Source organism: Spirosoma luteum DSM 19990, from assembly GCF_000374065.1.
Classification (GTDB): Bacteria; Bacteroidota; Bacteroidia; order Cytophagales; family Spirosomataceae; genus Spirosoma; species Spirosoma luteum.
Window position 1 is genome coordinate 634,387 of the sequence record NZ_KB893245.1, and the last position, 230,686, is coordinate 865,072.

The 230,686-nt window shown below is 50.9% G+C and carries 184 protein-coding genes (2 of these 184 running past the window's edge); 106 read left to right on the forward strand and 78 right to left on the reverse strand.

Translation table 11 applies throughout. The features are described from left to right. Positions 1-3,085: the 5' portion of a SusC/RagA family TonB-linked outer membrane protein gene (locus B156_RS0102670; RefSeq protein ID WP_018618074.1), read on the reverse strand. 146 nt of this gene lie to the left of the window's left edge; the window shows 3,085 of its 3,231 coding nt (coding positions 1-3,085); it begins with the start codon at positions 3,083-3,085; its stop codon lies off the left edge, out of view. A gap of 483 nt (positions 3,086-3,568) precedes the next feature. On the opposite strand from B156_RS0102670, the gene B156_RS0102675 reads away from it, so the two are divergent. Then, a complete protein-coding gene (locus B156_RS0102675; RefSeq protein WP_018618075.1) occupies positions 3,569-4,714 on the forward strand; it encodes an FG-GAP repeat domain-containing protein in 1,146 nt (381 codons plus the stop codon). A 68-nt stretch (positions 4,715-4,782) separates the two neighbouring features. On the opposite strand, the gene B156_RS0102680 is transcribed toward B156_RS0102675, so the two are convergent. From B156_RS0102680 to B156_RS0102705, 6 genes are all read right to left on the reverse strand, one after another. Next, entirely contained in the window at positions 4,783-6,282 is a 1,500-nt protein-coding gene (locus B156_RS0102680) for a Gfo/Idh/MocA family protein (protein WP_018618076.1), read from the reverse strand. A gap of 36 nt (positions 6,283-6,318) precedes the next feature. Continuing rightward, positions 6,319-7,098 (reverse strand): SAM-dependent methyltransferase, encoded by a 780-nt coding sequence (locus B156_RS0102685; RefSeq protein WP_018618077.1) that lies wholly within the window; start codon positions 7,096-7,098, stop codon positions 6,319-6,321. Between the two features lie 330 nt (positions 7,099-7,428). Beyond that, a complete protein-coding gene (locus B156_RS0102690) occupies positions 7,429-7,968 on the reverse strand; it encodes a YceI family protein (RefSeq protein ID WP_026260549.1) in 540 nt (179 codons plus the stop codon). Between the two features lie 3 nt (positions 7,969-7,971). Next, positions 7,972-9,516, reverse strand: coding sequence for a hypothetical protein (locus B156_RS0102695; RefSeq protein ID WP_245563671.1), 1,545 nt, complete (start codon positions 9,514-9,516; stop codon positions 7,972-7,974). Between the two features lie 549 nt (positions 9,517-10,065). Further along, complete coding sequence (locus B156_RS0102700) at positions 10,066-10,752, reverse strand: response regulator transcription factor (RefSeq protein ID WP_018618080.1); 687 nt, start codon at positions 10,750-10,752, stop codon at positions 10,066-10,068. A 167-nt stretch (positions 10,753-10,919) separates the two neighbouring features. Further along, positions 10,920-11,201: a type B 50S ribosomal protein L31 gene (locus B156_RS0102705; protein WP_018618081.1), complete on the reverse strand. Its 282-nt coding sequence runs from the start codon at positions 11,199-11,201 to the stop codon at positions 10,920-10,922. Positions 11,202-11,763: 562 nt separating this feature from the next. Between B156_RS0102705 and B156_RS0102710 the strand changes: the two genes are divergently transcribed. From B156_RS0102710 to B156_RS31730, 3 genes are all read left to right on the forward strand, one after another. Continuing rightward, positions 11,764-14,244, forward strand: coding sequence for a ribonucleoside-diphosphate reductase subunit alpha (locus B156_RS0102710; protein ID WP_018618082.1), 2,481 nt, complete (start codon positions 11,764-11,766; stop codon positions 14,242-14,244). Positions 14,245-14,334: 90 nt separating this feature from the next. Continuing rightward, complete coding sequence (locus B156_RS0102715) at positions 14,335-14,775, forward strand: DUF6934 family protein (RefSeq protein ID WP_018618083.1); 441 nt, start codon at positions 14,335-14,337, stop codon at positions 14,773-14,775. A gap of 14 nt (positions 14,776-14,789) precedes the next feature. Next, positions 14,790-14,963 carry a hypothetical protein gene (locus B156_RS31730; RefSeq protein ID WP_018618084.1) on the forward strand — a complete coding sequence of 58 codons (174 nt, stop codon included), beginning with the start codon at positions 14,790-14,792 and terminating at the stop codon, positions 14,961-14,963. 83 nt (positions 14,964-15,046) lie between these two features. Here the strand turns inward: B156_RS31730 and B156_RS0102725 are convergent, their stop codons facing one another. Both B156_RS0102725 and B156_RS31880 read right to left on the reverse strand, forming a co-directional pair. Then, the gene (locus B156_RS0102725) at positions 15,047-15,262 is read right to left on the reverse strand and encodes a DUF4926 domain-containing protein (protein ID WP_018618085.1); all 216 of its coding nucleotides are present in this window, start codon (positions 15,260-15,262) and stop codon (positions 15,047-15,049) included. Positions 15,263-15,274: 12 nt separating this feature from the next. Further along, the gene (locus B156_RS31880) at positions 15,275-15,742 is read right to left on the reverse strand and encodes a DUF6883 domain-containing protein (protein ID WP_245563672.1); all 468 of its coding nucleotides are present in this window, start codon (positions 15,740-15,742) and stop codon (positions 15,275-15,277) included. A 115-nt stretch (positions 15,743-15,857) separates the two neighbouring features. On the opposite strand from B156_RS31880, the gene priA reads away from it, so the two are divergent. Together priA and B156_RS0102740 are read left to right on the forward strand one after the other, a co-directional pair. Next, the gene (gene priA, locus B156_RS0102735) at positions 15,858-18,386 is read left to right on the forward strand and encodes a replication restart helicase PriA (protein ID WP_026260550.1); all 2,529 of its coding nucleotides are present in this window, start codon (positions 15,858-15,860) and stop codon (positions 18,384-18,386) included. 220 nt (positions 18,387-18,606) lie between these two features. Continuing rightward, positions 18,607-19,647, forward strand: coding sequence for a transglutaminase-like domain-containing protein (locus B156_RS0102740; protein WP_052635733.1), 1,041 nt, complete (start codon positions 18,607-18,609; stop codon positions 19,645-19,647). Positions 19,648-19,665: 18 nt separating this feature from the next. On the opposite strand, the gene B156_RS0102745 is transcribed toward B156_RS0102740, so the two are convergent. Together B156_RS0102745 and B156_RS0102750 are read right to left on the reverse strand one after the other, a co-directional pair. Further along, positions 19,666-20,223 (reverse strand): sugar O-acetyltransferase, encoded by a 558-nt coding sequence (locus B156_RS0102745; RefSeq protein WP_018618089.1) that lies wholly within the window; start codon positions 20,221-20,223, stop codon positions 19,666-19,668. Positions 20,224-20,367: 144 nt separating this feature from the next. Then, positions 20,368-21,297 (reverse strand): helix-turn-helix domain-containing protein, encoded by a 930-nt coding sequence (locus B156_RS0102750; RefSeq protein WP_018618090.1) that lies wholly within the window; start codon positions 21,295-21,297, stop codon positions 20,368-20,370. A gap of 185 nt (positions 21,298-21,482) precedes the next feature. On the opposite strand from B156_RS0102750, the gene B156_RS0102755 reads away from it, so the two are divergent. From B156_RS0102755 to B156_RS0102845, 19 genes are all read left to right on the forward strand, one after another. After that, positions 21,483-21,884 carry a GlcG/HbpS family heme-binding protein gene (locus tag B156_RS0102755; protein ID WP_018618091.1) on the forward strand — a complete coding sequence of 134 codons (402 nt, stop codon included), beginning with the start codon at positions 21,483-21,485 and terminating at the stop codon, positions 21,882-21,884. Between the two features lie 87 nt (positions 21,885-21,971). Beyond that, positions 21,972-23,162: a formaldehyde dehydrogenase, glutathione-independent gene (gene fdhA, locus B156_RS0102760; protein WP_018618092.1), complete on the forward strand. Its 1,191-nt coding sequence runs from the start codon at positions 21,972-21,974 to the stop codon at positions 23,160-23,162. 492 nt (positions 23,163-23,654) lie between these two features. Then, complete coding sequence (locus tag B156_RS0102765; RefSeq protein WP_018618093.1) at positions 23,655-26,027, forward strand: ABC transporter permease; 2,373 nt, start codon at positions 23,655-23,657, stop codon at positions 26,025-26,027. A 210-nt stretch (positions 26,028-26,237) separates the two neighbouring features. After that, on the forward strand, positions 26,238-28,625 hold the full coding sequence (locus tag B156_RS0102770) for an ABC transporter permease (protein ID WP_026260552.1): 2,388 nt from the start codon (positions 26,238-26,240) through the stop codon (positions 28,623-28,625). A gap of 61 nt (positions 28,626-28,686) precedes the next feature. Further along, entirely contained in the window at positions 28,687-31,119 is a 2,433-nt protein-coding gene (locus tag B156_RS0102775) for an ABC transporter permease (RefSeq protein WP_018618095.1), read from the forward strand. Positions 31,120-31,131: 12 nt separating this feature from the next. Continuing rightward, a complete protein-coding gene (locus tag B156_RS0102780) occupies positions 31,132-33,552 on the forward strand; it encodes an ABC transporter permease (protein WP_018618096.1) in 2,421 nt (806 codons plus the stop codon). A 12-nt stretch (positions 33,553-33,564) separates the two neighbouring features. Further along, positions 33,565-35,949: an FtsX-like permease family protein gene (locus tag B156_RS0102785; RefSeq protein WP_018618097.1), complete on the forward strand. Its 2,385-nt coding sequence runs from the start codon at positions 33,565-33,567 to the stop codon at positions 35,947-35,949. Positions 35,950-36,061: 112 nt separating this feature from the next. Continuing rightward, the gene (locus B156_RS0102790; RefSeq protein WP_026260553.1) at positions 36,062-38,443 is read left to right on the forward strand and encodes an ABC transporter permease; all 2,382 of its coding nucleotides are present in this window, start codon (positions 36,062-36,064) and stop codon (positions 38,441-38,443) included. 432 nt (positions 38,444-38,875) lie between these two features. Beyond that, the gene (locus B156_RS0102795; RefSeq protein ID WP_018618099.1) at positions 38,876-41,293 is read left to right on the forward strand and encodes an ABC transporter permease; all 2,418 of its coding nucleotides are present in this window, start codon (positions 38,876-38,878) and stop codon (positions 41,291-41,293) included. Between the two features lie 11 nt (positions 41,294-41,304). After that, on the forward strand, positions 41,305-43,584 hold the full coding sequence (locus tag B156_RS28755) for an ABC transporter permease (protein WP_245563673.1): 2,280 nt from the start codon (positions 41,305-41,307) through the stop codon (positions 43,582-43,584). A 112-nt stretch (positions 43,585-43,696) separates the two neighbouring features. Continuing rightward, positions 43,697-46,108, forward strand: coding sequence for an ABC transporter permease (locus B156_RS0102805; protein WP_018618100.1), 2,412 nt, complete (start codon positions 43,697-43,699; stop codon positions 46,106-46,108). Positions 46,109-46,114: 6 nt separating this feature from the next. Next, positions 46,115-48,580 (forward strand): ABC transporter permease, encoded by a 2,466-nt coding sequence (locus B156_RS0102810; protein ID WP_018618101.1) that lies wholly within the window; start codon positions 46,115-46,117, stop codon positions 48,578-48,580. Positions 48,581-48,592: 12 nt separating this feature from the next. Next, the gene (locus tag B156_RS0102815) at positions 48,593-51,019 is read left to right on the forward strand and encodes an ABC transporter permease (RefSeq protein ID WP_018618102.1); all 2,427 of its coding nucleotides are present in this window, start codon (positions 48,593-48,595) and stop codon (positions 51,017-51,019) included. Between the two features lie 191 nt (positions 51,020-51,210). Continuing rightward, positions 51,211-53,676 (forward strand): ABC transporter permease, encoded by a 2,466-nt coding sequence (locus tag B156_RS0102820; RefSeq protein ID WP_018618103.1) that lies wholly within the window; start codon positions 51,211-51,213, stop codon positions 53,674-53,676. Between the two features lie 13 nt (positions 53,677-53,689). Continuing rightward, a complete protein-coding gene (locus B156_RS0102825) occupies positions 53,690-56,098 on the forward strand; it encodes an ABC transporter permease (protein ID WP_018618104.1) in 2,409 nt (802 codons plus the stop codon). A gap of 69 nt (positions 56,099-56,167) precedes the next feature. Next, positions 56,168-58,519, forward strand: coding sequence for an ABC transporter permease (locus B156_RS0102830; RefSeq protein ID WP_018618105.1), 2,352 nt, complete (start codon positions 56,168-56,170; stop codon positions 58,517-58,519). Positions 58,520-58,536: 17 nt separating this feature from the next. After that, complete coding sequence (locus B156_RS0102835; protein WP_169518240.1) at positions 58,537-60,885, forward strand: ABC transporter permease; 2,349 nt, start codon at positions 58,537-58,539, stop codon at positions 60,883-60,885. Positions 60,886-60,897: 12 nt separating this feature from the next. After that, the gene (locus B156_RS0102840) at positions 60,898-63,315 is read left to right on the forward strand and encodes an ABC transporter permease (RefSeq protein ID WP_018618107.1); all 2,418 of its coding nucleotides are present in this window, start codon (positions 60,898-60,900) and stop codon (positions 63,313-63,315) included. Between the two features lie 126 nt (positions 63,316-63,441). Then, entirely contained in the window at positions 63,442-63,837 is a 396-nt protein-coding gene (locus B156_RS0102845; protein ID WP_018618108.1) for a VOC family protein, read from the forward strand. Positions 63,838-63,897: 60 nt separating this feature from the next. Here the strand turns inward: B156_RS0102845 and B156_RS0102850 are convergent, their stop codons facing one another. Then, the gene (locus tag B156_RS0102850; protein ID WP_018618109.1) at positions 63,898-64,626 is read right to left on the reverse strand and encodes a carbon-nitrogen hydrolase family protein; all 729 of its coding nucleotides are present in this window, start codon (positions 64,624-64,626) and stop codon (positions 63,898-63,900) included. A gap of 208 nt (positions 64,627-64,834) precedes the next feature. Here B156_RS0102850 and B156_RS0102855 point away from each other — a divergent pair, with 208 nt between their 5' ends. The 8 genes from B156_RS0102855 to B156_RS0102890 all read left to right on the forward strand — a co-directional run bounded on the left by B156_RS0102855 (position 64,835) and on the right by B156_RS0102890 (position 71,470). After that, a complete protein-coding gene (locus B156_RS0102855) occupies positions 64,835-65,917 on the forward strand; it encodes an aldo/keto reductase (protein WP_018618110.1) in 1,083 nt (360 codons plus the stop codon). 109 nt (positions 65,918-66,026) lie between these two features. Then, complete coding sequence (gene gcvH / locus B156_RS0102860) at positions 66,027-66,410, forward strand: glycine cleavage system protein GcvH (protein WP_018618111.1); 384 nt, start codon at positions 66,027-66,029, stop codon at positions 66,408-66,410. A gap of 95 nt (positions 66,411-66,505) precedes the next feature. Beyond that, the gene (locus B156_RS0102865) at positions 66,506-67,831 is read left to right on the forward strand and encodes a dihydroorotase (protein ID WP_018618112.1); all 1,326 of its coding nucleotides are present in this window, start codon (positions 66,506-66,508) and stop codon (positions 67,829-67,831) included. Further along, entirely contained in the window at positions 67,828-68,379 is a 552-nt protein-coding gene (locus tag B156_RS0102870) for a DUF4199 domain-containing protein (protein WP_018618113.1), read from the forward strand. The genes B156_RS0102865 and B156_RS0102870 overlap by 4 nt, the downstream gene beginning before the upstream one ends. 27 nt (positions 68,380-68,406) lie before the next feature. Then, the gene (locus B156_RS0102875) at positions 68,407-68,928 is read left to right on the forward strand and encodes a DUF4199 domain-containing protein (RefSeq protein ID WP_018618114.1); all 522 of its coding nucleotides are present in this window, start codon (positions 68,407-68,409) and stop codon (positions 68,926-68,928) included. Positions 68,929-69,032: 104 nt separating this feature from the next. Next, on the forward strand, positions 69,033-69,758 hold the full coding sequence (gldF, locus tag B156_RS0102880; protein ID WP_018618115.1) for a gliding motility-associated ABC transporter permease subunit GldF: 726 nt from the start codon (positions 69,033-69,035) through the stop codon (positions 69,756-69,758). Beyond that, positions 69,755-70,114, forward strand: a complete 360-nt coding sequence (locus tag B156_RS0102885) for a VanZ family protein (protein WP_018618116.1) — start codon at positions 69,755-69,757, stop codon at positions 70,112-70,114. The genes gldF and B156_RS0102885 overlap by 4 nt, the downstream gene beginning before the upstream one ends. Positions 70,115-70,384: 270 nt before the next feature. After that, complete coding sequence (locus tag B156_RS0102890) at positions 70,385-71,470, forward strand: fatty acid desaturase family protein (protein WP_018618117.1); 1,086 nt, start codon at positions 70,385-70,387, stop codon at positions 71,468-71,470. 9 nt (positions 71,471-71,479) lie between these two features. Here the strand turns inward: B156_RS0102890 and B156_RS0102895 are convergent, their stop codons facing one another. After that, entirely contained in the window at positions 71,480-72,340 is an 861-nt protein-coding gene (locus tag B156_RS0102895) for a DNA/RNA non-specific endonuclease (protein ID WP_018618118.1), read from the reverse strand. A gap of 130 nt (positions 72,341-72,470) precedes the next feature. Here B156_RS0102895 and B156_RS0102900 point away from each other — a divergent pair, with 130 nt between their 5' ends. Both B156_RS0102900 and B156_RS0102905 read left to right on the forward strand, forming a co-directional pair. Beyond that, positions 72,471-74,648: a tetratricopeptide repeat protein gene (locus tag B156_RS0102900; protein WP_018618119.1), complete on the forward strand. Its 2,178-nt coding sequence runs from the start codon at positions 72,471-72,473 to the stop codon at positions 74,646-74,648. Between the two features lie 196 nt (positions 74,649-74,844). Continuing rightward, entirely contained in the window at positions 74,845-76,611 is a 1,767-nt protein-coding gene (locus B156_RS0102905) for a vWA domain-containing protein (RefSeq protein ID WP_026260555.1), read from the forward strand. Positions 76,612-76,613: 2 nt separating this feature from the next. On the opposite strand, the gene scpA is transcribed toward B156_RS0102905, so the two are convergent. Genes scpA through B156_RS0102925 form a run of 4 tightly spaced genes read right to left on the reverse strand, consistent with a single transcriptional unit; the run spans position 76,614 to position 80,894 of the window. Further along, a complete protein-coding gene (scpA, locus tag B156_RS0102910) occupies positions 76,614-78,788 on the reverse strand; it encodes a methylmalonyl-CoA mutase (protein WP_018618122.1) in 2,175 nt (724 codons plus the stop codon). A gap of 2 nt (positions 78,789-78,790) precedes the next feature. After that, entirely contained in the window at positions 78,791-79,102 is a 312-nt protein-coding gene (locus B156_RS0102915; RefSeq protein WP_018618124.1) for a nucleotidyltransferase family protein, read from the reverse strand. After that, positions 79,099-79,497: a nucleotidyltransferase substrate binding protein gene (locus B156_RS0102920; protein ID WP_018618126.1), complete on the reverse strand. Its 399-nt coding sequence runs from the start codon at positions 79,495-79,497 to the stop codon at positions 79,099-79,101. The genes B156_RS0102915 and B156_RS0102920 overlap by 4 nt, the downstream gene beginning before the upstream one ends. Before the next feature lie 23 nt (positions 79,498-79,520). Then, positions 79,521-80,894 (reverse strand): methylmalonyl-CoA mutase family protein, encoded by a 1,374-nt coding sequence (locus B156_RS0102925; RefSeq protein WP_026260556.1) that lies wholly within the window; start codon positions 80,892-80,894, stop codon positions 79,521-79,523. A 305-nt stretch (positions 80,895-81,199) separates the two neighbouring features. Here B156_RS0102925 and dnaA point away from each other — a divergent pair, with 305 nt between their 5' ends. Both dnaA and B156_RS0102935 read left to right on the forward strand, forming a co-directional pair. Next, complete coding sequence (dnaA, locus tag B156_RS0102930) at positions 81,200-82,609, forward strand: chromosomal replication initiator protein DnaA (protein ID WP_018618130.1); 1,410 nt, start codon at positions 81,200-81,202, stop codon at positions 82,607-82,609. Positions 82,610-82,628: 19 nt separating this feature from the next. Beyond that, the gene (locus B156_RS0102935) at positions 82,629-83,630 is read left to right on the forward strand and encodes a GNAT family N-acetyltransferase (protein WP_245563674.1); all 1,002 of its coding nucleotides are present in this window, start codon (positions 82,629-82,631) and stop codon (positions 83,628-83,630) included. Here B156_RS0102935 and B156_RS0102940 read toward each other — a convergent pair. The 5 genes from B156_RS0102940 to B156_RS0102960 form a co-directional block, all read right to left on the reverse strand. Further along, positions 83,624-84,415, reverse strand: coding sequence for a DUF3108 domain-containing protein (locus B156_RS0102940; protein WP_018618133.1), 792 nt, complete (start codon positions 84,413-84,415; stop codon positions 83,624-83,626). The genes B156_RS0102935 and B156_RS0102940 overlap by 7 nt on opposite strands. 30 nt (positions 84,416-84,445) lie before the next feature. Then, the gene (locus tag B156_RS0102945; protein ID WP_026260557.1) at positions 84,446-85,492 is read right to left on the reverse strand and encodes an aminopeptidase; all 1,047 of its coding nucleotides are present in this window, start codon (positions 85,490-85,492) and stop codon (positions 84,446-84,448) included. 87 nt (positions 85,493-85,579) lie between these two features. Further along, positions 85,580-86,863, reverse strand: a complete 1,284-nt coding sequence (locus B156_RS0102950; RefSeq protein WP_018618135.1) for a serine hydrolase domain-containing protein — start codon at positions 86,861-86,863, stop codon at positions 85,580-85,582. A 39-nt stretch (positions 86,864-86,902) separates the two neighbouring features. After that, positions 86,903-88,087 (reverse strand): M20 metallopeptidase family protein, encoded by a 1,185-nt coding sequence (locus B156_RS0102955; protein WP_026260558.1) that lies wholly within the window; start codon positions 88,085-88,087, stop codon positions 86,903-86,905. 72 nt (positions 88,088-88,159) lie between these two features. Continuing rightward, positions 88,160-88,855 carry an RDD family protein gene (locus tag B156_RS0102960; RefSeq protein ID WP_018618138.1) on the reverse strand — a complete coding sequence of 232 codons (696 nt, stop codon included), beginning with the start codon at positions 88,853-88,855 and terminating at the stop codon, positions 88,160-88,162. Between the two features lie 140 nt (positions 88,856-88,995). Here B156_RS0102960 and B156_RS0102965 point away from each other — a divergent pair, with 140 nt between their 5' ends. The 7 genes from B156_RS0102965 to B156_RS0102995 all read left to right on the forward strand — a co-directional run bounded on the left by B156_RS0102965 (position 88,996) and on the right by B156_RS0102995 (position 95,910). Further along, on the forward strand, positions 88,996-89,961 hold the full coding sequence (locus tag B156_RS0102965) for a stage II sporulation protein M (RefSeq protein WP_018618139.1): 966 nt from the start codon (positions 88,996-88,998) through the stop codon (positions 89,959-89,961). Continuing rightward, on the forward strand, positions 89,936-90,856 hold the full coding sequence (locus B156_RS0102970) for a hypothetical protein (protein WP_018618140.1): 921 nt from the start codon (positions 89,936-89,938) through the stop codon (positions 90,854-90,856). The genes B156_RS0102965 and B156_RS0102970 overlap by 26 nt, the downstream gene beginning before the upstream one ends. Next, the gene (locus B156_RS0102975; protein ID WP_018618141.1) at positions 90,840-91,634 is read left to right on the forward strand and encodes a DUF4129 domain-containing protein; all 795 of its coding nucleotides are present in this window, start codon (positions 90,840-90,842) and stop codon (positions 91,632-91,634) included. Before B156_RS0102970 ends, B156_RS0102975 begins: the two co-directional genes overlap by 17 nt. A 142-nt stretch (positions 91,635-91,776) precedes the next feature. Continuing rightward, complete coding sequence (locus tag B156_RS0102980; RefSeq protein ID WP_018618142.1) at positions 91,777-92,964, forward strand: DUF4350 domain-containing protein; 1,188 nt, start codon at positions 91,777-91,779, stop codon at positions 92,962-92,964. A gap of 22 nt (positions 92,965-92,986) precedes the next feature. Then, complete coding sequence (locus B156_RS0102985; protein ID WP_018618143.1) at positions 92,987-93,961, forward strand: AAA family ATPase; 975 nt, start codon at positions 92,987-92,989, stop codon at positions 93,959-93,961. Next, complete coding sequence (locus B156_RS0102990) at positions 93,958-94,422, forward strand: hypothetical protein (protein WP_018618144.1); 465 nt, start codon at positions 93,958-93,960, stop codon at positions 94,420-94,422. The genes B156_RS0102985 and B156_RS0102990 overlap by 4 nt, the downstream gene beginning before the upstream one ends. Before the next feature lie 126 nt (positions 94,423-94,548). Further along, positions 94,549-95,910, forward strand: coding sequence for a DUF58 domain-containing protein (locus tag B156_RS0102995; RefSeq protein WP_018618145.1), 1,362 nt, complete (start codon positions 94,549-94,551; stop codon positions 95,908-95,910). Here B156_RS0102995 and B156_RS0103000 read toward each other — a convergent pair. The 5 genes from B156_RS0103000 to B156_RS0103020 form a co-directional block, all read right to left on the reverse strand. Continuing rightward, a complete protein-coding gene (locus B156_RS0103000; RefSeq protein WP_018618146.1) occupies positions 95,907-96,128 on the reverse strand; it encodes a hypothetical protein in 222 nt (73 codons plus the stop codon). The two genes, B156_RS0102995 and B156_RS0103000, sit on opposite strands and share 4 nt — an antisense overlap. A gap of 7 nt (positions 96,129-96,135) precedes the next feature. Next, positions 96,136-96,762 carry a Uma2 family endonuclease gene (locus B156_RS0103005; protein ID WP_018618147.1) on the reverse strand — a complete coding sequence of 209 codons (627 nt, stop codon included), beginning with the start codon at positions 96,760-96,762 and terminating at the stop codon, positions 96,136-96,138. Between the two features lie 93 nt (positions 96,763-96,855). Continuing rightward, the gene (tatC, locus tag B156_RS0103010) at positions 96,856-97,728 is read right to left on the reverse strand and encodes a twin-arginine translocase subunit TatC (protein WP_018618148.1); all 873 of its coding nucleotides are present in this window, start codon (positions 97,726-97,728) and stop codon (positions 96,856-96,858) included. 80 nt (positions 97,729-97,808) lie between these two features. Then, a complete protein-coding gene (locus B156_RS0103015) occupies positions 97,809-99,116 on the reverse strand; it encodes a serine hydroxymethyltransferase (RefSeq protein ID WP_018618149.1) in 1,308 nt (435 codons plus the stop codon). Positions 99,117-99,311: 195 nt separating this feature from the next. Next, on the reverse strand, positions 99,312-100,181 hold the full coding sequence (locus B156_RS0103020) for an AraC family transcriptional regulator (protein WP_018618150.1): 870 nt from the start codon (positions 100,179-100,181) through the stop codon (positions 99,312-99,314). Between the two features lie 149 nt (positions 100,182-100,330). Here B156_RS0103020 and B156_RS0103025 point away from each other — a divergent pair, with 149 nt between their 5' ends. After that, positions 100,331-101,164 (forward strand): phytanoyl-CoA dioxygenase family protein, encoded by an 834-nt coding sequence (locus tag B156_RS0103025; RefSeq protein ID WP_026260559.1) that lies wholly within the window; start codon positions 100,331-100,333, stop codon positions 101,162-101,164. 251 nt (positions 101,165-101,415) lie between these two features. Next, on the forward strand, positions 101,416-103,524 hold the full coding sequence (locus B156_RS0103030) for a protein-disulfide reductase DsbD family protein (RefSeq protein WP_018618152.1): 2,109 nt from the start codon (positions 101,416-101,418) through the stop codon (positions 103,522-103,524). Positions 103,525-103,645: 121 nt separating this feature from the next. On the opposite strand, the gene B156_RS0103035 is transcribed toward B156_RS0103030, so the two are convergent. Both B156_RS0103035 and B156_RS0103040 read right to left on the reverse strand, forming a co-directional pair. After that, on the reverse strand, positions 103,646-104,671 hold the full coding sequence (locus B156_RS0103035) for a fatty acid desaturase (protein WP_018618153.1): 1,026 nt from the start codon (positions 104,669-104,671) through the stop codon (positions 103,646-103,648). Between the two features lie 253 nt (positions 104,672-104,924). Next, positions 104,925-105,617, reverse strand: coding sequence for a porin family protein (locus tag B156_RS0103040; RefSeq protein WP_026260561.1), 693 nt, complete (start codon positions 105,615-105,617; stop codon positions 104,925-104,927). Between the two features lie 268 nt (positions 105,618-105,885). Here B156_RS0103040 and B156_RS0103045 point away from each other — a divergent pair, with 268 nt between their 5' ends. From B156_RS0103045 to B156_RS0103060, 4 genes are all read left to right on the forward strand, one after another. Next, the gene (locus B156_RS0103045) at positions 105,886-106,698 is read left to right on the forward strand and encodes a lysophospholipid acyltransferase family protein (RefSeq protein ID WP_018618155.1); all 813 of its coding nucleotides are present in this window, start codon (positions 105,886-105,888) and stop codon (positions 106,696-106,698) included. A 69-nt stretch (positions 106,699-106,767) separates the two neighbouring features. Continuing rightward, positions 106,768-109,095 (forward strand): DUF7133 domain-containing protein, encoded by a 2,328-nt coding sequence (locus B156_RS0103050; RefSeq protein WP_018618156.1) that lies wholly within the window; start codon positions 106,768-106,770, stop codon positions 109,093-109,095. Next, positions 109,073-109,936, forward strand: a complete 864-nt coding sequence (locus tag B156_RS0103055; protein WP_245563675.1) for a formylglycine-generating enzyme family protein — start codon at positions 109,073-109,075, stop codon at positions 109,934-109,936. Before B156_RS0103050 ends, B156_RS0103055 begins: the two co-directional genes overlap by 23 nt. Positions 109,937-109,943: 7 nt before the next feature. After that, positions 109,944-110,642, forward strand: a complete 699-nt coding sequence (locus tag B156_RS0103060) for a 3-keto-disaccharide hydrolase (RefSeq protein ID WP_018618158.1) — start codon at positions 109,944-109,946, stop codon at positions 110,640-110,642. A gap of 29 nt (positions 110,643-110,671) precedes the next feature. On the opposite strand, the gene B156_RS0103065 is transcribed toward B156_RS0103060, so the two are convergent. Beyond that, the gene (locus tag B156_RS0103065; protein ID WP_026260562.1) at positions 110,672-111,292 is read right to left on the reverse strand and encodes a 4'-phosphopantetheinyl transferase family protein; all 621 of its coding nucleotides are present in this window, start codon (positions 111,290-111,292) and stop codon (positions 110,672-110,674) included. 77 nt (positions 111,293-111,369) lie between these two features. Between B156_RS0103065 and B156_RS0103070 the strand changes: the two genes are divergently transcribed. The 3 genes from B156_RS0103070 to folB all read left to right on the forward strand — a co-directional run bounded on the left by B156_RS0103070 (position 111,370) and on the right by folB (position 113,691). Continuing rightward, complete coding sequence (locus tag B156_RS0103070) at positions 111,370-112,266, forward strand: WD40 repeat domain-containing protein (protein ID WP_026260563.1); 897 nt, start codon at positions 111,370-111,372, stop codon at positions 112,264-112,266. 119 nt (positions 112,267-112,385) lie between these two features. Beyond that, positions 112,386-113,309 (forward strand): DivIVA domain-containing protein, encoded by a 924-nt coding sequence (locus tag B156_RS0103075; RefSeq protein WP_018618161.1) that lies wholly within the window; start codon positions 112,386-112,388, stop codon positions 113,307-113,309. Positions 113,310-113,340: 31 nt separating this feature from the next. After that, positions 113,341-113,691 carry a dihydroneopterin aldolase gene (folB, locus tag B156_RS0103080; protein ID WP_018618162.1) on the forward strand — a complete coding sequence of 117 codons (351 nt, stop codon included), beginning with the start codon at positions 113,341-113,343 and terminating at the stop codon, positions 113,689-113,691. Between the two features lie 102 nt (positions 113,692-113,793). Here folB and ytxJ read toward each other — a convergent pair whose 3' ends face one another. Further along, the gene (ytxJ, locus tag B156_RS0103085; RefSeq protein WP_018618163.1) at positions 113,794-114,123 is read right to left on the reverse strand and encodes a bacillithiol system redox-active protein YtxJ; all 330 of its coding nucleotides are present in this window, start codon (positions 114,121-114,123) and stop codon (positions 113,794-113,796) included. A 61-nt stretch (positions 114,124-114,184) separates the two neighbouring features. After that, positions 114,185-114,493 (reverse strand): hypothetical protein, encoded by a 309-nt coding sequence (locus tag B156_RS0103090; protein ID WP_018618164.1) that lies wholly within the window; start codon positions 114,491-114,493, stop codon positions 114,185-114,187. 59 nt (positions 114,494-114,552) lie between these two features. On the opposite strand from B156_RS0103090, the gene B156_RS0103095 reads away from it, so the two are divergent. Next, a complete protein-coding gene (locus B156_RS0103095) occupies positions 114,553-115,803 on the forward strand; it encodes a 3-deoxy-D-manno-octulosonic acid transferase (RefSeq protein ID WP_018618165.1) in 1,251 nt (416 codons plus the stop codon). A 69-nt stretch (positions 115,804-115,872) separates the two neighbouring features. Then, positions 115,873-116,802 carry a ribosome small subunit-dependent GTPase A gene (rsgA, locus tag B156_RS0103100; protein WP_018618166.1) on the forward strand — a complete coding sequence of 310 codons (930 nt, stop codon included), beginning with the start codon at positions 115,873-115,875 and terminating at the stop codon, positions 116,800-116,802. Positions 116,803-116,872: 70 nt separating this feature from the next. Here rsgA and B156_RS0103105 read toward each other — a convergent pair whose 3' ends face one another. The 6 genes from B156_RS0103105 to mce form a co-directional block, all read right to left on the reverse strand. Continuing rightward, a complete protein-coding gene (locus B156_RS0103105; RefSeq protein WP_018618167.1) occupies positions 116,873-117,478 on the reverse strand; it encodes a PDDEXK family nuclease in 606 nt (201 codons plus the stop codon). A gap of 67 nt (positions 117,479-117,545) precedes the next feature. Further along, positions 117,546-118,922, reverse strand: a complete 1,377-nt coding sequence (locus B156_RS0103110) for a cystathionine beta-synthase (RefSeq protein ID WP_018618168.1) — start codon at positions 118,920-118,922, stop codon at positions 117,546-117,548. After that, on the reverse strand, positions 118,919-119,542 hold the full coding sequence (locus B156_RS0103115) for a hypothetical protein (RefSeq protein ID WP_018618169.1): 624 nt from the start codon (positions 119,540-119,542) through the stop codon (positions 118,919-118,921). Before B156_RS0103115 ends, B156_RS0103110 begins: the two co-directional genes overlap by 4 nt. Continuing rightward, positions 119,539-120,660, reverse strand: coding sequence for an AAA family ATPase (locus B156_RS0103120; protein ID WP_018618170.1), 1,122 nt, complete (start codon positions 120,658-120,660; stop codon positions 119,539-119,541). The genes B156_RS0103115 and B156_RS0103120 overlap by 4 nt, the downstream gene beginning before the upstream one ends. A 120-nt stretch (positions 120,661-120,780) precedes the next feature. Beyond that, on the reverse strand, positions 120,781-122,454 hold the full coding sequence (locus B156_RS0103125) for a M1 family metallopeptidase (RefSeq protein ID WP_018618171.1): 1,674 nt from the start codon (positions 122,452-122,454) through the stop codon (positions 120,781-120,783). Positions 122,455-122,460: 6 nt separating this feature from the next. Beyond that, positions 122,461-122,913 (reverse strand): methylmalonyl-CoA epimerase, encoded by a 453-nt coding sequence (mce, locus tag B156_RS0103130; RefSeq protein WP_018618172.1) that lies wholly within the window; start codon positions 122,911-122,913, stop codon positions 122,461-122,463. Positions 122,914-122,993: 80 nt separating this feature from the next. Here mce and B156_RS0103135 point away from each other — a divergent pair, with 80 nt between their 5' ends. After that, positions 122,994-123,320: a HesB/IscA family protein gene (locus tag B156_RS0103135; RefSeq protein WP_018618173.1), complete on the forward strand. Its 327-nt coding sequence runs from the start codon at positions 122,994-122,996 to the stop codon at positions 123,318-123,320. A gap of 315 nt (positions 123,321-123,635) precedes the next feature. Here B156_RS0103135 and B156_RS0103140 read toward each other — a convergent pair whose 3' ends face one another. Then, positions 123,636-125,585 carry a glycoside hydrolase family 2 protein gene (locus tag B156_RS0103140; RefSeq protein WP_245563676.1) on the reverse strand — a complete coding sequence of 650 codons (1,950 nt, stop codon included), beginning with the start codon at positions 125,583-125,585 and terminating at the stop codon, positions 123,636-123,638. A gap of 5 nt (positions 125,586-125,590) precedes the next feature. Continuing rightward, a complete protein-coding gene (locus B156_RS0103145) occupies positions 125,591-128,113 on the reverse strand; it encodes a glutaminase family protein (protein ID WP_018618175.1) in 2,523 nt (840 codons plus the stop codon). 381 nt (positions 128,114-128,494) lie between these two features. Here B156_RS0103145 and B156_RS0103150 point away from each other — a divergent pair, with 381 nt between their 5' ends. The 6 genes from B156_RS0103150 to B156_RS28760 all read left to right on the forward strand — a co-directional run bounded on the left by B156_RS0103150 (position 128,495) and on the right by B156_RS28760 (position 136,107). Beyond that, positions 128,495-129,862 (forward strand): MFS transporter, encoded by a 1,368-nt coding sequence (locus tag B156_RS0103150; protein WP_018618176.1) that lies wholly within the window; start codon positions 128,495-128,497, stop codon positions 129,860-129,862. Positions 129,863-129,865: 3 nt separating this feature from the next. Beyond that, positions 129,866-131,308, forward strand: a complete 1,443-nt coding sequence (locus B156_RS0103155) for an alpha/beta hydrolase family protein (protein WP_018618177.1) — start codon at positions 129,866-129,868, stop codon at positions 131,306-131,308. Positions 131,309-131,446: 138 nt separating this feature from the next. After that, a complete protein-coding gene (uxuA, locus tag B156_RS0103160; RefSeq protein ID WP_026260564.1) occupies positions 131,447-132,682 on the forward strand; it encodes a mannonate dehydratase in 1,236 nt (411 codons plus the stop codon). Between the two features lie 51 nt (positions 132,683-132,733). Continuing rightward, positions 132,734-134,839, forward strand: a complete 2,106-nt coding sequence (locus tag B156_RS0103165) for an alpha-glucuronidase family glycosyl hydrolase (protein WP_018618179.1) — start codon at positions 132,734-132,736, stop codon at positions 134,837-134,839. Next, positions 134,839-135,609 (forward strand): SDR family NAD(P)-dependent oxidoreductase, encoded by a 771-nt coding sequence (locus B156_RS0103170; RefSeq protein WP_018618180.1) that lies wholly within the window; start codon positions 134,839-134,841, stop codon positions 135,607-135,609. The genes B156_RS0103165 and B156_RS0103170 overlap by 1 nt, the downstream gene beginning before the upstream one ends. Positions 135,610-135,693: 84 nt before the next feature. After that, positions 135,694-136,107 (forward strand): response regulator, encoded by a 414-nt coding sequence (locus tag B156_RS28760; RefSeq protein WP_018618181.1) that lies wholly within the window; start codon positions 135,694-135,696, stop codon positions 136,105-136,107. A 101-nt stretch (positions 136,108-136,208) separates the two neighbouring features. Here the strand turns inward: B156_RS28760 and B156_RS0103180 are convergent, their stop codons facing one another. Continuing rightward, positions 136,209-136,664, reverse strand: a complete 456-nt coding sequence (locus B156_RS0103180) for a DUF2147 domain-containing protein (protein ID WP_026260565.1) — start codon at positions 136,662-136,664, stop codon at positions 136,209-136,211. Positions 136,665-136,842: 178 nt separating this feature from the next. Continuing rightward, positions 136,843-137,295, reverse strand: coding sequence for a hypothetical protein (locus B156_RS0103185; protein ID WP_018618183.1), 453 nt, complete (start codon positions 137,293-137,295; stop codon positions 136,843-136,845). A 67-nt stretch (positions 137,296-137,362) separates the two neighbouring features. On the opposite strand from B156_RS0103185, the gene B156_RS0103190 reads away from it, so the two are divergent. The 5 genes from B156_RS0103190 to treY all read left to right on the forward strand — a co-directional run bounded on the left by B156_RS0103190 (position 137,363) and on the right by treY (position 145,903). Then, on the forward strand, positions 137,363-137,659 hold the full coding sequence (locus B156_RS0103190; RefSeq protein ID WP_018618184.1) for an SCP2 sterol-binding domain-containing protein: 297 nt from the start codon (positions 137,363-137,365) through the stop codon (positions 137,657-137,659). An 85-nt stretch (positions 137,660-137,744) separates the two neighbouring features. Continuing rightward, entirely contained in the window at positions 137,745-139,157 is a 1,413-nt protein-coding gene (locus B156_RS0103195; protein WP_018618185.1) for a Gfo/Idh/MocA family protein, read from the forward strand. A 121-nt stretch (positions 139,158-139,278) separates the two neighbouring features. Further along, complete coding sequence (locus B156_RS0103200; RefSeq protein ID WP_245563677.1) at positions 139,279-141,252, forward strand: sensor histidine kinase; 1,974 nt, start codon at positions 139,279-139,281, stop codon at positions 141,250-141,252. Positions 141,253-141,342: 90 nt separating this feature from the next. Continuing rightward, entirely contained in the window at positions 141,343-143,199 is a 1,857-nt protein-coding gene (gene treZ / locus B156_RS0103205; protein ID WP_018618187.1) for a malto-oligosyltrehalose trehalohydrolase, read from the forward strand. 1 nt (position 143,200) lies between these two features. Continuing rightward, complete coding sequence (gene treY / locus B156_RS0103210) at positions 143,201-145,903, forward strand: malto-oligosyltrehalose synthase (RefSeq protein ID WP_018618188.1); 2,703 nt, start codon at positions 143,201-143,203, stop codon at positions 145,901-145,903. Positions 145,904-145,973: 70 nt separating this feature from the next. On the opposite strand, the gene carB is transcribed toward treY, so the two are convergent. Further along, a complete protein-coding gene (gene carB / locus B156_RS0103215) occupies positions 145,974-148,850 on the reverse strand; it encodes a carbamoyl-phosphate synthase large subunit (RefSeq protein ID WP_018618189.1) in 2,877 nt (958 codons plus the stop codon). Between the two features lie 365 nt (positions 148,851-149,215). Here carB and B156_RS0103220 point away from each other — a divergent pair, with 365 nt between their 5' ends. Beyond that, the gene (locus tag B156_RS0103220; RefSeq protein ID WP_018618190.1) at positions 149,216-150,652 is read left to right on the forward strand and encodes a hypothetical protein; all 1,437 of its coding nucleotides are present in this window, start codon (positions 149,216-149,218) and stop codon (positions 150,650-150,652) included. A 91-nt stretch (positions 150,653-150,743) separates the two neighbouring features. Continuing rightward, positions 150,744-151,193 carry a ferritin-like domain-containing protein gene (locus B156_RS0103225; protein ID WP_018618191.1) on the forward strand — a complete coding sequence of 150 codons (450 nt, stop codon included), beginning with the start codon at positions 150,744-150,746 and terminating at the stop codon, positions 151,191-151,193. Positions 151,194-151,282: 89 nt separating this feature from the next. Here B156_RS0103225 and B156_RS0103235 read toward each other — a convergent pair whose 3' ends face one another. The 4 genes from B156_RS0103235 to B156_RS0103250 form a co-directional block, all read right to left on the reverse strand. Further along, entirely contained in the window at positions 151,283-152,146 is an 864-nt protein-coding gene (locus tag B156_RS0103235) for an aldo/keto reductase (protein WP_018618193.1), read from the reverse strand. 108 nt (positions 152,147-152,254) lie between these two features. Continuing rightward, on the reverse strand, positions 152,255-153,112 hold the full coding sequence (locus B156_RS0103240) for a prephenate dehydrogenase (protein WP_018618194.1): 858 nt from the start codon (positions 153,110-153,112) through the stop codon (positions 152,255-152,257). After that, entirely contained in the window at positions 153,109-154,281 is a 1,173-nt protein-coding gene (locus tag B156_RS0103245) for a pyridoxal phosphate-dependent aminotransferase (RefSeq protein ID WP_018618195.1), read from the reverse strand. The genes B156_RS0103240 and B156_RS0103245 overlap by 4 nt, the downstream gene beginning before the upstream one ends. Further along, positions 154,278-154,829 carry an NUDIX hydrolase gene (locus B156_RS0103250; RefSeq protein ID WP_018618196.1) on the reverse strand — a complete coding sequence of 184 codons (552 nt, stop codon included), beginning with the start codon at positions 154,827-154,829 and terminating at the stop codon, positions 154,278-154,280. The genes B156_RS0103245 and B156_RS0103250 overlap by 4 nt, the downstream gene beginning before the upstream one ends. 255 nt (positions 154,830-155,084) lie before the next feature. On the opposite strand from B156_RS0103250, the gene B156_RS0103255 reads away from it, so the two are divergent. Continuing rightward, positions 155,085-155,675: a hypothetical protein gene (locus tag B156_RS0103255; protein WP_026260566.1), complete on the forward strand. Its 591-nt coding sequence runs from the start codon at positions 155,085-155,087 to the stop codon at positions 155,673-155,675. On the opposite strand, the gene rihA is transcribed toward B156_RS0103255, so the two are convergent. Further along, positions 155,672-156,610 (reverse strand): pyrimidine-specific ribonucleoside hydrolase RihA, encoded by a 939-nt coding sequence (rihA, locus tag B156_RS0103260; RefSeq protein WP_018618198.1) that lies wholly within the window; start codon positions 156,608-156,610, stop codon positions 155,672-155,674. The two genes, B156_RS0103255 and rihA, sit on opposite strands and share 4 nt — an antisense overlap. 167 nt (positions 156,611-156,777) lie before the next feature. Here rihA and B156_RS0103265 point away from each other — a divergent pair, with 167 nt between their 5' ends. The 4 genes from B156_RS0103265 (at position 156,778) to B156_RS0103280 (ending at position 163,261) form a co-directional block, all read left to right on the forward strand. Next, positions 156,778-158,067 carry a TolC family protein gene (locus B156_RS0103265; protein ID WP_018618199.1) on the forward strand — a complete coding sequence of 430 codons (1,290 nt, stop codon included), beginning with the start codon at positions 156,778-156,780 and terminating at the stop codon, positions 158,065-158,067. A 78-nt stretch (positions 158,068-158,145) separates the two neighbouring features. After that, the gene (locus tag B156_RS0103270; protein WP_018618200.1) at positions 158,146-159,102 is read left to right on the forward strand and encodes an efflux RND transporter periplasmic adaptor subunit; all 957 of its coding nucleotides are present in this window, start codon (positions 158,146-158,148) and stop codon (positions 159,100-159,102) included. A 95-nt stretch (positions 159,103-159,197) separates the two neighbouring features. Further along, positions 159,198-162,377: an efflux RND transporter permease subunit gene (locus tag B156_RS0103275; RefSeq protein ID WP_018618201.1), complete on the forward strand. Its 3,180-nt coding sequence runs from the start codon at positions 159,198-159,200 to the stop codon at positions 162,375-162,377. Positions 162,378-162,463: 86 nt separating this feature from the next. Continuing rightward, complete coding sequence (locus B156_RS0103280) at positions 162,464-163,261, forward strand: alpha/beta fold hydrolase (RefSeq protein ID WP_018618202.1); 798 nt, start codon at positions 162,464-162,466, stop codon at positions 163,259-163,261. A gap of 200 nt (positions 163,262-163,461) precedes the next feature. Here the strand turns inward: B156_RS0103280 and B156_RS0103285 are convergent, their stop codons facing one another. The 5 genes from B156_RS0103285 to B156_RS32365 all read right to left on the reverse strand — a co-directional run bounded on the left by B156_RS0103285 (position 163,462) and on the right by B156_RS32365 (position 166,333). Beyond that, the gene (locus B156_RS0103285; RefSeq protein ID WP_018618203.1) at positions 163,462-163,803 is read right to left on the reverse strand and encodes a YrdB family protein; all 342 of its coding nucleotides are present in this window, start codon (positions 163,801-163,803) and stop codon (positions 163,462-163,464) included. A gap of 103 nt (positions 163,804-163,906) precedes the next feature. Beyond that, on the reverse strand, positions 163,907-164,869 hold the full coding sequence (locus B156_RS0103290; RefSeq protein WP_018618204.1) for an NAD(P)H-quinone oxidoreductase: 963 nt from the start codon (positions 164,867-164,869) through the stop codon (positions 163,907-163,909). A 110-nt stretch (positions 164,870-164,979) separates the two neighbouring features. After that, positions 164,980-165,702 (reverse strand): RluA family pseudouridine synthase, encoded by a 723-nt coding sequence (locus tag B156_RS0103295; protein ID WP_018618205.1) that lies wholly within the window; start codon positions 165,700-165,702, stop codon positions 164,980-164,982. A 160-nt stretch (positions 165,703-165,862) separates the two neighbouring features. Further along, positions 165,863-166,102, reverse strand: a complete 240-nt coding sequence (rpmB, locus tag B156_RS0103300) for a 50S ribosomal protein L28 (protein WP_018618206.1) — start codon at positions 166,100-166,102, stop codon at positions 165,863-165,865. Between the two features lie 60 nt (positions 166,103-166,162). Then, entirely contained in the window at positions 166,163-166,333 is a 171-nt protein-coding gene (locus B156_RS32365) for a C1orf53 family protein (protein WP_018618207.1), read from the reverse strand. 115 nt (positions 166,334-166,448) lie between these two features. On the opposite strand from B156_RS32365, the gene rocD reads away from it, so the two are divergent. Then, a complete protein-coding gene (gene rocD / locus B156_RS0103310; protein WP_026260567.1) occupies positions 166,449-167,702 on the forward strand; it encodes an ornithine--oxo-acid transaminase in 1,254 nt (417 codons plus the stop codon). Between the two features lie 142 nt (positions 167,703-167,844). Next, complete coding sequence (locus B156_RS0103315; RefSeq protein WP_018618209.1) at positions 167,845-168,078, forward strand: hypothetical protein; 234 nt, start codon at positions 167,845-167,847, stop codon at positions 168,076-168,078. 330 nt (positions 168,079-168,408) lie between these two features. Here the strand turns inward: B156_RS0103315 and B156_RS0103325 are convergent, their stop codons facing one another. The 4 genes from B156_RS0103325 to B156_RS0103335 form a co-directional block, all read right to left on the reverse strand. Beyond that, positions 168,409-169,464, reverse strand: a complete 1,056-nt coding sequence (locus tag B156_RS0103325; RefSeq protein ID WP_018618212.1) for a M48 family metalloprotease — start codon at positions 169,462-169,464, stop codon at positions 168,409-168,411. A gap of 76 nt (positions 169,465-169,540) precedes the next feature. Further along, complete coding sequence (locus B156_RS32060) at positions 169,541-169,735, reverse strand: hypothetical protein (RefSeq protein WP_018618213.1); 195 nt, start codon at positions 169,733-169,735, stop codon at positions 169,541-169,543. A 90-nt stretch (positions 169,736-169,825) separates the two neighbouring features. Then, complete coding sequence (locus tag B156_RS28770) at positions 169,826-170,581, reverse strand: WD40/YVTN/BNR-like repeat-containing protein (protein ID WP_245563678.1); 756 nt, start codon at positions 170,579-170,581, stop codon at positions 169,826-169,828. 15 nt (positions 170,582-170,596) lie between these two features. Then, complete coding sequence (locus B156_RS0103335; RefSeq protein WP_018618215.1) at positions 170,597-171,403, reverse strand: Rossmann-like and DUF2520 domain-containing protein; 807 nt, start codon at positions 171,401-171,403, stop codon at positions 170,597-170,599. A gap of 198 nt (positions 171,404-171,601) precedes the next feature. Between B156_RS0103335 and B156_RS0103340 the strand changes: the two genes are divergently transcribed. The 5 genes from B156_RS0103340 (at position 171,602) to B156_RS0103365 (ending at position 184,840) form a co-directional block, all read left to right on the forward strand. Then, entirely contained in the window at positions 171,602-173,092 is a 1,491-nt protein-coding gene (locus B156_RS0103340; RefSeq protein WP_018618216.1) for a cellulose synthase family protein, read from the forward strand. A 287-nt stretch (positions 173,093-173,379) separates the two neighbouring features. Beyond that, positions 173,380-181,614 carry a T9SS outer membrane translocon Sov/SprA gene (sov, locus tag B156_RS0103345; protein WP_018618217.1) on the forward strand — a complete coding sequence of 2,745 codons (8,235 nt, stop codon included), beginning with the start codon at positions 173,380-173,382 and terminating at the stop codon, positions 181,612-181,614. A 734-nt stretch (positions 181,615-182,348) separates the two neighbouring features. Beyond that, positions 182,349-182,930 carry a hypothetical protein gene (locus B156_RS0103355; protein ID WP_018618219.1) on the forward strand — a complete coding sequence of 194 codons (582 nt, stop codon included), beginning with the start codon at positions 182,349-182,351 and terminating at the stop codon, positions 182,928-182,930. Between the two features lie 26 nt (positions 182,931-182,956). Then, positions 182,957-183,247 carry a hypothetical protein gene (locus B156_RS0103360; protein WP_018618220.1) on the forward strand — a complete coding sequence of 97 codons (291 nt, stop codon included), beginning with the start codon at positions 182,957-182,959 and terminating at the stop codon, positions 183,245-183,247. Positions 183,248-183,382: 135 nt separating this feature from the next. Next, entirely contained in the window at positions 183,383-184,840 is a 1,458-nt protein-coding gene (locus B156_RS0103365) for a tetratricopeptide repeat protein (protein ID WP_018618221.1), read from the forward strand. 129 nt (positions 184,841-184,969) lie between these two features. On the opposite strand, the gene pgi is transcribed toward B156_RS0103365, so the two are convergent. Then, complete coding sequence (gene pgi, locus B156_RS0103370) at positions 184,970-186,628, reverse strand: glucose-6-phosphate isomerase (protein ID WP_018618222.1); 1,659 nt, start codon at positions 186,626-186,628, stop codon at positions 184,970-184,972. A 199-nt stretch (positions 186,629-186,827) separates the two neighbouring features. Here pgi and B156_RS0103375 point away from each other — a divergent pair, with 199 nt between their 5' ends. Beyond that, positions 186,828-188,492, forward strand: a complete 1,665-nt coding sequence (locus B156_RS0103375; RefSeq protein WP_018618223.1) for an ArnT family glycosyltransferase — start codon at positions 186,828-186,830, stop codon at positions 188,490-188,492. 85 nt (positions 188,493-188,577) lie between these two features. Further along, positions 188,578-188,991: a hypothetical protein gene (locus tag B156_RS0103380; RefSeq protein ID WP_026260568.1), complete on the forward strand. Its 414-nt coding sequence runs from the start codon at positions 188,578-188,580 to the stop codon at positions 188,989-188,991. A 42-nt stretch (positions 188,992-189,033) separates the two neighbouring features. Here B156_RS0103380 and B156_RS0103385 read toward each other — a convergent pair whose 3' ends face one another. Further along, positions 189,034-190,038, reverse strand: coding sequence for a YpdA family putative bacillithiol disulfide reductase (locus B156_RS0103385; RefSeq protein ID WP_018618225.1), 1,005 nt, complete (start codon positions 190,036-190,038; stop codon positions 189,034-189,036). 276 nt (positions 190,039-190,314) lie between these two features. On the opposite strand from B156_RS0103385, the gene B156_RS0103390 reads away from it, so the two are divergent. Continuing rightward, positions 190,315-190,890 carry a ribonuclease HII gene (locus tag B156_RS0103390; protein WP_018618226.1) on the forward strand — a complete coding sequence of 192 codons (576 nt, stop codon included), beginning with the start codon at positions 190,315-190,317 and terminating at the stop codon, positions 190,888-190,890. Positions 190,891-190,932: 42 nt separating this feature from the next. Here the strand turns inward: B156_RS0103390 and B156_RS0103395 are convergent, their stop codons facing one another. Next, the gene (locus B156_RS0103395; RefSeq protein WP_018618227.1) at positions 190,933-192,690 is read right to left on the reverse strand and encodes an enoyl-CoA hydratase-related protein; all 1,758 of its coding nucleotides are present in this window, start codon (positions 192,688-192,690) and stop codon (positions 190,933-190,935) included. Positions 192,691-192,730: 40 nt separating this feature from the next. On the opposite strand from B156_RS0103395, the gene B156_RS0103400 reads away from it, so the two are divergent. Both B156_RS0103400 and B156_RS28775 read left to right on the forward strand, forming a co-directional pair. Then, positions 192,731-192,952 (forward strand): hypothetical protein, encoded by a 222-nt coding sequence (locus tag B156_RS0103400; RefSeq protein WP_018618228.1) that lies wholly within the window; start codon positions 192,731-192,733, stop codon positions 192,950-192,952. Continuing rightward, positions 192,942-193,397, forward strand: coding sequence for a type II toxin-antitoxin system VapC family toxin (locus tag B156_RS28775; RefSeq protein ID WP_018618229.1), 456 nt, complete (start codon positions 192,942-192,944; stop codon positions 193,395-193,397). The genes B156_RS0103400 and B156_RS28775 overlap by 11 nt, the downstream gene beginning before the upstream one ends. Positions 193,398-193,404: 7 nt before the next feature. Here B156_RS28775 and B156_RS0103410 read toward each other — a convergent pair whose 3' ends face one another. Then, entirely contained in the window at positions 193,405-194,613 is a 1,209-nt protein-coding gene (locus tag B156_RS0103410; protein WP_018618230.1) for an acetyl-CoA C-acetyltransferase, read from the reverse strand. 623 nt (positions 194,614-195,236) lie between these two features. Here B156_RS0103410 and B156_RS0103415 point away from each other — a divergent pair. Beyond that, complete coding sequence (locus B156_RS0103415; protein ID WP_018618231.1) at positions 195,237-198,251, forward strand: DEAD/DEAH box helicase; 3,015 nt, start codon at positions 195,237-195,239, stop codon at positions 198,249-198,251. Positions 198,252-198,344: 93 nt separating this feature from the next. Next, positions 198,345-198,521: a hypothetical protein gene (locus tag B156_RS31735; RefSeq protein WP_018618232.1), complete on the forward strand. Its 177-nt coding sequence runs from the start codon at positions 198,345-198,347 to the stop codon at positions 198,519-198,521. Positions 198,522-198,564: 43 nt separating this feature from the next. On the opposite strand, the gene B156_RS0103425 is transcribed toward B156_RS31735, so the two are convergent. Continuing rightward, positions 198,565-199,068 carry a phosphoribosyltransferase family protein gene (locus B156_RS0103425; protein WP_018618233.1) on the reverse strand — a complete coding sequence of 168 codons (504 nt, stop codon included), beginning with the start codon at positions 199,066-199,068 and terminating at the stop codon, positions 198,565-198,567. Between the two features lie 133 nt (positions 199,069-199,201). On the opposite strand from B156_RS0103425, the gene B156_RS0103430 reads away from it, so the two are divergent. From B156_RS0103430 to B156_RS32065, 3 genes are all read left to right on the forward strand, one after another. Next, positions 199,202-199,609, forward strand: coding sequence for a DUF4783 domain-containing protein (locus B156_RS0103430; RefSeq protein WP_018618234.1), 408 nt, complete (start codon positions 199,202-199,204; stop codon positions 199,607-199,609). A 115-nt stretch (positions 199,610-199,724) separates the two neighbouring features. Next, on the forward strand, positions 199,725-200,312 hold the full coding sequence (locus tag B156_RS0103435) for a hypothetical protein (RefSeq protein WP_018618235.1): 588 nt from the start codon (positions 199,725-199,727) through the stop codon (positions 200,310-200,312). A gap of 153 nt (positions 200,313-200,465) precedes the next feature. Next, positions 200,466-200,654, forward strand: a complete 189-nt coding sequence (locus B156_RS32065) for a Uma2 family endonuclease (protein ID WP_245563679.1) — start codon at positions 200,466-200,468, stop codon at positions 200,652-200,654. 212 nt (positions 200,655-200,866) lie between these two features. Here B156_RS32065 and B156_RS0103440 read toward each other — a convergent pair whose 3' ends face one another. Next, entirely contained in the window at positions 200,867-201,262 is a 396-nt protein-coding gene (locus tag B156_RS0103440; RefSeq protein ID WP_018618236.1) for a Dabb family protein, read from the reverse strand. An 87-nt stretch (positions 201,263-201,349) separates the two neighbouring features. Beyond that, on the reverse strand, positions 201,350-202,573 hold the full coding sequence (locus tag B156_RS0103445) for an NADP-dependent isocitrate dehydrogenase (protein ID WP_018618237.1): 1,224 nt from the start codon (positions 202,571-202,573) through the stop codon (positions 201,350-201,352). Positions 202,574-202,843: 270 nt separating this feature from the next. Between B156_RS0103445 and B156_RS0103455 the strand changes: the two genes are divergently transcribed. Continuing rightward, on the forward strand, positions 202,844-203,908 hold the full coding sequence (locus B156_RS0103455; RefSeq protein ID WP_018618239.1) for an ATP-binding protein: 1,065 nt from the start codon (positions 202,844-202,846) through the stop codon (positions 203,906-203,908). Between the two features lie 133 nt (positions 203,909-204,041). Here the strand turns inward: B156_RS0103455 and B156_RS0103460 are convergent, their stop codons facing one another. After that, on the reverse strand, positions 204,042-205,103 hold the full coding sequence (locus B156_RS0103460) for a hypothetical protein (protein ID WP_018618240.1): 1,062 nt from the start codon (positions 205,101-205,103) through the stop codon (positions 204,042-204,044). 84 nt (positions 205,104-205,187) lie between these two features. Here B156_RS0103460 and B156_RS0103465 point away from each other — a divergent pair, with 84 nt between their 5' ends. The 7 genes from B156_RS0103465 (at position 205,188) to B156_RS0103495 (ending at position 210,995) form a co-directional block, all read left to right on the forward strand. Continuing rightward, positions 205,188-206,378, forward strand: coding sequence for a putative sugar nucleotidyl transferase (locus B156_RS0103465; RefSeq protein ID WP_018618241.1), 1,191 nt, complete (start codon positions 205,188-205,190; stop codon positions 206,376-206,378). 44 nt (positions 206,379-206,422) lie between these two features. Then, positions 206,423-207,571, forward strand: a complete 1,149-nt coding sequence (locus B156_RS0103470) for a DNA polymerase III subunit (RefSeq protein WP_018618242.1) — start codon at positions 206,423-206,425, stop codon at positions 207,569-207,571. A 56-nt stretch (positions 207,572-207,627) separates the two neighbouring features. Then, on the forward strand, positions 207,628-208,104 hold the full coding sequence (locus tag B156_RS28780) for an ATP-dependent zinc protease family protein (RefSeq protein WP_040584945.1): 477 nt from the start codon (positions 207,628-207,630) through the stop codon (positions 208,102-208,104). Positions 208,105-208,180: 76 nt separating this feature from the next. Further along, positions 208,181-209,089: a 30S ribosomal protein S6--L-glutamate ligase gene (gene rimK / locus B156_RS0103480; protein ID WP_018618244.1), complete on the forward strand. Its 909-nt coding sequence runs from the start codon at positions 208,181-208,183 to the stop codon at positions 209,087-209,089. Between the two features lie 54 nt (positions 209,090-209,143). Then, positions 209,144-210,241 carry an alpha/beta hydrolase gene (locus B156_RS0103485; protein ID WP_018618245.1) on the forward strand — a complete coding sequence of 366 codons (1,098 nt, stop codon included), beginning with the start codon at positions 209,144-209,146 and terminating at the stop codon, positions 210,239-210,241. A gap of 132 nt (positions 210,242-210,373) precedes the next feature. Further along, a complete protein-coding gene (gene mntA, locus B156_RS0103490) occupies positions 210,374-210,658 on the forward strand; it encodes a type VII toxin-antitoxin system MntA family adenylyltransferase antitoxin (protein WP_018618246.1) in 285 nt (94 codons plus the stop codon). Next, on the forward strand, positions 210,642-210,995 hold the full coding sequence (locus B156_RS0103495) for a HepT-like ribonuclease domain-containing protein (protein WP_018618247.1): 354 nt from the start codon (positions 210,642-210,644) through the stop codon (positions 210,993-210,995). Before mntA ends, B156_RS0103495 begins: the two co-directional genes overlap by 17 nt. 121 nt (positions 210,996-211,116) lie before the next feature. On the opposite strand, the gene B156_RS0103500 is transcribed toward B156_RS0103495, so the two are convergent. The 6 genes from B156_RS0103500 to B156_RS0103525 all read right to left on the reverse strand — a co-directional run bounded on the left by B156_RS0103500 (position 211,117) and on the right by B156_RS0103525 (position 216,132). Then, the gene (locus B156_RS0103500) at positions 211,117-211,962 is read right to left on the reverse strand and encodes a 3-keto-disaccharide hydrolase (RefSeq protein WP_018618248.1); all 846 of its coding nucleotides are present in this window, start codon (positions 211,960-211,962) and stop codon (positions 211,117-211,119) included. Positions 211,963-212,042: 80 nt separating this feature from the next. Further along, complete coding sequence (locus tag B156_RS0103505; protein ID WP_018618249.1) at positions 212,043-212,939, reverse strand: MBL fold metallo-hydrolase; 897 nt, start codon at positions 212,937-212,939, stop codon at positions 212,043-212,045. Positions 212,940-213,259: 320 nt separating this feature from the next. Continuing rightward, positions 213,260-213,520: a hypothetical protein gene (locus tag B156_RS0103510; RefSeq protein WP_018618250.1), complete on the reverse strand. Its 261-nt coding sequence runs from the start codon at positions 213,518-213,520 to the stop codon at positions 213,260-213,262. A gap of 175 nt (positions 213,521-213,695) precedes the next feature. Further along, positions 213,696-213,956, reverse strand: a complete 261-nt coding sequence (locus B156_RS0103515; protein WP_018618251.1) for a hypothetical protein — start codon at positions 213,954-213,956, stop codon at positions 213,696-213,698. 240 nt (positions 213,957-214,196) lie between these two features. Further along, positions 214,197-214,544: a winged helix-turn-helix domain-containing protein gene (locus tag B156_RS0103520; protein ID WP_018618252.1), complete on the reverse strand. Its 348-nt coding sequence runs from the start codon at positions 214,542-214,544 to the stop codon at positions 214,197-214,199. Positions 214,545-214,647: 103 nt separating this feature from the next. Further along, positions 214,648-216,132 (reverse strand): SGNH/GDSL hydrolase family protein, encoded by a 1,485-nt coding sequence (locus B156_RS0103525; protein WP_018618253.1) that lies wholly within the window; start codon positions 216,130-216,132, stop codon positions 214,648-214,650. A gap of 207 nt (positions 216,133-216,339) precedes the next feature. Between B156_RS0103525 and B156_RS0103530 the strand changes: the two genes are divergently transcribed. Then, positions 216,340-216,549, forward strand: coding sequence for an alkylphosphonate utilization protein (locus B156_RS0103530; RefSeq protein WP_018618254.1), 210 nt, complete (start codon positions 216,340-216,342; stop codon positions 216,547-216,549). Between the two features lie 138 nt (positions 216,550-216,687). Here B156_RS0103530 and B156_RS0103535 read toward each other — a convergent pair whose 3' ends face one another. Further along, the gene (locus B156_RS0103535) at positions 216,688-218,214 is read right to left on the reverse strand and encodes an OmpA family protein (RefSeq protein WP_018618255.1); all 1,527 of its coding nucleotides are present in this window, start codon (positions 218,212-218,214) and stop codon (positions 216,688-216,690) included. A gap of 202 nt (positions 218,215-218,416) precedes the next feature. Between B156_RS0103535 and B156_RS0103540 the strand changes: the two genes are divergently transcribed. The 3 genes from B156_RS0103540 to B156_RS0103550 all read left to right on the forward strand — a co-directional run bounded on the left by B156_RS0103540 (position 218,417) and on the right by B156_RS0103550 (position 222,164). Further along, entirely contained in the window at positions 218,417-219,793 is a 1,377-nt protein-coding gene (locus tag B156_RS0103540) for a putative oxidoreductase C-terminal domain-containing protein (RefSeq protein WP_018618256.1), read from the forward strand. Positions 219,794-219,894: 101 nt separating this feature from the next. Further along, on the forward strand, positions 219,895-221,067 hold the full coding sequence (locus B156_RS0103545; protein ID WP_018618257.1) for a Gfo/Idh/MocA family protein: 1,173 nt from the start codon (positions 219,895-219,897) through the stop codon (positions 221,065-221,067). A gap of 119 nt (positions 221,068-221,186) precedes the next feature. Beyond that, entirely contained in the window at positions 221,187-222,164 is a 978-nt protein-coding gene (locus B156_RS0103550) for an MBL fold metallo-hydrolase (protein WP_018618258.1), read from the forward strand. Between the two features lie 508 nt (positions 222,165-222,672). Here B156_RS0103550 and B156_RS0103560 read toward each other — a convergent pair. The 4 genes from B156_RS0103560 to B156_RS0103575 all read right to left on the reverse strand — a co-directional run bounded on the left by B156_RS0103560 (position 222,673) and on the right by B156_RS0103575 (position 226,513). Next, positions 222,673-223,596: a DUF808 domain-containing protein gene (locus tag B156_RS0103560; RefSeq protein WP_018618260.1), complete on the reverse strand. Its 924-nt coding sequence runs from the start codon at positions 223,594-223,596 to the stop codon at positions 222,673-222,675. 384 nt (positions 223,597-223,980) lie between these two features. Continuing rightward, the gene (locus tag B156_RS0103565) at positions 223,981-224,172 is read right to left on the reverse strand and encodes a cold-shock protein (protein WP_018618261.1); all 192 of its coding nucleotides are present in this window, start codon (positions 224,170-224,172) and stop codon (positions 223,981-223,983) included. A 491-nt stretch (positions 224,173-224,663) separates the two neighbouring features. After that, a complete protein-coding gene (locus B156_RS0103570) occupies positions 224,664-225,692 on the reverse strand; it encodes a zinc-dependent alcohol dehydrogenase family protein (RefSeq protein WP_211211215.1) in 1,029 nt (342 codons plus the stop codon). A 74-nt stretch (positions 225,693-225,766) separates the two neighbouring features. Then, positions 225,767-226,513, reverse strand: coding sequence for an NADPH-dependent F420 reductase (locus B156_RS0103575; RefSeq protein ID WP_018618263.1), 747 nt, complete (start codon positions 226,511-226,513; stop codon positions 225,767-225,769). Between the two features lie 97 nt (positions 226,514-226,610). Between B156_RS0103575 and B156_RS0103580 the strand changes: the two genes are divergently transcribed. The 3 genes from B156_RS0103580 to B156_RS0103590 all read left to right on the forward strand — a co-directional run bounded on the left by B156_RS0103580 (position 226,611) and on the right by B156_RS0103590 (position 230,152). Continuing rightward, on the forward strand, positions 226,611-226,961 hold the full coding sequence (locus tag B156_RS0103580; RefSeq protein ID WP_018618264.1) for a winged helix-turn-helix transcriptional regulator: 351 nt from the start codon (positions 226,611-226,613) through the stop codon (positions 226,959-226,961). A 379-nt stretch (positions 226,962-227,340) separates the two neighbouring features. Continuing rightward, entirely contained in the window at positions 227,341-228,567 is a 1,227-nt protein-coding gene (locus B156_RS0103585; protein WP_018618265.1) for a multidrug effflux MFS transporter, read from the forward strand. A 733-nt stretch (positions 228,568-229,300) separates the two neighbouring features. Continuing rightward, positions 229,301-230,152, forward strand: a complete 852-nt coding sequence (locus B156_RS0103590; RefSeq protein ID WP_018618266.1) for an MOSC domain-containing protein — start codon at positions 229,301-229,303, stop codon at positions 230,150-230,152. Between the two features lie 145 nt (positions 230,153-230,297). Here B156_RS0103590 and B156_RS0103595 read toward each other — a convergent pair whose 3' ends face one another. After that, positions 230,298-230,504, reverse strand: coding sequence for a hypothetical protein (locus B156_RS0103595; RefSeq protein ID WP_018618267.1), 207 nt, complete (start codon positions 230,502-230,504; stop codon positions 230,298-230,300). Between the two features lie 99 nt (positions 230,505-230,603). Next, a protein-coding gene (locus tag B156_RS0103600) for a thioredoxin family protein (protein ID WP_018618268.1) crosses the window boundary here: on the reverse strand, positions 230,604-230,686 show its end. Its footprint extends 1,234 nt past the window's final position; 83 of the gene's 1,317 nt are visible here — the last part of the coding sequence; its start codon lies beyond the right edge, outside the window; it ends in the stop codon at positions 230,604-230,606.

Genomic DNA, 230,686 nt, shown 5'->3' on the forward strand with positions numbered 1-230,686 from the left:
GGAAGAAGTTTTGTGCTGATGCGTATACCCGGAGCCGGTTCATTTTCAGGCGGTTGGTTATGGCAGCGGGGAAGGTATAGCCGAACAGCAGGTTTTTACCCCGCAGGAACGAACCATCCTTGATCCAGTGGCTGTCCACGTTGGTTACATAGCCCGCCCGTGTATCCCGAACTTCGGCAATGGGCGAGTTCTGGTTGGTAGGGGTCCAGGCGTTCAGCACCGAGGTGTAGCTGTTGGCCAGGGCCTGCCGGTCTTCACTTGGGTGCAGGTTCATCAGCATCACATCGTTACCGAACATAAACTGCATTTCAAACGTAGCATCGAAGTTGCCCAGGCGGACGTTGTTGGTAAATGCCCCCCATCCTTTAGGACTGCCGTTACCAATAATGCTACGGTCCGCGTCTGTAATAGCCTTGTCGCCGTTCACGTCCAGATACTTGATGTCGCCGGGCAGAATGGTCAGACCATTCCGGTAGCTGGTAAATCTGGCTGCTTCTTCGCGCTCTGCCTCACTCCACACACCCACACGGGTAAGTCCCCAGAAGGAACCAACCGCTTCACCTATCCGAATGATGTTGGTAGGGTTTGTGAAGTTAGGGCCACCAACGTTGAAAATATCAGACGGGGTTGCAAGCGTAAGTACTTTGTTGCGGTTGAACGAGATGTTGAACGTCGAATTCCAGCTAAAGTTACCCTGATTGATGTTTACCGTGTTCAGGCCAAATTCGAAACCTTTGTTCTCCATCGATCCTACGTTGCGCCGGATGGTGCCATAACCACTCGACTGCGGTACGGGGGCATCGAGGAGCATGTCGGTTGTCAGACGATAGTAGTAATCGGCTTCGAGGGTAATGCGTCCTTTGAGCAGGCCAATCTCCATACCTATGTCCGTCTGGGCTGTTTTCTCCCAGCGCAGATCAGGGTTAGCCAGACGGCTGATACCCGTTCCGCCAAACCGTGCATCATTGTAAATCGTCGAGTAGTTGGAGCTAAGCAGTGACAGCGACGAATAAGCTGGGATTTCGGAGTTACCCGTCAGACCGTAGCTGCTACGCAGTTTCAGGTTTGAGATAACAGAGTTTCCTTTCAGGAAATCTTCTTCCGATACCCGCCAGGCTAATGCTGCCGACGGGAAGAAAGCGAATTTGTGGTTTTCTCCGAATTTAGAAGAGCCATCGGCCCGGCCTGTTGCCGTGAACAGATACTTGTTTTTAAAGCCGTAGTTTATACGGCCGAAGTATGAGTTAAAGGCAAAGCGAGATGCACCCGACGAAACCGATGGGTTGATAGCTCCGGCACCTAAGTTGTTGAAGGTGAAATAGTCGGTAGCGAATCCGCTCACGCTGGCACCCATGCCGAAGTTATTAGTTTCCTGCCATGAGATACCCAGCAAACCCGTAAACGAGTGATCCCGGCCAATCTGCTTATTATAGGTCAGGTAGTTTTCCAGTGACCAGAACGAGGTCTTGTTGTTATTGGTCGACGCGTTACCGCTGTTACCAATGTTTAGTGTGCGGGTTTGCGACTGGTTGATTTCCTGAGTCTGGATGTTAGCACCCAGAACCGTACGCATCTCCAGCCCTTTACCAAACGTGATGTTCGTAAACAGGCTACCCAGCGTTGTTTGGGTATTCTGGATATACTTACGATCCAGAAGCCGGTGAACAGAACTCATGGATCCTTCGGCAAATGGATAATCCCGGTTTTCGGCAAGAATACCGGTGTCAGGGTAACGAACAGGTAGGAAAGGGAAGTCTTCCACAATTTGCCGGGCTACCGCATCATTCACGTCCACCAGATTTTCGGTCTGGTTGTTATAGTTCAGCGTACCACCGATTTTGAGCCAGCTCTTCACCTGATCATCAATGGAGAATCGGCCTGAATACCGCTTCATGTACGAGGTTTTGATGAGCCCCTGATCGTCGCGGAAGTTAAGCGACAGCGAATACTGGGTACGCTCGTTACCTCCGCTAAAGCCCAGCTGGTGGTTCTGGGAGAGTTTGCTCTGTGCTGATTCTTTGAACCAGTCGGTATCATACAATGGATTCAGATTGGCATCAAAAACGCCGGGGTGGGCGGCACTGAATGCTTTCCGGCGAACCACCGGATCTAGATAGGCCCATTTGCCAGCCGCCCAGCCAGCAGGATCGTACTTGGCCATGTTGGCATACGCCAGGTCTTCGGTAGCTAAATATTGCTTGGCGTTCAACACCTGTGGCTTGTTGGGACCAATGGTATTTACGCTGAACTGGCCATCGTAGGTAACCCGACTCTCACCCGCTTTACCTTTCCGGGTCGAAACCAGGATAACGCCGTTGGCACCGCGGGCACCGTAAATAGCCGTTGACGACGCATCTTTCAGTACCTCAACGTTCACAATATCGTTCGGGTTGATATAATCAATGGGGTTACTAAACTGGTCGCCGGTACCCTGTGGCAACATCACGCCGTCCACCACGTAGAGTGGGTTGTTGGAGGAGTTGATGGAGCTAAACCCACGAATACGGATGGTAGTCCGACCACCGGGACGACCGGAGTTGGTATTGACCTGCACACCCGGCAGGCGGCCCGAAAGCTGCTGGTTGAGGGAAGGGGCTGGCCGTTCCATCAGTTCGGCTTCCTTCACGCCCGATACGGCTCCAGTCAGGTCCGATTTGCGGGTAGTACCATAACCAATAACCACAATCTCGTCCAGTACTTTACTGTCGGCCTGTAAGCTTACGTTGATAGTGGACTGATTACTAACCCGAACTTCCTGCGTTAAATAGCCTACAAAGGAGAATACCAGGGTAGAGCCGCCATCGGGCACATCCAGCTTATAACTTCCGTTTACGTCGGTAACCGTTCCGCGTTGGGTGCCTTTCAGAATAACACTAACGCCGGGCAGGCCTTCATTTTTTTCATCGGTGACGCGACCGGTCAGCGTCCGGTCTGCTTTGTTGACTGGCCTGTATTTGGGCGAATTTAAGTCAGACGGCGTACTTGCATACGTTCCGCCGGTCGAAAGTGAAGCCAGCAGGAGCAGCGTACCGGGTACACTGAGCAGCCTGCCGAACGAGACTCGAGAAGGTAAGGATGTTTTCATAGTATACTGTTTTTAACTATTTTTAATGATTAAGAAGAAAAGTGAAACGACCTGTTTTAGTTAACAGCACAAACAGGTAAAAACCTGTTTGTAGGGAAAACCCTAAGGCCCGTATAACTACTCATAAGCATTAGAAAAAAATTAAAAAACAGTTAAGTAGTAATTAAAAAATAATACTGAATTAAGCCTGCATTTGCGAAGACTGCAATAAAGAAATTTCGTACCCGGTTCATTTAGGGAAATAACATCCTGAACAAAGGCTAACATGCCCATTTTTGCCATTATCGACCCACTAGATAGAAGACAGTTTCCGGGTTGGCACATCTAATCGTTAACACAGTCCGTGTAAAGGTTTTGGCTCTGACCAGGCCGGAAATACGTAACGGCAGAATTTCTCCAGAACAGACAAAGGGCAGTTCAAACAAATGAATCAGGTATTTTCTGGCCGGGAAAGCCTTTCCGTTGAATAAAACAGTAATGCCCATGCGCCGAACCTTACTGAATCTGTTGTTACCTGTCTCGCTTGTCAGCCTGACGGCTCCCGAACCCACGCTCCATTTCCGGCGGTATTTTGTGGCCGCTGAGAGCTATGAATCGGTTGGGGTATTCGATGTGGATAAAAATGATACCCTGGACATTGTTTCCGGTGATTTCTGGTATGAGGGTCCACGCTTTCGGCAGCGCCACCTGATTGGTAATGAACCCCGGAAAGACCAGTATTTCGACGATTTTTCCACCATTCCGATGGATGTCAATGCCGATGGACGGCTGGACTTTGTTACGGGTGGCTGGTTCGACCAAACGTTGCGTTGGGTTGAGAACCCGGCTGCGGGTAATGGTAAAACGCAGTGGCCGCTGCACGAAATAAGTAAAGTAGGCAATGTTGAAACCACCCGCGCCTGGGATGTGGATGGGGATGGCAAACTGGATATTGTGCCTAATAACCCAGGGCACCCGCTCAAGTACCTCAAACTGATGGCACCGGGTCAGTTTAAAACCATTACTGTTGCGCCTAAACAGGAGCACGGTTTAGGCTTTGGGGATATCAACGGCGACGGGCGGGGTGATTTGATTGTCCCTGCGGGCTGGCTCGAAGCCCCCGAGGATCGGACAAAGGGCGACTGGACCCTGCATAAAGAGTTTACGCTTGGTACGGCCAGCGTGCCTATCATTGTGGCCGACGTAAATGGCGACCGCCTGAACGACCTGATTGTGGGGCAGGGGCACAACTATGGCCTGCACTGGTACGAGCAAACCAAAACGGCAGCCGGAAATCGCAACTGGACAAAGCACCTGATTGACGACAAAAATTCACAGTACCATTCGCTGGAATGGACCGATATCACGGGCGATGGTCGGCCGGAGTTGATTACGGGTAAACGGTATCGTGCCCATAACGGAAAAGACCCCGGTGCTGAAGATCCCGTGGGGCTATATTATTTCACCTGGAACCCCGCTCAAAAGCAGTTTGTGAAACACATCATCGCCCATGGTCCGGCAGGGGCTGGTAAAGGAACCGGTATTTACTTCGCCGTTGCCGATTTGAATAAAACGGGGCGTAAGGATATTATCGTGGCCGGGAAAGATGGATTGGTCGTTTTCTTCAATGAAGGAGCCAAACGGAAATAACAGGTAGTAGAAACGGCAACGGGGTACGGGTTCCAAACCCGTACCCCGTTGCCGTTTCTACCAATTAATTAAGCCATTAGTGACCAGCCCTCACGGTATTCGCGTTTTACGAACTGGTTGGCTTCATCGAAGTTGGTGATCTTCATATTCTTGCCATCCCACGTTAGCTTCTTCCGGCCAGGATAGTTAAATCCTTTGCCATTTGGTGTGCGAACCATGTAGCTGCGGATGGCTAGGTTGCCCATCAATACCGACTCCGTGAGCGGACCGGCGAAATCGAAAGACGAGGTTAGTGCTTTATGCTCCTTGCTGTTGAATCCGGCTTTACAGGCTTCGGTCCAGAGAATCTGGTGGCCATTTTCCGGCATTTGCTTCACGCTGTCCGGCTTGGGTGCGCCCTCCATTTTCTTCCCGTCTTTGGTGAAGAGCTTGGGGTTTTCGCCATACATGCCACACATAATCATGCCTTTGTCGCCAACCATGATTACGCCGTTCTCTCCATTTTCGGGCATGGGTTCGCCTTCGGGTAGAAACTCCGGACGGAATGGCCGAATACCACCATCCGACCACACCATTTTAACAGCGGATTTATTCTTTGCCGTCGCCGGGAACATCATCTCTACGTGCGAAGACGGTGGACATCCTTCCGGAATATACTCCGGTGTCCAGTCTTTCAGGAATACCTGCCCAACGCTGGTTTCTACCTCAGTCGGGTAGCCTAGGCCCAGTACCCGGAACGGCGTATCCATGATGTGGCAACCGATGTCACCGAGGGCACCCGCGCCAAAGTTCCACCAGCCGCGCCACTTAAAGGGGTGATAAGCGGGGGTATAGCCTACTTTTTGAGCAGGTCCGAGCCATAGGTCCCAATCCAGATCGACGGGTACCTCGCCAACTGGCTGAGGCACCGGAATGCCTTGCGGCCAAACCGGGCGATTGGTCCAGAGCTGAATGGTGTGTACATTTCCAATCAGGCCTTTATCAAACCAGGCCACCATCTCCATCTGCTGCGGGTTCGATGAACCCTGGTTTCCCATCTGCGTCACCACCTTGTATTTGCGGGCCGCTTCGGTAAGCATCCGGGCTTCGTAAATGTTGTGCGTCATGGGTTTCTGCACATACACGTGTTTGCCCCGCTGCATAGCATTCATGGCCACAATGGCGTGGGTATGGTCGGCAGTGGAAACCGTTACGGCATCAATGTTATTGCCTTCCTTATCCAGCATTTCCCGAAAATCCTTGTACTTTTTAGCGTTGGGATGCTTGGTAAACATTTCTTTTACGCGGGGGAGACCCCAGTCTACGTCGCAAAGGGCGGCTACATTATTAGCTCCCTTGTTGAAGGAGTTATTTACATCGCTAAAGCCTTTACCACCAAAGCCAACACCGGCAATATTGAGTTTATCACTAGGGGCAATAAACCCCGGCCCGCCCAGCACGTGCCGGGGTACAATAAAGAAACCTGCTGTCGCCAATGCCCCTGCCTGAATAAACTGACGGCGGCTGGTGCCTGATACAGGCTGTCCCGGCTTAGACTCGCCGGGTATTGAATTATCTGGCTGATCCATAAGAAATTGAATAGGAGTTTATCTGAAAAGAAGTAATTAAAAAAATTTACTTAGATCGGACTGCGATTTTTCAGCGACCAGATACATCTGCTGATCGCCCAGTTGGTAATCCATTCTGTCCGTTGACTTATAAACGGCAATCGTTTGCAAATTATGCCGTTTCAGCAACCGTTTTATTTCGGCAAGTGTGTACACGTAATGCTTAAAGTAATGAACTTCAACCTGGTTTCCCTTTGTATACGTAAGTTCGGTCAGCATGCAGCTATCGTTAATGGCGTAGGTGTTGCTAATATCCATAGTTAAGTCGCCCAGAACGTAGTGGCCCGTTTTGGGGAAATTGGGTAGTCTGCTTTCAGCTACCATTCCTGAATTAATCACCCAACGGGCGCCCGGCTTCAGGGCGCGGGCTACTTTTTCCACGAAAGTGTTCATGCCCTCGTAATCGACGTAGCCAAAACTGTTTCCCATGCAGCAGGCTCCATCGTACGCAGCACCAATGTCCGTAGTCAGAATATTCCCGTGAATGACCTGAATGGGCAGTTGCTCAGCCTTTATCTGGCCCCTTAACAACCGGACAAACTCATCGGAGATATCGACGCCCGTTAATTGATACCCCCGTTTAGCCAGTTCGATGGTATGGCGGCCAAAGCCACAGGGAATATCCAGAAGCCGGGCGTTAGGTTGAACATTTAGCGTATCAATCAGGAAATCGACTTCCTGCGTTGTCCACTCTGTTGTAACGGCCCTTTCCCACATTTGGCAGTTCAGGCCCTGGAAAAAATCAGTGTACCAATCGTTAGCTATGATTGTGTTCATTGTCTGAAATTATGGAGATGTGTCAGGCCCCTAAGCCTGACGAGTAATTAGTCTATACTGTACTGAATTGCGTGTAGGATGGCCCTAACAGGTTATTGACCTATTGATCGAACCAGCCGGGTACGATGTCGTACCAGCGCACAAAAATTTGACTGACCATGATGGTCAGCGCACGTGGGGAGAAGAAGCGGTCACTTTGGGTAAAGCGACCCGGCCTTTTTGAGGCCTAAACCAGGGAGATCACAGGCTAATCTGTTTTGAGCTGGTGAATATAAACGTCCGGCCTACGCTATGCAACTTGACTTTAGCAAGCGGTAAGAAAGTGCGTAGTCAAAGAGGCTTCAGGGGCGTTTCTACGTCAAGCAGTACACTAACATCATCGGCTAAAACCAGGCTGGTCGTACCAATACCGAAATCCTGCCGGTTAAACTTGAATTGACCCCTAAAATGCCCTATATCACCGGTTAGCGAGTAGGTAAAAGGTAGTTCTACTTCCCGACTAATATCCCGGATGGTAAGGTCAAATAACCCCACAAACTGATTGCCAGATAGTTTCTGAATGCGTTTGGATACCATTCTGATACGCGGGTGATGGTCGGTATCGAAGTAACCCCGCTTTTGCAGGTGGGCATCCCGCAACGAAATGCCCGTGCGGATGGTAGCGGCACCAACTGACGCGCTCAGTAAGCTTTCGGTAAGTCGGGCGGGGTCAAAGTGAATATCCGTCTGCAAATCCGAAAAGGAGCCATTTACCGTGATTCCGGCATTCCGAATCTGGAACGTAACCCCCCGTGGCATCTGATGCGTTTTTTGTTCAGCCGGGCGAATACACCCCAAACCAAGCATACATACCAGGAAAAATCGTAGCATACGTTACAGTGTTTTAAGGTAAGCAGTTAATGCCTGACGATCTTTGGCCGGAAGCTCCATCCCGAATTCATGTCCCCGAACAGCCTGGGTTTTTACATCGGCCCGTTTAAAGCCGGTAGGTACATAATCATCCCGCAGTCGACGCGGGTCAAACACGTCGTCGACGGTTGCCAGGGAGCCATCGTGCATAAATGGGCTCCGGTACCAGATTCCCCTCAGGGAAGGTACTTTATAATAACCCGTTCCCCGGCGGGTTTTCAGGGCGTAGTCGGGGTTTGTTCCAACGGATACGTCGAAAATAGGGTATTTGGTGTGATGCGCTTCCGGGATGGTAAAGCCATCCACGGGTGTTAGCATATTGTTGGTGAATAGCGGGGGGGTGTGGCAGGTAACGCAGCCCTGTTCGGCAAAAACCAGTTCACCCCGTTTGGTAAGGGGATTGGGACGGTTTGGGTTTGGTGGGGGCTTTAGTGCATACACAAATTTAGCCAGGGCGTACAGTTGCGCGTCACTATAACGGTCGGCGGTTCCTACTGCCTGAGCTTTACCCGGTGCTGGCAACGTTTTACCATCATTGGCACCGGGAATAAACCCGTCATAACTAGCCAGCATATCCATGGCCTGGTTAAGGGCCGCGTAGCGCATCAGGTCGCCAATGCTTCGGTGCTGGTTGACGCCGGTATGATCCAGAAATTTCTGATCTTTTATACCAATTAAGCTGGGAACCTGGGGTGGATACAGGATACCGGCTCCTTCACGTAAGTTTACGCCGGGTGGCATAGCGGCAATTGCCGCTGCGATGGTTTCCTTAGACTGTTTGCTGAGGGCCGTATGCGGGTCGTTGGGGAGCCAGGGGGCGGCCATTAAACTGCTTACCAGCCCCTGTGCAGCCCTTTCCGGTACGGCTGGGTTACGGAAAGCAAAAGCAGTTCTTCTCGAATCCGGGAAATTAGTCTGGGCACCCTTCAGCATAGAGCCGTCGGGCATTACCCGGGTGTGGCACATGGCACAGGCAAATGAGCCCAGGACAACGAGTCCTTTTTTAGGAACCACATAACGGGTAAAAGGCATGATTCCCTCGGCAGTGAGGGGCGTTTTATTTAGTTCATACAGTTCTTTGCCACGGACTTCACCCATCGTAATTACATTGCCGACTGTATCCACGGGAGCATCGAAGACCAGTTCACCGGCCTTAATCCAATCTGCTTCGGTTTTTAGTTTGCCTGGGTCGAAGATAATTTCAGGTTCCTGCTGATGGAGCCATTCCCAATAGCCTTTGGGTTCCCGTCCGGGTGCATAGACCGGATAGCTCTTGTAAATCACTCGTTCGGGGAGCTGGTAGTAGTAAGCTGGAGATACCTGAATAGGGGAGGCTTTGGGCGTAGCCAGGGGTAAATCAAAATCGGCTAATGCCGCGCTATCCCACGTTCGGGGAATGTCGGGTGTGAAGGGTACCGACTGCCAGGCCTGCTCACCCGTCCAGGGAGCCGTGGTCGATAGCAATAACACAGAACTGAGCAACAATAATGGGAAGAGTAATCGATTCATGGCGCTTACGAATTCGTTAAAATCAGGCGTAATAGCCACTCCGACAGACGCAGGGCAAGGAGTGTTTCAGGTACCGTTCGTGGAGTACAGGCTTTTGCCATTACGATCCGAATCTGCTCAACGGAATTCGTTCGGCCAAGTTGTTTTTAGGGAGCGGTTACAAAACCTAGTAGCAGGTAGACAAACAACGTCCTGCCCACCAACGAATAGGAAACCTAGTCACCTTGATTTTCTGAACAACGTAAAAAAACACATCTTTCAAATCCGCTACCGGGCTGGCCGGTTCATAAACTGCAAATTGTTATTGCTGGGCTACACTAACAGCTAATTCTGGCCGGTTGACAATTGACCAAGTAGATGAAAGTACCGTTGACGTTTTCTGAACGTTGGTATCACGCATCACATTTTGCGGATAAATTACTGTTCAGTACGGGATGAACGTTGGTATACAGTAAGTAGGTAGGTGAAAACCAGTAGCCGGTTGAGACGACTGACTGGCGTACTGATTGTAAAAACCACTTACTAAAGAACTGTTCAACACATCAGTGATTATTCTTCCTTCAAAACGTACCCCATACCCGGCCGGGTGTGAATCAACTTGGGGGTAAAATCGCGGTCAATTTTTTTGCGCAGGTAGTTAATATACACCTCCACCACATTGGTGCCCGGATCGAAATGCAGATGCCATACCGTTTCGGCAATATCCATCTTAGCCAGTACACGACCCTGGTTGCGCATCAGATATTCCAGCAGAGCAAATTCACGGGCGGTCAGGTCAATCACAACGTCGTCCCGCCGAACGTCTTTAGTCGTCAGGTTAACGGTTAAATTTGCCACTGTCCATACTTCATCCTCTACCGTATCGGTGGTTAGAGCGATTCGCCGGAAGCAGGCAGCTACCCTGGCTACCAACTCCCGGAAATCAAACGGTTTCACCAGATAATCGTCGGCCCCCAACGTCAGGCCTTCCACTTTGTCTTCCACCTCGCCCAGGGCAGACAGCATGATAACGGGGAGCTGGGGTTTCTCCGCCCGAACGCTCCGGCATACTTCAAACCCATTCATGCCGGGCAGGTTAATGTCCAGAATCAGTAGGTCAATGCCCGGCTGCAGGGCCATCTGGCGGCCATTGATTCCTTCGTACACGACCTCTGTTGCATAGCCCTCTTCCCGCAGCCCCCGACTGATATTCTGGGCAATCCGTCGGTCGTCTTCAATGATGAGGATTTTTTTCATGCTATGCGGATTATAAACATAAGGCAATGAATTCTATGCAGGTCGGTTGGCAGGTGATTAGGTCTGTTTAAGAAAGAACTACCACAAAAACGGGTTGGATTGGTACAAACAAAAACGCCCCGGCTGCGATTCGCAAACGGGGCGTTTTGAGGTTTTTTGGCTGGAACCTACGCCTTATCGGCGGGAGCAGCAGTTGGAACCGCACTCTCTTTGGTACCGTAGCGCTTGCGGAACTTGTCCACGCGGCCGGCGGTGTCAAGCAGTACGTTTTTGCCCGTGTAGAACGGGTGCGACTGCGAGCTAACTTCAATTTTTACGAGCGGATAGGTCTGGCCTTCAAACTCGATAGTGTCTTTGGTTTGAACCGTGGAGCGCGTCAGAAATTTATAATCGCTCGACAGGTCGTGGAATACCACGTCGCGGTAGTCCGGGTGAATGCCCTTTTTCATGATTAATCTCAGTTTCTTGTCATCTTCTCGGTTTCCGACCGAAAAGGACTGCAAAGGTAAAGCGTTTTTTAGGGATTGCCAACAGTTTTTTGGGTTCTTTTCGTGCCTGATAACGAATGGATTAAAGTGTGGCCGTTTGCTAATAAAGGCTTGCTCATTAGTTGACCCAACCCGGTTTTCTTTCTATATTTCCCCCTAAATACACTTCCTCCACGGAATAGTGATAGCCACTGATCGGTTTACCTGTCCGTCCAATAAAATTTGTTTTTTTTATTTCCAAGAATTGCTCTCCAAAGGGGTATTGCTAAGTCATTCACACTGACGACTTAACAATTTCTTAACCCAAATGATAGAGTTGAACGTTTCAGGGATTTGTCCAGATACCCGAACCTTACGGGTTGCTTTTCCGTCTATTTCAGTGGAACTTTAGAACGCCATTCGGCAACCGGTTCATTCTCTCCTGAAGGTAGATTTTGTTATCTTTTATATATTTTTGTTAACTCCCTGTTTCCAGGTGTACACTGTATTCGTCATTCTTTCCATATAACTAATCCAAAGACATATGTATGTAATCAAACGCGACGGTCTTAGGGAATCCGTCAAGTTCGACAAAATCACCGCCCGCATCGAGAAACTGTGCTACGGTCTCGATCCCGCCTATGTTCAACCCGTTGATGTGGCGTTGAAAGTGGTAAACGGACTGTACGACGGTGTCAAAACCACCGAACTCGACAATCTGGCTGCCGAAACAGCCGCTTCTATGACAACCAAACACCCGGACTACGCCATTCTGGCCGCCCGAATTGCTATTTCCAACCTGCACAAGGAAACCAACAAGTCCTTTTCGGGTACCATCAAAAAACTGTATCAGTACGAAGACCCTAAGACCGGCGAAAATGCGTCCCTGATTTCACGGGAGGTGTACGACGTGGTGCGGCAACATGCGGCCCTGCTGGATTCGACGATTATCTACGACCGGGATTATGGTTATGATTACTTCGGCTACAAAACGCTCGAAAAATCGTACCTCCTGAAACTGGACGGCCGGATTGCCGAACGCCCACAGCATATGCTGATGCGGGTGGCGGTTGGTATTCATATGGAGGACGTTGATGCGGCCATTGAGACGTACAACCTGCTCTCCGAAAAGTGGTTTACACACGCTACGCCAACGCTTTTCAACGCCGGAACACCAAAGCCGCAGATGTCGAGTTGCTTCCTGCTGACCATGAAGGACGATTCCATCGACGGCATTTACGATACGCTGAAGCAAACCGCCAAAATCTCGCAGTCGGCGGGGGGTATTGGTTTGAGTATTCATAATGTTCGGGCAACGGGAACGTACATCAAAGGCACAAACGGCACCTCCAACGGGATTGTGCCGATGCTGCGCGTGTTCAATGACACGGCCCGGTACGTGGATCAGGGCGGTGGCAAACGTAAAGGCTCTTTTGCTATTTATCTGGAACCCTGGCATGCCGATGTCTTTGATTTCCTCGACCTGAAAAAGAATTCGGGTAAAGAAGAAGGCCGCGCCCGCGATTTGTTCTATGCGCTCTGGACCCCCGATCTGTTTATGAAGCGCGTGGAAGATGACGACGTTTGGTCGCTGTTTTGCCCGCACGAGTGCCCTGGTCTGGCCGACTGCTATGGCGATGAGTTTGAAGCTTTGTACACCCGATACGAACGCGAAGGCCGTGCCCGCCGTACCATAAAGGCGCAGGAGTTGTGGTTCAAAATTCTGGAATCGCAGACGGAAACCGGTACGCCGTACATGCTGTATAAGGATGCTGCCAATAAGAAGTCGAACCAGAAAAACCTGGGTACCATCAAGTCGAGTAACCTCTGTACCGAAATCATCGAGTACACGGCGGCCGACGAAATAGCGGTGTGTAACCTGGCATCCATCGCCCTGCCGAAGTTCATCAAGCGTGACCCGGACGGCATTATGCGGTTCGATCACCAGAAGTTGTATGAGGTAACCAAAACGGCTACCCGCAACCTCAACAAGATTATCGACATCAACTATTACCCGGTAGAAGAAGCCCGTCGGAGCAATATGCGCCACCGGCCCATTGGCCTGGGTATACAGGGGCTGGCGGATGCGTTCATCATGCTGCGGATGCCGTTTGAGTCGGACGAAGCGCGTCGGTTGAACGAAGATATTTTCGAGACCATTTACTTTGGCGCCATGACTTCTTCGATGGAGCAGGCTAAAGAATATGGCCCGTACGAAACCTGGAAAGGCTCACCCATTTCGGAAGGTATTTTCCAGTTCGATATGTGGGGAGTAACCCCTAAGTCGAACCGCTGGGATTGGGAAAGCCTGCGGAAGGATGTCGTTGAACACGGCGTTCGAAATTCGCTGCTACTGGCCCCCATGCCTACCGCGTCGACTTCGCAGATTCTGGGTAACAACGAATGTTTTGAGCCGTACACCAGCAACATTTATACCCGTCGCGTACTATCGGGCGAGTTTGTGGTGGTGAATAAGCACCTGCTCAAAGACCTGGTGAAACTGGGCTTGTGGAATGATGCCATGAAGAACAACCTGATTCTGGCCAACGGCTCGGTGCAGGCGATTCCAAACATTCCGCAGAACATCAAAGACCTGTATAAAACGGTTTGGGAGATTAAGCAGAAGCACATCATCGATATGGCCGCCGACCGGGGCGCGTTTATTTGTCAGTCGCAGTCGCTGAACATCCACATTCAGGATTCCAACTTTGGTAAGCTGACCTCCATGCACTTCTACGCCTGGAAAGCGGGTCTGAAAACGGGTATGTACTACCTCCGCACGAAGGCCGCTTCCGATGCCGTGAAGTTCACCGTTGTTCAGCCCCAGGCCGAACCGCAACTGGAGCCGGTAACCGCCGAAGCCGTAGCCATCGAAAAACCTCTCGACTACGTACAGTACGCCAAGGAGCACGCCCAGAACGCGACTCCCCAGCCGGTACCGATGGTAACGGACCTGGAGCAACAATATGCCGCCATGACCTGCTCCCTCGACGACCCGGAAGGGTGCGAGATGTGTGGGAGTTAGTCAGATAATATTTTGAGATTTTTTCACTCCCGGTTATGCTTGGCATGACCGGGAGTGTTGCTTAATAACCCGCCGTTTTCAAGTTAGTCTATGCAGTTAGAGAAGTACGCTGTTACTGCGTCGTCATTACATACTGGTTATCGGTTTGTGAGTGTCGGTGAACGGGGGAATCTTGTCAAAGTTGTAGAATATTCACCCACTGATAATCCCGATGAATACAATTTGGCTTTCGGTGATTATGACCCGTTGACCGGAGCTATCAGCGATACCATCAGGTCGAATAATGGCGACCGGGATAAGGTGTTAGCTTCTGTGGGCGAAACGGCTATTGATTTTCTACGCTACTATCCCGATGCCACTATCTTTGCCAAAGGCAGTACCGAATCCCGCACCCGAACGTATCAAATGGGAATCAACCGCTTTTACGATGAGATAACACAAGAACACAGCGTATTTGGCTTTAGAAATGGAATTTGGGAAGTTTTTGAACCTAGCCAGTCGTATGAAGCGTTCAGAATGAGAAGAAAATAGCGTATATTCAATCTATGAAAACAGAAACGCCGAAGCCAACTCAGCAGAAAGAGTTACCTATTACGGTCAACCCGCGTCTGGATGAACTCTTTGAAGGTAAAGTGATTTTCCCCAAAAAATTAGAACAGGCAAATGAGTTTCTGGCAAAACACCCATTTCCAGAACACCTGAAAGAAAAGAAACCGTAATCGCTCTTCAGTTATATGAACATGCCCAGAACGCAATTCCCTAGGTAATCAAATCAAGATTTAAGCCCAAGGGTTTTCTCTATTCACTCCACCATATCGGCATGTAAATATACTTTCATCAGTCCTTCAGTATTGACCGTGGGCATGGCATACGGGACACCATTTCGGTCGGAAAATTCCAGTAGATATTGCTTATCAGGACCAATATCTATTACAACGCCAATGTCGCCCCGGCGAAGGTTGTGTTCAGGAATAGGCTTTGTGAGCGCCACAACATCATGCAATTTTAGCTTGTCCATGGTAATCTAAAGTTAGCCAATGATATAACAACTCGTTAATCGTGGAAAGTTTTCGCCATTGTGAATAATCCAACTGGTACGGACAGGGGCAGTTCGGTTGTTGTAGATCATATCGAAATCAACAATATAAAGTTCTCCATAGCCATTTCCTCCTTCATGCGAAGCTGAGTTAAGCAGGACCGCTGTTAGTATAGAATCCCGCAAAATTTTCCAATTTTCAGCGGTTATCCCTAGGGCTGAACGAAAGACCCGAGCTTTATGCTTGCCATAGGGATGTTCAGTATTTAGACAGTAGCCTAAAAATTTAGAATCATCAGCACAAGCCTGTTCGGCAAAAGGTAACAACATTGCGTAATTTACATCGAACCATACGCACAAGCAACAGCTACACCAGCCGTTGCATTTTAGAACTACTTTACGTTCTTCCGGTTGGGCGTAAGTTGTAGCCAACGGAACAGGTGCCCGAAATCTGGTAATCATCCTTAGTCCTTTTTTGGTTTACAGTCCCGTATCTATTGTGGGGAAATAGACAGGAGCCTTGCTAAACGGCGGAGGGTTTTCTTCGTATATTTATTGTCCGTACTCCAGTGCTTTTGTGGAAAATTCCTTCAGTCCTTTGTTTTCGGCGGTTGATCAGGAAGAGGTAACCTTCTTTGCCGATTTGATTTTGCCCATTCCAGTACCCAGATTATTCACCTATCGGGTGCCGCGCGGGATGGCCGAGGTGCTTAAAATTGGTGCCAGAGTGATTGTGCCTTTCGGCCGGAAAAATAGCCGTGTACTAACGGCGGTTGTGGCTAAGCTGCATAACTCCCCCCCCACAGCGTATCAGGCCCGGTACATTAGCGAAGTGCTGGACGAGTATCCGCTGGTGACAGGCTACCAGTTGGAGTTGTTCAAATGGATGGCGGAGTACTACATGTGCTGCGTGGGCGATGTGATGAACGTAGCCCTTCCATCGGGTCTTAAGATTTCGAGTCAGTCGAAAGTACAGGTCAACCCGGATTTCGATTACCCCGAACTGCTCACCGAATTTGAGGAAACCCTGCTTACCGAACTGAAAAAACACCCCGCGCTGTCGTACGATGAACTGGGACGGATGGCGGGCGAGGGGACCAATGTACCCGCCTTAATCAAGTCGCTGGTGGGTAAAAAAGCGATTATAGTTTTTGAGGAAGTCCGGGAAAAATACGTACCCAAAATGGTTCGCAAGGTGCGCCTGCACCGGAACTACGAAGAAAAGGAGCAACTGCTGGTTCTGTTGAACCGGCTCGAAAAATTGCCCAAACAGCAGGAGGTCGTGATGCGGTATCTACAGCATGTACCCATGCAGCGAAACCCCGAACTCAATCAGAAAGGACTCGATAAAACCATCCTGAATCAGGATGATGAACTGTCGCAGTCCTCGCTTTCGACCCTGATAAAGAATCAGGTGTTTGAAACGTTTGAACTGATCCAACCCCGCTTTTCGGACAATAATGCCAACCCTCAGGCCGAAATAAAACTGACCGAAGCCCAGCAAACGGCCTCGACTCAAATTATGACGCAGTTCGACACGCAGAATATCGTGTTGCTGCACGGCATAACCGGAAGTGGTAAAACCGAAGTCTACATCAACCTCATCCAGCAAGCGCTGGCTGGTGGTTCGCAGGTGCTGTATCTCCTGCCCGAAATTGCCCTCACTACGCAGATTGTGGTGCGTCTGCAACGGGTGTTTGGCGATAAGATGGGTATTTACCACTCCAAATTTTCGGACAACGAGCGGGTGGAGGTATGGAAAGGTGTCGTGTCAGGGCAGTACCAGTTTGTGGTGGGTGTACGGTCGGCGGTGTTTTTGCCCTTCGACAACCTCGGCCTCATCATTGTGGACGAAGAGCACGAAACCAGCTACAAGCAGCACGACCCGGCCCCCCGCTACCACGCCCGCGATGTGGCCATCATGCTGGCCCACTGGCAACAGGCTAAAGTATTGCTGGGGTCGGCCACGCCCGCGCTGGAAACCTATTTTCAGGCCAAACAGGGCCGCTACGGACTGGTGGAGTTGTTCCGGCGATTTGGTGATGCGACGCTGCCCAATATTCTGCTGATCAACACCCAGCAGGAAAAGCGGCAGAAGTCCATGAAAAATGAATTTTCGTCGGCCCTGCTCGGTGCATTGGGCGATAACATGGAGCGAAAAGAGCAGAGTATCCTGTTTCAGAACCGCCGGGGCTACTCGCCCTATATGCAGTGCGAAGACTGCGACTGGACGGCCGAGTGCAATAACTGCGCCGTCAGCCTGACCTACCATCAGCGCGATGCCGAACTGCGCTGTCACTACTGCGGTCATAAAGACCCGGTGCCGCGTACCTGCCCTACCTGTGGCTCCACTAAAGTGAAAACCATTGGCTTTGGCACCGAGAAACTGGAAGACCAACTCCAGATTTTCTTCCCCGACTCGAAGGTGTTGCGGATGGACCTGGACACGACTCGCGCCAAAAATGCGTATCAGAACATTATTCAGGAGTTTGAAGGCGGAGAAGTCGATATTCTGGTGGGTACCCAGATGATTACCAAAGGACTCGACTTCGATAACGTGAGTCTGGTGGGTATTTTCGACGCTGACCGGCTCATTCACTTCCCCGATTTCCGGGCTACGGAGCGGGCGTTTCAGATGATTACCCAGGTGAGCGGCCGGGCTGGCAGGCGGGCCGGTCGGCAGGGTACGGTGCTGATTCAGACCGCTAACCCGCAGCAGCCCATCCTGCAAAAAGTGATTCAGAACGACTATAAGGGGTTGTACGAAGAGGAGATTCAGGAACGGCGGGATTTCAGTTATCCACCTTTTGTGCGGCTCATCAAACTCACCGTGCGCCACGCTGACAAAGCCATCAGTCAACAGGCGGCTACCCGCCTTGCTGCCGAACTAACCGATGCCCTCGGCAGTAGCCGGGTGCTGGGGCCGGAAGAACCACTCGTGGAGCGCATCCGCAATCAGTTTCTCTTCGACATCCTCATTAAAATCGAGCGTGAAAAGGTCAACACGAAAGCGGTAAAAACCTACATCCGCGACCGCATCAACGACATCCTCACCGACAAGGGATTACGGCAGGTGAGCATCGTGGCCGATGTAGATTGTTTGTGAAAATTTGAGGTTATTGACAGCAGAACAATCGCTAAACAATTCTTAATGTAGGACTTACTTTTCACAGAAAAAGCCGCCAAAAGCCTAAAGAAGCTGCCGAAAGCCGTCCTGATGTACTCGGCGAAGAATTCATGAGATGGGCAAGCTTTATTAGAAACAATGAATCGGCGTAGCAACCTTTGCTGGAACTATCGAATCCGGGCGGGTTTTATAGAACCAGATGCGTAAAATAAAAGAGTATAAAGCAAAAAGCCAGTTAGCGTGGCGGCTCGTGGGTCTTGCCGTCCTGATAGGCTCCCTCGGTGCAACGGCTGAAAGACCGCGCACTCTCCCCCGCGAACGAGCAGTGACATTTACTTACCAAACCGTGATGAGAGACATTCCGGTCGGGGCAAAGCGGGTATCGCTCTGGCTGCCGGTACCACATGACAGCCCGTTTCAGCGCATTACAGACCTGACCATCGACTGCTCCTATCCGTACCAGATCGACTCCGCGCAATACGGCAACCGGATGTTGCACCTGAGTCTGCTCAATCCCCAAACCGACAGCGTTGCAGTGGCTATGCGGTTTACGGCCCGGCGGCTGGAGCACATTCAGGAACGGTTGAACGCACCCAGTTCCTCTGTCCTGCCCCACAGGCAGGAGTTAACCCGCTGGCTGCAACCGGACCAACTCGTACCCATCGATGGACAAATCAGGCAGTGGGCCGAAAAAGTGGTGAATCAGGCGGGGGCTAAAACCGATCTGGCAAAAGCACGGGCCATTTATAACCACGTTATTGCGACGGTAAAGTACGATAAAACCGGAACGGGCTGGGGCCGGGGCGATATTTACTACGCCTGCGATGCCCGGCGCGGCAACTGCACTGATTTTCACGCCGTTTTTATTGGATACTGCCGGGCAGTGGGAATTCCGGCGCGGTTTGCCATCGGATTTTCGCTCCCCACCGACCGACCAGCCGGGCAGATAAGCGGCTACCATTGCTGGGCTGAGTTCTGGGCAAACGGCATTGGCTGGGTACCCGTCGATGCGTCGGAAGCGGCCAGAAATCCGGCCCGACGGCAATACTTTTTTGGTGCCCACGACGAGAACCGCATCGAGTTCAGCGTGGGCCGCGACCTGACGCTCTACCCCGGTCAGACTAACCCGCTGAACTACTTCATCTACCCCTACGCGGAGGTTGATAATGAGCCGATTACTACCCTCGCCAATCACGTTGAATATCGGAACGTACCTGGTGCGCTGGAGTCAAAAAAGTAGTAGCTACGCCACGAAAAACTATGCCAACGTCCGAATGACCCGGCAGGGATTGCCCGCTGCAAAGACGTTGGCAGGCACATCTTTCGTCACCACGCTGCCTGCGCCGATGGTGGTATTGTCGCCGATGGTAACGCCGGGACAAACAATGACACCACCGCCCAGCCAGACGCTGTTGCCGATGGTGATGGGGGCAGCCAGTTCGGGGCCTTTGTCGCGCTCCGACGCAATAACGGGGTGATAGGCCGTATAAAGCTGCACGTTGGGCGCACACTGAAAATTGGTGCCGATGGTAATACGGGCGCAATCCAGAAAAATGCAGTTGAAGTTGACAAATCCATTGTCGCCGATGGAAATGTAGGTGCCGTAATCGCAGTAAAACGGAGGCTGAATATTCAGGTTTTTACCGGCGTCGCCTAATAGCTGGTTAAGAATAGTCCGGCGGAGGATTTCCGCATCGGGGTCCGTTCGGTTATAATCGGCGAATAGCTTGCGTGCGTCGAAACGCATGGTTACCAGAGTAGCGTCGCTGGCATCATAGAGGTCACCATTGAGCATTTTTTCCAGTTCTGTTTTCATACACCATTCGTTAGGGTAAATAGTTGAGTGCCTGATTGAGGTTGCGCTTACGGGGTGATTTATCGTCTTTTCTCTTGCCGGAACCTGTATTTACACGGTGCCAAAACACAAAGCCCGATAGTAAAGCTAAAAACTAACCGGGTGCTACTCCAGCCTAAACCCCACACGCTGCTGGCGATAGGTTGTTGGCGTTACACCTTCCAGCATCTTGAACAGACGGGAGAAATAAGGCAGGTTATTGAAGCCTGCCTGATAGCACACATCACTAACTGTAGCCGCCGGATTCATTAACAGTCGTTTCGCCAGGTTAATCCGTTCCCGGATTACAAACTCCATCGGCGACAGGCCGAAGGTTTCTTTGAAAGAACGAAAAAAACCGGATTTGCTCATGCACGCTTTCCGGCAAAGGGTGTCAATACCGATCTTTTCCGTCAGGTGTTCTCTGATGTACTCAACCACCGCTGCAAACCGATTATTTATTGGCAGGCCATCTTCTGCCAAAGCCATGTTCTGAGTTTGAATCACCCGAATCAGCAACGATTTGAGCGTCAGGTCGGCCAGGGCATCCTTAGCCAGATTATCCTCCATGCTGATGCTGATCAGCTTGTTCATGACGTTGGCCAGTTCCCGGTTATTGTAAAAATGATACTGATTGAAATTTAGCGCCCATTCGTCCGAACCATCCGCCTGACGGGGATACGTTTCGTTCAGAAAATCCAGCATACCGGTTACCACAGACCAGTTCAGGGCAATGGTCGCGCATTGAACCGGATGCCGTTCGTCGGCCTCCGGGAAGTCTACTTTCATGGATATGCCTTCGGGCAGAATGACGGTTTCGCCGGGCAGAAAGTCGAAACCAGGGCTCTCGGAAAGATGCATCACCTTTTTTCCCCGCAGCATACTGGTAACAACCAGTCCATCGTAGGACAATACGACATCGGAGCACTGCTGGTACGTCTCAAAAATATTTAATTCACAGTGGTTTAAGGTAAATACCCGCCGATGCTCAACCAGTGAGTTCAGTTCCCGCGTGTCGGATAAGTTGATACCCTGTAAGGGATAGCCGTTGCTCATTAGTTTATCAATTACTCTCTATAAAAAGCAATCTGACCGTGGTGATTACTGACCCATTTGGCAAAGTTGGACAATCGTAGTATTTCTTAGTACTATTGTGCAAATACAGCCGCTTTACATTCCTTAGTTTTGCTCAGAGACTCAACGCAAGGGTCTAGTTTAACGAACACCTTACCAAAAAACGCATGAGCATTACATTGAAACAAGCCGAAACGGCTGTACAGGCGGCCAAAACCAAAGCGGCTGACATTGATACCCTGATGAATATCGCCATCGTCGACGCCGGCGCTAACCTAGTGGCTTTTGCCCGCATGGATGGGGCCTGGTTAGGCTCGCTGGATATCGCCCAGAAGAAGGCGCGCACGGCCCGTTACTTTGACATGCCAACGGGCGAAATCGGCAAATTGTCCCAACCCGGCGGTCCATTGTTCAACATCGAACATTCTAACGGCGGGCTGATTACTTTTCCAGGTGGTATCCCGATAAAGAATGCATCGGGTGACATCATCGGTGCCATTGGCGTATCGGGAAGCACGGTCGAAAACGACCATACCGTAGCGCAGGCGGGTGTCGATGCCCTTCGCTAGTTAATTTGATAGCACCCGTTAGTGAGTTGATTGGTCAGGAGTTGGCTAATCAACTCATTGAATCATTTGTCTAAACTCCCTAAAACTATGTGTCAAAATCATGGAGTAGCGTACATAAAACCCGGTATCGTTGAAGTACAGTCCATCGACTACCCCAAGCTGGCCATTGGCGACCGTAAATGCCATCACGGCGTTATCCTGCAAATTGTGGCGACCAACATCTGTGGTAGTGATCAGCACATGGTTCGGGGGCGGACAACGGCACCTGAAGGGCTGGTGCTGGGCCACGAAATAACCGGACTGGTCATTGAAGCCGGGCGCGACGTGGAATTCATCAACGAAGGCGATCTGGTTTCGGTGCCCTTTAATATTGCCTGCGGACGATGCCGGAATTGTAAGGTTGGCCAGACCGGTATTTGCCTGAATGTTAATCCCGCCCGGCCCGGTGCCGCGTACGGCTACGTCGATATGGGTGGCTGGGTTGGTGGGCAGGCAGAGTACGTAATGGTACCTTACGCTGATTTTAACCTGCTGAAGTTTCCGGATAAAGATCAGGCAATGGCCAAAATAAGGGACCTGACGCTGCTATCCGACATTTTTCCGACGGGTTACCACGGAGCCGTTACGGCGGGAGTTGGTCCGGGGTCCATTGTCTATGTGGCCGGAGCCGGTCCGGTTGGTCTGGCCTGCGCGGCATCCTGCCATTTGCTGGGTGCCGCCGTCGTTATCGTGGGCGACATGATTCCGGAACGGCTCGAACAGGCCAAAAGCTTTGGCTGCGAAGTGATTGACCTGCGTAAGGATACCCCGCTGGCCGATCAGATAGCTGAAATTATTGGCGTTCCCGAAGTGGACTGCGCGGTAGACTGCGTGGGCTTTGAGGCCCGTGGCCACGGGGCCGATTCCGGTACCGAACAACCGGCCACCGTGCTGAATGCGGCTATGACTGTAACGCGGGCGGGTGGTGCCATTGGCATTCCGGGCCTGTACGTGACCGGCGATCCGGGTGCGTCTACAGAGGCCGCCAAAGAAGGAAATCTGTCCATTCGCATCGGCTTGGGCTGGGCCAAATCACACTCATTCTACACGGGTCAGTGTCCGGTAATGAAATATCACCGCCAGTTGATGAATGCGATTCTGTACGACAAAATACAGATTGCCAAAGCCGTAAACGTGGAAGTTATCAGCCTGGATAAAGCCCCGAAAGGGTACCAGGATTTCGACAAAGGAGCCGCCAAGAAATTTGTAATCGACCCACACGGGTTAATTATGAATTAAGACTGGCTCACGGTCTATACACGGTTCAAACGGTACAGATTCGCTACACGTTTCTGTACCGTTTTTTTAAACTGTCTGAGCTAGTGATATGAGCCTAAATCAGGTGGAAAAATGACAGGGTAAAGCCGTCTTGAAAACCTGATAAAAAACAGGCTGTCATCAAATATTCGGCTTTCCTGCTGACTGAATTGGTGCCCTGCTCATCACAATAGCCACTGTCAGCTACCAGAGCGTGAAAGCCGCCCTGATGAACCCCGTCAAATCCCTCCGCTCCGAGTAGCGACGCAACGCACTGCCAGACTTATCTCGACAAACCTATTGTCCGCAAACGGTCAGCCAAACCGTCCGTTTGCGGACAGTACACTAATTTAATTAAATATCACCTACTGATTACCAGAGCACTAATTAGTTGGTACAGCATTTGAACATTACCCAGAAACTGAATAGACGATACAATTTATCGTATATGTCAACTGTAGTACGTTCAAAACCATGCTCAGCAACTATTTTAAAATCGCCTGGCGGAATCTAATCCGTAACAAGACCTTTTCGCTGATCAACATTCTGGGCTTGGCGCTTGGCATGGCCTGTAGCCTACTTATCTTCTTGTGGATTCAGGATGAATTGGGCATTGATAGATTTCACACGAACGGCCCTAACTTGTATTACGTCATGGAGCGCAAGTTCTCGGACGGGAAAGTAGAAGCCGGTTGGAAAACGCCCGGTGTGCTGCCGGATGCATTGAAGAAGGAGTTTCCAGAAGTGGTGCACGCGGCCGGTTTTACGCCTTGGGACGCTCGCCTGGTGTTTGCCGTTGGTAATAACACCAACAAGGAAGTTGGACACTGGGCTGGTGCCGACTGGTTCAAAATGTTTAGCATTCCGCTCCTGGCCGGTACACCCGAAACGGCGCTCAACTCGCCCATCAGCGTGGCCATCTCCCGCAAGTTGGCCGAAACTTATTTCGGTAGCCCGGCCACGGCAATTGGCAAGTCAATTCGGATCGAGAACGCCAAGGATTATCAGGTGACGGCCGTGTTTGAGAACCTGCCGGATGCCTCTTCTGAAAAGTATGACTTTCTCCTAAACTGGAAAGATGGCTTTGCGCATCACTCTTGGATGAAAGACTGGGGTAATAACGGCCCCCAAACGCGGATTCAGTTACGGCCAGACGCAGACGTGGCCAAGGTAAACGCTAAGCTGGAGCCTTTTCTGAAAAAGTACAACAAAGGCCTCAACGCCAACTTCGACATTCAACTGTTTCTGCACCCTTTTGAGGATGCTTATCTGTACGCCAAGTTTACCAGTGGCCAACAGGACGGTGGCCGGATTGAGTACGTTCGCCTGTTCATGATTGTGGCAGTATTTATCCTGCTCATTGCCTGTATCAACTTCATGAATCTGGCTACGGCACGATCGGTTAAGCGGGCGCGCGAGGTAGGCGTTCGTAAAGTCATCGGAGCTGTTCGAAGCTTACTCATAGGCCAGTTTATGGGTGAAGCGTTACTGCTCACGGCTTTGGCCTTGGTAGTCGCCCTGATTTTGATTTCCGGCGTATTACCCAACTTTAACACGCTAACTGGCAAACACGTAAGTCTAGAAATTACGCAGGGATCGTTTTGGTTCGTGCTTCTGGGCATTACTCTAGTAACGGGTCTTTTTGCAGGTAGTTACCCGGCCTTATTCCTGTCGTCGCTTGAGCCCGTGCGCGTGTTGAAAGGCGCCTTAAAGTTTGGGGTTGGCGCACGACTGTTTCGGCAAGGTTTGGTGGTGTTCCAATTTGTGCTATCAATGCTCATGATCATAGGTACTATTGTAATCTACCGGCAAATTAACCTCCTACTGAACAAGAACTTAGGTTACGAGCAAGAGAACCTCATTTATGTTGCTGCTGAAGGGAATCTGGGCAAAAACTTTCAGACGTTCAAAGAACAAGCGCAGCAACTGCCGAGCGTTCAGAGTGTATCGTACATGGATGAGTTTCCAACCGGGATTGGTAGTAGTACGGGCGGAGTCACGTGGCCCGGCAAAGATCCGAACACGTTCGTTGAATTTGCACAAACCGGCGTAGGCTACGATTTAATCAAAACGCTAAAAATCAATCTACACGGTCGCGAATTTTCAAAGGTATTCAGTACTGATTCAACCAATTACATTATCAACGAATCAGCCGCCAGACGCATCGGCTACCAAGATCCCGTTGGCCAATCGCTGACGATGTGGGACAAGCCGGGTAAGATCATCGGCGTGATGAAAGACTTCCATTTTCAATCGTTACACGAACACATTCAGCCGCTCATTCTTCGGTACGATGCCAAGACAGATAACGATAAAACGATTCTGATCAGCACGCAACCCGACCAAACGAAGCAGGCGCTGGCCAGTTTGGAAGTGCTCTGCAAACAGTTGAACCCGCAGTTCCCGTTCACTTACCAGTTTGCGGACGAAGAGTACACCAACCTGTACAAGAGCGAAACTGTGATTGGCAGTTTGGCCAATTATTTTGCCTGTCTGGCCATTTTTATCTCCTGTCTGGGCTTATTCGGTTTGGCTGCCTTCACCGCTGAGCAACGCACGAAAGAAATCGGCGTACGGAAAGTACTGGGAGCCAGCGTCGGCAGCATTGTCACGCTGCTGTCGAAGGACTTTGTCAAGCTCGTATTGATTGCCATCACCATTGCCTCACCGCTGGCTTGGTGGGCCATGAGCCGGTGGCTACAGAATTTCGAGTACAAGATTACCATGGAGTGGTGGGTGTTTGCTTTAGCGGGTTTACTGGCGATAACTATAGCCCTGCTGACGGTGAGTTTCCAGAGCATCAAAGCCGCCCTGATGAACCCCGTCAAATCCCTTCGCTCCGAGTAGCGACGCAACGCACTGCCGGATTTTTCTCTACAAGCCTATTGTCCGCAAACGGTCAGCCAAACCGTCCGTTTGCGGACAGTATACTAATCTAGCTACGTATTACCTACTGACTATCAGTGCGCTAATTAGTTGGTACGGCATTTGGGCATTACCAGAAACGAAGCAACAATACGACAAATCGTATACAACTGCTTTAATACGCTCATGACCATGCTACGAAATTACCTGAAAATCGCCCTCCGGAACCTGTGGAAGAACCGGCTCTTTAGTTCTCTGAATATCGTGGGCATGGGCGTTGGTATGGCTTCGGTGGCACTCATGGGGCTATACGTTGCCTATGAACGGAGCTACGACCGGTTCCACGCCAATGCCGACCGGATTGTTCGGGTAGTTCATTACGCCAGCTGGCCCGGTGTCGATATGAAGCTGGCACCCACGTCGGCCCCGTTTGCAGCGGCCCTTAAAAACGATTATCCAGACGTTGAGAAGACGGTCCGTATCGCTGTTGAGGGGGGGGGAGTCATTACCCATCAAGACAAGAAGATAGAGGCCGATGACATCTTTTTCACCGATAAAACGGTGTTTGAGGTGTTCACGTTTCCATTTCTGTTCGGCAACCCATCTACGGCCCTGGCCCGGCCGGCAAGCATCGTACTGACTAAAACACTGGCCGAAAAACTGTTTGGCAACGCAGCTAAAGCGGTAGGGCAACCCGTTGAGTTCAGCAATCATTTTGTCAATACGGTAACCGGCGTTATTGCTGATGTACCTGCCAATTCGCACCTGCAATTCAGCGCCCTGCGGTCGTTGCCCGCAAACTATACTGCCGACTGGCAAAACTTCAGTTTGTACACCTACCTGCTGCTGAACAAAGGCAGCGATTACAAGGCGCTGGAAGCTAAATTGACTGGATTCTATACGAAATACCTCAAAAAGGCAATGGGTGAACTAACCTACCGGATAGAGCTTCAGCCCCTCACATCCATTCACCTGCACTCGCACCTTGACTACGAAATCAGCCCGAATGGCGATGCTAAAACGGTGGCCATCTTTGCCATCATAGCCGCCCTGGTGCTGTTTATTGCCGGTATCAATTACGTGAACCTGTATACAGCCCGGTCCATTACCCGGACTCGTGAGGTAGGCGTCCGCAAAGCCATTGGTTCCCGAAGAACTCAGCTCGTCGGGCAGTTTCTGACCGAATCCCTGTTAATGGCCGTACTAGCCTGTACACTGGCTATCTTGCTGGCCAATGGGCTGTTACCGTGGTTCAATGAACTGGCGGGCCGGTCACTGCGCATCATGCAATACGGCCCGGTCGTGACGGTAGGTCTGGGTGTTGGGTTTGTGGTACTGCTGGGCGTGGGCAGTGGCCTGTATCCGGCGCTGGTTCTATCGGGCTTTCGGCCGGTTGCTGCCCTGAAAGGTCAGATGGGCAGTCAGTCAGGAAAAGTTCGGTTTCGTCAATCGCTGGTGGTATTTCAATTTGCGGCCGCTGTGGCCCTGATCGCCTGCTCGGCCACGATTTACCGGCAGATGCGATACGTGCAACGTAAAGACCTCGGGTTCAACAAAGACCAGGTGCTCACGTTTCATCTCAACAATAATGAATCGCGCCAGCAGGTAATGGCCCTGAAAGCCGAGCTAGCCCAAAGTCCCCTTATCGAAGCGGCATCGGCAGCTACTAACCCCATCGGTAATAACAACATTGGTACCAACGGGCTGTTTTTTGAGCAGAATGGCATCATACCAACAACCACACAGGTCGTTCAGAGATTCGCTGTGGATGCTGACTTTCTGACCACTATGGAGATTAAACTCCTTCAGGGTCGCAACTTTTCGGATTCGTTCCCCACCGATTCCACGAAAGCTGTACTGGTCAACGAAGCGCTGGTGAAAAAGATGGGCTGGCAGCACCCCATTGGCAAACGAGTCAAGTACTTTGTGGGTAAAGAGGAGACCGCCGAAGCGCAGGTAATTGGTGTCGTTGCCGATTTTCATACTTACTCCCTCCAGCACAAAATTGAGCCGCTGGTGTTGCAGATGCCCGCACCAGCGGAAAAGGATAATCTTTACGTACGCATCCGCCCCGAAAAAACTACCGAAGCTCTGGCCTACATAAGCGAGGTTTACCACACATTCGATGCCGCATCAACGCCCACCTTCCACTTTCTGGACCAGAACTTTTCGAAGCAGTACCAGGCTGAGCAAAAGCAAGGCTACGTGTTGCTTGCCTTTACCATTCTGGCGGTGTTGATTGCCTGCCTGGGGTTGTTTGGGTTGGCTGCTTTTGCCGCCGAAGCCCGTACCAAGGAAATTGGCGTACGGAAAGTACTGGGTGCGTCGGTTGGAAGTGTGGTTACCCTGCTGTCCAAAGATTTTCTGAAACTGGTCCTGATTGCCATTGTCCTTGGTTTACCGCTCGCCTGGTACTTTACCGGACAGTGGCTGCAAAACTTCGCTTACCATGTGGACCTAAGTTGGTGGGTGTTTGCGCTGGCGGGTCTGCTGGCAGTGGGAATTGCTCTGCTGACGGTGAGTTTCCAAAGTATCAAAGCCGCGTTGATGAACCCGGTAAAGTCGCTTCGTTCTGAATAGCGTGGGGCCGGGGGCACGGGGTTAACTACCTTAAGCTCTAAGCCCCAAACTCCTTACAACTATGCTCACAAACTACCTCAAAATCGCCCTGCGAACCTTCCGGAAGGATACCACCTTCACGCTCATCAATCTGGTGGGGCTGGCTGCCGGCCTGGCGGTGGCACTACTTATTATCCAGTATGTGCGCTTCGAGTTGAGTTACGAAAACTCATACCCACTGGCAGACCGGATCGTGCGACTCACTACGGACTATATGAACGGGGGTACAGTGGATGCGCAGGATGCCGAAATGTATCCCCCGGCAGGGCCGAAAGCCATTCGGGAAATGAACGAGGTGGTCAATTATACCCGCGTCTATCCCTTACGCAGGCCAACCGTGACCGTTCAGATTGACGATGCCTATTATCTGATGAATAGCGTCTATGCGGTCGATTCGTCCTTCTTCTCCATGTTCAGCTACCCGCTTCTATGGGGAGCTCGCAACGATCTCTTTACCAGACCCCGGCAGGTAGTGCTGACGAAAAAGACGGCGTTGACTTACTTCAAAACGCTCGATGTGCTGGGCAAAACCCTGAAAATTCCCAAGCGGGAAGGCAGCGTCCTGTTTGAAGTCGTGGGCGTGGTGCCAGACAGTCCGGCCAATACCCATCTGAAATTCGACATGCTGATCTCCTATCCAACCATGCTGTCGGACTTTGGCGAATGGGAAGACAACTGGAACAACAACAATACCTACACCTATGTGCAGTTAGCCGAAAAGGCAAGTTATGAAAGCTTTACCAGGTCGCTGGCGGCCTTCAGTGACCGATTGATTGGCGAAAAAAAGATGACAAGCGAGCGGGTAATCGGTCAGAAAATCGGCGACATCCACCTGTATTCTCACAAAACCTTTGAAACCGAACCTAACGGCGAAGCGCGGTCGGTGTACTTTCTGCTGGGCGTGGCGTTTCTGGTCCTGCTGAGTGCCTTTGTCAACTACGTGAATCTGACCACAGCCAAAGCGCTCGACAGGGCGCGGGAAATCGGCATGAGAAAGGTCGTTGGCTCTACCCAGAACCAGATTAGAATGCAGATTTTTACGGAAACTATTCTGATCAACATCGTTGCCGGGGGGCTGGCGGTAAGCCTGGTAGCGGCCCTGCGGTCGGTGTTTGTCGGGATGGCTGGCTTGCCTGAAGGGTTTACCGTGTTTCAGGACGCCTTTTTCTGGGAAAGTCTGGGGTTGTTTTTGATATTAAGTATCTGTATGTCAGGGTTATATCCGGCTTTCGTTCTGTCCTCCTTCGATCCGGTCGTGGTACTCAAAGGCAATTTCTCACGCTCGGTCAAAGGCACCCTGCTGCGGAAGTCGCTGGTGGTTTTTCAATTCACCATCACCCTGATTCTGCTGGTGCAAACCTTCGCCGTGTATCGGCAGGTCAACTTTTTACGGGAGCAGAATCTGGGCGTAAGTATCGATCACACCCTGGTTGTGAAAGCGCCAGTGGGAAGCGATGCTCAGCAGGATTACGGGGCGTTTCGTCAAATGCTGCTCAATCAGGCACAGGTGAAAGCGGTATCGCTGTCCGGCACCGTACCAGGCCTGGGCTCGACCCAGATGGGGTCAACCACGGGTATTAATCTGTCGGATGCCGCGAAGAAAACCTCGTATAATTATTACCTGACCCGGATTGACACCTCGTTTATCGACCTGATGGGGATCAAACTGCTGGCGGGCAAAAATTTCGATGCGACGACCCGGCCGGGCTTTGCGGATACGACCAACCGACAACTCATCGTCAACGAAGAAACGCTCCGACTCTGGGGTATTCCTACACCCGCTGAGGCCATTGGCAAACGGGTGGACCTCTGGGGGCATCAGGCAACGATTCGGGGCGTTGTCAATAACTACCACTACGAATCACCGAAGGCGGCCTACATTCCTATCATTCACCTGTACGCACCCGATTTTACCTCCTTTGCTAGTGTCAAATTTGCGGGGGGCAACCCCAGCCCCAGCGACCAACTCGCAACCCTGAAGAAGGTATATGAGGCCAGCTTCCCCCTTTCGCCGTTCAGCTATTTCTTCATGGACAGTGAATACGACAAACAGTACAAAGCCGACGACCGCTTTCAGCAGGTGTTTGGGGCCCTGACCGCCTTCGCTATTCTCATCTCCTGCCTGGGCCTGTTCGGTCTGGCCACTTTCACCGTTTCGAAGCGAACGAAGGAAATCGGTATTCGCAAAGTGATTGGGGCCAGCACGACCAACCTGATGCTTTTGCTCTCGAAAGACTTCCTGCGAACCGTTCTGCTCTCCATCCTGATCGGCCTGCCCATCACCTACTTCATTGTCAGGAACTGGCTGGCCAACTACGCGGCCCGCATCGAACTAAGCTGGTGGCTTTTTGCCTTGCCCGCCCTGTTAGTACTGGTGCTGGTCCTGGTATCCATCAGCAGCAAAACGATTGCCACTGCGTTGATGAACCCGGTAAAATCGCTTCGTTCTGAATAAATCCTGACAAGCATGCTCCGTAATTATCTCAAAATCGCCTTTCGGAACCTGCTCCGAAACAAAGTCCACTCAGCCATTAACATCGGCGGGTTGGCCGTTGGTATGGCCAGTGCTTTGCTGGTGCTCTTGTTTGTACGCGACGAACATAATTATGATCAATTTCACGAGAAAACACCGCAGTTATACCGGCTCACCACCACAGTTATTAACAAAGATGGTGTTCAACAACAGCGTGGCTCATCAGGACAGGTGCAAGGGCCGACTTTCAAAGCGGCTTTACCTGAAGTGCTGGACTATGTCCGTATTCTGGGCGTCAATTTTAACGTAATCGGTGAGCATAAAGCCCTGGGCTTACAGGGATTATTTGCTGATCCACATTTTTTTCGGCTTTTCACGTATCCGTTGATACATGGCGACTGGCGGACGGCTCTTGATAGCCCGAACTCTATCGTCCTGACGGAACAAACGGCTCGTAAATTTTTCGGCAAAACGGACGTTGTGGGTAAGCTGCTAAACTTAGAAGATGGTGACCATCTCGAATCGTTTGTAGTCACGGCGGTCACAAAAACACTGCCAATAAACGCATCAATTCAGTTTGAACTGCTGCTGCCATTTCAGAAACTTCAACAGAGCTTCAACGATTCAAACTGGTTAAATCAATACCTAAGTACCTTTTTGCTTCTGCATCCGACGGCGAATACGCAGACAGTTGAAGCAAAATTTCTGACCGTTTTCCAAGCCAACGCGCATGAGCAGTTACGGGAAGCCCAGAAACAGGAAGGGCAGCAGCCACAACTGCGTTTTGGTTTGCAACCCATTACCGACCTACACTTGAACGTCGCTGGTCTGGACGCGGAGAAAGGTGGCAGCATTGAGCATGGCTTGTCGGGCGGCAGTACACGCACCTACTCGTATGTGTTGCTGAGTATTATGGCGTTTATTCTGGTTATCGTCTGCGTCAACTTTATCAACCTCAGCCTGGCCGGTGCGCTCAAACGAGCTAAAGAAATTGGAGTGCGCAAAGTTGTTGGCAGTAGTCGGGCGCAAGTCATCAGCCAGTTTATGACTGAATCCGCGCTGCTCTGCGTACTCGCGTTCGGGTTAGCGATTTTACTCAGCGTAATCACCCTTCCTGTCTTCAATCAATTAGCCGCCAAGCAACTACCGTTTTCTTTCCTGACCGATGCGATGCTGATCCTCTCGGGTATTGGCATCCTGTTAGGATGCGTACTACTTACGGGTTTGTATCCGGCAATAACAGTGTCAATAACCAATCCTATCCAGGTGCTCTACGGTCGGCAACAGGTGAGTCAACGAGACAGACTGGGCAGAAGCCTGACGGTTGTTCAGTTTGTGCTTGCGGTTGGTCTGATCGTGGCAACGCTGGTCTACAACCAACAGATGAACTTAATGGTGCACAAGGATTTAGGGTATGACCCGACATCCATTATTCGGCTCGAGATACCCGATAAGCAAAGCACAACAACGCTGATTCAACGCTTTCGTCAGGAACTTCTGCGTCATCCGGTCATCAGGCGGGTAGCGGCAGCTTCGGATAATAGTATACCCGTTATGAGCGAGCGTCCAACGATCATAAATGGTCGGGAAGTTCGGTATGTATCCACCCGGATGGATGACGAATTTTTACCAGTGTTGAATCTCAAACTTCGGCAGGGAAGAAATTTCTCGGCGGCATTCGGTAGTGACTCAGCCACTTCAGTTCTTGTCAATGAAGCGTTTGTAAAAGCAGCAGGTTGGAGCAACCCTATTGGCCAGCGTTTTATTGAAAACTGGGTGGGTGATAACCAGCACTTGGCGGTGATCGGTGTGGTAAAAGATTATCATTACGGTTCACTTCGATACCCTATTCAACCGCAAATTCTGACCTTGAAACCGGCCAGCTTAGTTTGGATCAAATACGAACCAGGCAAGCAACTACAAACGCTTGCCATTTTACAACGAGTTTTCCGTAAGCAGTTTCCCAATTTCAACTTCCGGTACAGTTTTTTGAGTAGTGATACGGAAAGTTTGTATCAAAACGACCGCCGTTGGCAGCAGATTATTCAATACACGGCGGGGTTGTCCATCTTACTTTGCGGTATCGGCCTGTTTGGCTTAGCCACCTTTACCGCCGAAGCCCGCACTAAAGAAATTGGGGTGCGCAAAGTGCTCGGCGCGAGTGTGTTCAGCATTGCCACGCTGTTATCGAAAGACTTCCTGAAACTCGTCTTAATCGCCATTGTCATTGCCTCGCCGATTGCCTGGTACGCTATGGATAAATGGCTGCAGGACTTCGCCTATAAAATCACGATTGCCTGGTGGGTATTTGCCCTGGCGGGTTTGCTGGCGGTGGGCATTGCCCTGCTAACGGTAAGCTTCCAGAGTGTGAAAGCCGCGCTGATGAATCCGGTGAAATCGTTGCGTTCCGAATAAACCCCGATAATCATGTTCAGAAACTATATAAAAATCGCCTGGCGAAATCTGGTTCGCAACAAGGCATACGCATCGATCAATGTGTTGGGGCTGGCTCTGAGCCTGACCTGTGGCATTCTCATTTTTACACTTGTTAATTACCACTACAGCGTTGATCGGTTCCATACCAATGCCGACCGAATTTATCGGGTGGTGATGGAAGCGCACCATGAAGGAGTCGATTACTCGTCGGGGGTGTACTCGCCCCTGGGCCGGGTGATCCGTGAAGAACAAACGTTTGCCGAAAAAACGGCTCGTGTCCTGTCCGTCAACGGGGTTGTGCTTACTGTGCCTACCAACGGGAAAATCGACAAATACCGATCAGACATTGTATTCGCCGAAAGTGATTTTTTTTCCATTCTCGATTTCCCCTTGTTGCAGGGTAATGCCCAAACGGCGCTGAATACGCCCAACACGGCGGTACTGACGGAACGAATGGCTCAGAGGTTTTTCGGTGCGGCTAACCCGATGGGCAAAAGGTTTCGATTCGATAACCGGATGGATTTTACTGTAACGGGCGTGCTCAAAAACATGCCTGCCAATACGGATCGTCGAGAAGAGATCTACCTGTCGTTTGCAAACGCGAAGCAGTACGATGAGTACTTCAACGAACAGAACTGGGGTAATTATTCGGGAGCCATGCAGGTGTTTACCCTGCTGAAACCAGCTACCACCGTACAAACGGCAGAAAGTGCGCTGGCCAGCGTCATGAAAAAGTACGTGACCGACGACAGTAATATAAACAACGTACTCAAGCTACAGCCCCTTGCTGATATTCACCTCAACACGAACTACAGCGGACGTATCAACAAAACGAATCTATGGGTGCTGGCGCTGATCGGGTTGCTGCTGATTGTGGTGGCCTGTGTCAATTTCATCAACCTCGCTACGGCGCAGGCACTCAAGCGGGCCAAGGAAATTGGCGTTCGGAAAGTGCTGGGAAGCAGGCCGGTACAGCTTTTCTGGCAGTTTATGGCCGAAACAAGTCTAATAAGTGGATTGGCCACGCTGCTTGCCCTGATTACTGCCTGGCTGACACTGCCTTTGCTAAGTCAATTACTGCAAACCCAATTGTCGATCAATCTGCTTAACGATCCAGTTCTTGCCCTATTTCTGGTACTGTCGGCATTACTGGTTACGTTCCTGTCGGGTGCTTACCCCGGTCTGGTACTGGCGGGTTTCAGGCCTGTGTTGGCCTTAAGTGGGCGGCTGGCGCAGCGGCATATTGGTGGTTTTCCGCTTCGGCGGGTGCTGGTGGTAGGTCAATTAGCCTTGTCGCAGCTGCTTATTATTGGCACCATAGTCATCACCAACCAGATGCGCTATGCCAAACAGGCTGATCTGGGTTTTGCCAAAGAGGGTGTGATTATGATGCCTCTGCCGGTTCAGGACAATGCCAAGATGAGTACGTTGAAATCTCGGTTTCTGCAATTGCCGGGTGTCGAAAACGTGTCGTTCTGTTACCAGGCTCCCGCCGATCAGGGTATCAACTCCACCACGGTGCGCTTTGGGAGCCGGGCCGAAGATGAGAATTTCCTGATCGTCACCAAAGACGCCGACGAGGAGTACGTGCCAACGTTTAAACTGACCATGCTGGCAGGTCGCAATATCATCCATTCGGATACCACCAACGAGTATATTTTGAACGAAGCCGCTCTCAAAGCACTGAACCTGAAATCGCCCCAGGAGGCTGTTGGCCAGATGCTTTACACCAGCAAAGGTAGCCGAAAAGGTCCCATTGTGGGGGTGATGAAAGACTTTCATAATGGATCGTTTCGGCAAACAATTCCGCCTATCTGCATCCGGGCCAATGCCGGGGCTTATATTTCCTGTGCCGTACGGATAAACCTAAGTTCAACCCGGAGTTCACTGCCTGCGCTAGAAAAAATCTGGACGGATACCTTCCCCGAATCCATCTATGCATACCAGTTTCTGGACGAACGAATTGCCGATTTCTACGCGCTGGATGAGTTGATGCTGACATTACTTTCCGTTTTTGCACTAATCGCCATTTTCATTGGCTGCCTGGGACTATTCGGTTTAGTAACGTTTATGGCCGCTCAGAAAACCAAAGAGATTGGCGTTCGGAAAGTGCTGGGCGCCAGCGTACCCTCGATCCTGTGGTTGTTTGGGCAGGAATTTGTCCGGCTCGCGTTGGTTGCTATTGTGATTGCCTCGCCCATTGCCTGGTACGCCATGAACAAGTGGCTACAGAACTTCCAATACAAAGTCGACATCGAGTGGTGGGTCTTTGCGCTGGCGGGTTTGCTGGCAATTGGTATCGCCTTGTTAACAGTGAGTTTCCAAAGCATCAAAGCCGCGTTGATGAACCCGGTGAAATCGTTGCGTTCGGAGTGAAGAAATAGCTAACTAATCTCATGAAGCGCACGGGCGGGAAGTGCTGGCCTATGTGCGGCCCCGATTTATCAAACGAAACCCATCAGCTTATCCAAACCCAACAACGACCGACATGCTACGGAATTATTTTAAAATCGCTTTTCGGAATCTGGCCAGAGCCAAAGGATATGCCTTTATCAATATTGCCGGACTGGCGGTGGGGATGGCCGCTTCGGCACTCATTTTCCTGTGGATACAAAGCGAACTGAGATACGACCGTTTCTTCCCGAAAACGGACCGGCTGTTTCAGGTATATAACCAGGATACGTTTAGTGGCGTTGCTCAGGTTTGGGGCACAACACCCAGGCCGCTGGCACCGGAGCTAAAACAACAATATGCCGATATAGAAGACGCATCCAGGTACCACCCGGTTAACTATTTACTGACGGCAAATAATAAGAAAATAAACGTAGATGGAGCATTTGCCGACCCGGCCTTTCTGACATTATTTGACTTTCCATTTATAGCTGGCAACGCAGAAAAAGCCCTGGCCGGAAACAATGGAATCGTGATTACAAAAGCGCTGGCAGAAAAACTGTTTGGCACAACAGAGGCCTTGGGTAAAACCATTCAGCTCGATAATAAAGACAGTTTTTCGGTAACGGGTGTTTTGGATAACTTACCCATTAACACGCAGTTTAGCGGAATATCTTATCTATTACCCTGGACGTATTATACCACACCTGGCGGAGATTCTGACGGCTGGATTTCCAATAATCAGTACACTTTTGTTTCACTCAGCGAGCAGGCGAATCCTGTTGCGGTCAATGAGAAAATAAAGCGCGTTACGGCAGCACACCTCAAAGGGGTGATTGATGATGTATCACACCGGCATATTTTTCTCCATCCGGCCAGTAAATGGCACTTGTACTCAAAACAGGAGAACGGTCAGCTTGTCGGCGGGAGTATTGTTACAGTACAATTGTTCGGCGTTATTGCGGTTCTTATCCTGCTCATTGCTGCGGTCAATTTCATTAATTTGAGTACCGCCCGAAGCGAAAAACGCGCTAAAGAAGTCGGCATCAGAAAGGTAGCGGGTGCCCAGAAATCATCGCTGGTTTTTCAATTTATCAGTGAGTCTGTTATGCTTGCTTTTTTGGCAGGAATGCTGGGCCTGTTACTTGTTATCCTGTGCATTCCAACCTTCAATATGTTGATAGACAGTCAGTTGACACTAAAAATTGACTCAATTCAATTTTGGGCTGTTGCCATTGGGTTTGTTCTGTTAACGGGTTTACTGGCAGGTACCTATCCCGCTTTTTTCCTCGCGAATTTTCAACCCGCCACCGTTGTAAAAGGAAATCCCCGGTCAGCAAGTACCGTATTTTCCCTACGAAAAGGATTGGTGGTTGCCCAGTTCACCTTTGCTATTGTGCTGATCATAGCCACGCTGGTGATAAAGCAACAAATAAACTACGCCCAAAACCGGACGAGTGGCTACGACCAGAACAATCTCCTGTTCACTAATCTATCGGGCGAGTTGGACAGGCACTACGACGCCTTTCAACGGGAATTGATTCAGGCTGGTGCAGCCGTTTCGATGAGTAAATCACTCGGTCCGATTACCAGTCTTAATTCCCGGCAATGGGGGCTTTCGTGGCCCGGTAGTACAAAAGCGGATAAAGATATTGAGTTCGACCGGTTTGGGGCCGATGCGAATTTTGCCAAAACAACCGGCACAAAACTGATTACCGGGCGGGATATTGACATACGCACGTATCCAACGGATTCCACCGCCATATTACTCAATGAAACGGCCGTTAAAACGATGCAATTGGAAAAGCCGGTTGGTGCGACCATCCACTTCGACAGCCATGACTGGCACGTGGTTGGCGTAGTGAAGGACTTTATCTTTGCCTCACCCTATGAGTCAATAAACCCGGTTATTATTGGTGGACCCAGCGGGTCGATTCCACTTTCGTGGGTGAGTATTCGGTTGAATCCGGCTAATACCACGGCCCGGAATCTGGAAATTGCCGAAAAAATCGCCCGGACCTACAACCCCGCTTATCCGTTCGAATACACGTTTGCGGATGAGTCTTACAAAGCTAAGTTTGCCGATGAGCAGCGTACGGGTTTATTAACGGGCCTGTTTAGTGCGCTGACCGTATTTATTTCCTGCCTTGGCTTGTTTGGTCTGGCGGCTTACACGGCGCAGCAACGCACAAAGGAAATAGGCGTTCGGAAAGCGTTGGGCGCATCCGTAACCAGTATTATAGGGCTATTGACCAGAGACTTCATTCAGCTTCTACTGGTTGCCTTTGCCATTGGGGCACCTTTAGGCTGGTATGCCATGGAAAAATGGTTGCAGGATTACCCCTACCGGATAGCCATCGATGCCAGTGTTTTTATACTAACCTTGTTGTCGTCTATCCTGATGATACTCGTGACCGTCAGTTTTCAGGCCATCAAAGCCGCGTTGATGAACCCGGTGAAATCGTTGCGTTCTGAATAATAGGTGATGCAAACCACTGATATGGATAATTCGATAAAATAGGGACTGGCTCCGAACGTATTTTGGCTTATGTCGAGGCCTTAAAAGACGGATAAATGGTACAGGCTGGCCAATAGAACAGGAAGCATGAGCTACGTTCGATTCCAACTGGCGAGGTATTTTTGAAAGGCCGGTTCTGCACGGATAAGGTTGAAATCAGCGGCATTAAAATGCGATGCTGTACAACAAAGTGCCCATTGTATTGGTAAGAGACGCAAAAAGGGTGGTGTTCAGTGAATGGACATTTTACACCTGTCCGCACCTGTCCGCCTTCTGTCCATTAGCGGACACGGTTAAAAATAATTTTTCTTATTTTTAGTTGATAATCAATAGGTTATCTTTTTGGTACAGCATTTGGACAACGTTTAAAAACACCTTAGCGATCGTTGTCTTATGCTACGAAATTACCTGCTTATCGCCATTCGTAATCTGCGTAAACACAAGACATTTAGTTTCATCAATATCACGGGCGTGGCCGTTGGGCTGGCGTGTTTTCTGCTCATTGCGCTCTACGTAGCTGATGAACTGAGCTACGACCGGTACAACACCAACGCCGACCGGATTTACCGGGTTGGCCGAACATTCCTCTCTACGGATGGAACGCCTTCGCTGAAACTGGCCCAGGCTGCACCACCCTTCGGACCGCTGATTAAGCAGGACTTTCCGGAGGTAGAACAGATGGTCAGGACGCTGAACTACAATGGCCTGGTGCGTTACGGCGAACACTCGTTCAATGAGCAGGATATCTACTTTGCCGAAGCTAATTTGTTTAAGGTATTTGATATCAAGCTTAGTAGCGGGAATCCCGATCTGGCACTAGCTAATCCGTTTGCTATTCTACTCTCGCGGCCAATGGCCGAAAAGTATTTCGGTACCGGTGGACCGGCCGAATCGGCCATCGGCAAAACCGTTCGACTGAATAACCAGTTCGACATGGCCGTTACGGGTGTGTTTGAGCCGTTGCCTACGCAGGCGCATTTTCACCCCAATTTCCTTATCTCGTTCTCTACCCTGAACGACAACCGTGTTTACGGGGCAGAAGGCCTGCGGACCAACTGGGGTAATAACTCCTTTAACACGTACATACTAACCAAAGCGGGGTTCGACCCCCAGCGGATGGAAGCGGCTTTCCCGGCCTTTCAGGACCGGCACGTTCCGGCTCAGGAGGGGCGTGCTGCTTCCACGTTCTCGGTGTTGAATCTGCAAAAACTAACGGATATTCACCTGCGTTCGCACACCGATTCGGAGGTGGAGCCCACCGGCGATATCAGCTACATTTACCTGTTTTCGGCCATCGGTCTGTTCATCCTGCTGATTGCCTGTATCAATTACATGAACTTAGCCACAGCCCGTTCGGCGGGGCGGGCCAAAGAGGTTGGGATGCGTAAGGTTGTAGGGGCCCTGCGCGCCCAACTTATTGGTCAGTTCCTGAGCGAATCCCTGCTGCTGGTTCTTTTTGCGCTTGGCATTGCCCTACTGCTGGTTATGCTCTGCCTACCGGCGTTGAATGAGTTTACCCATAAAGAGCTATCGATCAACCAACTGCTCAATCCGGTTTTTCTGAGTATTCTGGTTGGTGTTACGCTGCTGACCGCCCTGGTGGCAGGCAGCTATCCCGCATTTTTTCTGACTTCTTTCCGGCCGTTAGGTGTGCTGAAAGGGCAGATTGCCTCAGCCATGCGCACGGGTAAACTGCGGCAGGTGCTGGTTGTAACCCAGTTTTCTATTGCTATGGTGCTCATTATCAGTACGGCCGTGGTGTATAGCCAGATGAAGTATATTCAGGACTATCGGCTGGGCTACCAGAAAGAACAAATGCTGCTCCTGTCCGATGTGGGCGACTCAACCACCAGTTACGAAACCCTCCGGCAGCAACTGGTGCAAACCGGTATTGTCCGGGATATGGGGCGGTCGTCGCGCATACCCTCCGGCCGGTTGCTCGACTCGTATAACGCCCGCACCATGTCGGGGGACAGTATGGCCCCCGTTAATATAAACTTACGGGCACTGCGGGTCGACCACGATTTCATCCCGACGTATCAGATCGGTATGGCTGCCGGACGGAATTTCTCCCGCGCCTACCCGACAGATACGGCCATGGTGGTACTGAACGAAACGGCCGTGCGGTTATTGGGCTGGACACCCGAACAGGCCATTGGTAAACCGTTTCAGTATGGCCCTGCCAGGGGGCAGATTATTGGCGTGACGAAGGATTTCCACTTCGAGTCGCTGCACCAGCAGATGGCTGCGCTGGCTATGGTCCTGACACCCCGACAGCTCAACTGGCTGTCGGTTCCGCTCAAAGGCAATATTCCGGCGGGTGTGAAACGGGTTGAAGCGGTCTGGAAACGGTTTTTCCCGGAGCAGCCTTTCAACTACCAGTTTCTGGACGAGCGGTTCGACCGGCTGTATGCCCGCGAGCAAACCCAGCAAACGCTGTTCAGTATTTTTGCGGGCATCGCCATCCTGATTTCGTGCCTGGGTTTGTTTGGGTTATCCATGTTCATGGCCGAAGTACGGACCAAAGAAATCGGCATTCGCAAGGTACTGGGCGCATCGGAAATGAGTTTAGTAACCCTGTTTTCCAAGGATTTTGTCAAGCTGGTATTCGTGGCCCTGGTCATTGCCGCCCCCGTAGCCTGGTACGCCATGCATACCTGGCTGAATGATTTTGCCTACCGCACCGATATTCACTGGTGGGTATTCCTGCTGGCGGGTGGCCTGACGATGTTGATTGCCCTACTGACAGTGAGTTTCCAGAGTGTGAAAGCTGCGTTGATGAACCCGGTTAAGAGTTTACGAAGCGAATAAACCCTGCAACCATGCTAACAAATTACCTCAAAATCGCCTGGCGGAACCTGCGTCGCGACCGTTTTTACAGCCTTATCAATATCCTGGGGCTAACCATCGGCATCACCTGCGGCTTGTTGCTACTGCTGTACGTGACGGATGAATTAAGTTACGACCGCTACCACGCCAAAGCCGGTCAAATCTACCGCGTCGTGACAGAAATTCACGAACCGGATAAGACGAATCACTGGATGGGTATTCAGGCTCCGGCGGTTAGGACGATGAAAGAGAAATACCCGGCGGTGGTAAATTACGTGCGCTTTTTTCCCGGCCCCGGCACGTTCCAGCTGGGCGAAAAACGATTTGCCGAAGAAGGTATTTTCGAAGCAGACTCCACCGTGTTCGACATCTTCAGCTACAACTTCGTGGTGGGCGACTCAAAAACGGCACTCCATGCGCCTGGCAGCATTGTGTTGACCCGCAAACTGGCTCAGAAGTTTTTTGGCACAGTCAATGCACTCGGGAAAATTCTGCGCACTAACGACACGACCGCCTACCAGGTGAAAGGCGTTATAGAAGATGTGCCTAAAAACTCACAGCTCCGGTTCAATGCCCTTACCTCGCTCAGCAACACGACCCGGAAGGACAATGACTGGGGTAGTTTTTACGTAACCAGCTACGTCGTACTGGCCAAAAATACAGACCCGAAGATAATTGAGAGTAAATCACCGCAACTGTACGAAGCCCATATGGCCTCATTTTTCAAGCGGTTGGGCATTACCGTTGCTTACCAGTTGCAACCGCTGACGAGCATTCACCTTTACTCAAAATTAGATGGTGAAACCAACGGCGACATCGGGTATGTCTATACGTTCAGCGCAGTTGCCTTTTTTATGCTGTTGCTGGCCAGTATCAACTACATGAACTTAGCCACCGCCCGCTCAGCCCGGCGGGCAAAGGAAGTGGGGCTACGCAAAGTGATGGGGTCGGTACGGACGGCGTTAATTGGTCAGTTTATGGCCGAGTCGGTGCTGATGACTACGTTGGCGTTGCTGGTTAGTGTGACGATGGTATGGGCCATGCTGCCTTTTTTCAATACCGTTTCGGGCAAGGAAATTGAAATTGGTCAGTTGGTACAGCCGCAGTTTTTGGGTATTGCGCTGGGTATCGTTGTCTTCACGGGCTTTGTTAGCGGCAGCTATCCGGCCTTTTACTTGTCGGCGTTTGAACCCGCTGCCGTGTTAAAGGGAGCCACCAAAGGCCGGAGCGGTAGCCTTTTCAGGAGGGCCCTGGTGGTAACGCAGTTTTCGGTGTCGCTGGTGATGCTCATTTGCACCTGGATTGTTTTCCAGCAACTCGATTTCATGCAAAACCAGAACATGGGCTACAACCGCGAGCAGGTACTCACGATCAACTATGGAGATAACCAGCCCCCCGGCAAGTATGAGACATTCCGCCGGAGTTTGCTGGCTAATCCTGCCATTCAGAAAGTGGCCACCGCCAGAGCTGCCGTTAGTAACATTGGGGGACGGGTAATTCTGGGAGTCGAGTCCGGCACGGGGATGAAAGACATGGCGTTTAAACCTACGTCCATTGACCACAATTACCTGAACACAATGGGAATGAAGCTGGTTGCGGGCCGAGATTTTTCCGCCGATTTTCCCGCCGATACGTCCAGGAGTGTTCTGGTAAACGAAGCTACCGTAAAGCGAATGGGCTGGAAAGAACCGCTCGGCAAAAAAGTTATGCTGGGTAGTATGCCGCAAAATGGTCAGACGGCTCCGCCCACGGCGCAGGTAGTAGGCGTAGTGCGGGACTTTCATCAACAGTCGCTCTACAACCCTATTGAGCCGCTAATTCTGTTTTACCGGCCTGTGCTGGCCGTTACACACATCAAAATAGCGGCTGATGATGCCGACAAAACGCTGGCGTTCATCAAACAGAAATGGACGGAAGTCTATCCCGACAAAATCTTTGCGTACAGTTTTCTGGATCAGGATTTTGAGTCGGCTTACCACGCCGACGTGCTGCGGGGGCAGATTTTTACGACTTTCTCCGTACTAACTATCCTGATTGCCTGCCTGGGATTGTTCGGGCTGGCTACGTTCACGACTGAGCAGCGGGTGAAAGAAATTGGTGTTCGCAAAGTGCTGGGCGCGTCGGTATGGGTTTGGTTGTACTACTCTCCAAAGATTTCACGAAGCTGGTACTGCTGTCGTTTCCCATTGCTATTCCAGTCGCCTGGTACGCTATGCACCAATGGCTGCAAAGTTTTCCGTATAAGACAGACATTCACTGGTGGGTGTTTGTAGCGGCCTGTCTGCTTACGCTTTTTATCTGCTGGGCCACCGTCATTCATCAGAGTGTGAAAGCCGCGCTGATGAATCCCATCAAATCACTACGTTCTGAGTAAAACGGTAAACCATGGTCAGAAACTACCTCAAAATCGTATTCAGGAGCCTGTTACGCAACAAGCTCCTGAGTACGATTAATATCGCCGGACTGAGCGTGGGCTTGGCAGTGGTAATGCTCATTCTGCTATTCGTGCAGGACGAAGTATCGTACGACCGCTTTCACGTGCAGGCCAGTCAGTTGTACCGGATCGTACTGGATACCACGACGCCCGACGGCAGTGAATTCAGAACCGGGGCTACGGGACTGCCCCAGGGACCAGCCTTCGCGGCTGAGTTGCCGGAAGTAGTCGACTTTTGCCGGGTGCAGGGCTACGAAATGCTTGTTCGGAAGAAAGATGAGGGAATCTATCAGCAGGTTTTGTACGTCGATCCCTCGTTCCTCAACCTGTTTAGCTTCGATTTACTAGCGGGCAACCCAAATACGCTGCTGAACGATCCGGGGAATGTGGTCATCACCGACGACATGGCCCGCACCTATTTTGGCACGACGGACGTACTAAACCGGTACCTGACGATTGATGCGGGCGGCTCGTTTGAGAACTATCGCATCTCGGGTGTTGTGAAAACGCCCCCCATGAATTCGAGCATCCGCTTCGACTTACTGCGCCCCCTTGTAGCGTCACTACCGCCCGAGCGTAAGGACTGGCCGGAGGCTGACTGGTCGGACGGTTTCCTGAATACATTTTTGCTGGTACGCTCCGACGCAGCCAATTCACTGGCAACGGAGCGTAAAATGGCAACGGTGTTTGAGAAATACGCCAGTCAGCAACTGGCTCAGCTTCGGAAGGAAAACGGACCGTTTGACCTGGCGTATCACCTGCAACCCTTCACGGCCATGCACCTCGATAATCGTTACAACAGAGAAAATGGTTTGGAACGGGGATCATCGTCGGTTTATTCGTACATTTTGAGCGGTATTGCCGGGCTGATTCTGCTGCTCGCGGGCATTAACTTTGTAAACCTGACCCTGGCCCGGTCGCTGCGTAGAACCAAAGAAATTGGCATTCGTAAAGTAACGGGCAGCACGCGTCGGCAACTCATCGGGCAGTTTGTGGGCGAAACATTTTTGTTTACACTGCTGGCGTTCATTCCCGCACTAGTGCTGGTTTATGCCCTGCTTCCTCAATTCTCGACCCTAGCCAACAAAGCATTACAAATTAGTTTTTTGCTCACGCCACAAACGATGGGTCTGTTTGCTGGATTGGTTGTAGTGGTTACGTTGCTGGCCGGGTTTTACCCGGCACTGGTACTTTCGGGCTTCAACCCAACCCAGATATTGTATGGCCGCGTTCGGCTGGCCGAGCGGAACCGGGTCGGCAAATCGTTGCTGGTGCTGCAATTCGTTATCGCTATTGTACTGGTGATTGGCACGGTGGTGCTGCATGGCCAGTTCAACTACATTCAAACGGCCAGTGTGGGTTACGAACGGGCTGACCGGGTGCGGGTTTACATTCCCTGGGGACGGGAAAAACAGGGGGAACTGGTTAAACAGGCGCTCCGGCAACAGCCCGGCATTGACGCGGTAGCCCGAAAATCCGGGGGACATCAGGCTGGCACATATTACGTCCGGAATAAACCCGTCAAATCAGCTAATGAGTGGATCGACGACCAGTACCTGAACCTCGTAAATATTCCGGTTCTGACTGGTCGGGGGTTGAATTCGGCAAATGCCGCCGATAGCCTGTCCAATATTCTGGTGAATGAAACCTTCGTCAAGCGGTTTCTATTGGCTGATAAATCCGCCGTTGGGCAGGTAATTCAACGACAGGAAAATGACAATACCCGGCGCAACCTGACCGTAGTAGGCGTGGTACGCGATTATCAGTACCGCTCCCTGCGCGACAAACCGGAGCCAGTCCTTTTCCAGCTTGGCCGGCCCGAACAGATGAATCAGTTGTACGCCAAACTGACACCCGCCCAATCGAAGGTGGGATTACAGGCCCTTGAAAGCACGTTTAAACGCCTGATTCCATATCAGCCGTTCTCCTATCACTTTATGGAAGACGACCGGTTGAGTGACTACGCTGATGATGCCCGCTGGAAACAACTCATCACCAATGCCGCAATGCTGGCGCTGTTGATTGCGAGTCTGGGCCTGTTCGGGCTGGTTACGCTAACGACCGAGCAGCGGACAAAGGAAATCGGCATCCGTAAAGTATTAGGAGCCAGTGTACTGGAAATCAGCCGGACGCTATCGGCCAGTTTCCTGAAATTAATTTTACTAGCCTTCCTGATTGCTGCGCCCATTGGCTGGTATGCTGCCCGCCAATGGCTCGACACGTTTGTGTACCGAATGGACCTGAGTATATGGCTCTTCGGTCTCGTTGGTCTGTCCGTATCAGGCATTGCCCTACTGACAGTGAGTTTCCAGAGTGTGAAAGCCGCCCTAATGAACCCGGTTAAATCGTTGCGAAGCGAATAAAAAACTATGCTTAAAAGCTATTTCACCACTACCCTCCGCGCCCTGAAGCGAAACTGGAGTTATTCGATTATCAACGTATCTGGTCTGACACTGGGACTGGCCTGTTGTTTGCTGTTATTTGTGGCCGTACGCTATGAACTAAGCTTCGACCAGCACAACAAGAACGCTGACCATATTTACCGCATGCTGGGTACCGACAAAACGGATTCCGACAACAAACCCAACACGGGTATTACCTTTCCGGCTTTGGCTGCTCTCCGGAATGACTTCCCGGAATTGAAGCATAAGGTTACCCTGGTTAGTCGGGTCAGGCCGACCATGGTATCAGTGGGTGGCAAGGGAAAGGTGGATACCAAACGGTTTCAGGAAAACGATGGCGTGGTTACGTTTGCCGAACCGGAGTATTTTAATCTGTTCGATTATACCTGGGAGAAAGGTAGCCCACAAACAGCCCTGACCAACCCCAACACGGCGGTACTCTCTGACCGAATTGCTCATAAATACTTCGGCGACGCAAACCCCATGGGGAAAATTATCCGGCTCGAAAATCGAATGGATTTTGTGGTGACCGGTATTGTTCAGGCCTCACCCGCCACAAGTAGTTTGCCTTTTGATGTATTTCTGTCGAATGCCTCCATTCTGGCCTATGGCAACAGTTCTCCTCCCAACGATTGGTCATCGAGCTATGGCGGAGCACAAATTTATATGTTGCTGCCTCCGGCCGCAGGTGGTGCAGAACCATCAGCCGCACGCATGGAACGTCAGCTGGTTGGCTTTGTTAAAAAATACCACTCCCCGGAAGATGCCAAAAAACGGCAATACATCTTACAGCCGCTGACCGACATTCATTTCGCCACCAACACGCCGAATTTTGCCCAGCGAAGCATCAGCATTGAAATGATTTGGGCCATGGTGCTGATCGGCCTTTTTGTTCTGGTAACGGCCTGTGTCAATTTTATCAATCTAGCGACGGCGCAGGCCATTCGCCGGTCGCGGGAAGTGGGCGTCCGTAAAGTACTGGGGAGCACTCGTGGACAATTGGTTCGTCGGTTTCTGGGCGAAACCAGCATACTAACAGGTATTGCGGTAATGCTGGCGCTGTTTGTCGCCCAGGTTTCGCTGCCCTACGTGGGTGAACTACTGAACATCACACCGGAAGCGGTGAGCCTTTTCAGCCCAGCAGCACTCGGTTTTCTAGCCTTACTGGCCCTGCTGACAACCCTGCTGGCGGGCTTTTATCCGGCCCTGGTACTATCTGGTTACCAACCCATTACGGCCCTGAAGGGCCGGACTACAGCAGGTTCTATCCAGACAGGTGGAATGGGCGGTTATTTAACCCTTCGCCGGGGACTAATTATAGGTCAGTTTGCTATCTCGCAGCTACTGATTATTGGCACCATCATCGCCTACAGCCAGATGAATTATTTTCGTTCGGTCGACCTGGGCTACAGCCGGGACGCCGTCCTGACGGTTAAGTTGCCCCAAAATGAGCCGGGACAACTGGAGAATCTACGGGCTAAACTTACGAACGTATCGGGTATACAGTCGATTAGTTTTGGCATGGTTACTCCCTCATCAAGTACTAACTGGACGACTGGATTTCATTTTGAAAATGAAGAAAAAGACCCCGGTTATGGTGTTGTGATGCGTCCTGCCGACACGGCTTATGTGCGGACATTTGGGTTGAAATTACTGGCCGGACGCCTATATCTACCCGCCGATTCCATACGGGAACTGGTCATCAACGAAACGTTCATGAAGCGGCTGGGCTTTCAGAAACCGGACCAGGTCATTGGTAAACGGATGGTGGTGGCGGGCGAATCCGTGAAAAAACCGATTGTGGGCGTGGTGAAGGATTTTAACCTGTTTTCGTTGCGGGATCATGTTGAGCCAAGCGTATTAACAACGCAACGGGGCAATTACACCCTAATGGCTATCAAACTGTCGACGCAGCAAGGCGGCACGGAAGCCATTCGCCAACTTTTGAAAGGGGTTGAAACCGCCTGGACGTCAACCTACCCTGAATTTGTTTTTAGTTATGAATTTCTGGACGAAACTCTCGCTAACTTCTACAGGGATGAGGAGCGCCTGTACCTATTATTTCGGTTACTGGCTGGTATTGCCATCTTTATTGGCTGCTTAGGTTTATACGGCGTGGTGGCATTCATGGCCGAATCGCGTACCAAAGAAGTGGGCATCCGAAAAGTGCTGGGCGCTTCAACAGCTACTATTTTCGGTCTGTTCTCTATCGACTTTATCCGGCTTGTCCTGATTGCCCTGTTCATTGCCTCGCCCCTGGCCTGGTACGTGATGCATCAATGGCTACAGAAGTTTGAATACAAAATTGACATCGAATGGTGGATGTTTGCGCTGGCGGGTTTGCTGGCCGTGGGCATTGCCCTGCTAACGGTGAGTTTCCAAAGCATCAGAGCCGCGTTGATGAATCCGGTCAAATCATTACGGTCTGAATAAACTACTGAACTCATGTTGCACAACTATCTCAAAATTGCCTGGCGAACCCTTCGCAAACAACGCGGGCTATCGTTTATCAACATTGCAGGACTAGCCACGGGGCTGGCCTGCTGCCTGCTCATCACACTCTACGTGCTGGACGAGCTGAGTTATGACCGCTACAATGCCAAAGCAAACCGTATTTACCGGATTCATTCCGACATAAAGTTCGGCGGTAACGACTCGCGGATGGCCGTATCAGCCGATCCCATCGGACCAACGCTGAAACAAAATTACCCGCAGGTGGAACAGTTCGTGCGGCTCCATCAGCGCGGCACCTGGCTCGTGAAACGGGCTGGCTCAACGAACAGCCTGCGCGAAGAAAACATCACGTTTGCCGACTCGACGCTGTTCGACGTGTTTACTCTGCCGCTTGTCGCGGGTGATCCAAAACGGGCGCTGACCTCGCCGAATACCGTTGTCATCAGTGAATCGGCGGCTAAACGGCATTTTGGCAACCAGGACCCAATGGGTCAGACACTCACCTTTAACAACGACCAGAACTTTAAAATAACGGGCGTTGTGCGCGACATGCCCTTTAATTCGCACTTCCGCAGCGACTTCTTTCCGGCTATGCTCAGCGACGGTTACCAGTGGGGACAGTGGCTGAGCAGCAATCACCATACCTACATTGTGCTGCGAGAGGGTACCGACTACCGGCAATTCGAGAAAAACCTCGACGCTGTAGTCGAAAAATACGTCGGCCCACAGGCGCTCCAGTTCATTGGTGTTACACTAGCGCAGTTTCGTCAGGCGGGAAATCGCTTTCGGTTCTCGCTGATGCCGCTCACTGCAATTCACCTCTACTCAAAAGAAACCATTCAACTCGCGCCCAACGGCGACATACAGTACGTTTACATCTTCTCGGCGGTAGCCCTGTTTATCCTGCTCATTGCGGGCATCAACTTTATGAACTTAGCCACCGCCCGCTCGGCCAACCGCGCCAAAGAAGTGGGCGTCCGCAAGGTACTGGGATCAGAACGGCCACAACTCATTGGGCAGTTCATGACCGAATCTGTGCTCATGACAGCACTGGCGATGGGATTGGCCTTACTTATGGTTGCGGTATCAATACCTTTTTTTAATGATCTTGCCGCTAAGCAATTAAGCATCAGGAGCCTGCTATCCCCCTATTGGCTACCCATACTCGTCCTGCTCCCGATTGTGGTCGGTTTACTGGCAGGCAGCTATCCTGCCTTTTTTCTGTCGTCGTTCAAGCCCATCAGCGTTTTGAAAGGTCGAGTCAATGTCAGTTTTAAAGGGGCTGGACTACGCAGCGGCTTAGTCGTGTTTCAGTTTATGATGTCGGTGGTGCTCATCGTCGGGACCATCATTGTGTACCGCCAAATTACCTACATTCAGAACAAGAATCTGGGGTTCAAACGCGATCAGGTTCTGACGGTCAACGACGTGTACGCCTTGGGCAAACAGGCAGAGACGTTTAAACAGGAAGTGCTAAGGCTGCCCGGCGTGGTGAGCGGGTCCATCTCCGGCTATCTGCCCACACCCTCCAATCGAAGTGATAATTCGTTCTTCCCGGAAGGGGCAATCGACCAGAAAAGAGCGGTGAACATGCAGGCGTGGGGTGTTGACCATGACTATGTGAAAACGCTGGGTATGCAGATTATTCAGGGGCGCGACTTCTCGCGGGATTTCGGCTCCGACTCGTCCGGCATTATCCTGAACGAAACGGCGGCCAAACTTTTCGGCGAGAACAACATCATCGGGAAACGCGTGTTGCAGTTTACCGATTCGCAGTTAAAAATCCGCAAGACATACACTGTGATTGGTGTCGTCAAAAACTTCCATTTTGAATCGCTTCGCCGGAATATCGGCGCCTTGGCTATGGTACTGGACGCCAACTCCGGGGCCGCGTCGTTCCGGCTGGGCGGCACAAACCTACCGACCTTAGTTAGTCAGATTGAGACGAAGTGGAAGCAGGTCGCCCCCGGTCAGCCGTTCAGTTACGCGTTTCTGGAAGACAGTTTCGATGCCATGTACCGCGCTGAGCAGCGCATTGGTACCATTGCCCTGACGTTTGCCGCACTGGCCATCCTGATTGCCTGTTTGGGATTATTTGGCCTGGCTGCGTTTATGGCCGAGCAGCGCACCAAGGAAATCGGCGTTCGCAAGGTACTCGGTGCCAGCGTGTATAGTATTGTAACCCTGTTGTCAACCGACTTCCTAAAGCTGGTGCTGATTGCTATTGTCGTTGCCTCACCCCTGGCCTGGTACATCATGCATCGGTGGCTCAACGATTTCGCCTATAGAATCGACATTGAGTGGTGGTACTTCGCCGGGGCGGGTGCGCTGGCGGTGGGTATTGCGCTGCTGACGGTAAGTTTCCAGAGCATCAAAGCCGCCCTGATGAATCCGGTGAAGTCGTTGAGAACTGAATAAGTCAACCGGGCGCGCATAGCGTTTGTACTACTACCGCAGGAGTGCCGCTACCCCTGTCCGCAACTGGTCGTACGGCGTCCGTTTGCGGACATATTTTTATCTAATTTCCAATTAAATTCCTGTAAATAAGCGAATTAACTTTCTGGTACGGCATTTGAACGTGGCATTGTGTGTATTTCAACCTTTGCTCTATGTTTCAGAATCATCTTAAAATCACCCTGCGGCAACTCTGGAAAAACAAGACGTTTTCAGGGGTTAATATTGCTGGGCTGGCCATTGGCATTGCGGCCTTTTTGCTCATTCTGGAATACATTGCTTACGAAAAAAGCTATAACCAGTTTCATACCCAACTCCCGCAGCTATATCGAATGTTAACCCAAACCCGCGAGGGTGATATATGGGTAGATATGGCCCCGGCCGTTGGGCCGCTTGCCAAACAGAAATTTCCGGAAGTACGGGATTTCTGCCGCATTGGTGAGCATTCTGCCAATGGTATCGTTAGCCCGGACATGGGTAGCAAAGCCGGGCAGCAATTGTCGTTTCGGGAGGATAAATTAGCCTACGCCGATGCCAGCTTATTTACCCTGTTTACGTTCCCACTGGTGCAGGGAACAGCCGCAACAGCCCTCCTTCAACCCAACACCGTAGCCTTATCACAGTCGCAGGCACGAAAATACTTTAGCGATTCAAACCCGCTGGGCCGCACCCTGACCCTCGATAATCAGTTCGGTAAAACACTGTATACCGTTACGGCAGTGTATGCCAATGTGCCGCAAAACTCCGATTTACTTTTCGACGCGGTGTTTTCACTGCAAACGCTGGCCAACCCGGCCAACCTCAATGGTAATGACTGGGCACGGTTAGACAGTTTCGATGGCTCGTTCCTGACTACCTTTCTACAAATACCCGGGCAAAAAGCCGGTGTACCGGCTGATTACGAAGCCTTGGCGGCCAAACTGAATGCTTTTAAAAGGAAAGCTACGCCTAAAGACGAAAGTACATTTCTGCTGCAGCCGGCCACAAACCTGCATCTGGCAGCCTCGTTGAGTGACATATACCGAACCAGCGGTAGTCTGGGTTTTGTGTATTTACTGAGTGGCATTGCGGCCCTGATTTTGCTCATAGCCTGGTTCAATTACGTTAACCTCTCCACGGCCGGGTCGCTGAAGCGGGCTAAAGAAGTGGGTGTTCGGAAAGTGATTGGTGCGGGGCCGGGTCAGTTGATTCGACAGTTTCTGGGTGAATCCCTGTTGCTGAATATGCTCGCCTTTGGCGTGGCCCTGCTGCTGGCTACTTTATTACAGGGCGTATTCAATGAGTTTGTAAAAAAAGAGTTGTCCTTTGGCGTATTGGATACCAATGGGTTCTGGATAGCCGGATTAGGGCTGTTACTCGCGGGTTCCCTGGCATCAGGCGGGTACGTGGCCTTCGCGCTTACCTCCTTTCAGCCGATACAAACCCTGAAAGGCAGCGTGCAGGCTGGTAAGGGTGGCTGGCTGCGAAAAACATTGGTTGTTGCTCAGTTCAGTATGTCCATCGCCCTGGTAATTGCCACGCTGGTTCTGTCTCAGCAGGTACAGTTCATGCAAAACAAAGACCTTGGTGTCCGGCTGGCACAACGTGTCGTCATTGAAGGGCCTAAAATCAATCTGACTGGTTCGTTTGCCGCAGGGACAACCGCCCTCGATCACGAACTTGGTCAGTTGCCTTACGTGAAAAACTTCTGCCAGACGGGTATCGTACCGGGCAATTACTACAACTTCACCGCAAACGGTATCACCAGACAAACCCGAAGCGTCGGATCGTCCCGAACAGGCGATGATCAGAAAAATTATTCCATGGGTATCATTGACGACCGTTTTCTGGAAACCTACGAAATCGGGGTAGCTGCCGGGCGTAACTTTACCGTTCGCGAAGCCGAGCTGGGCTGGGAGAAAAGCGGCAAATTGATGGTCAATGAAACAGGGGCCCGTCAGTTGGGTTTCGCATCTGCCACGGAGGCCGTTGGTCAATTCATCAACTGGGGTAAACCTTACGAGATTGTCGGTGTGGTAAAGGACTACAACCATCAGGGGTTGCAGCGGGCCATAGACCCGGTCATTTTCATGCCCCGCCGGTCGGTTAGCGACCTGACCGTTCAACTAACGGCCGACCAGATGCCCGAAAAAATTGCAGCCCTGGAACGCATCTATAAAGCCAGCTATCCGGGCAATCCGTTCAAGTATTATTTCGCCGACGAGAATTACAACAAGCAGTATCAGACCGAACAGCAATACGGGCAGGTCTTTACCATTGGCTCGGCACTGGCTATCTTCATTGCCTGTCTGGGTCTGTTTGGATTAGCTGCCTTCACCACCGAGCAACGCACTAAAGAAATCGGTGTTCGCAAGGTTCTCGGCGCTAGTATAGGCAGCATCGTAACGCTGTTATCTAAGGACTTTATCAAACTTGTTTTGATTGCTATCGTCATTGCCTCACCCGTGGCCTGGTACGGCATGAATCGGTGGTTACAGGATTTTGCCTACAAAATCGACATTGCCTGGTGGATGTTTGCGCTGGCGGGTTTGCTGGCCGTGGGCATTGCCCTGCTAACGGTGAGTTTTCAAAGCATCAAAGCCGCGCTGATGAATCCGGTGAAATCATTACGGTCTGAATAAAATTTCAACAGCTATGTTTAGCAACTACCTCAAAATTGCCTGGCGGAACCTGTTGAACCGTCGCTTTTACTCCGTCCTCAACATCATTGGGTTGGCCACTGGTATCACCTTCGCACTGTTGATTGGCAGCTACGTCTGGGGTGAATTCCAGGTGAATCAAACCCTTCGCAATACCGGTCAGCAATGTCTTGTTCAAAGCCGATGGAAGGCAGCGGGCATGGGTATGGACATCACCACGCTGGCGCCGATAGGCCCCGCACTGAAAGCCCAATACCCAACACTGGTTGCCAATTATTATCGGTTTTATGGCGTAAGTGCTACCCTATCGAAAGGCACGAACCATTTCCGGGAATCCATTCAGATTGGCGACTCAACACTGCTAACAATGTTCGGCTTCGAGCTGCTGTATGGCAATCCGCGGATTGCCCTGACCAGCCCTAACGCTATTGTCATTACTGAAGCCAAAGCCCTGAAATATTTTGGCCGAACCGATGTGTTGAATCAGTCACTAACGGTTGAAACGCCCCAGTCGGGTAAGCAAACGTTTCTGGTAACGGGCGTGCTGAAACCGTTGCCTGCCAACTCGGTAACGAACTTACTGACCGAAGTCAACGAAGTATTTATGTCGTTGCGAAGCGTCGACTATTTTGGGCAAAACGTCTTTTCCTGGCAAAATCAGTACATCGTCAACTATGTGGAGTTGCAGCCCGGCGTAAGTGCGCAGGCGTTGCAAAAGCCGCTTATTCAGTTAATTGCGACCAATACGCCCCCGGCGATTGCGAAAAACCTAACGGCCTACGTAACGCCCCTGCCGGGATATTATCTCCAAAGCAACAATGGGCTGGTCCGACGGGTAATTGTTGCCTTACTGGCCGTTGCCGGGTTCATTCTGCTGATGGCAGTCGTCAACTTCGTCAATCTATCGCTGGGAAGTTCTTCCTCGCGGCTTCGCGAAATTGGCGTCCGAAAAGTGCTGGGTGGTATCCGGCAGCAATTAACCATCCAGTTTCTGGTTGAAGCGCTGGTGCTCACTGGAGTCGCTGTGCTGCTGTCGCTGGGTTTATACCCGTTCTTACAGCCTTTGTTTAGTAAGATAGTTGGCAAGGATATAATGTCGCTGACTAATTTGCCGGGGTCTTTTTTGGGCGGGCTAGCGGTACTGACAGGCGTGGTTGGCGCACTGGCGGGCAGCTACCCGGCATTGCACCTATCGGCTTATTCGACAATTGACTCGCTGCGGGGCAAAACCCGCTCCATTCGGGAAGGCCAACTGTTTCGGCGGGCGTTGGTTACGGGGCAATTCGCCATTGCCGTGTTTGTGTTCATCGGGGCCATTGTCATGTCCCGCCAAATTGCCTATTTCTTTACGACTGATCTTGGCTTTAAAAAAGACGCGCTGCTGACGGTATCATCTTTACCCCGCAACTGGACCATTGACGGCGTGACCCGAATGCAGGCAGCCCGCGACCAGTTTGCCCGGTTACCCGGCGTTCAGTCGGCCAGTTTATCATTTGAGATTCCCAATGGGAATGTCGGTAATAGCGGGAATGTCTATCCTGAAGGTAAAGACTCTACCCAAGCGGTCAGTGTAGCGATTATGACGACTGATGAGCAGTACGCGCAGACCTACCAGATCGGGCTCCGGGCGGGGCGGTATTTTCATGCTGGTCAGGGGCGTTATGATTCAACCAGCCTGGTGCTGAATGAAGCCGCCACGAAAGCGATGGGGTATAAAACACCGGAAGCCGCCCTGGGCCAGGTAGTTCGCTTTCAGGGCGTCCCGCGTACCTATCGTATTCAGGGAATCGTCCGTGATTTCCATGTCGGCACGTTGCATCAGGCTATTCGGCCGTTGGCCATCGGTCAGGTTCAGACGGCGCAGATTTACCGCTTTTTCTCGTTCCGACTGGCACCGGGGAATCCGCGTCAGACCATCAGCCGCATCGAACAGACGTGGCGCGAACTTTTTCCGGATGCCCCCCTTGATTACGCATTCATGGACAACACACTCCAGAAGTTATACCAGACAGAGTTGAAGTTGGAAAAAGCCGGTTACCTGGCCACGGCCCTCGCTTTGCTGATTGTCCTGCTGGGTGTGGTCGGGCTGGTATCGTTGAGCGTGACTCGCCGAACCAAAGAGGTGGGCATTCGAAAAGTACTGGGGGCATCGGTGCCACACGTGGTTGGTCTGTTCCTGACAGAGTACGCCTGGATGTTATTGCTGGCCAATGTGGTGGCCTGGCCACTGGCTTATTACGTCCTGACAGACTGGCTAGCCGGTTACGCGTACCACACCCGGATAAGCTGGTCTTCTTTCGCACTGGTCGGTATACTACTGGCCGGCATTACCGGCGTGGTAATAACCGTTCAGGTGATCCGGGCCGCCCTGATGAATCCCGTCAACTCACTACGAAGTGAATAATACGACGGATTCAGGGCGTGGGACCGAGTTGCCTGCCCTAGCCTTAAAACCCTAACCTTATTACAAATCATGCTGGCCAACTACATCAAAATAGCCCTGCGAAACTTGTGGAAACACAAGCTCTTTTCGTTTATCAACATCTTCGGGCTGGCATCGGGGTTAACGGTTTGCATGCTGGCTATTGCGCATATCAAAGGCGCGCTGGCATACGATTCGTTCCACCCCAACCGCAACCGGACATACCGAGTTCTGACGGATGTAGTGGGTCTGGATAACGACGTAACCCCGTTTGCTACTGCTCCCGCGCCACTAGCGGGTACGTTAAAACAGCAGTATGGTTTTGTGGAAGAGGCAAGTCGAGTTACCAAAACCTACAATGAGTTTTTGGGTAATCATAAACGCCTGACTATGATGTCCTTCACAGTTGATCCCGCTTTTTTCCGAATCTTTAATTTCAAACTGGCTGAAGGGCAACCGGCAACGGAGCCTAATACGGTTGTACTGACTCCAGAAACCGCATTGAAGTTCTTCGGCACAGCTAACCCCATCGGCAAAACACTGGAGAATAGTGAGTTAGGTATCCTGACGGTAGTGGGTGTGCTGGAGAAAACCCAGGCAAAATCACACCTAGTATTCGACATGCTGTTCACCCTACCGCAAAACCATACTAGTGCTGCCAGCTGGGAGCAGTACAACAGTGGTCATACGTACGTCATGCTCAGGCAGGGCACCCCGGCGGAGGCCCTCCAGCAAGGGTTATCAACAACCCTGAACCGGGCTACGCACGATCTACATTTCAAAAGCATAAAGGGGTACAGTTTCCGCACGCAGCGACTCGATAGGATTGCTCCCGCCCGCGAAGAGCTGATGTATGGCACCTACGAACCCACCCTGGCCGGGTTATTTGCCGAAATTGGTGTAGGGCTGGTCACCTTGCTGATGGCAGCTTTTAACTACATCAACCTGACGCTGGCCCGTTCTCTGAGCCGCGCCCGTGAGGTAGGTATCCGGAAAGTGGCCGGAGCCGTACGCTGGCAGCTGCTGGGGCAATTCATGGCCGAATCGATGGTGCTCGCGTTGCTGGCATTGGGGCTGGCGCTGGTGATGCTTGAAGCGGTTAAGCCCATGACGTTCGTTCAGCAGTGGCTCATTGGCGGAGTAAGCTGGGACTGGACCATCTGGACGGTATTTATTGCGTTCAGCCTCCTGACCGGGTTGCTGGCGGGCGTTGTTCCGGCCAGGATACTGTCGGGTTTTGAACCGGCTAAGGTTTTGCGCAGCCATACGGGCCTGCGCGTCATACGCGGACTGTCGCTACGGAAAGCGCTGATCGTGGCGCAGTTCACCATTTCGCTGGTGGCTATGATTGGGTTGCTGACCATGATTCGGCAGATGAATTACATGGCCACTGGCGACTACGGGTTTCGGCGGGAACGTATCCTGAACCTGCCCATCAACGATGTACCCACTCAGCGTTTAACGAACGAACTGAACCGCCTGGCGGGCGTTGAGCGCGTATCGGCAACCTCCGAACTGTTCGGTTCGCACGGAAATGTGCAACCGGTAAAACGCAGCCGCGCCGGGCAGGATTCGTCAGCGGCCTTCGTCTGGTCGGCCAACGACCAGTTTATTCCTAACATGGAACTCACGCTCCTGGCGGGTCAGAATCTACCGGCTACCACGGCCGACACATCCGGGCGGCTGGTTGTACTGAACGAAGAAGCGGTGAAAACCTTCCGGCTGGGTACTGCCCGTGAGGCCGTTGGGCAATCACTATGGCTTAATGACAGTACCGACGTGCTGGTAGTCGGCGTGGTAAAAGATTTCCGGTTTACTACGTTCGCGATAGCGGTGAAACCGTTACTGCTGCGCAACAAATCCGATCAGTATCGCTACGTCAATGTCGGCGTCGCCCCCGGTGCCGAAGAAGCCGTATTGGCCGATGTGAAAAAGATCTGGAAGCGGCTTAGCCCGTATGAACCGTTTGCCGGCCAGTGGTATAGCGACCTGTTGGAGGAGCGCCACACGCACGCCAGCGACACCGATTTTATGGGTCTGCTTCTTGGTCTGGCGTTCTCTATTGCCTGCTTAGGGCTGCTGGGTATGGTTACCTACAATACCCAAACCCGCGTTAAAGAAATCGGGGTTCGGAAAGTGATGGGGGCTGAGGTCAATCAAATCGCCTGGCTGTTATCCCGCGACTTTGTCAAACTACTGGGCGTAGCGGCCTGCATTGCGCTGCCGCTGGGGTATATGGCTGGCTATTCCTTTCTATTTGTGTTTGCCTACCACGTTTCCATCGGCTTCGAAACGTTGGGGATTTGCCTGGGTACCCTGTTTGTACTTGGTTCATTAACGATTGGCTTACGGACGTATAAAGCCGCTCAGATTAATCCAGCCAACTCACTACGAAGCGAATAAACGCATAGATTATGCTCATGAACTATTTTAGAATTGCGGTTCGCAGCCTTTGGAAAAATAAGGGCTATACCTTCCTGAATATCGCCGGTCTGGCTATCGGCATGGCCTGTAGTTTTTTGGCTGCGCTCTGGGCATACGATGAACTGACCTACGACCAGTTCCATGAAAACTACGGAACCATCTACCAGGTTAACCGGAATTCGGAGCGCGATGGGCGCATGATCGTGATCCCAAACACGCCCTATCCGCTGGCACAGGCGTTAAAACAAACCTATCCGGAGATTGCCAATGCCAGCCGGGTTGACTGGGATGCATCCCGGCTGTTGACTGCCGGAGAAGCCAGAATCTACCAGCAGGTGGTTTTTGCGGACCCGGACTTCCTGACCATGTTTACCTTCCCGCTGGCGGAAGGAACAATCACCACGGCACTGGCCGATCCCCGCTCCATTGTTCTCAGTCAGAAAACGGCTGTCTCCCTTTTTGGCAGGGAAGACCCGATGGGTAAACTTATTCGGTTTAACAACGAGATTGACGTAAAGGTGACGGGCGTTCTGGCCAACGTCCCCACGAATTCTACCCTCCAATTCGACTGCATCTTGCCGTACAGCCTCCATGCCGTTGCGGATGAGTGGTATAGAACCCTGACCGATAACTGGGGAAACAATGTGGTTAAAACCTATATCCAGCTACAGCCCAACGTAACGGCCGCGCAGGCTAACGCGAAACTTGCCAATTTCCTGACGGCAAAAGATCCAGCGGTAAAGCAGACACTGATGATCCACGCCATGGCCGATTGGCGGTTGCGCAACAAGTTCGATAATGGACAAATAGTAGGTGGCCTGATCGAATACGTGCGGATATTTAGCTGGGTGGCCGGGTTAGTGCTGCTTATTGCCTGCATCAACTTTATGAATCTGGCCACGGCCCGGTCCGAAAAACGAGCTAAAGAAGTCGGTATTCGCAAGGCAATTGGCTCCTCCCGCACCCGGCTAATTTTTCATTTCCTGGGCGAATCGACGATGCTCGCTTTGCTGGGCTTTGCGCTGGCTGTCCTACTGGTTCTGTTGCTGCTTCCCTGGTTCAACACGTTGACGGACAAAACCATTGTTTTTCCGTATACGAATCTGACTTACTGGCTCATCGGCCTGAGCATAGCCCTTCTTACGGGCGTGGCAGCGGGCCTGTACCCGGCCTTTTACCTGTCTTCTTTTCAGCCGGTTCGGATGTTGAAAAGTGCTGTACAGATTGGCAAAAACGCGGGTGTTCCCCGGCAACTACTGGTTGGGTTGCAGTTCAGCATTTCCATACTGCTCATTATCAGTGTACTGGTTATCAGCAGGCAGTTGAACTACACCAAAAACCGGTCGGTGGGCTATGAGCGCAACAACCTGATTATGCTGGAGTTTTCGCAGGAATTAAAACAGAAAGAGGACGTGCTGCGGAATGAACTGCTAACGTCCGGCTACGTACGGTCGGTGTCGGGTACGATGGCTCCCATAACGGAAATCAGGAATATGAATGGGGTACAGTACGGGGGCGACAAAAGTGCCGTGCTGGTGACCGTTAGTTCGGATTATGATTACCTGAAAACGTTTGGTATTCGCCTGAAAGCGGGACGCGGCTTCTCCCCCGACTTTGCCACCGACAGCTCCGCCATGCTGCTGAATGAATCGGCGGTGAAAGCGATGAACCTGCGTAAGCCGCTGGGTGAACAGGTAGAGCACTGGGGCAAAACCTACCACGTTATCGGCGTGATTGACGATGTGCTGATGGAATCTCCTTATGATAACGTCCGGCCCACCGGCATCTTCTTTGACAAGGAACACCGGTCGTTTATGAACATCCGCTTTCGCGAGGGCGTGAACATTCAGGAAGCACTGGCGGGTACCAGGAAAATCGTTGAGTCGCTGGCACCTTCCTCCCCGTTTGCCTACACGTTTGTGGACCAGGAATACGCGAAGAAGTTTGCCAGCGAAGAACGGATTGGTAACCTCATCAACGCCTTTGCCCTGCTCACCATTTTTATCTCCTGCCTCGGCCTTTTTGGTCTGGCTGCCTACACCGCCGAGCGTCGGACAAAGGAAATAGGTGTCCGTAAAGTACTGGGTGCCGATTTATCCAGCATTGTACTTATGCTCTCCAGAGAGTACGTTTATCTGGTGCTGGCAGCTTCATTTATAGCGTCACCCGTGGCGTGGTATTTTCTGCACAACTGGCTCCAGAACTACACCTACCGTATCGAAATACCCTGGTGGATATTTATAGTGTCTGGACTGGTAGCCCTGGTCGTCGCCTTATTGACGGTGAGTTTCCAGAGCATCAAAGCCGCTCTTATGAATCCGGTCAAATCATTACGAAGCGAATAAACATCCATCTTTATGCTACAGAACTATCTTAAAATTGCCTGGCGAAACATCATTCGTAACAAGGCGTTTTCGGCCATTAATATCCTGGGCTTAGCCATTGGCATTGCAGCCTGCGTACTCATTTTACAGTACGTCACTTTTGAATTGAGCTATGATGATTTTCATACCAAAGGCAACCGTATTTACCGCGTTCGGCAGGACCGGTATGACAAAGGCAAGTTAAGCACCCAGTGGGCGGGTGGCGCACAGGCAGCCGGAAACTCGTTCAAAAAGGCGTTCGGCGAAGTAGAGGATTATGTGAAAGTGCTGAAACGGAGGCCGCTCATGGCTGAATACGACGAAAAAAGCCTGAAGGTAGAGCGAGTGTTTATTGCCAGTGAATCGTTCTTCCGGATTTTTTCCTATCCTCTGCTATCCGGTAATCCCAACACGGTACTTTCAGAACCCAATACCGTTGCCCTGTCTGAATCAGTAGCCCGGCGCTTGTTTGGGCGGGAGAATCCCATGGGCAAGACCATCCGGATTAATCAGAAACAGGCCGTTAAAGTAACGGGCGTTTACCAGAATATGCCCGCCAATACCCACCTGAAAGCCGATTTGCTGATTCCGCATGTAACCTTTATCCAGGAGGCAGGTCGTGATAACAATCCTGATAATGCCTGGATGTGGGATGGGGCTTTGTCTTACCTGCTGCTCCGGTCCGACGCCAAGCCAGCCGCACTGGAGGCCAAATTTGTGCCGTATATTCAAGAAACCATTGGTGCCGAACTAAAGAAATTCAACGCCGATGCCGTGTATACCCTGCAACCCCTGCGGGACATTCACCTCTACTCCCATTTTATGGAAGAAGCGGAACCCAATGGAGATGGTAAAACCGTTTACCTCTTGCTGGGCATTGCTTTCTTCATCGTAGTTATTGCCTGGGTCAACTATATCAACCTGGCTACGGCCAAGGCTATAAACCGGGCTAAAGAGGTAGGTGTTCGCAAGGCAATAGGCTCACTACGGGGCCAGCTTATCCGCCAGTTCCTGACCGAATCTGTTTTACTCAACGGACTGGCCGTTGTAGTAGGCCTTATCCTGATTACTCTTGCCTTACCCACTTTCAATCAGTTATCGGGGCAACAGCTTTCCTTCTCCTTAGCCGGAAGCGCAAGGTTCTGGGTGCCACTAGTCGGCCTTTTTATTATTGGCGCTTTTCTTTCAGGTTTGTATCCCGCCTTTGTCCTTTCGGGCTTTAAGCCAATCTCGGTCTTAAAAGGCAGCGTGAGTACGTCACGGCAGGGTATCGTTTTACGAAAATCACTGGTTGTGTTTCAGTTTGCAGCTACACTGTTTCTGCTGGTAGGCACGCTGGCCGTATTTCACCAAATCCAATACATGCGGGAGCAGACACTAGGCATCAACATCGACCAGACACTGGTGATCAATCCGCCTATTATTCGAACCGATTCAACCTTCGTGCGACAGATGGCGACTTTTAAGGAAGAGCTGCTACGCCGGCCCGGCATTCAGTCCATCACCGCTTCTACCGTGGTACCCGGCCAGGCGTCGGACTGGAATGCAGGGGGTATCCGGCTGAAGGGCACCGACGAAAGCAAAAGTGAACAGTACCGTGTGATTGGTGTTGATTATGACTTCCTGAAAACATTTGATCTGAAATTACTGGCCGGACGCAATTTTGCCAAAGACTATGGCAGCGACCCCAAGGCGCTTATTTTCAACAAAATGGCGTTAAAGCAACTGGGTTTCGACCAGCCCGAGCAGGCCATTGGTAAGCAGATTGAGTTTTGGGGCGAAACCTTTACGCTGGTGGGTGTTACGGATAACTACCACCAGCAATCCCTGCGCGATGCCTACGAGCCACTCATTCTGCGCCTGATTCCCGATGTACAGGGCTTCTTCTCCATCAAGTTAGCCGCTGGGCAACTCAACAGTACGCTGGCAGACATTCGCAACCAATGGAATCACTTTTTCCCGGGTAACCCGTTCGAGTATTCATTCCTCGACGAACGATTTAATGAGCAATATCGGGCTGATCAGCGTTTTGGGCAGGTATTTGGACTATTTACGGGACTGGCTATTCTGGTTGCCTGCCTGGGGCTGTTTGGCCTGGCCTCGTTTACAACGGCCCAGCGCACCAAAGAAATTGGCATCCGAAAAGTACTGGGGGCCTCCGTCAATGAAATTGTGCAGATGCTGTACCGGGAGTACGCCACCCTGCTTCTGATTTCTTTTGTGGTAGCCGCACCGCTGGCCTGGTATGCCATTAATCAGTGGTTGCAGGGTTATGCTTTCCGGGCAACCATTGATTGGTGGTTGTTTGTCGTTCCCCTGGTGCTTGTACTCCTCATTGCGTTACTCACGGTCAGTTTCCAGAGCATCAAAGCCGCCCTAATGAACCCGGTGAAGAGTTTACGCAGTGAGTAACTATCCAGGCAAGTTCTGGTCACCTGTCTGCATGTATTAATGGTTTTGTTGAGGTGAACTGAACAACGTAAAAAGGGTACGTTCTGGTCGTGTTAGCTTGCGGGTAAAATCACAACACGAAAAATCATGGACGCGCAAAGAGCAACACTAAAAGATGCATGGCCTTACCAGAAGGATAAAATGAAGCTGCCGGTTGAGAATCTGGACACGGCTCTTCCTTTTTACAAGACGGTTATGGGCTTTCGGGTTGTGTCCCGAACCGATGCGCCGGTTAAGTCGGTTACGATGGAGCGGGATGGTATGCAGCTTGGACTGGCCGAAAACGGCGGTGACCCCACACAGGATGGCTGTTTTTTTGCCGTCGATGATGTTGAAAAGGCATTTGCCGAACTGAAAGCCAATGGCTTCGATAAAGAGCAGCCTGACTTTTTGTATCAAAAATACGGAGAGACAAAATGGAAGGTATTCTTCGTCGTGGCACCCGATGGCCTTTGTTTCTGCTACGGCGAACGGCAGAACTGATGCAATTGCTCCATATCCACCTATCATCTGTGCTGCTCTTTTTAGAGGTCATTTGTTTGTTCACAGATATAGTTCGGTGACTTCCTGCGTGTCGGTATCTATGAGCAGGATTCCTTCGTGAGCGTCGTCCAACTGCCCGGCTAACACGCCTGTGTCAGTCCAGATGGCGGATTGACCGGCCCCCACAAAGTTGTCGCACGGGCCGAGGCAGTTGGCCATCAAAACGAGCATCGACTGTTGGCAGGCAATAGTTGATAGTCGTTCGCTGGCTTTCCTGACGCCTTCGCTTGATTTGGCTACGCTGGCCAGATAGATTGCTGCGCCGTTTTTGCAGGCATTCGCCAGATGTTCCGGGACCGATAACTCGTAGCATATGGCCAGAGCAATGTTGGCTTCGGGTCCGATTAAACCCGGAAATCGCTGGCCACTCACAAAAAAAGCATTTTCGTCCGGGTGCAGGTACGCTTTCGAGTAGGTTTGCCGGGCTAAGTCTGGTTGGAAAATGATCAGGCTAATACAGATGCCGGTTTCACTTTTCGTGGGTGCGCCAACGCCTATCGTTAGGGAATAGGCATCGGCAAGCTGCTGGAAGATCCCGAATCGGCTATCGTCCTGCCCTGTCGCCAGTTGATGAGCTAGTCCCGGCTCGTACCCCGTAATGGATAATTCCGGGAAAATAACAACATCGGCATTCTGGCTAATAGCCAGTGCCAGTAGTTTTTCGTGCTGGTCAATGTTGCGTTGAACAGCACCCGATACGGGCTTTATTTGGGCTACGCAAAGTTTCATTCCGTTTCTGTCTGATGGGTGGCAACAAACCAGTTTGCCCGAACGGGCTGGTTCACACAGGCGATCTTTTTTCTGCCAATTTGTTTCCTGCACGAATAGCCACTCACTTCTTCCCCAAAACTAAACGTTCAAGCAGGGTCTATCTATCAATCAAATCAACAATCCGGTTGTTTTACCGGTTGAAGTAATAAACTACAACGGAAAGCACATGAAATACAACCCACTTGGAAATACCGGTGTTTTAGTCTCTGAAATCTGCCTTGGCACCATGACCTTTGGCGGCAACGGCTACTGGAAAGCGATGGGCGAACTCCAGCAAAATGCGGTGAATGACATCCTGAAAACCGCCGTCGATAATGGGGTTAATTTTATCGATACGGCCAATGTTTATTCATTCGGTGAGTCAGAACGACTGCTGGGCCAGTCGCTGAAATCACTCGGCCTGTCGCGCAATGAGCTTATCATCGCCACTAAGGTTCGGGGCCGTATGAGCGAAGGCAAAAATCAGGTTGGTTTGGGTCGGCTGCAAATTATGCAGCAGCTGGAAGACAGCCTGAAACGCCTGCAACTGGACCACGTTGACCTCTACCAGATTCATGGCTTCGACCCTGTCACACCCCTCGAAGAAACCATGCGGGGTCTGGAAGACGTAGTCAGAAGCGGTAAGGTGCGCTACATTGGCTGCTCCAATCTGGCGGCCTGGCAGGTCATGAAAGCCAATGGTATTGCCGAGAAAAATGGCTGGACCAAATTCGTTTCGACCCAGAATTATTACTCCATTGCCGGGCGCGACCTCGAAAACGAACTGGTGCCGATGGTGCAGGATCAGCAGATGGCTATTCTGCCCTGGAGCCCGCTGGCGGGTGGTTTTCTGTCGGGAAAATACACCCGAAACAGCCAGCCGGAAGGCGACCATGGCGATGGACCGTCCCGCCGTTTGAATTTCGACTTCCCACCGGTTAATAAGGAGAAAGCGTACGACATTATCGACGTGATGGAAACCATTGCCGAAGCGCATGGCGTATCGGTGGCCCGTATTGCGCTGGCCTGGGTGCTGGCCAAACCCGGCGTAACCAGCATGATTATCGGAGCGAAAAATACGGACCAGTTGATGGATAATATCAAGGCCGTGGAGCTTAGCCTGACCACAGAGCAGCTGGAGCAGCTGGATGAAGTGAGTGCTACTGCCAAACCGTATCCGCAGTGGATGATTCAGCGGCAAAGCAGCGACCGGCAGGCTGCCTATAATTTTTCGCCCAATCAACCGGCAGCGGCCACAGCACCGAAATAAGGCGGGTGCCCGGTTGAGCGCCGGATTAAAGACCGCTCAACCGAACGTACGGTTTGCAAATTCGGTGTCGCCTACCGTATTTTGTGCATATTCTAGTCAATTACCTGCAATGAATTTTCCAACAGAACTAAGCTATACAGAGGACCACGAGTGGGTTCGCATAGAAGAAGATGGTACCGCTGTAGTGGGCATTACCGAATTTGCTCAGCATGAACTGGGTGACATCATTTTTATCGACGTCAACACCGTTGGGCAATCGCTGGGTAAAGGTGATGTGTTTGGTGCGGTTGAAGCCGTTAAAACTGTGTCGGACCTCTTCCTGCCGTTAGAAGGTGAAGTGCTCGAACTAAACCCGGCTATCGAAAAAAAACCGGAACTGTTGAACAGTGACCCCTACGGTGAAGGCTGGATCGTTCGGCTGAAACCTGCCAGCGCCGGGCAGCAGGATGGCTTGCTATCGGCCGATGCCTACCGCGAACTGGTGGGTGCCTGATACCGTAACTCGATTAGTAAAAGGCTCCGAAAGGGGCCTTTTTTTAGATAACTACACTGTCTGCAACCCTTCCGATAAAACGAAGGGAGCTTTTTATGCAATTTCTAATCCGTTCAGCCCATGTAATTGATGCTGCCTCATCGTTCGATGGGCAGGTAGTGGACATCCTCGTCGAAAACGGGTTGATTCAGCAGATTGGCCAGAACCTGTCGGCGCCTGCCGGTGGCCGGGTCATTGAGTCTGCCAATCTGCACGTATCGCCGGGCTGGGTCGATATGCGCGTACTGGCGCAGGACCCGGGGTACGAACATAAGGAAGACATAAACAGCGTTTGCCGGGCCGCTGCTGCCGGTGGTTTTACGGATATTGCGCTATTGCCCAACACGCAGCCCGTTGTAGATGATAAGGGTACGCTGGGGTACGTTCGGCGTATGGCCGAAGGGCAACCGGTAAGTGTCCATGTCATTGCCGCTGTCACCAGGAAAGCGGCTGGTGAGGATTTTACGGAAATGCTCGACCTGCATCATGCCGGGGCCATTGCTTTCTCCGACGGAACGCATCCGCTTCAGAATCCCGATTTACTGCTCAAAACCCTGCAATATCTCCAGCCAATTAACGGGTTGCTTATCAATCGGCCCGAAGAGCAGTTGCTAACCCGTTTCGGGCAGATGCACGAAGGCATTCAAAGTACGCTGCTCGGCCTGAAAGGAATGCCGGCTTTGGCCGAAGAACTTATGGTAGAGCGCGACCTCCGGCTACTGGATTACGTGCTTGGGGGCGTAGAGCAGGGAGGGCGGGGTGTAGAGAACGATGTAACACCGGTCCATACCCCAAACCCTTCGCTCCACTTCGCTACCCTTTCCACCGCCCGCTCGGTTGAGCTGATTCGGCGGGCGAAAGCAGCCGGATTGCCGGTCAGTTGCGATGTGGCCGTCCATCAACTTATTTTTGATGACTCAGCGCTGGCCGGTTTTGATACGAATTTGAAAGTCAACCCACCCTTCCGGTCGCCTGAGGATGTGGCTGCACTCTGGGCGGGCCTTGCCGACGATACGATTGATGCCATTGTATCGGATCATTCGCCCCAGGATGCGGAAAGTAAAAATCTGGAATTCGATCAGGCTGAGTTTGGCGTGATAGGACTGGAAACAGTCTTTGCAGCCAGTATTACCCACAATCGGATGGTACCGCTGTCGAAACTTATCGGGAAATTCACTACCCGGCCCCGGCAAATTTTACGTCTTCCGTCCCTTACTGTTGCCGAAGGACAGGCTGCTACCCTAACGCTTTTTGATCCGACGGGTGAATGGACGTACGAACGAACCGTCTCGAAATCCAAAAACTCACCGTTTCTGGGCCAATCATTTACGGGGCGCGTAGTGGGCACAATCCATCGCGGCCTATTTAACCCGACTACATGAAAAGTATTATTAATTATTTCAGTCACCCGTTGTTGAAAATCCCCCTACTGGCCGGATTGGCGACGGGCGTCTTGTGCTTTCTGTACTTTCTGGCGCTTTATGCCATTGGTGTACCGGCACTGGGCAACATTCGGGTACTGGATTTTGGGATTCACATTATCGTTATGGTTGCCGCGGTCTGGTATTATCGAAAATACATTGGGCACGGTCATCTGCACTTGTGGGAGGGGTTAACCATTGGGTACGTCCTGAATACTATAGCGGCTTTGGTAACGAGCTGGCTTGTATACCTGTTTGTGACGCAGGTAGACCCGGGCGTTTTTGCCGAATACGTTGTTAACTCGAAGAAACTACTGCTGGAGGGCAAAAAACAAATTACCGACCAGTTTGGTCCGGAAACCTTTGCCGAGCAATGGAATAAAGTAAGTACCATGCAGCCCGGAGTATTGCTTCCCGATGAGCTGACCAAGAAAACAGCACTGGCAGTTTTGCCCGTGCTTATCATTTCGCTTATCTTCCGTAAACAGGATTACGGCGTTTTGCGATAATATTACGCGTTCAAACCACTTACTAGTATGGATAATCAGACTACCACGGCCCGTACTGCCCTAAAATGGGGACTCATAACGGGTATAGCCCTGGTTGTGTATTCAATCATTCTCTACACGTTCAACCAAACGACTAATGGAGCACTCAGCCTGATCATTTATGGTATCCTGATTGGCGGCCTGATTGTGGGCATGCGTGAGTACCGCACCAATAACGGGGGGTACATGACTTATGGGGAGGGAATGAGTCTGGGAGCGCTGCTGTCCGCCGTTGCCGGATTACTGTCCTCGGCGTTTACCGTTTTCTATACCCAGGTTATTGATCCTGGTTTTCAGGAGCGTCTGGTCGGGCAGGTTCGTGACCAGATGGAGGAGCAGGGTAAGCTGTCCGACGAACAGATTGATCAGGCAATTGAGTGGATGCAGAAATTCCAGTCGCCCGGTTTACAGTTTATGTTTGGCCTGTTCGGTACCATCCTGATTGGCGTGGTTCTCTCCCTGATTATTGCCGCTTTTATACGCCGAAACAAAACCAACCCGTTTGAATAGGAATAAGGTTTAGGGTTTGTAGTTGACTGACGCATCAATATAAATTATTTGCGTCAGCCAACTATAAACCCCAAACCATAAACCGACCACTCTACACTGCCTTCATGCTGGCCATTTTTCGCAAAGAAGTTAATCAGTTTTTCTCGTCGCCCATCGCCTACATCATTATGGGCGTGTTTCTTACGGCTATGGGACTGATGTTGTGGGTATTCCCGGATACCAGCCTGCTCGAAAACGGGTACGCCGATATGGGCACGTTCTTCAATCTGACCCCTTATTTATTACTGTTTCTGGTGCCTGCCATCACGATGCGCTCCATTGCCGATGAAGTTCGTTCGGGAACACTGGAATGGCTGCTGAGTAAGCCCGTTAGCCGGTGGGGTATAGTAGGGGGGAAGTTTCTGGCAAGCTGGCTGCTGGTTATAATAACACTACTGCCAACACTGCTGTACTATGGCACGCTGTATCAGCTTGGTGCACCCGCTGGCAACATTGACTCGGCGGGGGTGTTTGGCGCGTATATCGGTTTATTCCTGCTGGCGGGGGTATTTGTAGCCATTGGTCTGTGGGCTTCTTCGTTTAATGACAATCAGGTCGTAGCCTTCGTACTAGGCGTATTCTGCTGTTTTCTCTTGTACGTTGGACTTAGCGCACTGGCGGGCTTAAGCGCCCTGAGTGGAATAGGGTACTACCTGTCATGGCTGGCGCTGGATGAACAATACCGGGCATTGGGCCGGGGCGTAATTGATAGTCGCAATGTTATTTATTTACTAAGCTTAGCCGTTTTATTTCTGATTTTGACCACCAATCGGTTGAAAACAACTGTATGAGAATTCCCCCTACCGCATGGCGTTTGCTGGCTATTGGCTGGACAATTACTATGCTGATCGGCTGCCTGACTCCGCACGATCAGATACCGAGCGAGTTGAATACCTGGAACGATAAATCCCTGCATGTTCTCATATTCGCTCCGTTTACCTTACTGTGGATGCTGACGGGTTTGCGAATGGGCTACGCGTTGGTGGCCGGATTGCTTTTCGGGATACTGATTGAAGCGTTACAATATGCGCTGCCTATTAACCGCAGTGCCGACTGGAAAGATGTAGTGGCCGATTGTGTTGGAGCAGCATTGGGCGTTGGACTAGCCATCTTCTGGCAACGGTTGTTCCCGGATAGTATCTCCTGACTGTATGAATTATGCTGCCCCGGTTGGTGCCGCTCTCCCGTACCCGTTATTGCTGATTGCTACCGGTGTAAAAATGAGCGTTGCAGACGGGCCGAAATTGTTTAGCAATCACCCCGTTTCGGAAAATATATTTAGGTATATAGGGTAATTGGTCAATTCAATTCATTTTTTCGTTAGTATTACACGAAGGTTCAGACAGTTTCGATTGTCACTAGTAAAATCGAAACTGTCTGAGCCTTTTTCTTTTTTTCTCAACCACTGTACAGATACATGAAGGTACTGAGCACAATACAGGATCCTACATTCACAGCGCGCGAATACAGCCGCCTTGACAAGTTTTTCCTCCAGTATATCAAAGACGAGCGAGACCTGCCCTTTATTTACCTAACCATCCAAATCAGCCTGACCGTTATACCACTCAGCGTATTGCTGTTTATGCCGTTTGTTGTGGGTTGGGCCTGGTGGGCGGTGGCAGCTGTCCACTTATTTATTACAAACTTTCGATTCAAAGGCCCCTTTGGGCTCATGCTTCACTGCACCAGTCACCGGCAGTTTTTTAAGTCGGAGTACGACTGGATGAACAAGTACATCCCCTGGATAGTAGCGCCATTTTTTGGCCACACGCCCGAAACCTACTACAGCCATCACATTGGGATGCACCACCCCGAAAATAATCTTGAAGACGACGACAGCAGCACTATGGCGTTCCAGCGGGATAGCTTTCGGAGCTTTCTATCGTATTTCGGACGGTTTTTCGTGTTGGGTGTGCGGAACCTGCTGGATTATCTGCGTCAGAAAAACCGGCCCAAACTGGCAACTCGCGCACTTGCCGGAGAAATTGTATTCGGTGTTGTTTGCGTCGGCTTGTGTTTTGTAAGCTGGCCTGCCACGGTAATGGTCTTCCTGTTGCCTCTCGTCATTTACCGCCTGATTGCCATGCTGGGCAACTGGACACAGCACGCCTTTGTGGATGCCAATGATCCGGGCAATGCCTACAAAAACAGCATTACCTGCATTAATGTAAAGTACAATAAAAAGTGCTGGAATGATGGCTATCACATTAGCCACCATGTACGGCCCGCGATGCACTGGACCGAGCATCCTACTTTTTTCCTTAAAACCATTGACAAATACGCTCAGAATCGGGCCGTTATTTTCGACGGGCTGGACTTTCTGCAGATTTTCTTCCTGCTGATGAGGGGAAAATACGATGTGCTGGCCCGGCATATGGTTAACGTAAACGGCGCGTTCGCTAATGATGCTGATGCCATCGAACTGCTGCGGTACCGGACAAAACGGATCACTACACCAACGGAAGTGGTGCAGATGCCGGAACGCCGTGCTATGGCTGCGTAGTGTTGCGAATCAGCTATTTCCTCCGTCAATACGCATCTCAATAACGCGCTGTACGTCGACGGACAGATTGGACATGAAATCGTACCCGGTTAGCTTTTCTAACTCATCGACACTGGTTAGGTACGCCCGCCAGGGTTTATCGGCGGCCAACTGATCGTTTGGTATGTTGACGGCAATGACACGCGTATTCTCGTTAATCTGAAAGGTATCTGTGCTACCGGCTGGTACAAGAATCAGTATTTTCCAGAGCGTAGCCGGAACGGTTAGGTTACCGTTGGCCAATGTAGTAGCGTAGCCGTTTTGCCCGGTACCCCCTGAACCACTTGCCCCCGCAATAATGTAAACATCACTGCCGTTGCTCATCAGTTGCCGTTCATAATCTTCTAACGATTTCCAGACTTCCCGGTTGTGGCGCGGAGCTTGTGGCACGATGTTGGTTAGAAGAAACGTAGCCGCATTGTCTTCGGGCGTTGCATCCCGGTCGTCGGAAGGGCAAAGGTGCCCCCGGTCAAAACCCGTGTTTGTGTAATCGGAAGTGCGGGCTGCATACCAACCGGACGGTAGTTCAGGATCGGGCCGGAAATTATCATTGCGTTTGGCATCGCCTTTCCAGGATGGGCTGAGCCGCCAGCTAACCCAGTTGGCAATACCCCGGCTGCGATTGTAGGAGAGTACGTATTGCGGCCGGCTGATGAGGTAATTATTCGGATCGCCCGCTGCGGCTCCACTTGGGTTGCCCAGGGCCAGGTTGTCGGCCCGATTCAGCGCTGGATAGCGATTTGTTGTAGCCGGTGGACGAACGGTAATACAGCTGTTGATAAACAGTCCGAGTCCAGCTGCCAGGACAATTGTTTTCAGTTGAGCGAGCATCTTAATTGATTTTACTGACATTCTTATTGAACTTTACAATCAAACCATAAATGTAGTGATTCTCTACATTGCCTATGTAGGTATGGAATCGGGAATCACAACATCTAAATCCAGTTGAGTACCTGCTGTTATGGCTAAAAAAAAGCAATCTCAGGGCTACGAGAACCCGCGCCCTACTCCGGCGAAGGTAGTAACGGCCAAGCCTGCTCCTAATACGTCTGGTGATAGCCAGGCCCGGTCTGGTACCAGTCGGCCAGCCGACCCGGTGCAGCGCCCTACTACCCGCCCGGTGGCCGCAAAACCAACACCTCCACCTACTCAACCCGACTTACCTATCGACAAACGACCGGTTGAATGGTGGCCACCTGCGGTACTGGCCTTACTGGGTTTCGCCTTATACATCAACACATTCGGCCACCAGTATGCGCTGGATGATATTGCCGCTGTTGGGCAGAATCTGTTCGTAAAGAAAGGCATTGCGGGCATCCCCGACCTGCTCCGGACTGAGTTCTGGCATTTCAGTAATATCTCACTGGGGTACTACCGACCCCTGTCGCTCATAACGTTTGCGATGGAGCAGGAGTATTTTAAGGACAACCCGAATATCAGCCACATGATAAACGCTGGTTTGTACGGGCTAACGGGTTTGGTCATTGGGGCACTGCTCCAAAAATGGCTTACCGGCCATACTATCCTGGCTTTTTTGATTGGGCTGGTTTTTATTGCCCACCCCATTCACACCGAAATTGTGGCCAATATCAAAGGACGCGATGAAATACTGAGTTTCCTGTTTATTGCCCTGATGCTGCTATCGTACTGGAAACACCTGGAGTCAAACAACACATTCTGGTTCAAGGGGCCACCTTCCGACTGGCCGCTGGGTGGGATGCTGGGGCTATTTTCCCTGGTGGGTGGCTGGGTAATTGGCAGTAGTCTGATGGGGAGTACCGTTGGTGGCGTATTGGGTGTACTTATTATGGGCGCACTATCGGGTAGCTGGATAGGTCTGGCCTGCGCATCGCTCTACTTTGCTTTCCTATCCAAGGAATCGTCCATCGTTAGTTTGGCGTTGATTCCGGCTATGCAGTACTGGTTTGCCCGTCGGAACGTCTGGCAATCGCTGATTAGCTTATGGCCCTTCCTGATTGTTACGGCCCTGTTTTTTTACCAGAAGCAGAAAATGATCGGTACGCTGAGCGGCACGCCACCCATTGACTGGGCTAACTATCCGTATGCCATTGAAAAAACCCAGAAGTCGACGATGTTCAAATTTCTGGAGTACTACCTGCGGTTGCTTATTTTACCCCACCCCCTGGTTTATGATTATTCATACAACGTTATCCCGTCGGGGGGCAAGGGCGATGTATTGACCTGGGCTGGCTTTTTTACGTTCATTGGCCTAATCTGGCTGGCCTGGAAAGGATTTGTTAAGCGCACACTCTGGGGTTTCGGTATCTTCTGGTTCTTTGTAACGATGGCACCGGGCCTTGGCTTTATCTGGATTCGGGGCGGTATTTTTGCCGAACGTTTCACCTACGCTGCCGTGATGGGTTTTGGGTTCGTTCTAGTATGGGCATTGCAGAAATTGCTCGTTCGTGACCCGGAAAATTCGGCAAAACCGGTGTTGGTCCGGTATGCCCCTTTGCTGGGCCTGATGGTGGTTGTCGCTGGTTTTTACTCGTTCAAAACTGTAGAACGTAACCAGGATTGGGAGAATAATTTTGTCCTCTTCAATTCGGCCCTGCCTTATGCGCCCAATAGCTGCCAGGTACAACGGCACGTAGCCAATGAGTGGATTGAGAAAGGATTGAAAGACCGAGCCAAAGCCGATTCGATTGCCAACGCGACAAACGCTATCAAGCCAAAACCATCGCTGGAGCAGGTAAAGAAGGCGCAGGCAGTAATTGATACCAATATTGCACATGCCAACAAGCACGGCCGCTGGGCACTCGACCACTTGCAGGAATCGACCCGGATTTATCCAAACTTCGGCGAGGCTTACTTTTCTATGGCTTATGTATTTCAGAAGATTACGCCGAACGTCGATTCGGCCAAGTATTATTATAAGCAAACAATCCGGGCCGCCAATGCGTATGCGCCAGCCTACAATAACCTCGGCGTAATTTATCAGGGTGAAGGACAGGCGGAGAATAACCGGCAAAAACTGGAACTGGCTTCGTACTACTACAACCGGTCTATGGTAGTGAACCCTGCCTATGTGGATGGGCAGAATAATCGCGCCAGTTTACTCAAAGCGTACGGTATTGACGTAAAAGTATTACCCGATTCGATTGTCAGTAAATATTAAATACAATGTCAGGCCAGTCCTGCGAGAGAAACCCGCCCCAATAGGGCGGGTTCTTTATTTGTATGAGTTACCAGACACTAACAAGATTAACATAACGTCTATATTAAGTAGGTGCGAGATAGAATGGCATACTTATTGACATGTTTCCGTTGTCTTTAATTTGTTGATTTTTGTTTTATCTTCATTTACATATAGTATGATATTTGACTACTTGCCACCGATTTATTCAGATACGCTATCTATTAGTAAACAAAAGGATACTACTAATTTCAGTAAATCAATCCATCGCTCATGTTCGTGGTTGGGTAATTCGTGTGTAGCTGTCATTGGTCTGATTACACTCCTGCAAACAATACCTTTTCAGGCCAACAGTCAGGCTCCTTACCTGACTCCATTGACTTCTACTCCCCGCGCCAACTTTACACCGACTCCACCCGAACAAAAAGGATACTGGAACGCGGATGTGGTGGGTGATTTTACGCTGCCTGCCGGTAAAACGTCGACCTTCAGCGGAGCGGGCCGCAACCTGCACGTTAATCAGGACCGGGAGAAGTTATTCCGGCGTGGATTCACCTCCATGGAGGCTAGTCGGATGACGGGTGATGAAAAAATATCGGGGCCCGAAAGTGCCAAACCTCCGGGCTGGACGAGTCCGCTCAAGCAGAGTCAGCGGGCATTGATCGTCTATCAAAACTACCTTTATTACCCACCCGACAATCCCTTTAACCTACTCTGGGCACGGCGGGATTCGTACGCCCCCTACACGTATTTCAGGCGCCCTCCCGGTGACCCATATATTCTGAACAGCGTAGGGGCGGCTATGGATCAGTTAGCTTATGAGTGTGCCGCTTTTGGCGATTGTCAGGGCGCCCCGCTAAATACATTTGGCCAGATATTCCTGGATATAGAGAACGATTATACTTATTTTGAAAATAGACAGCAGAGTGTGAACCTGTACGCCTACATGATGTATACGTTACGCAAGGCTAGTAGTCCCGGAACCGACATTGGTTCGATTGGCCCCGTGCCGCACAACAACTTCGGTTTTACCCGGTATGGCGACTATGACGCAGGTGTTGACTGGGGTTGGAGCATGACGGCCCAGCACACAGAGGCTATACCCGATTTGGCGGTACTGTCATCCCGGGAGCGGGGTATGCCCGATGCTATTGTGGGGAAATCCTTTGCTGATTACGCCGATTTTCAGATGCCCGGCGTTTATTACACATCGATGGCCTTCGACTATAGTTACCCGCACAATGGTGAGATGGATACGCACTGGCTGGCCAGCGTGCTGGGGGAACAGGAGATAAATAGTGCACTTTCCCCCAAAAAACGTATTGCGTGGCAATGGATGTTCAATACCCAAAGCCCGGATTACCCCAACAGTCCTAATGCCGATTATCCGGTCCCACCGGTCATGGCCGAAGGACACGCTATTTTCTACTGGCTTACAGGGGCGAGTGGTGTATTATTCTGGGATGATGAGGTCAATTTGACCCCGAACCGCAATTCACTCCCTCCCGGTGACCCCAATAAAGGCCTAGGTAGTGACCGGAATTATGCCTGTTATGAACATTATATTCACGGCACCTGGCGATTATTCAACCACCATAAAGATATGTTCAATGGTCGGGAGAAATACCTGAATCAGAATACCGAATGCTCATTCGATAAGGGGCTTACCTGGCACAAATACAACGCTGGTGACCTGAAGCGAAAAAACCTCCCCTTTGCCCGGGCCGTTGTAAGCGACAATCAGATTTTGATAGCGGCCACCGCCCCCTACGTGTCCCCCGATAAAAAAACATCGTTGATGGTTCGGTACATCGACGGTACCTACCAGTTTACGACGGAAATTAACCTGACGGGCGACGAAATTTATCTGGGTAGGGCTACTATGACAGCCCCGCCAAAGGTCAAAAACGTTAGCCTGTTGCTGTGTCAGGACTGCGTTAAGTAGCGCTAGGTATCCAGTAATGTCTGTAGAATTTTCTGCGCTGCTACCGAGATGACGGTTCCGGGGCCAAAAATCCCTTTTACGCCAGCATTGTATAGAAACTGATAATCCTGTGCGGGGATAACGCCCCCGGCGATAACCAGAATGTCACTGCGACCAATCTTCGCCAGCTCCTCAATGAGCTGCGGAACCAGGGTTTTATGACCAGCCGCCAGACTCGATACGCCTACGATATGGACATCATTCTCGGCGGCTTGCCGGGCCACTTCGGCCGGGGTTTGAAACAGGGGTCCCATATCAACATCGAAGCCCAGATCAGCAAAGCTCGTGGCAATTACTTTGGCACCCCGGTCGTGGCCATCCTGGCCCATCTTGGCCACCAAAATACGCGGCCTTCGTCCATCCAGTTCGGTAAAGCGGTCACTCATTTCGCGGGCAAGCCGGAAATTCTCATCGTCCGATACTTCGGCAGAATAGATGCCGGATACGGCCCGGATGGTGGCTTTGTGCCGACCGAATGCGTTTTCCATAGCGTCAGAAATTTCGCCCAGTGTAGCACGGTGGCGAGCCGCTTCTATGGCCAGGGCAAGGAGGTTGATACCGGGGCGATTGGGGTTCATGGCCGCTTTCGTAATGGCCGCTAATGCCTGTTCTACCTTTCCTTCGTCCCTGTTTTCCCGTACCATTTTCAGCCGTGCAAGCTGGCTCTCCCGAACGGCCTGATTGTCAATATCCAGTAATTCTATATCAGTTTCTTCATCCGGCTTGTACCGGTTTACGCCGACTATAATATCTTTTCCACCGTCGATTCGGGCCTGTTTGCGGGCTGCTGCCTCTTCAATACGCAGTTTGGGCAATCCCGTTTCAATGGCTTTGGTCATGCCGCCCAGTTGCTCTACTTCCTCAATGAGTAGCCAGGCTTTTTGGGCTAGTTCTTTCGTTAAAAACTCGACGTAGTACGAGCCTCCCCAGGGGTCGACGGCGCGGGTAACATCCGTTTCATGTTGCAGATACAATTGTGTATTCCGGGCAATTCGGGCCGAAAAATCAGTGGGCAGGGCAATGGCTTCGTCCAGTGAGTTGGTGTGCAGGCTTTGCGTGCCCCCCAGTACAGCTGCTAAGGCTTCTATCGTAGTGCGGGCTACGTTGTTGAACGGGTCCTGCTCCGTGAGGCTGTAGCCGGATGTTTGACAATGCGTCCGCAGCATTAACGACTTCGGACTTTTGGACGGTCGCGGTTCCCCGCCGGGACCGCTGCCGGCAAACTGCTGCACGATTTTCGCCCACAGTAACCGCCCGGCCCGTAGCTTGGCAATTTCCATGAAGTGATTCATACCAATACCCCAGAAAAAGGATAATCGCGGAGCAAAATCGTCGATGCCCATGCCCGCCCGCATACCCGTTCGGATGTATTCAAGCCCGTCGGCCAGCGTATAGGCCAGCTCCAGATGTGCTGTTGCGCCCGCTTCGTGCATGTGGTAGCCGCTGATACTGATGGAGTTGAATTTCGGCATATGCTGGCTGGTGTAGGCGAAAATATCCCCCACAATCCGCATACTCGGCTCCGGCGGGTAGATGTAGGTATTCCGCACCATAAACTCCTTCAAAATATCGTTTTGAATCGTGCCCGATAGTTTCTCCGGCGGAACACCCTGTTCTTCGGCGGCTACGATGTAAAAGGCCATAATGGGTAATACGGCCCCGTTCATGGTCATACTCACCGACATTTCGTCCAGCGGAATCTGGTCGAACAGAATCTTCATATCCTCCACCGTGTCGATGGCCACGCCCGCCTTACCCACATCGCCCACTACACGCGGATGGTCGGAGTCGTAACCCCGATGAGTAGCCAGGTCGAAGGCGACCGATAACCCTTTTTGTCCGGCGGCCAGATTACGCCGGTAAAAGGCGTTCGATTCTTCGGCGGTGGAAAATCCCGCGTACTGACGAATCGTCCAGGGGCGCTGCGTATACATGCTGGCATACGGCCCGCGCAGATAAGGCGGAATGCCAGCCTGAGACGCAACGTATTGCCGGTCCGCTGGCGCGGTTGCTACGTCGGCAACAGTAAAACGAGGTTTTAATTTGATTCCTTCCGACGTGGTAAAGTGCTTGCCAGGTACAGGTAATTCCGGGCCCTGTACTTGTTGAGTTGGTATATTGGTGAAGTCAGGGCGCATAGTCAGGTGGGTCGATGATAAAGAGGTTGAGCGGTTCGCTGAATTTCATCTTTTAGTTTTTGGTTGCTGAGCGAATCCCAGTGCAACACATCGAAGAAAAAGGGCATAGGGCTATCTTCTTCCAGTACGAAATGAATATGGCTGACGGTTTCGCGTTTTACATCCGGACCAACCAGAGCCAAATCGACATCGGAACCGGGCTGATTTTTGCCTTTCGCCCGCGACCCATACAGCCAGACCTGCTCAATATCGGGGTGTTGCTGGAACAGACTGGTCATGTAAAGCAGGTCGGTAGCGCGCAGTCCAAAGTTCATCGTTTGCTGAGCAATACAGTGTTTAACTCCATTAATAAGGGTAGGTAGGTTGTGGACACGACTTCCAGAATCTCACGACTTTCTGCTTCATCATACACATGCGTTAATGCATTGCGTCTGTCTAACATTTGTATCCATGTATAGCCATCGATCAATAAACCGTCCTGAACAGCCTGCTTTAGTACAGGCCGTGGTCCTTTAACATCTGTGTAGCCAGCTTGTTGGGCAAGATAATCCTGTAATGTTTTCCAGGCCAGTTCAAACGTGAACTCAAATCGTTGAATAGCCCCGTCTTTCTCCAGCTCGTTCAGGTTGGGGTACAAGGCCAAACCGCTCGATAACTGGGTTAACGCTTTTTGATAAAAATCATGCCTTTCCTGCCAACGCTTCGCCATAGGTGTAGAAATCAGTTTTTCATTTACTCAAATTCCTCCGCCAGTCGGCGATTGGGAAGTGTAGTGGTGTCGTTTTGGGTAGTTTTCCCGGGTTTGCTGAGTGCATCCGTGCTATCATCCGACCGGTACTTCGTCACGCCAACCAGTACTTTTCCATTTTGTACGGCTGCTAGTTTAACCTGATAGGATCGGTCAATTTCCCGTTGAATAAAGCCATCAGCCATTGCCTGTTTGTAGCCTCCTCGTTTTTCAACAGCCAGAAACAACGCCCAGGCCGATTCTACCAACTCATGCGTCAGGGTTTCAATGTAATAAGACCCGGCCGAAGGGTCGGCGACTTTATCCAGATGGCTTTCTTCCCGCAGCAGTACGGATATATTCCGGGCAATACGCTCACCGAAAGCCCGGTCCGGTATTTGACCCGAAACAGCATTATACGGGTGAATGGTTAGTGCATCACAGCCGCCCATCACTGCTGCCATGGCCTCGGTTGTTGACCGTAGCAGATTAGTGTATGGAGACGCGACCGCATCGTAAAAGGTTGACGTTTGGGCGTGGATCTGGAATGATGAATCGGCCCGCCCATTCGGCTGAATGGGTCCGCCGACTTGGCTAAATGATGGTTGATAAGCACCAACAAACCGCAGGCATAATACGCGCAAGGCGCGGAGTTTGGCGATTTCCATGAAATAACTCGTCCCGACAGAAACGGACAGCATTGTTTTGGCAACGAGCTGGTCAATTGATAAGCCATCATCCGTGAGCGTATCGTAGGCATCGGTCAGCATGGCCAGCGTAAAAGCCAGCTCCTGCGTAGCCGTAGCCCCGGCATTGTGGAACGCGTGACCGCTGATGCAAATAGTCCGAAACAGGGGTGAATCGGCCGTTTGGCGGGTAACATCGGCTATCTGATCGTTTACAGCCGTCAGTAAACCACCTTTGAATTGGTAGGGCGCAATGGTCTTTAATGCCTGCACAAAATCAGCGGTGTTGACCGGCTGCTGACCGGCATTGAACCGAAAAAAAACGGGGGTTTCACTCAGTTTAATTCCATTCAATAAAAGGGAGAGGTCGGGCATGGTGGCCAGCGTGAGTACCAACGCATCAGCTCCGCGAGTGAGTGCATCCCGAAGGGTTACATTATCGGCTTTTTCATTAGTAATCAAGTACTCCGGTGCGTTTAGCCACCCTGGTATTTGCTTTTGCGCCGTCTGTAGGTTGGTTAGCGGTAGTGTGTTCAGATCATCGGCCGTATAGTATGGTTCCAGCGTAAACGCTCCATCCGCTTGCCAGCGCATTCGCTCAAAGGCGTCTGCGTCTCTTGCTTCTTTCTGAACCTGCGTTATCCAGTCTGCCTTACTGGAAGTGGGGAAGAGAGACGAGAAAAGTGGTTCCATTGGATACGGTTGGGATGATAGGGTGGTAAATGTACTCTTTTTCTCTTTTCGGGGGAAAAGTACGTGCCTTGCAGCATGGATGCTGTCCTGATTGCATTATTCAAAGGGATTTAATTTGAGCCTTGACGTTCCGATGGATTGGCGTAATTTTAGCTTAACATTGGAAGACAGCCTACGGTTTTTTACAAAAAACGTGATAATTCCGGTGTGGACGGGTCAAATATTATCCTCATATTTGTCTCCCTTTTTTACGACCCCAACCGTAATGAAAATGTCTCCCCGTGAATATAATCTCTCAGACCGGCATGCAGCGTGAAATAACGACGGTGTGGAATCGCTGTCTGAACGTTATCCGGGAGATTGTACCCGAACAGAGCTTCAACACCTGGTTTGAGCCAATCGTACCCCTGAAACTCAATGGTCATGTTCTGACGATTCAGGTTCCGAGCGAATTTTTCTACGAATGGCTGGAAGAAAACTTTGTTCATGCCCTCCGTAAAGCCCTCGATACCGCTATTGGCCCCAACGGGCAGCTGGAGTACTCGATTATTGTTGATAAAGGCAATGAAAAAAACCGTCCGCTCACGGTAAACATACCAACAACCAAATCCACCCAGACTTCCAAACCCGATAATGTTAGTCCTGATCTGGTTAAGAGTCCGTTTATTTTCAAAGACCTTGATTCGCTCACGCTCGATTCGTACCTGAATCCGAGTTATACATTCGATAATTACGTGGAGGGCGACTGCAACCGGCTGGCCCGGTCGGCGGGGTACGCCGTGGCAGAGCGGCCGGGTATTACGTCGTTCAACCCGCTTATGGTATATGGGGGGGTCGGGCTGGGCAAAACACACCTGGTGCAGGCGATTGGTAACTATATCAAGAATAACAACCAGAATAAATTCGTCCTGTACGTTACGTCCGAGAAGTTCACGAACCAGTTTCTCAATGCCGTTCGGTCAGACGGTATTCGCGACTTTACGTCCTTTTACATGCAGGTGGATGTACTAGTGATTGACGATGTGCAGTTTTTGCAAAAAAAGGAAAAAACGCAGGAAATCTTCTTCCATATCTTCAACCACCTTCACCAATCGGGGAAGCAGATCATTATGACGTCCGACCGCGCTCCCCGCGCGCTGGATGGCCTGGAAGACCGGCTGCTGTCGCGGTTCAAATGGGGGCTTTCCGCTGATTTACAAACGCCTGACCTCGAAACGCGGATTGCTATTATCCAGAAAAAACTCCAGGCAGAAGGCATTTATATCGAGAACAACGTTATCGAATACCTGGCTCATAGCGTCAATACCAACGTTCGGGAACTGGAGGGGGTCATCGTGTCATTAATGGCGCAGGCATCGCTGAACCGGCGGGATATTGACCTTGAGCTAGCCAAGCACACGCTGCGAAATATCGTAGTCGATTCGGAACGGGAAGTCACCATCGATACGGTACAGGAAGCCGTAGCCGATTTCTTCAATGTATCGATTGCAGACCTGAAAGCTAAAAGCCGCAAACGGGAACTGGTACATCCCCGGCAGATTGCTATGTACCTGGCCAAGGAAAAAACGGATTTATCGCTCAAATCGATTGGCTATCATTTTGGCGGACGTGACCACAGCACCGTCATTCATGCGGTACAGACTATCAGTGATTTAGTGGCTAAAAATGCCGAAACCCGCGCGGCTGTCGACAAATTGAAAGCACTGTTTAAGTAGGCTTTACACCCAAAGTCCGGTGCCTGTTCCCAGCCATCTTGTCCCTCAGCTTATTCCCCGCTCTCAACTCGACCTCAGGTCGTGGGATGCGTGCGTAGCGGCTTCGCTCGAGCCGGTACTGTACGCCTATTCGTGGTATCTGGACGCGGTGTTGCCCGCACCTATGTGGAAGTGGGCGGGTATGGTGTTGCTGGATGAAACCGGGAAGTATCAGGCGGTGATGCCCGTTCCGTTACGTCGGAAAACGATTGCGGGAATACCGTACGCATGGGTTGTACACCAGCCGTTTTTTTGCCAGTTTCTAGGCGTTTTCAGCCGCAATAGCCAGGTTGACGAAGCCCCTTTTTTTCAGCAGGTACTAAAGCGATTCCGGTACGGCTCCCTGCTCTGTATGTGGCAGAAACCCAATGAACGCTTCCCGTTCGATGCCGTCTATTCCGGCTCGACTCACACTCTTGACCTTTCTATTGATTATCCACGCATCTATCGGCACTATTCAACTGACCGCAAGGCCAGTCTGCGTCGGGCCATCAGGGCGAACTGGACAGTAGTCGAATCTTCCGATATAGAACCGTTATTGACTTTATTCAAGGATAACCATGCCCAAACGATTGACGGGGGAGTGGCAGACTGGGCTTATACTATTTTGAGAAACTTAACTGGCGAGCTGGTAAAACGGGGGCTGGTAACGCTACGGTACACGCTCCACAATGGCCAAATTGAGGCTGGGGCGTTGTTTGTGCAGGAGGGAGGTCGACTCATCTACCTATTCAATGCGGCCTCGGAAGCGGGTAGGCGCGGAAATGCCCGGACGCTATTGATTGACCAGCTAGTGAAGGAAAAATCCGGACAACGGCTCGTTCTTGATTTTGAAAGTCCGGCAAAACAACCTATCCGCGCTTTCTACCAGAGCTTCGGTGCCGTTGCGGTACCTTTGTGGACAATGCGCTGGAACCGCCTTAACCCGGTAGAAAGAGCACTTATAAAAGTGAGAAGCTGGCTGACTGCCTACTATCAGTAAAACTTCAGCGGTTGCTTCAATCCGCCGTTATTTCTCAAATCCATTACCATGGCCCCAACCCAGAAATCAACTTCTACTTTAACGGGGACTTTGTTGACATCGTCGGAAACAAAAATACGAATGGATTCTTCTTCCTTGAAGAGTGCATTGCCCGGGGGCAAAACAGGGTTCAGTTTAATGACGTTAATCTTGCCAAATTTAGTCTTGACAACGTCTTTACCCCTAAACCGGACTTTCATGTTGTAAACGGTATCATCGTAAAAAGCGGGTACTTCGATGACCTGCCCATTACTGACGTGGCTAAAATCAATGGTTCTCAGAAAGTAATAACCACTAATCAGGTCATGGACGTTATCAGGCACCTTAAAAACGCCCTTCTCCTTCCGTTCTTCCGCCTTCACGGTATTGGTTGCGTGGTTAAACGTAACGTTCTCTTCTTTCCGGTACTTGTTCTCCTGAAGGCTGGTATAAAATTTCTGCGGCAGAATAGCCGACGTATCGATATAAGATCGCCAGGTGTCCCGAATGCGGGTAACGAGGTCAAAGGCACCCAGCGTTCGGGCATCTACATTGACCCGGTAGCAGGGTCGCTCATTTACCTTGTATAGGGATGGACTAACGTCAATAATGGCTTCGGCCGCATTGATAAAGCCGTAGTGAACCCGGTATTCAAGGTGCTCTCCCGGCCCGAAACTATTATTGACTACGCGCCGATAACTGTTCAAGGCGATGAAACCTGTACATAGGAAGAATGCAATACTGATGCCTATTATAACCTTTTTCATAAGAACAGCCGCCCACCTGTCGGGCTGCGTTTATAAGGATGGATACGTTTCTTTGAGGTACGTGAGGTACCGCTTAAAATTGCTTCCAAACCGGTTTTTAAATTCCTGCCGAAACCTGTTTTGTTGCTTCCGGTAGGTAAGATACCCAATAAAATACGCATTATTGGGTAGGTTTAGTTTGCTAATCCGTCGTTTTTTTACTGAACGTACGGCAGTTGTAATCCGCTGATCGGTTAATGTATCCGACGAATCAACGATTTGCCGAATGGTTTTCCACTTCAATGAATCTTTGACAACCAGGGGCGTTTTGGGTTTAAACGAGTGATACAAACTATCCAGTAATCGGGTTCCATGCAGGATATGTTCATCATAGCGTTCGTAGAACGCTTTTGTAGCGAGATAGTTTGTGTATTGAGCCGTGTTCGTGCCGTACTTCCAGGCCAGAAACCGCAGCGCTCCATACTCCCCTACGAAGTCGGCCAGGTTTTCGTTGTACTCCAGATTGTCTTTTATAAACAGCGTACCATGCGTTAGTTCATGAATGATTAACTCGGCTAAACTCCCTTCTGACCGATCAAGAAAACTGGACAGGATTGGATCATGCAGAAAGCCTAACGTCGACCAGGCCGAAACCTCCCCAATCCGGGTATCCAACCCTTCCCTTTTCAACTCGGCTACCAGCGTGTCGGCTTTGTCTTTCTCGAAAAAACCTTTGTACGAGAATGTGCCGATTATGGGAAAATGCCACTTTCTGGCAATCAATTCATAAGGCTCCGAAGCCGTAATGACCCATAAAATTGGCTTCCCATGCTGGTTGTAAAATGACTCATAACTTCCCGACGGTTCTAATCCGAGCGAATCTACAGAAAAACGCTTTATTTCTCGGATTAGTTCTATTTTTTTCTTCAGCGAATCGGGGTAAGCCGGGTCAGCCAGTACCTCATTGACGGGTTGGGTATTCCACAAAATACGCAGTTGCCCCCGCGCCTGCATCCAGCCATAACTCACTAACTCCCGCTGCCAGAGGGCCAATGCCACCAGCATCACGACAAGAACAAGACCTATTTTTTTAAGCATGGATTGGAACGAATGGCCGGAAAATGTGCTTGCTTTGGAACAGGAAGGATAGAGCGCAAAACGTGTTTTTGGCCTCGAATTTATCGATTAATTCAGTGCCTGATAAACCCCAATACGGAACTTCCTGACAAAATCGCTGTAGTAGGCGTACGGATGGACGTTGGTAAAAATAAGCAGGATGAGTTCTTCTTTTGGATCGATGGTAAATTCGGAGCAATACATGCCGCCCCAGGTGTAGGAACCGGGCGTTGCCAGATCGCCATAATGCGAATTCTCCGTGATCAACTGGAAACCAAGTCCGAATTTATCTTTCCGGTCCCAGACTTCAGCCGTGCCAATCTGGTTACGAAGCATCATGTCCACCGTTTTTCGGCTAATGATCCGGTGGTTATTGAACATGCCGCCATTGAGCATCATCTGGCAAAAACGGGCGTAGTTTTCCGCCGAGCTAACCAGTCCGGCCCCGCCCGAAAAGTACGTTCTGGCACCCGAAGTAGCGAAGTTTCGATAGTCGCTGTTGGTGTGCAGCGTGAGGGAGTTGTCCATACGCTCTTTGCTGTATAGTTCAACCAGACGGCTGGCTTTCGTAGCGGGTAGATAAAAATGGGTATCCAACATGACGAGTGGTTCCAGCACCCGCTCCCGCATGGCCACATCGAAGGGTTTGCCGGATAATATTTCAATCAACCGCCCAATAATATCGATGTTGAGACCATAGGTGAAGCCCACACCCGTTGAGTCCGGTTCGCCTGGGTCTCGCAGGAGGGGGCGCGTGGCGAGTTTGTTTATGACATCTTCAAGTTTATCCGGCGCGGTGGAATTAAAGAAGGGTACTTTGAACTCAGGCCGCTGGTCGAGTGGATGCTCGTACGGAATGCCCGCGTTGTGGCTCAGGAGTTGGCGGATGGTGATTTCACTTTTGGCCGGGCGGGTTTCGTAACTACCCCCCACCGGGTCTTTTTTGTCGTAGCGAACCAGCACCTTTGGGTTTTTAAAGGCCGGGATGTATTTCGAGATAGGTTCATCGAGCAGGAATTTCTCTTCCTCAAACAGCGTCATCAGCGTCACCGTTGTAATTGCTTTCGACTGCGACGCAATGCGGTACAAATCATCCCGTTTCAAGGGCGTTCTCTTCGCCATGTTGCTGTACCCAAACGCTTTGTAATGCACGATTTTGCCCCGGTGTGCCACAAACGTAACCGCATTAGGGGCAATATCCTTATCGATTAACCCCTGTAGCCAATTGTCCAGGCGTGTCAACCGCTCGGCTGAAAAACCAGCTTCTGCGGGTGATTTAGCCGTTGCAAATGCTTGAGGAAGCGGCTGAGCGCGAAGTGTGTAGGTAACTAACAGGAAGAGGAGTAGGCGCATTGGAATAGACGTTAGTGCATGAACAGACAGGCTGGAAATTTATACCATCAACTCCCGAACGGCCAGCCAGCTCATCAGGCCCGCGCCGGTTTCCAGGGCGGCTTCATCAATGTCGAAGGTAGGGGTATGAACACCGGAAATGATGCCCCGCGATTCATTGCGGGTGCCCAGCCGATAAAAACAGGAATCGACTACCTGCGAGTAAAAGGCAAAATCTTCGCCCGCCATCCACAAGTCCAGGTCAACCACGTTGTCGGCACCCATGTACTCAACAGCCTGGGCCCGTATACGCCGGGTTAGTTCGGGATGGTTTTTTAGGAATGGGTAGCCATTTACGATGGTAAATTCGCAGGAGCCACCCATGGCTTCGGCTATACCTTCGGCCAGTTTTACCATGCGCCGTTGCCCTTCGGCCCGCCATCCTTCATTCATGCACCGGAACGTGCCCTGAATAGTCACTTCATTCGGAATGACATTCGTTACGCCATCGGCAATGAACCGCCCGAACGACAGCACCGACGGGCTGGCCGGGGGGCGGTTCCGACTAATAATCTGTTGCAGGGCTACGATGATGTGCGACGCAATCAGGACCGGGTCAACCAGGTTATCAGGCATGGCGGCATGACCCCCTTTACCCCGAACGGTGAGGTAAAGCTCATCCGTACTGGCCATGTACATACCCTCGCGAAAGCCGATTTTACCCACCGGGATATTAGGCGCCACGTGCTGCCCAATCATGCTGGCGGGTGTCGGATTTTCCAGTACGCCTTCCTTAATCATCAGGGAAGCACCACCGGGGGCTTTCTCTTCGCCCGGCTGAAAGACCAGTTTTACAGTGCCATCGAACTGGTCGCGCAACACGTGAAGAATACGCGCAACGCCGAGCAAACTGGCCGTATGGGCATCGTGTCCGCAGGCGTGCATAACGCCCTCCACGGTCGATTTGTAGGGTACGTTATTTGCTTCGTGAATGGGTAGGGCGTCCATATCGGCCCGAAGGGCGATAACGCGGCTGGATGGATTTCTGCCTTCAATTAGGGCGGTCAGGCCTGTGTCCGCTACACCTTCCTGGGGCGTTATCCCAATGGCTTTCAACTGGTCGGCCACGAAACGGGCGGTGTTCCGTTCCTGAAATGACAGTTCCGGGTGCGCGTGCAGGTGACGGCGGGTGTTAACAATGTCGGCCGCATATTGATGGGCCAGTGATTTAATGGAGTCGAGCATATGAATCAGGGGCAACAGTAGCTGACCCATTTAAACAGTGATACTGAGAATGGCAACACCGGCGTTTTGCCGTTATTGCGATGTAATAAATTGGTAATCGTTGATAACCGTCTGCAAAAACATCCGGTCATCGAGTGTAGTGGTAAGCCCCGTTACAGCCTTTATTTTCTCGGCGGTTCGCTGTAGTGTGTCGGCACTATTTTGCTGGATAACCGCCCGGATAACTGCCATGTCACGGTCGGAGAGTAGCCGGACATCGGGAAATTGAACGGTATAGTTTTCAGCCTGCGGCTGGATGAGCACATCGTCCAGAGAAACGGCGGGCTTCAGCCGTACTACCGATGTGCCAGCCGCCAGGTCACCCAGGCGCTGTCCTTTTCCGTTGGCGGCTATGGTGATAATGGGTACGATGCCACCCAGAAAAGCGGCTGATTCGATAATACGAAACACCCACCGCAGTAAATAAGCTCCCAATCCCGGCTGGGAACCATCCAGCATAACGACTCGTGTATTCATGGCAAGCTTACCCACACTTTGCCCATTCAGCAGCCACTCGCTGGCCAGGTCGTAAAAAACCACCGGCAGCATGACCAGAATAGTGTAGAAGGTGTTGGGGCGAAACCCCATCGAACTGGGCAGGGCCAGTACCAGAATAAACCAGCCGAACAGAACCAGGTAGTCGAGCATAGTGCCCAGAATCCGTTCGCCCAGACTGGCGGGTTCGTATTCCAGCAGAACATTCTGGGAGGTGCGGATGGCAACGGACATGTGGTATTGATACTCGGCTACTTGTAGCGGTTACTGAATTGAGATATTCGTCAAAAATAACACCCTTTCTTTGGTTCTTTATGCAGAAATGACCAATTTTCAGCATCTGGCTATCCGCCACTGACGCCAAATCGTTCCTCATGCGCGAAGCCCTTTTTGTAAAACGAAACGCCGACAAGTGGCGTGATATCGAACAGAATCCCAGCCGCGACCCCGATGAGTTGACGAATCGCTTCGTGGAACTGACGGATGATTTATCGTACGCCCGCACCTTCTATCCCGATTCCAGCGTAACGCGCTACCTGAACGGGCTGGCCGGTCAGATGCACCGGGGCCTGATGCAGAACCGACGCGACGACCGGGGCCGGGTGCGTACGTTCTGGTTTTATGAGTTGCCCCTGCTGTTTAAACAGTCGCACCGGTTGCTGGCTCTGTCGGCCGGTATTTTTCTGGCTGCCTGTATCCTGGGATGGGTGTCGGCGGCCCACGATAACACCTTTGTCCGGCTGATTCTGGGTGATGGTTACGTAAATATGACACTCGAAAACATCAGGAAGGGCGACCCCTTAGGTGTGTACAACAGCCGCGACCAGGCCAGCATGTTTGTGCATATTACCCTGAACAACATCTACGTCGCTTTCCGGACGTTCGTTTTCGGGCTGTTTGCCTCGTTCGGTACCATGGCGATGCTGTTCTACAACGGTGTGATGCTGGGCGCATTTCAACACTTCTTCCATGAGCGCGGTCTGTTGCTGGAGTCGGTACTGAAAATCTGGATTCACGGCACGCTCGAAATATCGGCCATCGTTATTGCCGGTTGCGCGGGCCTGACGGTAGGAAACAGTCTCTTGTTTCCGGGAACCTACTCCCGGCTTGAGTCTTTCAAGCGGGGCATGAAGCAGGGACTCAAAATTGCCATTGGCCTGGTGCCCATTTTCATTATGGCTGGATTTCTGGAAAGTTTTGTTACCCGACTGACCCTGCCCCCCCTCATCAGCGGGTTGATTATCCTGGTGTCCGCCACGTTTATCAGCTGGTATTTTGTTGTTTACCCTATTCGACTAAACCGAAAACTCCAACATGATTCAACTGTATCAACAACGTGATTTTGGCGACAAGATTAACGTTACTTTTCAGTACATCACCCAGAATTTCCGAAGCCTAAGCTTATCGCTGCTGTATATTGTAGGGCCTGTAGCCCTGGTGGCCGGTATCGCTTCGGGTATCCTGCAATCCAACTTATTCGACCTGGCCAGGTCATCCGGCGATACCGACTCCAGTTCAGACCCGACGGCCGTTTTTCGGATGATGCAGAATGTGTTTTCGCCTGCTTTTGCAATTGCCGGCCTGTTCAGTTTGCTGGCGATTCTGGTGGTTAGCCTGGCTACGTACGCGCACATGAAAGTGTATAGCCGCAAAACAGGGCAGCGTCTGGACACCAGCCTGGAGCCAGTTCCAATCAGCGTTGCCGAAGTGTGGGAAGAGATGCAGGCCCACATTAGCCGGGCAATCGTTGTTAGTGTACTCAGTTCCATTGTCACGGTAGTAGCCACCTTCTTTTTTGTCCTTCCGGGTATTTACGTAGGTATCGTTCTTTCGCTGGCAATGGCCATTGTCGTTTTTGAAAGTACCGATTTTAGCCAGACCTGGAATCGCTGTTTTACGCTTATCCGGGATAAGTGGTGGTCTACTTTTGGCCTGCTCATCGTGATGGGTATCTTATCAGGGCTGTTGGGCCTCGTTTTTACCCTGCCTGCGGGTGTTATCAGCTTTTTGATTGGCTCAAAACTGTTGCCCGATGTGGGTGGATTCTGGGTCGTGGTGGGCAATGTGCTGGCTACGGTTGGAGGTACTTTACTGCGTTCCATCATTTACATCGCATTGGGCTTCCAGTACACGAATCTGGTAGAGCGGCAGGAAGGTCGGGGACTTCTTTCCGCCATCGACGCTATCGGTACCAACCCCGGGCAACCCCGGTCATCGGATGAAGAAACGTATTAATACCGGGTTGGCTTTGCGTCGGGCATATCTGGTACTGAGCCTGCTGTGGCTGGTAGCGATGGTGGTGCCTGTCTCATTAGCGCAGTCGCCCCCGGCAAAAGCATCGCCGGTCAGTCGTGACGATCGGGCACCCATCCGCACCCGCTATCCGGAAGCCCAACACCTGCGCGATTTACAAACCGACCACAATTATCAGTATGGGCGCAATGCACCCCCGCCTGAGAATCCGGTGGCCCGTTTCTTTGCGTGGCTTTTTCGGAAATTAGACCAGTTTCTGCGGAGTAAAGCGTACGAAAATGTTTGGCAGTACGTGATTTTAGCCGCCGTTGCCGGGCTGGCAATTTATTTACTTGCGAAAGCGGAAGTACTGGGATTCCTGTTTCCTCAAAAAGCGCAGGCCACCGGTATGGACTATGAAAATCTAACCGAAGATATTCAGGAAATCAATTTCGATGCGGCCGTCGATGAAGCTGTTGCCGTACGAAACTTCCGGCTGGCTGTTCGGCTGCTTTACCTGCAAACACTTAAGCAACTGACCAACGCGGGCCACATTGCTTATAAACCCGATAAAACCAACCGGCAATACGTGCAGGAGTTGGTAAACACGGCGTTACAGCCCGCTTTTGAGAAACTGACGCGCCGGTTTGAGTTTGTCTGGTACGGTGATTTTCCGGTGGATAATGGTCAATTTACCACCATACGGGACGAGTTTAGGCAGTTTAGCGTCAGCGCAGATTCAGTGAGTAAGTCACATTTGTATAGTAATCAACGCTCATAGTTTATATCAGCGGTTTAGTGAAAAAAGTATGGCCAATTCCAGTAGATAATACTTACCGCGTTTGCCGACGAAGCGGGCTGATTTCATTTGACCAAACCCCGTTTTTCGATATATTGCCACTTACTATACCGCGTAGCCGATTTTGCCGAAACCCAATAAATACTTCCTTATTCTGCTGACAACGGTGGTGGCCTATATGCTCTTCGAGCACTACCGCCCGAAGCCCATCAGCTGGCAGGCTACGTATAAGAACAGCGATAAAATCCCATTCGGTACCCAGGCATTGTTTGAGTTGCTGCCCGACCTAATGCAAGAATCGACTGTGGAGTCGGTGCGTTTACCAGCGTACAATTTTCTGTCCGAAACAAAATTACCCGCCCGTAGCAACTACCTGTTTATAAATCAGGGGTTTAGTCCCGATAAAAACGATTTAAAGCCGCTGTTGACCTACGTTTGGCGGGGAAATAACGTTTTCATTTCGGCTTATTCTCTTCCCGATACGCTGGAGAAAGTACTGGGTTTCGAGGCTGATGAGAGAGAGTCTGCCAAAGCAGATACTACGCTTCGCCAGAATTTCACTAACCCGCAGCTACGCACGCCAGAAGGGTACAATTTCGTTCACGACGATGGCCGAAATTACCTTAAGTTAAAAGACACGCAACGTATAACCGTGTTGGGGCGTAACGCCCGGAAGGAGCCTGTTTTTATTCGGGTTCAGTACGGGAAAGGGCAGTTTTTTGTGCATAACATACCCCTGGCTTTTACCAATTATTACGTGCTCGACGCTAAAACGTCGGACTATTCTTTTAAAGCCCTTTCGTATTTGCCCGCTTTGCCCACGTATTGGGATGAATACCAGAAACAGGGGCGGTTTGACGAGGACCAGCAGTCTATTTTCCGGTACATTCGCTCACAACCGTCCTTAAACTGGGCGTATTATCTGGTTGTGTTCGGCTTGATTTTGTATGCCATCTTCGCCGGAAAGCGCACCCAGCGTATTATTCCTGTCCTCGAATCACCCAAAAATACCTCACTGGACTTCGTGAAGAACGTAGGTCGACTGTATTTTCAGCGGGGTGACCACGACAACATGGCCCGGAAAAAAATCCAGTATTTCCTGGCCGATATCCGTGAACGATACGGATTGGATACTACCATGCTGGACAATCAGTTTGCGGTAACGCTGGCCCAAAAAAGTGGCGCTTCTCCCGATGAAGCAATCCAGTTGGTACGACTCCTGCGCGATGCCCAGCGTAGTATCTCGCTCTCCGAATTTGATTTGCTGACCCTCAACCGGGCCATTGAAAACGTTAAACATGAAATGGTCTGAGGACCCTATCCAGACGCCTTATATGGAAAATTTTGATACCCGATTAGACCTGACCGCGCTTACTACTTCCGTTGATGCCATCCGTGCTGAAATCGGTAAAGTTATTGTTGGCCAACAACAAACCGTCGACTTACTACTCACTGCGTTGCTGGCCGATGGGCACGTGCTCATTGAGGGTGTACCGGGCGTTGCCAAAACGCTCATGGCTAAGTTGCTCGCCAAAACGTTGTCGGTGGGCTTCAGTCGTATTCAGTTCACCCCCGATCTGATGCCCTCTGATGTGCTGGGTACGTCGGTATTTCAACCCAAAACGGGCGATTTTACCTTTCGGCAGGGCCCCGTTTTTTCTAATCTTGTCCTGATTGATGAGATTAACCGGGCACCGGCCAAAACGCAGGCGGCCCTGTTTGAAGTAATGGAGGAACGGCAGGTTACGAATGATGGCACAACCTACACGCTCGCTAATCCATTTATGGTACTGGCTACCCAGAACCCCATTGAGCAGGAGGGCACGTACCGATTACCCGAAGCCCAGTTGGACCGTTTTCTGTTTAAAATCGTCATTGGTTACCCGGTTGGTGATGAGGAAATTGCTATTCTGCGCGGGCATCACCAGCGCCGGAACCTTGCCGATGCCCTCGATGCGATAGACGCTGTTTTAACTGCCGACCAGTTGGCCTCTCTGCGTGGGCAGGTGCACCAGGTACACGTGGAAGATAAATTGTTCGACTATATAGCACAGATCGTACAGGCTACCCGGGCCAACAAATCGTTGTATCTGGGCGCGTCACCCCGCGCTTCGGTAGCCTTGCTGAACAGTGCCAAAGCCCTGGCTACTCTCCGGGGCCGCGACTTTATCACCCCTGAAGACGTACGGGAACTAGCCCCGTCCGTCCTGCGCCATCGTATCCTGCTAACTCCCGAACGCGAAATGGAAGGCGGTACCGCCGATGAAGTTATCGCACAACTGGTACAGAAAGTTGACGTGCCGAGATGACCGACGATTTTATTCGGGTATTCGAAGATGAAAGCTCAGGAGGGTACGTAGATGTACATGAACAGCACAATGGTCCGGAGCGAAGTTTGAATGTTGAAACAGCCATTGTACTAGCTCAGTTTGGTTACCAGTTACTTCTATTGCCGGTTATTGATGAACCTGGTGTAAAAAATCCTGACGCATTTCTCGTCAATGAAAAAAAACTCATCGAATTTAAGCACAATACTACTCCTACCCCGTCAGCTATTGATAACGAAATTCGGGATGCACACCGGCAGGCTGAAACGGTCTTGATTCATATCCAGAGTACGATTAAGGCGGGTAATCTACTTAATGGGGTCAAGGGAAGAGTACGGCGTAGTCAAAATATTAAAGCGATATGGCTTATTTGGCAGAGTCGGTTGTTTATATTTTCACGGGAACAGGTGTTTGACGGAACGATAGATCATAAAATACAATGAGGTGTCACGGAACGACCGTAACACCTCAAGGCGGGGTCGAGGCTTGCACCCCAACCAATTTAAATGTACTACAAAAATCTACAATCTAAAGTTTCCGATTGTGAAAACAGGTAAGCATCATCCTAAATGAAATTCCTTGGCCCCCTTTTCGTCGCTACGCGCCTGTGGTTGAGCCTGGTAGTTATGGTGTTGCTCTTTGTGGCGGCATACGCTTTTCCGGCGCTGTTTCCGTCAGTGCGGCTACTCTTCGTTGGCTTCGTCAGCCTGATTGTGCTGGATGCCTGGCTGTTGTTTGGGATGGCCAGAAAGCAACCCGGTCTGGCTTTTTTTGCCCGTCGGGACGTGCCCGACCGGTTATCCAACGGGGATGAAAATCCAATCACGATCTATCTGGAGAACCGGTATTCATTCCGGGCCGATGTCGAGGTTGTCGACGAAATTCCGTTTCAATTCCAGCGTCGGGATGTGCTGTTCCGTGCCCGACTGGCATCCCACGCAACGCAGGCTATCCGGTACGAACTTCGTCCTACCAAACGGGGCGAGTATAGTTTTGGAGCCGTTAACGTATTTGTTTTATCACCGCTGGGATTACTGAAACGCCGTTTTCAGTACGAGCAGGGGAAAATGGTGGGGGTGTATCCGTCGTTTTTGCAGATGCGTCAGTATGAATTACTGGCGTCTACCAACCGATTGAATGAGGTAGGAGTGAAACGCATCCGGCGCATTGGGCACAGCATGGAATTTGAACAGGTTCGTCCGTACAATACCGGCGATGATGTGCGGACAATCAACTGGAAAGCTACCTCACGCCGGGCCGATGCCCAGGGTGCATCGCTGATGATTAATGCGTATCAGGACGAACGCTCCCAGCCAGTGTATTGCCTGATTGACAAAGGCCGTGTGATGCAGTCGCCGTTTGAGGGACTGACCCTGCTCGACTATGCCATTAATGCTAGTCTGGTACTAAGCAATATTGCCTTATTGAAGCAGGACCGGGCTGGTATCCTGACTTTCTCCGACCGTATTGGCCAACTGCTGCCCGCCGACCGTCGGGCGGGACATATGCTGAAAATTCTGGAACTGCTGTACCGGCAGAAGACCCGCTTTCTGGAAACGGATTACGAAAGTCTGTACGTTAGGGTGAAAGCTCATATCCGTCAGCGGAGTTTACTGCTCCTGTTCACGAATTTTGAAACGGTAGGCGCTATGCAACGGCAACTGCCGTACCTGCGTCGACTGGCCAAAGACCACCTATTGCTGGTCATTTTCTTCGAGAACACCGAACTGCGAAGTTTACTCGATAAACCCGCTACGGATACCGAGCAGATTTACCTGAAAACCATTGGCGAAAAATTCACGTTCGAGAAAAGGCAAATTGTAAAGGAGTTAAGCCTGTACGGTATTCAAACCATCCTGACTGCTCCGCAGAATCTAACCGCCGATACGATAAATAAGTACCTGGAACTGAAAGCGCGGGGTATGATTTAATTATCGCCCAGGTTACCTTTCACTGATTCGTAATTGGATTTCAGCTTCCCCATTTCTTTGGTCAGAAACGTTTGTAACTGCCGGTTAAATTCAGGCTTTTCCTCATCCGGGAGCAAGGTATACAGGTCTTTCAGCTCCTGATTGATAGCGGACCGTTCGGCATCATTGGCTGCGTTGATGGAGCGATAATGATAACTTCGGAAATCGTATTGGGTCATCGGACAATTATTCTTCTTCGGGTAGGTTAGCAAAAATTTCAGTGAGTGGAATGTCAAAACCATCGATAGAAACGGGTTCATCCGGTTGATTGTACAGCGTTTCGGTCCAGACATTGGCCTTTTCGGTCCGGCGGCAAATAATTAACTCACGGGCTATTGGGTCAACGAATACGATTTCCTGTACGGTCTCCATTTCTTCGTACCTCCGTCTCTTAGCCCCCAAATCGTAGCTAAGTGTTGATTCGGAAAGGATTTCTACAATCAGGTAGGGGTTGGTAATGATGGAGCGTGATTTATCCTGATAGATAGGCTTCCCTTTGATAACCACTAAATCACCGTTGTAATGTCTCCGTTTGCCGTCTTTACGAATCCCGGTATTGCTGCCTGCTACGTAAAATAGCCTCCCCAAATAGTAGCCAGTCAATAGATAAGCCAATCGAGTGACTAAAATTTCATGAATAAGTTTTGCTAGCCCTATTACAATAATCTGCCCATCATGGTACTCAACGCGGAAGTCGGTTTCGGTTAGAAAATCCTCAAACTCCTCCCAGGATGCCGAAATTTCTACTAATTCTCCAGCCTCAAGCGTTTCTACCTGTTTGTCCGTCAGCCGTACTTTCTCTATAGCCTGCATACGTCCGTTTGCTTTTTAGTAAAGATACAGCAACCTAATACAAAGCAAAAGGCCCTTTCGCTCTGAAAGGGCCTTTTATTCGGGTTTTATCTTTTACGATTTCATCAGGTCCCGCTCCGCTTTCATGCGTTGCCGTTCAATCCGTCCCGATACCACAATGCTCACTTCGTAAAGCAGCACAAGGGGTACGGCTACCAGTACCTGACTGTAAATATCCGGCGAGGGCGTGATGATACCAGCCACGACCAGAATAACCACCCAGGCATGCTTGCGGTACGATTTCATAAAGGCAGGGGTCAAAACCCCAACTTTCGATAGTACGTAGGCAATCATGGGCATCTGGAAAATCAGGGCGCAGCCCAAAGAGAGCGTTACCAGAATACCGATGTAGGAGGTTATGTCGAATTGATTCTTAATCTCGGGGGTAATCTGGAAATTGGCCAGAAAATTGATCGCTAACGGCGACACGATATAGTACCCAAACATCAACCCCATTACAAACAGTAAAGACACAAAGAATACAGCACCACGCGCAGCCTGTTTCTCTACGTTCCGCAAACCGGGCTTGATAAACCGCCATACTTCCCAGAATGCGTATGGAAACGCAAAACAGAGACCGATAATGGCCGAGGAGGTCATAGCCATGGTGAACTGGTCTGACATTCCCAGCGATTGTAACTCAAAGTTGAGTTCTTTCACGCAGAGGTCACTGTACCCCGAAATCTCGGAGAGCTTACACATCATCCTATACGTCCAGAAATCAGGATGTTTGGGGGCCAGAATTACTTTGTCGAAAATCTCCCTGTTGTAAACAAAGGCAATAATGGCAAACACAAAAATGGAGCCAACGGCCCGAATAATGTGCCAGCGAAGTTCTTCCAGATGGTCCAGAAAGGACATCTCCTTCCCTTCTTCATCTATCACTACTTCCTCTTCGTTGTCGTCAGTCAGTTGGTCAAGTGGCATCTTTTGATGTAGAATGATTGACTGATTGAGTGATTGAATAGCTGACACATCAAACTATTCAATCACTCAATCAGTCTAAATTAGCCTTTATAGAGCGGAAATGCTTTCATCCACTCGTTGATTTCTTCTTTAACGCTCAACAGAACCGTTTCGTTATCGTGATTCATGAGCACCTTGTCGATATATACGGCGATTTGTTCCATGTCCGATTCTTTCAAACCGCGCGTTGTCATAGCCGCCGTCCCCACACGCATACCAGAGGTTACCATGGGCGATTTGTCATCGAATGGCACCATATTTTTATTGATGGTAATATCTGCTTTAATCAGTGTGTTCTCTGCCAGCTTACCCGTTAGCCGGGAGGCCGTACCCCCTTTAGACCGAAGGTCAATCAGCATCAGGTGGTTATCCGTACCATCCGAAATGATTTTATAACCCCGGTTCAGGAAAGCAGTAGCCATTGCCTGCGCATTAGCTTTCACCTGAACAGCGTAATCGTAGAAATCATCCGTCAGTGCCTCACCAAACCCAACTGCTTTAGCCGCAATGATGTGCTCCAATGGCCCACCCTGCGTACCCGGGAACACCCCCGAATCCAGCAACGACGACATTAACCGGGTTTCGCCCTTTTGCGTTTTGATGCCGAACGGATTCTCAAAATCATTCCGCATCATGATGATGCCCCCCCGTGAACCACGCAGGGTTTTGTGCGTTGTGGTCGTTACAATGTGGGCGTGAGCAAGCGGGTCATTCAGCAACCCTTTCGCAATCAACCCCGCCGGGTGCGATACGTCGGCCAGTAGTAACGCGCCAATGCTATCGGCAATATCACGAAGGCGGGCATAGTCCCAGTCGCGGCTGTAGGCGGAAGCACCGCAGATAAGTAGTTTTGGGCGTTCGCGTTTGGCCGTTTCTTCCACTACATCGTAGTTGATAACACCCGTTTCGCGCTCTACGCCGTAAAATGTCGGACGGAAATATTTACCGGAAATATTCACGGGCGAGCCGTGCGTTAAGTGGCCGCCGTGCGACAAATCGAAGCCCAGAATGGTATCGCCTGGTTTCAGGCAGGCCAAAAAAACCGCCGTGTTAGCATTAGCGCCGGAGTGAGGCTGCACGTTCACCCAGGTGGCTCCGAAGAGTTCTTTGGCCCGGTCGATGGCAAGCTGTTCAATTTGGTCAACCACTTCGCAGCCACCGTAATACCGCTTGCCGGGAAGCCCCTCTGCGTATTTGTTCGTCAATACACTACCAGCCGCTTCCATAACGGCGGGCGATACAAAATTTTCGGAAGCAATCAGTTCAATACCCGACTCCTGACGATGCTGCTCTTTGGCAATCAGGTCAAAAATCTGTGTGTCGCGGGTAGTAATCGTATCGGTCGTCATAATCAATTGGCTAAAAGCAACTATTGGCTATACAAAAGTACGGCTTAATCCGATACGTGTGGTAGCTTTTCGATGATGTCTGCAACGGAAGCGTACAGAATAACAACGGGCCACGCCGGATGGATCGCGCTCCAGAACTCACTCATTAATACAGGTCAGGTAACAACCCGGCTAAATCCACGATGGCAACGGCCCCTATCTGCCTCTGGCTTCTGACTGGTAGTGGAAGGGTGTTACGCCCGTGTGCTGTTTAAACAACCGATGAAAGTGTGAGTTGCTGGTAAAACCACACTCCATCCCGATTTGACCAACTGATAAATCAACGGTAGCCAGCAGTTTACGAGCGTGGCTAATGCGAAGTTCGTTTAAGTAGTCGACAAATGTTTTTCGGGTACGATTCTTAAAATATCGGCAGAAGGCAGCCGGGGCCATCCCCGCTACCGATGCAATCTGGTCAATTCGTATCTCACCCCGAAAGTTAGCCAGCATGAATTCCAGCACCTGTTTCATCCGTTCGGTTTCGGCATAACCCGTAGCCAGTTGATACCCATCACTGGCCAGTAGTCTGGCTTCCGTATCGGTGGCTAACTGGTTCAGGATAGCTAGCAGGGCCAACAACTGTGATAAGCCCGTCTGCCTGGGCAATTGCTTTATTGATTCAGCAACCGATTCGCTACAGGCCGGGCCGAAGTGCAGCCCGTAGCGGGCACGCTGGAGCAGTTGGCGGATAGCTGCCGCTTCGGGCAAAACGGCCAGTACACGCTCATCGAACGCAGCCGGAAACTGCACCACTATAGACTCCGCCCGCAGGCTGGAATCGGCCTGGTAAAACTCATCGTCATTACGCCAGAAATGGGGAAGATCGGGCCCAAGCAACACCAGATCACCCGCCCGAAAGGTGTCGACATGGTCGCCCACGAACCGACGGCCATAACTTTTAGGAATGTACGTCAGCTCATACTCCGGGTGGTAATGCCAAAGTGAATCGAAGTAGGGTAACTGAAATTGCCTGACTAGCACCGAACGCTGGTCACTGAGCATCACCTTTTCATACAATGCTTTCATTTAGTGCGCTATTTTGATGTAAAAAATAGGTTGTATCTCGGCATATAGTCAAAATTGCATATAAACTGGTAAAAACAGGGCAACATAGCATGCAGGGATGTTTTTACTTTTGTATCGTAACAACGCAACAAACCACCCCCTTTACCCTCATGGAAACGACAATTGATAAAGAAGCACTGTTAAGCGAGCTAAACAGACCTTATGCCATTAGTCCCGACGCTGTGGCCTTTTATCGCCAAAACGGGTACGTCAAATTAAAGCAGGTGCTAAGTCCGGAGGTACTTACCTATTACGGCGATATTCTGACGGACCTGGTTTTTCGGCTTAATACGCTCATCAAGCCTATGGAGGAGCGTACAACCTATGAGCGGGCTTTTCTCCAGATTATGAACCTTTGGCGGGAGGATGAACAGGCAAAAGAGTTCGTTTTTTCGACACGACTAGCCCGGATTGCTGCCGATCTGATGGGGGTGGAGGGTGTGCGAATTTACCATGACCAGGCCCTGTACAAAGAACCGTCGGGTGGGATAACTCCCTGGCATGCTGACCAGTTTTACTGGCCTTTGGCATCGCCTAACACCGTTACCGTTTGGATTCCGTTGCAGGAAACGCCCATGGAGATGGGGCCGCTGGCCTTTGCCGAAGGAAGTCAGCACGTAGAAATAGGCCGTGACATTGAAATCAGCGACGATAGCGAGAAACTCCTGGCCGATGAACTGCAGAAGCAGAATTTTCCCCTTAACAATACCCCGTTCGAGCTGGGTGAACTGAGTTACCACGCAGGCTGGACGTTCCACCGGGCCGGGCCGAACGTATCCGACCAGCCCCGTAAAGTAATGACCATGATTTACATGGACAAAGACCAGGTTATTGTGCCGCCCCGCAATAAATACCAAACCGCCGACCATGCTAAATGGCTCAACAACGTTCCGGTTGGCAGCAGTCCCCAAAATGAGTTAAATCCAGTCCTGTTTAGCTATTAGGATTGTTAGGAGGGGTTTCAGGTAGTGAGGCCTCGAACTGCAACGGAAAAGTCATTGAGTTGGTAGTAGTTCAGTGCGTATAGGACAAATTTGCATCAGGTCTCAATTTGAACCGGGGCCTGATGCAAATTTGTCCTATACGCGATTCAGTAACAGCCATTTATTGCTTAAATAGGCGACTGTTGCCATTGATGGAAATATTTTTGCGGTATTTCTGTTGTTCTACCAAATCATCATTTTCCAAAAACGAAATGAAGTCCTTCCTAGCACTCGTTGTAGGGCTGTTTATCAGCCTGACCACAACAGCGCAGATACGTAAAGACCCCACCAACTGGTCAGTTAAAGTCGATAAACAACCCACTAAAGTTGGCGACGTTGTCAGCATCCAAATTCAAGTCCGCATCGCTGACAGCTGGCACATTTACTCCAACGACCTTAACCCGGATATTGGTCCGCTGCCAACCTCGTTCAAATTTCCGAAATCGGAGAATTATACGCTGGTAGGAAAAACAACGCCGGTTGGCGTTCGGGAGGTTTTTGAGGAGGTCTGGGGAACAAAGGTTCGGCAGTTTGAAAACAAAGCTCTTTTTGTCCAGAAAATAAAGGTACTAAAGCCCACTTTTACCTTTGCCGGAACGGCCGAGTACATGTCCTGTTCCTCAAAAGATGGCACCTGCCTGCCCCCCGCTGAAGTGGACTTATCAACGGAGGTGAAGGCTATAGCCTCAACAGGCGCAGTCCCTGGTACTACCATAACTGGCGTAGCATCAACGCCTGCCCCGACATCAACTGTTACCAAACCCACATCCGAAACAACGGTGGCCGCTATGATGCCAGACCCTGTTCCTGTGGTATCTGACACGGTTGAAGCGGAGAAGTCAACCGTGTCGGAAGTTATCAGCAATCCTGAAGAAGTGTTGAAAGAGGAAGCTGAGGCATCGGATGGTTCGCTGGGCGGCTTCCTGCTGGCGGCTTTCCTGTCGGGTTTAGTGGCCCTGCTTACGCCCTGTGTGTTTCCCATTATTCCGGCCACCGTTAGTTTTTTTACCAATCAGCAGGGTGGGCAGTGGAAGGCATTACTGTACGGCTTTTTTATTATTGCTATCTACGTGCTTATTGGTACGGTGGTATCCCGATTCAACGGACCGGCTTTCGCTAATTTCGTGAGTACGCACTGGGTGCCCAACCTCCTGTTTTTTGCCATCTTCTTCATTTTTGGTCTTTCATTTCTGGGTCTTTTCGAGATTGTGCTGCCTAACTCGCTTATCAATCAGGCCGATGCCCGGTCGGAGAAAGGGGGTATTCTGGGTATCTTCTTTATGGCCTTTACGCTGGTACTTGTCTCATTTTCATGTACGGGTCCCATCGTCGGTAGTTTGCTGGTGGCCTCGGCGGGTGGCGAAGTAATCAAACCCATTTTGGGAATGGCCGCTTTTTCGTCGGCTTTTGCGGTGCCGTTTACGCTGTTTGCCGCCTTTCCGCAGTGGTTAAGGGGATTGCCCCGGTCGGGGGGATGGCTCAACTCGGTCAAGGTGGTGCTGGGTTTTCTGGAACTGGCTCTGGCGTTTAAATTCCTGAGCGTGGCCGACCAGGTATACCATTGGCACCTGCTCGACCGCGAAGTATTTCTTTCCATCTGGATTGTTATTTTCGCTCTGATCGGCTTTTATTTTCTGGGTAAACTTCGTTTGCCGCACGATAGCGAAACCAAGTTTATCAGCGTACAGAAACTGCTCATGGCTATTGCTACTTTTTCGTTTGTGGTGTATATGATTCCGGGATTGTGGGGTGCCCCGCTGAAAGCTCTTTCCGGCTACTTACCGCCCGAAACCTCGCAAGATTTTAACCTGCACAACCAGCAATCAATGGGTAGTACGTCATCCCAGCCAACCCTTACGGAGTCAATAAAATACGCTGACCTGTTTCATTTTCCCCGTGGCTTTCAGGGTTTCTTTGACTACCAGCAGGCGTTAAACTATTCCAAAAAAGTAGGGAAGCCGGTATTCATTGATTTTACGGGGCACGGCTGCGTGAACTGCCGCGAAATGGAAGCCCGTGTCTGGTCAGACCCGGCGGTAATGTCAAGATTGCAAAATGATTACGTGCTGGTTGCGCTGTATGTAGACGATAAAACCGAACTGCCCGAATCGCAGTGGTATACGTCTACCTACGATGGAAAGGTGAAAAAAACCATCGGTGCCCAGAACGCGGATTTGCAGATTACGAAATACAACAACAATGCTCAGCCGCATTATTGCCTGGTCAATAGTGAAGGAAAGCTATTGGTGTCTCCTAAAAACTACGACCGCGACGTAGCGAATTTTGTGGCTTTTCTGGATGCGGGGAAAGCGAAGAGTTAAGGGTGTCCTTATCATTTTAAAGAATGAGGAATCTCCAGACAGGAAATTCGAGAGTCCTCTTATCTCAACAAAAAATCCCCGCCTGGTTCAGACGGGGATTTTTTGTTGAGATGATGTTTGCTTAAGCTACCGACTCCGCTGGAATGGCCTGGGACTGGACCAGTTCCAAATCGGGTCTCGATTGGTCGGCAACCGTTACGCGACCCCGTTCTTTCCGAACAATGCGGGAGTACAACGAGATTTCCTGGTCGAACAGGAACCGGAAGAATAACCGCACATACGAGGTATGAAATTTCAGGGTATCGTAATATTCCGGGGCCGATTTCTTGATTTCGGGGAGCTTGTTCCAGGGAATAGACGGAAAATCGTGGTGCTCGTTGTGGAAACCTACGTTCAGGTTTGGACCGTTCAGGCCGCCATAATAGCTGTACGTTTCCTGCTCCGGGTCAAGGGTCAGGTAGTGTTCCTGAATCCAGCGGGCACCCAGCGGATGGAAACCAACCGAAAAGAACAGGCAAAGCAGCATAAATGCCAGTGCTTTCCAGCCAAACAGCACCACAATAAGGGTGTCAAAGACCAATTGAACCAGGATATTGGCCAGCACCCATTTGTCGATGACTGCCAGTTCGTGCATCCGCAGGGTACGAATGGCCTGGAAAATGGGGAAAAATAACAGCCACAGGGCTTTACCAATGGCGTAGTTATTAATCAGCTTTGCTTCATACCAGTCGGGCAAATCAGCGTCCAGCTCATGCACACCCTGAAACGCGTGGTGCTTGATATGGAAGTTTTTGAACGAGAGCGCCGTAGGTAATATCGTGGGCAGATTCGCAAAAATGGCCGCCCACATATTGGCGGTGGGCTTACGGAAAATCAGGTTATGCGCTGCTTCGTGAATACACACGAACAGAGTGTGGGCCGGAAATGCGCCAATAAACCAGGCTGCAGCCACAATAACCCACCACGACTGATCCCGTACCAGCCAGGCCATACCAGTCATCAGCGACACACAAGCCAGAATAACCCAAATCGTATTCGGGTTTTTTTGTCCGATCAATTTCTTGAGTTCCGGGTGTGATTTTAGTATTTGTCGGGTACGGATTCGGTGGGGTTCGGAAGCGTTTGAACGAACGAAATCTGTTAACATTGCCATAGATGAGGTGTCGCTTTTATAACGGGGCCGCCCATGTGGGCGATGAAAATGAACAGTAAAATTAATACATTTTCAACTGGCTGCAACATGCCGTTTGCCGAAACATATCTGATTTTTATCCTATTCTCACGAAAAACAAGAAAGGCGAAGCTAAGCAGCTTCGCCTTTACCGATTCAGGTTGATTCAATCAAAAAATAGGTAGTAGTGAATGGTAAGGTAATGCGTAATGAATGGTGAAAGTAGTGTTTAGTATCCAATAGGGAAGGAGTAACCAAGCGATACGGCCACGCCCCTATTGCGCACATTGACATTGACAATGGGCACCTGTATTTGCCGGGTAAAACCCTGCGTATAGCGACCTTCGACGAAAAATTTGCCGGTTCCGGCATCCATAGACAGGCCAAGTCCGCCAACGGCACCTACATCCCAGCGGTTTAGCATGCCGCCGTAGTTGACATCTACATCGTAAGCCTGCGTCGTGAACAGGGCGGAGGCACGCGTCCGGATTCGCCCGTCAACAGCGTAGCTTACGGCAGGTCCTGCAATAATATAAGGTTGTACGGCTCCGTCTGTCAGGTTGATTTTAGCCAGCAGTGGAATCTCGACGTGTTGCGACTGATAGGCTATCGTGGCACCAATGGGCAGGTTGAATCCCCCCAGGTTTACATCAATCCCTTCCCGTATGGCAACTCCCTTCTGTACATAAGCAAACTCAGGGCGGAACGAAACGCGGTCACTCAGCGGAATATCGAGAAAAATAGCTCCCGTTGGGCCAACGGTTGAATGAAAAGCGGGGGTCAGGCTGCCCAAGTATTCAGGCTTGGAAGCAAACCCTATGTTGGCTCCTCCCCGAACACCGATTTGAACCTGGGCAAAAGAGGATTGAGAAACCAGGGAGCCTAAGCAGGCAATAAGACCGACAAGCACAATGCGTTTCATGATAGTAGGAAAAAATAAAGTAAAAAGTGAGAACATGAATTTAATCGTGTAAAATGTCGGCAATAGGCGAAGTCGTTGTTTTAAGTGATTTCGTAGGTTAGAGGATACCGGTATGAAAAGGATTAATCCCGGCGAAAAAAAAAGAATGAGCCTCTTCATTAACTTGTTTTGAGTGGTGATTTTCAGCCTTTCAGCCATTGTACTTTTTCTTGAAAACATTGTTATACCCTTGTACCTTTACCAATCAACGATACCTTTTAGCCTAAACATGAAGTACGTCAAGCCAACCAAATTTAGTTATCTGCCTAAACTGCTGATGCCACTGGATGTGCTTGGCCTTTTTGAGTGTGATCCTTTTGGTGGCTCATTGCTGGTCAGGCGGATGCTGATTGGAATAGTGGGCTGGTCTACCTATGCCCGCTATACGGTAGTGAACCGGATTCAGATTGAGGGTACGGAGAACCTGGAAAACCTTCCGATCAACAACGTACTTTTTCTCTCGAATCACCAGACCTATTTCGCCGATGTGATTGCCTTTTTTCACATCTTCTGCGCCGTAAAGTGGGGATTTCAAAACACTATGTTACCCCCTGTGTATCTGTTAGCTCCCCGCGCCCGGCAGTATTACGTGGCCGCTTCCGAAACGATGCAGAAGGGTCTGTTGCCCCGCATTTTCTCGGCTATTGGCGCCCTCACGATTGAGCGGTCATGGCGGGCCGAAGGGCGTGAGGTGCAGCGGTCTGTCGATACGACAGCGAATGATAAGATTGCCAAAGCGCTGGCGCATGGCTGGGTAGTGAGTTTCCCGCAGGGTACCACTACTCCTTATGCGCCCATTCGGAAAGGCACGGGTCATCTGGTCAAAAACATCGAGCCAATTGTTATTCCGGTTGTCATCAACGGGTTTCGGCGGGCGTTTGACAAGAAAGGACTGCGGTTCAAAAAACGGAATACCCTGCTTACCGTACAGTTCAAGGCTCCTCTTGACTATAGTGCGGAGGATACCGTTGAGGATATTGTAGCCAAAGTAAGGCACGCCATCGAGCAGGATACCCCGGAATGGGCGCAGGATAAAAACTAGGATAGATGGTAACCATGAAGGCTAATTCCGGAATAAACGGAGTATCACTAGACCCAAAAATGACTGGATATGTACGCTTACTTTGACTGGAGAAAGACACTGAAAAATTACTTCTTCCCCGCTTGTGCTCTTGCCTTTGCGCTATCCGTTTCCAGTTGTAGTAATTCGCATAAGCCAACTGATGGCCGGGATTTTTCCCGCGTGGTGCAGGACACAAACCCTCCGGTAGAGCCGCTGTCGCCGGAAGCGAGTATGGCAAAGATTCAACTGCCGCCGGGGTATCATATTGAACTGGTGGCCAGTGAACCCATGATTCAGGAGCCGGTAGCCCTGGCCTGGGATGGTAATGGCCGACTGTACGTAGCCGAAATGAACACGTACATGAAAGATGCCAGTGCCACCGGCGAATACGCGCCCACCAGCCGCATCAAACGACTGGAAGATACGGATGGAGATGGCCGGATGGATAAGTCAACCATTTTCATCGACAGCCTCGTGTTACCCCGCGTCATTTTGCCGGTTGGCGACGAGCTGTTGGTTGGTGTAACCAACGTGCAGCATATCTGGAGCTATCGGGATACCAACGGCGATGGCAAGGCCGACGAGAAAAAAATAGTGTTTCGCAATGAAGCCATCGACTCCCGAAACCTGGAACATCAGAATGGGGGATTAGTCTGGAACCTGGATAACTGGATTTACCCAACCCGCGACAATCTGCGGTACAAATACCAGCAGGGGAAATTAATAGCCGATACCCTGATTGACAACATGATTGGCCAGTGGGGTATGACTAATGATAATTATGGGCGGCTGTTTTACTCCGAAGCCGGTCCTGGCCTTCCCGCCGTGCAGATTCAGCAAAACCCGGCTTATGGTGCCCTGAACTTTGCTGACCAGTATTCAGAAGACTTTACGAAGCCCTGGCCCATTATTGGAACCGTCGATGCGCAGGGCGGACGGGACGCCCTGCGGCCGGAGGACAATACGCTGAATAAATTCACGTCGGGTTGTGGGCAGTCTATTTTCCGGGGTGACCGCCTGCCCGCCGATATGCAGGGCGATTATTTTATTGCCGAGCCGGTTGGACGCATCATCAAGCGCGGTAAAGTGACGAATCAAAATGGGAAGATTTACATTGCTGATGCTTACAAGCAGAAAGACTGGCTGGCTTCGGCCGACATGAATTTCCGTCCTATAAACACCTATACGGGTCCCGATGGCTGTTTTTACATTGTAGATATGTACCACGGCATCATCCAGGAAAGCGAATGGACGAAACCCGGCTCGTATCTGGGGGGTATTATTCAGCAGAAAGGGCTGTATAAGAATCGGGGAATGGGCCGCATTTACCGCGTCGTTCATGACGACTTTACCCCGGATACCCATCGCCCAAATATGCTCAATGAGTCGAGCGCCCAACTGGTTACGTACCTGGACCATCCCAACGGCTGGTGGCGGGATAATGCCCAGCAATTACTCATTATTCGGAATGACCAGTCGGTAGTACCAGTCCTGAAACAGATTTCCCTGGGTGAAAAAGCGTCGCTGGCGAAAGTGCCTGGTCCATTGGCCCGTATTCACGCGCTCTGGACACTGGAAGGATTGAAGGCTATCGATAAACCCACCCTCTTTCGGGCCTTTACCGATCCTGAGCCGCAGGTGAGAAAAACGGCCGTTTGGATTAGCGAACAGTATCTGGATAAAAAAGACCCGGACGTAATTGCCAAACTGGCTATGTTGGCAACCGACCCAAGCCCCGATGTCCGTATTCAACTAGCCCTGTCGCTCCGAAGTCATAAGACGGACCATACGCAGGCCATCGTCAAAATGCTGCTGGCCGACAACCCCAAAAATGAGCTCATGCAGTTTTCATTTACCACCTTTGCCGAAAGCCAGAAAGTGCAGGAAGCAGAACGGGCGCGCACCCGAAACCTCAGCCCCGCCGACCGCGCGCTGGTCACCAATGGTGCTACCATTTTTAAGCAGCTTTGCGCCACCTGCCACGGCCCCGATGGCAAAGGCATAGCGATGGGCGGCAAGCAGATGCCCGCTCCTCCGCTGGCGGGTTCCCCTCGCGTCAGGGGTGATAAGATTTTGGTTACGCAACTCCTGCTCAATGGCATGCGGGGGCCGGTCGATGGGAAAACGTACCCGGATATGATGCCCTCAATGGGCGGGAATGACGATACATGGATTGCGTCGGTGCTGAGTTACATCCGTAACAGTAGCGAACTGGGGAATAAATCATCCGTCGTTACGCCCGCCGAAGTGGCCGAAGTACGGGCTAATACCCCAAAAATGCCGGGAATGACCCAACAGGAACTGGAAATCTTTAAACTGGGCCGTGCCGAACGGACAAACTGGAGCAAACCCGATGAGAAGAATAAGTCAGAATAGCATCAGGTTTAGCCGGTGCTGGTTATCCGCTTTGCTGTTCCTCTTTTACACCCCCCGGCTGGTGGCGCAGGACGCTACCTATACAAACAGCATCGGGATGAAGTTCGTCCTGATACAGCCAGGCAGCATGCTGGTCGGTCGTTTTCAGCCGCCTTATCCGAAACAAAATCCGTCGGAGAATGCATCGGCTGCCCAAAAATCAGGGTTACCCTGGACGGGTAAAGAATACCAGCTTGCCGAAAAACTGGTTAAGCAGGATGCCCGGCCGGGCTTTCCGGTAACGATCAATCGCCCATATTACATCGGTAAATTTGAGGTAACGCAGGGCCAATGGAAGCAGGTGATGGGTACTAACCCATCCGCTTTTCAGGGTAGCAAAGTTGCCGATGATGCCGACCAGCACCCCGTTGAGAACGTGACATGGCAGGATGTGCAGAAATTTATATCGAAACTCAACGCGCTGGATAAAGGCAGGCATTATCGGTTGCCCACGGAATTTGAGTGGGAATACGCAGCCCGGGCAGGTGCTAAAGACGACATAGCCTGGAAAGATATTCAGGCTTCTGCTCAACTGGGTTCCGTCACGACTGGCCGCGTGGGCCAGAAAGCGCCGAACGCCTGGGGTTTGTACGACACGCTGGGCAATGTGTGGGAGTGGGTGCAGGATTATTACAACGAGAAACTCTTTGCCGACCCGTCTCCAACTCGTACCGGAAAACAGCATGTATTGAAAGGGGCTTCGTTTATGGGTGACGTGAAAAATGCAACCTACATGACCCATGCCGGTGGACCGGGCAACGGATGGGATGTTGGTTTTAGGGTAGTGCTGGAAACGAAATGATATAATAATGCACCCAAAAGATTTATTGACGCTCTTACTGCTCACGTTATCGCTGCATACGGCTTACGCCCAGATTGGCAAAATTCCGGCTGGATTCACACCCATTTTTACCGGGCAAGACCTGAAAGGATGGCACACCAGCAGGACTTCGCACCAGGGAACGACGGGTAATTTCTTCGTAGAAAAGGGAGCCATTACACTGAAGCAACACCCATACGGCCAGGGTGGCATTTTGCTGACCGACAAAAAATACGGCAATTTTGAACTGTACCTGGAGGCTAAAGTGGCCTCTTTCTGCAACGGAGGGATCTTCATCCGCTCGACCGAAAGTGGGGCAGCGTATCAGATTGAACTGGCTATGCCCGGCTCACTGGGAGACCTGCTGGGCGAGCGGATGAAGGTGAGCAAAGGGGCGCATGCTGCCGCCATTGCCAGCGTCTGGAAGCCCGGCGACTGGAACGCGTTCCGTATTCGCATGGAAGGGGATATTCCCACCATCAGCCTATGGGTAAACGATGAACCGATGTGGACCGTTACCGAGCCGGTCAATGACTTTGTGGCCGGTGAAACAACCGGCATGATTGGGTTGCAGGCCCACTGGTCGGCGGTGTATTCCGAAGCAGCCAACGCCTTTAACATGGCTAATTCCTGGAAACCCGGTGCCGCTCACCGCTTTCGCAATATTGCCATCAGGGAGTTAAAATAAGGGGGAAAGTTAATACGCTCCCTGACCCATCAAAACGCTACGGCCAGTAGTCCCGGTCCCGTTCGGAAACAGCGGATTTCCAGCCGTTCTTCATGGTTGGGTAAGCGTACATGGCCTACCAGTTCCTCCGCATCGTCGGCAAAGGGTTCAACGTGCAGGTGCTCCCGAAAGGTGAGCTGGCGTTTGCCGTATAATTTATACAGGGCTTCTTTGGCGCACCAGTAAATAGCCAGTCGATGCGGGTCATTGGCCGCGTGAGTAATTTCGTTGGCCGATAAAACACGCGGCACTACCCGCCTGAATTGCTCCCGAATCGGCTCGATATCAATGCCAACCGGCCTTGATTTATGCAGGATAGCCGCTGCCCAGCCACTCGTATGCGAGAGGGATATATGCCAGTGAGAGTCAATCAAAAATGGTTTTCCGAATTCGTCTTTTTGAAGCCCCTGGTACCTGGCGCCCTGTTCTACAATCAGTTTTCGGATAGCCACCCGACAGGCCAGCCATTCAACCCGCTGTGCCGGATGAGTTATCATGGCCAGTTCTTCCTGCTCCGTATTGGTCAAGGGTAAACCAGCCCAAAGTGTCGGCTCATCATCGGTAATTGACTGGAGTATGGCTACACAGTCCTCATTTAGTTGCAATGTCACAACTCAAAAGTCGGAAGACGTGCGACAAAAAGAAAGGTTTAACGACCTTTGATTGTCAACTTATTCGTTTGAATGCTGTGGTGGTAGAAAAAATAGACACATTTGGCGGGCATCGCGACCCGGTTTACACCCTCGAAAACAGTGCTGTATCGGACCAGTTTTTCTCGGCCGGGGGCGATGGACAGGTAGTACGGTGGCGACTGGAACGGCCTGATTTGGGAGAATTGGTAGCCACGGTACCGGCATCGGTGTACGCCCTGGCTATGCACCCGACCAGTGGATTGCTATGGGTTGGGCAAAACTTCGCTGGTATTCACCTGATTGATTCCGATAAAAAACAGGAGGTGTCCTCCCTTCAATTAACGTCGGCTGCCATCTTTGACATAAAGTTTTATAAAAACGACGCTTTTCTGGCACTCTCGGATGGGGTTGTGGTTGTGGTTGATGCTGACCAGTTAGTAGCCCGGAAGCATCTGAAGGCAACTGACCAGTCGGCGCGGTGTATAGCAATCAACCCGGTTGAGCGGGAGTTCGCCGTGGGGTACAGCGATCATACCATCCGCATTTTTGACTTGCTGACATACGCCCTCAAGCAGGTTATTTCAGGGCATTCAAATTCGGTTTTTACGGTTGCCTACTCGCCCGATTTTCGCTATCTGCTCACCGCCGGGCGCGACGCTCACCTTACCATTTGGGACGTGGAAAAAAACTATGCACTGCACCAGGACATCGTAGCGCATATGTTTGCCATCAATCACCTGGCGTTCAGTCCGGATGGTAGTCTGCTGGCTACGGCCAGCATGGACAAATCCATCAAAATCTGGGATGCCGAAACGTTTCGATTATTGAAAGTGGTGGATCGGGCGCGTCATGCCGGGCATGGTACATCCGTCAATAAGCTACTCTGGACGGCCCCCCGTCAGCTTCTCTCTGCCAGTGATGATCGGACAATTTCGGTGTGGAAATTGTCCTGACAAACCGTGGTTACATACGAATACTCTATTTTTTGGCCTATTTTTTGTAAATTCCATAGAATGGCTGTTAATTTCACCCTTATCTGACGAATAGTAACTACTCTAATTCAAGCGCACCGATGAAAATTACGCCCATAGAAATCCGGCAACACACATTCGAGAAGGGGTTGCGCGGCTATAAACCAGACGATGTTGACGCATTTCTCGTTTCGCTTTCGCAGGAGTGGGAGCGTGTAACGAACGACCATAAAATGCTGAAAATGCAGCTTGAACTAGCCGAAAAAGAGCTGGGGAAGCTGAAAGAATTTGAAATGACGCTGTTTCGTACCCTCAAAACAGCCGAGGACAACAGCGTACAAATAACGGAGCAGGCCAACAAAGCCAGTGAAGGCTATATCAATGAAGCCAAACAAAAAGCCGATGAGATTCTGGCGGATGCCCGTAAGCGCACGGCCCTAATGGTAAAAGATGCTGAAAATCAGTCTCGCTTTTTGAAAGATAATATCCTCAATGACCTAAAATCGCTGGAACATGATTTTAAAGCGTTGGAAGGATACAAGGAAAATCTGGCCGTTCAGATTCGGGCTTTAGCCAGCAATGCAGTGGATAGTGTTGATCGGTTTGAGAAGAAGTTTGCCAAACAAAATCTGAAAGGGAAGATAGATGAAGTTACTACGCAGATTGAAGAGGACCGAAAAAGAGAGAACGAAGCAATAGAAAACCAGGTACCGGCAGGTGACCCCCAGGAGCCGGAGACGCCTACCAGCAACGCGACCGATCTGCCTGAACTGATTGACCGGACAGAAGCTGTTCCTGAAGCGCTTCCGCTTGACAAGGATATGATGGATAAACTGGAGGAGAGTGTTCATATCGCTGAACAGGAACTAGCTGAGCCAACATCCATAGAAACGCCCGTTGAGGAACAAACAGAGCCCGAACTTACTCCCGTCGATGAAGCGTTGCCAGCGGCTGAGCCGGTCAATGAAGAGGTGGCTCAGGAGGTAAAGCCTAAAAAAGGCGGTTCATTCTTTGACCAGATCTAACGAACAGGGGTAATTACGTACCGCCCTACCTATGGGAACAATTGCGCTGGAAGGACTCGAATTCTTCTCCTATCACGGTTTTTACGATGAGGAACAGAAAATAGGCAATAAGTATTCCGTCGACATAATCGTTACGGCTGATTTTTCGGAAGCCGCCCGGCGCGACCGCCTGAGTGCTACGGTCAACTACGAAGATTTGTATAAGATTACGCTGGGAGTGATGAAACAACCCGCCCGACTGCTGGAACACATTGCTCACCAAATTATTCAGGAGATAAGAACCAGTTATCCCGATCTGGAGGCTGTGGAAGTCAGCGTATCCAAATTTAATCCGCCCATCGGTGGTGTTTGTCACCGGGCCAAGATTACGTTGAAGGAGTGAGGGGAAAGTTGTAAGTAATAGACAATCGATAAGTGGCTGACGCATCAAATTAATTTGATGCGTCAGCCACTTATCGATTGTACGACCTGATGTTTTCTGTATCTACACCGCTTGTTGTAATCCGGCGAATGAAATGGCCATGTGCGAGGCATCATAAACGCACTCTCCGTTCCGAATCAATAATACCTGCGGAGATTCGTGTTCTACGCCAAAAACGGTTTCAATCTTGTTCGATATTGGTTTGTAGGCCAATAAATCGAGGTAGTATGGTTTTACGCCTAAATGGTCGTTCCAGTTGCGTTCCATGCGGCTAAGGGCCATATGGCTGATCGAACAACTGGTGCTGTGTTTAAAAATCAAAACCGGACTCCTGTTCGATTCTTCTTTGATAAGATCAAGTTGGTCGTCGGTTGTTAGTTTGTTCCAATTCATTGTGTCCACACGCTAGCTGTATTCTGTAGACGTAAAATTAGTTTTACGGTCAAAAAGTTCGCTAATTTTTAGGCGTATACCGCAGCTTCTCGGCCATCGCCGGCGATATCGCTTCTGAATAAGGCCCGTAGGCATCGACCAAAACACCCTTATGGCCATTTCTGGTCTCTATAGCATACAGTACCGATTCGTCGGATGGGTTGGTCATGCCTTCAAATCGGTACACATCAACGATATCAAAGTCGGCGGGGCGCAGTTCGATGTTGTCGGGCTGGCAGTGCAGGCAATCCGGTTTAAGGTTATAATCCTGGGTGTACCCTTCTCTTTTCAGGCCTTCCAGTGCTTCAGTTAGGGTATCGTACGCTTTCATGAACGGGGGATTTGACTTTGTGTTTGTAGCTTTGTTGGTATAACCAACCGCACAACCGCTTGTTTCCGGGACTTTATAACATAGGTATCTTTATTTTTCAGGCCCTGGCGAGGGTGGCGGCTCCCTTCAACTCCAAAGCCCGCAAATGGGTGGCCGGAAGGCAGGATTGGGCCGATAGGCTACGGTATCAGCTTACGGCCAATCAACGGCCCATTGCCTGGTTTCACGCGGCTTCCCTGGGCGAATTTGAGCAGGGACGACCCGTCATGGAAGCATTTCGGGCGCAGTACCCAACGCACAAAATCCTGCTTACTTTTTTTTCTCCTTCGGGCTACGAGGTTCGCAAAGACTACGAGGGGGCCGATTTCGTCCTGTACCTGCCCGCCGATACGCCTGATAATGCCCGGCAGTTCGTTCAGCTGGTCAACCCGGAAATGGCCTTTTTTGTCAAGTATGAATTTTGGTATAACTACCTGCGCGAATTAAAGGCCGCGCAGGTTCCGGTCGTTTCGTTCTCCGCCATCTTCCGTCCAAACCAACTGTTCTTCAAACCCTACGGTACCTTTTACCGGACTATGCTAGGGTACTTTGACCATATCCTGGTACAAAATCAGGAGTCGGTCAATTTGCTGAAAAGTATAGGAATAACAGCAGTCACATTAGCGGGTGATACGCGTTTCGACCGGGTAGTTCAGGGTGCAGCCGCCCGGAAGGATATTCCATTGGCTCAGACTTTCAAAGGGACCGTGCCTTTACTGGTTGTGGGTAGTGCCTGGCCGGAGGATATGGATGTGCTAATTCCTTTCTTAAATACCTTCGACCAGCCATTAAAAGCAATTATCGCCCCCCACGAAATTCACGACGCCGAAATCGAAAACTGGCGCAGGCAGTTGAAAAAGCCTTCTGTTCGTTTTTCAGAAGCTAATGGGCAAGCGGTTTCTGGAGCAAGTTTTCTGTTTATCGACAATGTCGGTATGTTGTCTTCTCTGTACCAATACGGCGGGTTTGCCTACATTGGTGGCGCATTTAAACAGGGGTTGCACAACATTCTGGAAGCGGCCACTTTCGGAATGCCGCTGTTTCTTGGGCCGGAATACAGCAAATTTCAGGAAGCTGTTGACTTGGTTAATGAAGGAGCCGCTTTTCCCGTCAATAACACAACTGAACTGAATGCCCTGTTCAAAAAGCAATACGACAACGCCGAAAAAGCAACCCGTGTCAGTCGGGAATACGTGCAGCGGAACATTGGTGCAACCGCGAAGGTTATGCAGATAGCAGTTTTACTGCTGAGCGAAAGGGCGAAAGAGTGAAAGATCGAAAAGTAATGCGCGATTCACTCACTGTCTTTTCGCCCTTTCACTCTTTCGCCCTTTCACTCTTTGAAAAACAAAGGTTTAATCATTCGCTCCACCGGTTCCTGGTACGATATTCGTAACGAAGATGGTCATATATACCAGGGTCGGCTAAAGGGAAAATTCAAAATTAAAGGGTTTAAAGTCACTAACCCCATTGCTGTTGGAGACCGGGTGTTGTTTGAGGTAGAGGACGAAATTGAGAACACGGCGGTTATCACTGATATCAGTGACCGCGAAAACTACATCATCCGGCAATCGGTTCATAAAACGGCGCATGGACATATCATTGCCGCCAACCTCGATCAGGCAATTCTGATTGCTACGCTGGCCATGCCCCGCACCTCACTTGGCTTCATTGACCGTTTTCTGGTCTCAGCCGAATCGTTTCGGATTCTGACAACCATTATCTTCAATAAATCGGATATTCTGAATGAAGAAGGACTAGCGTATCAGCAAGAAATAATGGATTTGTACGAGCGGATTGGATACCAGTGCATTTCTACATCGGCCACGGAAGGCGCGGGGGTGGAGGCCTTCGAGCAACTGCTTGATCAAAAAGTTACCCTGTTATCGGGCCATTCGGGGGTGGGTAAATCGACACTCGTTAATGCTATTGCCCCCGACTTGAACCTCCGTACGAACGAAGTCTCTACGTTTGCAAACAAAGGCGTTCATACCACTACCTTCGCCGAAATGTTTGAACTGGCCCCCAATACGTACATCATCGACACGCCGGGTATAAAAGAACTGGGTCTGATGAATACGGCCAAGGAAGAAGTTAGCCATTACTTCCCCGAAATGCGCGACCGCCTGAACCAGTGCCGATTCAACAACTGCCTGCATTATAACGAACCGGGCTGCGCCATCAAAGAGGCCGTCGCCGAAGGCGAAATCGCCGAAAGCCGATACATGAGCTATCTTAGCATGATTGAAGGCGGGGACAATAGAAGGTGATACTTAGTGAACAATGTAGAATGAAAAATGTACAATGGCCGATGCCCTGTTAGGCAGGCTACATTATTCATTACAAAACGCCCTCCTCCGTAAGAATATCAGCTACATTCAGGGTTACGCCATCAAGGATAGGGACCGTGGCGTCCCAATTGAGTGTGAGCCAGTTTTCGCCCTGAGCGGCAACAAATATTTTCCGGGATTTTGTCGTAATCCAAATGACGCGTTCCGTACCAAAATCAAGCATAGCCTGCGTTTTTTCGTAGATGTAATCCATCTCTTTAGCCGGAAATTCTGCGGGGTCTATCTTAATATCCACTTCAACTACCACCTTTGGGGCCACGTCGAAAAACTTGCCTTTGATCGTTACGTTCTGTTTCTCGTAAATGGCAATATCATTGGACAGGTTATCTCCTAACCGAATGTGTAAACCGGGTTCGTTGGTCACAACCCAATACGCCTTACGATTGACCTCATTGTAGATGTAACCATGTAAAGCGGACACTATAATAGCCTGTAAGTCGCTGCAACCCAAGATTTCGCCCGGTGTTTTTCGTTTGGCCAATACGTCTTTGTAGCCCTTACGATATAGGGGCCGCCCGTTGAGGGTTTCATAAACCAGATAGGAGGGTATCTGCTGTGGGGCTGCCAGTTCCGGAGTTGATGCATCTGTTACCATAGCCTTGTTTATCGTTTGATGTAATATACAACAGTAAAATCGCAATGCACAACGGCTCTGAACTCAATCAGTTCGTCATGGCGGCCAGTAAATCGGCCTGGGTGATTATGTGTACCTGCTCCCGTTCGTCGCGGACGAGCAGGGCTTTGTTGTCGCGGTCGATGAGCGAGGAGAGGGCGTCAATCGTGTTGTCCAGTCCAACGAATTTAAACGGTTTATCCATTAACTCACTCACCGGGTGGTCTTTCACGGCGGGGTCATCAATGAGACGGTTCAGGACGGTCGAGTCGGTTAGGCTACCAACAATGTGACCACTCTCGTCGGTCACCGGAATTTGCGAAATACCATAGCGGTTTAACACCTGAATCGCCTGACTTACTGAAACGCCGGACCCGATGGTGGTTAGTTGCGATGTTCCGTTTTTATGGTGGATAATGTCGCGGGCGGTTTTGAAAGCACGGTCTTCCAGAAAACCGTGGTCTTTCATCCAGGTATCGTTGTAAATCTTACCGAGGTAACGCGTGCCGTGGTCGGGTAGTAGAATGACCAGCACGTCACTTTCTTTCATGTGTTCTCTGGCCCATTCCAGCGCTCCATGCACGGCGGTACCGCACGACCAGCCCACAAATAGCCCTTCTTCGCGGGCCAGCCGACGGGTCATGATGGCCGCATCTTTGTCGGTTACTTTCTCAAACAGGTCAATGACGCTGAAGTCAACATTCTGGGGCAAAATGTCTTCGCCGATGCCTTCGGTTAAGTACGGGTAGATTTCCCCCTCATCGAAAATGCCGGTTTCCTTATATTTTTTGAATACCGAGCCGTAGGTGTCCAGCCCAATGGTAACAATAGCCGGGTTCTGCTCTTTCAGGAATTTGCTGGTGCCGCTAATGGTGCCGCCCGTGCCTACTCCAGCCGCAAAATGGGTGATTTTTCCGTCGGTGTCCCGCCATATTTCAGGGCCGGTGGTTTCATAGTGGGCCGCCGTATTAGCCGTGTTATCATATTGATTGGGATACAGCGAATTCGGAATGTCGCGGTTGAGTTTCTTCGCTACCGAATAATACGAGCGGGGATCGTCGGGGGCGACGTTGGTAGGGCAAACGACCACTTCGGCACCCACCGCCCGCAGAATATCAATCTTCTCCTGCGACTGCTTATCAGCCATCGTAAAAATGCACTTGTACCCTTTGCCAATGGCGGCCAAAGCTAGGCCCATTCCGGTGTTTCCGCTGGTGCCTTCAATGATGGTGCCGCCGGGTTTTAACACGCCCCGCGCTTCGGCATCGGCAATCATGCTGACAGCAATGCGGTCTTTGACGGAGTTGCCGGGGTTGAAATACTCGACTTTCGCCAGAATGGTACCCGGAATACCCTTCGTCACCTTATTCAGTTTCACCAGGGGCGTGTTGCCAATGGTGTCGATGATGGAGTTATGATAGTTCATGGTTCTGTTGTTTTGTTGTACTGCGTTAAAAACTCAACGACCTGATGATGGAAGTGTTTGAAACTTCGGGACTGCCTGGAGAGCTCTTCGAAATCGGCAGATGAGGCTATGTTTTCCGCTACACGATCCATTGTGAAACCGTTATCTTTCTGACCATACAGTATTTTCTTCAATTCGGACTGCTGCTTACTTTCAAGGCTGTTTACTGGAAATTTTTGGGCTAAACCGACTTTGTGTGCTTGATAAGCCAACCATTGCTCAATGGCCTGAACCGTAACAAAGTATACAAATCGATCTGGATAAATTTTATAGTTCTTGCCTAAAGCAGCCACTATCGTTTGGCACTCTGCGGTGTGCCTTGGTTGTTCAACTTCATGGTCTGCACCGTCCAAATCGATTCCTACTATAATCAATTGATGGTTTTGCAGAATTGCAACAGTAGAAATGGGGTCGGCTTCTTGCAACACTTTTGATTTACCTGCATCCCTGCCTTTAAAGCCTAGTTTGCTGCGTACAGCTTGAATACCAGACTGGTCAGCCACTAATTTCAAATAGGTTGGTACAAACGCGTATTCCGCATATCCCTCAGCAATTAGTGTGTAATCCAGCCGCTTTTTCATAATTCGTCTGCTGGCACACCTCCGATTAAGCCATAAAGCCAGTTTTCACCCAAGTTGGACGTAAGGTCAATCTTATCTAATCCTAACTCCTCACTTTTCTTGTCCGTCGGCTCAATAATATCTTTCTGAAGGTTTTGGACATATGTTCCCCCTTCCTCATCCTTATCAAATACAAACACGGATTCAGGTATTGAAGAAAAGGCGTTGATTACGTGCTCATTATGAGTGGTAAGAATAATTTGAATATCTTTTTCCTCTGCCAATTGAAAAATGAATTTCATCACTTGCCAAATCCGGCGTGGATGAATTCCCTTTTCCGGCTCCTCAAGCAATAGAAGTTTGGGTGGGTTTGGTTGGTTTATGATGCAGAGCAGAGCGAGGAAATAGAGGGTACCTTCGGAGAGCTCGTCAGCCCAATAAGTTATCCCTTGTTTGCTATTCGTTAAGCCTATTTTTTTGAATGACTTGTCCCCAAATTGCTTCTTGAGCTCGTCTGTGGGTGGTGCATCCTCCAGGTTAATCTCATCAAATTCGGGTATGCAGGTCTGCAAATCCTTCTCCGTCCGATTGAAAACAGGTCTTCTGTACTTTCCCAGCATCAAGTCTAAAAAGCCGACCAAGTTCGATGCGTCTGCATTGACAGTTTCTGCACCCGTACCTACCGGACCTGGTTGAGTAAGCTTGTTGGGATCCGGTTTATATATTTTTGTCCTTTCCAATTCTAATATCGAAGTGGGTAACTCTATGTTAAAGTCAGGGAAAAAATCTTGAAACTGGGTTTTATGACCCCTTACTTCCTCTGCCTGTTTATTTCCGAAATATCCTTTCTGGTTGTTTACTTCCCCTGCATCTAAGTAAAATTCGATGCCCTTATTGGTGTAGCCTTCTCTATCTGATGGCCATAGTAGTTTGACTCTGATCTTATTATGTAAATCTTTATCAAATGTAACTTGGTTAATCTCATACTTTCCTCTTCTATTGGGGCCAATAAACTCCAACGCCTTCAGAAAATTTGTTTTACCCGAGTTGTTCGGGCCGATGAGCAGGTTGACTTTTTGCAGGTCGAGCGTGACGTCTTTCAGGCTCTTGAAGTTCTGGATGGAAACGCGCTTGAGCATAATGGTCGGTAGTTACCAGCAATTTACGGATTTATAATCGGTTCGACCCGTTGGTTCCGTCAGCGGGCGAATTAATTCGCCCGCTGACGGAACACGATTGGCGGAAGCTCCGAGTCGGGCCTACTTCCCCATTTGTACGGCCCGCATCAGGACCACATTATCCGGGTCAATCATGACGGATGCCGGCTTTGTGGCCATTGGTATTGTGAACGTTTGGCTTAGCTGGGTCATTAGCTGGGGTGCGGTGCGGGAAAGTTCGCGGCCGGGACCAGGTCCGTCGCCCCGGATGCTGAACGTAAGTGGGATGGTAAAGGAGGCACCGGTGCGCTGCGCCTGCCGTACATCGATCACCAACGCTTTTTTGGCTGCGTCGTAACTCGTTCCCCAAACCACTTCGGGGTAGCCGGGCTGGTAGAGCCATTGCTGAAAAAACGATCCTAGCTTTTTGCCCGAAACACTTTCCATGATGGCCTGTAAATCGGCTGTTTGGGCGTTGGCATTACGGTATTTAGCGTAATAGGCCCGGATGCCTTTCCAAAAGGCATCGTCGCCGAGTTCGTTACGGAGCATGTGCAGCACCCAACCGCCTTTTTGGTAAGAATTCGGGTTTAGTAAGTCCATCAGATTCGCGGTAGTGGAATCAACAATAGTGCCCTTCGGTTTGAGCGCCGTGTACCGGTAAATCTGGTTCCTGTTCTGGTTCAGCACCGCGTTGAGTGTGTCTTTTCCGTAGGCGTGCTCGAGGTAGAGAGCGGAGAAATAGGTGGCGAACCCCTCGCTCAGCCAAAGCTGCGACCAGTCGGTTTCGGTAGCCGAATTGCCAAACCACTGGTGCGCAATTTCGTGGGCCAGCAGTGCTTCCACATCGGAGTCCTTATGTCCGACAATAACTTTCTCATTGTAGAAAATGCAACTGGCATTCTCCATTCCACCGAAAATGGTCGTGGACTCCACATTGGCCAGTTTCTCGTATGAATAAGGACCAATTTTGTCGATGAAGTATTGCAGAATCTCTTTCGCCGGGCGGTAATCGACAAAACCCTTCTGACTATCACGTGGGTAAAGCCAGCTTTGCACGGGTATACCATTGACCGAACCCACCTCATCAACGGCAAACTTTGCCGCGCCAATCACCATTACCTTCGTTGGGATGGGTATTTTCTCATCCCAACGCGTCAGTTTTCGCCCATTGGGTAAACTGGTTTCGTTCAGGAACTTACCGTTAGAAATAACCCGGTACGTAGCCGGGGCATTGACCGTAAATGAGCAGGTTGCCTTATCAGACGGATGGTCGACAACCGGCAGGTAATTTCGGGCGTTATTAGGCCAGTTATCACCGAAGAAAGTGCGTTCGCCAAACTTATTCTGACTGATAATCAAACCCCGTGCGGGCGTTCCTTCGTAGCGAATCACCACCTCACTTAGCTGATTAGGGGCCGGGGGGAGGTTGATAAATACCCGGTCGTTGCGCTGACTGAACGGTATGGCCTTTCCATCGGGGAGAGTTACGGCGCGTACCCGCATACCGGTAGCCCCGTCATCCGCCTGTGCCGAATCGGCTTTGTTGCTAATTAAATCGAACCAGACGGTTTGTCGGTCGTCGGCGCGGGTGAAGCGGATAGCAGTCTCCCCCTTGATCTGATTGGTTGAATCACTGAGCCTTAGAGAAAAGGCGTAGTGCTGCACATCGACACCGGGCTGCGTGTACAGAGCCGCCCGGCTGGCTACCTGCGCCTGAGTAACGGTGGCGATGAAAACACACAGGGCAACCAAAGAACATTGTTTATTATTCATGCTGGGTTATTCCTTAATTTCCTGACACAGTTCAATCAGGACACCGTTGGTTGTTTTGGGATGGAGGAAACACACTAATTTATTGTCGGCCCCACGTTTGGGCGTGTCATTCAGTAACGTAAAACCCTCGTTTTTTAGCCGTTCCATTTCGGCTTCAATGTCGTCGACGGCAAAAGCAATATGGTGAATCCCTTCTCCTTTTTTCTCCAAAAATCTGGCGATGGGGCTATCTGGATTCGTCGCTTCGAGCAGTTCGACTTTCGTCTGCCCTTCCTGGGGTTGCCCCGGTACGCCGGAGCGGCCGGGACCGGGATTCAACCGGAAAAACGATGTCATAACACCCTCGGCCTCGACGGCCTCGGATTTGTAGGGAGCTACATTCAGCAGGCTTGTAAACAGGGCATTTGATGCGGTCAGGTCCCGGACGGCAATGCCAATGTGTTCGACGTTGGTAAGCATGGGTACAAAAGAACTTTTCCTTTCGGCCGAAAGTTATAGAGAAAGCATTGATATGCGTCAAAATTGACTTAATTACGACTATGGTTACGGTTTCGGAAATTGCCAAAAATAAGATTGTTGAACTACGTACCAAAGATGGTTTGGCCGCAGATTACGCCATTCGGGTAGCGGTGCAGGGGGGCGGTTGCTCGGGCCTGATGTACGACCTGCAATTCGACGCGACGCAACAGCCGACAGATCATGTAGTTGAAGATAAAGGCATCAAAATTCTGGTAGACCGCAAAAGTCTGCTCTATCTGGCCGGTACTGAACTTGATTTCTCGGACGGGCTGAATGGTAAAGGGTTCCAGTTCAAAAACCCCAACGCCAGCCGTACCTGCGGCTGCGGAGAGAGTTTCGCCGTCTAACCGCGCGGGTTGCCCCGACAATATTTTCGAGATTAAACTGGTTTATAGAGAGAAGGCCAATCCTGCGAGGGATTGGCCTTCTTGTTTTTTCTGCTGATGCAGTTTTACTTTTCTACACAAAACAAGAATGAATCGATTTTTTGTCATTTCGACGCAGGAGAAATCTCAAGCTTGAACAATAGGCAATGTAGAGATTTCTCCTGCGTCGAAATGACAAAAAATTAACCTTTTCTGTAGGAAGAGAATGGTCAAATGGGCCCCTCTTTTAAAATTCGGCAGAATGGCTTTAAAAGCTGAAAAACAGAATTGGTCTAGTTACTTGAACAACGGCGCGTGGATTTGCCGCAGGGTTTCGATGGGGATTTTAATGACCTCTCTGTCGTAGGTGAGTAACCCGTTTACTTCCCCTTCTACGTCGGTTGTTTGGGTGTACACAGCCGCCGAGAGTGCCTGCTTCTGGTAGTAATCCACTATTTTGGCGTATTTCTTTTTGTAGGCAGCCAGCACCGTGTCGGCCGAGTGGTACGTCTGATAGCCCCAGTTTCGCATGGCCGGATTCCAGAGATGCCCCTCAATGGGCCAGCCGATGCCACCAAACTCACCGATAACCACAACCCGGTCCTTTTTGGGTTCGGGTGCGTTGGGTTCCTCCTGATACGTGTGAATGTCGTAAAAATCGCCCGCGTTCCGGTCGTTCCAGCCACTGGCTGCGTTAACCGTCCGGCTTGGGTCGAGTGCTTTTACCCAGGCTGCCAGCCGCTCGTTGTCGTACTGCCCCCAGCCCTCGTTATGCACTACCCAGGTAACAATGCTGGGGTGATTGTGCAGTCGGTTCATCATCCGGCGCAGTTCCAGCTCAAACTGCTCTTTCCCCTTCGACCGGCGAATGGGTTCCGATTGGTCGCCGGGGGATTCGTTTTGTCCTTCCAGGAAACCCGACGGCATATCCTGCCAGACCAGGATGCCCATTTTATCGCAGAGGTAATAGTACCGCTCCGGTTCCACTTTTATGTGCTTGCGGAGCATATTGAACCCCGACTTTTTGAGGAAGTCGATTTCAAAGGCCATCCCTTCTTCCGACGGGGGCGTGAGCAATCCGGCTGGCCACCAGCCCTGGTCGAGCGGGCCATTCTGAAACACGAATTTGTTATTTAACAGTAATACCGGCTGGTTGGGAACCGGACCCGGCCCTACAGAAATTTTGCGCATGGCGAAGTAGCCCGTTACAGCATCGAGGGGCGTACCCGTCACGGTAGCGTTGGCGTAGGCCGTCCGGAGGGCTTCGTCCTGCCGGGGCCGTCTGTTCCGGGGCGTATCGCCGAAAGGGTCCGTTATGGTAACCAGTTCTACTTTGTAATTATACAGGAACGGACTATCCGGCGACCATAGTTTGGGGTTGCTTATGGGAAGATAGGCCGTTCGGCCCGCCCGAACGAGGGTTGTAGCTACTGTCTGGCTACCATCCAGCGCCGTTATTCGGATGGCCGTTGTGTAATTGTTGGCCGGTTTATCCAACAGGGCTTCCACCCGAACCCGGCCGGAATCCAGTTCGGGGGTCAGTCGGACTTCTTCAATATAGGTTTGCCTGGGTACCGGTTCCAGCCAGACCGTTTGCCAGATGCCCGATACCGGGGTGTACCAGATACTCTGCGGGTTCATCAACTGCTTACCCCGTGGCTGCTCCCCGGATGATGTGGGGTCCAATACGCCCAGCACCAGTTCGTTTTTTCCCTCTTTGAGGAAGTCGGTTACGTCGAAACTGAATGAATCCGAGCCTCCGGTATGCGAACCGGCCAGCCCCCCATTTACCCACAGGTTGCATTCATAATCCACGGCCCCGAAATGAACTAGTACCCGTTGCCCACCCCATTCTTTCGGTATGCTTATTGCTTTTCTGTACCAAAGTCGCTGGTCGGCAGTGAGGGATTTTGTCACTTTAGACAGGGTTGATTCAACGGCGAAGGGTACCAGAATCTGCCCCTGATACGTGGTAGGGGCGGGAGCCGTTTTAGACGTTATGGCATAATCCCACATCCCATTCAGGTTTTGCCACTGCTGGCGTGCCATCTGAGGCCTTGGATACTCCCGCCAGGCATTGTCGGCGGTTACCTGTTTCTCCCAGCGGCTCATAATGGGCGCAGGCCGGGGTTGGTTAACGGGTGGTGGCTGGGCGACAACAGCGCTGGTACTAGCTAGTGAAACGAACAGGAACAGATGGCGAACCAACCCCGTTTTTTGTCTTGCTTTATATATCATGTTTCTCATTAGTCTTACTTTCCCTTATCCAGTTTGCCTTCCAGCATTTTGATGAAATACCCACCCACTACCGACCGGGCCTGAAAACCGACCTGTTTGGCGTTGGTTGTTTCATGCCAGTCGCTGAGGGGAACACGAGTGGGCGTTTCGTTGGCATATTTCCAGATGGGTGCCACAAACTTTTGGAAGTCTTTGTCCGATTTTGCCAGCGTGGCGGTCCACATAATCCAGTCCGATTTGGTGTATGTTTTGCGGCTGTCCAGCGGTAATCCATATGGCTTCTGTTTGGTCAGGTAGAAGTCGATTTCTTTCTGCGCCACTTCTTTAGGGAAGATATCCAACCCTAGTAGCTTGTCCCACACAATGTTATATTTCTGGCTCCAGCTGCCGGGTACTTTATTAAACGTCAGCGCGTAATGGTCGCCTTCTGAGTCCATCTGCATCCATTTCTTCGCCAGGTCACGGGCTAGGGCCATATGCTCGTTGGCCGTTTTCTTGTCGCCCATCATCCCGGCCATCTGACCATAACAGGCAATACCCATGATGGCTTTAGCGGAGAGGTTAGCGTTGCGGGCCAGGTGTCCGGCAAAATCGTCGGTGCAAAGCTGATTGGCGGGGTCGAAGCCATCACGCTTGAGGAACCCAACCCATTTGGTGAGTGTGGGCCAATGTTCTTTGGCAAAGTCGACGTTACCATCCCGCTGTGCCGATGCGGCCGTTATAATCATCATGTTTCCGGCTTCTTCTACAGGCATATCCTCCCCGTAGGTTTGTCCGTTGGCTAGTGGATAGGTGCCTACATCGTGCGCCGGAAAATCCTTTTTCCACTTTCCCGATTCACTGTATTCGAAGATAAACCGGAGCAGTCCTTTGGTCAGTTCGTTGTTGTAGAGCAAAAACAGGGGGGCGGAGGGGTACGTAATATCCACCGTTCCGATGGATCCGTTGGAAAAATTTTCTTTCGAGAAAAAAAACAGTTCACCTTTGGGGCTGGCCACAATTTTATGGGCCGCAATGGCCTGACGGTACGCCAGCACGCACAAATCAGCGTACTGATTACCACCCGCTTTGCGGGCATCGGCCCGAAGACGGGCATCGAAGTCATTACATTTCTTCTGCAATTGATCGTACTCTTTCTCTGCCGTTTGCAACAATATCGGCATGGTCAATTTACCGTCCCGATTCCACCAGGGTCTCAGATTCTTGCCAAAGTATTGCACGGAATACACATCGTCGTAGGCGAGTAGCAGGTGTTTACCGGCCAACTTTGTCACGTTGCCAAAATTCAGCACGGTAGCCAGGGCGAGGTCAATAGCGGCCCTGGGTGCAGCGGCCCCCGGAGCAGCGGCCCCCGGTGCCGTTTTGTCCGTTTTGGGTAGCGTACCACTCGCAATGAATGATTTTTTTAGCCCATCGGCCATGCCGGATTCCAGCTGGTTGCCCGCTTTTTGCGGTACAGCCAGATACGCCTGTCCCCAGTCAATCCGGATATTATCCCCTTTTTTGGCCAGAATGGGCTGGGCTACGGTGCCAATCGACTCAAAACTCAGTCCGCTGGCCTGACCGGTAGTTACTGTAACTTCCTGTCCAATCGTGTTGGTTGCCAATGTACCGGATTCACTGAAAAAGACCTGTACCGCATGCGGCTTTTTATCGCCCGACTGAACCTCGAAGGTAATGTACGAAACGGGCCGGGCCGCAATCTCCAGTTCTTCAAGCAACAGGGGCGACAGGAAGTTTACAGTTAGTTTTACCGGTCCGGCCGTAAAGGCGTAATTGGTTTGCGTGGCCGATACTATCACGTCCGTTTGCGTGGCCCGTGCCACAACTGCCGACGGAATGGGATTGACGATACCCACATCCACAAAAGAGCCCCCGCGGGGACTCACGCAGTGAACGGCCAGTACGTTTTTACCTTTCTGAAGGGCTTTCTGCCCGGCTGCGGAGAGGGGCAGGTAGAGATATTCATTGATATAGCCGGGCTTATCCAGAATTTTGGTACCGTTCAGGTAAACGACTATATCGTCGTCATGATTAAGGGAAAGCAGCAGTTTGGTTGGGTCGGCCTGGCCATCGTAAGTAAACTCCCGCCGGAGGTAGATGCCGTCTTTCGCGCTGGTGGTCCACTTCGTTTTGGCATCAGGCGTATCGCCGAACGGTCCCGGTCCCGATTGCCATGTATTAGCGTTAAAGGCGGGCTTCTCCCAGCCGGCACCTGGTTTTGTGAGGGTGTACTGGGCGGTATAGGGCTGGGTTTCGCCGGTAGCTAAAATGGGTTTATACGCAGTGGGTACGGCACCCAGAAACTGATAGGCTTTGCCATCTACCCGGATGATTCCCTCCAGCGACTGCGGCTTGCCCGTCCAGTGGCGCGTGGGGGAGTCGGTTAGTTTATCAGTCATGCTCCATACGCTGAAGTAAGGGTCATGGGTGATAAGCGGATAAGCGGGCGGGCGTAACGCCTGGGCCTGAATGAAGCCATGGATTAGTAGGGAAAAGGCGGTGAGTAAAACTGGATAAAGCGACTTTTTTTGCATCAGGGAATCAGTTTTGGGAACAGAGACTACGTCCTCATAAACCGGAATAGCCCCTTACTTTACTTATCGAATAGGGTATCAATAACCTAATTCGTACTTATACGGGTAGAATAAATGGCTGCCATTCTTATTCGGCAAACCACTAATAAACTTCTTTGACGCGGTTGAATCCATGAAATCTCTCCCATTATTGGCTGTTTTTGCCGATGCCTGCCGGACAGAGAACAGTATCTATTGCCCGGCGGAATACGAAGAGGAAGACTAGTAGCCCCGGGAACCATCCGTGAAAGTGCCTGCTCTCCTGCGCGTACCCAATAAAAGAATACGTACCATTTCTTGATTGCGCTTAACTACCGTTTGCTTATTTATCCTTACTCGTTTATGACAGGAAACCAGAATCCAACACCTACCGGCAACACGCTGACAACGGCTGACCCAATGAGCAGACAAACCAATTACCGCTGGGTAATTGTGGCCCTGCTCTTTTTTGCCACGACGATCAACTACCTCGACCGACAGGTAATCAGTCTGCTCAAGCCGATACTGGAAAAAGAGTTCAACTGGAGTGAAACGGACTATGGTAACATCGTAACGGTTTTTACTTTTTTCTACGGTACAAGCACCCTGCTGGCCGGGTACATAATTGACCGGGTTGGTACTAAACTTGGCTACATTGGCGCTATTGTCGTGTGGAGTTTTGCCGCTATGGGCCACGCTTTGGCGGGTGGTACGGCAGGTTTTATGGTGGCCCGTGCCTTATTGGGTATTGGCGAGGCTGGTAACTTTCCGGCTTCTATCAAGACCGTGGCCGAATGGTTTCCGCAGAAAGAGCGGGCACTGGCTGTTGGTATTTTCAACGCGGGGGCCAACATCGGTGCGGTAGCCGCTCCGGCACTGGTACCCATAATTGCCGTTACGTGGGGGTGGCAAATGGCCTTCATCATTACCGGCGCACTGGGATTTCTCTGGATTGCGGCCTGGTGGTATTACTACGAGGTACCAGCCCGGCACACGCGGGTTAGCCCATCCGAACTGGCCTATATCACAGAAGCTCCCACGGTAGACCCTATGACGGCTGGCAACGCGGCTTCCACAAATCTGGTTGATGATGCCCCAGCCCGTAAATACGCCATTTTTGGTAACAGAGCCATATGGGGCTTCATGAGTGGCAAGTTCATGACCGACCCTATCTGGTGGTTTTTCCTGTTCTGGTTGCCTACCTACCTGTCAAACATCTATAACCTCGACCTGAAAACCCTGGGTGCTCCGCTAATTGTAATCTATTCGGCAGCCACTATTGGCAGCGTGGGTGGAGGCTGGCTGTCGTCCATGCTTATCCGTAAAGGCTGGCACCCTACCCGGGCGCGGCAATGGTCAATGGCTCTATTTGCTATTTGCGTTATGCCCGTTATGCTAATTAGCCAGGTAGATGGGCTGTGGCCGGTTATCGGCATATTATCGCTGGCGGTAGCGGCTCACCAGGCGTGGTCGGCTAATATTTTCACCGTAGCCGCCGACCAGTTCCCCAAAACGGTACTCAGCCGGGTGGTTGGTCTGGGTACAATGGCAGGAACCTTGGGTGGAGCGATCTTCCCGTTGATAGTTGGCAGGATTCTTGATCACTATAAGTTGTTGGGCAACTTGTCTGAAGGATATTACATCATCTTCTACATTGCTGGCCTCGCTTATCTGGTCGCCTGGACAATGCTGTACATTTTTGTTTTTAGCCGGGCGGCCAAAAACAAATGATTTATGAAAAAGAGGAAGGTATTGAGGGGTTCCTGTTCGATAGCCTGGGTGGGATTTCTGGCTATGAACCTGCCGGGTTACACGGCCAAAGCCCAGTCTGACGACTTTCATCGGCTGACTGCCGAGCAGAAAGTCGCTCACCAGCAAAAAATACGCGCTGACTATGAGGCAAACCGCCAGCAGATGATGGATAAAGTGGGGGTTAAACAGCCTGCGTTGTCCCCACCTGCCTCAGACCCAAGCCGACCCGCTGCACTCCAGCCGGTAGCAGGATCGACTAATTGGGCCGATAACGCCGGACTTACCTACGTGCAGTCTGCCTGGGGAAACTGGACTAATTACGATGAAGCGAAGGCAACGGCAACGGCTTATGCCCTTCCCGATCCGCTGAAACTGAAGAATGGGCAAGCGGTGCCGGACGCCACTACCTGGTGGAACCAGCGTCGCCCCGAAATCCTGAACGATTATCAGACCGAAATTTACGGGAAAGTACCGGCTAATACACCCCGCGTCTTTTTTTCCACGCTGGGGGCCGACAGCACGGTGTTGGGCGGGAAAGCTACGCAGAAAAAGTTGCTGGGCTACGTAGATAATACGCAGTACCCGCGGGCTACCCCTGTCATCCCGGTGCTTCGTTTCATGCCCGCAAATGCATCTGGGCCGGTACCATTGATGGTTATTGTTTGGGGTTCATTCCCAACTCCCATGACTACGGTAGAAAGGCTGATTGACGCGGGCTGGGCCGTCGCTATTGTGAACACGGGTGCTCTCCAGATGGATAACGGAGCGGGTTTGCACGAGGGCGTTATCGGACTGATGAGCAAAGGACAGGACCGAAAGCCCGACGATTGGGGCGTTTTGACCGCCTGGAGCTGGGGGCTGAGCCGGGTACTCGATTATTTCGAAACCGATAAAGCCATCAACCCCAAACAAATTGGTATCCAGGGGCATTCGCGCTGGGGAAAAACAGCTCTTCTGGCCGGTGCGTTAGACCCGCGCTGGGCCATTGTGTTTTCCAGCTGTTCGGGTTCTATGGGGGCCTCACTGGAAAAGCGAAACTTTGGCGAAACGATTGACAACGTGAACGGCCCCAGCGAGTACCACTGGATGGCAGGAAACTTCCTGAAATACGGTGGCAACTGGGATGCAATGCCGGTTGATGCCCATGAACTGATTGCGCTTGTAGCCCCCCGGCCGGTTTTTATTACCGGTGGTACGCAGGATAGCTGGGCCGACCCCAAAGGTGAATTTCTTGCCTGCGTTGCGGCTGGCCCCGTATATGAATTGTTGGGTAAAAAGGGAGTTGGCACTACCCGGATGCCCGCTCCCGATGTATCACTGATACAGGGAGACATTGCTTTCCGAAACCATGAAGGCGGTCATGTCGACTCGCTTGACTGGCCTGTTTTTTTGCAATTTGCCCGGCGGCAGCTTAATCTCAAATAAACAGCGGCCAAATTAAGGCTTCAGACAACGCATTAGTATCGGGTGACTGGTAAACGGATTGTATTTTTGTACGCTGTTGGCACGATGTATGGCGCCAACAGCGTACAAAAATCTATAAACAGATAGTCCGTTTAATCAATGGGAATGATACAAACCATGCGCTGGTTCGGGCCAAACGACCCAGTTCCGTTAATGGCACTACGGCAGGCCGGTTGCACGGGTGTCGTTACGGCACTGCACCAGATTCCGGTGGGTGCGTTGTGGCCGGTGGAAGCCATTGAAGAAAGAATACAACTGGTCGAAGCCGATAACGACCGATACACCCCGCTACATTGGGCAGTGGTAGAGAGCCTGCCTGTTCACGAAGACATCAAGAAAGGTCGGCCAACCCGCGAAGCGTACATCGACACCTACAAACAGTCCATTCGGAATCTGGCTACCTGTGGTATCAACACGGTTTGTTACAACTTCATGCCGGTGCTGGACTGGTCGCGCACGAACCTCAATTACGAGATGCCGGATGGCTCCCGCGCCCTTCGGTTTGTGTGGGAAGACTTCGCCATCTTCGACTTATGTATCCTGAAGCGACCCGGTGCCGAATCGGACTACGAACCCGAAATCATCGAATCGGCCCGCCAGAAATTCACGACGCTATCAGCCGGACAGATTGCCGAATTAGCGAACATCGTTTTGCTTGGCTTACCCGGTTCTGAGGAAGCCTTTACTCTCGATACGTTTCAGGGCTTGCTGAACGAGTATGCCACCATTGGCGATGCTGAACTCCGGCAAAATCTGTACTTTTTTATTCAACAGGTAGCGCCCGTAGCGCAGGAGGTAGGGGTCAGGTTGTGTATCCACCCGGACGACCCCCCGCGTTCGTTGCTGGGTCTCCCCCGCGTGGTCAGTACCGAAGCCGATCTGGCCCAGTTAATGGCGGCCAGTGATGTAGTGGCTAATGGTATCACTTTCTGCACGGGTTCACTGGGGATTCGGCCCGATAACGACTTGCCCGGCATGGTTCAGCGGTTTGGCGAGCGCATCCATTTCATTCACCTCCGTACCACGAAGCGGGAATCCGACGGACCGGCCGGCCAGCCTCGAAATTTCCACGAAGCAGACCATCTGGCGGGTGATGTGGATATGTATGCAGTGGTTAAAGCGATTGTACTCGAACAGAAACGACGCGAACAGGCGGGTGTTGGCGAAACCGCTATTCCCATGCGCCCGGACCACGGCCATCAAATGCTGGATGACCTGACTAAAAAGACCTATCCCGGTTATTCAGCTATTGGCCGATTGCGCGGTCTGGCTGAACTTCGGGGACTGGAACTGGGCATTACGCGCAGTATAGCTGAGATGAAGGCGGGCGTTTAACGAGTATAGTCGCCTTTAGTGCTTCTTATGTGTTAACAATTGCTCCTATAAATGACTCGATTCCTTCTCCTGTTTCTGCTGGTTGCCTGCACCGCTAAAGCCGATGACGGTTACCGATTATGGCTGAAGTACGACCTGATTAAAGACGCTGCCAAACGGGAGGAATACGCCCGGTCGGCGCAGTTCATAGCCGTAACGGGCAACGACCCCATCCTGACATCGGCAGCCAATGAATTGCAGACTGGCTTGCAGGGCCTGCTGGGCAAAACGATTCCTGTTGTGGCAAATGCCGGTACCCGAACGGGCGGTATCGTGCTGACAGTGGCTGGCGCGCCCCAGGCTGACGGGCAAAAAGGTGCCAAAGAGGGGTATTCCATCACAAAAAAGACGGCTAACATTACCATTGCCAGCCAGTCTGGTGCGGGGGTTCTCTACGGCGCATTCGCCTTGCTTCGGCAACTGCAAACCGGTCAGTCGCTCAATGGCCTTTCGCTGGTGAGTAGCCCCAAAATTCAGCATCGTCTGCTTAATCACTGGGATAATACCAACGCCACTATCGAGCGGGGCTACGCGGGTGAATCACTTTGGAAGTGGTATGAGCTGCCCGCAACGGTCGATCCGCGCTACCGGGATTATGCCCGTGCCAACGCTTCTTTGGGCATAAATGGTACCGTGGTTAACAACGTGAATGCCAGTGCCCGCTTCCTGACTGCTGAATACCTGGAGAAAGTAGCGGCCCTGGCCACTGTTTTCCGGCCCTACGGTATCCGGATCTACCTGTCCGTTTACTTCCCGGCGCCCAAAGTTATCGGTGGCTTGAAAACCGCCGACCCGCTTGACCCCGACGTGAAAAAATGGTGGGCCGATAAAACCCGGGAAATTTATAAACTCATTCCCGACTTCGGTGGGTATCTGGTAAAAGCCAACTCCGAAGGTGAACCTGGTCCGCAGGATTATGGTCGTAACCACGCCGACGGGGCCAACATGCTGGCCGAAGCCCTTGCCCCCTACGATGGCATTGTGATGTGGCGGGCCTTTGTGTACAAAGCCGACGCGAATGCCGACCGGTTTAAGGCGGCCTACGAAGAGTTTACACCCCTGGATGGGAAGTTCGACAAGAAAGTAATCGTCCAGGTTAAGAACGGTCCCATTGATTTTCAACCGCGTGAGCCCTTTTCTCCCCTGTTTGGCAACATGCCTAAAACGCCCCTGTCGGTGGAGTTTCAAATCACCCAGGAGTACACGGGTTTTGCTACGCACTGGGTATACGAGGCTCCCATCTTTAAAGAATGTCTGGAGTCGGACACGTATGTTAAAGGGAAAGGGTCTACCGTAGCCAAGGTGGTTGACGGGAGTTTACAGGGCTACAAGTTGACGGCTATTGCCGGGGTTGCCAACACCGGGTCCAACCGCAACTGGACGGGTAACCCAATGGCGCAGGCCAACTGGTATGCTTACGGTCGGCTGGCCTGGGACCACACGTTGTCGGCGGAGGACATTGCTGCGGAGTGGATTAAAATGACCCTGACGAATGAACCCAAAGCGGTAAAAACCATCACCGGTATCATGCTGCGGTCGCGGGAAATTTATGTCGACTACAACACCCCGCTGGGTTTGTCGCGCCCCTGGGCAGGTGTCCATTTTGCCCCCGAACCCTGGCAGGAGAAAAGTGCCCGACCCGACTGGACGGCCATTTATTACCACCGGGCTGACTCCATTGGATTAGGATTCGACCGAACGGCTACGGGTAGCAACGCACTGGCACAGTATAGCCCCGAAGTGCAACAAAAATGGAATAATGTCGAAACTTGTCCGCTACCGTATCTGCTCTGGTTTCACCATGTTCCCTGGACGAAAAAGCTGAGTACGGGCCGAACACTTTGGGATGAACTCTGTACCCGCTTTTATACTGGTGCTGATTCTGTTAGCTGGATGCAGCAGCAATGGGCGCAGGTTAAACCCGCTATCGACCCGGAAATTTTTGCTGATGTCACGGGCCGGTTGGTAACCCAGCAAAAAGAGGCTATCTGGTGGCGTGATGCCTGGGTACTGTACCTTCAGACCTATTCCCGGCAACCGATTCCTGCCCCGTTCAAAAAACCGGAGCGAACACTGGACGAGGTTAAAAACTTAGTACATATCTATCAATTGCGTTAATGGAACAAAATCCTATGGCCGTTTTTTCACTGGCTGGAAAGCTGGCCCTCATTACCGGTGGGGGAAGTGGTATCGGCTTCGATATTGCAAACTGTATGGTCAGTGCCGGTGGGCGTGTCGTTATTACTGGTCGACGGGAAGAGCCCCTTCGCGAAGCGGTTTCAACACTGGGCGAACGGGCGCAGTACCGGGTCAACGACGTGACGAAGCGGGATTCGCTGGATGCGTTGGTGGAAGAAATCGAACGGACCATTGCACCCGTTGACATACTCGTTAACAACGCGGGTATCAACATGAAAAAACCAGCCCTGGAGGTGACAGATGAAGATTTCGACCGGATTGTTCACACGAACCTGAACTCGGTTTTTAGCCTGACGAGGGTATGTGCCCAACGTATGATGGCCCGTAAAAGTGGTTCAATCATCATGATATCGTCCATGGCGGCCTACTACGGCATTGACCGGGTTGCCGCTTATGCCGCGTCCAAATCGGGGGTGGAGGGGATGGTTAAGGTACTGGCCTCGGAGTTTTCGGGCAATGGCGTTCGTGTGAATGCCATTGCGCCGGGCTTTATCGAAACGGCCATGAGTAAAACGGCCATGGGTGGTGACCCCGACCGATTTGCCCGGGCTATGCGTCGAACACCGATGGGGAAATTTGGTCAGCCCGAAGATATTGGCTGGGCCGCCGTCTTTCTGGCTTCCGATGCAGCTAAATACGTTACCGGTGTATCATTACCCGTCGACGGGGGTAACTCGATTGGGTTTTAGCGGGTAAACACAACCGATTTTTTCGGATTGCCCTTCAGCCTGTGACTTATCCATCCCAATCGAATTTTAATCGTACTATTGTCAATGATATTGCAAACAACCTATTCCGTCTTTGTGGCAGATGATGACGACGACGACCGGTTCCTGATGAAAGTAGCCTTCGATGAGTACTGCCCGGAAGCTAAAGTCCAGTTTGCCATTGACGGTATCGATTTGATAACGGCTCTTCGGGATTCCTCGGCTCGCCCCTGTCTGATTATACTCGATTTGAATATGCCCCGTCTGAACGGCCTTGAGTCACTTCAGCTGTTACGTGCTTCTCCCACCTACATAAATACCCCGATTATTGTCTTCTCCACGTCAGATGATGAACTGGATAAAACGAACGCACACGCTAATGGAGCAAACGAGTACATTGTGAAGCCGGTTAATATGAGAGATTTAGCCAGTCTGATAAACAGGCTGAAAGGTGATTGGAATTTAGGCGAGTGCAACTGAACTGAATCAGGCAGGATAGGTATTAATTAAAAGGGGGAGTAAGTTATTGATAAACAATAACTTACTCCCCCTTTTAATCTGGTTATATTTTAACAGAATAGTCAGCGTACACGCGTCCAGGTCCGGGTTTTACCCAGGAAAGGCATGCCCATTACGTAGCCACGCATATCCAATGTGTTTTGGGTACTGAGCGTAACTTCGCAACCGTATGTTTTACCATCTTCGGGATTATAAATGTCACCATCGCCCCAAACGCCATTTCCTTTATAGGTCAGATTGGTCAGCATAACCAAGCCCATCAGGGGGCGGGTGCGGAGTTTTTCATCGGGGTTCAGGGCGTCAATTTTGGGTTTGTTCGAGCCCGGTTCTGTTGGTTCCAGCATCCAGACCAGTCTACCGTTGTACTTATTCCCCTGCTTATAAATCTGAACCTGATTCCGCTTCTTTGAACTGAGCCACTTGCCCAAAATAGCATCGGGGTCATCGGCTTTAGGGGTCATTGAGGTCAAACCAACACAAAGTATAAGTAAGAAAGCGACCGGGCGTAGTAAGTTCATAACGTAGTTTAAACAAATTGTTCAGTAATAACCCTGAAAAGTACAGGATACAATATAGACTAAAAAAGGGTAGTCAGGGTTTAAGCCCTGCCACCCTTCCTGAAATGCACGGAGGATGTCCGTATCGGGATGATTCACAGACTGCGGTAGATATAGAAGCTATTATCAGCCGCTTTATCTAACTCATTTCCTTGATGTTAACCCAATATAGTCCCGCAAATATCAGGCTGAAAAATACCCCGAATGAGGTGTTCAGGGCACCAAAACCGGCTAAAGAAACCGTTAGCACAAAACCAGCGACGATGCCCGCCAGGTACACCCAAAAACCAATCCGACGCAACCGAAACATGAGTACTGCACCGATTAAGGTCAGCAGGGAATACGTAAACTGAGCAATAGCCAGCGAGCGCACCTGCATTTGGTCAGGCGGTAAGGGGACATCGCCCGATGAGCGATCTTCAAAGTACTTTTTGGGCTCCTTGTCCGTATCGGTATTCTTCCGCTGGCCGGCTACATAGGGTGTTTCGGAGACCGCACTGGTTTGGAAGTAGGACACGACCGAATCGGCCAGGCCCCAGGCACAGCTAAGAAAGGTGAGAATACAGAGGAGGGTTAAGAACTGAGAACGCATATAATTAGGGAGAATAAACCTTATTTGCACAGCTAAGTTTTCGTACTACTACCAAAAGCCAAATCCAATGACCTTGCAGGAATTAACTGAGCAGATAAGAAACAAAGTTACGCATGCAGATGACATCAACGCTACGGTGAAAATTACAACCGACCAGGGCGTGGTGTATATCGACGGCAATCAATCGCCCGCCGTGGTTTCCAACGAGGACAAACCCGCCGATTGCGACTTGCAAATAACTATCGATAATCTGGTGAAGATGGGCAATGGCGACCTTAACCCCATGATGGCTGTGATGACGAAGAAACTCAAAATTGACGGCAATATGGGACTGGCCATGAAGATGGGCAGCATCATGGGGTGAAAACAAGGAGTGAGTTAGTGAATGAGCAACTGAATGAATAGATTGACTGTGCATACGCCTTTTAGTTACTAACTCACTCATCCCCATGCCCTCGCGCCGTAAGTTTCTCCAGAGCAGTGCCGTTGCGGCCACTGCCTTTTACATTGTGCCACGTCATGTGCTCGGTAAAGGCTACGTAGCCCCGTCCGACAAACTGAACATAGCCGCTGTAGGCTGCGGTGGTAAAGCTGATGTCAATATTCGGCTCGCCTACAACAAGGGTTCGGATAATTTTGTCGCCCTGTGCGACGTAGACGACCGGCAGTCGAAGAAGTTTCGTGCCCAGTTTCCGAATGCGCCCTATTTTCAGGATTACCGCGAGATGTTCGATAAAGCCGGTAAAACATTCGACGCCATTATCGTGAGCACGCCCGACCATATGCACGCGCCCATTGCCATGGCGGCCATGCAACTGGGCAAACACGTATACGTGGAGAAACCGCTGACGCACGACATTTACGAAGCCCGGATGCTCACCGAAGCGGCCCGCAAATACAAGGTCGTGACGCAGATGGGTAATCAGGGAAGCTCAGGGGATGCCACGCGAATTATCGAGACAGCCATTCAGAATAAACTGATCGGGCACGTGCATACCGTGTACTGCTGGACCAACCGTCCGGTATGGCCGCAGGGCGTTGCCTCGCCAAAGGACAAAGGAGAGTCGCAGCCGGTACCCCCCGAAGTAAACTGGCCACTCTGGCTAGGTACGGCCCCAACCCGCCCGTACCACGAAGCCTACATGCCAACGCGCTGGCGCGGGTACTGGGACTTTGGCACCGGGGCGCTCGGCGATATGGGCTGCCATTTTATGGATGTTCCCTTCCGGGCTCTGAAACTGAAATACCCTACATCGGTGGAGTGCAGCGTCGGCACGGTGTACAAAGATTTTTTTGAGGAAGCGTTCTTCGATGATAGCTGTCCACCCTCATCAGCCATCCATCTGACCTTTCCTTCAGAAGACAAAAAAGTAAAAGAAATCAAATTTTCGTGGTTCGATGGCGGCATCCGGCCACCACTCCCCGAAGGGGTAGCGTACGATGCTATGTTCCGGGACATTGACGGAGGGATGCTGTTTATCGGGACAAAAGGAATGCTAACCGGTGGCCTGTTCGGTAATGACCCCAAACTGTTTCCCATTGAGAAGTTTAGCGATAAAGACCTGCCAACACCCGAAAAACCACTGGTAGAAGGCAAAACGGAAGGCCACCAGCAGCAGTGGGTTAAAGCCTGCAAACAGGGCTATGGGGCGTACACTTCTTCCTCTTTCGACCAGTCGGGGCCACTTACCGAAACGGTTCTGATGGGGAATCTGGCCACACGCTCGTACCTGGCCCGTGAAAACGGGAAATTCCCCGGCCGGAAAAAACTCCTGTGGGATGGGGACACTATGAAAATCACCAACTTCGACTACGCCAATCAGTTTGTGAAGCGGCAGTACAACGGCGGTTATACGCTGTAATGGGCCGAACCGGTAGGGGAGAAGCTTACTAAACCAGCGCTTCACGTCTGTTTCTCCCATGCTTCGTTTGATCCGTTGTTCTGAATAAATTCCTACATTAGTGGTACCTCAGACCCCCCTAATGAGACTTCTCTACCAACGAATTTTATACGTCCTGAGCAGCGCCCTACTCGTTTCCTCCCTCACGGCACAACCGTTGAGCAGGCAGCCTGCTGTCGGTCTGTCCGCTCGTAGCGAACGTATTTCGTTGGAAGGGAAAATGGATTATTGGCTGGATTCTGCCCATACCGGCACCCTTACCGATATAATCAGCCCGACGGGCCGGGTTGCTTTCAATCCGGTTATATCTCCCGTTCCCAACTTTGGTGTTGTTACAGGCACACAAGTAGCCATGCCTATCTGGCTGCGATTCCGGACGCAGAATTCCGCTGGCCAGGTACAATCCTGGCTGACCGAGATCGATTTCTGGTGCTTCGATGAACTACAGCTTTTTGTGGTCGATGCCCGGAACCGGGTCCTGTCCACATCGCGAACCATTGGCTGGAAAACCCCGGCCGATCAGCGTATGCTATCGCACCGGCACTTCTGGTTCCCGTTCGCCGTTCCGGCCGGACAAACCGTAACGGTCTATCTGCGGGTTATCAAGCACCGGGGGGCGCAGGTTATTCCCGTTGACCTCGTTCGGGAATCTGCTTATGCCCACACCGTTCAGAAAAGTTACCTGTATTGGGGTGGCGTATTGTTTACGCTGGCTTTTGTGGCCCTGATGAGCCTGATTTTCTTCCTGACTACGTTCGACCGAATTTATTCGAAATACATTTTCTGCTTGTTGGGGTTGGTGGGTTTCTTCTTCATCAACGATGGGTTTATGAATCAGTTTGCTTTTCAGGAGCAATTCTGGATGCCCCGGCAGAATGTTTATTTCCTTTTTCCACTCATTCTTTTCTACTCCCAGCTCACCTTTGTCCGGACGTTTCTAAACCTGAAAAATACGCCTTCCCACCGCTGGCATACCGTCGGGAAGGTGGTTCTCTGGGGCGGCATACTATGCCTGGTTTCACTAACGGCCGAGTGGTTCTTTCCCCTGACTCCCACTACGGAACTGATTTTAGTGCGGCTTTTTACCTCATTCTATTGGTTGCCTTTACCCGTAATTGTCGCCTATATCATTATCAACATTGTTCGGCGGTATCGCGTGCAGGAGGCCCTGCTGTATCTGGTGGCTATTTCGCCCTTTTATTCGCTGAATTTTGCCCTCGTCTTCGCCAACTTCGGTTTGATGCCCACCTACCACCCCATTGCCAACTTTACCTACTACGCAGCAGCAGCTCTGTTTGAAGTACTGGTTTTGACTATCGGGCTTGCTTATCGGTATAAAATAGACCGCGACCGAACCGAACAACTGATCAAAGCAACTACGGTTCAGCAACAGCGGGCCTACGAAGCCGAGGTGCAGACCCTGGCCCTGAAAAATAGTTTGCTAATCGAAAAAGAACGCATTGCCCGCGATTTGCACGACAATGTGGGCGCTCATCTGGCGTTTATCGTAACCAACCTGACTCACATCAGCGACCAGGCCGAAAAACAGCCTGTTCAGGAAGGCAAACAATGGGCCAGCCGGTTGCGTACCATTGTGACCCATACCCGCGAAGCCGTTAAACTGCTGCGCGAAACCATCTGGGCCATTCACCAGGAGAGCTTCACGGTCGAAGAATTCTCGGACCGGCTCAATCAATATATCAACCGCTATTTCCATGATACGGACGGCCTGCATGTTGATGTACTGGTAACGGGTTCACAAACCCAGCGGCTTAGCTCGACTCAGGTATTGAACCTGTTCCGAATTGTGCAGGAAGCCCTTACCAACGTGGTCAAACACGCGCAGGCTACAGCCGCTCACGTACAGTTGGAGGTTAATGCATCGGGGCACATAAACTTACAGGTACGCGACAATGGCCGGGGCTTCACGTGGGCCAACGGAGCGCCTTCAGCCCAGCATTACGGCCTTGAAAATATGAAGACCCGAGCGCAGGAATTAGGCGGTACGTTTCGGATTTTTGCCGATAACGGAACCACGGTGGAGGTAGCCGTATAAGGATACTTTACGTAAATCGTTACGGCTTTTTTCCCCGTTTCGGGTAACACATCCGGGTGATGGTTGGTTGTTTATACAATCACTAACCCTATGAACACAACAATTATTGACCAGCGGACACTGGGTGTTACGTACAACTCAGACCGGACAAACGTGCGGGTGTGGGCACCAATGGCTCAATCGGTAGCCTTGCATCTTTGCCAGCAGGATATAAAAATTCCGCTCCAAAAGGATGGTCCGTACTGGCACACAATTACCGAACAAGTTAAGCCCGGCGATGTCTATAAATTTATCCTGAACAATACCCTCGAACGGCCTGATCCGGCTTCGCTAGCGCAACCGGAGGGCGTACACGGCCCCTCGCAGGTGGTTGATACGGCGGGTTTTGTCTGGTCGGATACCGACTGGCAAAATATACCGCTGGATGACTACCTGATGTATGAACTACATACGGGTACGTTCTCGATCGGGGGCACCTTTGCCGGGATTGAAGAGCGGCTGGATTACCTGGTGGAGCTGGGCGTAAACGCCATCGAAATAATGCCGATAGCCCAGTTTCCGGGTACGCGCAACTGGGGTTACGATGGGGTGTGTCCGTACGCGGTTCAGAACTCTTACGGTGGAGCGGCTGGTCTGCAAAAATTAGTAGATGCCTGCCACCAGCGCGGCCTGGCCGTAGTGCTGGATGTAGTCTACAACCATGTAGGCCCGGAAGGGAATTACCTGAATGACTTTGGCCCTTATTTTACCAAAAAACACCAGACCCCCTGGGGCGACGCCCTGAATTTCGATGATGACTACAGCGACAGCGTGCGCCAGTACTTCATTGAAAATGTGCTGATGTGGCTTCGGGACTTTCATATCGACGCACTCCGGCTGGATGCCGTTCATGCCATTCGTGACACCAGTGAAGTGCATTTGCTGCGGGAAATGAAAGAGCGTGTCGATGAACTGATGGCGCTGACGGGCAAACAACATTACCTGATAGTGGAGTCGGATTTGAACGAGACCCGCTTTATTAAGCCTATGTCTGAGGAGGGATACGGTATGGATGCCCAGTGGAATGATGAATTTCACCACGCGTTGCGCGTTACGGCCGGGGGCGAACGAAACGGCTATTACGCCGATTACAATGGTATTCAGCATCTGGCTAAAGCGTACAAAGATGCGTATGTATACGATGGTACAACGATGCACCCGCGGGCCCGAATCCTAGGCAAATCAACGGCGGGTCATGCGGGGCGGCAGTTTGTGGTTTTTACCCAGAACCATGACCAGATTGGCAACCGGATGCTGGGCGAACGACCAAGCCAGTTGGTAAGCCCCGAAATGAAGAAACTGATGGCTGGTGCTGTTATCAGCAGTCCCTATCTGCCCATGCTGTTTATGGGCGAAGAGTGGGGCGAGTTGAATCCGTTCCTGTACTTTGTGAGTCATTCCGATTTACCCCTCATTGAAGCCGTTCGGCAGGGGCGTAGAAAGGAGTTTGCCGCCTTCCACGGGCCGTTTGCAGCACCAGACCCGCAGGATGTAGAAACATTCGAACGCTCCAAACTGAACTGGACACGGGTTACGCAGGAGCCACACCAAACCATTTTTCGCTATTATCAAACCCTATTGGCCCTGCGCAAACAATCGTCATTACGTCACCCCAACCGCGAGTCGGTAGCGGTGGTGGTGGACGAAGAACGAATGACGTTGACCCTATTTCGCCAACACGCCGGGGAACTGGCAGGTCAGCAGGAAGAAACAGTAATCTGTCTGATGAATTTTTCGAAAGAAGTTCAGCAACTTACCCTGCCCGCTGGTGAACGATCCTGGCGTAAACTGCTCGATTCAGCTGACTCCCAGTGGAATGGCCCGGCGGCTGCTCCCACGGTTGTGGCCAGTAACCACGAACACGTTAGCGTCCAGCCCGAATCAATTCTGATCTACACAAACAAATAAGATGTATAATCCGATTTCTACGTACCGGTTTCAGTTCAACAAAGATTTTACGCTTACCCACCTTGATGCCTTGTTGCCTTACCTGCAAAAGTTAGGCATCAAAACCGTTTACGCATCGCCCATTTTTACGGCAACACCCGGGAGTTCGCACGGCTACGACAACGTCGATCCCACACGCATCAATCCGGAAATAGGCACCCAGGAGCAACTTAGCGCCATCAGTGGACGGTTGCGGGAATTGGGCATGGGCTGGTTGCAGGATATTGTGCCCAACCACATGGCTTATCATCCTGACAACGTCTGGCTGATGGATATGCTGGAGAAAGGGATGTTCTCACGCTTCAGCCAGTTTTTTGAGACCGCTTTATCCAGCTCATTCTTTCAGGGTCGCATTATGGCACCGTTTCTGCCGGAATCCCTGGACGATACGATGCAGGATGGCAAACTAACCATCGACTATGACGACTCCCGCTTCGTACTCAAAGTAAGCGGAAACGTGCTACCGATAAAGCCAACATCGTATACAACGGTTTTACAGGCTACGGCCATCCCACAAAATGACGCCATAAAACAACTTCTGGCTGAACTGGATCGACTTCAGTACACCGACGAGCCGAAGGAATATGCACTTGCCTGGGATGAGGTACGATTGCAGCTGGCATCGCTGGTTAATACGCCATTGATTGAGGAATACCTAAGGGATTGTTTACGGGTACTTAACGCCGACGTGACCCGGTTGCGTCCGATTGTCGACGAGCAGCATTACCGATTCTGTACTGAGCCAGAATCCCGTCAGGAAATGAATTACCGCCGTTTTTTCACCATCAATGGCCTGATTTGCCTGAACATGCGCGACGAAACAACTTTTCAGCATGTGCATGCCCTGACGAAAAATCTGGTCGACGAATCTGTATTCCAGGGACTACGCATTGACCATGTCGATGGGCTGTTCGACCCGACGCAGTATCTTCAGCAATTGCGCAACCTGGTGGGAGAGGAAACTTACATCGTCGTGGAGAAAATCCTGCACGACAATGAAGACCTGCCCAAGTCATGGCCCATAGAAGGAACATCGGGCTACGATTTCCTGGCGATGGTGAACAACATGCTGACCAACGGTGATAGTGAAAAGGCGTTTGTGGATTTTTACCATCAGTTAATCGGGTCAGACACGTCCCTGCAAGACCGTATCCGCTATCGGAAATCGTACTTTCTGGCGCAGTACATGGGTGGTGAACTCGGCAATCTGTACCACTATTTTCTGGCCATGAATTTGGCCGATGAGCCCGACGTCGAAATTCTGAAAGCGGGCGAACTGAAGTTTGCCATTGGCGAGTTACTGGTCGAGTGCCCCGTTTATCGGTACTATGGTAAGCAGTTTCCGTTGCCGGACGAGGAGGCTACCGTTATCCGGAAACTGCTTAAAAACATCCGGCAGAACAACCCGACCATCGAAACGGCCGTTAACGTGCTGGAAACGGCGCTGATAAACAAGCCCCCGGTGGCCGACGCGGATTATAACGAGCGGGCACTGCGTTTTTACCAGCGACTGATGCAGTTTTCGGGACCACTGATGGCAAAGGGAGTGGAGGATACGCTGATGTATACCTACAACAGTTTCATTGGGCATAATGAAGTGGGTGATTCGCCGGAGCGGTTCGGCATGTCGGTTGATGCGTTTCATCGGGCCATGCAATCCCGGCAGGAGCACTGGCCACTGGCACAGAACACTACGGCTACCCACGATACCAAACGGGGTGAAGATGTGCGGGCGCGGCTCAACGTACTGACGGATCTGGCCGATGAGTGGCTACCGGAAGTGCAGCACTGGCAGCAACTGACCAGTGCCGTAAGGGGCGAACTGGACTGCAATGATGAATACCTGATTTACCAGAACCTGCTGGGGGCGTACCCCATGCCGGGGCAGTATGAGGACGACTTTCCGAACCGGTTTCGTCTGTATCTGGAGAAAGCGTTTCAGGAAGCCAAGCGACATACGACCGGCTGGGCTATTGACGAAAGCTACCACGCAGACATCCGGGCCTTCACCGATTATATACTGGATAAAAAAGGTCCCTTCTGGGCACGTTTTCAGGTATTCCAGCAGGAAATAGCCGATTTCGGAGTGGTCAATTCGCTGGCACAGGTACTGCTGAAACTTACCTGTCCTGGTGTGCCCGATGTGTATCAGGGAAGCGAAGGCTGGGACCTGAGCCTGGTTGATCCCGATAACCGCCGACCGGTTGACTATGCCAGGCGACAACAGTGGCTGGACGAGTTTGCCGGGGAAGTATCCGCAGACCGTCTGGACGATTTATGGGAAAATCGATTCGACAGCCGTATAAAATTATGGCTGACTCACCAGCTCCTGCGTGAGCGGCAACAGAATCCCACCCTGTTTGCCAAAGGGCAGTACATCCCTCTGGCCGTACAAGGAGAGTACGCTAAACACATCATCGCCTTCGCCCGCCAGCACGAGCACGACTGGGAGGTGGTAGTTGCCCCCTTGCACACGGCACAACTATGCCGCCAACAGGGTACCGACATCCGCTCCCTCGACTGGAAAAACACCCAAATCCTGCTACCCGACAGCGCACCAGATATGTGGACCAACCAGCTAACCGGCGCAACGGGTAACGGTAAGAAGATTTCTATACAGACACTACTGGAAAAACTTCCGGTAGCGTTGCTGCGTCTGGGGTAAATGTGCCTTTTCGATTACGTACACGAAAGCCGACTTCTATTCAGGAGTCGGCTTTCGTGTTTAAGTCGCGCTACCGGCTCAGGTACAGGTTTCGTTCAGAATATACCTGCTGGAAATAATCGTCGGTGAGGTCGTCGATGAAATAGATTCCCTCCCCGGTCGATTTCATTTCCGGGCCGAGTTCTTTGTTAACGTTTGGGAATTTGTTGAACGAGAAGACCGGAATCTTGATTGCATACCCCTTTTTGACGGGCTTGAAATCGAAGTCCTTTACCTTTTTGTCGCCCAGCATCACTTTTGTGGCGTAGTTAACGTACGGCTCCTGGTAAGCTTTGCAGATAAACGGTACGGTGCGACTGGCCCGTGGGTTGGCTTCGATAATATACACCTTTTCGTCTTTGATGGCGAACTGGATGTTAATCAGCCCAACGGTTCTCAGGGCAACGGCAATCTTTCTGGTGTGTTCCTCAATTTGACGAATCACATCATCGCTCAGGTCGAAGGTGGGTAGTACGGCGTACGAATCACCTGAGTGGATACCCGCCGGTTCGATGTGCTCCATGATACCGATGATGTACACATCTTCCCCATCGCAGATAGCGTCAGCTTCGGCTTCGATAGCGTTTTCCAGGAAGTGATCGAGCAGGATGTTATTGTCAGGAATATCCTGCAAAATTTTCATCACGTGTTGCTCCAGTTCCTCTTCGTTAATCACGATTTTCATGCTTTGTCCACCCAGCACGTAGCTTGGGCGGACCAGCAGCGGGAAGCCCAGTTCCCGCGACAGTTCGATGGCTCCTTCGGATTCCCGAACGGTACCGAATTTTGGGTACGGAATATCCAGGTCGCGCAGCAGGCCCGAAAAACGGCCCCGGTCTTCGGCCAGGTCGAGCGCATCCCAACTCGTACCAATGATTTTGATACCGTAACGAGTCAGTTTCTCCGCCATTTTCAGCGCCGTTTGGCCACCCAACTGCACGATGACTCCTTCGGGTTGTTCGTGCATGATAATGGCGTGAACGTGCTCCCAGAATACCGGCTCGAAGTACAATTTATCGGCAATGTCGGGGTCAGTCGAAACCGTTTCCGGATTGCAGTTAATCATAATCGTTTCGTACCCCGCTTCTTTAGCCGCCAGCACGCCGTGTACGCAGGAATAGTCGAACTCGATGCCCTGCCCGATGCGGTTTGGCCCTGAACCAAGCACGACAATTTTTTTGCGGTTGCTCCGAATCGACTCATTACCGGGCAGGTCGGAAACGGGTTCGGGCCGGTCCTGCGTAATGGGCAGCTGGTTATTAAAGGTTGAGTAATAATAAGGCGTCTGGGCCTCAAATTCAGCCGCGCAGGTATCCACGCATTTGAACACCCGCCGGATGTTGTGGTCCTGCCGGAAGTTGTAAATCTTGCTTTCTTTTACCTGGAGCAAATGCGCCAGCTGCCGGTCGGCGTATCCTTTCTGCTTGGCAATGCGCAGGAGTTCGGGGGGGAGGTCTTCCAGATCGTACTGCTGGATTTCACGCTCCAGTTCAATCAACTCCTCAATCTGGTGCAAAAACCAGGGGTCAATTTTGGTGAGTTGCTGGATAGTACGGAAGGACATCCCCGCTTTAAATGCATCGTAAATATGAAACAACCGGTTCCAGCTTGGGTGTTGCAGACTCTCGGTCAGGGCAACGCGGTCGGTTAGTTCGCGGCCATCGGCACCCAGCCCGTTGCGCCGGATTTCGAGGCTCTGACAGGCTTTTTGCAGGGCTTCCTGAAAGTTTCGGCCAATGCCCATCGCTTCGCCCACCGATTTCATCTGCAGGCCCAGGGAGCGGTCTGCACCCGGAAATTTGTCGAAGTTCCAGCGGGGTACCTTTACGATGACGTAATCGATAGCCGGTTCAAAGAAAGCCGAAGTAGTACCCGTAATGGGGTTCATCAACTCATCCAGGTTATACCCGACCGCCATTTTGGCCGCAATCTTGGCAATGGGGTAACCCGTTGCTTTGGAGGCCAAAGCCGATGAACGACTCACCCGGGGATTCACTTCAATGACAATGATATCGTCGGTTTGTGGATTAACCGAAAACTGAATGTTACACCCCCCCGCAAACTGCCCGATACCACTCATTACGGTAATGGATAAGTCGCGCATTTTCTGGTACAACGTATCGGGCAGGGTCATGGCCGGGGCCACCGTAATACTGTCGCCGGTATGGATACCCATCGGGTCGAAGTTCTCGATGGAGCAGATGATGATGAAGTTGCCGTTGTTGTCGCGCAACAGTTCCAGTTCATATTCTTTCCACCCCATTACGCTTTGCTCCACCAGTACCTCATGGACCGGCGATGCGTGTAAGCCATGCGTAAGGGCTTTGTCGAACTCTTCGGGTGTGTTCACGAATCCCCCCCCCGTACCGCCGAGCGTAAACGACGGTCGGATGACGAGTGGGAAACCAATTTCCTGCGCGATTTCCTTGCCTTCTAGAAATGACCGGGCCGTGCGGCCTTCGCAAACACCCGCGCCAAGCTGGAGCATAAGCAGGCGGAATTTCTCCCGGTCTTCGGTCGTTTCGATGGCCTTGATGTCTACCCCGATAATCTGCACGTTGTACTTGGCCCAGATGCCCACTTTCTCGCAGTCGATAGCCAGGTTAAGGGCCGTTTGGCCGCCCATCGTTGGCAATACTGCGTCGATAGGACGCCCCATTTCCTGATGTTTCTTCAGGATTTCGACGATGGATTTCTTCTCTAGTGGCAGCAGGTACACGTAATCGGCGTTGATAGGGTCGGTCATGATGGTGGCCGGATTGGAATTGATCAACGATACTTCGATACCTTCTTCCCGAATAGAGCGGGCGGCTTGGGAGCCGGCATAATCGAACTCACAGGCTTGCCCGATAACAATGGGGCCGGACCCAATAATCAGAACGGAACGGATATTCGTGTTTTTAGGCATTTTTCAGCGGGACAATGAACCGCACGGGCGGTCCCGAATGACTAGTAGTTCGACTGTAGTAACTGATAGTCGACAGACTTTCAGGTGGTCAAAAATCCTGCAAAATTAGGATTTTGTCAGGGAACGAAAAAGGAGAACGGTATAATAAAACGGGATAATCAGGATTATCGCCCCCAACGGAATTCTTTTGCAGGGGTTACATCGTTGAATCAGGTTCATACCTGTGTAGAATTATCGGGTTACCGGACTGCCGCATTTCTCAGACAGAAACCGTTAATTTACCCGTTGGAGAATAAGGGGCTGTTGTAATAAGCTCGATATAGTCTTATTTTTGATTATTCTATTTTTGGTATACGCTAACGTTTATGAATCGTCCTTACCTGTTGTTGCTCGTGTGTGCCGTGGTTAGCTCTCTGGCTGTTACGTGTGTGCGCGATTACCCGTCCACAGACCCTTACAAAGCACCCCCAGTTCCTAACCCGCCATCGGGTGGGCTGCCCAGCCAGTCTCAACCTTCCGCGCAAAAACGGCTGTATCTGGACAATGACAAGATTCGGGTCGGTATCGACCTCAACGCGGGTGGGGCCATAACATACCTATCGGAGGCTGGCACTACCGTAAACATGGTCAACAACAATGATCTGGGACGGCAAATTCAGACGTCGCTTTACGCCGGGCCTTACCCCTACAGTATAAATGGAAAGCAACCTGTTTACGAGTGGCGGAACCTGGGCTGGAACCCCGTTCAAACGGGTGATTACTACAACCATCCATCCGAGATTGTTAGTTACCAGCAGACGCAGAATACCATTTACGTCAAAACGATTCCCCTAATATGGCCTTTGTTCAACGAACCTGCCGACTGTGTGATGGAGCATTGGATGGAACTGAAAGGGAACACGATTCATGTTCGCAGCCGACTTACCGTGAACCGGGCCGACACCACGCAGTATGAATCCCGAACGCAGGAGGCTCCCTGCGTGTACCTGAATGGTCCTTACTACCGCTTCGTTACCTACGGTGGTGCCAGTCCCTTTACAAATGGTACCGTATCCGAATTTACCGACCGGGATGTCATAAACCGCTTTGGCAGCGAAAACTGGATTGCCTTGCTAAATGTCGATGGGCGGGGTGTAGGCATCTACAAACCCAACGAAGTTCGTTTTGCGTCGGGCGGTTTTGGTACAAACCCCCGGTCGGGTGGGGAATTTGATGTGTCGTCAGGTTACATCAACAGCCAGCCCTTTCTGCTCATCGACCACAACGGAGTTCATGAGTTTGAGTATACGCTGGTAGTCGGTAGTCTGAACGATATCCGGCAGTTTGCCTACGCGCAGCCCCGTCCACCCACTGGCCCGACCTACAAGTTTACCAATGACCGGCTGGGTTGGTACTTCGTGAACACCCGCGACCAGGGATGGCCCGTACGGGGGGAGATGGTGGTTCGTTGGTACCGGGCGGATTCGACAAAGAATGATTTCCGGGTTATCAGCCCGCTTTCGTTCTGGAGGTCGACCGATGTGTCAAAAATTTACCTGGACGCAGCCTTTCAGACTAAAGGGACGGTAGCCCGGCTCTCCTGGCGAAAATTTGATGAAGTCGACTTCTTTGATGTTCCGGACCGGTACGTTGATTTTCCCATTGTAGGTGATGGACAGTACCGTACCTACGAAATAAATACCAGTCAACTAGGGGGTTGGGACGGGATAATTACGCAGATTTCGTTTAAAAGCCCCGGTAGTCAGAATCAGTTTGAAAAAGGTTCGGTACTGCGCCTTCGGGGTGTAACGGCGTCGAAGTAGGAAACCGATTTCTGATACGGTTTCTGTAAACAATTCGTTTTCCCCGGAGTTATACGGTTAGTTTTTTCTCAATTTAACGACTTCAACTAGCATGATTACGAATAAAGAAATTGTCGACGACCTGAACGATCTGGTAAAAATTAATAATGATCGCATGCAGGGCTACGAGAAAGCCATCGAAGACAACGAAGATCCACAGCTGGATGATCTGTTCCGGCATTACGTCATTCAAAGCCAGGGTTTCCGGAGCCAGTTGGCCGACCATATTGTGCGAATCGATGGGCAGGCCGTATCCGATGCTACTTCTACGGACGTATCGAGTAAACTGCACCGCGCCTGGATCGATATTAAATCAGCTCTAACCGGCAAAGACCGCGATACTGTTTTGAGCTCGGTTGAGTTCGGCGAAAGTGCCGCTGTGGAAGCGTATGAAGATGCTATCGAAAATGATAACATTCCTGCTTACATCAAAGAGGATTTGCAGAAGCAGCTATCAGAACTAAAAGCGAGTTACGCTAAAATTAAGTCGATGACGGCTTAATGCCGTTCCAGTACATAATTGAACCGGGGGCTGATACCAGTAAAATGGTCTATCAGCCCCCGGTTCAATTATGTACCAAAGCAGAATGATTACTTCGGTAATGGCATGTCCTGAAAATCCTCTTCGGTAAGTGTAATGGTGGCAGCCTGGACGTTTTCTTCCAGGTGCTTTACCGACGATGTACCGGCAATTGGCAACATAACGGGTGACGCTGCGAGTAACCAGGCCAGCGCAATCTGATAGTCGGTTGCACCATGCCGGGCGGCTACTTTTTTAATCGCTTCCTCGGCACTTACATTACCGGCATTCAGTGGAAACCAGGGAATAAAGGCTATGCTATTCTGTTCGCAGTATTTCAGCACGTCATTCCATTTCTGCTCGCCAAAATTGTACATGTTCTGCACTGACACGACCTCGAAGTATTTTTTTGCTTCCTCAATCTGGTCGATACTCACTTCCGACAAACCGATGTGCCGGATTTTTCCCGCTTCCTGGGCTTCCTTCAAAAAACCAAGATACTCATCGGTAGGTACCTGCGTGTCAAACCGATGCAGTTGATACAGGTCAATCTGGTTTAATCTTAGCCGTTTCAGGCTACCGTTGAGGGCTTCTTCCAGGTGTTTCCGGCTTCCGTCAACTGGCCATTGATTGGGGCCGGTGCGCAGCAGTGCCCCCTTAGTGCCAATAACCAGACCGGTTGGGTAAGGGTAAAGCGCTTCGGCGATGAGTTCTTCCGAAACATAGGGACCGTAACTGTCGGCCGTGTCGATAAAGTTTATACCTAAATCCAGGCAGCGTTTCAGCACACGAATGGCCTCATCGTGGTCTTTGGGTGGCCCCCAGATACCATCGCCAGTCAGGCGCATGGCTCCGTAACTCATCCGGTTAACGGTCATGTCGCCAAGGGTAATGGTACCGGCAGTTTTAGCGGGTTGTTGTTCAGTAGATTGCATACGTGTTTTTGATTGAATCCGTAAGAAACGGGATACAGGACCCCGCTACTCAGTTCTAGTAACAAACAGAAACCCGCTTTTGTATGTTAAGACGCGTTAAGTTTTCCTTCACCGCTTCTCAATGCCATCCAGCACCCGTCGAATTACGTTAGCGCGTTGCATAAATTCCAGGGAAGTCGCCACGTCCTGATTGTCTATTACCTGCTTAAATTGTTGTAGAAACTCAATGTAAGCCGTGAGGGCATCAGAAACATTTGTCCGGTTCTGATCGAAAATGGGGGCCCACATCTGCGGAGAACTTTTGGCCAGTCGCACTGTTGAGCTAAAGCCCGTGCTGGCCATATCGAAAATGGTTTGCTGGTCTTTTTCTTTTTCCAGTACCGTCAGGCCCAGGGCAAATGCGCTGATATGACTCAGGTGCGACACATACGCCAGGTGCAGGTCATGCTCTTGCGGAGTCATGTAAAACAGTTTCATACCAATATCCCGGAACAGGCTTTCGGCCATGGTTACGGAATCGGGCAGACTTTTCTCGCGGGCGCAGATGATGAGGTTTTTACCGGGTAGCAACTCCCGGAAAGCAGCACCCGGACCGGAGTTTTCGGTGCCGGCCATGGGGTGAGCCGCTACAAACTGCGCCCGTTTGGGGTGGGCATCTGCTACGGCACAGATTGTTTCTTTAGTAGAGCCTAAATCCAGCACGGTTGCGCCCGGCGGCAGGTGGTCCAGTACCGTAGGCAGCAGGCTGATGATAATGTTTACGGGCGTGGCCATGATAACCAGCGTACTTTGTGCAATCGCTTCCGGAAGCGGCATCACCTCGTCCACAATACCTTTTGCCAGGGCCAGTTGTCCGTTCACGGGCGACGCATCGACACCAATAAACCGCATTTTTGGATACTTTTCGCGAACGGAGAGGGCAAACGAGCCGCCAAGGAGGCCAACACCAATAATGGAAATAGTCATAGCATTATTCGTTTTACTGCTTCGTTAATTCGTTCTTCACTCACGCACAGGGATACCCGCACGTACCGGCTGCCTTTCGGGCCGAAAATGAAGCCCGGTGCAATGAAGACGTGTTTTTGCAGGAGCAACTCATTCACGAAACGCTCCGCGGAGTTGACCGAGTCGGGGAGTTTTGCCCAGATGAACAGCCCTTCCTGATCGGTGGTGTAGGTGCAGCCCAGCGCATCCAGAAAGGCGTGAACGGCGTCCAGCCGACCCTGATAGACGGCGTTGCGTTCGCGATGCCAGTCGTCGGAGTTGGCTAAGGCTTCGGTGGCTGCATCCAGAAGGGGCTTGAATTGTCCGGAATCAATGTTGCTCTTGATGGTGAGTACGGCATCCACATAGGGTTTTGCGGCTGCCATCCAGCCCATGCGCCACCCTGCCATGTTGTGTGACTTGCTCAGTGAATTTAGTTCGATTGCCACTTCCTTCGCCCCGTCGATAGAAAGCAGACTGATGGGGGGCTTCTTGTTCAGAATCAGGCTGTAAGGATTGTCGTGACAAAGTAGCAGTTCATGGTCGTGCGCAAACCGAACGGCCTGTTCAAACAGCGCTTTGGTAGCGGGTGCCCCGGTGGGCATGTGCGGATAGTTCAGCCAGATGATTTTTGTTCGTTTTTCCGACCCATTATCCATAACTAAATCAGCCATCGCCTGCCAGTCGGGTTGCCAGCCCTGATGTTCCAGCAAGGGGTATTCCAGCACGCTGGCACCCACCATCTGGCTAACGGCCCGGTAAGCGGGGTAGCCCAGTTCGGGAACCAGTACGCCATCCCCTTCATTCAAAAAGGTCAGGGAGAGGTGTGTAATACCTTCTTTCGAGCCTATCAGGGGTAATATTTCCGTGTCGGGGTTCAGCGTGACGCCGTACGTATGACTGTAAAACCGGGCAATAGCCTGCCGAAGGGGCGGGGTACCTTTGTACGGCTGGTAGCCATGCGAGGTAGGTTGCTGGGCCGACCGAATCAGGGTGTCGATAGTGTTGGCCGAAGGCATCATATCCGGATTGCCAATTCCCAGATTGATAATGTCATGACCGGCTGCCTGCAGTTGGCGGACTTCGGCCAGTTTGACGGAGAAATAGTACTCCTGCGTTTGATTCGCGCGGTGGGCAAGGGGAATAATCATAATGTTAACAGGTATTTCAGTAACGGAGCCAGATGAAGTGACTGCATCATCTCTCCGTTTTCAATAATGGCCATAGTCCGTTCGGGAGAAACGACATGGATGGTAATTTCTTCCGTGATTTCCAGGTGCTGGGGTTTTAATTTCTGAACGCCCGTTGCCAGAAAGGAATAGGTCAGGTTGGCGTGCGTGCCGGGATTGGCGGAGAGAGTCATCAGGGGTTCCCATTCGCCACCACCAAAACCCGTTTCTTCCAGTAGTTCGCGCTGAGCTGACACCAGTGGGTCTTCGCCGGGGTCAATAACGCCCGCGCAAAGTTCGTAGTGAACACCGGCAATGCCATGCCGGTACTGCCGAATCAGAACCAGCTGCTTATCGGTCGTAACGGCCACTACATTTACCCAATTGGGGTATTCGAGAATAAAGTAATCAGGAATAACGCCACCGCCTTCCATACGGATAGCATCTTTGCGAACGGTAAACCAGGGCAGTTGATGAATGTATTCAGAGGATTCAACCTGCCAGGGTCGGGGATCATTGTCGGGATTCATGCCGCAAAGGTAACGAGACCGGATGGACTAATGTATCGGGGAAGCCTACGTATTGTTCCCCCTTCTGGCACAGCTAACCCTGTTTGCCGGTTCGATAGGAGTGACAGGCAGTTACCATCAGGCCAGATATAATAGCCCCGCAAAATACGGCTGAAATCAGGGCTTTTTTGCTGGGCCCATATTAACCGCGCCGTCCAATTCGTTGTAGAGTGGACTTTTGCCGCTTTACCTTTGGTTCGTATTCTTCGTGACGTGATGAAAAACCTGATTTCTCCTGCCATTGCTGTCTTACTCCTTTTCCTGTGTTCCTGCCATCGGCCTGTTGCCTATTTTCAGCCAACATTCCATCCTGTGGCAGCCAGAGTAGCGGTTAAGCCTGCACCTGTTTCTGAAGTCAGCACCGCCCCCAACCCGTCTGTTTCGGAGAACCCGCCGATGGCTGAATCCCCCGTTCCGGCCACTCAGGTTGTTGCCCGCCAAAGCCGCGAGCCGATGCAGGAAATGGGTAGTCAACTCCACCGCCGAATGGCCCGGACACAATCACTGCTGGAAACGTCAGCCCAAAAGAGCAGCCCGCAGCAGCCGCAGCCCAAACCAAAGCCCCAGAAAAAGCTCAAACTGGGTAATCAGATTCGGCAGGGCCTGGGCATGAAACTGCGACCGGAACTAAACTGGTGGCAGCGTATCAGCTGGAAGCTCAAAGCGTCGGTACTGATCATTCTGGTAGCTGTTCTATTCGCCGTTCTGCACATCACTATACTGGCCGTTATTTTCGGTATTCTCGGCGCATTCCTGCTCATTACAGGACTCAAGCGGTCATTCAAAGTCAAGCGCCCCTGGTTCTAGGGAAGTTTCTGGACGGCATCGTAAATCAGGTTCATATACCGCTCCCGGTCGACGTCGTACACGACTTCGGCGTTAGCAGGCTGCTTCATGATGTCAAAAAAGTCGACGACGGTAGTTCCTGTCGTCAACGTCCCCGTTGTCTCGACGGCTACGTAGCAGGATTTTGATGTAAACATCGTTGGGTCGATGAGCCAGGCAATGGCGCAGGGGTCATGCAGGGCTGCCCCACCGTTTAGTTCCGGCCGTTCGCGCCGGTAAAAAATGGAGAAGAAATCCATTAATTCGGCCACTACCTGCCCTGTCTTATTCCCAATGGCCCGAAACCGATCAATATCTTTCTGAAAGACCAACGCTTTGTGCGTTACATCCAGGCCACACATGATGATGGGTACACCGGAACTGAATACCACCGCGGCTGCTTCGGGGTCGACGTAGATGTTGAATTCGGCCGTTGGGGTCATGTTGCCTCGGAAAGCACCACCGCCCATTAGTGAAATGCGTTCAATTTTTGGCTTCAGGTGTGGGTACGCCAGTAAAAACGTGGCAATGTTGGTTAACGGACCTGTTGGTACAAGAGTTATTTTCTCCGGACTCTCCGTCAGGATACGGGCCATCGCTTCTACCGCCGACTGAGATTCGGGCTGCTGCGTAGGTTCGGGAAGCGACGGCCCATCCATACCCATTTCGCCGTGTACGTAGTCGGCAATTATCAGGTTCCGAAAGAGCGGTTTATCGCATCCTTTGTACACCGGAATATCGGTTTCCAGTAAATGCAGAATTTTTAGGGCGTTTTTCAGCGTTTTTTCCTGCGTTTGGTTGCCAGCGGATGTCGTAATGGCTTTAATATCAAACAGGCCACTGCCAATGGCCAGCATCAGCATCACGGCATCATCGTGACCGGGATCGCAGTCAATAAGTATGGGTAATTTTTTCATTTAGTTTTATAAAACGTGTACTGACTAAGTTGGCTACAGGGGTTATTACTCAATAATAAACTGAGTAATTTTAACTATCTTTTAATAGTAATTTTAGAATGTTTTAATTGGAAAAATCGGGTTTTGGGCCGCGAATACTGTTGGTTTGCATTGTTTTTACACGTCGAATGATTCTGCGAAAAATAATCGTTAAACTGCTGTTAATCTGGGTGCTTCCTATACCCACTTTTGCACAGAGGATACTGACCCTGCAACAGACGTTGCAGCAAGTTCGTGAAAATAGCCCTGCGTTGCGCGTCGAGCGATTCAATATCAACGCTGCTCAGGCCGACCAGACTACGGCTAACCTCCGCCCCAATCCTGTTTTAAATAACCAGACGCTGTTTCAACTAAGCAATACGCCCGTTCCCGGCGTTGAAAATGTTGGCTTGCTAAATCGGCAACGGCGCCAATTTTGGTTGCAGGCTACCAAGGAATACGATATTTATGGCAAACGCACGTACCGCAACCGTCTCGCCGAAGCCAACACGAATCTGGTCGTCCGAAGTGTAGCCGAAACGGAGCGCAACCTGCTGTTCGATGCGGCCAACCGGTTTCTGGATGCCTGGTATGCCCGCATTCAACTTGCCCTGCTGCAACGCGCCAAAGCCAATGTTGATACGCTGGTGCAGTTGAATAAAGTGCGACTCAAAAATCTGGTCATTACCAATACCGACCTCACCCGGACGCAATTGATTTCGGATCAATACGCCATTCAGACCCGCACTGCCCGGCAGGAGTTTCGCAATCGCCTGAACGAATTGCAGCTAGTGGTAGGCTCGGCCGATAGCATCAATGTGTTCCTGAACGACTCAATTATCAGCCCGGTTCTCAATAATCCACTGGCCCTGTATCCAAACGTAACGGCTAGTGCCGACAGTCTGTTTCAACTGGCTTCAACCAGCAGAACAGACGTAAGGGTGGCCGAGGCCAATCTGGAAGCGGCCCGGCGCAATATAGACCTCCAGCAGGTATTGGCCAAACCACGCAACGAAGCGGGCCTTATCTGGAACCCGCAGAATTCGGTGCCCTATGCGGGCGTTTTTCTAACGCTCGAGTTGCCAGTATACAGCCGGAATCAGGGTGAAATTCAGAAAGCGAGGGTATTGCAGGAACAGGCGCAGCAAGCGTCATCTTTAGTGCAGACGCGAATCCGGGCAGAGGTCAATACGGCCTACCAGTCGTTCGTAACCAGTCGGGAAAACGTTAATCACTACATCGACATTCGCCGGGATGCCGACCGGGTACTCGCGTCCGTTCGCTACGCATATCTGCGCGGAGCCACCACGCTTATTGACTTGCTCCAGGCCCAAAGTTCATGGTTCGATACGCAAACTGCTTATTATCAAATTCTTTATACCTACCGACAAAACTACGTCCGGCTTATTTACGCCACGGGGCAAATTAACGCGTACTAAAGGTGTCATAAGTATCAACCCATCTTTTTTATCTCAATAGATTGGTTGATACTCAGATGCCTTCACCCAGTAAAAAACATGAAACTATATTCAATTCTGCTATTGATTCTGCTGGCCACTGCCTGCAAGGAAAAGCCAAAACCCGTTGTGCAGTCGATACCACGACCGGAAATAAGTGCGGACGGTGGCAGGATTACGTTTCCCGATTCGGTCATGATGCGCGCTTTTACTACACAGGCAGCCCGTGCGTCGGCGATTCGCACTGATTTTTCCGCACCGGGCCACGTAGCGGCAATGGTTGTTCGGTCGGTAGAGAATCCCGCCGAACGGCTCGTCCTGTTTGATGAACCCGGCCTGTCTAACAATTATACTGCCATTTTGCAGCACCGGATTAATATTCAGACGGAACGTGGTAATCTGGAGCGGGTGCGCGATTTGCAGGCTCACGGCGCGGCTTCGGGTAAAGAAGTGATTGAAGCCCAAACGCAGTTGGCGAATGAAGAAGCGGCTATCATTTCGGATGAGGCTACGCTGAAACTGGCTGGTTTCGATCCTAAAGAACTCCGCCGGGCAGCTCCGAACACGATACTGGTCGTTTGCGAAATTCCCGAAAACCAGTTTGGCAGTATCCGTAAGGGACTAGCCTGTACCCTCAATTTCACGGCTTTCCCTAATGAGAAATTTACGGGCCGAATCGACAATGTGAATGATTATGTGGATAATACGACCCGGCAAATTAAGCTTCGTATCTCCGTTGCCAACCCCGACGGTCGGCTGAAAGCGGGCATGTTTGCTACCGTTCAGTTTGGCATAGCGGAGGGTAATGCCATGACCGTCTCGCGCGATGCTGTCGTTACCGTTCAGGGCAGTGATTATGTTTTTGTTCAAACTGGACATAAAACCATAGAACGCCGGGCCGTACAGCTCGGTCAGCAACGCGCCGACCACATGGTGGTCCAGAGTGGCCTGACTGATAATGATAAGGTTGTAGTAGAAAACGTGATGCAATTGAAAGGGTTAAGTTTTGGCTATTAAAAGAGAATGATGAATGATGAAGTATACATGATGAATTAAGCCGATCACACAGACACTCATCATGTATACTTCATCACTTATCATTCGTAAAACGGATGATTCAGAAACTGATAACACTTTCCCTCCGCAATCGCTGGGCGGTAGTTGGGCTGGCTATCGCGGTTATGGGGCTGGGCCTTTGGTGCTTTAAACTGCTCAAGATTGAAGCCTATCCGGATATTGCCGATACCAACGTCATTATCATTTCCAAGTACGACGGTCGGGCCGCCGAGGAAGTAGAACAGCAGGTTACCATCCCGATTGAGCGGGTGCTGAACAACGTGCCGCATGTAACTGACCGCCGTTCCCGAACCATCTTTGGGCTATCGGTGGTGCAGTTGAACTTCGATGAAAACGTAACGGACTATTTTGCCAGGCAGCAGATTATCGAACGGCTCAGCAGTGCCCAACTGCCCGACGGCGTATCGCCCGAACTGGCTCCGCTCACTACGGCGGTAGGTGAAATTTATCGCTACGTAATTGAGGCTCCTGCCAGCATGACACCTATGCAACTGCGTGATTTGCAGGACTGGGTCATTATTCCGCAGCTGCTACAGGTGCCGGGCCTGGCCGACGTTACCACCTTTGGCGGGCCTATTAAGCAATACCAGATTATTCCCGACCCGGCCAAACTCCGCAAGTACGACACTACCCTACAGGAGGTGATTGAGGCCGTTCAGAAAAACAATCAGAACACAGGAGGGAACATTATTGCCCGGGGAGGGCAGGGCTTTGCCGTGCGCGGACTGGGTGCACTCAAATCACCCGACGATGTGCAGAATATTGTACTCAAAGCCAATGAAGGTGTACCCGTATTGCTGCGCGACGTGGCCAGCGTAGAAATCAATCCGCCTTCGCCATCGGGCATCCTGGGCTACCGCATTCCCAACGAAAAATTAGACGTAGTGGGCGCAACGGAAGGCATTGTATTACTAAGAAGGGGCGAAAACCCCAGCGAGGTGCTGGCGTTGCTGAAGGAGAAAATTGCCGACCTCGAAACGCGGGAACTACCCAAGGGCGTTCACTTGCGGGTACTATACGACCGGGGTTTTCTGATTGACCACTCGCTGGAAACGGTAGCCCACACGCTCATTGAAGGGATTGCCATCGTTACCCTCCTGCTCGTGCTGTTTTTAGGTAGTTTGCGGGCGGCTTTGGTGGTTACGGTCACCATACCCTTCTCACTGCTGTTTGCGTTCATCCTGATGAAATTAGTGGGTATTCCGGCTAACCTGCTGTCATTGGGAGCCATCGACTTCGGGATTATTGTGGACGGGGCCAGCGTGATGGCAGTACACCTCATCCATCGATACCGCCACAGCCGCCCCAGCGACCGCGACGTGGGCATTGTACCCGTCACGACGAACTCGGCGAAGGAGGTAGCCCGGGAGATTTTTTTCTCCGTTACCATTATCATTCTGGCCTATTTGCCCATTTTGCTGATGCAACGGGTGGAGGGTAAGTTGTTTTCGCCCATGGCACTCACGCTGTCATTTGCCGTAATCGGGTCGCTCATTTGTGCCCTGACGGTTATTCCGGTGCTGACTTCATTCGCCTTCCGCAAAGCCTTTACGCCCGGTGGAAAACCGCTGAAGGAATACAAAAACTTTCTGCTTACACCGCTGGAGCGAGGGTATAGGTGGCTGTTGTACTCGACGTTGTTCCGTGTACCCAAACTGGTGGTGGCTGTGGGTATGGTTATTGTACTGGTCATGATTGGCTTCGGGCTGAAACTCGGCACCGAATTTCTCCCTGAACTGGACGAAGGGTCTATATTCATGCGGGCTTTCATGCCATCGGGCATCACAATTCAGGAAAACGCCAAGATTTCACCCAAAATCCGCGATATTATCAGTAAGTACAAACCGGTGAGCTTCGTCATTACGCAGGCTGGGCGCAATGATGACGGTACTGACCCTTTTCCGAGCGACCGTACCGAAATTCTAGTGGGTCTAAAAGAGTACAGTACCTGGTCGGATAGCATATCCAAGAAAGAAATTGTCCGTTCCATGCAAGGCGAATTGCAGGAAACCTTTCCGGGGGCGTTCTTCTCGTCGGGCCAGCCCATTATTGACCAGGTGATGGAGATTGTAACCGGCAGCGCGGCCGATCTGGCTATTTCCATTGTGGGTAATGATTTGACGCTTATGCGGGCCAAAGCCGACAGCATTGCCGCTCTGGTGAAAAAGATGGATGGGGCCATATCGGTGAATATTGAGCAGGAAGGGCCGCAGGATCAGTTAGCCATCAAAATCAACCGCCCGGCCGCTGCCCGATACGGCATTAACGTGGCTGAAATCGAGAACCTGATAGAAGCGGCCATCGGCGGTAAAACCATCGGTACCATTTACGACGAAGCCAAACGGTACGATATTATTGTTCGCTTCACGCCCGAAAGCCGGGGCAGTATTGACGCGATTCGGCAATTGCAGGTGCCATCGGCCACGGGGGCACTCATCCCCATGAACGAACTCGCCGATATCCGCTACGTACAGGGTCAGACGAATATTTACCGCCTAAATGGCAAGCGGATGGTGACGGTGCGCACCAATATTCGGGGCCGCGACCAGGGCGGTTTCGTAACCGAAATCAGCCAGAAAGTACGCGAGCACGTCACAATTCCCGAAGGCTATAGTATCATCTACGGCGGTCAGTACGAAAACCTCGAGCGGGCGGGCGGTCAGTTAGCCATCTCTATTCCATTGACTATCGAGGTAGTTTTTCTATTTCTGTTTATGCTCTATGGCAACGTACGCGACACGTTACTCACGCTTACCTGTCTGCTATTCGCGCTGGCGGGTGGTATTGGAGCGTTGTTGCTGCGGGGCTACAACTTCAACGTGTCGGCGGGGGTGGGCTTCGTGAGTATCTTCGGTATCTCGGTTATGGCGGGTGTGCTGCTGGTATCGGCCCTGAACCGGAATCTGACCGACATGAGTAAATCGTTGAAAGAAATTACCATCGAAACAGCACAGGAGCAGTTCCGGGCCATAATAGCCATTATGGTGGTGGCAATCATCGGTCTGGTACCGGCGGCTATTTCGAGCGGTATCGGCTCCGACGTGCAGCGTCCGCTGGCAACGGTTATCATCGGCGGATTAACGACAACGCTGTTTTTTGCCCCCTTAATTATTCCGCCCCTGTTTTACCTCGTCAACCGCAACCGCAAACGCGTGGTGCTGGACGAAGAAGGCAGGCCCGAACCGGAAGCGATTGAAGAAGGAACGGAGATTTAGACGGTTCAGGCCGGTGAGGTTGTCAAAAATCTTGCAGGCCTTTTGATTAACCTGTTTCACGAATCAAAAACCAGCGTTTCATCAGCATGAAATCTATCTTCGTTGTTGGCTACTGCCTGTTGTGCTTACTTTCCTTCGGACAAACTGTACCATACGGCAATAACTCCGCTACCGGTCGGTACCAACCCGTAAAAGGAATAAAGTTATACTACGAAGTGTACGGTACGGGTAAGCCGCTTTTAATGATTCACGGCAACGGTGGAGACATCAGTTCGTTCAGCAAAAATATTCCTTACTTCGCGAAGCACTATCAGGTAATTGCTGTCGACAGCCGCGCACACGGTAAGTCCGTTGACACGGGCGATTCGCTGAATTTTGAGATGATGGCCGATGATTTTGCAGATTTGCTCACGGCCCTGCACATTGACTCTGCTTACGTTATTGGTTGGAGCGATGGTGGTATCAACGCCTTGCTGCTGGCAATGCGTCATCCCCAAAAAGTAAAGAAACTAGTTGCGACAGGGGCTAATCTCTGGCCTGATTCTACCGCGTTGATGCCGTCATTATGGAAACAACAGCAAAAAGCATATCAGGAAAATAAAGACAGTGTCTTTACCGATACCGCTAAAAAAAACAACTGGAAAGTATTTAAATTAGATGTGTTCCAGCCAAACATACCGCTTCAGGCGTTGAACGCTATCCGTATTCCGGCTCTGATTGTGGCTGGCGACCGGGATGTAATCGTACCCGAACACACGGTAGCTATCTTCCGCCATATTCCGAAGGCGCAGCTATGGATACTGCCGAACAGCGGTCATGCTACACTGGTTGACCATGCCGATGAGTTCAACCGAAAAGCCGACGAATTCTTCCGGTCCAGATGAGTTGTCGTATCCCAGGTAGTTGCTGTTACGGCTGATCCGAAGTTACAACCGACAACTCCAATATCCTTATTGAATGAATGACAGAAGGAGGTTTATCGTGTCAACCAAACGAATTGTTCGCAAGTACTTTTGTTAATTACATACGTTTGATAATCAGATATATAGGTTTTGGCAGAGAGGTGCAGACTTCGGCTTAGAAATTATTGCTTCAGTAAAAAAGCAATCAACTCACTGGCCAAAGCAACACCGGCAAACGGTAGGGCCAAACGCGTATTTCCCGTTTTGTACAGTAACAGGGCCGTGATGCCAAAAAGAGTTAGGGCAAAAACAGACCGATACAAAGGCTCCAGACGGTAAGCAGACTTGGGGGCAGCAAAAATACCCCAGAGCACTATTGCTACTAGTGGCAGGCCGATTGCAGCCGCATATTTCCCGTATGGATGGGTAGTACTGTGAAAACCCACGTAACCCAATGCCGCGAACATCCCCAGCTCCACCAGGAAGTAAACCAGTTGGTTGATTCCCTTGAGTAGCGTTAGCATAGTTGCCAGAACAAAACAAGTAATGTCGACTTTTCGACAGGCAGCACCCAGTCTGCGTCGTTGATTATGCAGACACGAACATAAGGAAATACTTCCCGGCATTCTACACTTCCAGCATGATTTTACCGATGTGGTCGCTGCTTTCCATGAGTTCCTGCGCTCTGGCGGCTTCTCCCAGAGGAAAGGTTCGGTAAACAACCGGCTTAAGTTGATCACCGGCTATAAGGGGCCAAACCTGTTTTTCAACGTCAGCCGTTAGCGTAGCTTTGAAATCAGGGTCGCGTGGCTTCAGCATACTGCCACTAATGGTAATGCGCTTTTGCATCAGCGTTGGAATGTGAATTGGACTGTCGGCACCCTGCATGGCGTTGATAAACATCAGGCGACCATCCATGGCCAGAAGGTTCATGTTTTTTTGTGTGTAATTGCCCCCAACCATATCAAGGATAACGTCGATGGGTATGCCATTTAATTCCTGCTCGAAGTCGCTTGTTTTGTAGTTAATACATCTGACTGCACCGAGTTGCTCACAAAAATCACATTTCTCATCACTGCCCGCTGTGGCATAGGCATTGGCACCGAATGCTCTTGCCAGTTGAATGGCCGTTACGCCGATGCCACTACTCCCGCCATGAATCAGAAAGTTTTCTCCGGCAGATAGATGCCCCCATTGGAAAACCGTCGACCAGACGGTTAGGACTGTTTCTGGTAGAGAAGCTGCTTCTGCAAACGTTAGTGTTTCTGGTATGGGCAGGCAATGCCGCTCATCTACGGTAACGTATTCGGCGTAGCCACCCCCGCTGATCAGGGCACAAACGGGGTCGCCAATTTTCCATCGACTGGCGTTTGGGCCACATCGCTCCACAATACCGGCCACTTCAAGGCCGGGAATCTGACCGGTAGGGTCGGTACCGTAGCCGCCCGTTCGCTGGTGAATATCGCTCCGATTCACGCCAGCCGCCCGCACCCGAATGAGGATTTGGCCGGATTCAGGTTGCGGAATTGCCCGCTCCTGCAGAGCGAGAACCGACCCATCGCCGGGTTGTGTTATAATGATTGCTTCCATTCCTGAATAACCATGAATGACGGCCTTTTGTCAGGAAAAGAAAACGGTCTGACTCCTAAACCGTCTATCGTTATTCGCAGCCTGCAATGGCTGGGTACCTGGGAAGAGAGTTACGCAAACTTTTCCAATTGCTTCACCAGCACCCCGAAATCTTTCGGGTAAGGGGCTACAAACGTCTGTTCTTTGCCATCAAGTAGCTTGAATGTCAGTGAGTAAGCGTGGAGAGCAACCCGCTGAATCAGCGGTAGTTCTTCGGTTTCCTGCTTGAGGTTGAACTTGCGTTTTACGTCGGACAGAAAAACGGGTTTTCCGCCGTAGGTCGCATCGTTCACAATGGGTGCTTTAAGACACATCAAATGCACCCGAATCTGGTGCATCCGACCCGTAATGGGCATACACTCCACCAAGGTGGTGGTCTTATAGGCCTGTAGCGTATTAAAAATCGTTTCGGCCACTTTCCCGTTCTCCCGGTCAATCCGAACGGCCGTTCCGTCTTTGACGGGCGAGATTGGCAGGTACACGGAAATACCGTCGAAGTTGTGTACGCCGTTCGTAATGGCATGGTAGCGTTTCGTTACCTCGCGGTGTTCAAACTGCATGGCCAGATGCCGGTAAGCTTCCGGGTTTTTAGCGATGGCTAAAATCCCCGACGTTTCCTTATCCAGGCGGTGCCCAAGTTGCGCGTCGGCATGATACGCTTTCGCCAGCCGGACAATGCTTTGCCCACTTCGGTCGGGCGTGCGTTCGTCCAGCGAAGCCACGCGGGGCGGCTTATTGACGAGTATGTAGTCCTCATTTTCAAAGACAATGAGGTCGGTGAAGGTAAGTTTCATAAAGTGAAGTAGTCAATCCGTTGACCAGTCGGTGAGGAAATCAGTACCATTGAGAACCTATTGGCTGACTCACTAAACAGCCAACTAACTCACCGACTACATTTAACACAAAAAGCCTCCTCCTGACTGGAAAAGGCTCGATGAATGATTTTGCGAAAGACTATAACGACAGCGTACCGCGCTGATGAGCCTTTTGAAGTGTTGCTTCCAGACCGTTTTTGTTGATGGTCTTGATGGCAGACGTAGCCACCTTCAGCGTAATCCATTCGCCGGTTGATTCAACAAAGAACCGCTTCTTCTGGAGATTGGGAAAAAATTTACGCTTGGTTTTATTATTAGCGTGAGAAACGTTGTTTCCCGTGCGTGTGCGCTTTCCTGTTATTTGACAAACTCTGGCCATTATCGTACTGATTTTCCGTATGAGGGCGCAAAATTGGCTAAATTATCCCAAATCTGCAAATCAATCTTTCTTTTTTTTGAATCCGTACGGACAATGCCGACATCCATTCTGGCAGCAGTACCCCCGTTTCAGGTGGTAGGCAGCGGTGAAAACCATATACCCTTCCGGTGTCAGGTAATAATCCTTGGTGGTTAAGTCAAGAGTGTTTTTTTGGGGCGGTTGCGGGGGCATCTGGTTTGGGCTTGTGTCGAAGAAAGCGTATTTTTGAAGGAAACGCACTATGCTGTCGGTTAGTTGCCCAAACGCAAACGACAAGACCGATTAGCCCATCAAAACTCCTACACACATGATACTCGACTCTAGAACACCTGTCTCGTCTGCCGATAATGCTATGGATTTGGAGTGGCACTACGGTGCCCATAACTACCATCCTGTTCCCGTCGTGCTAGCACGGGGAGAAGGCATTTTTGTTTGGGACGTGGACGATAAGCGCTACTTCGATTTCCTGTCGGCGTATAGTGCCGTGAGCCAGGGGCATTGCCATCCACGTATCGTTAAGGCCATGATTCAGCAGGCCCAGCGGCTAACCCTGACCTCAAGAGCCTTCTACAACGATAAAACGGGACTGTGTGAGAAATACCTGTGCGATTATTTTGGTTTCGATAAAGCCCTGATGATGAATTCTGGAGCCGAAGGGGGAGAAACCGCACTCAAGCTAACCCGAAAATGGGCCTACCTCGTAAAAAGAATTGCCCAGAATCAGGCCAAAATGGTTTTTGCCACCGGTAATTTCTGGGGGCGTACGCTAGCCGCTATCTCCTCATCTACCGACGCCAGCAGCACGAATGATTTCGGTCCGCTGGTACCGGGTTATATCGTTGTTCCCTACAACGACCTCGAAGCACTGGAGAATACTTTTAAAAGTGACCCCAATGTGGCTGGCTTTATGGTCGAACCAATCCAGGGCGAAGCGGGTGTGGTGGTGCCCGATGCCGGGTACCTGCGTGGGGTGCGCGACCTCTGCACAAAATATAACGTACTGTTTATTGCCGATGAAGTGCAAACGGGTATCGGACGAACCGGCAAGCGTATTGCCTGTGACCATGAGAATGTGAAGCCTGATTTGCTCGTATTGGGCAAAGCCCTGTCGGGGGGAATTATGCCCGTATCGGCGGTGATGACATCGGACGAAGTGATGCTGACCATCAAACCCGGGGAGCATGGCAGTACCTACGGCGGTAACCCACTGGCCTGCGTGGTCACGATGAAAGCCCTTCAGGTAGTGGAGGATGAGCATCTGGCTGAGAACGCCCAAAACATGGGCGAGGTGTTTCGGTCCAGAATGACCAGCCTGAGCCAGAAAACGGACCTTCTTCAAACGGTACGGGGAAAGGGCCTGCTCAATGCCATCGTCATCACCGAACGCCCGGACCTGGGCGACCAGACCGCCTGGGAAATTTGCCTGAAACTAAAGGACAATGGCTTACTGACCAAACCAACGCACGGCGATAAAATCCGGTTTGCCCCCCCGCTAACCATCAACGAAGCACAAATGCACGAAGCCTGCGATATTATCGAGAAGACGATTCTGGAATTTTGAGAATGATTTGAGTAAAGAATGAAAAGTGTAGTGTGAAAAATAAGGTACTGAATCGGTTAATTCCAGTATAACCTTTATTAGTGTGTAGGATAAGTTCATCAGGCTCCGATTTTAATCGGGGTAAAAGTTAATCAACAAGTATATGAACCTGCAAATCATTCACGATGGCAAAGGCAAAGCCACGGGAGTATTCATCCCCATGCCAGACTGGGAAAAACAGAAGAAGCAGTATGCCGGATTGGAAAATCTTGAGTACGAAGCACCCTCCAAAGAACAGTTACTGAGCGAATTGAAAGAAGCGGTCTTGGAACTGAAGGCAATTGAGCAGGGAAACGGTCAGGCGCGTCCTTTAGCCGATTTGCTGCATGAATTATAAAATCTTAACGCTAACCGTCTTCGACAAACAGTTGAAACGGTTAGCGAAAAAGTATCTTTCGCTCAAAAATGACATTGCGCGACTTGAACAGGATTTGACGGAAAATCCAACGCTTGGCCAGTCGCTCGGTGGAAACTTCTACAAAGTTCGTTTGAAAATAACGTCGAAACGGACAGGTAAGTCCGGTGGTGGACGCGTAACTGTTTCACATAGGTGAAAGTAACAGGTGAAACAGTTACGCTTGCTTTCATTTATGATAAAGCTGAACGAGATACCATTGACGACAGCGAACTGGATGATTTACTGACGCCTCTTAATTAAGAAGTCAATCTAGTGCACCGGCTGCCCATTTCTGAACGTAGCCGCTATCTTGTCCCCGTCGGAGAAATAATAGGTTCCTTTGCCGTTGGGAACGTTTTTCTGGAACCAGCCCATGTACTTGTCGCCATTTCGGTAATAATAAACCCCGTAATCAGAACGGAGGTTGTCCCGAAAGTTTCCCCGGTATTTCACTTTTCCATCGGTATAGTACTCGACGCCTTCGCCGTGCTTGTCTCCTTCTTCAAACTCGCCGGCGTAGCGCTCGCCGGTGGGATACATAAAAACACCCGTCCCATCCTGACAATCCCCCGAAACGCAGCCTGTTTTTGAGCGGACTGGTGCTTTGGGCATCACAACCGTGCGGGTAGCCACCGCTGGACGGCTAGCCATAGCGACGGGTTTAGGTGCTACGGCCGTTGGCGTTTTGGCGTAATTCCGGCTTTTGGGATACATGGCTTCAGCTTCCAGCCAGCCTTTCCGAATCGCGTCGATGCGGGCGGGTTTGGCAGGGTGGGTAGAGGTGGCATGCTCATCGCCGAGTGCCCGCACCGCTACGGCCGATTCATCCAGGGAAGCGCCCAACTGATGCAGGACAAAGCCCGAAAATTTATCGGCTTCGATTTCTTTAATGGGTTGCCCACCGCGCCCGTCAATGGTATGACCCTGCAAATGGTGCCCAATTTCGTGCGCCATAATACTGATAGCCGACCAGTCGGTTTCGGTCTGTTCCTCAATGCCCGCCATAAACGCGGCATCATACACGATAAACCGTTGTCCTTTCAGTACCGTGGCAAAGCAATTATCCGTATTGGAGCATTCAACCACTTTAAAATTACGAATCAGGCCGATAGGCTTTAAAATCCGGTCTACTACTTTCTCCGCGTGGCCGTTGGATGGCTTTTGTGAACAAATAATATCAGGGTTAGTGGGGCCACCCGTGTAGTTGCAAATAAACGCCCCCGAAGCAAACGGGCGTATGGGTGCAGTGTTCTGGGCAACTAGCGGGCTACTAATAGCCGCGCTCAGAAAAAGAATGGGAAATGATAAAGCCAATCGCACGGGCATAACCAAATGGGGTTAATCGTTCAACACGGCTACATAACGACGGTAAACAGGCAGCTATTTTAATCGGGTATAAAAACTAGTTAAATCGCTGCACGGCCACTTTCCCTTTCGCGCCAACGGCGTAGCAGGTGCCCTTGGCGCAGGCCATCGCATGAAAACCCTCAGCATCGAGTTTTTGCCAGGTTTGCCCCTGATCCGCAGACAGGCTTGTGCCCGATGGACCAATCGTCAGCAGGCGGTCGCCGGGGAGCAGCGCTACGGCTTCTTTCAAGCCGGGTGGATCGGTTGGCGTCAGGAGTTGCCAGGTTTTTCCGCCATCGCGTGTGATGGTTGCGTTAGGGCCGGGCTGTTGTTCCTGTTTCTAGTTTCCGCCAACGGCCACGCCGATCTTATCACTAAAAAAACGCAGCCCGAACAGACCCGTTGCTTCACCACCCGGCAGGGGCGTGTTGCTAACCGTCCAGGTCTTACCCCGGTCCGACGAGTGAAACACCCGTCCGTGCTCACCCCCGCCTGATGCAATCCACACATGTCGTTTCCCTTCCACCACCAGGCTGGTACCACTGGCGGCAAAAGCGGCTTCGTTTGGCTCCATAGCGGGTAGAGCGGCCGGGGGTACGCGCTGCCAGGTTTTACCGCCATCGTCCGTCGTTAGTATAAACCATTTTTTGTTGCCCGCTGCATCGGCTATGGGGTCGCTGAAAACGATGCCGTGCTGGTTATCCCAGAAGTCGATTCCATCGAAGAAGACGCCTTGCTGTTCATTTTGATAGAGTAAGGTCCAGTTTTGCCCGGCATTCGTTGTCTTATAAATCCGGGCCTGCCCTTTCTCAGCCGGACCGGCACTCATCAGGTAAGCGGTCTGGGCATCTACGGCCTGCACATCCCGGAAGTCGCAGGTCTGGGCATCCGGCACCGCGCCCGTTTGCCAGGTTTTTCCGCCATCGGCCGTCCGTACAAACGTTCCCTTTGTACCGCCAATCCAGGCAACGTCGGCACCAGCCGCACTAACGGCCCGGAAACTGGCATCCGTACTAACCGCTTGGGGCTGCCACTGGGCTACACAGTAAAAAGGAAGAAAAAGGCACATGGCAAGATGATGCGTAAGTCGATTCATGAGAGTTAAGTCTTGCTAACGATTCGAGTGATAGTGACGCTGGATACTAGCCGTCAACAATTGGTAAATCTCTGCCAGCTGGGGCCGATTCCCCAGATAATTCAGATGCGTTTCAATGGTTTTCAAATCACCCCGGCGAGCCGGACCCGTTTGAACATCGGCGGGACTTTCGGCATCCAGTCCTTTATGAAAGGTTTCGGCTATCAACGGCCGTAGCAAATCAAAATCCATTCCTTCGGCGGTGATCATATCGTTGGCGAGAGCCAGCAGATGATTGGTAAAGTTACAGGCAAACACGGCCGCTACGTGCAATGCTTTTCGCTCCTCGGAGGTGATAACGTAAACGGTGTGGCTGATATCCTGCGCCAGGCGTACCAACTTATCTTCCGTTGTGGAGTCTGCCGATTCGATACAGAGCGGTATGTCCTCAAAAGCCATGAAGGATTGCTCCCTGGTAAAGGTTTGAAGCGGGTAAAAAACACCCGTCTGCACGGGCACATCGCTATAAACGGCCATCCATTGTTCCAATGCCCGCAGGGATTGCCCCCCGGCCGTATGTACCACCAGGGCATTTTCGGGCAGTACCAGTCGGGAACAGACTTCTTCGAGTGCCTGGTCAGAAACGGCCAGAACAAATAAATGGGACGGGCTATCGGCAAAGTTCAGGTCCGAATGCGTCCGGGCATCGTACAGATTACTAACCAGTTGACGGGCATGCTGAAGCTGACGGCTGTATACTTCATTGATATGATGCCCGGCACTTTCTAAGGCCGGGGCAAGGTGCCAGGACAGGTTACCAGCACCCACAAACGTTATTTCCATACTCAAGTATAACCTATTTTGGTCGAAACCAGGCCGTATTGGCTAAAGGTAGCCAATTGATAAAACCTGCCGTCGTGCTGGTTCATGAGTTTATTTAGTCCCAACTATTTCCCTCTATAAACCGTTATGCACTTGTTCAGACGACAAGGCCTTTAGGTATACCGGCTTACTAGAGAAAAAAGCTTCGTCGGCATTATTATGGAAATTCTTGTTTTGCTTTTGTACGCAACGGCCCTTTTGCTGTTGTTCTTATATAATTTCGGTCAATTAAGCCTGATAATTACCTACTTACGCTCTACAAAGAAGCGTCAGAAATTGATTCAGCCGACGGCCTTACTGTCAGCTGACGACCTGCCCCGCGTCACCATTCAGTTGCCCGTTTACAATGAACTTTATGTGGTAGAGCGGCTGATTGATGCCATTGTCCAAATACAGTATCCGAAGGATAAACTCGATATTCAGGTTCTGGACGACTCGACGGATGAAACGGTAGCCATTATTGCCAGAAAAGTAGCTGAATACCAGCAGCAGGGGGTACCTATCGAACATATCCGCCGACCCGAGCGGACTGGCTTTAAGGCCGGGGCACTGGGCTACGGACTCACACTGGCGAAGGGGGAGTTAATCGCTATTTTCGATGCCGACTTTGTGCCAGACCCTGATTTTTTACTCAAAACGGTACCGCATTTTTCCGACCCGCGCGTCGGGATTGTGCAGACTCGCTGGGAGCACCTGAACGAGGAGTTTTCGCTGATTACGCAGCTGCAGGCGTTTGGCCTGAATGCCCACTTCACGGTGGAGCAGAGTGGCCGTTACGCAGGTGGCTACCTGGCTAACTTCAACGGAACGGGCGGGGTATGGCGCAAGGAAGCTATCATTGATGCCGGGGGCTGGCAAAGCGATACCCTCACCGAAGATTTGGACCTGAGCTACCGGGCGCAGCTGCGCAACTGGACATTCGTTTACCGGGAGGATGTTGGCTCACCGGCCGAGTTGCCCGTGGCCATGAACGCCCTGAAATCGCAGCAATATCGCTGGATGAAGGGAGCTGCCGAATGTGCCCGCAAACTGTTTGTGAAGGTTATCAAAACGCCGGGTATATCCCTGCCCATAAAACTTCACGCCTTTTTTCACCTGTTCAGCAGTGCTACCTTCATTCTGGTGCTAGTGCTGGGCGTGCTGAGTGTTCCCCTGATTTACATTCGCAGTCAGCACCCTGAGTGGGAAGGGGTGTTCACGGTTATCAACCTGTTTCAGTTCAACCTGGTTATTCTGCTTACGTTTTACGGCATTCCCATCTGGTTTCTGAAAGGTACCAACAAAGCGAAACTAATCTGGTATTTTCCCATGTATTCTTCGCTGATGATGGGGTTATCGCTGCACAATACCATCGCCGTAATGGAGGGATACATGGGCCGCAAAACGCCGTTTGTCCGAACGCCCAAGTTTAACGTAACAACCGCGAAGGATAACTGGGCTGCCAATAAATATATCAACCACCGGGTAAGCTGGCTAACGGTAGCGGAAAGTGCTCTGACGCTCTATTTCCTCGGGGGCCTTGCTTTGGCCTTCTATCTACAGGATTTCCGCCTTTTCTTTCTGCACATCATGCTTATGGTTGGCTTCGGTATGGTGGCCAGTTACTCCCTCCTTCAGGCTCTTAGCCGTACCGCATCAGCCAGCGCCTGAATTGTTTCGGCCCTGCGTAGTTCGATTCCACGCATATATCGCTACGTTTACGCCGGTAAAGTATGGCCCGGAAATTGTAGGGCGCTTTGACAGGTTAATTATCTCCCGCATACCAACTGGCAGATAAACGACGATTAGTGCGTAACTTTTCGTCGCGTTATGTCAGATACGAACGGTAGATTACCGGTTAAAAAAATCTACATCCCGGTTAGACGAATGGTCTGATGTTGGCCGTTTGATAGAAGTACATACCGTACACACCTTTTCCTGAACCTGAAAAGTCCCAAATGGTGAACCCTTACTTTGTTCACAAGTCTCTTTTTTACCACCTTATCCCCGCTTTTGGCAGGCTCCTGTTCGCCCAGAATGGTTGGCTGATACTGGGATGCTGGTTGCTTATGGGATTGGGGATAAGCCATGCGCAGAACCCAACCACTCCCACCCAGGGCGGAGCTAATAAACAGCAACAGATTAAAAAACCGCAACAGGTTAATGGAGGGGTAGAATCGGAGCTTGAAAGAGAATTGAATCCAGGCAGAGTCGATAAACGGCAACAGATTAATGCTGACTCGGCCCGCGCTGCTACCCAACGTGCAGCCGCTGCCCGAACCGACTCCATCAAGAAGGCAGTGCAGGAACGCACCGACCGGGCAGCTTCAGCTCGCGCGGCTGCCCAACGTGCGGCCGCTGCCCGGACCGATTCCATCAAAAAAGCGGTGCAGGAACGCGCCGACCGCGCAGCCTCAGCCCGCGCGGCTGCCCAACGTGCGGCCGCTGCCCGAACTGATTCCATCAAAAAAGCGGTGCAGGAACGCGCCAACAGAATTCGGGTCAATGCTGACTCAGCCCGGGTAGCTACCCAACGTGCGGCCGCTGCCCGGACCGATTCGGTCAAGCGAGTAGTGCAGGAACGCACCGACCGAAATCGGGTCAATGCGGACTCTGCCCGCACTGCTGCCCAACGTGCAGCCGCTGCCCGGACCGATTCCATCAAAAAAGCGGTGCAGGAGCGTACCGACCGTGCTGACTCAGCCCGGGCTGCTGCTCAACGTGCGGCCGCTGCCCAAACTGATTCCGTCAAGAAGGTAGTGCAGGAACCAACGCCCACCCGACGGGGGGCCGCCGGTCGCCGACAGCAGGCTGCTACTGACTCGGCCCGCGCCAATGCCCGCCGACAGGCCGCTGCCCGGACTGATTCGGTTAAAAGAGCGGTTCAGGATCGTACCGACAGCCTTCGGGCCATTCGTAGTGCAGGCCGTCATCCAACCATAAACTGGCCCGACCGACGGGCTACCCGGTTCTCGGACCGACCGTCTAAATCACCTTTTATTTTACGGGACCCCAAAGGCGTCTCAACCGACTTTCGCCTTGGGCCGAACGGCTTGCTCGACGTGTCGGAACGCGTCCGAACGGGCGTATCCCTGTCCGGTGCTCCCACACCCAATAGTGTGCCGGGCCGAACGGACCCAACCTCTCCACCCGTATCCGGTACAGGAGTGCCCGGTCTGGCCTTACCTCCGTCGCAGTTTGGATTGCCTTACCGGCCTGCCGAAACGATTCCGTTTTCAACCTACAACGACCTTCAGAATCAGCGGGTCGAGCAGAATTTATGGCGCGAGTACAGTGCCCGAAGTGACGGTCAAAGTGCCCTGAGCGGACGTGGGCTGATTCCGAAACTCGAATTGCCGCCCATCATCGACCGGCTGTTTGGTGGTAGTGAAGTCGATTTTAAGCCTAACGGTTTTGTCACGCTCGATTTCGGATACCTCTACCAGTTTAATGACAACCCCGCTTATCCGGTACGGCAGCGTCGTACGGGTAATTTCCTGTTTAATGAGCAAATCAATATTAATTTCAACGGGAAGATTGGCGAGAAGCTGGGCGTACTGGCCAACTTCGATACCAAAGCCAGCTTCAACTTCGAAAATGCCATCAAACTAAACTATCGTCCGGGCGGTGGTTTACCGGCATTTGGTTCGGGTCAGAAGCCGGGCCTTCCGGCGGCACCTGCCTTGCCCGGCGTACCGAATGCTCCCGGCGGCCTGCCGGGGTTTACTCCTCAGAATGAAAGTATTTTGCAGGGGCTTGAAGTGGGTAATATCAGTTGGGCAGTCAACAGTCAGCTTATTCCGGGCGTACAAAACCTATTCGGTGTAAAAACCCAACTCCGCTTCGGTAAACTGAACGCCACCATCGTGGCTTCGCAGCAACGGTCGCGCAAGAGCGAGATTACCTTGCGGGGCGGTAGTTCAAACAGGCCGTTTGAAATCCGGGCCGACAACTACGACGAGAATCAACACTTTTTCCTGTCGCAGTTTTTCCGGTCTATTTACGAATCGTCTCTAAAGACACTGCCACAGGTAACCTCGGGAGTCAACGTTACCCGTATCGAAGTGTACGTGACGAACCGCACCAACACCACCGAATCATTGCGGAATGTAGTTGGTTTTCAGGATTTGGGCGAAGGCAATCCCTATAGCCAGACAAATCCAAATCTACCCCCCTTTTCGCGTAGTAACCGGACCCCTACCGCCAATGGGGCCAACGGTCTGTACAGTAAGCTGACCTCGGATGCCAACAACCCGCTCCGGCAGGTAGACCGCACCAACGATGTGCTGACAAGTACGTATGGACTGACTAAAGGAACGGATTATGACCTGCTACGGGCCGCCAAACGCCTGACCGACCGGGAGTATCGGCTGCAACCGGACCTCGGTTATATATCATTGGTCACGCCCCTGAGAAACGACGAAATCCTGGCCGTTTCCTACGAATACACCTACCAGGGCCAACGCTACAAAGTGGGGGAGCTGACCGAAGATTATCAGGTGCGCAGAGATGGAGAAGTGCTGGTAATGAAGCTGCTGAAGTCGGCCACACTGCGCAACAATCTTCAGTTGCCGATGTGGAACCTGATGATGAAAAACATCTATGGCCTTAATACGGCGCAGATTACCCGGCAGGGCTTCCAGCTGCGGGTTATTTACAAAGATGACCTGACAGGGATTGACAACCCTAACCTACAGGAAGGTCGGCGGACGCAGAACCGCCCGCTGGTGCAACTATTTGGTATGGACCGGCTCAATCAGCAGCTGGATGCCCAGCCCGATGGTAATTTCGATTACGTAGAGAACTACACGATAGACAGTCGATATGGGAAAATTATCTTCCCGGTGCTGGAGCCGTTTGGGGCATACCTGGAAAAACAGTTCGATACCGACGAAGCCAGTTTGAAGTCAAAATACGTCTTTAATGAACTGTACCGCACCACCAAAGCGGATGCACAACAGATAGCGGCCAAAAACAAGTTCTTTCTGAAAGGGTCCTTCCAGTCGGGTAACGGGGCCGAAGTGCAACTGCCCTACGGTGTCAATGAACAGTCGGTTACGGTTACGGCGGGGGGGGTACCCCTCAGTGTCGGCGTGGATTACGTACTCGAAGCCCAGATTGGCCGGTTGCGGATTATTAACGAGAGTGTAACGAATTCGGGACGGGAGATTAAGATTAGCTACGAGCAGCCCGATCTGTTCCAGAATCAGATACGTTCCCTCATCGGTACGCGGCTGGACTATGCCGTCAATCGGGATGTGAGTATCGGGCTGACGGCTATGCACATGAAAGAAACCCCCGCCGGTTTTCTGACGCGGGTGGCCCTGGGCAATGAGCCGGTCAACAACACGATTCTGGGGGTGAATGCCAATATTCGCAAAGACTCCCCCGGCCTCACCCGGCTGCTGGATGCGCTGCCAGGGGTACAAACCAAAGAATTGTCGACCATTCAGTTCACGGGCGAAGTGGCGCAACTCTTCCCCGGTACCAACCCCAAAGCCCGTAATGAGAGTTATCTGGACGACTTTGAGGCTGCCCGCACCATTTATGACCTCACGCGCCAACCTACCCGCTGGCGGCTGGGAGCCACTCCGCAGCAGTTTCCGCAGGGCACCTTTGCAGACCCACTGCCCTATGCTTACAACCGCGCCCGGATTTCAGTTTATACCGTAGACCCCAGTATTTTTGGCTCGACGGGGGTACTGGGCGTAGCATCCAACATCGACGTAGACGATGCGAACGCTCACGTGTACGAACGGCCATTTTTACCGCAGGAGCTGTTTCCCGGCCGGTCGGCAAGGCCGGTGCAGTTGCCGGAAAACATTCTGGACGTGGCGTATTTCCCGGCCGAGCGGGGTATGTACAATTACAACCCGAACCTGAGTGCGACGGGTCGTTTACCTAACCCAAGAAATAATTTCGGTTCGGTAACGCGGGCCATTGCCTCCGATATTGATTTTGATAATGCCAACGTAGAGAACATTACGTTTTGGCTCATGGACCCCTTCGTGCCCGGCCCTTCCGGCGTAATCCGGAGCGGACCCAATGAACAGTTCGACAATACAGGCCGGGTTCAGGGAGGTAAACTGGTGTTCAACCTGGGCGATATTTCGGAAGATGTTATTAAGGATAGTCGGTACGAGTTTGAAAATGGCTTTCCGATTGATTCGGCCATCAGCGTGCGGAACCCCGGTACGGATTCGACCTCCTGGGGCCGGGCACCTACCCGGCAGTTTGTAACGAATGCGTTTCAGGCGGGCGCTCGTGAACAGCAGGATATTGGGCTGGATGGCCTGAAGAATGACGTGGAAAGACAGCGTTTCAACAGCTACTTAAACACTATACGGACGCGGGTGACCAATAACCCCGGCGTACTGGCCGATATACAAAGGGACCCCTCCGGTGATGATTTTCAGTTTTATCTGGGTGAGCAGGCCGATTCGGCACAGTACATCGTTGGCCGGTATAAGCGGTACATGGGTATGGAAAATAACTCGCCCGAAAATCTCAGTACCAATCAGTTTCTGACTCCCGCATCAACGACGCTGCCCGACATCGAAGACCTGAATATCGACAATACTATCAATGACAACGAGGCTTATTACGAGTATGAGATAGATCTGCAACCGGGTAAGATAGAAGTTGGGCAGAACAGGTACATTATTGATAAAGTTTCCGTCCCAACCGCAGGGGCACCGGGTGGGGTTGTTACGTGGTATCAGTTCCGAATTCCGGTGCGCGAACCCCTGCGTAAAGTAGGCAACATCAACGGGTTTAAATCCATCCGTTTCATGCGGATGTACCTGACCAATTTCACCGACCCGGTTGTACTCCGGTTTGCCCAGTTGCAGATGGAAGCCAACCAGTATCGTAAATACACGGGCGACCTGACCCAGCGTGGTTTGCAGGAGGTTCCTGAACCCTACGACGCTAATTTTACGGTCTCAACCGTCAATGTGGAAGAGAACAGCAGCACCCAGGTTACGGCGCAGGGGGGAGATAAGTACGTGTATTCAGTGCCACCGGGCTACGTTCGGGATCGGGATTATACCCAGCCTAATATTGTGGAGCTGAACGAGCAGTCGATGCGTCTGAGCGTAACCAACCTGCGCGATGGCGATTCGCGGGGGGCGTTCCGGAATACCAGTTTCAACCTGCTGTTTCGGGAGCGGTTCAAGATGTTTGTCCACATGCATAACCCCGATAACGAAAGCGGTCAGGTATCGGCTTTTATACGGGTAGGCACGGATTATACGGACAACTATTACGAAATTGAAATCCCCCGGCTGGTTGCCACGCCCACTGGTAACCAAACCCCAGAGGTGGTCTGGCCTGCCGCCAACGAGTTGGATATTGCCCTTCAGGAGCTGATTGATTTGAAAGCCAACCGGAACCGGCAGTTTGGTCGTCGAACGTCACTGCCCTTCTCGCAGCCGTCTGCCGACGGGCACTACCTGATTACGGTAGTAGGTAACCCCGATCTGAGTTCGGTGCAGTCGGTGATGATTGGGGTACGGAATCCTAAAATTCTGGGGGATGGCGAGCGGCCCAAAACCTTCACCATCTGGGTCGACGAGTTTCGGGCCAATGGCTACGACCAGCATGCGGGCATGGCGGCTATTGCGGCTGTCAGTATGAAACTGGCCGATTTGGGCACACTCACTGCTTCGGGGCGAATAACGACTTTTGGTTTTGGGGGCGTTCAGACGCGTATCGGCGAACGGGCACTGGAAACAACCTCCGAGTTCGGGGTATCGTCGGCATTGGCCATCGACAAGTTTTTGCCCGCTGGCTGGGGGCTTAAAATCCCACTTTATGTCAACTACGACCACCGCAATGTGGATCCCCATTTCGACCCGCTCGACCCCGATACACCGCTGGAAACGTCTATCAATACTAAGCCGGAATTAGAACGGGACAGCTACAAACAACTGGTACAGGATAATACCACCCGCCGGGGCTACAACTTCTCGAATGTGAGGAAAGTGAAAACAAACCCCAATGCCAAACTGCACTTCTGGGACTTTGAGAATCTCGCGTTTACCTATGCGTTCAACGATATAAAACGAACGAACATCCTGACTCAGGAATACGTGCAACGGCAAAACCGGGGCGGCATCGCCTACACCTATAGTGCGCAGCCAAAGGCGTTTGAGCCATTCCGGGATGTGGCCTCGTTTGAGGCTCCCTACCTGCGCTGGCTCAAAGATTTCAATTTGACGCTGCTCCCTTCATTGGTATCCATCCGGACGGATATGGACCGCAGTTTCATCAAAACACAGCTTCGTTCATCAGACCTGACAACGGATGGAATTCTGCCGCAGTTTGAGAAGTACTTCCTCTTCAACCGCTATTACGACCTGACCTGGAATCTGACCCGTAATCTGGTGCTCACTTATCATTCGCAGGCCAATGCGATTATTGATGAGCCAGCGGGCGATATTGATACGCAGGCGAAACGGGACTCGATTCTGAACAGTATCAAGCACCTGGGCCGGATGAAAAATTTCGTGCAGGATATCCGGGCCACGTACCGCTTGCCGCTGGATAAAATCCCGTTACTCGACTGGATTGCGGCCGATGCTGTTTATGGCATTGGTTACCAGTTTCAGGCCAACTCGTTCGGTATTGCCGATTCGCTGGGGGTGCCGTTCGGCAATATTATCCGTAACAACCGCGAACAGGGTATAACCGGCCGCGTCGACTTGATTCGGTTGTACAACAAAATCCGCTACCTGCGCTTTGTTAATACGCCCGCGCCCCTTCGGAAAAACTTTGCCCGTAACCCCGGCGACATTGAGGATATTGAACGGGGAGAAAGTAAGGTTCTGAAAAATTTCACCCGTGCTTTATTGACCGTGCGGGGCATAAATTTCTCGTACACCCGGCAGGAAGCTACGATTCTGCCCGGCTTTTTGCCCACGCCCCGCTTCTTTGGCTTAAGCCCGGAAAACGCGCCGGGCATCGGGTTTGTGCTGGGTAGTCAGGCGCATGATATTGCTTACAAAGCAGCTTCGAAAGGGTGGCTTTCGCCCAGTACGGTACAGAACATAGCTTTCCAGCAGAATATCACTAAGAAATTCACGGCCAGCACCACACTGGAGCCTTTCAAGGATTTCAGGATGCAGATTAACTGGCGACTCGACCGGACCGACGCGTATCAGGAGTATTATCGTCCGGGTTCGCAAGGTGGCCCGTTTGAAACGCAGACACCCGTACGGAGTGGTCAGTTCAGTATGTCGTTCTGGTCGTTCCGAACCGCTTTCAAAGGGCTCCGTGGCGATAATACGTCGGTGCTGTTCGATAGCCTGGAGAGCTACCGTCGTTATTTCAGCCAGAAACTGAATTCGATGGCGAGAGGGGATAACAAAGTGGGGACGTACGATCTGAACTCCCAGGATGTGCTGGTTCCTGCTTTCTTTGCCGCTTACAGCGGCCAGCAAAAAGAGAAAGCGAAGTTCTCCCCGTTCTATAATTTCCCGCTGCCCAACTGGCAGATTATGTACAACGGGCTGTCGGGGTTAGGCTTCATTCGGAAACAGTTCAGTGCCTTTACCATCAACCACAGCTACTCGTCGACCTATAGCGTAGGTAACTTCATTTCGAATCTGGATTATGGAGCTGCCTACGTGAACCTGGCCGTTCAGGAGTTTGGGCCGGGGCAGATATTGAATCAACTCAACCAGTTTGTGCCCATCGTGGCCCTGAGTACCATTACCATGTCAGAGAAGTTTGCCCCGATGCTGGGCATTCAGTTTCAGACCAAGAGCCGTATGACAGGGCAACTGTCCTACAACCAGAGTCGCGATGTGGCTCTGAGCCTGTCCAACGCGCAGGTAGCTGAGCTACGGAACAAAGACTTGACGGCCTCGCTGGGTTTTACAAAGCAGAATTTCCGGATACCATTCCGCATCAACGGTGCGTACAAGAAACTCAAAAATGACCTGACCTTCTCCTGCGCTCTCAGCTTCCGGGATACGCGTACCATTCAGCGAAAACTGGATGCCGAGCAGATTGTGACGGCGGGTAACGTAAACTTCCAGTTGCGGCCGCAGGTGAGCTATATTGTGAGCCGCCGGTTAAATTTCAACCTCTATTTTGACCGTACCTTCAACGACCCACTGGTGTCCAACTCCTTCAAGCGGGCCACCACAGCGGGCGGGGTGCAGGTGAAATTCAACTTAGCGGAGTAAAGGCATTCACTGCCCTGCTACTCAAATTCCGGATAGAATTATACGCTCGAAAAGCCGCGCCCAGATTAAATGGACGCGGCTTTTGCATTCGATTCAGGGTGCTTAAAGGATTACCCCTTTTGTCCACCACACCTGCGACGTAGTTCAATCAGGTTATAGAATCAAGTAGTCAACTTTCCTGCCCGAAGCTGGTCAAATAAATCAAAAAAATACTCATCTGTTCGTTGAAAGACCCTAAAGCCAGATTCTCTGCTCTTCGACACCAATGGCTATCTGGTGCGGTATCCAGCAGAAGCCTTCAACGCTGGTTGTTGGGCTTGACTACCCAATTTCCCAGCCCGGGATTATTTTGATGACCTGCCTTACTAATGGAAATCCATCGGTAGCCCAATACAATCGAGCTCGGTGAACCGTAGGATGCTTCAGCCTCAAGCGGCTGTCCATCGTTCGTAAACAGTACCTTTTTATACACGGATTCAGTGGGCACGTCAGCCACTCGTTGCGCTGTAAAGTGGATTGTGATAAAAAGGTAGTTCGATAATAGCTTTCAGGCGTAAACATGCCTGCTGAGCAACGGAAAAACGTTGTCCGCAGTCGTACAGAATTTGTCCGTAATCGGACAAATTCTCTTTATTTTTCCTGTTAACTCGTTGGTAATTAGCGATTTGTCTATTTGGCATGATGATAGCTGGAAACGTACTGTCAACTCATCTCCTACCTACTTTTGCCATTCAATGAAAACGTTTTATACGCTATTCCTGGTCGCCGTTAGTGTCAGCGCAATAGCCCAATCATCCGTTGTTAACAAGCACATCACGCATGACGGGCATCAGCTTCGAATTCGCGTCGATATTGAACAGGCTGGCCGTTCTGTTCATTACAGCCGTTCATTCGATGTATCCGAAATGGGAAAGGCAACCATGAAAGCGCTCGAAAATCGTATTGTTGACTCATTGGAGCAGAATGCTGCCGAACTAGAGCTAGAGGTAGTACTCGCTGACCCAAAACAGGGCAGCAAAACGAGAAAAAAACAGGCTGATTACCGGGTAAACAAGGGGACAGACACGGACGAAAACAGCCGCCTGGAGGCTAAGGTAATACCGTCTCTTTCTCCTGATGACGTAATGCCATCGTCCGTACTGGTTCGGGAAGATAAAGAAAATGGGCGGCTCTGGATGCAGTACATCTTTCAGAAAGAGGGCGACGAACTGATTATCGAACGCACTGTCAATGTAACAGGTAAATCGGAGCGCGAAAAACAGGCAATCATCCGGGAGACCGAACGTAGCTTCGGTATCAAAACCGGGAATCAATAGCAACCGCTTTCCTTACCCCGACTCCTATGTCATACATCGCCATTCCCATATCTTCGATGCCCGGCAAACAGGACATTGACATCGACGTGACCATAAACGGTCAAAAACAGGCACTCCACTACCGCGTCGAGCTATTATACTGGGGCGACTGCGCGGTGCCAACATTCGACCGGGTCGAGTGCATTCAGCAATTGCTGGTCAACTACGACCGCAACTGGACGTTGTATTACATCGGCTCTCCAACCGATGAGTTTGTACCGATTACTTTTGTGAAAAAGGAAGATTTGCTCAAACAGCGACGAATGCTGAGAGCCTGACCCGTAAAAATATCCTGCTTTTATCGGTGATATCTATCCTTAAATTTCTATTTCTCTGAATCTGTTTCATGGTATCGTTCGTAGGTGTATTGGGAAAAAACCTTAGTTAACCCAAACTCCTTATCAATCAATACTATGAGACGTTTTTTTATACTACTTGTTACCACGGCCATAAGTGCCGTTTCGGTACAGGCTCAGAACGCCAAAACGATTGCTGACGCTATCCACTACACTAAGTTAGCAAACACGCTTCGGGAGGTCGACAAATCGCCGGAATCGATTAGTCTGCTGAACCGGGCCATGCCTGCCTTTATTTCCGGTAAAAGTGTGTACTGGCAGGCCGTGGCCAATGAGTTGATTGGTCTGTCGTATAAGGACATCAAGGATACGACCAATGCCCTGGCTTATCTGCAAAAATCGCTCGACCTGTATGGTAAACTGAAGTATGTAGCCAGCGGATGGGGTGTTAACGAAGTGATGCGGGCACTCTCCAGCAAAAATATCTACGCGGGTATCCAGTTTAACGAAACGGGAGTACGGGTGGCTATCTTCAAGACGAAGTACGAGAGCGATTTCTACGAGAAAGATATCAAAACAACCTTCGACATTCCGAATAATCTGCTGGTTGCCGACGCATCCAGTTCATTTAAAGGCAGTCAGGATGCATTACGTATTGGGCTTGACTCGATCCGGCGCTACCAGATTCCCAACGAACGGATTTTTGTTGTTCTGAGCAGCGACATGAGCAACGAGCTGGCGCAAACACCAGAGGGACGTAAGAAACTGTATACGCAGTTGGAGCGGGCAGTTCCGGGTACCGGACTCCGCATCGACACCACGTTTACTCCTGCACGGGAAGCCCAACTGTTCACTATTGGCGCCATTCCCCGCAAAGTGTGGCCAACTACATCGGCGCTGAACGTGGGAAATAACAGTACGATGGGTGGCTATTTTGAAAGTGAAGCCAGCCGCCGGAATTATACGAATGTCGATAAGGATTTTCATGAAATAACACTGCCTCTTGGCGTCAACACAATCGTAAGCAAAATCGAAAGCAAAAAGTCGCTGGGTATCGATGCGTACCGGCGCGAAGCCCAGTTGGTAGTCCCGGCCATAGCCGATTCCGCCCTGAAACCGTTCATTCAAAACCGGGATACCGGCTTGCAGGAGCGTCGGACGGTAGGGTTAGGGGGCGATATCGTTCAGGCACTGGTTGCGTATCTGCACCCCGACAAGGCGGGTGTTACGGCCGTGGCTGTTACGGTCAATGATATCGAACAGTTCAAGCGTATGGCTCTTACGGACTACAAAGCGCTGACCCGCCCCGACCTGAAAGACATTCCCAACGCGGGCATACGCCGTCAGGCAGAACAGGATATCAATGCATCTCAGAATCAACTCAGCGAAAAACAAATCATTGCCGGTGCTTTGTGGCTCGATTACGTCACGCGGGTGTACAACAACTCATTGGGGTCCAAACGGTTTGTATTTATCCGAAACTCAGACCTAGGCTGGGTAACGGGTAAGTTTCTGGAAACGATCAACAACGAATACGAGTCCACTATTGCCAAAGGCGACTTCTATACGCGCTAACGCACAATGGTATTGCACCCATAAAAACGGGAATTGCCCGAAACCAGCTGGTTTCGGGCAATTCCCGTTTTTAGACCATGTCAGCTCATTTGCCTGAGGTGTTAACTAACCGTTTTATAACGCAATCAATTACTGCTTCCGCATTGCTTTGAAGGCGTTCATCAGCCCGTTGGTCGAGCTATCGTGTGCGTTGATGGGTGCATCATCCTGCAACTCAGGCAGAATGCGGCTGGCCAGTTGCTTTCCCAGTTCAACACCCCACTGGTCAAAACTGAAAATGTTCCAGATAACGCCCTGCGTAAAAATTTTATGCTCATATAAGGCAATCAAACTGCCTAGTGTGCGTGGCGTTAGCTTTTGGAACAGAATCGAGTTGGTAGGCCGGTTGCCGGAGAAGGTTTTGAACGGTGCCAGGGCGGCTATTTGGGCTTCACTCTTGCCTGCTTTCCGTAATTCGTCGGCTGCCACTTCCTCGGTTTTACCGTTCATGAGTGCTTTTGTCTGGGCAAAATAGTTGGCCATCAGTATTTTGTGGTGCTCGCCAATGGGTCGCTGGCTAATGGCCGGGGCCAGAAAATCGCAGGGAATCAGTTTGGTGCCCTGATGAATCAGCTGATAAAAAGCATGCTGCCCATTGGTGCCGGGTTCGCCCCAGATAATAGGGCCGGTCTGATAATCGACGGGGTTGCCGTTGCGGTCAACCGATTTGCCGTTACTTTCCATATCCCCCTGCTGAAAATAAGCCGCAAAGCGGTGCAGGTATTGGTCGTAGGGAAGAATGGCTTCAGTCTGTGCACCAAAAAAGTTGTTGTACCAGATGCCCATGAGGGCCAGAACAACGGGCATGTTCTGGTCAGAAGGCGTATCGCGGAAGTGGTTATCCATTGCGTGAGCCCCCTCCAGTAACTCCTCAAATTTGTCGAAACCAATGTACAGGGCGATGGATAAACCAATGGCTGACCATAAGGAGTACCGGCCACCCACCCAATCCCAGAAGCCAAACATATTATCGGGGTCGATGCCGAATTTCTGAACGTCTTTTTGATTCGTTGACAGAGCGGCAAAGTGTTTGGCAATGGCTGCTTCATCGTTTGCCGTATCAAGAAACCACTGCCGGGCCGTTTGTGCATTGGTCATGGTCTCCTGCGTAGTGAACGTTTTGGAGGCAATCAAAAACAGTGTCGTTTCGGGCCGAACGGTTTGCAGGGTTTCGTAGATATGCACCCCATCGACGTTGGAAACGAAGTGGACGCGGAGTTTTTTATCGTCGGCGTAGGACTTCAGGGCTTCCGTAACCATTACCGGGCCGAGGTCGGAACCACCAATACCAATGTTCACAATGTCTGTAATGGCTTCGCCCGTGTAGCCTTTCCACGTCCCCGACCGGATGCGTTCGGTGAAGGATTTCATGCGGTCCAGCACGCCATTGATATCGGGCATTACATCCTGCCCATCGACCAGAATCGGGGTGTTGGAGCGATTGCGCAGGGCTACGTGCAGCACCGCCCGATCCTCCGTCTGATTAATCGTATCGCCCGAAAACATCTTGTTGATGGCGTCACTCAATCCAGCCTGATCGGCTAATTGAACCAGCAGGTCCAGCGTTTCGGCGGTGATGCGATTTTTCGAAAAATCGAGCAGGATGTCCTCAAACTGCCGCGAGAAAGTGTTAAAACGTTCCGGGTCTTCGGCAAAGAGATCACGCAGATGGCGATCTTTTATGGTATCGTAATGCGCCTGCAACCGGGCATGGGCCGGTAAGTCGGTAAAGGAATGGTTAGCGAGCATGTAGTACGGTTTTGGGTTTACGGTTTCTGGTTTTCAGTAGTCCGTTTGCGGCTGGATATCCCGTTATAAACGCAAACCTAAAAACCATAAACCTACTTGTCGACGCGAATATCGGGAATCCCGGCAACTTTTTTCGGCTATTTTTGTGCTTCTTTCCCCGCTGACTGGGCGGGATTTTTTGACCCGACTCCCCGTATTGATGAATCAAAAACTCTTTTATTCGCTCATTTTAATTGCGCTGGGAGCCTTATTTTTTATTCCTTTTCTGGGTAGTGTCCGGCTCTTCGACTGGGATGAAATTAACTTTGCCGAGGCCGCCCGCGAGATGATTGTATTGCGCGATTACCTGCACGTTCACATCAATTTCAAGCCCTTCTACGAAAAGCCACCCCTGTTTTTCTGGCTTCAGTCGGCCATGATGAACATATTTGGCATCAACGAATTTGCCGCCCGGCTACCCAATGCCATTTGCGGTATTATCTCGCTGGTTTACCTGTACAACCTCGGCGAAAAACTGCACAGCCATCGTTTCGGGTTACTTTGGGCGCTGGCGTATCTGGGTTCGGTTACACCCCATCTCTATTTTCGCTCCGGTATTATCGACCCCTTCTTTAACCTGTTTATCTTCATTGGATTGGTTAATCTGATTCTTGCTTCCTGGAAACGGGAGCGGCTGGGGGGGGGCATGACCGCTCCTAAAAGTGAATGGACATACCTGCTGATCGGCGGCTTTGTGCTGGGGCTGGGCATCCTGACAAAAGGCCCCGTTGCCTACCTCATTGTTTGTCTGGTGCTGGTGATATACTGGATGCTGGGGCGCTTCCGGTGGTTTATTACACCGGTGCAGTTTCTGACTTTTTCGCTGGCGGCTTCGGTGGTTTCGCTGGCCTGGTACGGGCTGGATGTGTACTTAAACGGCCCCGCGCTGATGCGGGAGTTTCTGGCGTATAATATTCGATTGTTCAGTACGCCGGATGCGGGTCATGTGGGTTTTCCGGGATTTCACGTCATTATGCTGCTGGTTGGTTGTTTTCCGGCTTCCATCTTCGCCATTCGGGCACTGGGTTCGCTGTTTATCGAGCGTAATTACCAGCGCGAGTTTAAGCGGTGGATGCTGATCCTGTTCTGGGTGGTGTTGGTTCTGTTCAGTCTGGTGCAGTCGAAAATTGTTCATTATTCGTCACTCTGCTATTTCCCGCTGACGTACCTGGCCGCCCTGACGCTGGTGCAGCTGGAAGAGCGAAAAATTCAGTTTACTAACTGGATGCGGGTCGGATTAATAGTGATAGGGGGAATCTACGTCGTTGCCCTTATCGGTATGCCCATACTGGCGCATCACATGGACATCGTGCGGCAGTATGCCGACCAAGATGCTTTCTCGCAGGGGAATCTGGATGCCCGCATAAGCTGGCCGTGGTGGACTTTTATACCTGGAATCTGGCTGGTGCTTGTTCTTATCGTGGCTTTCCGATGGTATAATCAGCGCGAAACGGCGCAGGCATCCATAGCACTGTTTGGGGGGATGGCGGTATTCGTTACGCTCACCCTCTGGTTTTTTATCGGGCGTATGGAAGGTATTTCACAAGCCGCAGCTATGGAGTTTTTCGAGCAGTCGCAGGGGCAGGACGTATACGTGAAGACATACGGCTACCACAGTTACGGCCCGTATTTTTACACGAAGAAACAGCCACCGGCCAATCCCAACTACTACAACGACGAGTGGCTGCTACGGGGCCGGATTGATAAGGACGTGCTGTTCATTCGCCATGCCAGCGAGGGGCCAACCTTGCTGGACTCACTACCCGACATTCGGAAAACGGGTACCAAAAACGGGTTTGTTTTTTACCGCAGGCAGGCGAGGTGATTTGCCTTTTCCCTGTCGGCCGGTTACCCTGAAAACTGTTGACCCATCCGCATAGTTGTAGCTGTACATTAACTATCTCTCAACTATGCGCCATCTTGCACCCTTACGATTGAGTAAGCTTACTACGGTTCTCCTTGCACTAATCGCCTTCACCGTCTGCCTGTCGGGTTGCAGTGTCAATAACTCATCAAGCTCAGGAACCACAAAAAAGATGAGTATATCGGTGGGCGATATCAAAGAGATTTCCCTGCCCGGGAGTGGCGACGGCTCCATGGAACTGATTGGTACCTCCGATAACCAGGAAATTGTAGACGTATCGCGCCGGGAGTTGGCACCGGCAGTAGATACGCTCAAACGAACGGATACCGGCCCAACCGTTTTTCAGATAAAAGGCATTACGGCGGGCAAAGCCAATATTGTTTTTACGAAGCAGGCAATAGGGTCAACGGGCAATGGCCAACCCGTACGCACGTACATAGTGGAGGTAAAAGCAAAATAAAGGCAGCCATCAGATAAGCCGCACCCGAGCTGATTCAGCGAATCAAATCCGCTGAATCAGCTCGGCTACTTTATGCACTTCCCGGCCCATAATGTGGTCGATGATGGACTGCGCGTGTTCCCGACCATTCTCGATAAATACCTTCTCGGTATAAATGCCCGCCAGCACCGTACCGCACACGTACAGTCCCGGCACATTGGTTTCAAACGTTTCCCTGTCGAAAACCGGCACCTGCGTTTCCGGATTCAGGTCAATACCGCAACGTGCCAGCAGGGCCGCGTCGGGAATGTAGCCCGTCAGGATGAAGACGAAGTCGGCAGGGATTTGCCGCTCTTCGCCCGTTTTAAGGTCGTTGACGGTAATCGAATGTTCGTCGATCTGCGTAACGCAGGCGTTGAAAATCGTTTTTATTTTCCCTTCTTTCACCCGGTTTTTTACGTCGGGTACCAGCCAGTATTTTACCGTACTCCGAAAATCCTCACCCCGGTGCACGACCGTGATGTTTACGTCGTGCCGGTACAACTCCAGCGCGGCCTCAACGGCTGAATTCGAGGCACCAATAATAACTACGTTCGTAAACGAGTACTTGAACGGTTCATCGTAGTAATGAGACACGTGGGGCAATTTCTCACCCGGAATATTGAGCCAGCGCGGGCGCGTGAAATACCCCGTAGCCATAATAACCTTGTGAGCATAGTACGTCCCGCCGGTAGTGGTCGTGATGGTGAACAGCTCCCCTTCCTTTGTTACCTCCCAGACCTCCTCGAATAGCTTGAAATTCAGGTGGTAGTAAGCCGCTGCTTTGCGGTAGTACTGGAGGGCTTCGTCGCGACCGGCTTTTACGTCGGAGATGGCAAAGGGCAGACCGCCAATCTCGATATTCTCGGCGGTCGAAAAGAAGTGCATCCGGCGGGGATATTGACGAATTGACTCGGTCAGGCTTCCCATTTCCAGAATTAAATGGCTAAGCCCGGCTTTGGCCGCTTCGATACCGGCAGCCAGACCACAAGGTCCGCCACCCACTATAATGACATCAACAGGTTGCATATAACTAAGTTACTTACATCATTCTAACACACAAAAAGTCCCCAAAGGTTGCGCAAGGGGGCTTTTTGTGTGTTGACCTGTTGGTATTTATTTTCTGTCCCTTAGTACCACGAGTGGAATACAGTCTGCCATCGGGTCTTACGGTTTCGAATTAGTTAAAGTACAGGTCATATCGACTGCGCCTTATAGCTCGACTACCATCTAACGTAGCAAGCTGGTTGGTATCTTTGACGCTGTTTAGCTTATGCCCTGCACGAGGAATAGAAAACACCTGTTATGTTGGAGTCGTACTATAACGCCAATGCTATCGAAGCGGGTCTGGACGAAGTGGGCCGGGGTTGCCTGGCCGGGCCGGTAGTAGCGGCAGCGGTTATTTTGCCGAAAGATTTTACCCACCCCATCCTGAATGATTCCAAGCAATTATCGCATCGGCAACGCGAACGACTGAAAACCGACATTGAGCGGGAGGCCCTGGCCTGGACCGTAGCCGAAGTGTCGCATACCGATATTGACCAGATTAATATCCTTAAAGCCAGCTTTCTGGCCATGCACCGGGCGGTGGATGCGTTGACAATCAAACCGGAGCATCTACTGGTGGATGGAAACCGATTTGTGCCTTACCCGCTGATTCCACATACCTGTATCGTTAGAGGGGATGCCCATTACCTGTCTATTGCGGCTGCGTCGGTACTGGCTAAAATTTACCGGGATGACCTCATGGCGCAACTTGGCCTGGAGTTTCCAGCCTATGGTTGGGCGCAGAATGTAGGCTACCCGACGCCCGTTCATCGGGCTGCTATCCGGCAGTTTGGCCCGACGAAGTACCACCGGATGAGTTTCCGGTTGCTATGAATCTCAAGCCTGAGGGCTGGGAATTCAGGCATAACTTACCTTCTAAGCAAAGGCCTTTTTGTCTGCCAGCCCCCGCAGTGCTGTACCAGGCCGGAAGCGCTCGCCGTACGTATCGGCCAGCCGGTTGCAGGTGGTAATGAACGTTTCGATACCGACGAAATCTACGAACGATACGGCTCCACCCGTATACGCCGGGAAACCCCAGCCCAGAATAGAGCCAATGTCGGCGTCCAGTTTTGTGCGAACAACAGTCTCCCCCAGGCACCGAACCGCTTCAAGGGCCTGCCGGTAGAGTAGGCGCGTTTTTACTTCCTCCAGCGTAGGTTGATGTTCGTTTTGACTGGGCACTGCCGGTAAGTGCTCAACCGTTGCGAGCGGCCCGATTGGCATACCGGCACCCTTGCCGCCATTATCGATCAGCACTGGATTGATGCCTTCGGTTAGCATCAACAGCCCTTCTGCCCGGTACGTTTCGGCACAGCGGGAGAGATAAAAACCGGGTGAATCGCTGACAATAATGGGCGTTTTTCGAATTTTGCGGACATAATCGAAAGCGGTAGCCAGTGTACTATCAGCCGTTTGCCGACTTGCGATAATTTCTACGACTTGTGATTCCGCCAACGGCCACAGACTATGAACGCCAACCGTATTGTCAGGCCACACACGTACATCGCTTCGGGTCTGGCTTCCCGACATTGCTTCGATAAGAAGGTCAAAACTGGTTAAATCCGGCTCCGAGGTTGTATCTTTTAGTAGAACCACCTCTACGCCAGCCCGTTCTGACAGTGAAACTAACCCGGCCACCATGGGTCTGTTACCCAGAATACCCAGCTTTTTTACCTCCGTTTTGGGTTCTCTGGGGCGGCTGATTCCCTTATTGACTTCATTCATGCCCAGAAAAAGGGTCTGAATCATGCTTTTTGCCACCTTAGATGTTGCCACCTGCACAAAATAGCGGGCTTCTATCATGATTGCCCGGTCCATATTGACCTGTAGGCCCTCGTACACGCAGGCCATAATAGCGAGTGGAGCGGGATAGTTGCCTTTGGTTTTTTCCATCAGCATAGCCGTTCCGGTCCCAAAGATTTGGGCACCCACCGCACTCTGAACATTGCCACCGGGAACGCTGAAATTCTCTTTTCCGACAATCTTTCCCGTCTTGCGGTCAATCGAATCCCAAGGACGAAGGGGCGCGGGGTTAGCGGCAATCCAGGCTTTTGCCTTCTCCATCATATCAGCGGGGCTATCGGCAACCTCATCGACCATACCTAATTTCAGCGCTTCGGACACCCCTACTTTTTTGCCTTCCAGCATGAGCGGTAGAGCCGCCTGTATGCCAATCATACGGGGGAGCCGCTGCGTACCACCCCCGCCCGGCAACAGACCGATGGTTACTTCAACCAAACCAATAACAGACTTTGGATTATCAAGAGCCACCCGATGGTGGCAGGCCAGGCAGATTTCATAACCGCCACCCAAGGCTGTGCCATTCATCGCGGCTACAATCGGCTTCCCTAACGTTTCCATCCGGCGAAAAACACGGTTCAGCCCCATTGATACCTTCAGCATTTCTGACGGATTTTTGTCGTTATTATGCAGAATCATTTTCAGGTCGGCACCCGCCACAAACTCCGGTTTTGCCGAGGTGATAATGATGCCCTTCACCGATTCATCGGCAAAAGCCTGCTCCAGAGCAGCTTCAAACTGTGGTATCGACTCATCATTCAAAACGTTCATGGGCGAGGAAGTCATGGCCCATGTAATGATGGCGATCTGCTGGTTGACGGTGTAATAAATCATCTGGAAATTCTTTTGTAGATTTATAAAAAGAGATGTGTATATGGAAACGATTCGATTAATTCAAAAACCAGAGAACGGTCGGTTAATTATCAACGTACCGGAAGCCGAAGCTGACGAAGAACTGATTATTGAAGTCCGGTCAGCCCGAAATCAGCCACCCTTTAATCCTGGCTTAGCCGAGGCATCGAAGGCCTTTTTTGAGAAGCTCAACCAGATAAAAACAGACTTTAACGAGGAAGATTACAACGTGTATGAGCAATAAGATTTTTCTCGACAGTTCTGTTCTGGTCGAATACACAAAGGGAACAAAAGTGGATTTATTCGAGGGTCTCGTTGCGAAAATCAATCTCGAAAAGTGCATCAGTCAAGTTGTTTTGAGCGAGTACACGTTTTATCTGCTCATCATAGAAGGTGGCAAAGCTCCGTTGACTCTGAAACGGGATAATGCAATTGGAGGGATTATCAATCAACACAATCCAACCAACTTTCTTGAAACGATGTCGTTTCTCAGCGTCAAGGAGAGTATAATCCCTTTATATCTGCGCCTGATGCAGGACTATAATTTATTACCCAACGACGCGCTGATTCTGGCTACGTGCAAACTCAACAACATTATCCAACTTGCTAGTTTCGACACTGATTTCGCCCCAGCCTGCGCAGGCGAAGGCATCCAGCTTATCAGTCAAGTAAGCGATTTGATGCCCTAAAGCCTTTTTAATTTACCCGTTCAAAAATAGTGGCGATGCCCATGCCGCCCCCGATACAGAGGGTTGCCAGGCCGAATTGCTTGTTGGAACGTTCGAGTTCGTCGATGAGGGTGGCCGAAATAATGGCGCCGGTGGCGCCCAGTGGATGACCGAGTGCAATGGCTCCTCCATTGACATTCAGCTGGCTATGATCGACACCAAATTCCTCCATGAACAGAAGGGGTATGGCCGCAAAGGCTTCGTTGACCTCGAACAGGTCAATGTCGCCGGTGCTCATACCGGCTCGTTTGAGTACTTTATGCGTGGCGGGAATGGGCCCGGTGAGCATAATGGTTGGCTCCGAACCAACAACGGCGAAGGCTTTAATCCGGGCACGGGGTTTCAGGCCCGACTGCTTACCAAAAGCTGCACTGCCAATTAGTACACCAGCGGCTCCATCAACGATCTGAGATGAGTTGCCCGCGTGGTGAACGTGGTTTATGGTGTCGAAATGGGCATATTTGAGCAGGGCCAGGGCATCCAGTCCCATCTGCCCCATAGCGGCAAAAGCTGGTTTGAGTTTACCTAAACTCTCTACTGTGGTACCGGGCCGAACGCCTTCATCGTGGTCGAGCAGGGTTATGCCGATAGCGTCTTTTATGGGAACCAGCGTTCGGGAAAACCGATTCCCGGCCTGTGCTTCCAAGGCCCGGCGGTACGATTCGGCCGCAAAAGTATCTACATCCTGGCGCGAGTAACCGTATTTGGTCGCAATCAAATCAGCCGAAATGCCCTGTGGTACAATCTTATGCCGCGCCACAATCTGTGGATTCATGAATAGCGCCCCCCCGTCGGACCCCATTGGCACCCGCGACATGGACTCTACGCCCCCGGCCACGATGGCATCTACCTGACCCGACATCACGTAAGCACCTGCCATGTTGATTGCTTCCAGACCGGATGAGCAATAGCGATTGAGTTGTACGCCCGCTACGGACTCGGCATACCCTGCTTCCAGAGCGGCAGTACGGGCTATATCGGCCCCCTGCTCGCCAATGGGTGTAACACAACCTATGATTACATCATCGACCAGGGCGGTATCGAGCTGATTCCGGTCGCGGAGTTCACGCAGTACGGCTGTCAGGAGCTGAATAGGCTGCACATCGTGCAGGGCGCCGTCGCTTTTTCCCCGACCACGCGGTGTTCTGACAGCATCGTAAATAAAAGCGTCGGCCATAATTTTGCTGATAAAAAGTAGTATGCACGCATACGGTTTTCAATCGAACAAAAGTACGTGCAAAACTTGAACGGGGCAACACGCTTAGAAAAGAGAGCCTATGGATTAATTTTCTCCCAGATCAGGTCTGTAATACGTTGCATGCCTACCTTGTACTGAGCCCGATGAGCCGGTTTATAAATTGGCGGCTCCGTCTGAAGTAAAGGGTGAAACCGCACTTCATAATAAAAGCTAGCCCATCTGTTTCCTTCATTGTCAATGGGGCATCCTCTCCATCAATCCAGACACCACCAGCTTGGATGATGGCTCATTTATCAGTCCATTCTGCTTACCCTGCACAACCGTGGATGCGTTCACGAATCCGTACCGGATACTAATTTCCGGCGGTCTGTTCCTGCCGTTTATGGGTTTTGCATCATTCTCCCTTGTTCGTTTTGCTTTGATTCGTATATTTGAAACCGTTGACAAATGTGAACTAGGTGCAATGTGCTCATTATGAATGCTTTTGCCTGTATTTCGTGCCGCTTGTCAAAATCTTCGTCCAGTCAAATTTTCCCATACATATTCACCTTTTATGGTCGTTCTGGTCGGTCCGAGAGGATTGACGAGGAATAACAGTCTGCATGAAAGTTTCGCCTTTGCAACCATTCCAGATTGTGTATTCGTTGCTGGATCACGAGTTTCTGGGCTACCTCATTGAGGCTTTTGTCGTGCAGCGTAATGGCCGGGGGGAGTTAACGCTTCAGAATCAAACGCTTTCTACCCAAAATGTTACTGAGTTTGCGAAAGGGCTGGATGAACGGGATTTTGAACTGGTCAAATTAATCGACAGCATTCAGCAGGATACCATCGTTAAAAAGTTCAACACCCGAAAACTACCGGCTGTCGACTTTTTTCTGAAAATATACGATCCGCAGAAGGGTGATAAAGGAGCGCAGGATACGATTGGGACGTACCTCGAAACCATGAAAGCGCGGATTATGGCGCTCCTGCCCGGTAAGCCGTTTTATATTATGGGTAATGATGGTAATCCTGCCTGGGAACCCATCAACTGGATGCCCGAAAAGGCACGGGTCTATTTTCATTTCGACCGGAATCCGACCTCAACGCACTATTTCCCCATTATTCGTTACCCTATAAAGTCATGCACGAGCGGAGGAACAAATGAAAAAGGAGCCGAGACGGAGCGGGTCGACTTTCAGTTCAAAGAAGCCCTGATGATATGCGATGAGCCTGCCTACATGATGGTAGGCAACCGACTTTATCATTTCAGTAAACAGGTCGACGGTAAAAAAATACGTCCGTTCTTTTCTAAAAATCACATCGTTATTCCCCGCAATATAGAGGAACAGTACTACGAACGGTTTGTGACCCCGCTCATTGCGACTTATGACGTACGGGCCAAAGGCTTCGAGATTCGGGATGAATCACTGGTTCCTGTTCCCGTGTTAACTATTTCGGAACCGCAGCGGGCCAGCCAGAAGGTGCCGGTATCCGTGTTTGACAATGCGCTGGCCAGCACCCAGGCGGTAGTTGGTAACGATAGCCCCGACCAGCCCATTATGCTTGACCTGGGCTTCCAGTACGGCGATTTTACCTTTCGCTTCGATAGCGCAGGGCCCTCCTGTAACGTGAGCATGGAAAAGTACCATGACTCGTACCTCTTTCATAAAATTCGCCGGGATAAGGAATTGGAACGGAAAAAGCTGGCTTTCCTGCACGATATGGGCCTCGACCTGCAGGGCGGTCGGCTGGACCTGCCAAAGAAAGACGTGTTTACCTGGCTGTCAGACCATAGTAGTCAGTTACAGGAAGCTGGTTTCCTTATTCGGCAGGATGTACAGAACACGAAGCGGTACTTTCTGGGCTATTCGAGCATTAACGTATCCATTCAGGAAGGGCGCGACTGGTTTGATATATACGCCAACGTGCGGTTTGGGGAGTTCGAGATTCCCTTCCTGAAAATAAGGAAGCTCATCCTGCACAAAAAACACGAGTTTACGCTGCCCAATGGCGAAGTAGCCGTTATTCCAGATGCGTGGTTTACAAAGTACTCCGAGCTGTTTGGCTTCATGGAATACCTGGACGAACCTGATAATGCTGAGGGGCGGCTGGTGCTGCAAAAACATCACCTCGCGCTGGTGCAGGAACTGGAGCAGGACAGCCTCGCTACTACGGTTATCAGCCGCAAACTCGAACGCCTGCGCGACTTCGAGAAAATTGACAGTTCTCCACTGCCCAATGGGTTCAATGGTGCCCTGAGACCCTACCAGAAAGCCGGGTACGACTGGATGAATTTCCTGCGCCAGTACAAGTTTGGCGGCTGCCTGGCCGACGATATGGGGCTGGGGAAAACGGTCATGACGCTGGCTATGCTACAGGGGCAGAAAGAAGCGGGCATTACCAATCCAAGCCTGCTGGTGATGCCCACATCGCTGCTGTACAACTGGGAACTCGAAGCCCGGAAATTTACGCCCGACCTGCGGGTGATGGTGTACACCGGCACTTACAGAGATAAAAATACGGCTCAGTTCGATGACTACGACCTGATTTTGACCTCGTATGGTATTGTCAGAATCGACATCGATATGCTGAGCGATTACCGATTCAACTACGCTATTCTGGATGAATCGCAGGCCATAAAGAACCCGTCTTCGCACATTACCAAAGCGGTGATGCAACTCAATACTGAGCATCGGCTCATTCTGACCGGCACCCCGCTCGAGAATAGTACGCTGGACTTATGGTCGCAAATGTCGTTTATCAACCCTGGTTTGCTGGGTAGCCAGTCGTTTTTTCGGAACGAGTTTCAGGTGCCTATCGAGAAGCGGCATGATGAAGCTAAAACGGAGCGGTTGTATAACCTCATCAAGCCCTTTATGCTCCGGCGCAACAAAGCGCAGGTAGCCACCGATTTGCCCGAAAAAGTAGAAAGCGTACTCTATTGCGAAATGACGCCCGACCAGGAAACGCAGTACGAGGAAGCCAAATCCTACTACCGAAACCTGATTCTGGACCACATTGAAGAATCGGGCATGGCAAAATCGCAGATGATCGTGCTACAGGGACTTACCAAACTCCGGCAAATTGCCAACCACCCCCGTATGGTCGATGCCGATTACGAAGGGGATTCCGGCAAGCTGGATGATATGCTGATGCGCCTGGAAAGTGCCATGACCGAAAATCATAAGATTCTGGTATTCAGTCAGTTTATCAAGCACCTGAACGTGGTGCAGCAGTACCTGAAAGAAAAGAAAATTAAATACGCTTACCTGGACGGCTCCACCACCGACCGGCAAAGCCAGGTAACCCTGTTTCAGACGGACAATTCGGTTAAACTGTTTCTTATTTCGCTGAAGGCCGGAGGGCTTGGCCATAACCTGACGGCTGCCGATTACGTATTCATCCTTGACCCCTGGTGGAATCCGGCCATCGAGGCTCAGGCCGTTGACCGGGCACACCGCATTGGGCAGCAGAAAACGGTATTCTCCTATAAATTCATTGCCAAAAACACCGTGGAAGAGAAGATTCTGTCGTTGCAACGGGCCAAGCAGCAACTGGCCGGGAGTCTGATTTCTACCGAAGATACCTTCATGAAATCGCTCACAAAGGAAGATATCCTGGCATTACTCGAATGAGAAAATAAAGAATATTTTGGTTTCAGTAGACAATGTCGGCTGTTTCTAGTTGTCTGGTAAATAGTTTATCGTTCACTATAAATAACACGGTCTATGAATGCGAAAAGCATGTTTGGTATTATACTTACGTTGGTGGGACTGGTTGGCCTGATTTACGGCGGTATGGATTTTGCTAAAGGGGGCGTAGCGCAGTCCTCATTTGTGTACCTTATTCTGGGCGGAATTTTCTTCTTCGCCGGTATCGGTCTGATTCGCAGTACCCGAGCGTAAACGTAAGCCGGAAAACCGTACGTACGGTTTTCCGGCCTTCGCTCTATCGCAGATATACCCCTTTTTTCTGCTCGTCACTCAATATCACATCCACATGTTCACTGATGGTTGTGCTGAGTTCGTAGCCTTTGTAATCGGCAGCAACCGGATAGCGCGGGTGGTTGCGGTCAATCAGCACGGCCACCTGTAATTTGCGAATTGGCACCTGCAGGAAAGGTTGCAGACTAAACGCCAGCGTCCTGCCCGTATAGAGCACATCATCAACCACCACGATGACCTTGTCCGTAAAATCAATGGTAGAATGAACCGTGGGTTGCGATACCTGCGTTTTGTCCACCTCCAGCCGGATTAAGTGAACGGTGAATGGGGCAATCATTTGCAATTCATGGGCCAGTTCCTCTGCCAGCTTATAGCCTTCGCCCGAAATACCAGCGATCAACAGGGCTGTTTCGTCAAAATTATTTTCGTAAATCTGAAACGCTATCCGTCTGATTTTCTGGTGAATCTGTTCACTGGTCAGAATAAGCGTTGGTTGAACCGTGTCCATAGGTAAATCGGGCAAACGAATGTATCACGCAAAGATGGGGAAAAAGCGGGTAACCGATGAAATATCGATTTGGGTTAACTGGTTGGCATACTTTTGGCGAATGGTGTTGCAAAGTGGTCTCGTTTAACCAATTATGCACACACTCATACTTTTTGTTCTGGGCCTTTTTGCCTGGGGAACACCTGGCAAAAACACAGTCGGGAACGACATCTCCCAAACCGTAGTCGTCTCTATGCGAAATGGCGATGCCAGTCGATTATCGACCGGTTTTGCCCGAACGATTGAATTAGTGATTGACTCGGAGAAGGTAGATTTTCACACTGTTCAGGCCGACCACGCCCAATTAATTCTGCGGTCCTTTTTTCGTAAATATCCCCCGCACAGTTTTCAGTTGACCTACGAAGGGTCATCTGACCGGCTCCGCTATAGTACCGGCACGTATGAATCGAGCGGAAAGCAATTCTCTGTTTACGTACTCATGCGTCAAATCAGTAATCAGCAGTACGTTATCAATGCGCTGCATTTCAGGAAAGAAGCGTAGAACTGTATGATGCGGGGTATGTAGGGCAGCGGGTACGAATCAATACATCATATACCCTACATCATACAGCATACATTCTATTTCCCCCTATCTTTGTACTTTCCTGTAAAGTACCATGATTGTTAAGACTAAAAAGTACGCACTAGATCAAAAAACGTACATCAATATCGCCCTGCGTCAATGGGTGAAAGACAACTGGAAGTGGGCATTTGTGCCATTGGGCCTCATTTTTCTGAATGTAATACTCAGTCTGACCGGCGTTTATCCTAACTACTGGATTTACATTGTTATCGTGCTCCTCACTATTCTGTACGTGCTTTTCTGGGCGGTTCAGATTACGGGCATCGCCCAGATGGAGCAGAGCAAAGCCCTGTTTCAGAAGTATATCTACGAAATAGATAGCCGGCAGATTCTGATGCGCATTAATGCAAAGGAGGGTGGTATTCTGAAATGGGCGCAGATAGATAGTGTCATTAAAGATAAGAACGCCTACATTCTTTTTCTGGATAATGCCGAAGCCATGGCGAACGTAAAGGCGAACTGGCTGGCCAAAACCGTGACCAAAGGCCTGGCTAAAGCGCAGTTTTTATACCTGCCCTACAGCATCTTCAACAGCGATAATGACCTGCGATTTACGGAAGCACTCCTTCGGCGTAAGGGCTTACTGCCCGGTGCTCCACTACCGGCCGAAACCGTGAAGTGATAAGCTAAGGAACACCCGCAACAACTTTCCGGGGAAGTACTATTTTTTGTGTATTGGGTAAAAAAGGCAACCATGTATGCAGTCCTCCTTTACGCTTACTATCAACGCCTTCTCCGATGATAGCTGTACGCGTTTTGTCTGGCAAATCCTGAATTGCACATCGAACGCGACGAAAACGGCCACATCATTATCATGCCACCTACTGAATTAGAAAGCAGTTTCACCAGTAATGATCTGCAAACCGAAGTGAGTATCTGGAATCGGAAAACGAAAGAAGGACGCGTTTCCGACTCCAATGGTGGTTATACACTGCCGATACATCCATGCGGGCATCCTATGTAGGGTGGGTCAGCAAAGAGCGGTTGATGAACGTGGTGCCGGAAGAACTAAAAAAGTTTGCCCATGTATGCCCCTATTTTGTGATTGAAGTCCCGGAACGCCGAAGATGTACTCGTCGGCTTTACGATGAATGTATCCGACGTACTAACTTTTTAACAGAAAAACCGACTTGAGGTCGGTTTTTCTGTCTTCGGAATAACAAAAAAGTGTATCTTCTACTTTCCCTGATTCGTGAAATCCACTACGGTAATCTCATCAATCCAGGGGCCTACAATCTTCCCGAAGGCTGCGTGAGCCGGGTGGGGCAGGTAAGCATCACGGTCTTTTTCTGAATCGAAGGTCAGGATAAAGGCGTGGGTCAGGCCGTGGGCGTGGTTTTCCGGACTGTTGTTCGTTCCCCATTTCAGGTCCTTGATTTGGCTGATTTTTGTTGGTAAAGCCTCAAAAGCAGCTATGATCTCTTTTATCTTTTCGGGTGTTGCTTCGGCTTTAAACTTGAAAAGCACGATATGCTGAACGGACGTTGACTTCATTTTTTTTACGGGCGGTTTAGCAAAAGCACTAACGGATAGCAAAAACGCAACGGTTAGCAATGTGAGGGTTTGTTTCATGACCTTGTTTTTTTAGACAAAGAAAAGAAAAAGACCGGTAAGGTGGTTGGAAACCTAACCGGTCCAGCCGGGAAAACACCCCAAAAACTAAGCGGTAGTTAGTTTCGCTTTGAGGTTTGTATCCAGTGCTTCGAGGAAATCTTCGGTATTAAGATAATGCTCGTTGGCCGTTAGTTTCGTGCCAACCGGATAGGCCGACAGGGCCAAATCCTTCGTCATTTTGCCGCTTTCAACGGTTTCAACGCAAACGGCTTCCAGCGCATTGGCGAAGTCAATCAATTCCTGATTGTCATCCAGTTTGCCCCGGAAAGCCAGACCCCGTGTCCAGGCGTAAATCGACGCAATGGGGTTAGTTGAGGTTTTGTTCCCTTTCTGGTACTCGCGGTAGTGGCGCGTAACGGTACCATGGGCCGCTTCGGCTTCCATCGTTTCGCCATCGGGCGTAACCAGTACGGACGTCATCAGACCCAGTGAGCCAAATCCCTGTGCTACGGTGTCCGACTGTACGTCGCCATCGTAGTTTTTACAGGCCCATACAAAGTTACCGTCCCACTTTAGCGCGGAGGCAACCATGTCGTCGATAAGCCGGTGCTCGTAATGCACTTTGCCCATGAATTCGGCCTCGTAAATTTCCTGGAAAATGTCCTTGAACCGACCGTCGTATTTTTTCAGGATGGTATTTTTGGTCGATAGGTACAACGGCCAGTTTTTTTGCAGGGCCATGTTGAAACAGGCTTTGGCAAAACCCCGGATAGATTCATCCAGGTTGTACATACCCATAGCTACACCTGCACCGGGAAAATTGAAAACATTGTATTCCAGCACGGTTCCGTCTTCGCCTTCAAACTTCATGGTCAGTTTGCCCTTGCCCGGTACCAGAAAGTCCGTAGCCCGGTACTGATCACCAAAGGCGTGCCGACCAACGATAATAGGGTATTTCCAGTTAGTAACCAGACGCGGAACGTTGTTCATTACGATAGGCTCACGGAACACGGTACCGTCCAGAATATTGCGGATAGTACCGTTGGGCGACTTCCACATCTGCTTCAGGTTGAATTCCTTAACCCGGTCTTCGTCGGGGGTGATGGTGGCACATTTAATACCGACACCGTATTGTTTGATTGCGTTGGCCGCGTCAATCGTTACCTGATCGTTGGTTTCATCGCGGTATTCGATGCCCAGGTCGTAGTACTTGATGTCAACGTCAACGTAGGGAAGAATCAGTTTGTCTTTAATGAATTTCCAGATGATACGGGTCATTTCGTCCCCATCCAGTTCGACAACCGGATTTGCTACCTTAATTTTATTCATTGGACTGAGTTATAGATGATTGAAAATTATTCGAAAACCTGGCAGAACCGCCTGTGCATATGGTCGCCTGTGCGGTGCAAAGGTAGTAAATTGAGTACATACTTGCTGACCAACGACACGGCGTTCTTACCGGAAAACGAACGTGGGTAGCTTATCGGTGGACATACGTGCAGCTGTTGCCTGAGGGAAATAATCGATTGCCGGATGAAGTTGTGCCAGAATTGCCTAGTTTAGTCAGTCAGATTTTATTACACCACACCTGGATTCGCTATGCCTAAAATAATTACCGGAAAGGACATTTTACGGCAACTGAAAGAAGACCTTATTGGTAAAGATTCGCACCGCGGGGTTACGTTTACGTATAGTTGGCTCGCTAACCAGTTCGGTCATTTCTCGCTCGGTTTTATTGTCACCCTAATTCTTCACGCCATCCTTCGAGGGTTTGACTGCGTACATCATCCCGCAAATGGGGCTGCCGGGGGAGTGGCTGCGTTCTGGCTAATCTTTGAGTTGTATAATTTCCTGGGGCCGCTGTTATCCAACCGGGTATCGCGGTCTAAGCGCCTGTTTATTCCCGGCAGGGAAAAGTACGTTTTTCAGCCTGATTGGTGGAACATCGGTTTCGATACAGCGACTGATGTTGGCTTTTTCTGGTTTGGCACTGGTTGGGCGTGGTTGTACGCTGACCCTGTTTTTGGAAAGTGGTTAATCATTTTGGGGATGTTTTTAATTTTGTTGATTCCAAGCCGCTATTGGTATGTTGCTAAGATGTACTTACAGGCCGCTGGATATCCGTTTCAGTGCCGAATAAGCCAGTGGACGTTTGCGATTAGTGAAGACGATAAACGACTTGTGGATAATTTTCTGACTCCCTCACCAGCCAGACAGCATCTATTGATTTTTGGGGAGATGGGTAACGGAAAAACGGGCCTCGGTGTCGGTATTGCGACCGAATATTCGATCCAGCACAAAACCTGTTTTTATGTAACAGGCATGAAACTATACAGTATGTTCCCGGAGCGAATGGCCAGATCATTCACCAATATCAAAAATTTGTGGACCTGGCGTCAGGCTTCGTTGCTGGTGATTGATGATATAAACCCGGGTGGACAGATTGATGACCTGATCACACCGGAACGTTTTTTGGAACTGCTGGATGCTACCCCAACGAACCGAAATACACTGGTCAACAAAGACGTAATCTGGGTACTGGGTAACGAAGACAGCGATAAGCTACAGGGGAAGAAATGGGTCGATATGGTACACGAGATTGGCGTTGCCCGGAAAGATATTTATACAATACATCTCCCTCCCAAGGAAGTCAGGAGTAAATAGGTCCGGATTCCACCGTTTCCTGCCAATTGGGTACCCGGGTATAACCTGATTTGGGTAGTTGAGGTCCCGAATTGCCGTCGGTCCCTGGTGTTGTTCGCGCGGGACATTAGCTGTTTTCGCCAGGGTTTGTATGCTACCTACCACTTCTCAGTACCAGAAACTCCGCTACCAGTGCCCGGCTATGGGCCTCGCATTGCCAGCGCATCTGCATGAGGGGCCGGTTGGCGAAGCGACGCACAAGGGGTTGTTCGTAGGCGGTTAGCAGTCCCGCAATGAAGAAATGAAAAGTGTTAATGTCCTGCTCAATACCGTCGATTGAGATGGCGGGCGGGGGTTCGCCCAGGCGGATGAGTGCCGTGGCCAGCAGTAGCTTTTCCACCCGGTTGGGCGCATTCGCCATTTCCCGGTATGCATCATCAATCAGGCGCGGCCGAACGGATTCCAGTTCGGGAATGTAGAAGGCGGCAATAAGCCGCGCCAAATGATAAATAATCAGCGAGGTTCGGGCGTAGTGGGGAGCACATCGGAACGGTTCCGAAACGTACCGGCCCGATGCTACTACCGAGCGCAGGTAGGTGAGCGAATCAATGTCATGCTGATTCCGGGGCAGGTCATACTGATACATACAGTAGAGGATATTGCTCAGGGCGCAGGCGTCGAAATCGACGCCCATGTTTTTGCCAAACCAGGTCGAATACGCCCGGAGTGACTGGTAATCAGGGTAGGTATTGCGAATCTGGTAGCGGTTACTCCCATTAGCGTGCTGGCTCAGCTTATTTTTCAGCCATTGCTGTTCGGCCGGTGTGGGCTCGGTGGTCAGGTATACCATCGCCGTATCGTCAATGTCATCGGGGATACGGAAATGCTCGAAATGACGAAACACGTACCCGTTGGGAAAGTGCCGCGAGGGTTTGGTGGGCCAGAAGTTGTAGGTTGCCAACCCATCTTTATTCTGAAAGGCCGGGTAAGCTGCCACAGCCCGTTCGGTCAGTTGGTCAAGCTGCTTTTGGGCTTCTTCGGATACGAACTGGCGAAGTTGTTGCAGTGTAAAAACGGTGCAGGCCGTAAAAAAAACGTTCGTATCGGCTCGCTGGTACCCGATGCTGTCATTCCGCCGGACGGATGGAAACAGACCGGTTGGTTCCTGCAACCTGGCAATCTGCTGAATAATCGTTTCGGGTGTTAACGGGAACATCGTTTTGTAAAAGTACTGGTTGATACGTTCTCTTTTTCCAGATTAAGGTTAGATATTTACCCTCTAAATCCATTGTACGCATCGATGCCAAACCTGATCTTATTCGACGATCAATACATACGAACGGATTTGTTGCCGCTCACCTTCACGCGCCCGGTGTCGGGTATCCGCATTGGAATTCAGACACTGGTCGAGAAATGGGAAGGAGTGATGGGGCAAAACGCCTTCTATTTGACCCTGTCTTATTTACGGGCCAAATTTCCTTACACACCCGGCCCCGACAACTGGTACGTAAACGGAGCCGTATGCCCCACAGAGGCTTTACGGGAAGCCATTCTGGCCCTGGAAAGCGGTGCCGGTTTGCTTACTCCCGACGGCCACGTGCTGGCCGTTCGGACGGAGGATGCCCTGCGAGTGGCCCCTACTGTTACGGATAAATACAGCTTTTCGGTCTTTTCGGAACCACTCACCCTGATTCTTAATCTATGGGACATTTTCGAACAAAACGGTAGTCAGATTCGGGCCGACTTTGCCCGGATAACGGCCGGACGAACATCCGCTCCCATTACCGACCCGTTTACCCGGTGCTACGCGCCCGAAAATATTTTTGTGGAAGAGGGTGCCAACATTCGGGCCGCTATCCTTAATGCTGAAAGCGGTCCCATTTACATCGGCCGTAACGCAACCATAAATGAAGGCTCCGTTGTACTTGGTCCTTTTTCGCTGGGCCATGATTCCACGATTAGCTGGAACAGCAAAATGCGGAACAACACCACCATCGGGCCTTATTGCAAAGTGGGGGGCGAGGTTGGTAACTCGGTTTTCTTTGGTTATAGCAACAAAAGTCACGACGGATTCCTGGGCAATTCGGTCATTGGTGAGTGGTGTAACCTGGGGGCCAACGTTAATAACTCGAACCTGAAAAACGACTACAGCAACGTTAAACTGCATTCCTACGCCACCGGTCACCTCGAAGACACCGGCCGTATTTTCTGCGGCTTAACTATGGGCGATTTCACCAAAGCGGGTATCAGTACCATGTTCAACACCGGAACGGTGGTGGGCGTAAGTGCCAATATATTCGGAGCGGGTTACCAGCCTAAGTTTGTCCCTTCGTTTTCGTGGGGCGGGACCGATTCCGGGTTTACGCCCTACCGCATCGAAAAAGCCGTACAGGTAGCCCGCGAAGCGTTTGTCCGACGTAATAAAGCATTCGACAAGGTAGAGGAAGGCATTCTGCGGGCCGTTTTCTTTTCGGTGGTTAGTGAATTTTAACGATCCCTGTAACAGGATCAATCCAGTTTCTCTCGTTATCAAGCGTGTTATTTAACGAAATCATAGGTCAGGACGAAACGAAGCAACTGCTGCTGCGGTCGGTGAAAACCAATCATCTGGCCCACGCCCTGTTGTTCGACGGGCCAAGCGGGAGCGCTAATCTCACCCTCGCGCTGGCACTGGCGCAGTACGTGAACTGCGAGGAACGGCAGCAGTCCGGCATACTGGCCGACGATGCCTGCGGACGGTGTGCATCCTGCATAAAGATCCAGAAATTCGTACACCCCGACCTGCACATGGTGTTCCCGGTGGCCAATCTGGCAAAGGGAAAAACGTCTGAAGCGTACCTGGCCGACTGGCGTAAATTCCTGCTTGATACGCCCTACCGTACACTGCCCGATTGGCTCGAAACCGTTGGGGCGGATAACAAACAGGGCAATATCTCGGCCGAAGAAGCCCGGACTATCCTGCAAAAATTATCCCTGAAAGCGTATGAGGGCGCGTATAAAATCATGCTCATCTGGTTGCCCGAACTCATGAACGGACCATCGGCCAATGCGCTGCTGAAAGTACTGGAAGAGCCTCCCGCGCAGACCCTGTTTCTGCTGGTGACCAACCAGCCGGATAAGCTGCTGATTACAATTTTATCCCGAACGCAGCGGATAGCGGTGCGGACCTTTACCGATGAAGAAGTAACGACGCACCTGCGCCAGCACCTGAACCTCGACGAAACAACCGCCCGGCGCATGGCCTACCTGGCGGATGGCAATCTGGCCGAAGCCCTGAAACTGGCCAAACAGAACGATGCCCCCGCCCGAAGCAGTGGGCCCGACAATCATACGTGGTTTGCCGACTGGATGCGGACCTGCTACCGGCAGGATTTGATTACCCTCGTTAAGCAGGCCGACCAGTTCGACGGGTTCAGCAAGGAAAAACAGAAGGGGTTAATTGATTACAGCATCCGCCTGTACCGCGATTTATTTCTATGGCAACAGGGAGCCAGTGCCCTGCTGCGGCTACCCGATAATGAACTGACATTCGTTAAAAATTTTGCTAAATACCTGACTGTCGAGCACATCGAACAGATTGTAGCCGACCTCAACGAAGCCGCTTATCACCTCGAACGCAACGCCCGCGCCAAAATGATACTGCTGGATATGTCGCTCACGTTTAGCCGACTGATTCGTACCTGACTTTATACCTTTTTAGGTGTCAATATCCCCTGGTTGACCTGAATTACAAAAGGCATATGCTTAATCCTAAACAAATAATCGGCATGACGGATCTGGTCGATTTCCCGGATTTAGGGTTATTCGACGTACAGGCTAAAGTCGATACGGGAGCTTATACATCGGCCCTGCATTGCAAGGAGGTTCGGCTTGTAAAGTTGGGCCAAAAGAAAATGTTACGTTTTTTATTAATTGACAAAACCGGAAAGGACTCCCGGCAGTTCTACAGCGACCAGTTCAGTCAGCGCATGATTCGCAACTCGTTCGGTGTGGCCGAAAAACGGTATGTTATCGAAACCCGCATCGTTTTGTTCGGCCGTACTATCCGAACGGAGTTTACGCTGGCCGACCGGGAAGCCCTTAAAAATCCGGTGCTGCTGGGGCGTAAGTTGCTCCGAAATCGGTTTGTGGTCGATGTGGCGCAGAAGAACCTCTCTTACCAGCAAAAACTCGATGGCGAGTTGCCTGATAATAGTCAACAGTCGTCGCTAGACTAGTGCTTGTTTCCTACAGCCTTACAGATACTGTTCATACCGTACCCGAACATAGTCTACTCAGCTATCAATAACTCCGATGCGTATCGCCATTTTATCGGCTAAGCCTGATTTATATTCGACCCAGCGATTACTGGAGGCCGTTCACAGTCGTGGCCACGAGGGTATTGTTGTCAATCACCTGAATTGCCAGGTCATGATTGAAGGGGGCCGTCCTTCGGTTTTATACGAAGGACGCGAACTGGATCCGCTGGATGCTATCGTTCCCCGGATTGGGGCTTCCGTAACGGATTATGGCTGCGCCGTTGTTCGCCAGTTTGAGATGATGAACGTATTTACAACGGCGAAATCCCAGGCCATTACGCGTTCCCGCAATAAGTTGCGGAGTTTACAGGTCCTGTCGAAAGCGGGTGTGGGCCTACCCAAAACGGTTTTTGCCAACCATCCTAAAAATGGGGATATCACGCAGCTTATTCAACTCGTTGGCGGGCCGCCAGTAGTCATCAAACTTCTGGAAGGCACCCAGGGCATTGGTGTCGTGCTGGCTGAAACGAACAAGGCGGCCAAATCTACCATCGAAGCGTTTTATGGCTTGAAAAAACACGTTCTGGTGCAGGAGTTCATTGCCGAAGCACAAGGGGCCGACCTCCGGGCTTTTGTGGTGGGAGGCCGCGTGGTGGGGGCCATGAAACGGCAGGGCGTGGAAGGGGAGTTTCGGTCAAATCTGCACCGGGGCGGCAATGCAGTTGCCATTCAGCTCACACCCGCCGAAGAACAGACCGCCATCGATGCTGCCCGCGCCCTCGGCCTTAAAGTGGCCGGTGTAGACATGCTTTCTTCCGAACGGGGGCCGCTGGTGCTGGAAGTAAACTCATCGCCGGGACTGGGTGGCATCGAAAAAGCCACGGGTGCCGACATCGCCAGCGAAATAGTCATCTACATCGAAGAAAAAATTAAAGCCGACGAAAGCGATATGGTAGGGGTGTAAAAAGGTAGTAAAAATGGTCCTTATCATGCTTCTATCGGCGTAAACCGTATCCCTATGTCTCGTCCATTCAGGCTCTTTCGTCGTTTCATTTCCTCGTTGCTCTTACTGAGCGCGTTACTCATTTCCATTCAGGCACATAGCCAGAATACGTCCATAAAAGCCGGAAAAGTGGAGCGCATAAAAGTCCACGGAAAAGGGCTGGAAGGTAATCTGGCTGGTGATTCACCAGATAGGGATGTGTCGGTGTATTTGCCGCCCAGCTACCAGACCGACAAAAAACAGCACTACCCCGTTATCTATTTTCTGCACGGCTTCACGGACAGTGACGATAAATGGTACGGCTTCACCAAGCACTGGATTAATCTGCCTGCCGTGATGGATAAGACGCTGGCCGAGGGGAAAACGAAGGAGTTTATCATCGTGACACCCAACGCCTACAACCGGTATTTCGGCAGTATGTATTCCAACTCAGTGACCATTGGCAACTGGGAGGATTTTGTGGCCGAGGAACTGGTGGCCTATATGGATAAAAACTACCGCACTATTCCGCAGGCCGGCAGCCGTGGATTGGCGGGCCACTCGATGGGTGGGTATGGTACGATACGTATCGGGCAGAAACACCCCGAAATCTTTTCCAGTCTGTACTTGCTCAGTCCCTGCTGCATGGTGCCGAATATGAACAGCCCCACTAATTCGGAGCGGGCAACAAAAATGGAAGCTATCAAAACGCAGGACGAACTGGAGAAAGCCGATTTCGGCATAAAAGCTGCGTTTGCATCAGCGGCTTCCTGGTCGCCCAACCCAACGAATGCGCCCTTCTACCTGGATTTGCCGACGAAAGATGGTCAGCCGCAACCCTTAGTTACGGCCAAATGGGCGGCCAACGCTCCCCTGGCTACGCTCGACCAATATATTGGCAACATCAAACAACTCCACGCGCTGGCATTTGATGCCGGTTCAAAAGATGCGAGTATTGCCGCCACCAATAAAACGCTGGACGCCCTCCTGACCAACTACCAGATCCCACACACCTACGAAGAATACGACGGCGACCACATCAACCGTATCGCCGAGCGCATCGAGCAGAAAATGCTCCCTTTTTTCACAACGAACTTATCGAGTGAGGTCGTGAAAGGAGGGAAGAAGCGGTGAGTGGGTTTTCCGTTTGCCAGGGAATCAGTTACCTTTAAAATAGGTATGGACAGACATGCATAAGAAAAGTATTTTCGATTAATATAACTTATCTCTGATAACTTGCCGATATACTAGTCTGGCTAATCAACCATGTTTCCACAACTCATTCCCTATTTCGAGAAGCAGCCCGTAAAGCGTGCTTATCTGTTCGGTTCAGTGGCAAGGGGTGAACAAACAGATGACAGCGACATTGATATTTTAGTAGAACTGGATTATGAGCAGGGTGCTGACTTTTTTCGGTTTCTGGATATGCAGGATCAACTGGCCGATTTACTTGAGAAACCTGTAGACCTAGTTAGTGCTAATGGATTATCTCCCCTAATTAGGCCTTACATCGAACTCGAAAAGCGACTGATTTATGAAAAAGCTGCTTGACGATAAAATTCGGTTACTGCATATACTTCAGTCTATTGAGTATATCGATGGATTCATGGAGGGACGTATTAAGGAATCTCTTTATAATGAACCCATGTTTCGCTTTGCTGTTGAGCGACAGTTGGAAATAATCGGAGAAGCGGCCAATCATCTATCGGATGCTCTAATAGAATTATCTTCCGAGACTGAATGGCGTAAAATTATTGCCTTCCGCAACTTTGTAGCACATGAATATTTTGGTATTGATCTGGAATTGCTTTGGGATGTTGCTACGAACAAGCTACCACCTCTCAAACGAGCAGTTGAACAACTTCTAGCCGGATATTTCACAGAGTAAGTACCAAATATCATCGCTTATCCACATTGAAGATGTTATTCAATAGCTCATTAGTCGATTACAATTAGCCCTTGTTACTTTCACAAAGGGCTCTGGTGCAATCTAAATGCACAGTCAGAATTCATTTACCGGACACATGGTCTCTCCGGGTCTGTAGCTGCTTTAGCACTGCATTCAACTCTTTGGGCTTCCGCATGTAGGATGATAAATCATACAGGGAAACGGTGCGAAATTCGACGGGGTGGCTTTCACTTTGCAGGGAAATATATCCTTCGCTGATTAGTTGCCCGTCTTTCTTGATGGCCGGGTCGTAGTTGATGACGTTGCCACCCCCAATCTGCGGTTTTGAGTAGGCCATGACTGTATCACCCTCCACCATGTGTTTAATTAGCGAGTCGCCGAGCACCAGGGCTTCGGCATGCACCCATTGATCTCCGGCGTAGGTTTTCGAGTTGGAGTCGATGCAATGGGGCGTAAAGAGTTTGCCATCCCGTACCACATTTGTGCCGGGTGTGCACAGGTTCCCTGTATGCCGTTCGTGCTGACCGTCGCCCCCCAGCAACTGCATTTCCAGCGAAATCGGGAAATCCTGTTTCAGCCCCATTGTTTTGGGGTCCTGCCCGTGCAGCATGGCTCCGCTATTTCGGGTGGCCCAGCCAGGTCCGCCTTTGGCCTGATCACCAACGAATCGATACTCCATTACCAGCAGGTAAGCCGAAAAAGATTTATTGTAGAAAATATGACCGTACTGCTCATCGAAGGCTTTGTATTGATCATATCGCACCACCATTTTACCGTCTTCTACTCTGAAGGTGTTGCCATAGTTATCGTTGAGCGGATGACCGGTTATTTTCACCGCCCAGTTCCTAAGGTCTTTCCCGTTGAAAAGCTCAACCCATTTGCCCGATTGAGCCAACGATAGGGTTGCGGTACACCAAAAAGTAAACAATAAGCTAAATAGACGCATAGGGTATAATCGTTAGAAAAAGGGGGCGATTGTGTGTATCGACCCCCTTGTATGCAGCTGAATAAATTACACAACAAGTATCAGGCAGTCAGTTCTTCATAGGCAGCCTGCAAACTTCGCACAATACCGTCGCCCTGCCATTCGGTAACGCCCGGAATAGCCGTTACTTTCAGGACTTCTTCTTTTGATTTTCCGGCTTTGATTTCCTGACCGACAAAAACGAGCAGCTTCTCCAGATAATCCTTGAAAGCCTTGATATCCTCTTTACCCCCAGTTACTTTTTCGGGGTCGAACGCGTGGCCAAAAACGAAAAGGGTCTTGCCATCGAAAGTCGTCAGCGTTTTATCCAGAATTGTAATCCAGTTCTTGATGCTGGCTCCGGCACTTCGGTCGATAAATGGGTACCGGCGGTTGGACATCAGGTCGCCCATGTGCAGCACATTGGCGTTTTCGAAGTGAATCAGGCCGTCGCCATCGGTATGACCCGGTCCATAGTAGTAGGCCCGGATGCTCTCTCCGCCCACCTTCTTTTTCCAGCCCTGGCTGAAGGTAGTATCGGGGTAAAGCTGTTTATCTTCCGTCTTCGCTTTTTCGGCTACCGCTTTCTGGTTTTTTAGCGAGTTCTCATGGGCCACCACCTGCTCCACCAAGCCTTTGAACGCAATATTACCACCGGTATGGTCGCCGTGGTGATGCGTGTTTATCAGTAAATGAATGGGGATATCGGATGTTTTTTTCAGGGCGCCAATCAAGTGCTGAGCCTGCTCCGGAAACTCCGTGTCTACCACAACCCAGCCTTCTTTAGTGCGGAGATAGGCAATGGTTCCACCCTTTTCGGTGAACACCCCCACCGTGTCGCGAACCATTTTCATCTTGTACGGGTCGTCGGCAGCCAGTTGGGCAAAAAGGGGATGGTTAATCAGCGATACACTGCCTACGGCTAGTGCGGAGTAGTGAACAAAATTTCTGCGATTCATGTACCTGTACTTAAGGGGTTGATTGTTTGTGCCAGCCAGTGCATAACGATTACGCGTACCAGTGTTACACAGCCGCTAGCTTTCATAAATATACGCAGGCTGATTCATTTTTCGATTTGGTTCCACTATACGGCAACGCACATTGGAAATGATACGACTACAGACTATATGGCTACGAATCCAGTCAACACCATTCGTTAACTGCGCCGTAATCATGTAATGTCTCTGACCAGCCTGTCTGTAAAACCGATTAGGTTATGTTTTCAGGCTGGTCGAAGAAAACAAAAGGATTGGTTGCTTCCCTATCAGGCCAGGGAGAATCAGCCATTGGCACGATTGCCGGCCAGAGCTAGTCCACCGCCAATAAGGCCGTTATCTGTTTGCCCCACATAAAGACCACTGCTCTTAACCAGGCTGTTGCCTATGTAACCATCGCCGAAAAGATTCCTGCCCTTAGTCCCGCCTGCACCCGTACCGACTGTAGTACCGGGTTTCTTGCTAAAATATTTATAGAGGCCGAAACCGGCCGCCAGTGTTACGCCCAGAGCAAGGCCTGCAAGAGTGGTTGCTTTCTTATCCATGATGGTTTATCAAGTTGTTTGCAGCAATAACAGCCGTTCGGTCAAATGGTTTTGGTGTAACCCATACCCCCAACACCCATTGGTTTGCCGGGGCACGAAGAGATCAATACAGGGAGTAGCTAACCAACTACAAAAGCGGGCCTGCTCATAAACCAGTAAGCGTGTTATATACTGATCAGGAGCGTTGAAACAGATACCACATGATTAAAACAAGAATGGCTTCCATTATCCATACGTGCAGCGTATTGTGATGCGCCAGTTGACGAATCAGAAAGTGCAATCCGAGGGCACCGCCCGCAACAGGAATACCGAAGAAGAACTGTAGCACATTATTCTCCTGCTTCATGTCCACAAATCCATACAGAATGATAATCAGCCCTATTCCTGCCACGAAAACGAGCGGTGTCAACAGGCTGAACAGTTTCGTTATAACCATCTGTTTGGTTGCCCGCTAGGTTTTAATCTTGGTACGATGGGCTTTAGTTCAACTCAAAACGTAACCGGATGGTTTGATTTAGGGTACTTCTCCACACCGGTTTGTCAGGGCATAACGCTTGTGGGCAGCGAGACACGACGCGTGGTCTTGGCGTGAAAGCCGTATTTCAGGACGCCTTCCTCCACTACGAATATAGCGTTGGCACGGGTTGAAAGAGAAATTGAGTTGCTAAGGAGGTCGTTAGTGGGGTAGGTTAGCCAGTTCATCGGCCAGAAATTGCTGGAACCGTTCGTGGAGCGCGCGGTAATAGGTAAGGTACGTTTCGCCGGTTTCGGTCACGATGGCACCTCCGCCTTTTTCGCCCCCGGTTTGGGTGGTTACCAGGGGAGTACCAGCCTGCGTATTCATGGAACGAACCAGCTCCCAGGCTCGCTTGTAAGACATTTTCATGGCCTTGGCGGCTTGGTTGATGGAGCCGGTACGCTGGATATGGTCAAGTAGTTCAAGACGACCAATACCCATGAATCGCTGCGTGGTATCGGCCGCTGTTGTTTCGAGCCAAATGCGGCCATTGATACGGAGGTGCATATCAGAAACAGACGTTGGTTAAAGGACTGTACAGTACAAACGTGCCTGTTTTTTTGCCGATAACCTAATGAAGAGCAACCTCAACCTAATGTCTTCAGCACCGTTATTCCTCTCTTTCGCGTTTGGTTTCTTCCCGATGGAATCCTTTTGCAAAGCGCAATACCCACTCGGCAAGGTGGGTGTTGTCATATACCTCGTGCATGATTTTAATCGGCTCCTGATACAGCCGGTCGGAGGCAAAAATAGCCTTCCAGTCCAGACCGTCGGGGTCGGCTCCGGGTACATTGGCCTGTTTCATTACCTTCAGAAACTCCCAGGCGATGAGGCCATGCGCAATGGCGGTTGGGTGTACCCCATCGAGCGAGAAAATGCCGCCCTGTTTCAGATTCCCCTGTGTGTCTGCGTGGTAATATTTGGTGTTCGGAGTTGGGTATTTGAACGAGAAATAAGGCGGAAAATCATAGCATGGAGCGCCGTTGTTTCGTTTGAAGGCTAATTTGTCGAGCATATCGGCCATGTCTACCAGATGATAACGCCCCGGCTGCTGATTGTTCCGTTCCGTCAGCAAGCTTTTGATGGTTTTATTATAGGCCCGTATGCAGTTATCGACGTGTAGGGCCTGGGTGAAACTGAGGTTGATACCCGTCTTGAAGGCGTACGCTTCATTGAACGGGAAGTAGGTGTAGTATTTAAAATACGTGACTATATCGTCTTTACCGTCATCATCCGGGATTTTCACCTCAAATGTTTCGCCAACACCTTTCGCCAATGGCGCAATGGTTACCAGTGGAACGGTAGCCAGAAAAACCTTTGTGCTGGTACCCGCCAGTGCCGCATCAATTTTGTCGAGGAGGACCTTATAATCAGCCGCAAAGTCGGTTGGATGCCACAGATTCCACCCGTATTTCAAAATTTCGTCGCGGCTCAGGGTATCTGTTTTGCCCTTGCCGGGTGAGTAATTGATGCTCAGGTCGACAATGGTACCCAGCGCATTATTCGCCCCTAACCAGATGATTACATTTTCAACACCACCGTTCTGAACGTGATAATCAAGCCAGTCCAGCTGCGATTTTGTGTTATGTTCTTTTTTGAGCGACGGGTTCAATACTTTCAGGGCTGTCCGTACCAGCGATTCGTTTGGGGCTGCATAGAAACCATCCTTCGTACCACTCTCCTGAATTTTGCGCTGGCAGTAAGCTCCGTCGATGAGCCAGGCATCAGACACGTTGAAGCCCCGCACGGCCACGTTATGGAAATACTGAATTGCCTTATTTGGGTAAGGTTTATCGGCTGCGTAGGCATCCCGCTCATAAAACGCTTCTACCTTATTCAGAAACCGGGGTATAGTGGCCGCGAAAGCCAGCGTCCACTCGAGGGTGTCGATATCCGTGCCATAATCTTTCTCCAGTAGCCTGAATAGCTCCTCTATATTGACCGGCAAGCCGCCTTCCGGCCAGTCGGGGTACTTATAGTCCGCTATCCCGAATAAGTTAGCCAGCAGTGTGGAATAACACAGGTCCGTACGGGCAGCCGCCCCCGACATAAATCCCTGGCTGATGCTATCGCCGATGGTGAATAACTTTAGCATAAACTCTAATTGGTTAGCGGGTTGAAACGCTAAAATTGGCTGGATTTCAGTTGCTTTGCAAGGGTTAAATTCCCGTTTAATTTTGGTGGAATACGCCTTCTGTGAGGTAGTATAGGCCCTCAGGGTAGCCAGAAAGCGGGTAGCCTATTCGTTTCCTGCAAGGTTCCCGCTTTTACCTACATTTGTAGGGTATTAAAAAGAACGACGATGGATGTGAGAGACACCAACGGAGCGGCCCTTGCTGAGGGTGACTCGGTTAAGCTGACGAAGGATTTAAAGGTGAAAGGGGCATCCACGATTCTGAAAAGAGGCACAGTCGTGAAAAATATCCGGCTTACACTCGATGCGGAGGAAATTGAGGGGCGGATAGAGAAAACAATGCTGGTACTGAAGACGATGTTTTTGCAAAAAGTATAGCACAGGCATTACGGAAACCCCTACAGATGTGTGTGGATACGTTCGTTTCCTGTCATTCCTCCACAACCGAAGCCCGGTTGTGGAGGAATGACAGAACGTACTCTGCTATTAGTTCAACACAGAAAGATTCTACAACCACTATAGCGTCAGAATGGCAAACTCGACCCGGCGATTGATTTTGCGGTCTTCATCCGTACCCTTGGTTAGAATGGGGCGCGTATCCCCATAGCCAACGGTTTGAATACGGTCGATGCTGATGCCCTTCTGAACCAGGTAACGCTGACAGGCGATAACCCTGTCCTGCGAAAGCTGGAGATTCTTGTCGTGATCGCCGATGATGTCGGTATGGCCTTCCAGCCGGATTGCCATGTTGGGGTTATCCTGCATCATACCCACCAGTTTATCCAGTTCGGCAAACGAGGCCGACAGTAAATCGGACTTCGACATCTCGAAATACACATTTTTCAGTGTTACTTTATCACCCACGGCCAAAGGTGTCAGGGTAATGTTGCGGGTTAATTTCTGCCCTCCGGCGGTTTTGCTCAAGTCCAGCACCCCGCTGGTTGACTGGTACCCCCGCGCCGATACCACGTAGGTGTACACCTGCCCCTTGTTGAGGCTCATCCGATAGGCGCCCGTTGAGGCAAAACTTTGTACGGAGTCAATGGCCTGCTTGCTGGCCGAGAGTTGATAGTCGATGGTAGCCGTAACGGGCCGCTTGTTTTTGGCATCGCTCACAATGCCCGACACCGTCACGATGGTTGCTACGGGAACCGGAGCGGGCACATTCGGTTTAGGAGCCTCCATCTCCCCGCCCGAATTGCCGGAAGGCGCGGGAGGAAGTTTGGATGTCGATTCTCTGGGTAGATTGGGTACGGGCGTTGGGGTAGTTGGGGGCAGGTAAACGACCTCATCGGCCGGGTTATGGACGTATAAGTTGTATATATTCCAGCAGGTGTACTGGTCACTAATGCATTCGAACAGGTCGAAATTCTCCAGCCCCTTGTCCAGTCGCTGAAAGTACAGGGAGAAGGAAACCTGATCGCCGGGAAAGGTGTTCCTGCCCACCAATACGGTTTTTCCTGTGTTGCGGTCTACCTGTTCACGCCTTACGGGAATGCCTTCAACTTTTATAAACCTGAACGTTCTGGCTCCATTGGCCGAAACCAGATACGCGTTCGGGTCAAAACCGATGGTGTTAGTTGATACAGGACGGCCGTTTTGATCTCTTCTCGGCTGGCTTGTATCCACATAGGTCAAATCCAGAATGGTATACTCCTGCGTTAGCCGGATGTTATTTACCGTTACGCCGGGATCGGCCGAACGGCCACTACCCGTCTGATTGCCAGCACCAGGATAGGCGTTACCCGTGTTTGGGTACTGGCTGCCGGAGTTCGGATACTGGCTTCTGGAGTTCGGATACTGGTTGCCGGAAGTAGGAGGCTGTCTTCTGGAGTTCGGATACTGACTGCCGGTAGTGGGGGACTGTGGTCTGGAATCAGGATACTGCCTTCCGGAGTTTGGGTAGGTACTACCCGTGTTGGGGTACGCATCATCGGGTGGTGACTGTGCCCCTCCTGATGGCGAGCCGGACGGATAAGAGCCACTCATGCAGGAAGCCAGAAGACCAGTCAGGAAAATTGAAACTAAAGGGCGTTGCCACATAGGGAGAAGCGGAGAAATAGGGTTAATCGAACGGCCTTTAATAGCCTGACTTATAAGACGCTCTACGGGAGAAAAGGTTTAAAATACCGCTACCGCAAAACGGAATGCCGAACCATTGACTAGTAAAAACGGCAGTATTTGCGCTTACAATAGTGTAGGAGTCGTTTTGCCCGCCAAAAACCAAAATAACTAACGCTGATTAATGAAAATACCCCTTGCCAGCAGCCTCCTTATGGCTACGCTATTGACAGCCTGCCAGTCGGCCGAAAAAACCGATACAACGAAAGCCGCCTTCCGGTTGATTACCCTGGACCCAGGCCATTTTCATGCCGCCCTGGTACAGAAAACGATGTATCCGGATGTGGATTCTGTTGTGCACGTCTACGCACCCGATGACCAGACTGCCGACCTGCAACTTCATCTCGATAAAATTGAAGGGTACAATACGCGTCCTGAGAATCCGACCCGCTGGAAAGAGGTGGTTTACAAAGGCCCCGATTTTCTGGATAAAATGATTGCCGAAAAGCAGGGGAACGTAGTAGTTATGGCGGGTAACAATCGACTGAAAACTGATTATATTCAGAAAACGGTCGGCGCTGGTTTTAATGTGTTGGCCGACAAGCCGATGGTTATCAATGCCGCTAAATTCGACGAACTGAAAGAAGCCTTCGCTACTGCCGAAAAGAACAACGTGCTGCTCTACGACATCATGACCGAGCGGTACGAAATAACGACTATGCTCCAGCGGGCCTTCTCGCAGCAGCCTGCTTTATTTGGTACGCTGGAAAAAGGAACGCCCGAAAACCCCGCCGTCACCAAAGAAAGTGTTCACCATTTTTACAAGAATGTGTCGGGGAGTATTCTCACTCGCCCGTCCTGGTTTATGGACGTAGCGCAGCAGGGCGAAGGTATCGTTGACGTAACAACGCACCTGGTCGACCTGGTACAGTGGGCCTGTTTTCCGGAACAGATTATTGATTACCAGAAAGATATTACATTGAACTCGGCCCGTCGGTGGACTACCGACATGAGCCTGAGCCAGTTCAAGGCCATTACCAAACAGGATGCATTTCCGGATTATCTCAAAAAAGACGTGGTGAAAGACAGTATCCTGCGCGTTTACAGCAACGGCGAAATCAACTACCAGCTTCGGGGTGTTCACGCCAAAGTATCCGTTACGTGGGCTTATAAAGCCCCCGAGGGGGCAGGCGATACGCATTATTCCATTATGCGCGGCACCAGGACCAACCTGATTATCCGTCAGGGAGCGGAGCAACAGTACAAACCCGCTCTATACATCGAAGCGGCTAATGGCAACAAGGACCTGGATGCAGCACTTAAATCCGCACTCCCCGCTATTCAACAGGCTTTTCCGGGGGTTGATGTCAAGAAAAATGCCGCCGGGTGGGAGGTAATTATTCCCGATAAATACAAAGAAGGCCACGAATCACATTTTGGCCGGGTAGCCGAAAAATACCTGGAATACCTGAAAGCCGGTAAACTACCCGCCTGGGAAGTCCCGAACATGATTGCCAAATATTACACAACCACGCAGGCACTGGAGCTGGCGAAGAAGTAATTTTGACTGAGTGAATGATAGAATCGGTACGCCGAAGCGGAGTGAATACAAATGAGTTTCCCCATTCTATCATTCACTCATTCACTCATTCAAAATTAGCTATGGATAACAGACGTACATTTCTCAAGGAGGCCATCACAACAGCCGCTGGTTTGGTGGCCCTGCCCACAATCGGAACCTCTATGCCGAGCAACTCTATGCCGGGAACCCCGGCTATCATCAAATCTGAGGTGTCGGGGAGCGATGGACTGCCAATGGCAGCCCGGATTCGCTTTGCGGTGATTGGCATGAATCACGGCCATATCAACAGTCAGGTTGGAGCCGTAACCCGGGGTGGGGGCGAATTCGTTTCCTACTACGCCAAAGAGCCTGAGTTGATGGCTGACTTCGCCAAGCGCTATCCACAGGCAAAGCAGGCGAAAAGTGAAGCAGAAATTCTGGACGATAAATCTATTCAACTGGTGTTGAGCGCGGGTATCCCCGTGGACCGTGCTCCGCTGGGAATCCGGGTCATGAAAGCCGGTAAGGACTACATGTCGGATAAACCCGGTATCACCACCCTCGACCAACTGGCCGAAGTGCGCAAGGTGCAAAAAGAGACCAAACGCATCTACTCGATTATGTACAGCGAGCGGTTCGAGAACAGGGCAACCGTAAAAGCCGGAGAACTGGTGAAAGCCGGGGCCATTGGCAACGTGATTCAAACCATCGGGCTTGGGCCGCACCGCATGACGCCTAAGTCCAGACCCGATTGGTTCTTCGACAAGAAGAAGTTTGGCGGCATCATCTGCGATATTGGTTCGCACCAGTTCGACCAGTATCTGTTTTTTACCGGCTCCAAAAAAGCGGATGTCGTAGCCGCGCAGGTGGGTAACGTCCACTTCCCGCAATATCCAAATTTTGAAGATTTCGGTGATGTCATGCTACGCGGTGATGGGGGTATGGGCTATGTCCGGGTGGACTGGTTCACGCCCGACGGCCTAAAAAGCTGGGGCGACGGTCGGCTTACTATTCTGGGAACTGAAGGCTTTATCGAAATTCGCAAGAACATTGACCCCGCCGTTCACGAAGGAGGCAATCATCTCTACATCACTGATAAGAAGGAAACCCGTTACATGGACTGTAGCAAAGAACCGCTTCCCTACGGCGAACAACTGGTGAACGACGTATTGAACCGCACCGAAACGGCCATGACTCAGGAGCATTGTTTCCTGGCAACCGAACTGGCCCTGAAAGCGCAGAAACAGGCACAAACGATTCATCTGGAGAAATAGAGAGCAGGTTTTGCGTTTTTGCTATGCCCACGGGATGGGCTATCACTCCGTGGGCCGGAATATGCATATGAACAATTTATTGGACGAGTAGGTTGAGCAATAAACTACTCAACGCTAAAATGGAAGCTCAAAATGATCTTGATAAACCAAATAACACAGCGCTGTCATCACCCTACGATGTCACCGATGATGTTGCGGGTCTAAAAACGTTAATGGTTAACCTGTTCTTCATCGGTATACCTGGCCAAGGCAACCCCTGGGTGCTGGTTGATGCGGGTTTGCCGGGTTACGCGGGCCAGATTAAAAAGAAAGCCGAAGCGCTGTTTGGGCCTGGTGCCAAACCTGACGCTATTGTCCTGACACACGGCCACTTTGATCACACGGGTGCGTTGAAGTCGCTGCTGAAAGAATGGTCGGAGGTGCCCGTTTATGCACACTCGCTCGAAGTGCCCTACCTAACCGGAAAGTCGAGTTACCCCCCACCCGACCCAGCCATTGGTGGCGGCTTCATCTCGTACAGTTCGTTTATATTTCCCATCGGGCCCGACGATTTTGGCAACCGCGTTCGGGCAATCCCAACCGGTGGTCAAATCTCCGAACTACCGGGCTGGCAGGTTATTCACACACCAGGCCATGCGCCGGGCCATATCTCACTCTTCCGACAGAACGACCGGACGCTCATCGCGGGCGATGCCTTTATAACAACCAACCAGAACTCGGCTATTTCAGTCGCTACCCAGCGAGAGGAATTTCATGGCCCACCAGCCTATTTCACCTGCGATTGGAATGCTGCCCGGCAGTCAGTCCAAACGCTGGCCGATTTGAATCCGCTGGCCGTCGGCACGGGACACGGCGTTTCGGTTCGAGGGTACGAACTCCAGATAAAACTGAATCACTTAGCCGATAATTTCGAGGAGCAGTCCATCCCATCAGAAGGTCGGTACGTGAAACAAGCAGCCATCACCGATCAAACCGGAATAGTCGACATGCCAACTCCGACCTCCTATAACGTATCCCGCGCTGTTGGCTGGGGTCTGCTAATGGGTACGTTGCTGTACGCATTCTGGCCAGCGAGTCAGGACGAGCGGGACCATTGATTTATTCAACCCTATATAAACAAAAAGCGGCCCTGCTACAGCAACGGTCCGATTCGGGTCGGGCCCTTTACTAGCTGTCTACTACAATCAGTCGCATACGCCCCGAAAAGTCACTTTATGGACGACTGAACGTACTGAGCGGGCCGTTGAGGTAAAAGAGGCATGCCGAAGATTCCATCTTTAAGTGAGCTGCCATCGGGCCGCTTCGAGGACATTTCTACTCCAAACTTTAGTGTCATATTTGGCACTGTTTGTAGGAGACCCTGATGCTGGAAATCACCGACACACTTGGTGAAGAATACTTTGACCAAGTGAGACAAAGGCAGAATCAATACAAGGGGTTTCTTATGCCATTGCTCAAAGTAAACCGTCAATGAACGCTTTTTAAACAGGTAGGAGCACTGAGTTAGTCGGAGTAGCTACAAACTATGAAGGTTTGTTGGTTGACTGAAAATCAAAAAACAGGTGCGCAAGGCGCGAAATTGGTTGAGCTGTTTAGCTGTTTGCGCTACTTCCTGGGCTGGAAAAATACCTTCTTCATCAGCACTACAAGCGTCTCAATGATAAACCCTATTACAAGTCCGGCAACGCCACAAGCCAGGGCTTTGGTAAACCAGGCTACTATCGGCATAGAGGATAGGGCCTGTTCCAAATTGTGCAGTAAATGAGCGGTAAACGGTATGCCATGCGCTATGATTTCGGCACCGACCCAAAGCATGGCTGCTGTACCTACATAACCTAGCCAACTCAAGAAATGCGGCATAAATTTTACAAGGCCGCGACCTATTTTTTGAGTAGCAGCGGGGTATTGATCGCCAGCCAGATGTAGCCCCATATCATCGGCTTTAACAATCAAGCCAACAAATCCATAGACAGCCACCGTAATAAAAACGGCCACCGCCAGCATCACCACAATCTGATTGACGATCGCCTGGCCGGTTACCTGGCTATAAGCAATGGCCATAATTTCTGCCGACAGAATAATATCGGTGCGAACCGCACTACCCACTCGTTCCTTCTCTAATTCATCGGGAGTAATCTCTTTTACCGGCTCTCGTTCAGTGTTCCTATCGCGGTGAGTAAACAGGGAATGAACCTTTTCGTAGCCTTCAAAACATAAATAAGCACCACCAACCATTAAAATAGGCGTAATAGCCCAAGGGGCAAAGTAGCCAAGCAACAAAGCTGCCGGACTTAATATCAAGAGTTTATTGATCAGTGATTTTTTGGCAATCCGGTAAATAATAACCAGCTCCCGAGATGGATCGAGCCCTACGACATATTTGGGCGTAACGGCCGTATCGTCAATGACAATGCCCGACACTTTTCCGGTCGTTTTCGCTACTTGAGCAGGCACATCATCTAAACTGGCAGCACTTGCTTTTACCAGCGCCGAGATATCATCTAACAAAGCAAAAAGTCCTGAAGGCATCGTCAAAAAGTTGGCTACTTCTACAAATAGGGAGAGGGTGCATTTATAAAACCCTGCCTTTACCGAACGATTAATATGAAAAGTACAAAATCTTGACAAAGCAGGTATCGGCCTGTTTTACAGCTCAAACAGCGGAAAAAGACAATTCTGAAACCTTATAGATTAGGTTATACATATTACCCGTTGTCGACATTTGTTTAAACAAGGTTTTTATCCAATCAGCGTTCGTTAAACGCTATGAGCTTAAATAAGCTTGAATCCGTTTGCTCAACTACCTTCATTAAAGGTGAAAGCGAGTTAATTTAAGCCATCTTACCCAAAATTAAAAGAACAGGCTTTAATAGCCTGTTCTCTCTGTACTACTGGAGGACCGCTCCTATGGCCTTACGTCCGTTTGACGTTGACCGCATTCAAGCCCTTTTTACCCTGCTCGACATTGTAGGTCACTTTGTCATTCTCTCGGAGTTCTTCACTGGTAGCTGAAATGTGTACAAACACATCTTCGCCCCCATCATCGGGTTTAATAAAGCCGAAGCCTTTACCCTCATTAAAAAATTTGACGGTTCCTGTTGGCATTGTAATTGAATTAAAGTTTGGCTCAAGGACGACAGAAGTGGTCAAATTACCAAACAGGGTTATTGATTGGTACACTCCTAACTGGGTGGTTAGCTAATCAGCCTGGTTCTCCATTGGCCGTTAGGGCGGGCCGTTTCCGGTTGAAAAGTCGTTTAGGCAATCCCTCTAGCAAAGCGGTTACGGGCTTGAAAATTGTACTATTCTCCGTCTCCTTGCATAAGGATTCTTATGTTAAGGGATTAATTCAAGATCTTGCCCCCTATAGAAGGGCTGAAAATGGGCCGGATTTTAACTTGGAAAGGGAAGAAAATAAGGTATTATATTAAGCGATTATTCGTGGATTACCACATTCATTCCCCTAAAAAGAGCGTATTTGAGAATTAGTAGGTGGATGATTATTTAATTGATGAAAAGTGAGTTGAGCATTTGTTAACAAAAGAAGCAAAACAAATGCCCCAAAGGGCATCTGTCTTTAATGCGATTAGGCGGAATTACATTTTGATCACAATCTTACCAAAGGCCCCTTTCGCTAAGTGCTCATAGGCTTGAACCGCTTCCTCGAAGGGATACACTTTCTCGATCACCGGCTTGATCTCATACCGATCAAACGCCTGGTTCATTTCCTCGAAGGCCCGCAGATGGCCAACCGCAATCCCCTGAATTCGGGTCTGCTTGAAGATTACGCGCATCAAGTTGAGATTGGTCGTTTGCCCGGCCAGAAAGCCGATGACTGCTATCTGTCCGGTGACTTTGGTGGCTTCCACTGAGTCGTTCAATCCATCTCCACCGACAACTTCCAGTAGCTGATCAGCACCTTTGCCGTTTGTCAGCTTCTGCACTTCCGCGGCCCAATCCGGGGTAGTCACGTAATTGATGACTTCGTTGGCTCCCAGCTGGCGGGCCAATTCGCCTTTGGCGTCGCTGCTAGTCGTCACAATCACGCGAGCCCCTAAGGCATGGGCAATTTGTAACCCGAAAATGGATACGCCCCCGGTTCCCTGGATCACCACTGTTTCACCAGCCTTCAGATTGCCGTAGGTGACGAGGGAGAACCAGGCGGTCAAAGCGGCAATAGGCAGCGTGGAGGCTTCTTCATCCGTCAATGAATCCGGGGCCAATACCGCCGATTCGGCTTCCAGAATCATATATTCAGCGAGTCCACCAGGATAAGGCGTTCCAAGGCAATGTGCCGGTTCATCAGGTGCTGGTGTACCATCAATCCAGTGCGAGTACAGATGCGAAATAACGCGGTCCCCCACCTTAAAGCGGGTCACTTTGGACCCTACCTGAATAATAGTGCCTACCGCGTCGGATACAGGAATCAATCGCTTAGGCACCAGGTCCGGCTCGTAAATTCCATCAACAATGGCTTTGTCCCTAAAATTGAGCGAAACCGCCCCGACTTTAATTAGGATTTCATGCGGTTTTGGTGTGGGCCTGGTTACGCTACCGAGTTTTAAATTTTCTAACCCGAACGCGTGAAGCTGCCAGGCTTTCATTGTGATTGTTGACTGTGACATTTGATTCTTTTTTTTACAAAGGGGGCGTATCTACCTTTTCTTCTAAAGACGCCATACGTCCACTATTGTTATCGTTACATATAAAGTGCACGACTCAGACGAACGCCGTATGCCGCATCGGGGTTTTTGGTGGCACTGCTCATTCGCTCCATAATAGCGGCAACCGCCAAATCTCTCCGCGCGGGCAACCGTTCTTTTTCGGCTGTATCAACCAAGGCCTGTATTTCGCTGACCGTCAGATCAGTACAATAGATCGGTGCACCTGGTTGCTGCCGCCACGAATCAGCCAAGGAACCGGTATCGAAGGCATCAAATCCGGTGTCCTCCACCAGTTTCATCGTTAGGGTCCTATCCGAGTCCCGATCGGCGGCTATCGGAATGGCAATACGGTCTGAGCTTCCAGCTGGTTTGCCTTTTGTGGCCAACGAATCGGAACCAATGGCATTCCAGGCTTTGGCAATCGGTCGCCCCAGTTGCTGCTTGACCCATAGACTTTCTACCTGTCCCGCTTCAATTTCGTCGATGCGACTGTCGCGCGCAGGGTAATAATTAGCCGTGTCGATGACCGTTGTTTCTTGGGGCACCCCGGTAAGAAGAGGAGCAACCTCGGGAATGCGATTCAAGGGAATGGACAAGATGATTACCTCTTTATCCTGCACGGCTTGCTGAACGGTAACCGCTCGGGCACCCGTAGCCAGTACCGCTGGATTTATGTTTTCGGGTGCCTTCGAATTAGCCACTGATACATCATGTCCTGCCTTGGCCAATTGTAAGGCCAGTGTTTTACCAATGTGGCCTACGCCTACAATTCCAATTTTCATACCTCAGTTTGAGTAAATTAGGTTGCAAAATTACCCTATATTACTTTCCTTTGTATAGTAGTTTCCTAAAGGAAAGTAAGATAGTATTAAAAGGGATATGGCGGTTAAAAAAGGGCCTTTAAATTGCCTAGATACGGTAAAGCCGGTGCGGGATACGTTGGATGTGATCAATGGCAAGTGGAAACTGCCGATCATAATCTCGGTTTCGATCGGCAATGATCGGTTCACCGATATTCAGGAGAGTATTCCTGGTCTTACACCGAAGGTATTGGCCAAGGAACTCAAGGAGCTTGAGGAGCATAAACTCATCAAGCGAACCGTAGTGGGGGATTACCCCGTTAAGATTTTGTATACCGCCGAACCCTACGCCGACACGTTAACGCCCCTGATCTATGCCATGAAGGATTGGGGCGTAAATCATCGCAACAAAGTTTTCAGTGCGGAATAAGGGATAGGCACCGTCTATTAAAACGCCCGTTTTTCCCAGACAGAAATAAATTTCTCTATTGCTAAATCTCGAATAATAGTAATAGTCTTAACTGGTCATAGCCCCGGCGTCGCAGTGGCTGAACCAGCCACGGTACGCAGCAACGGGGACCGCGCTTAGCGGTGCGGCCCGACCCGTTCCGAAGCCAGGCCACATCACTTCCATTTACATCCTAGCCCGCCCCCGTCGGAATGGTGAATTATCTTTTTATTGGTAGCGGACGGTGAGGAACCATTTACAGGAACTGCTTCTTCTTAAAGTGCCCCTATCAGTTAGTAACTACTTGAATAGAGGAGCCGCCAACCGACTCAACAATACGTCACAGCGTAATTCAGCCACAATGACGACAAAACGATACGTCTTTTTAATCCTGATTCTGGGCTCCTTATCGGCGCTAGGACCTTTCTCAATTGACATGTATCTGCCCGGTTTTCTGGCGATAGCCAACGATCTGCACACCACCGTTGCCCGTGTCTCGCTTTCCCTGTCGAGCTTCTTTATCGGTATTTCGGCCGGGCAATTGCTGTATGGCCCTCTGCTTGACCGCTTTGGGCGAAAGAAGCCGCTTTACGTAGGGCTGATTCTCTACGTAGTAGCCTCCGCCGGTTGCCTCTTCATTCACTCGGTCGATATGCTCATCGCCCTTCGATTTGTGCAGGCCATTGGTAGTTGTGCCGCTGCAGTTGCTGCCGTAGCAATGGTGCGGGATTTGTTTCCCATTGAGGACAATGCCAAGGTCTTCTCCCTGCTCTTGCTGGTGCTGGGGGCTTCTCCCATGATTGCCCCTACGCTAGGCGGCTACGTCATTGCAGGGTATGGATGGCAGGCGGTATTTCTGATTTTGATGGTGCTGGGAACGCTCATTCTGCTGGCCTGTATTTTCTGGCTGCCTGAAAGCTATCAGCCGGATCCCTCGTATTCGTTAAAGCCCAAACCCATTCTTACCCGCTTCTGGTCGGTGCTTCGGGAGCCCCAGTTTTATACCTACGCGCTGACCGGTGCGGTTACATTCTCGGGGTTATTCGCTTACGTGGCTGGATCAGCGCAGGTATTTATGGGTATATACGGAGTCAGTGGCCAGGGATATGGATGGATATTCGCCTTTTTGTCGGTCGGCTTTATTGGCTCCAGTCAACTCAATAGTATCGCGTTGCGTTCCTTTCGAAGTGAACAAATTGTTCCGGTGGCCTTACTGAGTCAGTCGATCATTGGCCTCACTTTCTTACTCAGTGCGCTACTAGGCCTGCTAGGACTCTTTAGCACGATTGCGTTTTTATTTGCCTTTCTGTGCTGTCTGGGTTTTACTAATCCGAATACATCGGCGTTGTCATTAGCTTCCTTTGCCCATAATGCCGGCAGTGCTTCGGCCCTGATGGGTGCTCTGCAGATGGGCATTGGGGCGCTTGCTTCGGTGGCCGTTAGCGTCTTTGATTCTCAGTCGGCCGTACCCATGATCAGTATCATGGCGGCAGCGGCTACGGGGGCGCTGCTGATTTTGCTCGTTGGTCGTCGGATGATTGTTCGACCGGTAGTTGAGGATAGTCAAACAGCGCCGGTTTTGCACTAAGGGCCAGTTCCGTTTATACCTGATGTAGCCGACACTTCGGTAGCGACTAGAAGTAACCCCCTTTGTGACGGATTGAGCGTTGGACAGCCATTCCAGTTGGAGCCAACTGTGCCTATTTGTAGGTCATTATGGATGCTTTCTCGCGCAAGATTGTGGGTTGCCGGGCCGCCGGTGCGTTCACTCCCGAAAACCATGCATGCACAGGGAGCGCTCAATGCCTTGAAAATGGTTTTATCAGCTCGAAAAGACATTAGCCAAGCCTTGATTCATCATCCTAGATAACCTGAAAGTGTATTTCCGTTATCTGTAAAAAGTGCAAAAATTACTTTTCCGTCAATTCGACCACGAAAAGGTTGCCTTTTTGAACTGTACCTATGAAAAGTACAATATATAGATTGGTATGCCTAGCGTAAACGTGAAGCTGTTATAGCGGTAAAATTCATTTTTAAAAAGTTATAAAGATCGCTACTGACTCGTAGGCTAGCGCCTTTATTGACAAGCAGACAATGCGGTCGCCATTGGGGTATTAACACCCGTACCCTGGGCCACTGGCTCACAAGGTCAATCCCAACACCAGCTTCTTTCGAACGTAACCGGTTGACACTTGCAAGCGATCAGCACGGCTATGTCCCGCCCATCGAGCCCATCGATTGATTGTTCGTGGACGCGGAGCCGGGACTCCTGATCCCGGTAGGCCTTGCCAATCGCTTTACTTCGTTTGTCGCTAAGGCCGATGATTACTGTTTCGCACCTGTATATCTATCCCATTAAGTCACTGAGTGGCATTCTGCTTCAGCAGGCTACCCTGTTGGATAGAGGCTTTCAATTCGACCGGCGCTGGATGCTGGTTACCCCCGACGGAAACGCCCTGACCCAGCACCGCTGTCCGCAAATGGCCCTGCTGGATGTGGCCATTGACCGTCATCGGAGTATGCGGGTCTGGCATCGCCACCAACCCGACGATCGGTTGACCCTACCCCTGACGCTCCCGCAAGACTCAATTACGTCAACCCTTAAGGTCCATGTTTGGGATAGCCACAACATCCCCGCCGTGGCCGTGAGTCACCAGGCAGACCACTGGTTTAGCCGGACACTAGGCCAGGACTGCCGGTTGGTGTTCATGCCCGACAGTACGGTACGGGCGGTTGATCCGGCCTATGCTCATTATCAGGAAGCGGTTAGCTTTGCTGATGGGTACCCTTTTCTGCTGATTGGCCAGGGCTCACTCGATGCCCTCAATGAGCGGTTAACAGAACCGGTCTCCATGCTTCGATTCAGGCCTAACATTGTTGTCCGGGGCAGTGAACCACATGCCGAAGATACCTGGGAGCGGTTTCGGATTGGGGACGCTACCTTCTACCGGGGCGAATCCTGTGGCCGTTGTGTATTGACAACGATTGATCCGTTGACGGCTCAGAAAGGTCCCGAACCGCTGCGAACCTTGACTAGCTATCGCCAGCACGATCACAAACTTCTGTTTGGCCAGTACGTACTGGCCGAGCCGATGCCCCCCACTCAAGCTAAGCCCGTCAGCCGATGGGCTCAGATTCGGGTAGGCCAACCGCTTACTACCCTTCGGATTTAACCCTAAGCCACCTCCTTTCAGGAGTCGCCCGTAAGCGAACCGGTTACTATTACCCTTCTTTGATTGGAAAGAGGATAGGTTACTGTAGGGTAAACCAGTTCACTTGCTGTCCCATTCCTATGCTCGCTAATCGTAACCTTTCTGATCAATCTGCTTTCTTAATCTCGGTCGCACTTAAGGTGATGGTAAACTCGCGTCGTTGGCTATTCCAGCAGTGCACCCGCTGCCCATACTGACTGATCACCGGTACGGGCCAGTCAATGTCGGGATTAGCCGCTTCTAGCTCCTCAGCAGTCATCGGGTTAATTAGGATTACTAGGTCGTTCAGCTTGAACTCGTGTTTTGTCTTCATTTATTACTTGATTGGCTCGCCAGGGAGCCAGTACATGACCCCCAGGATGCTGAACAATCTGGTGGTAAGCCAGGGGCTGCCTGTGGGGTCCTGACTATCCTATAAGGTGCCCGCTTTCATTTTCTCCAGCACCTCTTTACTACTGCTATGGTCGGTATCGCCATCGGCCACAACGGCTTTGG

What these genes read in the sequence shown, in the direction of transcription:
- B156_RS0102675 (WP_018618075.1), top strand. Translation starts at nt 3,569, where the DNA reads ATGCGCCGAACCTTACTGAATCTGTTGTTACCTGTCTCGCTTGTCAGC.
- B156_RS0102680 (WP_018618076.1), bottom strand. Translation starts at nt 6,282, where the DNA reads ATGGATCAGCCAGATAATTCAATACCCGGCGAGTCTAAGCCGGGACAG.
- B156_RS0102685 (WP_018618077.1), bottom strand. Translation starts at nt 7,098, where the DNA reads ATGAACACAATCATAGCTAACGATTGGTACACTGATTTTTTCCAGGGC.
- B156_RS0102690 (WP_026260549.1), bottom strand. Translation starts at nt 7,968, where the DNA reads ATGCTACGATTTTTCCTGGTATGTATGCTTGGTTTGGGGTGTATTCGC.
- B156_RS0102695 (WP_245563671.1), bottom strand. Translation starts at nt 9,516, where the DNA reads ATGAATCGATTACTCTTCCCATTATTGTTGCTCAGTTCTGTGTTATTG.
- B156_RS0102700 (WP_018618080.1), bottom strand. Translation starts at nt 10,752, where the DNA reads ATGAAAAAAATCCTCATCATTGAAGACGACCGACGGATTGCCCAGAAT.
- B156_RS0102705 (WP_018618081.1), bottom strand. Translation starts at nt 11,201, where the DNA reads ATGAAAAAGGGCATTCACCCGGACTACCGCGACGTGGTATTCCACGAC.
- B156_RS0102710 (WP_018618082.1), top strand. Translation starts at nt 11,764, where the DNA reads ATGTATGTAATCAAACGCGACGGTCTTAGGGAATCCGTCAAGTTCGAC.
- B156_RS0102715 (WP_018618083.1), top strand. Translation starts at nt 14,335, where the DNA reads ATGCAGTTAGAGAAGTACGCTGTTACTGCGTCGTCATTACATACTGGT.
- B156_RS31730 (WP_018618084.1), top strand. Translation starts at nt 14,790, where the DNA reads ATGAAAACAGAAACGCCGAAGCCAACTCAGCAGAAAGAGTTACCTATT.
- B156_RS0102725 (WP_018618085.1), bottom strand. Translation starts at nt 15,262, where the DNA reads ATGGACAAGCTAAAATTGCATGATGTTGTGGCGCTCACAAAGCCTATT.
- B156_RS31880 (WP_245563672.1), bottom strand. Translation starts at nt 15,742, where the DNA reads ATGATTACCAGATTTCGGGCACCTGTTCCGTTGGCTACAACTTACGCC.
- B156_RS0102740 (WP_052635733.1), top strand. Translation starts at nt 18,607, where the DNA reads ATGCGTAAAATAAAAGAGTATAAAGCAAAAAGCCAGTTAGCGTGGCGG.
- B156_RS0102745 (WP_018618089.1), bottom strand. Translation starts at nt 20,223, where the DNA reads ATGAAAACAGAACTGGAAAAAATGCTCAATGGTGACCTCTATGATGCC.
- B156_RS0102750 (WP_018618090.1), bottom strand. Translation starts at nt 21,297, where the DNA reads ATGAGCAACGGCTATCCCTTACAGGGTATCAACTTATCCGACACGCGG.
- B156_RS0102755 (WP_018618091.1), top strand. Translation starts at nt 21,483, where the DNA reads ATGAGCATTACATTGAAACAAGCCGAAACGGCTGTACAGGCGGCCAAA.
- fdhA (WP_018618092.1), top strand. Translation starts at nt 21,972, where the DNA reads ATGTGTCAAAATCATGGAGTAGCGTACATAAAACCCGGTATCGTTGAA.
- B156_RS0102765 (WP_018618093.1), top strand. Translation starts at nt 23,655, where the DNA reads ATGCTCAGCAACTATTTTAAAATCGCCTGGCGGAATCTAATCCGTAAC.
- B156_RS0102770 (WP_026260552.1), top strand. Translation starts at nt 26,238, where the DNA reads ATGCTACGAAATTACCTGAAAATCGCCCTCCGGAACCTGTGGAAGAAC.
- B156_RS0102775 (WP_018618095.1), top strand. Translation starts at nt 28,687, where the DNA reads ATGCTCACAAACTACCTCAAAATCGCCCTGCGAACCTTCCGGAAGGAT.
- B156_RS0102780 (WP_018618096.1), top strand. Translation starts at nt 31,132, where the DNA reads ATGCTCCGTAATTATCTCAAAATCGCCTTTCGGAACCTGCTCCGAAAC.
- B156_RS0102785 (WP_018618097.1), top strand. Translation starts at nt 33,565, where the DNA reads ATGTTCAGAAACTATATAAAAATCGCCTGGCGAAATCTGGTTCGCAAC.
- B156_RS0102790 (WP_026260553.1), top strand. Translation starts at nt 36,062, where the DNA reads ATGCTACGGAATTATTTTAAAATCGCTTTTCGGAATCTGGCCAGAGCC.
- B156_RS0102795 (WP_018618099.1), top strand. Translation starts at nt 38,876, where the DNA reads ATGCTACGAAATTACCTGCTTATCGCCATTCGTAATCTGCGTAAACAC.
- B156_RS28755 (WP_245563673.1), top strand. Translation starts at nt 41,305, where the DNA reads ATGCTAACAAATTACCTCAAAATCGCCTGGCGGAACCTGCGTCGCGAC.
- B156_RS0102805 (WP_018618100.1), top strand. Translation starts at nt 43,697, where the DNA reads ATGGTCAGAAACTACCTCAAAATCGTATTCAGGAGCCTGTTACGCAAC.
- B156_RS0102810 (WP_018618101.1), top strand. Translation starts at nt 46,115, where the DNA reads ATGCTTAAAAGCTATTTCACCACTACCCTCCGCGCCCTGAAGCGAAAC.
- B156_RS0102815 (WP_018618102.1), top strand. Translation starts at nt 48,593, where the DNA reads ATGTTGCACAACTATCTCAAAATTGCCTGGCGAACCCTTCGCAAACAA.
- B156_RS0102820 (WP_018618103.1), top strand. Translation starts at nt 51,211, where the DNA reads ATGTTTCAGAATCATCTTAAAATCACCCTGCGGCAACTCTGGAAAAAC.
- B156_RS0102825 (WP_018618104.1), top strand. Translation starts at nt 53,690, where the DNA reads ATGTTTAGCAACTACCTCAAAATTGCCTGGCGGAACCTGTTGAACCGT.
- B156_RS0102830 (WP_018618105.1), top strand. Translation starts at nt 56,168, where the DNA reads ATGCTGGCCAACTACATCAAAATAGCCCTGCGAAACTTGTGGAAACAC.
- B156_RS0102835 (WP_169518240.1), top strand. Translation starts at nt 58,537, where the DNA reads ATGAACTATTTTAGAATTGCGGTTCGCAGCCTTTGGAAAAATAAGGGC.
- B156_RS0102840 (WP_018618107.1), top strand. Translation starts at nt 60,898, where the DNA reads ATGCTACAGAACTATCTTAAAATTGCCTGGCGAAACATCATTCGTAAC.
- B156_RS0102845 (WP_018618108.1), top strand. Translation starts at nt 63,442, where the DNA reads ATGGACGCGCAAAGAGCAACACTAAAAGATGCATGGCCTTACCAGAAG.
- B156_RS0102850 (WP_018618109.1), bottom strand. Translation starts at nt 64,626, where the DNA reads ATGAAACTTTGCGTAGCCCAAATAAAGCCCGTATCGGGTGCTGTTCAA.
- B156_RS0102855 (WP_018618110.1), top strand. Translation starts at nt 64,835, where the DNA reads ATGAAATACAACCCACTTGGAAATACCGGTGTTTTAGTCTCTGAAATC.
- gcvH (WP_018618111.1), top strand. Translation starts at nt 66,027, where the DNA reads ATGAATTTTCCAACAGAACTAAGCTATACAGAGGACCACGAGTGGGTT.
- B156_RS0102865 (WP_018618112.1), top strand. Translation starts at nt 66,506, where the DNA reads ATGCAATTTCTAATCCGTTCAGCCCATGTAATTGATGCTGCCTCATCG.
- B156_RS0102870 (WP_018618113.1), top strand. Translation starts at nt 67,828, where the DNA reads ATGAAAAGTATTATTAATTATTTCAGTCACCCGTTGTTGAAAATCCCC.
- B156_RS0102875 (WP_018618114.1), top strand. Translation starts at nt 68,407, where the DNA reads ATGGATAATCAGACTACCACGGCCCGTACTGCCCTAAAATGGGGACTC.
- gldF (WP_018618115.1), top strand. Translation starts at nt 69,033, where the DNA reads ATGCTGGCCATTTTTCGCAAAGAAGTTAATCAGTTTTTCTCGTCGCCC.
- B156_RS0102885 (WP_018618116.1), top strand. Translation starts at nt 69,755, where the DNA reads ATGAGAATTCCCCCTACCGCATGGCGTTTGCTGGCTATTGGCTGGACA.
- B156_RS0102890 (WP_018618117.1), top strand. Translation starts at nt 70,385, where the DNA reads ATGAAGGTACTGAGCACAATACAGGATCCTACATTCACAGCGCGCGAA.
- B156_RS0102895 (WP_018618118.1), bottom strand. Translation starts at nt 72,340, where the DNA reads ATGCTCGCTCAACTGAAAACAATTGTCCTGGCAGCTGGACTCGGACTG.
- B156_RS0102900 (WP_018618119.1), top strand. Translation starts at nt 72,471, where the DNA reads ATGGCTAAAAAAAAGCAATCTCAGGGCTACGAGAACCCGCGCCCTACT.
- B156_RS0102905 (WP_026260555.1), top strand. Translation starts at nt 74,845, where the DNA reads ATGATATTTGACTACTTGCCACCGATTTATTCAGATACGCTATCTATT.
- scpA (WP_018618122.1), bottom strand. Translation starts at nt 78,788, where the DNA reads ATGCGCCCTGACTTCACCAATATACCAACTCAACAAGTACAGGGCCCG.
- B156_RS0102915 (WP_018618124.1), bottom strand. Translation starts at nt 79,102, where the DNA reads ATGAACTTTGGACTGCGCGCTACCGACCTGCTTTACATGACCAGTCTG.
- B156_RS0102920 (WP_018618126.1), bottom strand. Translation starts at nt 79,497, where the DNA reads ATGGCGAAGCGTTGGCAGGAAAGGCATGATTTTTATCAAAAAGCGTTA.
- B156_RS0102925 (WP_026260556.1), bottom strand. Translation starts at nt 80,894, where the DNA reads ATGGAACCACTTTTCTCGTCTCTCTTCCCCACTTCCAGTAAGGCAGAC.
- dnaA (WP_018618130.1), top strand. Translation starts at nt 81,200, where the DNA reads ATGCAGCGTGAAATAACGACGGTGTGGAATCGCTGTCTGAACGTTATC.
- B156_RS0102940 (WP_018618133.1), bottom strand. Translation starts at nt 84,415, where the DNA reads ATGAAAAAGGTTATAATAGGCATCAGTATTGCATTCTTCCTATGTACA.
- B156_RS0102945 (WP_026260557.1), bottom strand. Translation starts at nt 85,492, where the DNA reads ATGCTTAAAAAAATAGGTCTTGTTCTTGTCGTGATGCTGGTGGCATTG.
- B156_RS0102950 (WP_018618135.1), bottom strand. Translation starts at nt 86,863, where the DNA reads ATGCGCCTACTCCTCTTCCTGTTAGTTACCTACACACTTCGCGCTCAG.
- B156_RS0102955 (WP_026260558.1), bottom strand. Translation starts at nt 88,087, where the DNA reads ATGCTCGACTCCATTAAATCACTGGCCCATCAATATGCGGCCGACATT.
- B156_RS0102960 (WP_018618138.1), bottom strand. Translation starts at nt 88,855, where the DNA reads ATGTCCGTTGCCATCCGCACCTCCCAGAATGTTCTGCTGGAATACGAA.
- B156_RS0102965 (WP_018618139.1), top strand. Translation starts at nt 88,996, where the DNA reads ATGCGCGAAGCCCTTTTTGTAAAACGAAACGCCGACAAGTGGCGTGAT.
- B156_RS0102970 (WP_018618140.1), top strand. Translation starts at nt 89,936, where the DNA reads ATGATTCAACTGTATCAACAACGTGATTTTGGCGACAAGATTAACGTT.
- B156_RS0102975 (WP_018618141.1), top strand. Translation starts at nt 90,840, where the DNA reads ATGAAGAAACGTATTAATACCGGGTTGGCTTTGCGTCGGGCATATCTG.
- B156_RS0102985 (WP_018618143.1), top strand. Translation starts at nt 92,987, where the DNA reads ATGGAAAATTTTGATACCCGATTAGACCTGACCGCGCTTACTACTTCC.
- B156_RS0102990 (WP_018618144.1), top strand. Translation starts at nt 93,958, where the DNA reads ATGACCGACGATTTTATTCGGGTATTCGAAGATGAAAGCTCAGGAGGG.
- B156_RS0102995 (WP_018618145.1), top strand. Translation starts at nt 94,549, where the DNA reads ATGAAATTCCTTGGCCCCCTTTTCGTCGCTACGCGCCTGTGGTTGAGC.
- B156_RS0103000 (WP_018618146.1), bottom strand. Translation starts at nt 96,128, where the DNA reads ATGACCCAATACGATTTCCGAAGTTATCATTATCGCTCCATCAACGCA.
- B156_RS0103005 (WP_018618147.1), bottom strand. Translation starts at nt 96,762, where the DNA reads ATGCAGGCTATAGAGAAAGTACGGCTGACGGACAAACAGGTAGAAACG.
- tatC (WP_018618148.1), bottom strand. Translation starts at nt 97,728, where the DNA reads ATGCCACTTGACCAACTGACTGACGACAACGAAGAGGAAGTAGTGATA.
- B156_RS0103015 (WP_018618149.1), bottom strand. Translation starts at nt 99,116, where the DNA reads ATGACGACCGATACGATTACTACCCGCGACACACAGATTTTTGACCTG.
- B156_RS0103020 (WP_018618150.1), bottom strand. Translation starts at nt 100,181, where the DNA reads ATGAAAGCATTGTATGAAAAGGTGATGCTCAGTGACCAGCGTTCGGTG.
- B156_RS0103025 (WP_026260559.1), top strand. Translation starts at nt 100,331, where the DNA reads ATGGAAACGACAATTGATAAAGAAGCACTGTTAAGCGAGCTAAACAGA.
- B156_RS0103030 (WP_018618152.1), top strand. Translation starts at nt 101,416, where the DNA reads ATGAAGTCCTTCCTAGCACTCGTTGTAGGGCTGTTTATCAGCCTGACC.
- B156_RS0103035 (WP_018618153.1), bottom strand. Translation starts at nt 104,671, where the DNA reads ATGTTAACAGATTTCGTTCGTTCAAACGCTTCCGAACCCCACCGAATC.
- B156_RS0103040 (WP_026260561.1), bottom strand. Translation starts at nt 105,617, where the DNA reads ATGAAACGCATTGTGCTTGTCGGTCTTATTGCCTGCTTAGGCTCCCTG.
- B156_RS0103045 (WP_018618155.1), top strand. Translation starts at nt 105,886, where the DNA reads ATGAAGTACGTCAAGCCAACCAAATTTAGTTATCTGCCTAAACTGCTG.
- B156_RS0103050 (WP_018618156.1), top strand. Translation starts at nt 106,768, where the DNA reads ATGTACGCTTACTTTGACTGGAGAAAGACACTGAAAAATTACTTCTTC.
- B156_RS0103055 (WP_245563675.1), top strand. Translation starts at nt 109,073, where the DNA reads ATGAGAAGAATAAGTCAGAATAGCATCAGGTTTAGCCGGTGCTGGTTA.
- B156_RS0103060 (WP_018618158.1), top strand. Translation starts at nt 109,944, where the DNA reads ATGCACCCAAAAGATTTATTGACGCTCTTACTGCTCACGTTATCGCTG.
- B156_RS0103075 (WP_018618161.1), top strand. Translation starts at nt 112,386, where the DNA reads ATGAAAATTACGCCCATAGAAATCCGGCAACACACATTCGAGAAGGGG.
- folB (WP_018618162.1), top strand. Translation starts at nt 113,341, where the DNA reads ATGGGAACAATTGCGCTGGAAGGACTCGAATTCTTCTCCTATCACGGT.
- ytxJ (WP_018618163.1), bottom strand. Translation starts at nt 114,123, where the DNA reads ATGAATTGGAACAAACTAACAACCGACGACCAACTTGATCTTATCAAA.
- B156_RS0103090 (WP_018618164.1), bottom strand. Translation starts at nt 114,493, where the DNA reads ATGAAAGCGTACGATACCCTAACTGAAGCACTGGAAGGCCTGAAAAGA.
- B156_RS0103105 (WP_018618167.1), bottom strand. Translation starts at nt 117,478, where the DNA reads ATGGTAACAGATGCATCAACTCCGGAACTGGCAGCCCCACAGCAGATA.
- B156_RS0103110 (WP_018618168.1), bottom strand. Translation starts at nt 118,922, where the DNA reads ATGAACTATCATAACTCCATCATCGACACCATTGGCAACACGCCCCTG.
- B156_RS0103115 (WP_018618169.1), bottom strand. Translation starts at nt 119,542, where the DNA reads ATGAAAAAGCGGCTGGATTACACACTAATTGCTGAGGGATATGCGGAA.
- B156_RS0103120 (WP_018618170.1), bottom strand. Translation starts at nt 120,660, where the DNA reads ATGCTCAAGCGCGTTTCCATCCAGAACTTCAAGAGCCTGAAAGACGTC.
- B156_RS0103125 (WP_018618171.1), bottom strand. Translation starts at nt 122,454, where the DNA reads ATGAATAATAAACAATGTTCTTTGGTTGCCCTGTGTGTTTTCATCGCC.
- mce (WP_018618172.1), bottom strand. Translation starts at nt 122,913, where the DNA reads ATGCTTACCAACGTCGAACACATTGGCATTGCCGTCCGGGACCTGACC.
- B156_RS0103135 (WP_018618173.1), top strand. Translation starts at nt 122,994, where the DNA reads ATGGTTACGGTTTCGGAAATTGCCAAAAATAAGATTGTTGAACTACGT.
- B156_RS0103140 (WP_245563676.1), bottom strand. Translation starts at nt 125,585, where the DNA reads ATGAGAAACATGATATATAAAGCAAGACAAAAAACGGGGTTGGTTCGC.
- B156_RS0103145 (WP_018618175.1), bottom strand. Translation starts at nt 128,113, where the DNA reads ATGCAAAAAAAGTCGCTTTATCCAGTTTTACTCACCGCCTTTTCCCTA.
- B156_RS0103150 (WP_018618176.1), top strand. Translation starts at nt 128,495, where the DNA reads ATGACAGGAAACCAGAATCCAACACCTACCGGCAACACGCTGACAACG.
- B156_RS0103155 (WP_018618177.1), top strand. Translation starts at nt 129,866, where the DNA reads ATGAAAAAGAGGAAGGTATTGAGGGGTTCCTGTTCGATAGCCTGGGTG.
- uxuA (WP_026260564.1), top strand. Translation starts at nt 131,447, where the DNA reads ATGGGAATGATACAAACCATGCGCTGGTTCGGGCCAAACGACCCAGTT.
- B156_RS0103165 (WP_018618179.1), top strand. Translation starts at nt 132,734, where the DNA reads ATGACTCGATTCCTTCTCCTGTTTCTGCTGGTTGCCTGCACCGCTAAA.
- B156_RS0103170 (WP_018618180.1), top strand. Translation starts at nt 134,839, where the DNA reads ATGGAACAAAATCCTATGGCCGTTTTTTCACTGGCTGGAAAGCTGGCC.
- B156_RS28760 (WP_018618181.1), top strand. Translation starts at nt 135,694, where the DNA reads ATGATATTGCAAACAACCTATTCCGTCTTTGTGGCAGATGATGACGAC.
- B156_RS0103180 (WP_026260565.1), bottom strand. Translation starts at nt 136,664, where the DNA reads ATGAACTTACTACGCCCGGTCGCTTTCTTACTTATACTTTGTGTTGGT.
- B156_RS0103185 (WP_018618183.1), bottom strand. Translation starts at nt 137,295, where the DNA reads ATGCGTTCTCAGTTCTTAACCCTCCTCTGTATTCTCACCTTTCTTAGC.
- B156_RS0103190 (WP_018618184.1), top strand. Translation starts at nt 137,363, where the DNA reads ATGACCTTGCAGGAATTAACTGAGCAGATAAGAAACAAAGTTACGCAT.
- B156_RS0103195 (WP_018618185.1), top strand. Translation starts at nt 137,745, where the DNA reads ATGCCCTCGCGCCGTAAGTTTCTCCAGAGCAGTGCCGTTGCGGCCACT.
- B156_RS0103200 (WP_245563677.1), top strand. Translation starts at nt 139,279, where the DNA reads ATGAGACTTCTCTACCAACGAATTTTATACGTCCTGAGCAGCGCCCTA.
- treZ (WP_018618187.1), top strand. Translation starts at nt 141,343, where the DNA reads ATGAACACAACAATTATTGACCAGCGGACACTGGGTGTTACGTACAAC.
- treY (WP_018618188.1), top strand. Translation starts at nt 143,201, where the DNA reads ATGTATAATCCGATTTCTACGTACCGGTTTCAGTTCAACAAAGATTTT.
- carB (WP_018618189.1), bottom strand. Translation starts at nt 148,850, where the DNA reads ATGCCTAAAAACACGAATATCCGTTCCGTTCTGATTATTGGGTCCGGC.
- B156_RS0103220 (WP_018618190.1), top strand. Translation starts at nt 149,216, where the DNA reads ATGAATCGTCCTTACCTGTTGTTGCTCGTGTGTGCCGTGGTTAGCTCT.
- B156_RS0103225 (WP_018618191.1), top strand. Translation starts at nt 150,744, where the DNA reads ATGATTACGAATAAAGAAATTGTCGACGACCTGAACGATCTGGTAAAA.
- B156_RS0103235 (WP_018618193.1), bottom strand. Translation starts at nt 152,146, where the DNA reads ATGCAATCTACTGAACAACAACCCGCTAAAACTGCCGGTACCATTACC.
- B156_RS0103240 (WP_018618194.1), bottom strand. Translation starts at nt 153,112, where the DNA reads ATGACTATTTCCATTATTGGTGTTGGCCTCCTTGGCGGCTCGTTTGCC.
- B156_RS0103245 (WP_018618195.1), bottom strand. Translation starts at nt 154,281, where the DNA reads ATGATTATTCCCCTTGCCCACCGCGCGAATCAAACGCAGGAGTACTAT.
- B156_RS0103250 (WP_018618196.1), bottom strand. Translation starts at nt 154,829, where the DNA reads ATGAATCCCGACAATGATCCCCGACCCTGGCAGGTTGAATCCTCTGAA.
- B156_RS0103255 (WP_026260566.1), top strand. Translation starts at nt 155,085, where the DNA reads ATGAAAAACCTGATTTCTCCTGCCATTGCTGTCTTACTCCTTTTCCTG.
- rihA (WP_018618198.1), bottom strand. Translation starts at nt 156,610, where the DNA reads ATGAAAAAATTACCCATACTTATTGACTGCGATCCCGGTCACGATGAT.
- B156_RS0103265 (WP_018618199.1), top strand. Translation starts at nt 156,778, where the DNA reads ATGATTCTGCGAAAAATAATCGTTAAACTGCTGTTAATCTGGGTGCTT.
- B156_RS0103270 (WP_018618200.1), top strand. Translation starts at nt 158,146, where the DNA reads ATGAAACTATATTCAATTCTGCTATTGATTCTGCTGGCCACTGCCTGC.
- B156_RS0103275 (WP_018618201.1), top strand. Translation starts at nt 159,198, where the DNA reads ATGATTCAGAAACTGATAACACTTTCCCTCCGCAATCGCTGGGCGGTA.
- B156_RS0103280 (WP_018618202.1), top strand. Translation starts at nt 162,464, where the DNA reads ATGAAATCTATCTTCGTTGTTGGCTACTGCCTGTTGTGCTTACTTTCC.
- B156_RS0103285 (WP_018618203.1), bottom strand. Translation starts at nt 163,803, where the DNA reads ATGCTAACGCTACTCAAGGGAATCAACCAACTGGTTTACTTCCTGGTG.
- B156_RS0103290 (WP_018618204.1), bottom strand. Translation starts at nt 164,869, where the DNA reads ATGGAAGCAATCATTATAACACAACCCGGCGATGGGTCGGTTCTCGCT.
- B156_RS0103295 (WP_018618205.1), bottom strand. Translation starts at nt 165,702, where the DNA reads ATGAAACTTACCTTCACCGACCTCATTGTCTTTGAAAATGAGGACTAC.
- rpmB (WP_018618206.1), bottom strand. Translation starts at nt 166,102, where the DNA reads ATGGCCAGAGTTTGTCAAATAACAGGAAAGCGCACACGCACGGGAAAC.
- B156_RS32365 (WP_018618207.1), bottom strand. Translation starts at nt 166,333, where the DNA reads ATGCCCCCGCAACCGCCCCAAAAAAACACTCTTGACTTAACCACCAAG.
- rocD (WP_026260567.1), top strand. Translation starts at nt 166,449, where the DNA reads ATGATACTCGACTCTAGAACACCTGTCTCGTCTGCCGATAATGCTATG.
- B156_RS0103315 (WP_018618209.1), top strand. Translation starts at nt 167,845, where the DNA reads ATGAACCTGCAAATCATTCACGATGGCAAAGGCAAAGCCACGGGAGTA.
- B156_RS0103325 (WP_018618212.1), bottom strand. Translation starts at nt 169,464, where the DNA reads ATGCCCGTGCGATTGGCTTTATCATTTCCCATTCTTTTTCTGAGCGCG.
- B156_RS28770 (WP_245563678.1), bottom strand. Translation starts at nt 170,581, where the DNA reads ATGAATCGACTTACGCATCATCTTGCCATGTGCCTTTTTCTTCCTTTT.
- B156_RS0103335 (WP_018618215.1), bottom strand. Translation starts at nt 171,403, where the DNA reads ATGGAAATAACGTTTGTGGGTGCTGGTAACCTGTCCTGGCACCTTGCC.
- B156_RS0103340 (WP_018618216.1), top strand. Translation starts at nt 171,602, where the DNA reads ATGGAAATTCTTGTTTTGCTTTTGTACGCAACGGCCCTTTTGCTGTTG.
- sov (WP_018618217.1), top strand. Translation starts at nt 173,380, where the DNA reads ATGGTGAACCCTTACTTTGTTCACAAGTCTCTTTTTTACCACCTTATC.
- B156_RS0103355 (WP_018618219.1), top strand. Translation starts at nt 182,349, where the DNA reads ATGAAAACGTTTTATACGCTATTCCTGGTCGCCGTTAGTGTCAGCGCA.
- B156_RS0103360 (WP_018618220.1), top strand. Translation starts at nt 182,957, where the DNA reads ATGTCATACATCGCCATTCCCATATCTTCGATGCCCGGCAAACAGGAC.
- B156_RS0103365 (WP_018618221.1), top strand. Translation starts at nt 183,383, where the DNA reads ATGAGACGTTTTTTTATACTACTTGTTACCACGGCCATAAGTGCCGTT.
- pgi (WP_018618222.1), bottom strand. Translation starts at nt 186,628, where the DNA reads ATGCTCGCTAACCATTCCTTTACCGACTTACCGGCCCATGCCCGGTTG.
- B156_RS0103375 (WP_018618223.1), top strand. Translation starts at nt 186,828, where the DNA reads ATGAATCAAAAACTCTTTTATTCGCTCATTTTAATTGCGCTGGGAGCC.
- B156_RS0103380 (WP_026260568.1), top strand. Translation starts at nt 188,578, where the DNA reads ATGCGCCATCTTGCACCCTTACGATTGAGTAAGCTTACTACGGTTCTC.
- B156_RS0103385 (WP_018618225.1), bottom strand. Translation starts at nt 190,038, where the DNA reads ATGCAACCTGTTGATGTCATTATAGTGGGTGGCGGACCTTGTGGTCTG.
- B156_RS0103390 (WP_018618226.1), top strand. Translation starts at nt 190,315, where the DNA reads ATGTTGGAGTCGTACTATAACGCCAATGCTATCGAAGCGGGTCTGGAC.
- B156_RS0103395 (WP_018618227.1), bottom strand. Translation starts at nt 192,690, where the DNA reads ATGATTTATTACACCGTCAACCAGCAGATCGCCATCATTACATGGGCC.
- B156_RS0103400 (WP_018618228.1), top strand. Translation starts at nt 192,731, where the DNA reads ATGGAAACGATTCGATTAATTCAAAAACCAGAGAACGGTCGGTTAATT.
- B156_RS28775 (WP_018618229.1), top strand. Translation starts at nt 192,942, where the DNA reads ATGAGCAATAAGATTTTTCTCGACAGTTCTGTTCTGGTCGAATACACA.
- B156_RS0103410 (WP_018618230.1), bottom strand. Translation starts at nt 194,613, where the DNA reads ATGGCCGACGCTTTTATTTACGATGCTGTCAGAACACCGCGTGGTCGG.
- B156_RS0103415 (WP_018618231.1), top strand. Translation starts at nt 195,237, where the DNA reads ATGAAAGTTTCGCCTTTGCAACCATTCCAGATTGTGTATTCGTTGCTG.
- B156_RS31735 (WP_018618232.1), top strand. Translation starts at nt 198,345, where the DNA reads ATGAATGCGAAAAGCATGTTTGGTATTATACTTACGTTGGTGGGACTG.
- B156_RS0103425 (WP_018618233.1), bottom strand. Translation starts at nt 199,068, where the DNA reads ATGGACACGGTTCAACCAACGCTTATTCTGACCAGTGAACAGATTCAC.
- B156_RS0103430 (WP_018618234.1), top strand. Translation starts at nt 199,202, where the DNA reads ATGCACACACTCATACTTTTTGTTCTGGGCCTTTTTGCCTGGGGAACA.
- B156_RS0103435 (WP_018618235.1), top strand. Translation starts at nt 199,725, where the DNA reads ATGATTGTTAAGACTAAAAAGTACGCACTAGATCAAAAAACGTACATC.
- B156_RS0103440 (WP_018618236.1), bottom strand. Translation starts at nt 201,262, where the DNA reads ATGAAACAAACCCTCACATTGCTAACCGTTGCGTTTTTGCTATCCGTT.
- B156_RS0103445 (WP_018618237.1), bottom strand. Translation starts at nt 202,573, where the DNA reads ATGAATAAAATTAAGGTAGCAAATCCGGTTGTCGAACTGGATGGGGAC.
- B156_RS0103455 (WP_018618239.1), top strand. Translation starts at nt 202,844, where the DNA reads ATGCCTAAAATAATTACCGGAAAGGACATTTTACGGCAACTGAAAGAA.
- B156_RS0103460 (WP_018618240.1), bottom strand. Translation starts at nt 205,103, where the DNA reads ATGTTCCCGTTAACACCCGAAACGATTATTCAGCAGATTGCCAGGTTG.
- B156_RS0103465 (WP_018618241.1), top strand. Translation starts at nt 205,188, where the DNA reads ATGCCAAACCTGATCTTATTCGACGATCAATACATACGAACGGATTTG.
- B156_RS28780 (WP_040584945.1), top strand. Translation starts at nt 207,628, where the DNA reads ATGCTTAATCCTAAACAAATAATCGGCATGACGGATCTGGTCGATTTC.
- rimK (WP_018618244.1), top strand. Translation starts at nt 208,181, where the DNA reads ATGCGTATCGCCATTTTATCGGCTAAGCCTGATTTATATTCGACCCAG.
- B156_RS0103485 (WP_018618245.1), top strand. Translation starts at nt 209,144, where the DNA reads ATGTCTCGTCCATTCAGGCTCTTTCGTCGTTTCATTTCCTCGTTGCTC.
- mntA (WP_018618246.1), top strand. Translation starts at nt 210,374, where the DNA reads ATGTTTCCACAACTCATTCCCTATTTCGAGAAGCAGCCCGTAAAGCGT.
- B156_RS0103495 (WP_018618247.1), top strand. Translation starts at nt 210,642, where the DNA reads ATGAAAAAGCTGCTTGACGATAAAATTCGGTTACTGCATATACTTCAG.
- B156_RS0103500 (WP_018618248.1), bottom strand. Translation starts at nt 211,962, where the DNA reads ATGCGTCTATTTAGCTTATTGTTTACTTTTTGGTGTACCGCAACCCTA.
- B156_RS0103505 (WP_018618249.1), bottom strand. Translation starts at nt 212,939, where the DNA reads ATGAATCGCAGAAATTTTGTTCACTACTCCGCACTAGCCGTAGGCAGT.
- B156_RS0103510 (WP_018618250.1), bottom strand. Translation starts at nt 213,520, where the DNA reads ATGGATAAGAAAGCAACCACTCTTGCAGGCCTTGCTCTGGGCGTAACA.
- B156_RS0103515 (WP_018618251.1), bottom strand. Translation starts at nt 213,956, where the DNA reads ATGGTTATAACGAAACTGTTCAGCCTGTTGACACCGCTCGTTTTCGTG.
- B156_RS0103520 (WP_018618252.1), bottom strand. Translation starts at nt 214,544, where the DNA reads ATGCACCTCCGTATCAATGGCCGCATTTGGCTCGAAACAACAGCGGCC.
- B156_RS0103525 (WP_018618253.1), bottom strand. Translation starts at nt 216,132, where the DNA reads ATGCTAAAGTTATTCACCATCGGCGATAGCATCAGCCAGGGATTTATG.
- B156_RS0103530 (WP_018618254.1), top strand. Translation starts at nt 216,340, where the DNA reads ATGGATGTGAGAGACACCAACGGAGCGGCCCTTGCTGAGGGTGACTCG.
- B156_RS0103535 (WP_018618255.1), bottom strand. Translation starts at nt 218,214, where the DNA reads ATGTGGCAACGCCCTTTAGTTTCAATTTTCCTGACTGGTCTTCTGGCT.
- B156_RS0103540 (WP_018618256.1), top strand. Translation starts at nt 218,417, where the DNA reads ATGAAAATACCCCTTGCCAGCAGCCTCCTTATGGCTACGCTATTGACA.
- B156_RS0103545 (WP_018618257.1), top strand. Translation starts at nt 219,895, where the DNA reads ATGGATAACAGACGTACATTTCTCAAGGAGGCCATCACAACAGCCGCT.
- B156_RS0103550 (WP_018618258.1), top strand. Translation starts at nt 221,187, where the DNA reads ATGGAAGCTCAAAATGATCTTGATAAACCAAATAACACAGCGCTGTCA.
- B156_RS0103560 (WP_018618260.1), bottom strand. Translation starts at nt 223,596, where the DNA reads ATGCCTTCAGGACTTTTTGCTTTGTTAGATGATATCTCGGCGCTGGTA.
- B156_RS0103565 (WP_018618261.1), bottom strand. Translation starts at nt 224,172, where the DNA reads ATGCCAACAGGAACCGTCAAATTTTTTAATGAGGGTAAAGGCTTCGGC.
- B156_RS0103570 (WP_211211215.1), bottom strand. Translation starts at nt 225,692, where the DNA reads ATGTCACAGTCAACAATCACAATGAAAGCCTGGCAGCTTCACGCGTTC.
- B156_RS0103575 (WP_018618263.1), bottom strand. Translation starts at nt 226,513, where the DNA reads ATGAAAATTGGAATTGTAGGCGTAGGCCACATTGGTAAAACACTGGCC.
- B156_RS0103580 (WP_018618264.1), top strand. Translation starts at nt 226,611, where the DNA reads ATGGCGGTTAAAAAAGGGCCTTTAAATTGCCTAGATACGGTAAAGCCG.
- B156_RS0103585 (WP_018618265.1), top strand. Translation starts at nt 227,341, where the DNA reads ATGACGACAAAACGATACGTCTTTTTAATCCTGATTCTGGGCTCCTTA.
- B156_RS0103590 (WP_018618266.1), top strand. Translation starts at nt 229,301, where the DNA reads ATGATTACTGTTTCGCACCTGTATATCTATCCCATTAAGTCACTGAGT.
- B156_RS0103595 (WP_018618267.1), bottom strand. Translation starts at nt 230,504, where the DNA reads ATGAAGACAAAACACGAGTTCAAGCTGAACGACCTAGTAATCCTAATT.